At 72.9% G+C, this 226,444-nt stretch carries 208 protein-coding genes, 3 tRNA genes, 1 other RNA gene and 1 riboswitch (2 of these 213 running past the window's edge); of the genes, 118 read left to right on the forward strand and 94 right to left on the reverse strand.

Going from position 1 to position 226,444, the window contains the following annotated elements:
• Positions 1–545, forward strand: the 3' portion of a protein-coding gene (locus ACRB68_RS17065) for a GlxA family transcriptional regulator (protein ID WP_328594318.1). The gene continues 442 nt to the left of window position 1, outside the view; only the last 545 of its 987 coding nucleotides appear in the window; its start codon lies beyond the left edge, outside the window; the stop codon is at positions 543–545.
• Here ACRB68_RS17065 and ACRB68_RS17070 read toward each other — a convergent pair.
• Genes ACRB68_RS17070 through ACRB68_RS17080 form a run of 3 tightly spaced genes read right to left on the reverse strand, consistent with a single transcriptional unit; the run spans position 511 to position 2,048 of the window.
• A complete protein-coding gene (locus ACRB68_RS17070; RefSeq protein ID WP_153533418.1) occupies positions 511–1,344 on the reverse strand; it encodes a hypothetical protein in 834 nt (277 codons plus the stop codon). The genes ACRB68_RS17065 and ACRB68_RS17070 overlap by 35 nt on opposite strands.
• Positions 1,341–1,670 carry a PadR family transcriptional regulator gene (locus ACRB68_RS17075; RefSeq protein ID WP_153533419.1) on the reverse strand — a complete coding sequence of 110 codons (330 nt, stop codon included), beginning with the start codon at positions 1,668–1,670 and terminating at the stop codon, positions 1,341–1,343. The genes ACRB68_RS17070 and ACRB68_RS17075 overlap by 4 nt, the downstream gene beginning before the upstream one ends.
• A 36-nt stretch (positions 1,671–1,706) precedes the next feature.
• The gene (locus tag ACRB68_RS17080) at positions 1,707–2,048 is read right to left on the reverse strand and encodes a YybH family protein (protein WP_153533420.1); all 342 of its coding nucleotides are present in this window, start codon (positions 2,046–2,048) and stop codon (positions 1,707–1,709) included.
• Positions 2,049–2,144: 96 nt separating this feature from the next.
• Here ACRB68_RS17080 and ACRB68_RS17085 point away from each other — a divergent pair, with 96 nt between their 5' ends.
• Complete coding sequence (locus ACRB68_RS17085) at positions 2,145–3,053, forward strand: LysR family transcriptional regulator (RefSeq protein WP_153533421.1); 909 nt, start codon at positions 2,145–2,147, stop codon at positions 3,051–3,053.
• Here the strand turns inward: ACRB68_RS17085 and ACRB68_RS17090 are convergent.
• Both ACRB68_RS17090 and ACRB68_RS17095 read right to left on the reverse strand, forming a co-directional pair.
• Entirely contained in the window at positions 3,034–3,804 is a 771-nt protein-coding gene (locus ACRB68_RS17090) for an alpha/beta fold hydrolase (protein WP_153533422.1), read from the reverse strand. The two genes, ACRB68_RS17085 and ACRB68_RS17090, sit on opposite strands and share 20 nt — an antisense overlap.
• Before the next feature lie 91 nt (positions 3,805–3,895).
• Positions 3,896–5,035 (reverse strand): class I SAM-dependent methyltransferase, encoded by a 1,140-nt coding sequence (locus tag ACRB68_RS17095; RefSeq protein WP_328594319.1) that lies wholly within the window; start codon positions 5,033–5,035, stop codon positions 3,896–3,898.
• Between the two features lie 33 nt (positions 5,036–5,068).
• On the opposite strand from ACRB68_RS17095, the gene ACRB68_RS17100 reads away from it, so the two are divergent.
• Entirely contained in the window at positions 5,069–5,443 is a 375-nt protein-coding gene (locus ACRB68_RS17100; protein WP_194293346.1) for a YrdB family protein, read from the forward strand.
• Here ACRB68_RS17100 and ACRB68_RS17105 read toward each other — a convergent pair.
• Positions 5,438–6,289, reverse strand: coding sequence for a helix-turn-helix domain-containing protein (locus ACRB68_RS17105; RefSeq protein ID WP_207709714.1), 852 nt, complete (start codon positions 6,287–6,289; stop codon positions 5,438–5,440). The two genes, ACRB68_RS17100 and ACRB68_RS17105, sit on opposite strands and share 6 nt — an antisense overlap.
• A 78-nt stretch (positions 6,290–6,367) precedes the next feature.
• Here ACRB68_RS17105 and ACRB68_RS17110 point away from each other — a divergent pair, with 78 nt between their 5' ends.
• On the forward strand, positions 6,368–7,726 hold the full coding sequence (locus ACRB68_RS17110) for an MFS transporter (RefSeq protein ID WP_153533424.1): 1,359 nt from the start codon (positions 6,368–6,370) through the stop codon (positions 7,724–7,726).
• A gap of 5 nt (positions 7,727–7,731) precedes the next feature.
• Positions 7,732–8,487: an SDR family NAD(P)-dependent oxidoreductase gene (locus ACRB68_RS17115; RefSeq protein WP_153533425.1), complete on the forward strand. Its 756-nt coding sequence runs from the start codon at positions 7,732–7,734 to the stop codon at positions 8,485–8,487.
• A gap of 47 nt (positions 8,488–8,534) precedes the next feature.
• Here the strand turns inward: ACRB68_RS17115 and ACRB68_RS17120 are convergent, their stop codons facing one another.
• Positions 8,535–8,894, reverse strand: a complete 360-nt coding sequence (locus ACRB68_RS17120; RefSeq protein WP_153533426.1) for a nuclear transport factor 2 family protein — start codon at positions 8,892–8,894, stop codon at positions 8,535–8,537.
• Positions 8,895–9,006: 112 nt separating this feature from the next.
• Between ACRB68_RS17120 and ACRB68_RS17125 the strand changes: the two genes are divergently transcribed.
• The 4 genes from ACRB68_RS17125 to dnaN all read left to right on the forward strand — a co-directional run bounded on the left by ACRB68_RS17125 (position 9,007) and on the right by dnaN (position 13,181).
• Positions 9,007–9,948: a DMT family transporter gene (locus ACRB68_RS17125; RefSeq protein WP_153533427.1), complete on the forward strand. Its 942-nt coding sequence runs from the start codon at positions 9,007–9,009 to the stop codon at positions 9,946–9,948.
• Positions 9,949–9,998: 50 nt separating this feature from the next.
• A complete protein-coding gene (locus ACRB68_RS17130; RefSeq protein WP_153533428.1) occupies positions 9,999–11,468 on the forward strand; it encodes an AlkA N-terminal domain-containing protein in 1,470 nt (489 codons plus the stop codon).
• Positions 11,469–11,479: 11 nt separating this feature from the next.
• A complete protein-coding gene (locus tag ACRB68_RS17135; RefSeq protein ID WP_153533429.1) occupies positions 11,480–11,968 on the forward strand; it encodes a methylated-DNA--[protein]-cysteine S-methyltransferase in 489 nt (162 codons plus the stop codon).
• Positions 11,969–12,032: 64 nt separating this feature from the next.
• Positions 12,033–13,181 carry a DNA polymerase III subunit beta gene (gene dnaN, locus ACRB68_RS17140; protein WP_153533430.1) on the forward strand — a complete coding sequence of 383 codons (1,149 nt, stop codon included), beginning with the start codon at positions 12,033–12,035 and terminating at the stop codon, positions 13,179–13,181.
• Between the two features lie 5 nt (positions 13,182–13,186).
• On the opposite strand, the gene ACRB68_RS17145 is transcribed toward dnaN, so the two are convergent.
• A complete protein-coding gene (locus ACRB68_RS17145; protein WP_153533431.1) occupies positions 13,187–14,224 on the reverse strand; it encodes a WD40/YVTN/BNR-like repeat-containing protein in 1,038 nt (345 codons plus the stop codon).
• A gap of 147 nt (positions 14,225–14,371) precedes the next feature.
• Complete coding sequence (locus ACRB68_RS17150; RefSeq protein WP_153533432.1) at positions 14,372–14,935, reverse strand: helix-turn-helix domain-containing protein; 564 nt, start codon at positions 14,933–14,935, stop codon at positions 14,372–14,374.
• A 97-nt stretch (positions 14,936–15,032) separates the two neighbouring features.
• Between ACRB68_RS17150 and ACRB68_RS17155 the strand changes: the two genes are divergently transcribed.
• Both ACRB68_RS17155 and ACRB68_RS17160 read left to right on the forward strand, forming a co-directional pair.
• Positions 15,033–15,698 carry a B3/B4 domain-containing protein gene (locus ACRB68_RS17155; protein ID WP_153533433.1) on the forward strand — a complete coding sequence of 222 codons (666 nt, stop codon included), beginning with the start codon at positions 15,033–15,035 and terminating at the stop codon, positions 15,696–15,698.
• Positions 15,698–16,564, forward strand: coding sequence for a DMT family transporter (locus tag ACRB68_RS17160; RefSeq protein ID WP_153533434.1), 867 nt, complete (start codon positions 15,698–15,700; stop codon positions 16,562–16,564). The genes ACRB68_RS17155 and ACRB68_RS17160 overlap by 1 nt, the downstream gene beginning before the upstream one ends.
• Before the next feature lie 38 nt (positions 16,565–16,602).
• Here ACRB68_RS17160 and ACRB68_RS17165 read toward each other — a convergent pair whose 3' ends face one another.
• The 8 genes from ACRB68_RS17165 to ACRB68_RS17200 form a co-directional block, all read right to left on the reverse strand.
• Positions 16,603–17,385: an amino acid ABC transporter ATP-binding protein gene (locus ACRB68_RS17165; protein ID WP_153533435.1), complete on the reverse strand. Its 783-nt coding sequence runs from the start codon at positions 17,383–17,385 to the stop codon at positions 16,603–16,605.
• Positions 17,382–18,209 carry an amino acid ABC transporter permease gene (locus ACRB68_RS17170; RefSeq protein WP_153533436.1) on the reverse strand — a complete coding sequence of 276 codons (828 nt, stop codon included), beginning with the start codon at positions 18,207–18,209 and terminating at the stop codon, positions 17,382–17,384. Before ACRB68_RS17170 ends, ACRB68_RS17165 begins: the two co-directional genes overlap by 4 nt.
• Before the next feature lies 1 nt (position 18,210).
• Positions 18,211–19,047 (reverse strand): ABC transporter substrate-binding protein, encoded by an 837-nt coding sequence (locus ACRB68_RS17175; RefSeq protein WP_328594320.1) that lies wholly within the window; start codon positions 19,045–19,047, stop codon positions 18,211–18,213.
• 276 nt (positions 19,048–19,323) lie between these two features.
• Positions 19,324–19,411, reverse strand: a tRNA-Ser gene (locus tag ACRB68_RS17180).
• A gap of 10 nt (positions 19,412–19,421) precedes the next feature.
• The gene (gene tadA / locus ACRB68_RS17185) at positions 19,422–19,859 is read right to left on the reverse strand and encodes a tRNA adenosine(34) deaminase TadA (RefSeq protein WP_153534992.1); all 438 of its coding nucleotides are present in this window, start codon (positions 19,857–19,859) and stop codon (positions 19,422–19,424) included.
• Positions 19,860–19,896: 37 nt separating this feature from the next.
• Entirely contained in the window at positions 19,897–20,334 is a 438-nt protein-coding gene (locus ACRB68_RS17190; protein WP_328594321.1) for a tRNA adenosine deaminase-associated protein, read from the reverse strand.
• 55 nt (positions 20,335–20,389) lie between these two features.
• Positions 20,390–20,875 (reverse strand): tRNA adenosine deaminase-associated protein, encoded by a 486-nt coding sequence (locus ACRB68_RS17195; protein WP_153533438.1) that lies wholly within the window; start codon positions 20,873–20,875, stop codon positions 20,390–20,392.
• A 140-nt stretch (positions 20,876–21,015) separates the two neighbouring features.
• Positions 21,016–21,300: a hypothetical protein gene (locus tag ACRB68_RS17200; RefSeq protein ID WP_153533439.1), complete on the reverse strand. Its 285-nt coding sequence runs from the start codon at positions 21,298–21,300 to the stop codon at positions 21,016–21,018.
• 107 nt (positions 21,301–21,407) lie between these two features.
• Here ACRB68_RS17200 and upp point away from each other — a divergent pair, with 107 nt between their 5' ends.
• From upp to ACRB68_RS17235, 7 genes are all read left to right on the forward strand, one after another.
• Complete coding sequence (gene upp, locus ACRB68_RS17205; RefSeq protein ID WP_153533440.1) at positions 21,408–22,046, forward strand: uracil phosphoribosyltransferase; 639 nt, start codon at positions 21,408–21,410, stop codon at positions 22,044–22,046.
• 158 nt (positions 22,047–22,204) lie between these two features.
• On the forward strand, positions 22,205–22,450 hold the full coding sequence (locus ACRB68_RS17210; protein ID WP_153533441.1) for a hypothetical protein: 246 nt from the start codon (positions 22,205–22,207) through the stop codon (positions 22,448–22,450).
• 159 nt (positions 22,451–22,609) lie between these two features.
• Positions 22,610–22,768, forward strand: a complete 159-nt coding sequence (locus tag ACRB68_RS17215) for a hypothetical protein (RefSeq protein ID WP_153533442.1) — start codon at positions 22,610–22,612, stop codon at positions 22,766–22,768.
• 7 nt (positions 22,769–22,775) lie between these two features.
• Positions 22,776–23,306: a PH domain-containing protein gene (locus ACRB68_RS17220; RefSeq protein ID WP_153533443.1), complete on the forward strand. Its 531-nt coding sequence runs from the start codon at positions 22,776–22,778 to the stop codon at positions 23,304–23,306.
• A gap of 228 nt (positions 23,307–23,534) precedes the next feature.
• Positions 23,535–24,959 carry a helix-turn-helix transcriptional regulator gene (locus ACRB68_RS17225; RefSeq protein WP_153533444.1) on the forward strand — a complete coding sequence of 475 codons (1,425 nt, stop codon included), beginning with the start codon at positions 23,535–23,537 and terminating at the stop codon, positions 24,957–24,959.
• Positions 24,960–25,146: 187 nt separating this feature from the next.
• Positions 25,147–25,830 (forward strand): FadR/GntR family transcriptional regulator, encoded by a 684-nt coding sequence (locus ACRB68_RS17230; protein WP_153533445.1) that lies wholly within the window; start codon positions 25,147–25,149, stop codon positions 25,828–25,830.
• Positions 25,831–25,942: 112 nt separating this feature from the next.
• Complete coding sequence (locus tag ACRB68_RS17235) at positions 25,943–27,208, forward strand: CynX/NimT family MFS transporter (RefSeq protein ID WP_153533446.1); 1,266 nt, start codon at positions 25,943–25,945, stop codon at positions 27,206–27,208.
• Here the strand turns inward: ACRB68_RS17235 and ACRB68_RS17240 are convergent.
• Positions 27,205–27,519, reverse strand: a complete 315-nt coding sequence (locus ACRB68_RS17240; RefSeq protein ID WP_328594322.1) for a type II toxin-antitoxin system VapB family antitoxin — start codon at positions 27,517–27,519, stop codon at positions 27,205–27,207. The genes ACRB68_RS17235 and ACRB68_RS17240 overlap by 4 nt on opposite strands.
• Positions 27,520–27,536: 17 nt before the next feature.
• On the reverse strand, positions 27,537–28,415 hold the full coding sequence (ypfJ, locus tag ACRB68_RS17245) for a KPN_02809 family neutral zinc metallopeptidase (RefSeq protein WP_153533447.1): 879 nt from the start codon (positions 28,413–28,415) through the stop codon (positions 27,537–27,539).
• 165 nt (positions 28,416–28,580) lie between these two features.
• On the opposite strand from ypfJ, the gene ACRB68_RS17250 reads away from it, so the two are divergent.
• Positions 28,581–29,540 (forward strand): 3-hydroxyacyl-CoA dehydrogenase NAD-binding domain-containing protein, encoded by a 960-nt coding sequence (locus tag ACRB68_RS17250; RefSeq protein ID WP_207709715.1) that lies wholly within the window; start codon positions 28,581–28,583, stop codon positions 29,538–29,540.
• Here ACRB68_RS17250 and ACRB68_RS17255 read toward each other — a convergent pair.
• From ACRB68_RS17255 to ACRB68_RS17265, 3 genes are all read right to left on the reverse strand, one after another.
• Positions 29,522–29,794 carry a GntR family transcriptional regulator gene (locus ACRB68_RS17255; RefSeq protein ID WP_153533448.1) on the reverse strand — a complete coding sequence of 91 codons (273 nt, stop codon included), beginning with the start codon at positions 29,792–29,794 and terminating at the stop codon, positions 29,522–29,524. The genes ACRB68_RS17250 and ACRB68_RS17255 overlap by 19 nt on opposite strands.
• 45 nt (positions 29,795–29,839) lie before the next feature.
• Positions 29,840–30,115 carry a GntR family transcriptional regulator gene (locus ACRB68_RS41320; RefSeq protein WP_328594323.1) on the reverse strand — a complete coding sequence of 92 codons (276 nt, stop codon included), beginning with the start codon at positions 30,113–30,115 and terminating at the stop codon, positions 29,840–29,842.
• Between the two features lie 196 nt (positions 30,116–30,311).
• Positions 30,312–31,184 carry a poly(ethylene terephthalate) hydrolase family protein gene (locus ACRB68_RS17265; protein ID WP_153533449.1) on the reverse strand — a complete coding sequence of 291 codons (873 nt, stop codon included), beginning with the start codon at positions 31,182–31,184 and terminating at the stop codon, positions 30,312–30,314.
• Positions 31,185–31,443: 259 nt separating this feature from the next.
• Here ACRB68_RS17265 and ACRB68_RS17270 point away from each other — a divergent pair, with 259 nt between their 5' ends.
• A complete protein-coding gene (locus ACRB68_RS17270) occupies positions 31,444–32,694 on the forward strand; it encodes a hypothetical protein (RefSeq protein WP_153533450.1) in 1,251 nt (416 codons plus the stop codon).
• 68 nt (positions 32,695–32,762) lie between these two features.
• On the opposite strand, the gene ACRB68_RS17275 is transcribed toward ACRB68_RS17270, so the two are convergent.
• From ACRB68_RS17275 to ACRB68_RS40205, 9 genes are all read right to left on the reverse strand, one after another.
• Positions 32,763–33,635, reverse strand: a complete 873-nt coding sequence (locus tag ACRB68_RS17275; protein WP_153533451.1) for a poly(ethylene terephthalate) hydrolase family protein — start codon at positions 33,633–33,635, stop codon at positions 32,763–32,765.
• 565 nt (positions 33,636–34,200) lie between these two features.
• Complete coding sequence (locus ACRB68_RS17280) at positions 34,201–35,442, reverse strand: FG-GAP and VCBS repeat-containing protein (RefSeq protein ID WP_194293347.1); 1,242 nt, start codon at positions 35,440–35,442, stop codon at positions 34,201–34,203.
• Between the two features lie 484 nt (positions 35,443–35,926).
• Positions 35,927–36,370, reverse strand: coding sequence for an NUDIX hydrolase (locus ACRB68_RS17285; protein ID WP_328594324.1), 444 nt, complete (start codon positions 36,368–36,370; stop codon positions 35,927–35,929).
• A 5,552-nt stretch (positions 36,371–41,922) separates the two neighbouring features.
• Complete coding sequence (locus ACRB68_RS17290) at positions 41,923–42,672, reverse strand: type I-E CRISPR-associated protein Cas6/Cse3/CasE (protein WP_328594325.1); 750 nt, start codon at positions 42,670–42,672, stop codon at positions 41,923–41,925.
• Positions 42,669–43,544 carry a type I-E CRISPR-associated protein Cas5/CasD gene (gene cas5e / locus ACRB68_RS17295; protein ID WP_328594326.1) on the reverse strand — a complete coding sequence of 292 codons (876 nt, stop codon included), beginning with the start codon at positions 43,542–43,544 and terminating at the stop codon, positions 42,669–42,671. Before cas5e ends, ACRB68_RS17290 begins: the two co-directional genes overlap by 4 nt.
• A complete protein-coding gene (locus ACRB68_RS17300) occupies positions 43,541–44,881 on the reverse strand; it encodes a type I-E CRISPR-associated protein Cas7/Cse4/CasC (protein ID WP_328594327.1) in 1,341 nt (446 codons plus the stop codon). The genes cas5e and ACRB68_RS17300 overlap by 4 nt, the downstream gene beginning before the upstream one ends.
• Complete coding sequence (gene casB, locus ACRB68_RS17305) at positions 44,878–45,462, reverse strand: type I-E CRISPR-associated protein Cse2/CasB (protein ID WP_328594328.1); 585 nt, start codon at positions 45,460–45,462, stop codon at positions 44,878–44,880. Before casB ends, ACRB68_RS17300 begins: the two co-directional genes overlap by 4 nt.
• A complete protein-coding gene (locus ACRB68_RS17310) occupies positions 45,459–47,060 on the reverse strand; it encodes a type I-E CRISPR-associated protein Cse1/CasA (protein WP_235959421.1) in 1,602 nt (533 codons plus the stop codon). Before ACRB68_RS17310 ends, casB begins: the two co-directional genes overlap by 4 nt.
• A 761-nt stretch (positions 47,061–47,821) precedes the next feature.
• A complete protein-coding gene (locus tag ACRB68_RS40205) occupies positions 47,822–47,998 on the reverse strand; it encodes a hypothetical protein (protein ID WP_194293348.1) in 177 nt (58 codons plus the stop codon).
• A gap of 186 nt (positions 47,999–48,184) precedes the next feature.
• Here ACRB68_RS40205 and ACRB68_RS17315 point away from each other — a divergent pair, with 186 nt between their 5' ends.
• The gene (locus ACRB68_RS17315; RefSeq protein WP_153533456.1) at positions 48,185–51,952 is read left to right on the forward strand and encodes a hypothetical protein; all 3,768 of its coding nucleotides are present in this window, start codon (positions 48,185–48,187) and stop codon (positions 51,950–51,952) included.
• 309 nt (positions 51,953–52,261) lie between these two features.
• Here ACRB68_RS17315 and ACRB68_RS17320 read toward each other — a convergent pair.
• Positions 52,262–52,346: transfer RNA gene (locus ACRB68_RS17320), tRNA-Ser, on the reverse strand.
• Positions 52,347–52,356: 10 nt separating this feature from the next.
• A complete protein-coding gene (locus ACRB68_RS17325; RefSeq protein WP_153533457.1) occupies positions 52,357–52,701 on the reverse strand; it encodes a DUF952 domain-containing protein in 345 nt (114 codons plus the stop codon).
• A 59-nt stretch (positions 52,702–52,760) separates the two neighbouring features.
• Between ACRB68_RS17325 and ffs the strand changes: the two genes are divergently transcribed.
• From ffs to ACRB68_RS17360, 7 genes are all read left to right on the forward strand, one after another.
• Positions 52,761–52,856: signal recognition particle sRNA small type (gene ffs / locus ACRB68_RS17330), an RNA gene on the forward strand.
• 37 nt (positions 52,857–52,893) lie between these two features.
• A complete protein-coding gene (locus tag ACRB68_RS17335; RefSeq protein WP_153533458.1) occupies positions 52,894–55,200 on the forward strand; it encodes a DNA polymerase III subunit gamma and tau in 2,307 nt (768 codons plus the stop codon).
• Positions 55,201–55,388: 188 nt separating this feature from the next.
• A complete protein-coding gene (locus ACRB68_RS17340; protein ID WP_153533459.1) occupies positions 55,389–55,739 on the forward strand; it encodes a YbaB/EbfC family nucleoid-associated protein in 351 nt (116 codons plus the stop codon).
• A gap of 100 nt (positions 55,740–55,839) precedes the next feature.
• Complete coding sequence (gene recR / locus ACRB68_RS17345) at positions 55,840–56,439, forward strand: recombination mediator RecR (protein WP_153533460.1); 600 nt, start codon at positions 55,840–55,842, stop codon at positions 56,437–56,439.
• Positions 56,432–56,980 (forward strand): DUF5063 domain-containing protein, encoded by a 549-nt coding sequence (locus ACRB68_RS17350; RefSeq protein ID WP_153533461.1) that lies wholly within the window; start codon positions 56,432–56,434, stop codon positions 56,978–56,980. Before recR ends, ACRB68_RS17350 begins: the two co-directional genes overlap by 8 nt.
• Positions 56,981–57,141: 161 nt before the next feature.
• Entirely contained in the window at positions 57,142–58,416 is a 1,275-nt protein-coding gene (locus ACRB68_RS17355; protein ID WP_328594330.1) for an aspartate kinase, read from the forward strand.
• A 96-nt stretch (positions 58,417–58,512) separates the two neighbouring features.
• Entirely contained in the window at positions 58,513–59,184 is a 672-nt protein-coding gene (locus ACRB68_RS17360; RefSeq protein WP_328594331.1) for a TetR/AcrR family transcriptional regulator, read from the forward strand.
• Positions 59,185–59,202: 18 nt separating this feature from the next.
• On the opposite strand, the gene ACRB68_RS42050 is transcribed toward ACRB68_RS17360, so the two are convergent.
• From ACRB68_RS42050 to ACRB68_RS17380, 4 genes are all read right to left on the reverse strand, one after another.
• Complete coding sequence (locus tag ACRB68_RS42050) at positions 59,203–60,651, reverse strand: sigma-70 family RNA polymerase sigma factor (RefSeq protein ID WP_194293349.1); 1,449 nt, start codon at positions 60,649–60,651, stop codon at positions 59,203–59,205.
• Positions 60,652–60,731: 80 nt separating this feature from the next.
• A complete protein-coding gene (locus ACRB68_RS17370) occupies positions 60,732–62,498 on the reverse strand; it encodes a S9 family peptidase (RefSeq protein WP_153533463.1) in 1,767 nt (588 codons plus the stop codon).
• Positions 62,499–62,528: 30 nt separating this feature from the next.
• Positions 62,529–63,473, reverse strand: a complete 945-nt coding sequence (locus tag ACRB68_RS17375; RefSeq protein WP_153533464.1) for a serine hydrolase — start codon at positions 63,471–63,473, stop codon at positions 62,529–62,531.
• An 80-nt stretch (positions 63,474–63,553) separates the two neighbouring features.
• Positions 63,554–64,309, reverse strand: coding sequence for a MerR family transcriptional regulator (locus ACRB68_RS17380; RefSeq protein WP_328594332.1), 756 nt, complete (start codon positions 64,307–64,309; stop codon positions 63,554–63,556).
• 115 nt (positions 64,310–64,424) lie between these two features.
• Here ACRB68_RS17380 and ACRB68_RS17385 point away from each other — a divergent pair, with 115 nt between their 5' ends.
• Positions 64,425–64,637: a hypothetical protein gene (locus ACRB68_RS17385; RefSeq protein ID WP_153533465.1), complete on the forward strand. Its 213-nt coding sequence runs from the start codon at positions 64,425–64,427 to the stop codon at positions 64,635–64,637.
• A gap of 11 nt (positions 64,638–64,648) precedes the next feature.
• Here ACRB68_RS17385 and ACRB68_RS17390 read toward each other — a convergent pair whose 3' ends face one another.
• The 3 genes from ACRB68_RS17390 to ACRB68_RS17400 form a co-directional block, all read right to left on the reverse strand.
• Entirely contained in the window at positions 64,649–64,792 is a 144-nt protein-coding gene (locus ACRB68_RS17390; protein WP_153533466.1) for a hypothetical protein, read from the reverse strand.
• A gap of 11 nt (positions 64,793–64,803) precedes the next feature.
• Positions 64,804–65,106: a hypothetical protein gene (locus tag ACRB68_RS17395; RefSeq protein ID WP_207709716.1), complete on the reverse strand. Its 303-nt coding sequence runs from the start codon at positions 65,104–65,106 to the stop codon at positions 64,804–64,806.
• A gap of 116 nt (positions 65,107–65,222) precedes the next feature.
• Positions 65,223–66,161 carry a LysR family transcriptional regulator gene (locus ACRB68_RS17400; RefSeq protein ID WP_153533467.1) on the reverse strand — a complete coding sequence of 313 codons (939 nt, stop codon included), beginning with the start codon at positions 66,159–66,161 and terminating at the stop codon, positions 65,223–65,225.
• An 89-nt stretch (positions 66,162–66,250) separates the two neighbouring features.
• On the opposite strand from ACRB68_RS17400, the gene ACRB68_RS17405 reads away from it, so the two are divergent.
• Positions 66,251–67,309 (forward strand): pyridoxal-phosphate dependent enzyme, encoded by a 1,059-nt coding sequence (locus ACRB68_RS17405; RefSeq protein ID WP_153533468.1) that lies wholly within the window; start codon positions 66,251–66,253, stop codon positions 67,307–67,309.
• A gap of 45 nt (positions 67,310–67,354) precedes the next feature.
• Positions 67,355–67,834, forward strand: a complete 480-nt coding sequence (locus ACRB68_RS17410; RefSeq protein WP_328594528.1) for a DUF4829 domain-containing protein — start codon at positions 67,355–67,357, stop codon at positions 67,832–67,834.
• 233 nt (positions 67,835–68,067) lie between these two features.
• Here the strand turns inward: ACRB68_RS17410 and ACRB68_RS17415 are convergent, their stop codons facing one another.
• A complete protein-coding gene (locus ACRB68_RS17415) occupies positions 68,068–68,688 on the reverse strand; it encodes a MerR family transcriptional regulator (protein WP_153533470.1) in 621 nt (206 codons plus the stop codon).
• A 93-nt stretch (positions 68,689–68,781) separates the two neighbouring features.
• Here ACRB68_RS17415 and ACRB68_RS17420 point away from each other — a divergent pair, with 93 nt between their 5' ends.
• Genes ACRB68_RS17420 through ACRB68_RS17430 form a run of 3 tightly spaced genes read left to right on the forward strand, consistent with a single transcriptional unit; the run spans position 68,782 to position 71,097 of the window.
• Positions 68,782–69,483, forward strand: a complete 702-nt coding sequence (locus ACRB68_RS17420; RefSeq protein ID WP_153533471.1) for a DUF2306 domain-containing protein — start codon at positions 68,782–68,784, stop codon at positions 69,481–69,483.
• A 4-nt stretch (positions 69,484–69,487) separates the two neighbouring features.
• Entirely contained in the window at positions 69,488–69,886 is a 399-nt protein-coding gene (locus tag ACRB68_RS17425; RefSeq protein ID WP_153533472.1) for a YciI family protein, read from the forward strand.
• On the forward strand, positions 69,883–71,097 hold the full coding sequence (locus ACRB68_RS17430; protein ID WP_328594333.1) for a sigma-70 family RNA polymerase sigma factor: 1,215 nt from the start codon (positions 69,883–69,885) through the stop codon (positions 71,095–71,097). Before ACRB68_RS17425 ends, ACRB68_RS17430 begins: the two co-directional genes overlap by 4 nt.
• On the opposite strand, the gene ACRB68_RS17435 is transcribed toward ACRB68_RS17430, so the two are convergent.
• From ACRB68_RS17435 to ACRB68_RS17455, 6 genes are all read right to left on the reverse strand, one after another.
• The gene (locus ACRB68_RS17435) at positions 71,082–72,791 is read right to left on the reverse strand and encodes an ATP-binding cassette domain-containing protein (protein ID WP_153533473.1); all 1,710 of its coding nucleotides are present in this window, start codon (positions 72,789–72,791) and stop codon (positions 71,082–71,084) included. The two genes, ACRB68_RS17430 and ACRB68_RS17435, sit on opposite strands and share 16 nt — an antisense overlap.
• Complete coding sequence (locus ACRB68_RS17440) at positions 72,788–74,557, reverse strand: ABC transporter ATP-binding protein (protein WP_153533474.1); 1,770 nt, start codon at positions 74,555–74,557, stop codon at positions 72,788–72,790. The genes ACRB68_RS17435 and ACRB68_RS17440 overlap by 4 nt, the downstream gene beginning before the upstream one ends.
• Before the next feature lie 141 nt (positions 74,558–74,698).
• Positions 74,699–74,854 (reverse strand): VenA family class IV lanthipeptide, encoded by a 156-nt coding sequence (locus ACRB68_RS40210; RefSeq protein ID WP_194293350.1) that lies wholly within the window; start codon positions 74,852–74,854, stop codon positions 74,699–74,701.
• Between the two features lie 5 nt (positions 74,855–74,859).
• Positions 74,860–76,644: a S9 family peptidase gene (locus tag ACRB68_RS17445; RefSeq protein ID WP_194293351.1), complete on the reverse strand. Its 1,785-nt coding sequence runs from the start codon at positions 76,642–76,644 to the stop codon at positions 74,860–74,862.
• Between the two features lie 8 nt (positions 76,645–76,652).
• A complete protein-coding gene (gene lanL, locus ACRB68_RS17450) occupies positions 76,653–79,271 on the reverse strand; it encodes a class IV lanthionine synthetase LanL (protein ID WP_207709717.1) in 2,619 nt (872 codons plus the stop codon).
• Positions 79,272–80,119: 848 nt separating this feature from the next.
• Positions 80,120–81,403 (reverse strand): MFS transporter, encoded by a 1,284-nt coding sequence (locus ACRB68_RS17455; protein ID WP_194293352.1) that lies wholly within the window; start codon positions 81,401–81,403, stop codon positions 80,120–80,122.
• A gap of 131 nt (positions 81,404–81,534) precedes the next feature.
• On the opposite strand from ACRB68_RS17455, the gene ACRB68_RS17460 reads away from it, so the two are divergent.
• From ACRB68_RS17460 to ACRB68_RS17475, 4 genes are all read left to right on the forward strand, one after another.
• Positions 81,535–82,086 (forward strand): CGNR zinc finger domain-containing protein, encoded by a 552-nt coding sequence (locus ACRB68_RS17460; protein WP_153533478.1) that lies wholly within the window; start codon positions 81,535–81,537, stop codon positions 82,084–82,086.
• 213 nt (positions 82,087–82,299) lie between these two features.
• Positions 82,300–83,187 carry a metal-dependent hydrolase gene (locus ACRB68_RS17465; protein ID WP_153533479.1) on the forward strand — a complete coding sequence of 296 codons (888 nt, stop codon included), beginning with the start codon at positions 82,300–82,302 and terminating at the stop codon, positions 83,185–83,187.
• A 249-nt stretch (positions 83,188–83,436) separates the two neighbouring features.
• A complete protein-coding gene (locus ACRB68_RS17470; protein WP_207709718.1) occupies positions 83,437–84,228 on the forward strand; it encodes a hypothetical protein in 792 nt (263 codons plus the stop codon).
• A 153-nt stretch (positions 84,229–84,381) separates the two neighbouring features.
• A complete protein-coding gene (locus tag ACRB68_RS17475) occupies positions 84,382–86,316 on the forward strand; it encodes a WD40 repeat domain-containing serine/threonine protein kinase (protein WP_153533480.1) in 1,935 nt (644 codons plus the stop codon).
• 229 nt (positions 86,317–86,545) lie between these two features.
• Here ACRB68_RS17475 and ACRB68_RS17480 read toward each other — a convergent pair whose 3' ends face one another.
• The 3 genes from ACRB68_RS17480 to ACRB68_RS17490 form a co-directional block, all read right to left on the reverse strand.
• Positions 86,546–86,740: a DUF397 domain-containing protein gene (locus tag ACRB68_RS17480; protein WP_153533481.1), complete on the reverse strand. Its 195-nt coding sequence runs from the start codon at positions 86,738–86,740 to the stop codon at positions 86,546–86,548.
• Between the two features lie 75 nt (positions 86,741–86,815).
• A complete protein-coding gene (locus tag ACRB68_RS17485; protein WP_328594337.1) occupies positions 86,816–87,010 on the reverse strand; it encodes a DUF397 domain-containing protein in 195 nt (64 codons plus the stop codon).
• A gap of 1 nt (position 87,011) precedes the next feature.
• Positions 87,012–87,887: a helix-turn-helix domain-containing protein gene (locus tag ACRB68_RS17490; RefSeq protein WP_153533482.1), complete on the reverse strand. Its 876-nt coding sequence runs from the start codon at positions 87,885–87,887 to the stop codon at positions 87,012–87,014.
• Between the two features lie 321 nt (positions 87,888–88,208).
• Between ACRB68_RS17490 and ACRB68_RS17495 the strand changes: the two genes are divergently transcribed.
• Positions 88,209–88,637 (forward strand): ATP-binding protein, encoded by a 429-nt coding sequence (locus ACRB68_RS17495; RefSeq protein ID WP_153533483.1) that lies wholly within the window; start codon positions 88,209–88,211, stop codon positions 88,635–88,637.
• Between the two features lie 124 nt (positions 88,638–88,761).
• Here ACRB68_RS17495 and ACRB68_RS17500 read toward each other — a convergent pair.
• A tRNA-Pro gene (locus ACRB68_RS17500) sits at positions 88,762–88,835 on the reverse strand.
• Positions 88,836–88,990: 155 nt separating this feature from the next.
• Here ACRB68_RS17500 and ACRB68_RS17505 point away from each other — a divergent pair.
• A complete protein-coding gene (locus ACRB68_RS17505) occupies positions 88,991–89,476 on the forward strand; it encodes a SigE family RNA polymerase sigma factor (protein ID WP_153533484.1) in 486 nt (161 codons plus the stop codon).
• Entirely contained in the window at positions 89,476–90,534 is a 1,059-nt protein-coding gene (locus ACRB68_RS17510) for a hypothetical protein (RefSeq protein WP_153533485.1), read from the forward strand. The genes ACRB68_RS17505 and ACRB68_RS17510 overlap by 1 nt, the downstream gene beginning before the upstream one ends.
• Here the strand turns inward: ACRB68_RS17510 and ACRB68_RS17515 are convergent.
• On the reverse strand, positions 90,506–91,411 hold the full coding sequence (locus ACRB68_RS17515) for a metallophosphoesterase (protein WP_328594338.1): 906 nt from the start codon (positions 91,409–91,411) through the stop codon (positions 90,506–90,508). The two genes, ACRB68_RS17510 and ACRB68_RS17515, sit on opposite strands and share 29 nt — an antisense overlap.
• Positions 91,412–91,516: 105 nt before the next feature.
• Between ACRB68_RS17515 and ACRB68_RS17520 the strand changes: the two genes are divergently transcribed.
• Complete coding sequence (locus tag ACRB68_RS17520) at positions 91,517–91,972, forward strand: GatB/YqeY domain-containing protein (RefSeq protein WP_153533488.1); 456 nt, start codon at positions 91,517–91,519, stop codon at positions 91,970–91,972.
• A gap of 15 nt (positions 91,973–91,987) precedes the next feature.
• Here ACRB68_RS17520 and ACRB68_RS17525 read toward each other — a convergent pair whose 3' ends face one another.
• The 3 genes from ACRB68_RS17525 to ACRB68_RS17535 all read right to left on the reverse strand — a co-directional run bounded on the left by ACRB68_RS17525 (position 91,988) and on the right by ACRB68_RS17535 (position 95,900).
• Positions 91,988–92,905 (reverse strand): hypothetical protein, encoded by a 918-nt coding sequence (locus ACRB68_RS17525; RefSeq protein ID WP_153533490.1) that lies wholly within the window; start codon positions 92,903–92,905, stop codon positions 91,988–91,990.
• Positions 92,902–93,432, reverse strand: a complete 531-nt coding sequence (locus ACRB68_RS17530; protein ID WP_153533491.1) for a hypothetical protein — start codon at positions 93,430–93,432, stop codon at positions 92,902–92,904. The genes ACRB68_RS17525 and ACRB68_RS17530 overlap by 4 nt, the downstream gene beginning before the upstream one ends.
• Before the next feature lie 188 nt (positions 93,433–93,620).
• Positions 93,621–95,900 (reverse strand): penicillin-binding protein, encoded by a 2,280-nt coding sequence (locus ACRB68_RS17535; RefSeq protein WP_153533493.1) that lies wholly within the window; start codon positions 95,898–95,900, stop codon positions 93,621–93,623.
• Positions 95,901–96,271: 371 nt separating this feature from the next.
• Here ACRB68_RS17535 and ACRB68_RS17540 point away from each other — a divergent pair, with 371 nt between their 5' ends.
• Entirely contained in the window at positions 96,272–96,586 is a 315-nt protein-coding gene (locus ACRB68_RS17540; RefSeq protein ID WP_153533495.1) for a WhiB family transcriptional regulator, read from the forward strand.
• Between the two features lie 183 nt (positions 96,587–96,769).
• Here ACRB68_RS17540 and ACRB68_RS17545 read toward each other — a convergent pair whose 3' ends face one another.
• Both ACRB68_RS17545 and ACRB68_RS17550 read right to left on the reverse strand, forming a co-directional pair.
• Complete coding sequence (locus ACRB68_RS17545) at positions 96,770–97,918, reverse strand: ArsA family ATPase (RefSeq protein WP_153533497.1); 1,149 nt, start codon at positions 97,916–97,918, stop codon at positions 96,770–96,772.
• Positions 97,918–98,913: an ArsA-related P-loop ATPase gene (locus ACRB68_RS17550; RefSeq protein ID WP_328594339.1), complete on the reverse strand. Its 996-nt coding sequence runs from the start codon at positions 98,911–98,913 to the stop codon at positions 97,918–97,920. The genes ACRB68_RS17545 and ACRB68_RS17550 overlap by 1 nt, the downstream gene beginning before the upstream one ends.
• A 220-nt stretch (positions 98,914–99,133) precedes the next feature.
• Here ACRB68_RS17550 and ACRB68_RS17555 point away from each other — a divergent pair, with 220 nt between their 5' ends.
• Positions 99,134–100,168 carry a slipin family protein gene (locus ACRB68_RS17555; protein WP_153533501.1) on the forward strand — a complete coding sequence of 345 codons (1,035 nt, stop codon included), beginning with the start codon at positions 99,134–99,136 and terminating at the stop codon, positions 100,166–100,168.
• A 3-nt stretch (positions 100,169–100,171) separates the two neighbouring features.
• Here ACRB68_RS17555 and ACRB68_RS17560 read toward each other — a convergent pair whose 3' ends face one another.
• Entirely contained in the window at positions 100,172–101,113 is a 942-nt protein-coding gene (locus tag ACRB68_RS17560; protein ID WP_153533503.1) for an NADP-dependent oxidoreductase, read from the reverse strand.
• Positions 101,114–101,229: 116 nt separating this feature from the next.
• Between ACRB68_RS17560 and ACRB68_RS17565 the strand changes: the two genes are divergently transcribed.
• The 5 genes from ACRB68_RS17565 (at position 101,230) to ACRB68_RS17585 (ending at position 104,155) form a co-directional block, all read left to right on the forward strand.
• Positions 101,230–101,631 (forward strand): winged helix-turn-helix transcriptional regulator, encoded by a 402-nt coding sequence (locus ACRB68_RS17565; protein WP_153533505.1) that lies wholly within the window; start codon positions 101,230–101,232, stop codon positions 101,629–101,631.
• Between the two features lie 41 nt (positions 101,632–101,672).
• Entirely contained in the window at positions 101,673–101,831 is a 159-nt protein-coding gene (locus tag ACRB68_RS17570; RefSeq protein WP_153533507.1) for a DUF4177 domain-containing protein, read from the forward strand.
• The gene (locus ACRB68_RS17575; RefSeq protein ID WP_328594340.1) at positions 101,828–102,286 is read left to right on the forward strand and encodes a RidA family protein; all 459 of its coding nucleotides are present in this window, start codon (positions 101,828–101,830) and stop codon (positions 102,284–102,286) included. The genes ACRB68_RS17570 and ACRB68_RS17575 overlap by 4 nt, the downstream gene beginning before the upstream one ends.
• Before the next feature lie 102 nt (positions 102,287–102,388).
• On the forward strand, positions 102,389–103,237 hold the full coding sequence (locus tag ACRB68_RS17580) for an NUDIX hydrolase (RefSeq protein WP_153533511.1): 849 nt from the start codon (positions 102,389–102,391) through the stop codon (positions 103,235–103,237).
• A gap of 3 nt (positions 103,238–103,240) precedes the next feature.
• Positions 103,241–104,155, forward strand: a complete 915-nt coding sequence (locus ACRB68_RS17585) for an MBL fold metallo-hydrolase (protein ID WP_153533513.1) — start codon at positions 103,241–103,243, stop codon at positions 104,153–104,155.
• A 13-nt stretch (positions 104,156–104,168) separates the two neighbouring features.
• On the opposite strand, the gene ACRB68_RS17590 is transcribed toward ACRB68_RS17585, so the two are convergent.
• Positions 104,169–104,855, reverse strand: coding sequence for a Crp/Fnr family transcriptional regulator (locus ACRB68_RS17590; RefSeq protein WP_308287004.1), 687 nt, complete (start codon positions 104,853–104,855; stop codon positions 104,169–104,171).
• A gap of 547 nt (positions 104,856–105,402) precedes the next feature.
• Between ACRB68_RS17590 and ACRB68_RS17595 the strand changes: the two genes are divergently transcribed.
• The 3 genes from ACRB68_RS17595 (at position 105,403) to ACRB68_RS17605 (ending at position 108,113) form a co-directional block, all read left to right on the forward strand.
• Positions 105,403–106,119 (forward strand): 2OG-Fe(II) oxygenase, encoded by a 717-nt coding sequence (locus tag ACRB68_RS17595; protein WP_328594342.1) that lies wholly within the window; start codon positions 105,403–105,405, stop codon positions 106,117–106,119.
• Positions 106,120–106,310: 191 nt separating this feature from the next.
• Entirely contained in the window at positions 106,311–107,207 is an 897-nt protein-coding gene (locus tag ACRB68_RS17600) for a 1,4-dihydroxy-2-naphthoyl-CoA synthase (protein ID WP_153533514.1), read from the forward strand.
• Positions 107,208–107,294: 87 nt separating this feature from the next.
• The gene (locus ACRB68_RS17605; protein ID WP_153533516.1) at positions 107,295–108,113 is read left to right on the forward strand and encodes a helix-turn-helix transcriptional regulator; all 819 of its coding nucleotides are present in this window, start codon (positions 107,295–107,297) and stop codon (positions 108,111–108,113) included.
• Here ACRB68_RS17605 and ACRB68_RS17610 read toward each other — a convergent pair.
• Positions 108,110–108,898, reverse strand: coding sequence for an alpha/beta fold hydrolase (locus tag ACRB68_RS17610; protein WP_328594343.1), 789 nt, complete (start codon positions 108,896–108,898; stop codon positions 108,110–108,112). The two genes, ACRB68_RS17605 and ACRB68_RS17610, sit on opposite strands and share 4 nt — an antisense overlap.
• A 318-nt stretch (positions 108,899–109,216) precedes the next feature.
• On the opposite strand from ACRB68_RS17610, the gene ACRB68_RS17615 reads away from it, so the two are divergent.
• The 3 genes from ACRB68_RS17615 (at position 109,217) to ACRB68_RS17625 (ending at position 112,113) form a co-directional block, all read left to right on the forward strand.
• On the forward strand, positions 109,217–110,065 hold the full coding sequence (locus ACRB68_RS17615; protein WP_268890378.1) for an SAM-dependent methyltransferase: 849 nt from the start codon (positions 109,217–109,219) through the stop codon (positions 110,063–110,065).
• A 126-nt stretch (positions 110,066–110,191) separates the two neighbouring features.
• Positions 110,192–110,596: a hypothetical protein gene (locus ACRB68_RS17620; RefSeq protein ID WP_153533522.1), complete on the forward strand. Its 405-nt coding sequence runs from the start codon at positions 110,192–110,194 to the stop codon at positions 110,594–110,596.
• Entirely contained in the window at positions 110,593–112,113 is a 1,521-nt protein-coding gene (locus ACRB68_RS17625; protein WP_153533524.1) for a multicopper oxidase family protein, read from the forward strand. The genes ACRB68_RS17620 and ACRB68_RS17625 overlap by 4 nt, the downstream gene beginning before the upstream one ends.
• A 44-nt stretch (positions 112,114–112,157) precedes the next feature.
• Here ACRB68_RS17625 and sigJ read toward each other — a convergent pair whose 3' ends face one another.
• Positions 112,158–113,027, reverse strand: coding sequence for an RNA polymerase sigma factor SigJ (sigJ, locus tag ACRB68_RS17630; RefSeq protein ID WP_328594345.1), 870 nt, complete (start codon positions 113,025–113,027; stop codon positions 112,158–112,160).
• 325 nt (positions 113,028–113,352) lie between these two features.
• Between sigJ and nth the strand changes: the two genes are divergently transcribed.
• From nth to ACRB68_RS17645, 3 genes are all read left to right on the forward strand, one after another.
• Positions 113,353–114,093, forward strand: coding sequence for an endonuclease III (gene nth / locus ACRB68_RS17635; protein WP_153533526.1), 741 nt, complete (start codon positions 113,353–113,355; stop codon positions 114,091–114,093).
• A gap of 39 nt (positions 114,094–114,132) precedes the next feature.
• Positions 114,133–114,795: an NUDIX hydrolase gene (locus ACRB68_RS17640; RefSeq protein ID WP_407924291.1), complete on the forward strand. Its 663-nt coding sequence runs from the start codon at positions 114,133–114,135 to the stop codon at positions 114,793–114,795.
• A gap of 81 nt (positions 114,796–114,876) precedes the next feature.
• Positions 114,877–116,073 carry a MarP family serine protease gene (locus tag ACRB68_RS17645; RefSeq protein WP_328594346.1) on the forward strand — a complete coding sequence of 399 codons (1,197 nt, stop codon included), beginning with the start codon at positions 114,877–114,879 and terminating at the stop codon, positions 116,071–116,073.
• Between the two features lie 66 nt (positions 116,074–116,139).
• Here the strand turns inward: ACRB68_RS17645 and ACRB68_RS17650 are convergent, their stop codons facing one another.
• The 5 genes from ACRB68_RS17650 to acs form a co-directional block, all read right to left on the reverse strand.
• Positions 116,140–116,601 (reverse strand): DUF309 domain-containing protein, encoded by a 462-nt coding sequence (locus ACRB68_RS17650; RefSeq protein ID WP_328594348.1) that lies wholly within the window; start codon positions 116,599–116,601, stop codon positions 116,140–116,142.
• Positions 116,598–117,521: an alpha/beta fold hydrolase gene (locus ACRB68_RS17655; RefSeq protein ID WP_328594349.1), complete on the reverse strand. Its 924-nt coding sequence runs from the start codon at positions 117,519–117,521 to the stop codon at positions 116,598–116,600. The genes ACRB68_RS17650 and ACRB68_RS17655 overlap by 4 nt, the downstream gene beginning before the upstream one ends.
• Before the next feature lie 4 nt (positions 117,522–117,525).
• A complete protein-coding gene (locus ACRB68_RS17660) occupies positions 117,526–117,957 on the reverse strand; it encodes a phage holin family protein (protein WP_153533528.1) in 432 nt (143 codons plus the stop codon).
• 114 nt (positions 117,958–118,071) lie between these two features.
• A complete protein-coding gene (nhaA, locus tag ACRB68_RS17665) occupies positions 118,072–119,301 on the reverse strand; it encodes a Na+/H+ antiporter NhaA (protein ID WP_153533530.1) in 1,230 nt (409 codons plus the stop codon).
• Positions 119,302–119,476: 175 nt separating this feature from the next.
• Positions 119,477–121,447, reverse strand: a complete 1,971-nt coding sequence (acs, locus tag ACRB68_RS17670; RefSeq protein WP_153533532.1) for an acetate--CoA ligase — start codon at positions 121,445–121,447, stop codon at positions 119,477–119,479.
• Positions 121,448–121,654: 207 nt separating this feature from the next.
• Here acs and ACRB68_RS17675 point away from each other — a divergent pair, with 207 nt between their 5' ends.
• From ACRB68_RS17675 to ACRB68_RS17720, 10 genes are all read left to right on the forward strand, one after another.
• A complete protein-coding gene (locus tag ACRB68_RS17675; protein WP_328594350.1) occupies positions 121,655–122,443 on the forward strand; it encodes a Fic family protein in 789 nt (262 codons plus the stop codon).
• A gap of 36 nt (positions 122,444–122,479) precedes the next feature.
• A complete protein-coding gene (locus ACRB68_RS17680) occupies positions 122,480–123,100 on the forward strand; it encodes a pentapeptide repeat-containing protein (protein ID WP_153533534.1) in 621 nt (206 codons plus the stop codon).
• A 995-nt stretch (positions 123,101–124,095) separates the two neighbouring features.
• Positions 124,096–125,139, forward strand: a complete 1,044-nt coding sequence (ssd, locus tag ACRB68_RS17685) for a septum site-determining protein Ssd (RefSeq protein WP_153533536.1) — start codon at positions 124,096–124,098, stop codon at positions 125,137–125,139.
• Positions 125,136–126,278 (forward strand): TadA family conjugal transfer-associated ATPase, encoded by a 1,143-nt coding sequence (locus ACRB68_RS17690; protein ID WP_328594352.1) that lies wholly within the window; start codon positions 125,136–125,138, stop codon positions 126,276–126,278. The genes ssd and ACRB68_RS17690 overlap by 4 nt, the downstream gene beginning before the upstream one ends.
• 1,337 nt (positions 126,279–127,615) lie before the next feature.
• Complete coding sequence (locus tag ACRB68_RS17695; RefSeq protein WP_153533537.1) at positions 127,616–128,230, forward strand: type II secretion system F family protein; 615 nt, start codon at positions 127,616–127,618, stop codon at positions 128,228–128,230.
• A gap of 277 nt (positions 128,231–128,507) precedes the next feature.
• Positions 128,508–128,981: a type II secretion system F family protein gene (locus ACRB68_RS41330; protein WP_235959423.1), complete on the forward strand. Its 474-nt coding sequence runs from the start codon at positions 128,508–128,510 to the stop codon at positions 128,979–128,981.
• A gap of 100 nt (positions 128,982–129,081) precedes the next feature.
• The gene (locus tag ACRB68_RS17705) at positions 129,082–129,270 is read left to right on the forward strand and encodes a DUF4244 domain-containing protein (RefSeq protein ID WP_328594353.1); all 189 of its coding nucleotides are present in this window, start codon (positions 129,082–129,084) and stop codon (positions 129,268–129,270) included.
• 652 nt (positions 129,271–129,922) lie between these two features.
• Entirely contained in the window at positions 129,923–130,297 is a 375-nt protein-coding gene (locus tag ACRB68_RS17710) for a TadE family type IV pilus minor pilin (RefSeq protein WP_153533541.1), read from the forward strand.
• A 157-nt stretch (positions 130,298–130,454) separates the two neighbouring features.
• Entirely contained in the window at positions 130,455–130,823 is a 369-nt protein-coding gene (locus ACRB68_RS17715; protein WP_194293355.1) for an Rv3654c family TadE-like protein, read from the forward strand.
• Between the two features lie 221 nt (positions 130,824–131,044).
• Positions 131,045–132,547 carry a hypothetical protein gene (locus ACRB68_RS17720; RefSeq protein WP_153533545.1) on the forward strand — a complete coding sequence of 501 codons (1,503 nt, stop codon included), beginning with the start codon at positions 131,045–131,047 and terminating at the stop codon, positions 132,545–132,547.
• A 1,096-nt stretch (positions 132,548–133,643) separates the two neighbouring features.
• On the opposite strand, the gene ACRB68_RS17725 is transcribed toward ACRB68_RS17720, so the two are convergent.
• Positions 133,644–135,938: a DEAD/DEAH box helicase gene (locus ACRB68_RS17725; protein ID WP_153533547.1), complete on the reverse strand. Its 2,295-nt coding sequence runs from the start codon at positions 135,936–135,938 to the stop codon at positions 133,644–133,646.
• Between the two features lie 250 nt (positions 135,939–136,188).
• On the opposite strand from ACRB68_RS17725, the gene ACRB68_RS17730 reads away from it, so the two are divergent.
• The 4 genes from ACRB68_RS17730 to ACRB68_RS17745 all read left to right on the forward strand — a co-directional run bounded on the left by ACRB68_RS17730 (position 136,189) and on the right by ACRB68_RS17745 (position 141,603).
• Positions 136,189–136,542, forward strand: a complete 354-nt coding sequence (locus tag ACRB68_RS17730) for an STAS domain-containing protein (RefSeq protein WP_067483866.1) — start codon at positions 136,189–136,191, stop codon at positions 136,540–136,542.
• A 13-nt stretch (positions 136,543–136,555) separates the two neighbouring features.
• Entirely contained in the window at positions 136,556–137,008 is a 453-nt protein-coding gene (locus tag ACRB68_RS17735) for an ATP-binding protein (protein WP_153533549.1), read from the forward strand.
• Between the two features lie 1,491 nt (positions 137,009–138,499).
• Positions 138,500–140,914 carry a sodium-translocating pyrophosphatase gene (locus tag ACRB68_RS17740; RefSeq protein ID WP_153533551.1) on the forward strand — a complete coding sequence of 805 codons (2,415 nt, stop codon included), beginning with the start codon at positions 138,500–138,502 and terminating at the stop codon, positions 140,912–140,914.
• Positions 140,915–141,129: 215 nt separating this feature from the next.
• On the forward strand, positions 141,130–141,603 hold the full coding sequence (locus ACRB68_RS17745; RefSeq protein WP_153533553.1) for a SixA phosphatase family protein: 474 nt from the start codon (positions 141,130–141,132) through the stop codon (positions 141,601–141,603).
• Here the strand turns inward: ACRB68_RS17745 and ACRB68_RS17750 are convergent.
• The 5 genes from ACRB68_RS17750 to ACRB68_RS17770 form a co-directional block, all read right to left on the reverse strand.
• On the reverse strand, positions 141,572–143,860 hold the full coding sequence (locus ACRB68_RS17750; RefSeq protein WP_153533555.1) for an FUSC family protein: 2,289 nt from the start codon (positions 143,858–143,860) through the stop codon (positions 141,572–141,574). The genes ACRB68_RS17745 and ACRB68_RS17750 overlap by 32 nt on opposite strands.
• 52 nt (positions 143,861–143,912) lie before the next feature.
• Complete coding sequence (gene serB / locus ACRB68_RS17755; RefSeq protein WP_194293356.1) at positions 143,913–145,121, reverse strand: phosphoserine phosphatase SerB; 1,209 nt, start codon at positions 145,119–145,121, stop codon at positions 143,913–143,915.
• Positions 145,122–145,187: 66 nt separating this feature from the next.
• Positions 145,188–146,216, reverse strand: a complete 1,029-nt coding sequence (locus tag ACRB68_RS17760) for an S-adenosylmethionine:tRNA ribosyltransferase-isomerase (RefSeq protein WP_153533559.1) — start codon at positions 146,214–146,216, stop codon at positions 145,188–145,190.
• The gene (locus ACRB68_RS17765) at positions 146,213–147,595 is read right to left on the reverse strand and encodes an MFS transporter (RefSeq protein WP_153533561.1); all 1,383 of its coding nucleotides are present in this window, start codon (positions 147,593–147,595) and stop codon (positions 146,213–146,215) included. The genes ACRB68_RS17760 and ACRB68_RS17765 overlap by 4 nt, the downstream gene beginning before the upstream one ends.
• Positions 147,592–148,275 (reverse strand): SDR family NAD(P)-dependent oxidoreductase, encoded by a 684-nt coding sequence (locus tag ACRB68_RS17770; RefSeq protein ID WP_153533563.1) that lies wholly within the window; start codon positions 148,273–148,275, stop codon positions 147,592–147,594. Before ACRB68_RS17770 ends, ACRB68_RS17765 begins: the two co-directional genes overlap by 4 nt.
• Before the next feature lie 257 nt (positions 148,276–148,532).
• Here ACRB68_RS17770 and ACRB68_RS17775 point away from each other — a divergent pair, with 257 nt between their 5' ends.
• From ACRB68_RS17775 to ACRB68_RS42495, 5 genes are all read left to right on the forward strand, one after another.
• Positions 148,533–149,681: a GAF domain-containing sensor histidine kinase gene (locus ACRB68_RS17775; RefSeq protein ID WP_153533565.1), complete on the forward strand. Its 1,149-nt coding sequence runs from the start codon at positions 148,533–148,535 to the stop codon at positions 149,679–149,681.
• Positions 149,678–150,334: a response regulator transcription factor gene (locus tag ACRB68_RS17780; RefSeq protein WP_328594355.1), complete on the forward strand. Its 657-nt coding sequence runs from the start codon at positions 149,678–149,680 to the stop codon at positions 150,332–150,334. The genes ACRB68_RS17775 and ACRB68_RS17780 overlap by 4 nt, the downstream gene beginning before the upstream one ends.
• Before the next feature lie 39 nt (positions 150,335–150,373).
• Positions 150,374–151,159 (forward strand): PP2C family protein-serine/threonine phosphatase, encoded by a 786-nt coding sequence (locus ACRB68_RS17785; RefSeq protein WP_153533567.1) that lies wholly within the window; start codon positions 150,374–150,376, stop codon positions 151,157–151,159.
• A 377-nt stretch (positions 151,160–151,536) separates the two neighbouring features.
• On the forward strand, positions 151,537–151,977 hold the full coding sequence (locus tag ACRB68_RS17790) for a DUF2752 domain-containing protein (RefSeq protein WP_153533568.1): 441 nt from the start codon (positions 151,537–151,539) through the stop codon (positions 151,975–151,977).
• A gap of 89 nt (positions 151,978–152,066) precedes the next feature.
• Entirely contained in the window at positions 152,067–152,759 is a 693-nt protein-coding gene (locus ACRB68_RS42495) for an RDD family protein (RefSeq protein WP_207709719.1), read from the forward strand.
• A 73-nt stretch (positions 152,760–152,832) separates the two neighbouring features.
• Here ACRB68_RS42495 and ACRB68_RS17800 read toward each other — a convergent pair whose 3' ends face one another.
• Positions 152,833–153,585, reverse strand: a complete 753-nt coding sequence (locus ACRB68_RS17800) for a hypothetical protein (RefSeq protein ID WP_153533570.1) — start codon at positions 153,583–153,585, stop codon at positions 152,833–152,835.
• 186 nt (positions 153,586–153,771) lie between these two features.
• Here ACRB68_RS17800 and ACRB68_RS17805 point away from each other — a divergent pair, with 186 nt between their 5' ends.
• From ACRB68_RS17805 to ACRB68_RS17815, 3 genes are all read left to right on the forward strand, one after another.
• Entirely contained in the window at positions 153,772–154,560 is a 789-nt protein-coding gene (locus ACRB68_RS17805) for an ABC transporter ATP-binding protein (protein ID WP_153533572.1), read from the forward strand.
• Positions 154,561–154,643: 83 nt separating this feature from the next.
• Positions 154,644–155,411, forward strand: coding sequence for a sulfite exporter TauE/SafE family protein (locus ACRB68_RS17810; protein WP_153533574.1), 768 nt, complete (start codon positions 154,644–154,646; stop codon positions 155,409–155,411).
• An 89-nt stretch (positions 155,412–155,500) separates the two neighbouring features.
• A complete protein-coding gene (locus ACRB68_RS17815) occupies positions 155,501–155,749 on the forward strand; it encodes a hypothetical protein (protein WP_153533576.1) in 249 nt (82 codons plus the stop codon).
• Positions 155,750–155,785: 36 nt separating this feature from the next.
• Here the strand turns inward: ACRB68_RS17815 and ACRB68_RS17820 are convergent, their stop codons facing one another.
• Together ACRB68_RS17820 and ACRB68_RS17825 are read right to left on the reverse strand one after the other, a co-directional pair.
• Entirely contained in the window at positions 155,786–156,706 is a 921-nt protein-coding gene (locus tag ACRB68_RS17820; protein WP_153533578.1) for a Rieske (2Fe-2S) protein, read from the reverse strand.
• Between the two features lie 202 nt (positions 156,707–156,908).
• Complete coding sequence (locus ACRB68_RS17825; RefSeq protein ID WP_153533580.1) at positions 156,909–159,143, reverse strand: molybdopterin-dependent oxidoreductase; 2,235 nt, start codon at positions 159,141–159,143, stop codon at positions 156,909–156,911.
• A gap of 249 nt (positions 159,144–159,392) precedes the next feature.
• Between ACRB68_RS17825 and ACRB68_RS17830 the strand changes: the two genes are divergently transcribed.
• The 14 genes from ACRB68_RS17830 (at position 159,393) to ACRB68_RS17895 (ending at position 173,206) form a co-directional block, all read left to right on the forward strand.
• Positions 159,393–160,046, forward strand: coding sequence for a response regulator transcription factor (locus ACRB68_RS17830; RefSeq protein WP_153533582.1), 654 nt, complete (start codon positions 159,393–159,395; stop codon positions 160,044–160,046).
• Between the two features lie 18 nt (positions 160,047–160,064).
• Positions 160,065–161,303, forward strand: coding sequence for a sensor histidine kinase (locus tag ACRB68_RS17835; RefSeq protein WP_207709720.1), 1,239 nt, complete (start codon positions 160,065–160,067; stop codon positions 161,301–161,303).
• 24 nt (positions 161,304–161,327) lie between these two features.
• The gene (locus ACRB68_RS17840; RefSeq protein ID WP_153533584.1) at positions 161,328–161,861 is read left to right on the forward strand and encodes a hypothetical protein; all 534 of its coding nucleotides are present in this window, start codon (positions 161,328–161,330) and stop codon (positions 161,859–161,861) included.
• Complete coding sequence (locus tag ACRB68_RS17845; RefSeq protein ID WP_153533586.1) at positions 161,861–162,913, forward strand: peptidoglycan-binding protein; 1,053 nt, start codon at positions 161,861–161,863, stop codon at positions 162,911–162,913. The genes ACRB68_RS17840 and ACRB68_RS17845 overlap by 1 nt, the downstream gene beginning before the upstream one ends.
• Complete coding sequence (locus tag ACRB68_RS17850; protein ID WP_328594356.1) at positions 162,910–163,593, forward strand: ABC transporter ATP-binding protein; 684 nt, start codon at positions 162,910–162,912, stop codon at positions 163,591–163,593. Before ACRB68_RS17845 ends, ACRB68_RS17850 begins: the two co-directional genes overlap by 4 nt.
• Positions 163,590–164,774 carry an ABC transporter permease gene (locus tag ACRB68_RS17855; RefSeq protein WP_328594357.1) on the forward strand — a complete coding sequence of 395 codons (1,185 nt, stop codon included), beginning with the start codon at positions 163,590–163,592 and terminating at the stop codon, positions 164,772–164,774. Before ACRB68_RS17850 ends, ACRB68_RS17855 begins: the two co-directional genes overlap by 4 nt.
• Positions 164,775–164,856: 82 nt before the next feature.
• Positions 164,857–165,303, forward strand: coding sequence for an NfeD family protein (locus tag ACRB68_RS17860; protein WP_153533588.1), 447 nt, complete (start codon positions 164,857–164,859; stop codon positions 165,301–165,303).
• Positions 165,300–166,364, forward strand: coding sequence for an SPFH domain-containing protein (locus ACRB68_RS17865; protein ID WP_153533590.1), 1,065 nt, complete (start codon positions 165,300–165,302; stop codon positions 166,362–166,364). Before ACRB68_RS17860 ends, ACRB68_RS17865 begins: the two co-directional genes overlap by 4 nt.
• Positions 166,365–166,660: 296 nt before the next feature.
• A complete protein-coding gene (locus ACRB68_RS17870) occupies positions 166,661–167,710 on the forward strand; it encodes an alpha/beta hydrolase (RefSeq protein WP_153533592.1) in 1,050 nt (349 codons plus the stop codon).
• Positions 167,711–167,795: 85 nt separating this feature from the next.
• Positions 167,796–168,848 (forward strand): CapA family protein, encoded by a 1,053-nt coding sequence (locus ACRB68_RS17875; RefSeq protein ID WP_328594359.1) that lies wholly within the window; start codon positions 167,796–167,798, stop codon positions 168,846–168,848.
• A gap of 117 nt (positions 168,849–168,965) precedes the next feature.
• Positions 168,966–170,057, forward strand: a complete 1,092-nt coding sequence (locus ACRB68_RS17880; protein WP_153533594.1) for a CapA family protein — start codon at positions 168,966–168,968, stop codon at positions 170,055–170,057.
• Between the two features lie 72 nt (positions 170,058–170,129).
• Positions 170,130–170,882 carry a MerR family transcriptional regulator gene (locus ACRB68_RS17885; protein ID WP_328594360.1) on the forward strand — a complete coding sequence of 251 codons (753 nt, stop codon included), beginning with the start codon at positions 170,130–170,132 and terminating at the stop codon, positions 170,880–170,882.
• A complete protein-coding gene (locus ACRB68_RS17890) occupies positions 170,879–171,388 on the forward strand; it encodes a GyrI-like domain-containing protein (protein WP_207709721.1) in 510 nt (169 codons plus the stop codon). Before ACRB68_RS17885 ends, ACRB68_RS17890 begins: the two co-directional genes overlap by 4 nt.
• An 81-nt stretch (positions 171,389–171,469) precedes the next feature.
• The gene (locus ACRB68_RS17895) at positions 171,470–173,206 is read left to right on the forward strand and encodes an SDR family oxidoreductase (RefSeq protein WP_328594361.1); all 1,737 of its coding nucleotides are present in this window, start codon (positions 171,470–171,472) and stop codon (positions 173,204–173,206) included.
• Between the two features lie 75 nt (positions 173,207–173,281).
• Here the strand turns inward: ACRB68_RS17895 and ACRB68_RS17900 are convergent, their stop codons facing one another.
• On the reverse strand, positions 173,282–174,730 hold the full coding sequence (locus tag ACRB68_RS17900; protein WP_153533598.1) for an MFS transporter: 1,449 nt from the start codon (positions 174,728–174,730) through the stop codon (positions 173,282–173,284).
• A 70-nt stretch (positions 174,731–174,800) separates the two neighbouring features.
• Between ACRB68_RS17900 and ACRB68_RS17905 the strand changes: the two genes are divergently transcribed.
• A complete protein-coding gene (locus ACRB68_RS17905) occupies positions 174,801–175,802 on the forward strand; it encodes a GlxA family transcriptional regulator (RefSeq protein ID WP_153533600.1) in 1,002 nt (333 codons plus the stop codon).
• A gap of 6 nt (positions 175,803–175,808) precedes the next feature.
• Here ACRB68_RS17905 and ACRB68_RS17910 read toward each other — a convergent pair whose 3' ends face one another.
• On the reverse strand, positions 175,809–177,125 hold the full coding sequence (locus ACRB68_RS17910; RefSeq protein WP_153533602.1) for a GH1 family beta-glucosidase: 1,317 nt from the start codon (positions 177,123–177,125) through the stop codon (positions 175,809–175,811).
• Positions 177,126–177,233: 108 nt separating this feature from the next.
• On the opposite strand from ACRB68_RS17910, the gene ACRB68_RS17915 reads away from it, so the two are divergent.
• Together ACRB68_RS17915 and ACRB68_RS17920 are read left to right on the forward strand one after the other, a co-directional pair.
• Positions 177,234–177,857 carry a TetR/AcrR family transcriptional regulator gene (locus tag ACRB68_RS17915; protein ID WP_328594362.1) on the forward strand — a complete coding sequence of 208 codons (624 nt, stop codon included), beginning with the start codon at positions 177,234–177,236 and terminating at the stop codon, positions 177,855–177,857.
• Positions 177,858–177,938: 81 nt separating this feature from the next.
• Complete coding sequence (locus ACRB68_RS17920) at positions 177,939–178,538, forward strand: LURP-one-related/scramblase family protein (RefSeq protein WP_153533604.1); 600 nt, start codon at positions 177,939–177,941, stop codon at positions 178,536–178,538.
• Between the two features lie 194 nt (positions 178,539–178,732).
• On the opposite strand, the gene ACRB68_RS17925 is transcribed toward ACRB68_RS17920, so the two are convergent.
• Positions 178,733–179,656: an alpha/beta hydrolase family esterase gene (locus tag ACRB68_RS17925; protein ID WP_153533606.1), complete on the reverse strand. Its 924-nt coding sequence runs from the start codon at positions 179,654–179,656 to the stop codon at positions 178,733–178,735.
• Positions 179,657–179,766: 110 nt separating this feature from the next.
• On the opposite strand from ACRB68_RS17925, the gene ACRB68_RS17930 reads away from it, so the two are divergent.
• From ACRB68_RS17930 to ACRB68_RS17940, 3 genes are all read left to right on the forward strand, one after another.
• Positions 179,767–180,870, forward strand: coding sequence for a ferritin-like domain-containing protein (locus ACRB68_RS17930; protein ID WP_328594363.1), 1,104 nt, complete (start codon positions 179,767–179,769; stop codon positions 180,868–180,870).
• 320 nt (positions 180,871–181,190) lie between these two features.
• Positions 181,191–182,021, forward strand: a complete 831-nt coding sequence (locus ACRB68_RS17935) for a hypothetical protein (RefSeq protein WP_153533610.1) — start codon at positions 181,191–181,193, stop codon at positions 182,019–182,021.
• Positions 182,022–182,516: 495 nt separating this feature from the next.
• The gene (locus ACRB68_RS17940) at positions 182,517–183,110 is read left to right on the forward strand and encodes a septal ring lytic transglycosylase RlpA family protein (protein ID WP_328594364.1); all 594 of its coding nucleotides are present in this window, start codon (positions 182,517–182,519) and stop codon (positions 183,108–183,110) included.
• 16 nt (positions 183,111–183,126) lie between these two features.
• Here ACRB68_RS17940 and ACRB68_RS17945 read toward each other — a convergent pair whose 3' ends face one another.
• Positions 183,127–184,062, reverse strand: a complete 936-nt coding sequence (locus tag ACRB68_RS17945) for an alpha/beta hydrolase family protein (protein WP_153533613.1) — start codon at positions 184,060–184,062, stop codon at positions 183,127–183,129.
• A 249-nt stretch (positions 184,063–184,311) separates the two neighbouring features.
• Here ACRB68_RS17945 and ACRB68_RS17950 point away from each other — a divergent pair, with 249 nt between their 5' ends.
• Positions 184,312–184,674 carry a YkvA family protein gene (locus ACRB68_RS17950; RefSeq protein WP_328594365.1) on the forward strand — a complete coding sequence of 121 codons (363 nt, stop codon included), beginning with the start codon at positions 184,312–184,314 and terminating at the stop codon, positions 184,672–184,674.
• A gap of 36 nt (positions 184,675–184,710) precedes the next feature.
• On the opposite strand, the gene ACRB68_RS17955 is transcribed toward ACRB68_RS17950, so the two are convergent.
• Entirely contained in the window at positions 184,711–185,460 is a 750-nt protein-coding gene (locus tag ACRB68_RS17955) for an IclR family transcriptional regulator (protein ID WP_328594366.1), read from the reverse strand.
• 202 nt (positions 185,461–185,662) lie between these two features.
• On the opposite strand from ACRB68_RS17955, the gene ACRB68_RS17960 reads away from it, so the two are divergent.
• The 5 genes from ACRB68_RS17960 to ACRB68_RS17980 all read left to right on the forward strand — a co-directional run bounded on the left by ACRB68_RS17960 (position 185,663) and on the right by ACRB68_RS17980 (position 193,236).
• Positions 185,663–187,054 (forward strand): hypothetical protein, encoded by a 1,392-nt coding sequence (locus ACRB68_RS17960; RefSeq protein WP_153533615.1) that lies wholly within the window; start codon positions 185,663–185,665, stop codon positions 187,052–187,054.
• 121 nt (positions 187,055–187,175) lie between these two features.
• Positions 187,176–187,427: a TFIIB-type zinc ribbon-containing protein gene (locus ACRB68_RS17965; protein WP_153533617.1), complete on the forward strand. Its 252-nt coding sequence runs from the start codon at positions 187,176–187,178 to the stop codon at positions 187,425–187,427.
• A 212-nt stretch (positions 187,428–187,639) separates the two neighbouring features.
• Positions 187,640–189,442: a fatty acyl-AMP ligase gene (locus ACRB68_RS17970; protein ID WP_153533619.1), complete on the forward strand. Its 1,803-nt coding sequence runs from the start codon at positions 187,640–187,642 to the stop codon at positions 189,440–189,442.
• A gap of 70 nt (positions 189,443–189,512) precedes the next feature.
• Positions 189,513–192,215, forward strand: a complete 2,703-nt coding sequence (locus ACRB68_RS17975) for an MMPL family transporter (RefSeq protein WP_153533621.1) — start codon at positions 189,513–189,515, stop codon at positions 192,213–192,215.
• A gap of 100 nt (positions 192,216–192,315) precedes the next feature.
• On the forward strand, positions 192,316–193,236 hold the full coding sequence (locus ACRB68_RS17980) for an alpha/beta hydrolase (protein ID WP_328594367.1): 921 nt from the start codon (positions 192,316–192,318) through the stop codon (positions 193,234–193,236).
• A gap of 79 nt (positions 193,237–193,315) precedes the next feature.
• Here the strand turns inward: ACRB68_RS17980 and ACRB68_RS17985 are convergent, their stop codons facing one another.
• Entirely contained in the window at positions 193,316–194,536 is a 1,221-nt protein-coding gene (locus tag ACRB68_RS17985; RefSeq protein WP_328594368.1) for a glycosyltransferase, read from the reverse strand.
• Positions 194,537–194,547: 11 nt separating this feature from the next.
• Positions 194,548–196,344, reverse strand: a complete 1,797-nt coding sequence (locus ACRB68_RS17990) for an MFS transporter (RefSeq protein WP_407924292.1) — start codon at positions 196,342–196,344, stop codon at positions 194,548–194,550.
• Between the two features lie 364 nt (positions 196,345–196,708).
• On the opposite strand from ACRB68_RS17990, the gene ACRB68_RS17995 reads away from it, so the two are divergent.
• From ACRB68_RS17995 to ACRB68_RS18005, 3 genes are all read left to right on the forward strand, one after another.
• The gene (locus ACRB68_RS17995) at positions 196,709–203,221 is read left to right on the forward strand and encodes a type I polyketide synthase (protein ID WP_153533628.1); all 6,513 of its coding nucleotides are present in this window, start codon (positions 196,709–196,711) and stop codon (positions 203,219–203,221) included.
• A gap of 45 nt (positions 203,222–203,266) precedes the next feature.
• Positions 203,267–204,595, forward strand: a complete 1,329-nt coding sequence (gene ccrA / locus ACRB68_RS18000; protein ID WP_153533629.1) for a crotonyl-CoA carboxylase/reductase — start codon at positions 203,267–203,269, stop codon at positions 204,593–204,595.
• 236 nt (positions 204,596–204,831) lie between these two features.
• Positions 204,832–206,088: a helix-turn-helix domain-containing protein gene (locus tag ACRB68_RS18005; RefSeq protein ID WP_328594370.1), complete on the forward strand. Its 1,257-nt coding sequence runs from the start codon at positions 204,832–204,834 to the stop codon at positions 206,086–206,088.
• Positions 206,089–206,095: 7 nt separating this feature from the next.
• Here ACRB68_RS18005 and ACRB68_RS18010 read toward each other — a convergent pair whose 3' ends face one another.
• The 3 genes from ACRB68_RS18010 to ACRB68_RS18020 all read right to left on the reverse strand — a co-directional run bounded on the left by ACRB68_RS18010 (position 206,096) and on the right by ACRB68_RS18020 (position 208,397).
• On the reverse strand, positions 206,096–206,401 hold the full coding sequence (locus ACRB68_RS18010; RefSeq protein WP_153533631.1) for a hypothetical protein: 306 nt from the start codon (positions 206,399–206,401) through the stop codon (positions 206,096–206,098).
• Positions 206,402–206,465: 64 nt separating this feature from the next.
• The gene (locus ACRB68_RS18015; RefSeq protein ID WP_153533633.1) at positions 206,466–207,005 is read right to left on the reverse strand and encodes a hypothetical protein; all 540 of its coding nucleotides are present in this window, start codon (positions 207,003–207,005) and stop codon (positions 206,466–206,468) included.
• A gap of 60 nt (positions 207,006–207,065) precedes the next feature.
• On the reverse strand, positions 207,066–208,397 hold the full coding sequence (locus ACRB68_RS18020) for a flavin monoamine oxidase family protein (protein WP_153533634.1): 1,332 nt from the start codon (positions 208,395–208,397) through the stop codon (positions 207,066–207,068).
• A 119-nt stretch (positions 208,398–208,516) separates the two neighbouring features.
• Between ACRB68_RS18020 and ACRB68_RS18025 the strand changes: the two genes are divergently transcribed.
• Positions 208,517–208,984 (forward strand): MarR family winged helix-turn-helix transcriptional regulator, encoded by a 468-nt coding sequence (locus tag ACRB68_RS18025; RefSeq protein ID WP_153533636.1) that lies wholly within the window; start codon positions 208,517–208,519, stop codon positions 208,982–208,984.
• Positions 208,985–209,050: 66 nt separating this feature from the next.
• Here ACRB68_RS18025 and ACRB68_RS18030 read toward each other — a convergent pair whose 3' ends face one another.
• Positions 209,051–210,541 (reverse strand): MFS transporter, encoded by a 1,491-nt coding sequence (locus ACRB68_RS18030; protein ID WP_153533637.1) that lies wholly within the window; start codon positions 210,539–210,541, stop codon positions 209,051–209,053.
• Between the two features lie 447 nt (positions 210,542–210,988).
• On the opposite strand from ACRB68_RS18030, the gene ACRB68_RS18035 reads away from it, so the two are divergent.
• Entirely contained in the window at positions 210,989–211,387 is a 399-nt protein-coding gene (locus ACRB68_RS18035) for a hypothetical protein (RefSeq protein ID WP_153533639.1), read from the forward strand.
• 68 nt (positions 211,388–211,455) lie between these two features.
• Here the strand turns inward: ACRB68_RS18035 and ACRB68_RS18040 are convergent, their stop codons facing one another.
• Positions 211,456–213,141 carry a SulP family inorganic anion transporter gene (locus ACRB68_RS18040; protein ID WP_153533641.1) on the reverse strand — a complete coding sequence of 562 codons (1,686 nt, stop codon included), beginning with the start codon at positions 213,139–213,141 and terminating at the stop codon, positions 211,456–211,458.
• Positions 213,142–213,352: 211 nt separating this feature from the next.
• Here ACRB68_RS18040 and ACRB68_RS18045 point away from each other — a divergent pair, with 211 nt between their 5' ends.
• The 3 genes from ACRB68_RS18045 to ACRB68_RS18055 all read left to right on the forward strand — a co-directional run bounded on the left by ACRB68_RS18045 (position 213,353) and on the right by ACRB68_RS18055 (position 217,402).
• Positions 213,353–214,252, forward strand: a complete 900-nt coding sequence (locus tag ACRB68_RS18045) for a GAP family protein (RefSeq protein WP_207709722.1) — start codon at positions 213,353–213,355, stop codon at positions 214,250–214,252.
• 137 nt (positions 214,253–214,389) lie between these two features.
• The gene (locus ACRB68_RS18050; RefSeq protein WP_153533643.1) at positions 214,390–216,204 is read left to right on the forward strand and encodes an alkyl/aryl-sulfatase; all 1,815 of its coding nucleotides are present in this window, start codon (positions 214,390–214,392) and stop codon (positions 216,202–216,204) included.
• Between the two features lie 472 nt (positions 216,205–216,676).
• A riboswitch (SAM riboswitch) is annotated at positions 216,677–216,763 on the forward strand.
• A gap of 9 nt (positions 216,764–216,772) precedes the next feature.
• Entirely contained in the window at positions 216,773–217,402 is a 630-nt protein-coding gene (locus tag ACRB68_RS18055) for a GNAT family N-acetyltransferase (protein ID WP_153533645.1), read from the forward strand.
• 18 nt (positions 217,403–217,420) lie between these two features.
• Here the strand turns inward: ACRB68_RS18055 and ACRB68_RS18060 are convergent, their stop codons facing one another.
• Together ACRB68_RS18060 and ACRB68_RS18065 are read right to left on the reverse strand one after the other, a co-directional pair.
• A complete protein-coding gene (locus ACRB68_RS18060; RefSeq protein WP_328594372.1) occupies positions 217,421–218,098 on the reverse strand; it encodes a response regulator transcription factor in 678 nt (225 codons plus the stop codon).
• Entirely contained in the window at positions 218,095–219,207 is a 1,113-nt protein-coding gene (locus ACRB68_RS18065) for a sensor histidine kinase (protein ID WP_235959433.1), read from the reverse strand. The genes ACRB68_RS18060 and ACRB68_RS18065 overlap by 4 nt, the downstream gene beginning before the upstream one ends.
• A 145-nt stretch (positions 219,208–219,352) precedes the next feature.
• Here ACRB68_RS18065 and ACRB68_RS18070 point away from each other — a divergent pair, with 145 nt between their 5' ends.
• Positions 219,353–220,999, forward strand: coding sequence for an alpha/beta fold hydrolase (locus tag ACRB68_RS18070; RefSeq protein ID WP_153533648.1), 1,647 nt, complete (start codon positions 219,353–219,355; stop codon positions 220,997–220,999).
• A gap of 350 nt (positions 221,000–221,349) precedes the next feature.
• Here ACRB68_RS18070 and ACRB68_RS18075 read toward each other — a convergent pair whose 3' ends face one another.
• The 4 genes from ACRB68_RS18075 to ACRB68_RS18090 all read right to left on the reverse strand — a co-directional run bounded on the left by ACRB68_RS18075 (position 221,350) and on the right by ACRB68_RS18090 (position 223,735).
• Complete coding sequence (locus tag ACRB68_RS18075; RefSeq protein WP_153533650.1) at positions 221,350–221,802, reverse strand: hypothetical protein; 453 nt, start codon at positions 221,800–221,802, stop codon at positions 221,350–221,352.
• Positions 221,799–222,299 (reverse strand): RNA polymerase sigma factor, encoded by a 501-nt coding sequence (locus ACRB68_RS18080; protein ID WP_153533653.1) that lies wholly within the window; start codon positions 222,297–222,299, stop codon positions 221,799–221,801. The genes ACRB68_RS18075 and ACRB68_RS18080 overlap by 4 nt, the downstream gene beginning before the upstream one ends.
• Positions 222,289–223,170, reverse strand: a complete 882-nt coding sequence (locus ACRB68_RS18085; protein WP_153533654.1) for an alpha/beta fold hydrolase — start codon at positions 223,168–223,170, stop codon at positions 222,289–222,291. The genes ACRB68_RS18080 and ACRB68_RS18085 overlap by 11 nt, the downstream gene beginning before the upstream one ends.
• Positions 223,171–223,234: 64 nt before the next feature.
• Complete coding sequence (locus ACRB68_RS18090; protein WP_153533656.1) at positions 223,235–223,735, reverse strand: hypothetical protein; 501 nt, start codon at positions 223,733–223,735, stop codon at positions 223,235–223,237.
• Between the two features lie 259 nt (positions 223,736–223,994).
• On the opposite strand from ACRB68_RS18090, the gene ACRB68_RS18095 reads away from it, so the two are divergent.
• Positions 223,995–224,480: a GNAT family N-acetyltransferase gene (locus tag ACRB68_RS18095; RefSeq protein ID WP_328594374.1), complete on the forward strand. Its 486-nt coding sequence runs from the start codon at positions 223,995–223,997 to the stop codon at positions 224,478–224,480.
• Positions 224,481–224,482: 2 nt separating this feature from the next.
• Here the strand turns inward: ACRB68_RS18095 and ACRB68_RS18100 are convergent, their stop codons facing one another.
• Entirely contained in the window at positions 224,483–225,244 is a 762-nt protein-coding gene (locus ACRB68_RS18100; RefSeq protein ID WP_153533660.1) for an SDR family oxidoreductase, read from the reverse strand.
• A gap of 70 nt (positions 225,245–225,314) precedes the next feature.
• Here ACRB68_RS18100 and ACRB68_RS18105 point away from each other — a divergent pair, with 70 nt between their 5' ends.
• Positions 225,315–226,187, forward strand: a complete 873-nt coding sequence (locus ACRB68_RS18105; protein ID WP_328594529.1) for a sigma-70 family RNA polymerase sigma factor — start codon at positions 225,315–225,317, stop codon at positions 226,185–226,187.
• Between the two features lie 71 nt (positions 226,188–226,258).
• Positions 226,259–226,444: the 5' end (the start) of an NUDIX domain-containing protein gene (locus ACRB68_RS18110; RefSeq protein WP_153533664.1), read on the forward strand. Its footprint extends 360 nt past the window's final position; only the first 186 of its 546 coding nucleotides appear in the window; its start codon is at positions 226,259–226,261; its stop codon lies beyond the right edge, outside the window.

Raw genomic sequence — 226,444 nt, forward strand, 5'->3', positions numbered from 1 at the left:
GCCCCGACCGCCTGGTCGTCACCGACCGGGGGGTGACGACGACGGGGGCGTTCAGCGCCATGTACGACTTCGCGCTGGAGCTGATCCGCCGGCACAGCGGCGCCGGCGTGGCGCGGGCGACGGCGCGGGTGGCGCTCGTCGACGACGCGCGGTCGACCCAGACCCCCTACGTCGACGCGGCGCTCCTCCCGCAGCCCGGTCACGGCTTTGCCCGCCGGGTCATGCGGCGCCTCGACCAGGACCTCGCCGCCCCCTACGACCTGGCCGCATTGGCGAAGGCGTTCGACGTCAGCACCCGGACGCTGCTGCGGCGCTTCGCGCAGGAGACGGGTCAGAGCCCGCTCGAACACCTGCAGGCCGCGCGGGTCCGCCGTGCCCGCCACCTTCTGGAGACGACGGACCAGACCGTCGCCGCCGTCTCCGCCGCGGTCGGGTACCGGGATCCGGGGACCTTCGCCGCGCTGTTCGCCAGGCACACCGGGCGGCGCCCGAGGGACTACCGGGCGGCCTTCAGAGCGTCCGGGCGCGGCGGCGCGGCAGGATGACCGTGGCCAGCGTCAGCGCCGCGAGGGTGCCCCAGTAGGAGATCGAGCGCCAGCCCGGGACGAAGGGGTACTCGGCGAGCGGGGCGATCGCGCCGACCAGGTAGAGGGACGAGGCCAGCGCCCAGCGCCCGTCGCGGGTCACCGCGGTCGCGGCGACGGCCAGGCCGAGCAGGGCGACCTCGACGACCGCGCGCAGCAGCGTCCACGGCGGGCCGGTGACGGCGGAGACGTGGGCGTAGCCGAGGACGGCGGCGGTCGCGGCGAGCCACAGCGGGCTGCGCCGGCGCAGCCGGTCGCCGCGCACGGCGAGCACCGCGAGGATCGCGGCCACCGCCCAGAACCCCAGCGGGACCGACCACCCGCTGACGGGGACCCCGTGCCCGACGCCCAGGTCCGACGTGGGGCCGCTGACCTGAAGGGCCGCGAAGAGGGCCACCGGCAGGGCGAGGCGCGCCCGGCCGAACACGACCGGGAGCATGAGCAGCGCCATGACGGCGCCGAACCAGGCGTGGTTGTAGATGGTCCAGAACGCCGCGACGGTATTGGCCAGGATCAGCGGCGGCAGCGCCAGGTGCAGGCCGTCCACCCACCAGGGGCGGGGCCCGGCGGTGGCGGCGCGGGCCCGTTCGGCCAGGCCGCCCCGGACCAGGGCGAACGCCTCGCGGGCCGGGGGTGTGCGGCGGCCGGGCGGGGACGCCTCCAGCAGCGTCGCGGTCAGCTCGCCCCCGTTGGCCTCGCGGTAGCCGCGGGGATAGGCGAGCAGCAGCCTGCGGTAGTGACGTTCCAGCCTGTCGGTCATGCCTGTGCCGTCCTCGGGGAGATCCTGCGGGTCACGGCCCGGGCGGCCTGCCGCATCCGCTCCGCCTCCGCCGTCACGGCCTCGCGGCCGGCGGGGGTGATGCGGTAGTAGCGGCGCGGCCTGCCCTGGACGGTCTCCTCGCGGTCCAGCTCGACCAGGCCGGCGCCGGCCAGGCGGTCCAGCGCCCCGTACAGGGTGCCGACCGCGAGGCGGACGCGGCCGCCGGACTCCTGTTCGGCCAGCTTGATGACGCCGTAGCCGTGGCTGGGGCCGTCCAGGAGCGCGGCGAGGATGAAGTAGGTGGGTTCGCTCATCGTCCGGGCCATGGCCCGACTATATATCGGCAGGCGATGTATCGGCAATCAGGGCATCTCGGGGCGGTCGATGACGCGCACCCAGGTCCCGTCCTCCTGCCGCCGGACGACCTGGACGCGGCCGCCGGTGCCGTCCAGGGCGCGGGTGGAGGTGAGGGCGATGTCGCCGTAGTACAGCGTCGGCAGCGGCTCCTCGGGCCGGAAGGCGGGCCGGGCGGCGATCATCTGCTCGAAGACCTCGCGGATCGCCGCGCGGCCGACCGTCTCGCTGCCGGGCGGGAAGGCCATCAGGGCGTCGGGGGCGTACAGCTCGGCGGCGCCCGCGGCGTCCCCGGCGTTGACGCGCTCGACGAACAGGCGGGTGATGTCCTCGGGGGTCTTCGCGGCCATGTCGTTCTCTTTCCCTAGCGGCTGATACCTCCAGTCTTTCCAGCCGGCGGCCAGAAGTCCAAAATCTGGATCTTCTGGAAACTAGAATCGCCGCTTATGGAACTGCGTCAGCTCAGGTACTTCGTCACCGTGGTGGAGGAGGCGAACTTCACCCGGGCGGCCGAGCGGCTGCTCGTCGCGCAGCCCGGCGTCAGCGCCCAGATCAGGCAGCTGGAGAAGGAGTTCGGGCAGGAGCTGCTGGACCGCTCCGGGCGGCGGGTGCGGCCCACCGAGGCGGGCGCGGTCGTGCTGCCGTTCGCCCGCGCGGCGCTCGCCGCGGTCGAGGGCGCGCGGCTGGCGGTGGACGAGCTGGCCGGGCTGGTCCGCGGCCGGGTTGCGGTCGGGATGGTCACCTCGATGCCGGCCCGCACGCTGCCCGACCTGCTGGCCGGCTTCCACCGCGACCATCCCGGCGTGGAGATCACGCTGGTGGAGGGGCCCTCGGAGGACCTGGTCCGCAGCGTGCTCGCCGGGGAGCTGGACATGGCGTTCGCCGGCCTGGCGGGCGGGCCGCCGCCCGGCCTGGCCGTCCAGGTGCTCACCGACGAGCCGATGGTCGCCGTGGTCGACGGCGACGACCCGCCGGCCGCGTCCGGCCGGATCGCGCTGGCCGCGCTGCGCGACCGGCCGCTCGCCTGCCTGCCGCGCGGCACCGGCCTGCGCGCGGTGCTGGAGCGGGCCTGCGCGGCGGCGGGGTTCACGCCGAGAGTGGCGTTCGAGGCGGCCGACCCGCTGGTGCTGGCGCAGCTCGCGGCGCGCGGGCTCGGCATCGCGATCGTGCCGGAGTCGCTGGCGGCGGCGCACCCGGACGAATTCCACGCCCTGCGCTTCGACGGGGACGCACTGCGCGGGCAGCTCGTGTTCGCTTGGCGGGAGGACCGGCCGGGGAGTCCGGCAGCGCGCGCGCTCATCGGGCGCGCCCGCGCCGCGCTGCCCGACCTGTGGGTCACTTCAGGAAGCCGGTGACCAGCGCGATGAACTCCTCCGGCCGCTCGAACAGCCCGACGTGGCCGGTGTCGAGCTCGGCGTAGGAGGCGCCGGGGATGGCGGTGTGGAACTCGCGGGCGTTCTGCACCGGGATGGTGGCGTCCTGCGTGCAGCCGACGACCAGGGTGGGCGCCTGGATCTGCGGCAGCAGGGGGCGGACGTCCAGCCGCAGGTTGAGGTCGAGCTGGCGCAGCGTGCCGGGGGTGGGCTTCATGTAGGCGGTGTTCTGCTCGACGGCCTCGCGCCCGATGCGGTTCAGGTGGTCGCGGCTGAACGCGGTGAAGGTGCCGAGGCGTCCGAACGCGGCGGGGACGCCCGCGATGTCGCGCCACACCGTCATCAGGTTGCGCAGGTACTCGTCGCCCGCGTGGCTCCACCCGGCGACGGCGACCAGGCGGCGCACCAGGTCGGGCCGGGTGGCGGCGACGGCGGCGGTGACGGCCGCGCCGAGGGAGAACCCGACCACGTCCGCGGGGCCGGCGCCGGCGTCCTCGATGACGGCGGCGACCTGCGCGGCGAGGCCCTCGATGGTCAGCTCTCCGCCGTCGTCCTCGGCGGAGTCGCTGCCCGACAGGTCCGGCAGGATCACGGTGTGGCCGGCGGTGAAGGCGTCCAGCACGCCGAGCCACATGTCCGAGCCTCCGCCGGTGCCGTGCACCAGCACCAGGGCCGGCCCCGAACCCTCGACGCGGTAGCGGATACGCGCGTTCCCAACGGTGATCTCGGGCATGGTCCTCGGTTCCTCTCATCCGGTGATGAGCCGAGGTTTCCACCGCCTGCCGTGCCCTACTAGCGGACCCGTTTCCCTAGGATCGGCGGACCTACGCTGCAGCGAGACGCCAGAGTGAGGTCGTCTCGGCAGCGCGCGCGCTGTAGAGGGCGTCGGTGGTGTCGGCGGCCTTCGGGTGGACGGGTTTGACGTCCATCCGGTCCACCACGCGCAGGCCTGCCGCGTCGAACAGGGCGAGCAGGTCGGCGCGGGGACGCAGGCCGAGGTGCTCGGCGAGGTCGGACAGGATCAGCCAGCCCTCGCCGCCCGGTTCCAGGTGGTCCGGCAGGCCGGCGAGGAAGCCGCGCAGCATCCGCGAGTCCGGGTCGTAGACGGCGTGCTCCAGCGGCGAGCTGGGCTTGGCCGGCACCCACGGCGGATTGCACACGACCAGGGGTGCGCGTCCGGGCGGGAACAGGTCGGTCTGCAGCAGCTCGATGTGGTCGGCGACACCGAGCCGGTCGAAGTTCTCTTGGGCGCAGGCAAGCGCGCGCGGGTCGAGGTCGGTGGCGACCACTTGCGCCACGCCCCGCCGTACCAGGACGGCCGACAGCACACCCGTGCCCGTGCCGATGTCGAAAGCGCGGGTCGTCGCAGGCAATGGCGCCTCCGCGACCAGGTCGACGTACTCGCCACGGACCGGGGAGAACACCCCGTAGTGCGGGTGGACGCGGTCGCCGCCCAGCGCGGGGATCGGCACGCCCTTGGCGCGCCACTCGTGCGCGCCGATGAGGCCGAGCAGCTCGCGCAGCGACGCGACGTACGGCTCGTCGGACGGCCCGTACGCCTCGGTGCACGCCTCCTGCACATCCGGCGCACGCCGCAGTGCCACGACATGCCCCGCGTCGAACGGGATGAGCAGCATGCCGAGCATCCGCGCCCGCTGCGCGCGCGCTTGGCGGTGCAGGTGAAACGCCTGCACGCCCTCCGGAACGGCTTTAGGACGCCGTTTGGGACGGTCCGCCCGCCGCGCCATCGCCTGCAGCAGCTGCCGCGCGTTCTGGAAGTCGCCCCGCCACAGCAGCGCGGTGCCCTCGCTGGCCATCCGGAACGCGGTGTCGGCCTGCATCCGGTCGTCGGCCACCACCACCCGGCGGGGCGGCGCCGCGCCGCTCTCGGACCGCCAGCGGGCCGAACGGTCCGCGTCGTCCTCGTGCCAGTGCAGCAACGGGGGTTCTTCCTGGGGCTTCACCTGCACGATCTTGTCATGGCAGGATCACCGCAAATGATGAGACTTCCCGGACCATTGCACGTGGTCAACGAAGGCCTGGCCTTCCTGCTGGAGGTCTGCGCCCTCGGCCTCCTGTGCTGGTGGGGCTTCTCGACCGGCGGGAACGTGGCCCTGCACGTTCTGCTGGGCATCGGCGCGCCGCTGGCGGCGGCGGTGCTGTGGGGCCTGTTCGCGTCGCCCAAGGCCCGCCACGGCACGTCCCTGCCGGTCGTGCTGACGGTGAAGGCGCTGGTGTTCGGGGCCGCCGCCGTCGCGCTCGTCCCGCTCGGGCATCCGGTGCTCGCGGCCGTGTTCGCGGCCGTCGCGCTGGTCAACACCGTGCTCGCCACGCTGGACCGGGAGGCGGCGTTCCACCAGGCCCGCTCATGAGGCCAGGTCCGCGCTGGACAGGTGCCGCGACGTCGCGGCCAGCTCGTGCAGCGCCTGCTCCGAGGGCGACCCGGGCTCGGCGGCGTAGAGCATCAGCCGGCTGAGGTCGGGGTCGCCGGGCAGGTGCAGCGTCTCGAACGGCAGCACCAGCCGCCCGACGTCCGGATGGTCGATGCGCGCCTCGCCGTGCGTCAGCTCGCCGACGTGGTGCGCCGCCCACATCCGGCCGAACCGCGGGCTGCGCTCGCGCAGCTCGGCGACCAGCGCGGCCAGGTCCCGGTCGTCGGGGTCCTGCCCCGACCGGAACCGCAGGTAGGCGACGTTGCGGCGGGCGACCGTGGCCCAGTTGTCGCCGAGCCGCGCCCGGTAGTCGTCGTTCAGGTGGATCTGGTGCGACCAGGTCCGCTCGCCGGGCGGGACGGCGGCCAGGTCCACGAACACCGCCGCCGTCAGCCGGTTCCACGCCACCACGTTCGTGTGGTGCCCGACGATGTAGGCGGGCGCGTGCGTGATCGAGTCCAGCAGGTGCTGCAGCGGCGCGCGCAGCCGGGGCGGCCCGGCGGGGCGCGGCCGTCGCCGCGGGTGCGCGAGGCGGTGCAGGTGGGCGTGCTCGTCGGGGTCCAGCCGCAGCGCGCGGGAGACCGCGTCCAGGATCTCGGCGGACACGTTGTCGGCGCCGCCCTGCTCCAGCCGGATGTAGTAGGCGACGCTCACCCCGGCGAGCTGCGCCAGCTCCTCGCGGCGCAGCCCGGGGACGCGACGGCGGCCGCCGTAGTCGCGCAACCCGACGTCCGCGGGCTGGAGCCGGGCGCGACGGGACTTCAGGAACTCCCCCAGGTCGGACATGCGGCTTAGCCTGCCACTGCCGGTGGTACGCATGAGCGGGGGCTGGGTACCCGCCGCCCGCCGCGTGATCGTGAAGGCATGACCGCACTCGTTGAAGCCCCGCCACGGCGGGCCGCCGGGATGACCGCCCGGCAGAAGCTCGTCCTGACCCTGCTGCTCGGCGCGCAGTTCATGCTCGCCATCGACTTCTCCATCCTTAACGTCGCGCTGCCCGTCGTCGGCGAGGGCCTCGGCTTCGGCCTCGGCTCGCTGCAATGGATCGCGACCGCGTTCGCGCTGCCCGCCGCCGGGTTCACGCTGCTGTCCGGCCGCGTCGCCGACCTGTTCGGGCGTCGCCGGATGCTGCTGGCCGGCATGGCGCTGCTCGCGCTCGGCTCGCTGGTCGGCGGCCTCGCCACGTCCCCGGCGGTGCTGCTCACCGGCCGCGTCATGCAGGGGCTGGCGACCGCGATCGCGACGCCCGCGGCGCTGTCGCTGCTCACCACCTCGTTCCGTGAAGGGCCGCTGCGCACCCGCGCGCTCGGGCTGAGCGGCGCGCTGATGTCGGCCGGGTTCACCGTCGGCGCGGTGCTCGGCGGCGTGCTGACCGACCTGCTGAGCTGGCGCTGGGCGTTCCTGGTGAACGTGCCGGTCGCGGTGCTGATCCTGGCCGTCACCCCGCTGGTGGTCGCCGAGAGCCGCGCGCCGGGACGGCCCCGGCTGGACGTCCCCGGCGCGGTCACCGTGACCGGCGGGCTGCTCGCCCTCGTCTACGGGATCACCGTGCGGCCGTGGGCGATCGCGCTCGGCGCGGCGCTGCTGGCGGCGTTCGTGCTGATCGAGCGGCGGTCGGCGGCGCCGCTCGTCCCCTTGAAGGTGCTGTCGCGGCGGACGGTCGCCTGGGGCAACCTCGGCGGCTTCATCGCCTTCGCGACCGAGACCTCGCTGGTGTTCCTGATGACCCTCTACCTGCAGCAGGTCCTCGGCTACTCGCCGCTCGCCACCGGCCTCGCGCTCGGCGTCCTCGGCGCCGGCACCTTCGCGGGCGGCCTGGCCGCACCGAGGATCATGGCGCGGTTCGGCGGGCGCGGCGCGCTGGCGTCCGGCCTGGTGCTGCAGGCCGCCGCGACGGCCGCGCTGCTCGGCCTCGGCGCCACCCACGGCGCGCTGCCGCTGCTGCTCGTCGCGACCGCGGTCGGCGGGTTCGGCAACCTCGTCGCGATCGTGGCGTTCATGGGCACCGCCACCTCCGGGCTGCCCGACGCCGAGCAGGGCCTGGCCACCGGCCTGGCCACCCTCACCCAGCAGGTCGCGATCACCCTCGGCATCCCGGTGATGAGCGCGATCGCCACCACGGGAGGAACCGTCCTCGCCGGCGTCCACACCGCGACGCTCGCCAACGCCGCGATCACCCTGGCGGGCGCCGCGCTCGTCGCCGTCCTGCTCCCCCGGAAGTGAGCACCATGGATCTGCGGCTGAAGGACAGGGTCTACATCGTCACCGGGGCGTCCGCCGGGATCGGCGCCGCCACCGCGAGCCTGCTCGCCGATGAGGGGGCGCGCGTCGTCGGCGTCGCCCGCGGCGGGACCGATCTCGCCGAGGACCTCACCGACCCCGGCGCCGCGCAGCGGATCGTGGACGCCGCGCTGGACCGGCACGGCCGCCTGGACGGCCTGGTCAACAACGCCGGCGCGCTGGAGTCGCGGATCGGGTTCCTGGACGTGACCGACGCGCAGTGGCACGCCGCCTTCGAGATCAACTTCCACGCGGCGGTGCGGATGGCGCGCGCCGCGCTGCCCGCCCTGATCGACCAGGGCGGCGGGAGCCTGGTGCACGTGGCCAGCGAGGCGGCCCGCTTCCCCGGCACGCCGCTGGTGGACTACGCCGCCGCCAAGACCGCGCTGCTGTCGGTGTCCAAGACCCTCGCCGGGGAGTTCGGGCGGTGCGCGATCCGCTCCAACGTCGTCCTGCCCGGCCCGACGCGGACCCGGATGTGGGACGGCTCTGGCGGCTTCGCCGAGCAGCTCGCCGACCAGTACGGGCTGCCGGTGGAGGAGGCCGTCGAGCGGTTCGTCACCCGGGAGCGGCGGCTGCCGACCGGGCGGCTCGGCACCGCCGGGGACGTCGCGCACGTCATCGCCTACCTGCTGTCGCCGCTCGCCGGGCAGGTCACCGGCGCCGAATGGGCCGTGGACGGCGGCGCGCTGCGCCAGCTGTGAGGCCGGTCGCGAGGGGCGTCCGGGCCGGACGCCCCTCAAGGCGTGCTTCAGGCGGGGACCTTGTCCAGGAAGCCGTGCACCTTGTCGAACCGGCCGTCCTTGAGGACCGCGACGTCGAACCCGACCACCAGCGCCTCGCCGCCCGCCGGGCCGAGTTCCCAGGTGAAGCGGGCCAGGTCGTGGTGGGCGTCCACGGCGCCCGCCAGCGTGAACTCCAAGCCGGCGAACTGCTGCTGCGCCGCGCCGATGGTCGCGTCGATCGCGTCGCGGCCCTCGGCGACGCCGAGCGGGTCGGTGTAGACGGCCTCCTCGCTCCACAGCTCCTCGATCGCGGCGCGGCGCGCGGCGGGGTCCTGCTCGTTCCAGGTGGCGATGTACCGCTCGACCAGGGTGGTGATGTCGCTCATCTCATTCTCCGTTCAGCGTGTTCCTGCCGATGACCATGACTCTGCCGGGTCCGCCGCCGCAGATCGATTACGTGGGAGGTCATGGTGGAAAGTCCGGATAAGGTCGGCGTCCATGACGGTGTTGGAGGCCCGCCGGACGGGCGGCGCGGGCGCGGCCATCGGGCTCGGCGTGCTCGGGGCGCTGTTCTTCTCCGCCTCCTTCATCGCCAACCGCGTCATGGCCGTGGACGGCGGCGCCTGGGAGTGGAGCGCGTCGCTGCGCTTCCTGTACTCGCTGCCGATCTTCCTGGCGATCGTCGGCGCGCGCCGCGGCGTCCGCCCCGTGCTGGCCGCGCTGCGCGCCGCGCCCGGCCGCTGGGTCCTGTGGAGCACCGTCGGGTTCGGCCTGTTCTACGCGCCGCTCTGCCTGGCCGCCGACCTCGCGCCCGGCTGGATGGTCGCCGCCGCCTGGCAGCTCACCATCGTGTGCGGCATGGTCCTCGCGCCGTTCCTGTACGACGACCACCGGCGCCGGGTCCCCGCGAGCGGCGTCGCGCTGTCCGCGCTGATCCTGGCGGGGGTGTTCCTCACCCAGTTCGGCGGCTCCGGCGAGCTGTCCTGGGGCCTGGCCGGGGGAGTGCTGGCCGTGCTGGTCGCCGCGTTCGCCTACCCGGTCGGCAACCGCCGCACGATGGAGCTGGCCGGCGACGGCCTGGACACCTTCCAGCGGCTGCTGGCGATGTCGCTGGCGAGCCTGCCGTGCTGGCTCGCCGTCGCGCTCGCGGGCGCGGTGCGCGCCGGGCCGCCGACGACCGGGCAGCTCGGCACCACCCTGCTGGTCGCGATCAGCTCCGGCGTGATCGCGACGACGCTGTTCTTCGCCGCCACCCGCCGCGTCCGCGACCACCCGCTGCGGCTGGCCGCGGTGGAGGCCACCCAGGCCGCCGAGGTCGTCTTCGTCGCCCTGCTGGAACCCCTGCTGACCAGCGCCGGAGCGCCCGCCGCGGTCGGCTGGGCGGGCATCGCCGCGATCACCGTCGGCGTGGGCCTCTACGCGTTCGCCGGGCGGCGTTGATGTCGTTTTCCCGCTAGTGAACGGCGCCCACGTCGTCGATGCTGGGTGACATGCACGAAGACGTGGAACGTTGCGTACGGGCCGTCCAGTCCAAGGACGCCCGGTTCGACGGCTGGTTCTTCACCGGCGTGGTCACCACCGGCATCTACTGCCGGCCGAGCTGCCCCGCGGTGCCGCCCAAGCCGTCCAACATGCGGTTCTACCCCAGTGCCGCCGCCGCGCAGCAGGCCGGGTTCCGGGCCTGCAAGCGGTGCCGCCCCGACACCAGCCCCGGCTCCCCCGAATGGAACCACCGGGCCGACGCCGTCGCCCGCGCCATGCGGCTGATCGCCGACGGCGTCGTCGACCGCGACGGCGTCCCCGGCCTCGCCGCCCGCCTCGGCTACAGCACCCGCCAGATCGAGCGGCAGCTGAACGCCGAGCTCGGCGCCGGTCCGCTCGCCCTCGCCCGCGCGCAGCGCGCGCAGACCGCGCGGCTGCTGATCGAGACGACCACGCTGCCGATGAGCGACGTGGCGTTCGCCGCCGGGTTCGCCAGCATCCGCGCGTTCAACGACACCGTCCGCGAGGTCTTCGCCCTCACCCCGACGCAGCTGCGCGACCGCGTCGCGCGCGGCGCCCCCGCCGCCGCGTCCGGGACGCTGTCGCTGCGGCTGCCGTTCCGCGCGCCGCTGACCCCCGACAACCTGTTCGGGCACCTGGCCGCGACCGCCGTCCCCGGCGTCGAGGAATGGCGCGGCGGCGCGTACCGGCGCACGCTGCGGCTCCCGCACGGGCCCGGCATCGCGACGCTGCGGCCCACCCCCGACCACGTCGCGTGCACGCTGCGGCTCGCCGACATGCGCGACCTCACCATCGCGATCAGCCGCTGCCGGCGGCTGCTGGACCTGGACGCCGACCCCGTCGCCGTGGACGACCTGCTGCGCGCCGACCCCGTCCTCGCGCCGCTGGTGGACAAGGCGCCCGGACGGCGCGTGCCGCGCACCGTGGACGCGGCCGAGTTCGCCGTCCGCGCCGTCCTCGGCCAGCAGGTCTCCACCGCCGCCGCCCGCACCCACGCCGCCCGGCTGGTGACCGCGCACGGCGAACCCGCCGACGACCCCGACGGCGGCCTCACCCACCTGTTCCCGACCCCGGACGCCCTCGCCGACCTCGACCCCGAGAAGCTGGCGTTCCCCAAGGCCCGCCGCGCGACCCTCACCGGCCTCGTCCGGGCCCTCGCCGGCGGCGAGATCGACCTCGGCCTCGGCTGCGACCGGGACGCCGCCCGCGCCCGCCTCGCCGGGCTGCCCGGCTTCGGCCCCTGGACCGTCGAGATGATCGCGATGCGGGCGCTCGGCGACCCGGACGCGTTCGTCCCCGGCGACCTCGGCGTCCGCCTCGCCGCCGCCGAGCTCGGGCTGCCCGCCACGCCCGCCGCCCTCACCCGCCGCGCCGCCGCCTGGCGGCCCTGGCGCGCCTACGCGGTGCAGTACCTGTGGGCGACCGGCGACCACCCCATCAACCACCTGCCCGCCTGAAAGGAAGCACCATGCGCCACCACACCGTCCTGGACAGCCCCGTCGGCCCCCTCACCCTCGTCGCCGACGACGACGGCATCACCGGCCTCTACATGGACCTGCAGCGGCACCGCCCACAGCAGGAGACCTTCGGCGGGCGCAACGACGACGACCCGCGCTTCGCCGCCGCCGCCGAGCAGCTCACCGCCTACTTCGCGGGCGAGCTGACCACCTTCGACCTGCCGCTGTCCCTGCACGGCACGCCGTTCCAGCGCACCGTCTGGGAGGCGCTGCAGACCATCCCCTACGGAGAGACCGTCAGCTACGGGCAGCTCGCCCAGGAGATCGGCAAGCCGAGCGCGTCGCGCGCGGTGGGCCTGGCCAACGGCAAGAACCCGGTCGGCGTGATCGTCCCCTGCCACCGCGTCGTCGGGTCCACCGGCGGCCTCACCGGCTACGGCGGCGGGCTGGAGCGCAAGCGCTTCCTGCTGGACTTCGAGAAGGGCGCCGCACTGTTCTGACCGGACTGTCAGTCCCTGTGATTACAGTCGGCGACGAGTACCCGTCCTAGCGAGGAGCACGTCAATGGTCGAGTTCCGCGTCGAGCGCCAGCCGCTCGCCGACGCCGTGGCCTGGGCGGCGCGCACCCTGCCCGCCCGCCCGGCGCTGCCGGTCCTGGCCGGCATGCTCATCGAGGCGGCCGAGGGCGGCCGGCTCGCCGTCGCCGGGTTCGACTACGAGGTGTCGGCCCGCGCGGAGATCGACGCCGAGGTGACCGCGCCGGGCCGCGTCCTGGTGCCGGGCCGGCTGCTGTCGGACATCGTGCGCAGCCTGCCCGCCCACCCGGTGGAGATCGCCGCCAAGGGCTCGGAGGTGGTGCTGCGCTGCGGCAGCGCCGAGTTCGGCCTGCAGATCATGCCGGTGGAGGACTACCCGACGCTGCCCGAGCCGCCCGCCCGCGCCGGCACCGTCTCGGGCGATGAGTTCGCCGCCGCCGTCGCCCAGGTCACCCCGGCCGCCGGCCGCGACGACACGCTGCCGATGCTGACCGGCGTCCGGATGGACTTCGACGGCGGCGTGCTGCGCCTGGCCTGCACCGACCGCTACCGCATCGCCGCCTGCGAGCTGCCCTGGACGCCCGCGCGGGAGGGCTTCACAGCCGGCGTCGTGGTGCCGGCCCGCACCCTGGCCGACACCGCCCGCGCGATCCGGCCGGGCACCGACGTCGCCATCGACCTGACCGGCACCGCCGACACCCTGATCGGCGTCTCGGGCGGCGGCCGCAGCATGACCACCCGGCTGCTGGACGAGCAGTACATCGACTACCGCGCCCGCCTCACCGGCACCTGGACCAGCACCGCCAAGATCCGCCGCGCCCCGTTCGTCGAGGCCATCAAGCGCGTCGCGCTGGTCACCGACCGCGGCACCCCGGTCCGGCTGGCGTTCACCGCGGACCGGCTGCAGATCCGCGCGGCCGCGGGCGACACCGCCCGCGCCAACGAGGCCATGGCCGCCGAGCTGTCCGGCGACGACATCGACATCGCCTTCAGCCCCCAGTACCTGCTGGACGGCCTGGCCGGCCTGGACACCGAGTACGCGCGCCTGGAGTGCACCGGCCCGACCAAGGCCGCCCTGCTCACCGGCGTCCCCGACCCCTCCGGCGACGAGGAGCCGGACGAGGACGGCGACACCGGCTTCCGCTACCTGGCCATGCCCGTCCGCCTGACCGCCTGACCGGTTCAGGAATCGCCGGACCGGGCGGTGATGGCCGGGCTCTCCCCGACCGCGCCGCCGGCGGTGAGCCTGTGGCTCCCCGCCAGCCAGATCCCGTCGCGGGCGGCGGTGGCGGCCAGCCAGACCGCGTCCGGTCCGTAGGGCGGCGGGGACGGGACCGCCGTCCAGCGGCGGCCGTCGAAGCGGGCGAGCTCGCCGTTGCCGCCCGCGACCCACACCTCGCCCGGCCCGGCCGCGGCCACGGTGTTGGCGCCGGTGACCGGGGCCTTCACCCGGCTCCATTTGCGACCGTTCCAACGCAGCACCCGGTCGCGGCCGACGGCCCACGCCTCGCCGGGGGAGACGGCCGCGACGCCGGTCAGCGGGAAGCGGGTGGCCGGGTGCGGCACCCGCCGCCAGGAGCGGCCGTCGCGGTGCAGGATCAGCCCGGCCCGGTCGTCCGCGCCGACCGCCCACACGTCGTCCGGGCCCGTGCCCGCGACCGCCAGCAGCTTGCCCTTGGGGAGCTGCGGCACCTCCTCGGGCAGCCAGCCGCCGTCCGCGCGGCGCAGCACCACCGGGCCGGCGGCGCCGCCCCAGGGGAAGCCGTGGCCGACCGCCCAGGTCTCGCCGCCGGCCGTCGCGACGCCGGTCAGCACCCGGCCGCGCAGCCCGTCGTCCCACGCCGTCCAGGAGGCGCCGTCCCACTCGTGCAGCAGCGGGAGCTCCACCTGGGCGATGCGGTCCAGCGCGCCGCCGACGGCGACGACGCGCCCGTCCGGCCCGGCGGCGATGTCCTGCAAAGACGCGCCGACCAGCGCCGCGCTCAGGGGCGGGCCCGGCGGCAGCGTCCAGGACGTGCCGTCCCAGCGCGCCGCGAGCGGCCGCTGCCCGGCGTTGCCCGCCACCCACACCTCGCCCGCGGGCGTGGCCGCCACGCCCGACAGCAGGTGCGGGCCCTCCACGATCGGGCGTGCGACCGGCCGCCCCGCCGGGGCGTCGCCGGACAGGGCCAGCACCGTGCCCGTGACCCCGGTGTGGCCCTGGGTCTGCTGTCGGTTCACGATCTCGGCCCCCCAGCTCTGGGACGAAGCTCGTCGCCGGGATCCTCGACCGTGACCGGGGTCATCGACAAGCGTCGCTTCCTCCATTCAACCAAGCGAAACGCCGCCTGGTCCCATAATGCCCGCGATGGGCCGGGCGCGCCCGGTTCACGGGTCCAGCACGGCCAGGATGAAGCACACGTCCGCGCCGGTGTCGTTGCCGTAGCCGTGCGGGCGGTCCCCGGTGAAGACGGCGGCGGCGCCGGTCTCCAGCCGCTCGCGGCGCCCGTCCACGTGCAGGGTGAGCGTCCCTTGCTGCACGTAGGCGATCTCCTTGGTGCCGGGGGTGTGCGCGTCGCTCTCGCGCAGCTCGCCGGGCTTCAGCTCCCAGTGCCACAGCTCCACCGAGGGCCGCGGGTCGCTGCCGGCCAGCAGCGTTCCGGTGCCGCCCGCCTCGCCGCGCCACAGCTCCACCTGCCGCCCGGGCGGGAACATCCGCACCGCGGGCTCCTGTTCCACCTGGACGAGCCGGGTGAGCGGCACCCCGAGCGCCTCGGAGATGCGCGTCAGCGTGCTCAGGTTGGGGTTGCCGCGGCCCTGCTCCAGCCCGACCAGCACGCCCTTGCTGACCCCGGCCCGGCCGGCCAGCTCGTCCAGGCTCCAGCCGTGCCCGGCGCGCAGGGCCCGCACGGTCCGCGCGACGGCCTCGCCGATCGCCTCCTGCTCGCTCAAGGTTCCTCCCGCCCGCCAGCGTACGGAACCATCCTCCCGGTCGGTACACTGCTATGCGTAGTTCATTAAAGTGACCGCCATCGAGGATGGAGCCGGGATGCTGGACGCGATCACCGTCGACGAGGCCGTACACGAGCTGCGGCCCGACTTCGCGGTGCTCGTCATGACCGCCGAGGGCCTGGACAACGGCCCGAGCGACGACGAGTCGGCGGCGTGGCTGGCCGAGGCCGCCAAGAACGCCCCCGTGGACGACCCCCACCTGGACGCCTGGCGCGACGCCTACCGGGCCTTCGGCGCCAAGCCGCAGCGCACCCGCCCCTCCGTGGACGCCCTGCTGCGCCGCGTCGACGCGCTGCCCGCCGTCAACAAGGTGGTGGACGCCTACAACGCCGTCAGCGTCGCCTACGCCCTGCCCATCGGCGGCGAGGACCTGGACGCCTACCAGGGACCCGCGCGCCTGGTCCGCGCCACCGGCGACGAGCCGTTCGACACCACCGCCGCCGGCGAGCCCGCCGTGGAGCACCCCGCCGCCGGCGAGGTCGTGTGGCGCGACGACGCCGGCGTCACCTGCCGCCGCTGGAACTGGCGCCAGTGCGTGCGCACCCGCCTCACCGAGGACACCCGCAACGCGCTGTTCCTGCTGGAGACCCTCGCCCCCTACGAGCCCGCGCGCCTGCGGGAGGCGGGCGAGGCGCTCGCCGCGCGGCTGCGCGGGATCACCCCGGGCGTGCGGATCGGGACCCGGCTCGTCGGCGGAGCGTGATGGTCACCGTCCTCGCCCTCGCGGCGGCCCTCGCCTACGGCGTCGCCGACTTCCTCGGCGGCGCCGTCGCGCGCCGCTCGACCGCGCTGAAGGCCGTCGCCCTGTGCGTCCCGGTCGGCCTGGCCGTCCTGCTGGCGGCGGCGCTGCTCACCGGCGGCCGCCCGACCGGCGCGGGCCTGGCGGCCGGCCTGGCCGGCGGCCTGGCGGGCGGCGCCGGCCTGATCACCTTCTACCGGGCGCTCGCCCGCGGCCCGATGAGCGTCGTCGCGCCGGTGTCGGCGCTGGCCGCGGCGCTGCTGCCGGTCCTGGCGGGCGTCGCGCGCGGCGAGCGGCTGGACACCGGGTCGATCGTCGGGGTGCTGCTCTGCCTCGTCGCGATCGGCCTGGTCAGCATGGAGAGCGGCGGCGCCGACCGGCCCGCCGGCCGGAGCCCGCTCGACAACGGCCCCCTCATGGCGGCGGTGTCGGGCGCCTGCTTCGGCGTCTTCTTCATCATGCTGAAGGCCGCCGGGGACGGCGGGGGCCTCTGGCCGCTGGTCGCGGCCCGCGCCGGCAACCTGATCGCGGTCGGGGTGGCGCTGCTGGTCGCGTTCCGGCTGCACGGCGGCCTGCCCGGCCCCCGCCTCACCGGCCGGGCGGTCGTCGGCCTCGCGCTGCTGTCGGGCGCCCTCGACGCCGCCGCCAACACGCTGTACTTCCTGGCCGCGCAGGCCGGGCTGCTCAGCCTGGCCGCCGTGCTGACGTCCCTGTACCCCGCGATCACCGTGCTGCTGGCCCGCGTCGCCTACAGCGAGCGGCTGCGCGCGGTGCAGCGCGTCGGCATGGGCGTCGCGGTCGCGGGCGTCACCCTGGTCACCGTCGGCTGAGCGTACGTGGCGGGCCGCCCGCCGGCGGCCCGCCACGGTCACGCGTCCTTGCCGGTGTCCCGGTCGATCTCGCCGACGCGGGCCGCCGCCGGGTCCAGCACCCGCGACAGGAAGGTGCGGGTGCGCTCGTGCCCGGGGTTCTCGATCACCTGGGCCGGCGGGCCCTGCTCGACGACGACGCCGCCGTCCATGAACACCACCCGGTCGGCGACCTCCCGGGCGAAGCTCATCTCGTGGGTGACCACCATCATCGTCATCCCCTCGCGGGCGAGCCCGCGCATGACGCCGAGGACGTCGCCGACGAGCTCGGGGTCCAGCGCGGAGGTCGGCTCGTCGAACAGCATGACCTGCGGGCCCATCGCCAGCGCCCGGGCGATCGCGACCCGCTGCTGCTGGCCGCCCGACAGCTGCGCCGGGTAGGCGTCCATCTTGTCGTCCAGGCCGACCCGGGCCAGGTTCTGCCGGGCGACCTTCTCGGCCTCCTCCTTGCCCCGCTTCAGCACCTTGCGCTGCGCGATCATGACGTTGCCGAGCGCGGTGAGGTGCGGGAACAGGTTGAACGACTGGAACACCATGCCGATCCGCCGCCGCACCGCGTCGATGTCGACCTCGGGGTCGGTGACCTCGGCGCCGGCGACCCGCACCGTCCCCGCGGTCGGCTCCTCCAGCAGGTTGACGCAGCGCAGCAGCGTCGACTTGCCCGACCCCGACGGGCCGATCACGCAGACGACCTCGCCGCTCTCGACGCGGAGGTCGATGCCGCGCAGCACCTCCAGTGAGCCGAACGACTTGCGCAGCCCGGTGATCTCGATGGCGCTCATCGCTGCCCCCTCTTCTGCCGGGCCTCCAGGCGCCGGGCCAGGTAGCCGAGCGGGATCGTGATGATGAGGTAGCAGAGGCCCGCCACCAGGATCGGCGTGGTGTTGCCGCGCTCGCTGGCCAGGTCGGTCCCGAACTTGGCCAGCTCCCGCTGGTTCAGCGTCACCCCGATGAACAGCGCCAGCGAGGAGTCCTTGAACAGCAGCACCAGCTCGTTGGTCAGCGGCGGGATCACCACCCGGAACGCCTGCGGGACGACGATCGAGCGCATGGCGCGGCCGTGCGACATGCCGAGCGAGCGCGCCGCCTCCAGCTGGCCGCGCGGCACCGCCTCGATGCCCGCGCGGATCGTCTCGGCCATGTAGGCGGCCGACACCAGGCCGAGCGCGAGCGCGACCTGGCCGTAGAAGCCGCCGGGCAGCTCGGTGCCGGGGAAGGCCAGCGGGATGCCCGTCCCGACGAAGATGAAGATCAGCAGGGCGGGCAGGCCGCGGAACACCTCGATGTAGGCGATCGCGAACCACCGGTAGGGCAGCACCGACGACAGCCGCATCAGCGCGATGAGCAGCCCCGCGACCAGCCCGAGGACGAACCCGCTGATCGTGAAGATCACCGTGTTGCGCAGCCCGACGGTGAGGATCTCGGGGAACAGCCGCCCCATCTCGTCGGGGTTGAAGAAGTTGGTCTTCAGCGCCTGCCAGTCGGCCAGCGCCACCACCAGCAGGACCGCGGCGACGAAGACGGCGTACTCGCCGCCGAGGACCAGCTGCCGGCGCCGCCGCCGGGTCAGCCCGCCGCGCGGGGCGGGAGTGTCGACGCCCGCCATGTCACTGCGCCGCCGGCATCGGACCGATCCACTTCTCGTAGATCCGCTTGTAGGTGCCGTCGGCCCTGGCGTCGGCGATGGCCTTGTTGAGGGCCTTCAGCAGCTCGGGGTTCTTGCCCTTGCGGACCGCGAACCCGTACTTCTCGCCGGTGTCGAAGTCGCCCAGCCGGTCGTAGGCGGCGTTCTGCGGGTTCTTCAGCCACCCCTGGATCACCGGGTAGTCCTCGACGATCACGTCGACGCGGCCGGTGCGCAGCCCGTTCAGCAGCCCCGGCGAGTCCTTGAACGACACGCTGTTCAGGCCCTTGCCGCGGGCGTACTCCTCGCCGGTGGTCGACGCCTGGGTGCCGACCTTCAGCCCGGCGGCCTTGACCTCCTCCAGCGAGGCGTACCGCTTGCCGCCCTTCTTGCCCATCAGCGCCTGGGTGGCGTCGAAGTAGGGCTCGGTGAAGTCGATGTACTTCGCCCGGTCGGGCTTGATCGTCATGCCGGCGGCGGCCAGGTCGCACTTGCCGGCGTTCAGCGCCGACCCCGTCTTGATCGTCTCGAACGGGGTGTCGATGATCTTCTGGGTGACGCCCAGCCTCTTGGCCGCCAGGTCGATGACGTCGACGTCGAACCCGACGACCTTGCCGCCCTGCTCGGACTGGAACGGCGGGTAGGGCAGGTGCGTGCAGGTGGTGAGCTGACCCTTCTTGACCAGCTTCACCCCCTGGACCGTCGCGCCGTCGTCGCCGCCGCACGCCGACACCGCGGACAGGGCGAGCGCGGCCACCGCCGCGGCCAGCACCGGGCGCCGCAGGCGTGGTCCGCGCGGGGAGAGGTTCTGTCCGGTCACGGGTCCTCCTGGTCGTTCTTGCTGATCAAGGCACTATGCCACCTCCGCCCCCGGCCACATTCGGCTGGCCCTCCCGTTGTCCCCGGAAGCCCGCCGGTTGGGAGACTTCGCACCTCCACAACAGGAAAAGGGGAGAACGTTCGCTGAAGGACAGCCGCCGTACGAGGCGGAGGACGGCATCGGGCTTTGCCCGGTCGGTGGCAGCGCCGGCCCGCAGGCCGTCCGCACCCGCTGCCAACGCGAAAGGGCCGCCTGATGTCAGGCGGCCCTTTTCGGTGGCGGTGGTGGTGGGATTCGAACCCACGGAAGCTTGCACTTCACACGCTTTCGAGGCGTGCGCCCTCGTCCACTAGGCGACACCACCGCGGGAGAGCCTACCCGACTCTGCGAGTGGTGAAGAACTCGGTTAACAGCGCGCCGCACTCGGGGGCCAGCACCTCGGCGACGACCTCGGGGCGGTGGTTCAGCCGGCGGTCGCGGACGACGTCCCACAGCGACCCGGCCGCGCCGCCCTTCAGGTCGACCGCGCCGTACACGATCCGGCCGATCCGGGCCTGGACGGCGGCGCCCGCGCACATCGTGCAGGGCTCCAGCGTGACCACCAGCGTGCAGCCCGTCAGCCGCCACTCGCCGCGGGCCGCGGCGGCGGCGCGCATCGCGACGATCTCGGCGTGGCCGGTCGGGTCGCCGGTGCGCTCGCGGTCGTTGTGCCCGGTGCCGATGACGGCTCCGGCGGCGTCCAGCACGACGGCGCCGACCGGCACGTCCCCGGCCGCGCCCGCCAGCCGCGCCTCGGCCAGCGCCCGGCGCATCGCGTCCTGGTAGGCGGTGGCCTCGGGCGCTGTGTCGTCAATCACGGAGCCGGTCGAACTCCTCGCCGAACCCCGCCAGCTCGGCGATCCGCGGCAGCGCGTCGCTCGGCAGGGCCCGGTCGCCGAGGTCGCCCAGCTGGGCGCCCGAGACGCCGAGGTCCTCCAGCAGCCCGGGGTCGCCGCCCGCCGCGCCGTCGGGGGCGTCGCCGACGAGCGGGTGCAGCAGGCCGCCGAGCCCGTCGCCGCGGACCGTCGACACGAACGCCCGCGGGTCGTCCTCGCCGTCCAGCCGCAGCACGGCGAACCAGTCGTCGTCCTGCTCGATCAGCAGCACGACCGACTCGCCGTAGGTCTCCACGGCGGCCTCGCGCATCTGGTCGGCGACGTCGTCGACACTGGCGGCCTCGGCGAGTTCCGGCTCGGTCCCGACCCACCCCTCGGCGGTACGGGCGAACACGGCGGCGAAATAGGGCACGGCTTCATTGTGACCCACGGGGCCGGGCCGGTCACATCCCCCGCCGCAGGTCAGCTCAGGTCAGGGTGTCGAGCGCGCGCTCGAAGGCGGGGCCGAAGCCGAGCCGCCCGGCGATGCTGAGCAGCATCTCGTCGGGGTAGAGCTCCAGGTCGCCGGAGATCGCGCCGAGCTCCATCTCGTCCAGCCCGAGATCGGCGAAGATCGACATGTCGCCGACCGGCAGCACCTGGTCCAGCTCCTCGTCCTCGGGGATCGGGATGTCCAGGTAGTCCAGCACCTGGCCGGCGAGCGGCCAGTCGACCGAGGCGGTCACGTCCGACAGGAAGACCATCACCTCGTCGCCGAGCAGCCGGATCGCGACGAAGAAGTCGTCGCCCACCGACACCAGCCCGATGGTGCCGCCGAGGCTCGGCTGCTGGCGCAGCGCATGGATCAGCCCATCGAGGTCCTCGGTCAGCGCGACCGGGAGGATCTCGGCGTCCGGCCGGTCGTCTTCCCGGTACACCACGACAGCGAAATCCGTCGCGTCCACATCCGTCATGTCCACCCCACCGGCGCGTCTCCTGCCAGGGCATGGTCGCAGATGCAGCGCGCCCTCGCGTCCCTCATCGCCGAACTGGCGCCCGGCGGGAGGGCACGGCGCCCTTGGCGGCGCCGCCGGACGAATCTACTCGATGCCGATCAGTTGATACGAAAGGTGCGGTGACGCAGCGCCGCGTGGATCCGGGCCCGCCGCGACCGGTGCGGGGTGACCCGCTCGCGCAGCTCGCGCGCCTCGGCCAGTTCGCGCAGGAAGGCGGCGCGGCGGCGCAGCCGCTCGCGGGTCTCCTCGGGAGTGAGGTCGCCGGCCAGCTCGACGGCCGACTCCTCGCCGGCCTCGGCGTCGCGGTCCTGCCCGGGCGGGTCGGGCGCCGACTCGCGGACCCGCTCGCCGCGCCGGCGCCGCTGCTCTCGATCTCTGCTCATATCGCCATGGTGCCCAGCTCAGCGCGCCTCTACCCTCCCGCCCTTGGCGCCCGGCGGGCCGCCCCCGCGCGGACGACGTGAACGCCGTGCACAGGTACGGTGTGGGCATGCAGACCCTCGCCGTCGATCACCCGCTCGTCGCGCACAAGCTCACCACGCTGCGGGACGTGCGCACCGACTCGCCGACGTTCCGCCGCCTCGCCGACGAGCTGGTGACGCTCCTGGCCTACGAGGCCACCCGGGACGTGCGGGTGGTCGAGGCCACCGTGCAGACCCCCGTCGACTCCGCCCGGGGCGTCCAGCTGGCCAGCCCGAAGCCGCTGGTGGTGCCGATCCTGCGGGCCGGCCTCGGCATGCTGGACGGCATGACGCGGCTGCTGCCGACCGCCGAGGTCGGCTTCCTCGGCATGATCCGCGACGAGGGCTCGCTGCTGGCGCAGACCTACGCGACCCGGCTGCCCGATGACCTGTCGGGCCGCCAGTGCTACGTGCTGGACCCGATGCTGGCCACCGGCGGCACGCTCGCCGCGGCGATCCGGCTGCTGCTGGACCGCGGCGCCGACGACGTGACCGCGATCTGCCTGCTGGCCGCGCCCGAGGGCCTGGCGCACCTGGAGAAGGAGCTGGCCGGCTCCGGCGCGCCGATCCGGGTCGTCACCGCCGCGATCGACTCGCACCTGAACGAGCACGGCTACATCATCCCGGGCCTCGGCGACGCCGGAGATCGCCTGTACGGCGTGGTCTGACCCCCTCCGCCCGGTGCGGGCCCTTCTTTCGAGGTTCGGCCGCCGATCACCGTGGGTAGTACCCGGTCACGGAACGTCAGCGTTCCCCTCCGCCGCCCCGGCACCTCAGGGGACGGTTCCGGACCGGAGCGGCGTGAGCGAGGCTTCGAGGAAGCGTGATGGCCCACGACCTGGACGGCGAACTGCCACGGTACGAAGAGATCGACGCACGGCTCACCGACGAGTTCGCGGGCGTGCACGCGCCGGACACGGTCGCCCGGTGCGTCGCGGCCGCGCTGCACGGCGCGCGGGAGATCATGGGCGGGGCGCCGCCGGAGCTGGTCGAGCGGATCGCCCGCCGGCACCTGGAGGTGCTCGCGCTGGTCGCCGCCGAGAAGCGCCGCCGGGCGCCGCGCCCGGGGTGAGCCGCCGCCGGCGCCCGCGCCGCGCCCGCGTGTCCGCTCAGGTCGCCGCGGGACGCGGCCGGACCGCCGTGGAACATGGCCTGCGCTTGCTTTGCGGGGGTTGGCGGCTGTGCGAGACTGACCTGGGGTCTGTGGGTCATCGCGCTCCGGGAGGCAGTTGTGCCGGCCAAGAAGTACCTCACGTGGGCCGCCGCGGCCTTCGTGGCGTTCTACATGATCAACCAGCCGGAAGGGGCGGCGAAGTCGGTGAACAGCGCCGCGAACGGCCTGGCGTCGGCCGCGGGCTCGCTGACCACCTTCCTCGGCGCGCTGGGCTGAGGGCCGCATGCGGCTGGTGACGCCGGGTGACTCCGCCCCGGCCTCGGTGAACAAGTACCTCCTTCCGCACGAGACGCAGGTCATCACGGTGCGGCGGCATCCGGCCGTGCTGATGGTGCCGGTCGGGCTGGTGCTCGGCGGCCTGATCGTGGCGGGCGTGCTGAGCCAGATCGCGGCCGCGGACGCGGGCGGCGTGATCAGCTGGATCTGGTGGGGCTGGCTGCTGCTGCTCGCCTGGTTCGTCTGGCGGGTGGCCGAGTGGTCGGTCGACTACTTCGTCATCACCAACCAGCGGATGCTGCTGACCACGGGCCTGATCACGCGCAACGTCGCGATGATGCCGCTGGCCAAGGTCACCGACATGAGCTTCAAGCGCTCCATCGCCGGCCGGATGCTCGGGTACGGCGAGTTCGTGCTGGAGTCGGCGGGCCAGGACCAGGCGCTGTCGACGGTCGCCTACCTGCCCTACCCCGAGCAGCTCTACCTCGAGGTCTGCGAAATGATCTTCCCCAACAAGAACGCGACCGCCGACGACTGAGGTCCCCGCGCCGCCGGCGCGCCGGACATCGCCCGTCCTTCCCGGCATGCCGGGCGATTTGCAGGATCTACCGGGTATCGTCCGATAGCGTCACTTTCAGCGCGCTGAGCGGGGCGGACGGACCGTCTCATCTGCGACCGCTTCATTGCTCTGGATGTGCGATAACCAAGCAATGTGCAATTATGTCGGCACCCCAGCCGCCTGATTACTTCCGCTAAGTGAGTTCACATGCCGGGTCCAGGCAACGTCGGCGAACGTGTCCGCAACCTGCGCCTGACCAGGCGCTTGTCACAGGCACAGCTCGCCGGACACGACCTTTCCGACAGCTACATCTCGTTGATCGAGTCCGGTAAACGGACCCCGACGCCCACCGTGCTGCGGATGCTGGCCGAACGGCTCGGCTGCACCCCCGAGTACCTCGCCGAGGGCGTGGAGCCCGAGCAGCGCGCCCATCTGGAGGTCCGCGAGCGGCACGCCCAGCTGGCCCTGCTGGCCGGCGACGCCGCCACCGCCGAGTCCGGCTTCGCCGAGGTGCTGGCGCGCAGCGACGACGCCGACCTGAGCGCCCGCGCGCGCTGGGGCCGGGCCCGCGCGCTGGAGGGCCTCGGCCGCACCGAGGAGGCCATCGCGCTCTTCGAGGAGCTGCGCGAGCAGGCCGAGCGCGACCCGGGGCGGGCCAGCCGGCTGCCCGCGGTGATCGCGCTCGCCCGCTGCTACCACACCGTCGGCGACCTCGGCCAGGCCGTCGCGCTCGGCGAGCGCGCCCTGGACCGGCTGCGGCGCCTGGAGCTCGGCGCGGGCGAGGAGCACACCGAGGTCGGCCGCGTCCTGCTGCTGGCGTACGTGGACCGCTCCGACGCCGCGCGCGCGCACGCCCTCGGCCGCGCCCTCACCCGGCAGGGCGGCGACGACGTCCCGCTCGCCGTCCACTACCGGCGCGCCAGCGTCCGGGCCCTGGAGGAGGGCGCCGTCGGCGACTCGCTGTACTTCGCCGAGCAGGCCCTGGCGACGCACGCGGGCGGCGAGCCCGAGCAGCCCCGCGCCCGGCTGCGGCTCGCCGCCGCCCGCGCGCTGCTGCGCGGCGTGACGCCGTTCTCGGCCGAGCGCACGCCCGCCGCCGAAGGGCCCGGGCAGCCCATGGACGCGCCCACCCCGCAGGCGGCGCGCGAGGCGCTGGAGCTGCTGCGCGGCACCTCCTGCCTGGAGGGCGCCGAGGCGACCGAGGCGGTCATCGAGCGGGCCCGCGCGCTGGTCGCGGCCGGCGAGCCGCGCGAGGCGATCGTGGCGCTGGAGGAGCTGCTGGAGACCGGCATGGCCCTCGCCACGCCGCCCCCGCCGCTCGCCCCCCACCCGGGCGCCGACCTGGCCGCCCGCATCCGCAAGACCGCGCAGGCGCGGCTGGTGCTGGCCCGCGCCCGCATCGCCCAGGACGACCGCAGCGCCGCCCTGCTGGTGCTGCGGGCCGCCGCCGGGCAGCTGGACGGGCTGCCGCAGGGCCGCCCCGCCGCGCACGTGTACCGCGAGCTCGGCGAGCTGTTCGAGGCGGCCGGGGAGACCGCCGGCGCCGTCGCGGCGTTCCGGCAGGCGCTGGAGTCGGCCGGGCTGCGCGCCGCCCGCCCGCACACCGCGACGTTCGACCTCGGCCGCGTCTGACCCGCACCCGGAGCCGGCGCCGCCCCTGACCAGGGGGGCGGCGCCGGCTCCGTCGTGCCGGGGGGAGACGAGGGTCACGTGCGCCCCCGCGTGAAACCAGGGCCCGGGGAGTCCTAACATGGAGACATAGGATGATTGGCTGACCGGAGGAAACACCGGCCGGCTCCGCACACCGCGAGGGGGGAACTTGACGCTGCGCACCGCACGCCGCTCGTCACTGGTCGACCAGGTCATCGACCAGCTCAAGAGCGAGATCGCCACGAACGTGTGGCCGGTCGGCGCCAAGATCCCGCCCGAGCCGGCGCTGGCCGAGTCCCTCGGCGTCGGCCGCAACACCGTCCGCGAGGCGGTCCGCGCGCTCACCCACGCCGGCCTGCTGGAGTGCCGCCAGGGCGACGGCACCTACGTCACCGCGACCAGCGAGCTGTCGGGCGCGGTGCGCCGCCGCCTGGAGACCGCCGAGCTGGTGGAGACCCTGGAGGTCCGGCGCGGCCTGGAGGTCGAGGCGGCCCGCCTCGCCGCCGCGCGCCGCACCCCCGCCGACGTCGCCGCGATCGCCGCGGCCCTCGCGCAGCGCGACGCCGCCTGGACGGCCCGCGACCACGCCGCGTTCGTCGAGGCCGACCTGGCCTTCCACACCGCGGTGGTCGAGGCCACCCACAACCGGGTGCTCACCGACCTGTACCGCGACTTCAGCGCGGTGCTGCGGGCCGGCATCGGCGCGGCGGGCACGCTGCTGAACCACGCCGACGTCCCGCACGAGCCGATCGCCGCCGCGATCGAGGCCGGCGACGCGGACGCCGCCGCCGCGGCCACCCACAGCTGCCTGGACCGGATCCTGCGCTCCACCGAGCGCCCCGCCCCCTCCTGACGCCCGTCCAGGCGTTCCCCACCGCGCCCCGCGCGGTTTTCGCGGGCGACCCCGCCCGATCCCCTCTCCTCACCTTTCCGAGCTCGACCGCGCCCCGGCGCAGACGAAGGCCATGACTGCTTCTCCTCGTGTCTCCCGTGTCACCTCGATCTGGACCCTGGCGGGCCTGATCCTGCTCACCGTCAACCTGCGCGCCGCCATCACCGGCATCTCCCCGCTGCTCAGCGACCTGCAGCGGCAGTTCGGCCTGTCCGGCGTGGCGGTGAGCGTGCTCACCACGCTGCCGGTGCTCTGCCTCGGCGCGTTCGCCTCGCTCGCCCCGGTCGCGGCCCGCCGGCTCGGCACCGAGCCCGCCATCGCCGCCGCGCTGCTGCTGATCACGGTGGGCGTGGTGCTGCGCGTCGCGCCCTCGCAGGCCGCGCTGTTCGCCGGGACGGTGCTGGCCGGCGCCGGCATCGCGATGGGCAACGTGCTGATGCCCTCGGTCATCAAGCGCGCCTTCCCCGGCCGGATCGGCTCGCTCACCGGCCTGGCGATGATGCTGATGGCGTGCAGCGGCGCGATCGCGGCCGGCCTCGCCGTCCCGCTGAGCGACGCCGCCGGATGGCGGCTCGCGCTCGCGGTCTGGGCCGTCCCGTCGCTGGTCGCCGCGCTGGTGTGGGGCCCGCTGGCGCTGCGCGGCCGCCGCGCCGCGGCCCCGGCCGAGGCCGCCCCCGCAGTGCAGGGCACGCTGCTGCGCTCCCCGCTGGCCTGGTACGTGGCGGCCTTCATGGGCCTGGCCTCGCTGATGTTCTACGTGCTGATGTCGTGGCTGCCGGAGATCATGCGCGACCACGGCGTGGCGCCCGCCACCGCCGGGATGATGGTCTCCGCCATGATGATCATCGGTATCCCGCTCGGCTTCGTGGTGCCGGTCGCCGCCGCCCGGATGCGCGACCAGCGCCTCATGGTCTACGGCGTCGGGCTGGCCATGGCCGTCGGCATCGGCGGCCTCATGCTGGCCCCGCAGGCCGGCTGGGTGTGGGCGGTGTTCCTCGGCATCGCCACCGGCAGCGCGTTCCCGCTCGCCTACACCCTGCTCGGGCTGCGCTCGGCGAGCCCCGCCGTCGCCGCCCGCCTGTCGGGCATGGCGCAGACCGGCGGCTACCTGCTGGCCGGCCTCGGCCCGCTCGCGGTCGGGGTGCTGCACAGCGTCACCGGCGGCTGGCAGGTCTCGCTCGGCCTGCTGCTCGCCCTCACCGTGCCCGAGGTCGTCTTCGGCGTGCTCGCCTCGCGCCCGGGCATCGTCCGGCCGAGCAGCACCGCGCCCGAGGGGCGCGCCGAGGCGCTCGTCGAGCCCAAGGACGTCGCCGTGCTGGAGCCCGCGCGGGCCCGCTAGGCCTGGCCCATCTCGAACGCGTCCAGGTCCAGCACCCGGGCGTGCAGGACCAGCCGCTGCTGCAGGGCGGCCCGCAGCGCCCGGTGCAGGCCGTCCTCCAGGTACAGGTCGCCCCGCCACTGCACCACGTGCGGGAACAGGTCGCCGTAGAAAGTGGAGTCCTTGGCCAGCAGCGACTGCAGGTCCAGCTCGCGCTTGGTGCTGATCAGCTGGTCGAGGCGGATCTGGCGCGGCGGGAGCCGGGCCCAGTCCCGGGACGAGAGTCCGTGGTCGGGATAGGGCCTTCCGTCACCCACCGCCTTGAAGATCACTACTGGAGTCTACGTGCTCAGATGCCGCCCGAGAAGGTGTCGCAACGGCGAGGGTCGCCGCTCTGGTAGCCGGTGGTGAACCAGCGTCGCCGCTGCTCGGAGGTGCCGTGGGTGAAGCCGTCGGGGTTCACCCGGCCCTGCGCCCGCTGCTGGATCCGGTCGTCGCCGACGGCCTCGGCGGCGCTCAGCGCCTGCCGGATGTCGGTCTCGGTCAGCTGGGTCAGGAACCCCGTCGCCACGGCGCCGTTCGCCCACGTCCCGGCGTAGCAGTCGGCCTGCAGCTCCAGCCGCACCGACCCGCTCGTGGCGCCCTTGGCGCTGCCCTGCGCCTTGCCCATCACGCCGAGCAGGTCCTGCACGTGGTGCCCGTACTCGTGGCCGACGACGTAGGCCTGCGCGAACGGCCCGCCCTCGGCGCCGAACTTGGTCTTCAGCTCGTCGAAGAACGTCAGGTCGAGGTAGACCCGCTTGTCGCCGGGGCAGTAGAAGGGGCCGACCTCGGAGGTGGCGTAGCCGCAGGCGGTCTGCGTGGCCTGGCTGAACAGGCGCGTCTTGGCGGGTGTGTACCGCTGGCCGCTGTCGGCGAACTGCTTGGTCCAGTACTTCTGGATGCTGTTGACGGTGCCGACGATGCGGCAGTCGTCGGACTGGTCGGCGTCGGAGCCGGTCTTGCACTTGGCCGCCAGGTTGGCGCCGGTGCCGACCGGCTTCGGCGAGCCGCCGCCACCGCCGCCACCGGTCAGATCCAGGCCGAACACCAGCCCGACGATCAGCACCAGGATGCCGGTCACCCCGCCGCCGATCATCATCCCGCCGCCGCCGGGGAACCCGCCGCCGCCACCGCGTGCGTCCTCCACCTGCGAGCTGTCGAGCTCGGCGTCGTCCCTGAAGTCCATCCGGCGTCCCCTTCCCTGCCGCCCGGGGGCGGTTCGCGGCAAGGACTTTCCCCCCTCAGCGCACTTTAACTCCGGATTGACCATCCGTCCCTGTGACCTGGGGAAAGAGCACCGTGGGGGAGCGCGGCCGCCGGGCCGCCGCCCGACCGGAGAGGAAGCATCACCGTGCCCGAGCAGAACACCCTGGCCGGCGTCCGGCGCGTCACCGTGGTCGGCGGCGGCGTCATCGGCGCCTCATGGACCGCGCTGTTCCTGGCCCGCGGCCTCGCCGTCACCCTGAGCGACCCGCAGCCCGATATCGAGCGCTCCGTGCGCGACTACATCGCCCGCGCCGCCCCCGCCCTGGACGGGCTCGGCCTGGACACCGCCGGCCTGACCGACCGGCTGACGTTCGAGGCCGACCTGGCGGCCGCCGTCCGCGACACCGACCTCGTCCAGGAGAACGGCCCCGAGCGCCTGGAGCTGAAGCAGCGGATCTGGCGCACCATCGAGGACAACGCCCCGGCCACCGCGATCTTCGCGACCTCCACCTCCGGCATCCCCGCCACCGACATCGCCGAGGCCCTCGGCGAACCCGGCCGCCTCGTGGTCGGGCACCCCTTCAACCCGCCGCACCTGGTGCCGCTGGTCGAGGTCGTGCCGGGCAGGAAGACCTCGCCCGAGGCCGTCGAGCGCGCGTCGCGGTTCTACACCGCGCTCGGCAAGAAGCCGCAGGTGCTGCGCAAGGAGGTGCCGGGCTTCGTCGCCAACCGGCTGCAGTCGGCGATCTTCCGCGAGTGCGTCCATCTGGTCGCCGACGGCGTCGTCACCGAGCAGCAGCTCGACGACATCGTCACCTCCTCCATCGGCCTGCGCTGGGCGGTGGCCGGCCCCTTCCTCACCTTCCACCTCGGCGGCGGCGAAGGCGGGCTGGCGCACTTCCTGCCGCACCTGGGAGTCGCCATGGAGCACGCGTGGAAGGAGATGGCTGCCGAGCACGTCGCGTTCGACGACGAGACCGTCACGCTGCTGACCGAGCAGGCCGCCGACTTCGGCGGCACCATCGACCAGCTCGCCGAACGCCGCGACCAAGGCCAGATCGCGGTGATGCGCGCCCTCGGCGAGACCTACGCCCCCAAGGACTGACCGGCCCGCCTATCCGCCGGATATTGCACGAAAGTGCCCTTGCCGTGCACCGTGCGCACCAGCCCGCGCTCCCGGAGCTCCCGCACGGCACGGCGGGCGGTGAGCCGTGCGACGCCGTACTCCTCGGCCAGCCGCGTCTCGGCGGGGATGGGGCGGTCATGCACGAGCTCACCCGAGTGGATCTTCGCGGCGACGATGTCGGCCAGCTGCTGATACAGCGGCGTCCCGCTCTCATGATCCAGTGGCTCCACCATGCGCCTAGGTCCCTCCGGAGACGTGTGCGGAACTGACCGGCCCGCCTACTCGCCCTGTTCACCGGCGGGCTGCGGGGCCACGAAAGTGCCCTTGCCGTGGACGGTGAGGATCAGGCCGCGCTCGCGGAGGAGTTCGGCCGCCCGCCGGACCGTCATGTAGGCGACGCCGTACTCGGCCGCCAGATCCCGCTCGGCCGGCAGGCGGGCTCCCGCCCTGAGCTCTCCGGCGGCGATGCGCGCCGCGATGTGATCGGCGAGCGCGACATAGATGAGCTGCGGTCCCTGCGGGGCGAACGCGGGGATGTTCGGCGGACCACTCACATCAGCAACGTAGAACTCCCCGACCTGTATGGAGATGTGGATGGCTCTATTTGCGCCCTGGGTTCCGGGATGCGCCCCGCCGGGCTCGGCCGGCGTCGTCAGGCGCGTCGCGCTGAGCCCCAACGGAGAAGCGGCCTACGTCGCCGGCGACGTGGTGTGGGCCGGATGACAGGCGCGGAGGCCGCCCCACCGGGACTCAGTCCGTGAAGGTGAGGAACTTCGCGTTGCGCTTCCACTGCGACAGCAGTGTGGTGTCGGAGCAGTAGCCGCAGGAGGGTCCGCCGAACATGGCGCGGGCGCCGGCGTCGTCGCGGAGCGTGAAGTACAGCCAGGCGGTGCTCATGCCGCGGAAGTTGCCGCCGTTGCCGGTCGAGGCGAGGTGACCGGCGCCCCGGATCTCGGCGTAGGCCGCGGGCCGGTTCGAGGAGGCGTTGTAGTCGCCCAGGACCCACGCGGGCTTGACGACGTTGTCCTCCTCTCCGGCCATGTACAGGGTCGGCTGGTCGACCTTGCCCGGGGAGGCGAGGGGGCCGGGCTGGATCGGCAGGACCGCGTCCACCCGGGGGTCGGCTGCGGCGTTGAGCGCGCCCGCACCGCCCTGGGAGTGCCCCGCCGATGCCACATGCTCCAGGTCGACCTTCTGGAAGTAGGGGCTGGACGGGGTGGAGTTGCGCTCTTCGAGCAGGTCCAGGCCCTGGCGCATCTGGACGCCGTCGTTGGACGACTTGGTCTTCGCGGCGGCCACGATGAAGCCATGACTGGCCCAGTGCCGCAGCAGCTTGTCGTAAGCCGCCGGTGTCGCACCCGTCCCGTTGCCCCAGATCACCACCGGGCGCTTGGTGCTCTTCTCGCCCAGGTTCGCCGGGCGGTAGATCCGGTGGTCCGGCGCGTCATCCACGGTCACGCGGAGGGGGCCGGTTTGTGCCCAGTTCACGACCGTAGTGGCGGACAGCGCAGCCGTGGGGGCGGTGGCGGCGGGCGCGGAGACGGCGGCCGGGGCTACGGCGAAGGCGCCCGCGGCGACCAGCGGGGCGGCCGCCAAAGCGGCGATTCGGGCACGTCGGGACATGAGCTTCTCCGGAGGTCTGCATGGCGGGGAACAGGCTTCGAAACTATGCGGGGGGCACTCCGGAATCATGATGGGTGCGGTCAAGGTCCCTGCGAAACGTTTGTGAGATTGCCCAAAGCAGACGTTCCTGCGGTCTCGCACCCGCCCGTGTGCCGAACGAAAGCGGTGGCCACATCCGGCACGGGTCACGGCGGAACGCAGGGCCCGGAGGCGTCGTCTCAATCGATCATCGACTGTCTCCCGCATGCCGGAGGGGTTCGTGTCCGAGACATCGCCGCAGGAGTCCGACCGTCCCTGGTGGCGCCGAGGGCCGGTCGTGGCGGGCACGGCGGTCGCCGTGGCCGCCACGGGGGCGTTCGCCTGGTGGCCGGACACCATGGCGCTGGCCGCTCCTAAGCGCGGGGCCGACTCGGTCCCCGCCGGAATGCGGATGGAGAAGGCCAAGGCCCCGGCCCGATGCGGGGTGACGACGCGGACGTTGAAGACGCTCTTGGACAAGGAATGGAGCTCCTCCTTCCCCGACTACCCCGCACCGTCGAAGTCGAAGGAGTGCTCGTGGTACGTGGATCATCGGAGTCTGGAGGTCGATTTCTCGTTCCATGACAGCGAAGCCGAAGCGATGCTCGACTTCATCGGGTCCGGATGGCCGAGCGAGGCCGCGCGCGCCGAGGTGGCGAGCGAACGCGACCCGCGCCGCACCGTGACCGGGCTCGGGGACGAGGCGGGCCTGGTCTCGGCTCCGATGGGCGTTTCCCGCCGCTGGGACGAGGTGCTCGTCTTCTTCCGTGCTGGAAACGTCCTGGTCACGGTCACCTACGGCCACTGGTGGGCCGACCCCGCTCAGCGCTGGAAGGAGCTGTCGGAGAAGGACGCCACCGATGGGGCGCTCAAGGCGGCGGCGGACGTCGCACGCAGCATGGGCATGCCCGCCGAGCCGGTCCGCGCCCCCGTCCCCATGCCGGCCGTCCCCGTGCTCCAGAATGTCCCCCAGGCCTGCGGGGCACTCCCGGCCAAACTCCTGCGGACCCTCGCGCCCGACGCGACCACCGGCCCGTGGAACCTCAACGACACCTTCAGCAGCATCGCCTTCCGGACGCCTCCGCGCGTCTGCAAGTGGTCCGCGTCCAAGTCCGACGGTGGCGATGACCAGGAACAGAAGCTGACAGTGATCATCGCCCCTGTCCCGTCACCACCGGACCGGCCGGGTTTCGGTCCTTGGTCGGCGGCCTACGAGTACACCCGCCTGCATCGGCTCGCCCGCCAGAAGTGGAAGGGGTTCCAGCCTCTGGCCGGTGTGGGCGAGCAGGCGTTCCTGGCTCACCCGGCGTCCTTTTCGCAGCTGGACAACGGCGGCCTGGTGATCCTCCGAAGCCGCAACGTCCTGGCCGCCGTCCACTACTCGACCACCGAGCGCACGTTCGCCAGGCCGTATGACGTGCACGACACGGGCAAAGAGATCCGGGGCGCCTACACCGCCGCACTGGAGGTCGCCAAGAAGCTGAAGAGCTGAGCCCCCCTGCGAGGGTGGTCGGCAGGCCGGCCGGTGACATCGACGGTTCCCGGCCGGCCCGCCGGGTCTCAGCGCGCGAAGGCGAGGAACTTCGCGTTGCGCTTCCACTGCGACAGCAGTGTGGTGTCGGAGCAGTAGCCGCAGGAGGGCCCGCCGAACATGGCGCGGGCGCCTGCGTCGTTGCGGAGCGTGAAGTACAGCCAGGCGGTGGCCATGCCGCGGAAGGCGCCGCCGTTGCCGGCCGAGGCGACGTGCCCGGCGCCCCGGATCTCGGCGTAGGCCGCCGGCCGGTTCCCCGAGACGTTGTAGTCGCCCAGAACCCATCCGGGCTTGACGACCTTGTCCTTCTCCCCAGCCATGTACAGAGTCGGCTGGCGGACCTTGCCCGGCGAGGCGAGGGGACCGGGCTGGATCGGCAGAACCGCGTCCACCCGGCGGTCGGCTGCGGCGTTGAGCGCACCGGCGCCGCCCTGAGAGTGCCCCGCCGCCGCCACGTGCCCGAGGTCGACCCTCCGGTAGTAGGGGCTGGACGGGGTGGAGTTGCGCTTGGCGAGCAGGTCCAGGCCCTGGCGCATCTGGACGCCGTTGTTGGACGACTTGGTCTTGGCGGCGGCCACGATGAAGCCGTGGCTGGCCCAGTGCCGCAGCAGCTTGTCGTAAGCCGCCGGCGTCGCGCCCGTCCCGTTGCCCCAGATCACCACCGCGTGCCGGGTGTTCTTCGCTCCCAGGTTCGCCGGACGGTAGATCCGGTGGTGCGGCGCGTCGTCGACGGTCACGCGGGAGGGGCCCGCCTGTGCCCAGTTCACGGCCGTGGTGGCGGCCAGCGCAGCCGTGGGCACCGGGGCGGCGGGCGCCGGGGCAGCGGCCGGGACGACGGCGAAGGCGCCCGCGGCGATCAGCGGAGCGGCCGCCAGCGCGGCGATTCGGGCACGTCGGGGCATGGGCTTCTCCGGAGGTCTGCATGGCGGGGAACAGGCTTCGAAGCTAGGCGGGCGGCCTTCCGGAGTCATGATGGGCGCGGCCAAGGTCCCTTCGGATCGTTTGTGCGCCTGCCCAAAAGCGGTGGCCACATGCGGCACGGAAGCGACGGAAGACAGAAGCCGGAGGCATCGTCTCAATCGATCATCGACTACGTCCCGCATGCCGGAGGGGTTCGTGTCCGAGACATCGCCGCCGCCCGTCCCTGTGGCGCCGATGGCCGATCGTGACCGGCGCGGCGGTCTTCGCCCGCGTGCCCGGGCGGGTTGCGGCGGCGGATCGTCCGGTGGATCCTCGGCCTAGGCGGACCCGGTGCCCCGATGCAAGTGCGGACGGTGCCATTCGCGCACAAGGACGGTCCCGTTACCGGCGGACAATGATCTGGCAGAAGCCCCTTGTGCGAAGCAGTCGAGGCGGCCGCGGCACAAGAACCTCGGTCGACGTCCAGATCGGCTCGCCCTGCCGGGACTTGAGGCGGTCGCGACGGGGGCTTCTTTCCGCTGTGCTGTCACGGCGCGGGACGAGCCCTCAGGGCAGGAGGATCTGGCCGAAACCGCCATTCGGCCGCTGGGTCAGGCCCAGCTGGGCGGCGCTGATGGTCATGGCGCCCGGCATCCGGCCACCGGGCAGGACGTAGACGCGCCCGCCCGCCGGGGTCGTCCACTCCGGATACCCGATGGTCAGCTCGGGCCTGCCGTCCCCGGTCAGGTCACCGGCCGACAGGCCGCCGCCGACCCAGCCCCGCGGCGCGACGGCGTGTCCCGGCAGGGCGTCGGTGTCGATGACCTCGGCCTGGCCGCGCCGGACACCACCGGGCAGCAGCGCGACCTTGCCGGCTTCGGCGACGACGATGTCCGCGATGCCGTCGCCTGTCACGTCGCCGACGGTGAACCCGGGTGTCGTCGGCACCGCCGGGAGCCCGCCCGGGGGCTGATCCGTCCGCACGGGAGCGGGGAGGGGGACGGTGAACCGCTGCGGGGTCCCGAGCCCGATGGAGGTCCCCGGGACCAGCGACATCGACGGGCCCTCGTCCCACATGACCAGGTCGGGCCGGCCGTCACCGGTGACGTCGCCGGCCATGGCACGGAGCCCGGCCCGGCCCCGGCCGAACACGGTGGCCCGCCCGCTCAGGCCCTGCGGACCGCCGAGCCGCAGCTCGCCCCACTGATGATCCCGCTCGCCCTGGGACCTCCAGACGATCAACACCGCGAGGTCGGAGCGGCCATCGGCGTTGAAATCGGCGACCTGCAGGGATTCATAGGAGTCCTCGGCCCCGCGCCCGTCCTGCGGCCTCTTGATCAAACCGCTCCGCTCGGCGGCGACGGGGCGGTCCACCACGTCGCGGAACACATACAGATCGCCGAACGACCCCTGGGTGGCGGCGATGTCGAGCGCACCGCCGCCGTCGAAGTCCCCGATCGCCACCGTGCCGAAATACCCCTCCACCGCCCCCGCGGCCAACTCCACCGAGCGGCCGGTGAGCCCGTTCGCACTGCCGTAGACGATCGTGACCGTGGCGTGCCCGGCCCCGTTGAAACCCCCGTCCTGCCCTCCTACCACCAGGTCGTCGTAGCCGTCGTGGTCGAAATCGGCCGAGTCCAGCGTCGTGCCGAACACGTGGTTCGGCCTGCCGCGGGTCGGCACGTCCAGGCAGTCATGGGTGATGATCTGCCGCCTGGCCGGGTCCGGCCCCTGCGGGCCGCTGTAGACGACCGCGACGTACGCGCCCGACCACCTTCCCGGAAGGGCCCTGTCCGGGACGTCCGTCATGCGCGAAGGAACGGCGACCACGCTGTCACGGCGGCCGTCGCCGTTGAAGTCGCCGCCGCGACCGGCGGCTCCCCTGCCAGGACGCCCCGCTGTGCTCACCCCGGGCGGGGAGATCCCACCGGCGGATGGCAGCGGGTCACACCCCGCGCCGTGCCTGCCGTTCCGCACGAACAGATCACCCTGGGAGACGTCGCCGGCGGCGACGAGCAAAGCCACCACCGCGACGGCCATCGCGCCCGGCGCGCTCCTTGCCCGCACACCCGTCCCTCGTAACCACTTCATTCGACACCGGCCATTGGCGAGGATCACCGTGAGCGAGATCATCCTGCATCGGCGCAAGTCCCGCCAGAGCACCACCTCGCCCTAAGCCGCGACGCCGCAACAAGGCCGGCTCGGCGATCTCGTGGCCGACACGCGTCACGGTGAACATCTCCACGCTCCCTTGGAGCGGTCGCGCAGGCCGGGCCCCGGATGCCATGTTGTGCTACCTCATCGCCAGGGCCGATCCAGGGATCTCTCCGCGCCCGACGGCCTCGCGCAAGACGGTGGCGAACTCCCGAGGCCGCAGGTCGATCGCGTCGAGCGCCTCGGCGGTAAGGGGGATCTCTTCAAGGAGGTACTCGCCCCGGCCTTCCTGACCGAACTCGGGACCGGTGCGGTCCTCGAAGTTCCACGTGCCGACGGTGGCGAGGTAGAAGTCCTGGCGTTCGCCATCGGCCGCGATGGTGCAGAGAAGACGGCCGATCACGGCCTCGCCGGCGATCTCCTCGCGGACCTCGCGCCGCAGGGCGTCCTCGGGACCGGCATCGGCCGGCTCGATCCCGCCGCCGACGGTGACCCAGTAGGGGGCGACCCCGGCACGGATGCGCTTGATCAGCAATAGGGCGCCGTCCGGAGTGAGGAGGACGGCTCGGACGCAGTGCCGCACGGGGCTGCTCCCTGTCAAGCGGGCGGGCGCTGGACGCGCCCATCCGGCTGAGAACGACGAAGGCCGGCACCCCGTGGGGTACCGGCCTCGTGTTGCCTGGTCAGGCGAGCGGAGGATACGAGATTCGAACTCGTGAGGGCGTGAACCCAACACGCTTTCCAATTCTGAGGATCATGGCCTGCCAGGATCCGGCACCGTCCCTGACGTGCAGAAAGTTCGATGCTCCGCACGCTCCTGAACATCCCTGAACACCCCTGTACAGCCACAACTGAGACGGAAACTGAGACGGAGATTCTGGCGCGGTCCTGGCTTCGTGCAGGGAAGTCGCACCCTCTAGAGGGCTGTGCATCCGCCGTGGAAGCGTGGGTGCGTTTGTCACTGTAGGTAGCGATCGGTGGGTGACTCGGACTGCGAAGAGGATGGTCGGCGCCCACGCCTTGCCTGCGGGCGACCGCGTCTTCCTCCTCGACCGCCTCGCCGCATTCGGAAGCCTGGCCCCGGCTCCCCGCCGACGAACCCTCATGCGTTGTGCACGGAGATGCTTGAGCTGACATTGTCACCGACGAGGAACCATCCCCGCAGGCGCGGGGCCGAGAACCTGCTGGTGAGCTCGCGCGCCAGCTCCGACGAACCATCCCCGCGGGCGCGGGGCCGAGGTCGCGGGCCTGCTCCACCCACGGCGGCGGCGCGAACCATCCCCGCGGCCGCGGGGCCGAGGCGACAGGACGAGAGGGCCAGGGCGCCGGCCGGGAACCATCCCCGCGGGCGCGGGGCCGAGCTCGCGGTGAGCTGAGCCGACATCCGGTAGAGGGAACCATCCCCGCGGGCGCGGGGCCGAGTCAGGCGCCATCCGGATCCGCACCGTGGGCGCGGAACCATCCCCGCAGGCGCGGGGCCGAGTCGAGGGCGAGCTGGATCGAGATGGTCCGCAGGGAACCATCCACGCAGACGCGGGGCCGAGACCCCGGGCCACTGTCACACGAGCGGGGGCGTCGAACCATCCCCGCGGGCGCGGGGCCGAGTGACCGCCATGAGCGCCAATGGCGCGCAGAAGAGAACCATCCCCGCGGGCGCGGGGCCGAGGCGATCAGCGGCCTGGCCTGGGGGGTCCGCGAACCATCCCCGCGGGCGCGGGGCCGAGGCGATCAGCGGCCTGGCCTGGGGGGTCCGCGAACCATCCCCGCGGGCGCGGGGCCGAGCCGGTCTCGCCCTCGTCCTCGTCCCGGTAGAACGAACCATCCCCGCGGGCGCGGGGCCGAGGACGACGTGCTGGTGCGGCAGTCGGACTACCGCGAACCATCCCCGCGGGCGCGGGGCCGAGCAACGCCTGCGCCTGCACCTGCGAAGCCGCACGGAACCATCCCCGCGGGCGCGGGGCCGAGTGCCCGCCGCGGGCGGCGGCGGACTCCACCCGGGAACCATCCCCGTGGGCGCGGGTCCGAGACCAGCCACGGCCGGAGCGTCAACGTGATCAGGGAACCATCCCCGCGGGCGCGGGGCCGAGTCGGACACCGAGGTGACCGAGGCGACGGGCAGCGAACCATCCCCGCGGGCGCGGGGCCGAGGCCGCGTTCGGGTCGTGCTAAGCCACCCGCCCGAACCATCCCCGCAGACGCGGGGCCGAGTACGGCGGGATCGCGGTCCGTGAATCCGCGCTGGGACCATCCCCGCGGGCGCGGGGCTGAGCCGGTCCAGACGCGGGTGCCGGACCCGTCACTCGAACCATCCTCGCGTGCGCAGGGCTGAGGGCGGGCGCCGGCGGCATGCCGGGCTGCAGGAGAAACCATCCCCGCGGGCGCGGGGCCGAGGCCCGGGGTGCCCAGTGCAGCCGCTGGTTCGCGGAACCATCCCCGCGGGCGCGGGGCCGAGGCCGTGGTCGACACATACTTACCCAGCGACTGAGAACCATCCCCGCCGGCGCGGGGCCGAGTACACCGTCACCATCCACGGCACCCGCGTTGAGGAACCATCCCCGCGGGCGCGGGGCCGAGGCCCATTCCGCAGGTCGCGCAGATCCTCGCCGAGAACCATCCCCGCGGGCGCGGGGCCGAGTCTGCGACAGGGACAACGATGACCACGAAACCGGAACCATCCCCGCGGGCGCGGGGCCGAGCCGGCCGCGGGGGCGCTACCGAAGTCGAGGGTCGAACCATCCCCGCGGGCGCGGGGCCGAGGAGGCTCGCCACGATCCCCAGGCCCCGGCCGCAGAACCATCCCCGCGGGCGCGGGGCCGAGGTAAGCACGTGTGATGCCACGGATTAACCACTGGAACCATCCCCGCGGGCGCGGGGCCGAGAGTTTCAGCGTGGGCGGCGCGGCGGCCGCCGACGAACCATCCCCGCGGGCGCGGGGCCGAGCACGACGTCGCCGTGCTCGACTCGGGCACGCAGGAACCATCCCCGCGGGCGCGGGGCCGAGCGTCCTAGGCACGGGTCTCGATGTCCTTTTGGGGAACCATCCCCGCGTGCGCGGGGCCGAGTTCGAAGGGGCCAAGTCGGCCAACCTGCAGGTCGAACCATCCCCGCGGGCGCGGGGCCGAGCGCGAGACCGACCCCTCCCCCATCGAGGGACGGGAACCATCCCCGCGGGCGCGGAGCCGAGCCGCCGCGGTTGCGCAGCGCCAGGGTGGCGTAGGAACCATCCCCGCGGGCGCGGGGCCGAGGCGTACATCCCGCTCCGCCCGGACCTGCGCGGTGAACCATCCCCGCGGGCGCGGGGCCGAGCACGTCCACCACGAGCGTGACCTGGTGCTGGAGGAACCATCCCCGCGGGCGCGGGGCCGAGGGGAACCCCGCGTCACCAGTCGGCCCACTGTGCGAACCATCCCCGCGGGCGCGGGGCCGAGACCTGCGCGGCGGGGGCGGCACCAGTCCAGATGGAACCATCCCCGCGGGCGCGGGGCCGAGCGGCAGGGGCAGGAGCCCCGTCGCTCGAAGTTCGGACCATCCCCGCGGACGCGGGGCCGAGGTGACGCCCTGCAGGTCGGGCCCGAAGGCGCGCGGACCATCCCCGCGGGCGCGGGGCCGAGGCGCTGTTGCTCAGCGACGACGTGACGTTCCGGGGACCATCCCCGCGGGCGCGGGGCCGAGTCGCGGGGATGAGGGCGGCCCGCCCCTGGTGGCGGACCATCCCCGCGGGCGTGGGGCCGAGGTGTCGATCGGCGGCACGCCCTACCTGGGCGCGGGACCATCCCCGCGGGCGCGGGGCCGAGCCACTGAACAGCGCTGAACGGTACTGAACGCCAGGACCATCCCCGCGGGCGCGGGCGCGGGGCCGAGTCGAGGGCGGCGCGGACGTCGTTGGCGGCCAGGGGACCATCCCCGCGGGCGCGGGGCCGAGGGTAGAAGGGCGCCGAACGGGCGTACATGCCCAGGACCATCCCCGCGGGCGCGGGGCCGAGACGAGCATGTCCCACAGGCCGGCGCTCAGCAGGGAACCATCCCCGCGGGCGCAGGGCCGAGCGCCAAGCATCAACGGCGCGGGGGCCTTCTGGCGAACCATCCCCGCCGGCGCGGGGCCGAGAGCAGGTCCACCGCACGCCGCATGAGCGCGTACGAACCATCCCCGCGGGCGCGGGGCCGAGGAGACGATCACGTTCAGCTTCCGCGGACGGCCGGAACCATCCCCGCGGGTGCGGGGCTCAGCGCACAAGGGGGAGTAGGCGAGCGAGCGGGACGGAACCATCCCTGCGGGCGCGGGGCCGAGACCGTGAGGATGTTGGGCAGGTTCTCCAGCGTCGAACCATCCCCGCGGGCGCGGGGCCGAGGCCCGCTACGGCGACCCGGTCAAGGCCTGGTCGGAATCATCCCTGCGGGCGCGGGGCCGAGCGGTCAAGGGAGGCTCACCACCCGTCGCGGGCGTGAACCATTCCCGCGGGCGCATTCCCGCGGGCGCGGGGCCGAGCGGCGCCGGGATCATGCCGTCCGTCCGCCAGATGAACCATCCCCGCGGGCGCGGGGCCGAGGTCCTCCGCGACCTCACCAACAACCGAACTTGAGAACCATCCCCGCGGGCGCGGGGCCAAGGACAGCCGCGGCCGTCCGGCGTGGACGTCCAGGGAACCATCCCCGCGGGCGCGGGGCCGAGGCGGCGCGGGCGTCGAGCGCGTCGGTGATGGCGGAACCATCCCCGCGGGCGCGGGGCCGAGGCGTACAAGATGCCGCTCGTACCGCTCGCAGTCGAACCATCCCCGCGGGCGCGGGGCCGAGCCCGGCCGAGCCGGTGATGCCCAGCGCCATGCCGAACCATCCCCGCGGGCGCGGGGCCGAGCGCGCCTGGTTCTCGGGCTTGGAGGTCCACTCGGAACCATCCCCACGGGCGCGGGGCCGAGGACACGCCTGACGTCTACGTCTACGCCACCCGCGAACCATCCCCGCGGTCGCGGGGCCGAGCGAGGCGACGTCGACCAGCAGGGCCACCAGCGAGAACCATCCCCGCGGGCGCGGGGCCGAGGCGCCCGACCCGGTGGTGGTGATCGTGCCGCCGGAACCATCCCCGCGGGCGCGGGGCCGAGCGTCGGAGGTCTGCGGGCCGGCCTTGAGGCGCAGAACCATCCCCGCGGGCGCGGGGCCGAGCGCGGGTCGCCCACGAAGTGGTACCCGCCGTACGAACCATCCCCGCGGGCGCGGGGCCGAGGGGCTGTGCGCGATCAGCGACGGCCAGAACGGCGAACCATCCCCGCGGGCGCGGGGCCCAGCGCCGATCATGCCGTCCGTCCGCCAGATGCGGAACCATCCCCGCGGGCGCGGGGCCAAGCGGGCGCGGGGCCGAGCGGGCGTGGTGCCAGCTGCAGAGCACGCGGAGGGAACCATCCCGCGGGCGCGGGGCCGAGGCCCGCTACGGCGACCCGGTCAAGGCCTGGTCGGAACCATCCCCGCGGGCGCGGGGCCGAGCTCGCGGTGAGCTGAGCCGACATCCGGTAGAGGGAACCATCCCCGCGGGCGCGGGGCCGAGAGCAGGTCCACCGCGCGCTGCAGGAGCCGGAACGAACCATCCCCGCGGGCGCGAGGCCGAGCAGAAACCGGCGCCCGTCGCGCTGCTACCCGCGGAACCATCCCCGCGGACGCGGGGCCGAGAGTCCGGAAAGGCAAGGCACATGGAACTCACGGGAACCATCCCCATCCTGCCCGCGGGGCCGAGAGGTCGGGCACCGCGACGGTCGACCAGGCCGAGGGACCATCCCCGCGGGCGCGGGGCCGAGGCCGCGAACAAGGTGTCGGCGTCCTGGCAGGTCGAACGATCCCTGCGGGCGGGGCCGAGGCTCGTTGACCTGCGGGCTTATAGCAGAGAAGAAATATCCTAATTAAGTTGGATTTTGCGACTCGCTGGGGCTTGTTCTGTTTGCTGCAGCCTGGCTTCCAGTTTAATTGCGCCCGTCGGGTTTCCGACTGGAGCTATCTGTCGATAGCGGCCATTTTCATATGGTTGATCCTGATGATGCGAATGCGGTACGGCGACTGATTTCTTTGGTCACCGATAACTTTCAGTCCAAGGCGGATCGGCTTGCGATCATGTTGCGAATCCGGCAACTATGCTGCTTTAGATAAAAGGAATCAATGAATAAGGATAAGTCCGCAACTGTAGGCACGAGCGTGGCCAATTCCCTGGGTGAGGGCAGCGACAAAGGCCTTTGGATCGGTGACCGTGAGGGTTCCCTTGATCTCCGCGCGGGTGATGCGCAGCCCCTTATGAGTTGTCGAGCTAGAGACACGTGGAAGGAGGCGGAGCGCGAGCCGTTCGGTGTCGGTGTCGGCGCCGATGCGGGTAATGCCGTCAGGGCCGACCGCGGGTTCACCGATCGGTTGCAGACGGCGCGAGAACCATCTCTTCACGTGTTCAGGGTGGGTGTGAGGAATCCGGATTCCGCGCGTTTTCGGCGGTGAGCCCGGTGCAGGCGGAACATTGCGGACCGGATTGACGACCGTCCGGAAGGTGACACGATCATCGACTCGGAAGGTGCGATCTATGGTGAGGGTCTCTGGTGCTTCTACCAAGGCGCCCCGGGGGATCCTGCTCCAATCTGCGGAGACGGACGACTGAACCACAAGATTGACTTGGGCCTGTCGTAGATCGACGACCCAAGTCGACAAAACGCCCATCTGGGAGCGGGCGTCGCTGCTGCCGTCGTCCACCCAGCCGACGAAGCCGCTCATGACGTTCCGGTGCATGTCTTGTGCGTCGATGAGGGACTTGGCGACAAAGGGGTGCCGGGCGTCCAGGGTCAGCAGAGTCTGGGTGGTGACGAACCTGGCCGCGCCGCCTGGGCCTGACGGTGCGTGCGGGGTGGTGGCCGGTGTATTCACAGAATGATGTCCCATCCACGGGCGTGCGGAGCGATGGTGATGCGGTGCCGCGTCTCCCAGCGCAATCCGTGAACGCCTCCGTCCGCACCGAACCGTACGGGCTGATCCGACAAGGGTCCGACTCCGGGAAGCGGGCGTGGGCTCTCGATCCAGGCCAGCAGGCGTACGCCGGTCACTGGAGGAGACGGGTGATCTTCGTAGTGATGCTCTTCGGGGAGCAGAGCATGCGTCTGGAATACCTCTTTGAGGGTCCCCGGCATGACGCCGAGGGCAAGGTCTCCCGAGGGCGGGCACGCCTTGCGCCCGAGCCAGAGGAGGCGTTTTGGGTGTTCCAGAGCATGCGCGATCCGTTCCAGGAGCGCCACGTCGGAGTGCTCCAGGCCGGCGAGAAAGGCCGCGTCGGCGAGATACCAGCGTTCGGTAATCAGTGCGTGTCGGCGAACCTCCTTAGAGACGAGGGCCCCCGATTCCGGATCTGTGGAGACGTACTTCGGTGAGCCGTACCAGTCGTCCAGCTCCCATCGGCCGAACAGGGTGGAAGCCGGCCCCTGCGGCTCCGGGGCCTGGGCGGCTTTGGCGGCGCGGCGGTAATCGGTGATGAGGTCTCGGGGGCGCAGGGGATAGGTTCCTCCGCCGACCGTGTGGTAGTCGCGCAGCGCGGTGCCCGGTCTGTCGGCACGGACTCCGAACAGGACATTGGCGAGTTCTCCAAGGGGTTCTTCCCGGTCCAGACCAAGAGCTGCAGCGCACAGGCCGATCACGCCGGACTTCGTGGGACGGTTCTGCGTGTCACGGCGGGCGAACCGGCCCGTGATACCCCAGGACTGCAAGGGTCCTGCCAACCGGATGAGCAGGACGTGCGGGTCGCTCACGGGATGAGGTCCTCGATCTGTTCCACCACCGTCAGGGAGTCGGGCAGTCCCAGTTCCCCCAGCAGGGCGTCTATCTCGGGTGCGTAGGTGAGCACCCGCGAGGTCCGCAGATCCGTGCGGCGCCTACTGACGAACGTGTGATGGCGCAGCAGCCGCCGAACCGCCGCGGGGCCGGCCGGCCCTTCCCCTCCCGCAGACACCGGACGTTCGTCCACCGGGTTTTGGAATGCCGACGCATAGTTATAGGGGCGTTCCCCTTCGAATGCGAGAACGAGCGCAGGGAGCGAACCTGTGGACGCGGTGGAGTTCTTCTTCGCCTCCGGGAACGCCTCCACAAAGGCGTTCACGAACTCCTTCTCCGCCTCGGATGCTGCTGTCTCGGCTTCCTGCTCGTCCATTCCGGCGGCCTGCAGGTTGGTGCGCAACTGGCTGCGGTCGAGGACGGCGTGCCGGTAGAAAGTGCCGGAGATCAGGGACTGGTATCCGGTCATCCCGGCGCCTGCATCGTCGGCGGAGTCGAGGAAGCTGAGGGCGTTGCGCTTGCGGTCCAGCTTCGCGTCATCGGCCGCCGCGTAGAAGTCCTCGATCTGCTCTGATTCGTGCACAGTGAAGGCGTGCCCGGTCTGAACCGCCCCGTCGACGTTCGGGGAGTCGGGGATCTCCGCCAGGAAGCGCCCATAGAGGGCGATGTCGATGGCGTCGCGGGGGGCGAGGGCGAGCAGGACCGCGTCGCGGGTGGCCTTGGGCAGCGGCGGCAGAGTCGGTTTCGCCGTGGCCGTCCCTTCCGCGACTTCTGGTGCTTCCGCCTTCTTCTCGGCTCCGCGACGGGGCTTTCGCGCTGCCATCTCAGCCTGGGCCGCAAGGTATTCGTCCCGCCACGCCTTGATCTCTGCCGCATGGTCGGCGATATGGTCCGCGATCCGCGTTGCGGCATCGGCCGGCGCAAAGATGAGCACCTTCGTCAGGTTCGCCACCGTCCGTTTCTTCGGATCGCCGAACTTCAGGCCGCTCGCCTCCATCACCGCGCGGGTCGTGACGAGCGCGTCCTCCTTTTCCCAGCCATGGGCGGACTCCAGTTCACGACCGGCCAGGATCGCCCATTCCCGGGTGCGCACTCCCATGCTGCGCCCGCGGAGCGCCCCTCGGCCGGCGTTGGCGCGGTTGCGGGTGTGAACGCGCTCGGCACGCCGACGAGCCTGGCTGGTGATCATGTGGCGTTCGGCTCCGCCGAAGACAAGGGACTTGGGCTGGGCGTTCTCGTCCCGCACAGGAAGAACCGCCGCCAGAGTCTCGATGAGGTGCAGGGACAGGAACTGGCTCCGAGGTGCCTCGGTCACGAGGTGGTGTCCTTCCGCGTTGTCGGTTTGTTGCGTGCGGCCTTGTCTTGCTCCGGCGGGAGGTGGAACTCGACCGACCACCGGTAGGCGACGCGCGCCTTGCGGTCGTGCCAGGAGATGAGGTCCTCGGCAAGCTCGGTCCAGGACGGGGGCGCCTGTTCGCAGGACCGTAGCCGGGTGATCGCGTGCTGGAGCTGGCGCCAGGGAATGCGGCGGCTGGAGGCGATCCGGGCGAGGAGCCGACGGGCGCCGGGATTGTCCGGCCCGCGCCCCGTCCCGTCTCCGATCCGGCGGGCCGCCGCACCGAGGCTGCCGGTGCCGTACGAGGGGGTGGAACTCCCCTGGTGGTAGATCGCGAACAGGAAGGCGATCCGTTCGAACAGGTCACGATGCTCGTCCCCGCCGTACCAGCCCGCGCGGATGTGCGCATTGGTACCGCCTCTGGCCCGGCGCAGTTCGGCGAGGGTCCCATATTCGCGGTTGCGCACGAGGGTGGTGAGCCAAGTTGTGAGCGCCGCGCTGTCGTGCGGAACGCAAGGCCGCTCCGGATCCGTTCCGGCGGGCGGACGGGGGTCGGTCACGTGTGGTTCTCCCCTCGCAGTTCGGCCGGTGCCCGGGTGTTGGCCATGTCGTCCTCGAAACGCCGCTCAGCGCGGGCCCTTGCTAGGTGATAGAGATCGCCTGGCGGCAGTGCGTCCAGGCGCTGTTGCAGGTGGGTACGGGCCGTCGTCAGCAGGTCGGCTGCGTAGATGAGGAGCGGTTCGGACACTGGATCCCGGCTCTCCAGTCCTCTGTCGACCACCTCGTCGAGCAATTCGTGGAAGGGCTGCTCTGCGGCGGGCCAGAAGGCCCACCGGGCGTCGAGGCGAGCCACCTGTCCCGCCTCGTCCGCAGCCCGCACAGCGGGAAAGGCGGTTTCGGCGGCCACGATCGCCGCGCGCTTCAGACTCAACGCGATGTACTCGGCGATCTTGGATCCCCGCCAGGAGGCCCGGTGCAGATGTTCTGCCATGCCTGGGGCGTACGGGAAGGAGCCGTGCGTCCACGCGACCGGCAGAGCGTGATTGGCCAGCAGCCCCACTGCCCACAGGTGGTACGGGGCTCCCGGCCCCTGCCGCTCGTAGGGCAGCTTGCTGAGCCGCCCGTACAGACCGGTCCGATTCTCCACAACAGCGCTGTAGAGAGCATGGGCATCCTGCCAGAGCGCCCTGCTGGGGGACGGCCACAGCGGTTTCTCCACACCATTTGTGGTCTTGCTGAACACCGCATCTTGGAGGTGAAGGCAGGGATCGAGTTCCAGGAGTTCGCCGGCGCCGATCAGAACCTTGTCGACCAAGATCTGTCCGCGTGGTCCTTGAAGCGGGCTCAGCAGAATCGATCTCCCGAGGGCGCTGTGGAGGTCTGCGGGGCCTCGGGGCACTCTGGGCTTCGTCTGCTTCTCAAACGTCCGGCGTTCGATGTTCGGGGTCTCCCAGGACGTGTTGAGTTCGTCCTTGGAGCGGTCGCCGGGCGGATAGAGGTTCAGGCGCAGGGTCTCGCCGAGGGTCCGGCCCAAGGCGATGACGCGGATCCGTCCCGCGAGCCGACCCGCGGCAAGGTTGGTCAACTTGGCGCCGAGCTTGTCCCCGGATATTCGGGCCCGGCCTGGGAGGCCGTACACGTGTTGCGTGAGCGTGGCCCGGAACGCGTCGGCTGCTGAGAGCGGGCAGTCCGCGTCCAGGTGCTGGTGATTGAAATGCAGGCAGTAGTCCCCGGCGCTCTCAAGGACCAACTGAGCGGTGCCCGTGCCCTTTTCGTCGAAAATCACCCCAAGGAGGGAATTTTGGAGCAGAGGCGATTTCTTGTGAAAGAGGTCCCAAGAATCGTCCGGCTGGCGGTCCAGCCATGCAGCGGCCGGCGCAAGGTCCTTCTCCTCAGTGATCCAGGCACACCACTCCTCGTCCGAGGACGGACAGGTACCCGAGGCAAAACAGATGGCCAGTAGGTGCTCGATGACGGCGACCGTCTCACCCGGCGATACGCAGTCGACCGCGATAAGATCATCGGCCCTCATGAGAAGCCCGCACAGTGAATGGTGCGCGGTTGCTCCATCGAGCGCAATCGTGGGTATGCAAGGCCGGCGACGTGGATCCCAACTAGGACGCCGTCCGGCAACTCCAGGCAGGGAGGTTTCGGTCAACCCCCGACCTCCGCTCTTTCGGCTATGGGCACCAGACATGGCCCTGGCTTCGCCGGACTGTGACTTGACGCGTCCCCGCGCACGCGGGGAAGGGCACGGACAGCGCCCTCGGAGCCGTCGACGGACCATTCCCGACATCGCGGGAAGTACTTCCTTGATCCACATGCAGTCTTCTCGGCATAAAGTACATCCCACGCTCCCCCAAAAGAGGGGGAACGCGGGATTTACACTGGGAGGTCGCCGAGTCATCGGCGGTCCCGGCAGGGCCGCACCGGCAGGCCGGCGAGGTCCTGGAACGGTTCCCGCCCCGTGCGCGCGGGACGGGAACCGTCGAGTGGCCGGGTCAGGCCGCTCTTGGTGCATGGCTCGCACCAAGAGCGGCCGTCACCAGAGGCAGTCGATGATCTTGCCAACCACCGCGGCGACCACGGCAAGCGCCAGCTCCCATCCCACGATGCGAGCCAGCTCCCATCCATGGCGCTCCCGCCACCCGTGTGCTGGCATCCCCATATGACCTCCGCATTTGAACGTCCGCCGAGCGATCTGCACGGCGGGCGTCCCAGCACGGCCGTCAGGGCGCAGCACGCGCTTCGTTGTACCCCGCGGCACCTCCCTTGCGAGGCACAAACACGAGTTTGAGTATCGATCGGAAGCACCGACAGTCGTCTTGGAGCTGTCGACATCGGTTGCCTTGGATGACGCCGGTCGAACGCCGCGCTCGCGACTGCGACCCAGCATGGAAGAGTTGCGCCGTCCTGGGCTCAGCGCGGCCGGCGACGTATGAGGATGCCGAGGGTGGTGCGGGCGTCCTTGCGGCGCTCCGGGGTCGGGGCGAGGACGGAGATGAGGGCTACGACGATCAGGGCGCCCGTGTACAGCAGGCCGACGCAGCCGCTCAGGGCCGTCGTGCAGTAGAGCAACTGCGAGAGCTCGGACATTGATCAACTTCCTTCCAGGAGTCGGATCTCGGCTCATGTGGTGACGGCTCCACGGTCGCGGGACGGCGGGGGACACGCATAGTCGCAAGCACTTCTATTTCTTTATTTGCGCAGGTCAGGGTATGGATTATTGACGGGAGCGACCGGAAGTTCCGCACCGGTCGTAGGCCGCGGGGAGAGGAGGCAGTGATCACCACCGACAGGACCGCGCGCGCCCGGCTGGGCATGATGTTGAAAGAGCTGTGGGAGGCGTCGGGCCTGCGGCTCAGCCAAGCTGCGGAACTCGGGGTCCGCCCTTCGACGCTCCAGGGCTGGCTCTGCGAGACGGCTCCATCCATGGAGAAGACAGAGACCTTCTGGTCTCTTCTGCGGTCCCTGCAGCAGGAGGCGCGCCGTGAGATCCATACGGATAGCAAGTGGGACGCCGCTTTGCGCGCGGCACAGGAGGAGGCTGCCGGGGGGCTGGCGCAGAACCCTCAGAACCGTTTCATTCGGCTGCACGGTCCGGGTGTCAACGTCGTTGCGGTTAGCGACCGGGAGCGCGAGCGCAAGGTGATGGACGCGTTCGTCAGTGGCCCGAGTTCTCCTGGGGGGGCGTACCTGTGCTGGTATGCCGACGCTCCCGTTGGCAAGACCACGTTGCTCGCTGACTACGTCCGACGGCCTCCAGCTGGCGCCGACATCCTGTCTTACTTCGTCTCCCCAGAGCACGGCACCGACACATGTGCCATGTTCAAGAAGGAGATGGCGGACCAGATCAAAGCGTTCCTTGGGCCGGACGGGACTGGAGCTCCCGAGGGGGGCAGGCAACGGAAGCTTCGCTTCGCGGAGGCTGCCGCGGAGAGCACGAAACATGGGCGGAAGCTCCTTCTCGTGGTCGACGGTCTCGACGACGACGCGGCATGGTCGGGGGCCATAGCCGAAGGAACAGCCCACGGAAGCATCGCCGTGCTCCTTCCCGTGTCTCCGCCGCGCGGTATGCGGATCATCGTCTCGCTCAGGCGCCGTGTGCGCCTTCCCGACGACCTCCCTTTCCGGCATCCGCTGCACAAGGGCAAGGGCCTGCGTGAACTCCTTCCTCGCGAAGGCGCCCCGCCGGCCCGGCGGACACCGCTCCGCACCGACCTCAGCGGTTCCGTGATGGGCCTGCTAGCTGCAGCGGGCGGCGGACTTCGCGCAGAGGACCTGGCGGAGTTGACCGGAACTTCGGCCGCCGAGTTCGACCGGCGGTTGGAAGGGCAAGCAGGACGTTCGTTCATCCTGGACGATCCGATACTCCAGACCTACGCCCTGGCCGACACGGGACTCGTCCAGTCGGTCAAGGCCCGGTTGGGGGAGGAGGGACTGGCCCGACACACGCGGGAATTGCTTGATTGGTCGCGGCACTGGTGTGCGGCCGGCTGGCCCGATAGGACTCCTCCGTTTCCGCTGGCGCATCAGCTCCGACTGCTCACCGACCCTACGGAGCGCGCCGCCTACGTCCTCGACTCGGCCCGGCTGAGCCGCCTCGCCGCCATATCAGGCCCGGACGCGGCGCTGGCCCAACTCGACGCTTTCGAAGAGGAGGCCGGTCTCGCAGAGGAATGCTCTCCCGGAAGCCTGGCGTTGCTCGTCCGGCTCGCTGCCGCGCGAACCGTCCTGCGCGGGGAACCGCTCATAGTGCCCTTCGGGGCTCCTGCCCTCCTTGTCCGATTGGGCGAGGTAGAACGCGCCTGCGGTCTCGCGCGCTCTGCACCGACTGCTGCCGCGAAGAGCATGCATCTCGCGGACGTGGCGGTGGAGATGGCCTATTCGGGACGGGACGAGGCCGACGTCGTCGCACGAGAAGCCGCCGTCTGGATTGCTCGCGCCAGCCAGGATTACCCCGGCATCTACCAGGATCCTGCACCGCATTCGCGATTGCTTGGCGCGGCCCACACGCTCGTGGAGCTGGGCCGTTCCGGCGCTGCCCGCCCACTGCTCCGTGCCGTGGTCGGCGATCCGGCGGCCGGAGTTGAAGCGCTCACCGAGGCGGCCGGAGAGCTCACCGCAATCCGTGATCAGGAGATCAATACGGCACTGTGCGCTCGGGCCGAATCCCTGAGCGGGGGCGGTCTACGCGCCCGTGCGGCCGCGGTCGACCTCTGGGGGGCCTTAGGCCATTTCGTGCCTTCACTCAGCCAGTCCGCCGGAGAAAACATTGAGGCCATCTGCAATGAGCTCGATCCCTCAGTCGGACTCGCTGCCGTTGACCTCTTGGCGGTCGGCGCTTCGGCCCTTTCCCAGCTCCGCTACAAACGACACAAAGCGGCCCGCACTTTGGTCCAAAAAGCGCTGGCCCGGATCGCGGCGGCGCTGACCGCCCCGGAGTCGCTATCCGACGATGACCAGGCCCATCTGAGCCGAGAACTGGCCGGAACACTGGCACGGCTCACGCAGGCAATACACAACTCCGATTCCACATTCGGCGCTTCTGTCGAGGTCGAGCACTTGCTGAATTCAATGCCCGATTATCTGCGGATCGGTCTGCTCGGCGACACCATCCCGGAACGGGCGTTGGTGCTTGCCAAAGTCAGCGTGGAACGCAAGGGGCAAGCGGCAAGAAGCTCGGCCGCTGCCGACAAGGAGAAGGATAACGCTTACCGAAGATGGAAGGATTCGGAGCGAATAGCGCTTAGGAACGGGACATGGCCGCAGAGTGTGCGAATTAAGTCCGCGTCGCCGTCCCGGCGCACGAGCGGGCGCCGGCCGCCCGCGGGACTGGAACTTTCCGACGACCCCTGCTCCGATCACCTCAGGCTGTTGCGCGAAGCAGACGGTCACCTGGACGTGGGGGATCTCCTACGCAGCAGGAAGACGCTGGACGAAGTCCTGCGATGCTGCCCCGCCTCGCCTGCACAACCCTTGATTCCGAGGAACTGGACGGTGGACCTGGCGCAGGCCCTAGGCACAGCGGGCGAGTTCGGCATAGCCGAAGCGCTCGTCGAGAACCTGTCCGTTGCACCGAACCGCACACGCCATCTCACGGCGCTCTCTCTTGGATGCTCGTTCGGCGGGCATATGACCGAGGGACGCCGCTATGCCCATGAAGCGGATCGCCTGGCAACCGGCAGTACCGATCCCGCTCTTCTGGGCGAGGTCGCCAGAGCGCTCGCTTGGGCTGGAGAACGGCCTACGATGACAGGGCACCCTGGGAACAACCTCCAAGCGCTGATAGCCATTGCAGCCGGGCTCGTGCGCCACCACCCCAAGGAGGCGGCCGACATCGCCAATCCCCTCGTCAGGAAGCTCGCGGAGCGGATCGCCCCAGGAAGCCCCTTGCGAATCTTCCCTGAACTTGCGGCTCTTCTGCTCGCCTACCCAGACATCCGGCGGCCCGATCCTCGGCTTACGGAAGCACTTCAGGACGCCTCACTTCATCTGGTCCGGGCGACCACATCATGGCACGCGCCCTCGATGACCATCGCGGCCCTGCTGAGACGCCTCGGTCTCCTCTCGGGAGAGGAAAACCATGTCGTCACGGCGATGATCGACAGATGGCGGCACTCTCTCCACCCGGGACAGGAGCCTCGTGGGGAACTCGCCGTGCTCTTCGCTGTGGACGGCGACACCGTTGCGCTCGATCGCCATGTGGAGGCGGCACCCACGCTGGACGCACAGGCGACAGTGCTTGGCGCAGCTGCCATGTACTTCGCAGGATTCCCAGTGACCCTGTCCGTGGACAGCAGAGCCGAGAACAGGGTGGTTCGGATATGCCTTGCGCTTGCCCACGCATCCGGCGGCGGCGCCCCTCCAAGCGAGACGACAGCCCAGACGCTCGTGCGGAGACTTCTGGGAACCGACAGGTGGTTTCACATCATTCCCCTGCTTCCCAGACTCGCTCCCGAAGCCTTGACACACCTCGGCGCACTCGCAAGGGACGACCTTCGACGCAAGCACGGGCCGACTTCCGAGAACGGCCCGCCCCTTCTGTGATCGGACTGTTGAACGCGATCGTGGCACGTCAATGAACTTGGCGTCGCTATCGGGACGTGAGGGAAGAGCTTTATTGGTGACGTCGTGCCGCCAGGTCGCTCTCGGCGATGACGCGGGCGGCGGTCTCCTCGCCCAGGGGCCATCGGGTCTGACGATGGATGCACAAAGTGACGACTATACAACTTTGGGTTAAAAAGTGCTCTTTGACCTGGGATCTTGCCGGTCAACTGAGACGAAAACTGAGACGGAGCACGGCAAAAGGCCGGTGCTCGATCGAGCACCGGCCGTAGTTTTGCCTGGTCAGGCGAGCGGAGGATACGAGATTCGAACTCGTGAGGGCTTGCACCCAACACGCTTTCCAAGCGTGCGCCCTAGGCCACTAGGCGAATCCTCCGCGGGCTAGCCTACCGGGTTCCGGGCAGTGACCTGACCTCAATTACCGCGGCGAGCGGGATCGCGCCGTAGACGTGCGGGAAGACCTCGTCCCCCACGGGCTCGTAGCGGACCGGCGCGTCGAGCTTCGCCACGTCCACGACCAACAGGACCAGGTCCTCGCGGGGCACGTCGCCGTAGAAGCGGGACAGCACGCCGTCCACCTGCTCCTCGTCCAGTGAACAGTGGACGAACCCCTCCTCCTCCAGCGTCCGGCCCAGAGTCGACATGGCGTACGACACACCCGTCTCGCGGGCCGATTCCCAGTGGCTTCGTTCGGCGATGTGCAGCAGCGTTGCGGCATGCGGGGAAGGCATGAGCCGGAGCCTACGGCCGAACGTGCAAATCAAGGGTCGGGGATGTCATAGACTCTGGGGCAGACCCCTCGCATGGCGTCACCCTGTGAACCTCCCCAGGGCCGGAAGGCAGCAAGGATAAGCAGGCTCTGGCGGGTGTGCGGGGGGTCCTTTTCGTCTCTGACGCTCTGCTTCTCGAGGAGGGCGGGCCCCATGAGTCTGGCTCTGTACCGCAAGTACCGGCCAGCGACGTTCGCCGAGCTCAAGGGGCAGGAGCACGTCGCCGAACCGCTGCAGCAGGCCCTGCGCAACGGCCGGATCAACCACGCCTACCTCTTCAGTGGCCCGCGTGGCTGCGGCAAGACCTCCAGCGCCCGCATCCTGGCCCGCTCCCTCAACTGCGAAAAGGGCCCCACCCCCGACCCGTGCGGCGAATGCGACTCCTGCGTCGCGCTCGGCCCCGCCGGCAGCGGCCACATCGACGTCATCGAGATCGACGCCGCCTCCCACGGCGGCGTCGACGACGCCCGCGACCTGCGCGAACGCGCCTTCTTCGCGCCCGTGTCGGCGCGCTTCAAGGTGTACATCATCGACGAGGCGCACATGGTGACCCGCGAGGGCTTCAACGCGCTGCTGAAGCTCGTCGAGGAACCGCCGCCGCACCTGAAGTTCGTCTTCGCCACCACCGAGCCCGAGAAGGTCATCGGGACGATCCGGTCCCGGACCCACCACTACCCCTTCCGGCTCATCCCGCCCGGCGTCCTGCAGCAGCTCGTCGAGGAGATCCTGCAGTCCGAGAACGTCCCCTACGAGGAGGCGGCGCTGCCGCTCGCGGTCCGCGCCGGCGCCGGCTCGGCCCGCGACACCCTGTCGATCCTCGACCAGCTCCTCGCCGGCTCCGACGAGAACGGCATCACCTACGCCCGCGCCGTCTCGCTGCTCGGCTACACCGACTCCACGCTGCTGGACGAGGTCGTCGGCGCGTTCGCCGCACGCGACGGCGGCGCGGTCTTCGCCGCCATCGACCGGGTGATCGAGAGCGGCCAGGACCCGCGCCGCTTCGCCGCCGACCTGCTGGAGCGGCTGCGCGACCTGGTGATCCTGTCGAACGTCCCCGAGGCCGGCGGTTCCGGCCTGTTCAACGTCCCGGCGGACGAGCTGGAGCGGATGCGGCGGCAGGCCGCCTCGATGGGCCCCGGTGAGCTGACCCGCGCCGCGGACCTGCTGCACACCGGTCTCACCGAGATGCGCGGCGCCACCTCCCCGCGGCTACTGCTGGAGCTGGTCGCGGCGCGGATCCTGCTGCCGGCGGCCTACCAGGACGAGGCGGCGCTGCTCGCGCGCCTGGACCGGCTGGAGCGGCAGGGACCGCCGGCCGGGTTCCAGCCTGCTTCTTCCGGGTATCAGGGTCCTGCTCCTTCCGGGGGGCAGGCTCCTGCTGACTCCCAGCCCGCGGCTCCGGTCGTTCATGTCACCGAGCAGCCCCCGCCCGCCCAGGGGGGCGACCCCACTTCCAGTGTCAACCACCCAGGTGCGGCCCCGGTAGATGAACGGCGTTCTGTGGATAACCGCCCCGCAGCCGCCCCGGCCCCGAACAACCCCGGCTACAACGCCCCTGGCAACAACGCCTCCAGCCAGAACGTCCCCGGCCACGACAACCCTGCCCAGAACGCCCCGGCCTCATCGCCCGCGCCCGCATCGTCCCCCGCCCGGCAGGCACCCCCCGCCGCAGCGCCGCCCGCCCCCGCGCAGGCCCCGTCCGCAGCGCCCGCGGCAGCCGCCGGCGCAGGCGACATCACCACCGTGCAGCGTCTCTGGCCCGACATCATCGAGGCGGTCAAGCGCAAGAGCCGCGTCGCCTGGATGGTGATCATGTCCGGCGTGCATCCGATCTCCCTCGACCGCAACCTGCTCACGCTGTCGTTCGACGCCGAGGGCAAGCGGACGAACTTCACCAACGGCGGCCGTGACGTCGTCCTCCGCGAGGTGCTCAAGGAGCGCATGGGCGTCGACTGGCGCATCGACACCGTCCTCGGCGGCGCGGCCCCCGCCACAGGTGGCGGACGGCCGAACAACAACAACGGCGGCTACGGCAACAACGGCGGCCAGAACGGCAACGCCTACGGAAATGGCGGCGGCCAGGCCTCGTCCGGCGGCGGCGGCTTCGCGCCGCAGCCCCGGCCCGCCGAAAGCAGCGGTTACGGCGCAGCGGGCGGTTTCTCCAACGCCCCCGAGCGGACGCCCCCCGCCCCCAACCCGCAGCCCGGCACGCCCCCCGAGCCCCCCGGCGGCTACACCGGCGCCGCGCCGTCGCCCGTTCGGCAGGCGGCCGACCCCGGCCTGCCGCCGCCGCCCGACGAGCCCCCGCCGCCGCCCGAACCGGGCCCGATGGACGAGAGCGACGAGGTCGACCCCCTGGGCGACGCCGACGCCGACGGGACCGAGGCCGAGGCCAGCGGGATGGCGCTCATCCAGCGCGAGCTGGGCGGTCAGATCATCCGCGAGATCGACAACACCTGAGCCCGCCCGCCGCCCACCGGCCGTTTCCGAGGGGCGGGGCAGCGCGGATGAGGGCACGTACCGCATCGCGCCCCGAACCCGTAGTCTCGGGAGAACATACGTCCGGTGGTCGGCGGGTCGCCGAGGAGATGGGCCCCCGACGGGGGCACGACGAAACGGAGTAAGCCGTGGAACCCGGTGGTTTGAACATGCAGGAGCTGCTCCAGCAGGCCCAGGCCATGCAGGAGCGGCTCTTCGCCGCGCAGCAGGAGCTGGCCGAGACCGAGGTGCGGGGCACCGCGGGCGGCGGCCTGGTCACCGCCACGGTCAACGGGCAGGGCGAGGTCACCGGCCTGGTCATCGACCCGAAGGCGGTCGACGCCGGCGACCCGGCCGACACCGCCGAGACGATCGCCGACCTGGTGCTGGCGGCGATCCGGGACGCCGGGCGGGCCGCGCAGGAGCTGCAGGCGGAGAAGATGGGCCCACTCGCGCAGGGCTTCGGCGGCGGCATGCCGGACTTCGGCGGTGGCGGCATCCCCGGCATCCCGGGCGCCTGACCGCAGCGCGGCGGCGCGGCCGGCCGCAGGGCCGGCCGGCGCCGCCGCGTCGACCGCTCCGGCCGGGCACGCCCGCGCCGAACACGAAAGGAAGGGACCGTTGTACGAAGGGGTCGTTCAGAACCTCATCGACGAGCTGGGCAGGCTGCCCGGCGTCGGCCCCAAGAGCGCGCAGCGGATCGCCTTCCACCTGCTGTCCGCCGACCCGGCGGACGTGGAGCGGCTCGGCAGGGCGCTGAAGGAGGTCAAGGACAAGGTCCGCTTCTGCAAGACGTGCGGGAACGTCGCGGAGGAGGAGGAGTGCCGGATCTGCCGGGACCCCCGCCGCGATCCGCAGGTCATCTGCGTGGTCGAGGAGTCCAAGGACGTCGTCGCGATCGAGAAGACGCGCGAGTTCCGCGGCCGGTACCACGTGCTCGGCGGCGCGATCAGCCCGATCGAGGGCGTCGGGCCGGAGGATCTGCGGATCCGCGAGCTGATGCAGCGGCTGGCGGACGGGGCGGTCACCGAGCTGATCCTGGCGACCGACCCGAACCTGGAGGGCGAGGCGACCGCGACCTACCTCGCCCGGCTCGTGAAACCCATGGGCCTGACCGTGACCCGCCTGGCGAGCGGCCTGCCGGTGGGCGGCGACCTCGAGTACGCCGACGAGGTGACGCTGGGCCGCGCATTCGAAGGACGGAGGCTGCTCGATGTCTGACAGCAACACCCCGCAGGACTGGAACACCCTCGCTGAGCGGGTGGCGTGCCACGTCGAGAACTACCTGAGCGGCCTGGAGGCCGTCTCGCGCGGCGACGCCGCCGCGCACACGGTGCCGCTGCTGCTGCTGGAGGTCTCGCAGGTCATCTTGGCGGGGGCGCAGCTGGGCGCCAGCGCCGACGTGATCCTGCCGGACAACTGGGAGCCCGAGATCGGCGACGATCCCGACCTGGACGCGGTCCGCCAGGGTCTGGCCGAGCGGCTGGTGGCGCTGGACGAGTACGTGGAGGTCTTCGACCCCTACAAGGACACCGAGCCGACGTCCTACCGCCTGTCCGACGACCTGGTCGACGTGGCGAGCGACCTGGTGCACGGGCTGCGGCACTACCAGCAGGACCGTCCGCTGGAGGCGCTGTGGTGGTGGCAGTACTCCTACTTCAACCACTGGGGCAACCACGCGGGCGCCGCGCTGCGCGCCCTGCACGCGGTCATCGCGGGTGCGCGGCTGGACGTCGTCACCGAGCCCGCCGCGGCGGGCTGAGCGCGGGGACGCCCGGGCGGGCGCGGGCCTGTCCGGGACGGCCGCGTCCCGCATGGTGGACGCGCCGTCCCACCTAGGTCTTTACCTGCCCGTAATCCACTCCGGGGGCCTCGGTAGACTCGGCGCGGAACGCCTGACCCCGATCCGAGGAGCGCCCACCCGTGGCTCTTATCGTGCAGAAGTACGGTGGCTCCTCCGTCGCCGACGCCGAGTGCGTCAAGCGGGTCGCCCAGCGCATCGTCGCGACGAAGAAGGCGGGCAACGACGTCGTCGTCGTGGTCTCCGCCATGGGCGACACGACGGATGATCTCATCGACAAGGCCGAGCAGGTCAGCCCGCTGCCCCCGGCGCGCGAGCTGGACATGCTGCTCACCGCCGGCGAGCGGATCTCCATGGCGCTGCTCGCCATGGCCATCGCCAACCTGGGCCACGAGGCCCGCTCGTTCACCGGCTCGCAGGCCGGGGTGATCACCGACGGCGCGCACGGCAAAGCCAAGATCATCGATGTGACGCCGGGCCGGATCCGCGCCGCGCTGGACGAGGGGTCGATCTGCATCGTCGCCGGGTTCCAGGGCGTCTCGCAGGGCACCAAGGACATCACCACGCTCGGCCGCGGCGGCTCCGACACCACCGCGGTGGCGCTGGCGGCGGCGCTGAACGCCGACGTGTGCGAGATCTACTCCGATGTCGACGGCGTGTTCACCGCCGACCCGCGCATCGTGCCGGCGGCCCGCAAGATCCCGCGCATCTCCTACGAGGAGATGCTGGAGATGGCCGCCAGCGGCGCCAAGATCCTGCATCTGCGCTGCGTGGAGTACGCGCGCCGGTACAACATCCCGATCCATGTCCGCTCGTCCTTCAGTCAGAAGGAGGGCACGTGGGTCGTCGACAGCAGTGACATCGAAGGGCACGAGATGGAGCAGGCGATCATCTCCGGCGTGGCGCACGACCGGAGCGAGGCCAAGATCACCGTGGTGGGGGTGCCGGACAAGGTCGGCGAGGCCGCCACGATCTTCCGGGTGCTGTCCGAGGCCGAGATCAACATCGACATGATCGTGCAGAACGTGTCGGCGGCGTCGACCGGCCGCACCGACATCTCGTTCACGCTGCCCTCCAGCGACGGGCAGACGGCGCTGTCGGCGCTGAACAAGGTCAAGGAGCGGATCGGGTTCGAGTCGCTGCGCTACGACGACCGGATCGGCAAGATCTCGCTGATCGGCGCCGGGATGCGGTCGCACCCGGGCGTCACCGCGACGTTCTTCGCCGCGATCGCGGGCGCGGGCGTGAACATCGAGATGATCTCCACGTCGGAGATCCGGATCTCGGTGGTGGTGGCGCAGGACGACATCGACACCGCGGTCGCCGCGGCGCACCGCGCGTTCGACCTGGACGCCGACCAGGTCGAGGCCGTCGTCTACGGCGGCACCGGCCGCTGACGTTCGTGAAGGGGCCGGGCGGTGCGTCGCACCGCCCGGCCCCTTCGGCGTTCGGCGGGCGAACATTCGTCGGCACCGGCCTTTAGGCTGGCCTACGTGACCGAGGAGACCAAGGCGGTGAAATCCGAGCAGACGCGCGCCCTCATCGTCGAGACGGCGCTGCGGCTGTTCCGCGAGCGCGGCTACGAGGCGACGACGATGCGGGCCATCGCCAAGGAGGCGGGCGTCTCGGTCGGCAACGCCTACTACTACTTCGGCTCCAAGGAGGAGCTGATCCAGGCGTACTACGACGAGCTGCAGGACGAGCACCTGAAGGCGTGCGAGGCGGTGCTGGCGACCGAGCGCGATTTCGCGCCGCGGCTGCTCGGGGTGCTGAAGGCCCGGGTCGACACGATGGTGCCCTACCACGCGTTCGCCGGGAAGTTCTTCAAGTTCGCCGCCGAGCCGACCAGCCCGCTCAACCCGTTCAGCGCCGAGTCGGGCCCGGCCCGCGACTCGGCGGTGGCGATCTACCGGCAGGTGGTGGACGGCTCCACCCTCAAGATCGACCCGGAGTTCCGGGCGGAGCTGCCCGAGCTGCTGTGGCTGTACTCGATGGGCATCGTCCTGTACTGGGTGCACGACGGCTCGCCGGGCTGCCGCAAGACCTACCTGCTGGTGGAGCGGACCGTGCCGCTGGTGAACCGGATGGTGTCGATGTCGCGGCTGCCGGGGTTCAAGTCGGTGACCCGCGAGCTCGTCTCGATCATCCGCGACGTCCGCGACTGACCCGGCGGCCCGGCGGGCTCAGATGATGGTCCAGAACCGGCCGATGATGCCGAGCAGGGAAGGCTTGGCCAGGAAGAGCGGCAGGACGCCGACGGGGTCGGCGAACAGCAGGTTGCCCTCGGTGTCGCCGATGCGGCCGCCGTCCAGGACCCAGGTCTGGTGGGCGCCGCCGCAGGGGGCGGTGGTGAGGGCGTAGCGGCCGCCGCTCTTGGCGGCGCCGCGGGCGAGGCAGCGCCCGGTGGCGTCGCTCTTCAGGGTGAAGCCGCCGCCCGCGGGGGTCTGCGTCCAGTCGCTCTCCTTGCCGCCGCAGATCGTCTGCCGGATCCCGGTGCCCTGGGGGGCCAGGCAGGTGACGACGGCGAGGCTGCGGATCTTGCGTCCGCTGACGCCCTTCGACGGCGCGGCGCCCCGCTTGCGGGTCGCCGGGCGGCTCGGGCCCCGGCTGGACGGGCGGCCGCCCGGGCCCGCCCCGGACCTCTTGGCGGTGGCGCGCGGGGTGGGGGCGGCGGTGGTGGCGGGGGCGGTGCTGTCGGCGGCCGGGAGCGCGGCGGCCGGCACGGTCGGGCGGGACGGCCGGGAGGGGCCGTCCTCGCCGGGGAAGACGAACAGGCCGCCGGTGATGAGGGTGAGGCCCGCGGCGGCGCCCGCCAGGAGCAGCCACCTGCGGCGGGCGGCGACCGGGCGGGTGAGGAGCGGGGCCGGGTCGGGGTCGGGGCCGCCGAGGACGACCAGGCCGAGCGGCAGGACCCGGCGGAGCCGGCCGTTGAGGTCGGCCATCCGCTCGGCGGCGTCCCGGCAGTCCGCGCAGCCGGCCAGGTGGGCGCGCAGCGCGCGCCCCTTGCGCAGGCCCGGCCGGCGGACCCCGGCGGCGAGCTGGGTGAGGAACGGGGCGCACTCGGGGCGGCTCTCGCAGCTGGCCGCCAGGAACGCCTGGCGCAGCCCCTCCCGCGCGCGGAACGACAGCTGGGTCACCGCGCCCGGCTCGATCCCCAGCACCCGGGAGACCTGCTGGGGCGGCTCGTCCTCGATGACGGTGTGCCAGAGCACCAGCTGCCACCGGCCCGGCAGCGACCGGAACGCCCGCCGCAGCGCGTCCAGCTCGCCGGGGTCGTCCTGCGGCCCCTCCTCGGCGGGCCGGTCGGCCCACGCGGCGACCTCGTCGGTGACCACGGTCCGCCGGCCCGACCTGGCCCAGTCGACCGCGGTGTTGCGGACCACCGCGTACAGGTAGGACCGGCACGAGGTGCCCGGGCCGTTGCCCGCCCGCAGCGCGGCGAAGGTCCGGGCGAAGGCCTCGCTCGCCAGGTCCTCGGCGGTGTGCGCGTCGCGGGCCAGGCCGCGCGCGTAGGCCAGCACCGCCGGATGGTGGCGGGAGAACAGCTCGGCCGAGGCGCTGTCGTCCCCGGCCCGGACTCCTGCGATCAGCTCCCCGTCCGAGAGCACCCCGATGCCCACCGCATGTGCCACCCGCACACTTAACACGCAAACCCGCACGTAACGCAATGCTTATCGGGTCCGTGACCGGCCACGGACCCGGGCGGCGCGGATCAGGCCATGCCGAGGTGCTTGCGGGCGAAGGCCATCTCCGCCGCCATCTGCTTGATCCGCTCCTCCACCACCAGCGAGCCGTGCCCGGCGTCGTAGCGGTACACGTCGTGCGGCAGGCCGAGCTCGGCGAGCCGCGCCAGGTAGTTGTCGATCTGGCGGATCGGGCAGCGCGGGTCGTTCTCCCCGGCCAGCACCAGCACCGGCGCCTGGACCCGCTCGACGTAGGTGATCGGGGACGACTCGCGGTACCGGTCGGGCACCTCGGCCGGGGAGCCGCCGAACAGGGACCGGTCGAACGCCTGCAGCCCCTCCATCTCGTCCTCGTAGGCGGCGACGTAGTCGGCGACCGGGACCGCCGCGACCGCGACCGTCCAGTCGCCCGGCTGCACGCCGATGCCGAGCAGGGTGAGGTAGCCGCCCCAGGACCCGCCGGTCAGGACCAGCCGGTCCGGGTCGGCGAGGCCCGACTCCACCGCCCAGTCGCGGACGGCCTTGATGTCCTCCAGCTCGGTGAGCCCGACGCGGCCCTCGATGGCGTCCCGCCACGCCGACCCGTACCCGGTCGAGCCGCGGTAGTTGACGCGCACGACCGCGAAGCCGTGGTCGACCCACGCCGCCGCCACCGGCGAGAACGAGTCGTCGTCCTGCGCGGTCGGCCCGCCGTGGACGTCGAACACCGCCGGGAACGGGCCCTCGCCCTCGGCGGGGCGGCTGACCAGCGCGTGGATGCGCCCGCCGGGGCCCTCCACCCAGACGTCCTCGACCGGCACCGACGGCGGCGCCGGCGGGCCGGGCGGGGTGAGCACGACCGCGCCGCCGGTGGAGCGGATCACCGGCGGCGCGGCGGCCGACGACCAGCCGAACTCCACGGTGCCGTCGGGGCGGGCGGTGGCGCCGCCGATCACGCCGCGCGGCGTGTCGATCCGGGTGAGCGCGCCGGAGGCCAGGTCGTAGCGGTACAGCTCGTCGCGGCCCTCGTGGGCGTGCGAGACCAGCAGCGCCGACGCGTCGGGGTACCAGTCGGCGCCGATCTCGCCGGGCAGCCCGAAGTCCAGCTCCCGCTCGGTGCCGGCGACCGGGTCCCAGATGAGGACCTCCTCGGTGCCGCGCCGCTCGTGCCCGACCAGCATCCGCGCGTCGCCGGCGACGGGCGCGAAGCCCGACCCGTAGACGCCCTTGCCGGGCCCGTCCCACAGGTCGGCGACGGTGGAGCCGTCCGGCCGCACCACCCGCAGCGCCATGTGGCGGCTGTCGCCGTGCTCGCTGTGCCCGATGGCGATCAGCGTCTCGTCCCGCGACAGGCCCGCGACGTGGGCGTCCTCGGCGTGCTGGTACAGCGTCTCGGGCGCCGCGCCGGGCCGGCACAGGTGGACGGTGTTGCCCTCGGCGGTGGTGCGGCCGATGACGGCCAGGCCGCTGGACCCGCGCGCCAGGCCCGACGGGTAGGACGGCGCGAGATCCGGCACCGCCGGCGCGCTGTCGGCGGTGCCGAACGGCGCGCGCATCCACACGCCGAACTCGTCGCCGTCGGTGTCGGCGAACCACCACACCCACCCGCCCGTGGGGTCGACGCCGCCCATCCAGGTGCCGTTCGGCCGGTCGGTCACCTGCCGCCGCTCGCCGGTCGACCGGTCCCAGGAGTAGATCTCCCAGGTGCCGGTGACGTTCGACTTGTAGGTGCAGCGGTCCGGGGCGTCCAGGGCCCAGCCGGGCAGGCTCACCCGCGCGGCCCGGAACCGCGCCTTCCAGCGATCTTCGTCGACCATGCCCCCAGTATCGCCGGACCGGCCGCCGGATCAGACGTTCGGGGGGACCGAGCCGTCGGAGGTCTCGGGCACCTGCGCCGGCACGGTCTCGGTGGTGGTGACGCGCAGGCCCGGGTTGAGGTCGCGGTGCACCGCGCGCGCCACCCGCTCGATCGTGGTGACGGCGTAGCCCATCGACGGGGTGTCCTGCGTCAGCACGACCATCATGTAGTCGCGGTCGCGGCCGTCGAACGCGCCGATGCTGTGCACCCGCCAGGCCTTGCCGTGCCGGGGCAGCCAGCCGTTCTTGACGTGCCAGGCGACGCCCTGCGGGTGGCCGGCCGGGGTGCCCCACCGCTGGGACGAGACGACCTGGCCCATCAGCTTCAGCTCGTAGCCGCGGGCCTTGTCGCTCAGCACCTTGTTCGGCGCGGTGAGCAGCCGCAGCAGCTTGATCTGGTCGTGCGCGGTGATCTGGGTGAGGCCCCAGTACTTGCCCGGCCCGAGCACGGTGCGGGTCATGCCGGCGTCGTTCAGCAGCCGCTGCAGCCGGGTCCGGCCGACCTCGCGCCACAGCGTGGAGGCGGCGGCGTTGTCCGACTTGGTGATCATCTTGGTGGCGAGGGTCTTCTCCCGCGCCGTCATCGTGCGCTTGGCGTCGGTGACCTTGCGCAGCAGCCCGGCCAGGATGGTGGCCTTGACCACGCTCGCCGAGTCGTAGCGGCGGGTGGAGCCGACCGCGCAGTAGATGCCGCGCCTGCGGTCGTAGACGGCGACCGACTCGGTGCCGCGCCGTCCGGCGAGCGCGGCGGTGACGGCCTTGCCGAGCGCCGCGGCCGTCCGCGGGTTGCGCTCCGACGTGCACGGGTTCGCGGCGGCGGCCCGTGCGGTGACGGGTGCGGCGACGGGTGCGGCCTGCGCGGCGGGCACCACGGGCACCAGCGCGGCGCCGGCGAGCAGCGCGGTGAGCGCGGTACGGGAGTGACGGCGTGGCATGCCGATCACATTAGTGATCATCGGGAGGAGGGCGGGAGGCACCCCGGGTATCGAGTCGGCATCGAGATGACCGGGTCCGGTCAGGACCGGTCGGCCGGGCCGGCCAGCCCGCCGAGCACCTCGCCGATCGCCGCCTGGACCTGCCGGTCCATCGCCCGCGCGAAACCCGCCTCCACCGACACCTGCGCGCCGGGCCGCAGCCGGGCCAGCGTGTCGCCGAAGTCGCGCTCGGCGATCCGCCCCACCAGATGGTCGGTGATCATGCGGACGAACCGGGCGGCCAGCTCGTCCATGCTGTGCTGCAGCTCCCGGCTGACCTCCAGCACCTCGGCGAGCGGCACCCCGGCGCGCACCAGCGCCACCGTGGCCTCCAGCTGCCGCCGGGACCAGTGCGTCACCTCGTCGCCGTGCACCTCCAGGTGCCCCATCTGCACGGCCCGCTCGACCGCGTCGGGCCGCACCTCGCCGGGGAACAGCTCGGCCAGCTCGGCCAGCGTCATCGTCACCGGCGTCTCGGTCGACCACGGCGTGGTGACGGCCTTCTCGATGCCGAGCACCGTGCCGATGTCGCGGCCCTGCTCCCACGCCGACAGCAGCTCGCGGATGCCCTCCAGGGTGTGGCCGCGCTCCAGCAGGCCGGCGATCATGCGCAGCCGGGCCAGGTGCTCGTCGGAGTACAGGCCGATGCGGCCGACGCGCCGCGGCGGCGGCAGCAGCTTGCGCTCCTGGTAGTAGCGCAGGGTCCGCACCGGCACGCCGGCGGCCTCGGCGAGCTCGCCGATCCGGTACTCGCGGCCGCCTGGCCGGCCGTGCTGCTGGGCCACCTCATCGCTCACGGCGCCAGCATAGTTGCGCCGTTCCCGCCGCCGGGCGGCCCACCCTGCCGGTGATCAGCATTTTTGGGTTACCCTCTGGCGGTCTGACACCTGTGTTGTGGAAAAGGGGCCGCTCATGCGGAAGGCACCTCTCACCCTGCTCGCCTCGATCGTCCTGGTGGGCGGTCTCGGCCTGACCGGCTGCGGCGAGAAGCGCTGGTGCGAGCACGACGCCACCGACACCAAGGTCAGCGACCGGTACTGCAAGAACAAGGTCCCGGGCTACGAGTGGGAGCACGGCGACCACAAGAAGAAGAAAAAGAAGAAGAAGTCGTCGTCCAAGCACTGACCCGCGGCGGGTCAGGAGGAACGGCGCACGCGCAGGACCTTGCGCGGCCGCGGTCTGCGGCGCTGCTCCGGTTCCTGTTCCTCCTGGCGCTGCTCCAGCGCGATGAGGCGGCGCAGCGAACGCGGCACGATCTCCTCGGCGAGCCGGCTGTCCATCGGATCCCTCCTCACGCGGCGGGCCCGCCGCCGGTGACGGTCCGCAGCGCCCAGCGCATCCGCTCGGCGTAGCTGTCGGGGTGGTCGCCCGCCTCCTGGGCGACGTAGGCGGCGCATTCGGCGTGGTCCCCGCCGCAGGCGCACAGGCGCTCGTCGATGGCGCGGCGGACCTGCTCCGGCGTGGGCGCCGCGGACGCCTGCAGCCGGGACGCGAAGAGGATCTGTGCCAGGTCGGTGACGGTGAGTCCCGTGGTGGTCTCTGTGGTGGTGAGCCCCGTGGTGGAGAGCCCCGTGGTGGAGAGCACGGTCGACATCGGATGCCTTCTTCCTCCGGATGGGGAGAGCGGCTTCTGCTACTACATACGACTCTGACCCTTCTGCTGACTCATCGCTATCAGGGAAAACCCCGATCAGGGGTGGAATTAGTCCCTTAGCCGCCCCTGGGGAAGGACCCCGGCTCGAGCAGGACGGGCCGGTCCGAACCGGCCGTCCCGCCGCACCGCACCGCCCGCCGCAGCGCGTCCCGGCAGGCCGCGACGGCCGGATGCGCGCCGCCGCCGCGCCGGGCCGCGGTGAAGATCCGGCGCGTCCGCCGCCCCTCGGGCAGCCGGCGCAGCTCCACCTCCGGCGTCCCGCCCGCCCACACCAGGTCGGGCAGCAGCGCGACCGCGTGCCCCTGCCGGGCGAGCCGCAGGTGCAGCAGCACGTCGCTGGACTCGAACCGCACGTCCGGCTCGAACCCGGCCGCGCGGCACAGCGTCGTCGCCCACTGCCGGGCCGCCGAGCCGGCCGGCTCCATCACCCACGGCCGGTCCGCCAGCTCGGCCGGGTGCGCGCCGGGCGGCAGCGCCAGCCGGATCTCGTCCTCGCACAGCTCGGCGTGCTCGATCTCGGCGGGCCGGGGGACGGGCGAGCCGGGGTACTCCTCGGTGACGACCAGGTCGAAGTCGCGGGCCAGCAGCGCGGGCAGCGCGGTCTCCGGCTCGGCCTGCACCACCTGCACCCGCAGCCCCGGATGGGTCCGGCGCAGCTCGGTCAGCGCGTCGGGCAGCAGCGCGAACGCCGCCGTCTGGAACACCGCGACCCGCAGCGTCCCGGTGATCTCCACCAGCGACGCGGCCAGGTCGGCCTCGGCCCGCTCCAGCCGCTCCAGCACCGCCTCGGTGTGCGCGACCAGGATCTCGGCCTGCGGCGTCAGCCGGACCCGGCGGCCGACCGGTTCCAGCAGGGTGAGGCCCACCTCGCGCTCCAGCACCGACAGCTGCTGGGAGATCGCCGACGGGCTGTAGGACAGTGCCTCGGCGACCGCGCCGAGCGTGCCGCGGTGCTTCAGCTCGCGCAGCAGCCGCAGCCGGTGCAGATCGAGCATGCCGACCCCCATTGATGAGTTTTTCTGATGGATACCGCTCGAAAAGATTCGCTGGACCGAACAAGTGATCGTGCGGCAGCGTACTCGGCATGGCCTCCGTCGTCACCGCCCCGCCCGCCGCCTGGTTCGCCCGCCCGGAGGCCCGGGAGTGGCGCTGCCCGCCCGCGCCCGCCGCGGTCGCGGAGTTCCACGCCGCGCTGCCCGGCTACGCGCCGACGCCGCTGGTCGAGATCCCCGCGCTCGCCGCCGGGCTCGGCGTCGCGCGGGTGTTCGTCAAGGACGAGTCGTCGCGCCTCGGGCTGCCCGCCTTCAAGGTCCTCGGCGCGTCCTGGGGCGTGCACCGCGCGCTGCGCGGCCACACGCGGCTCGTCGCCGCGACCGACGGCAACCACGGCCGCGCGGTCGCCGCGATCGCCCGGCTGCGCGGGCTGGCCGCGCGGATCTACGTGCCGGACGGCGTGCACCCCGCCGCCCGCGCCGCGATCGCCGCCGAGGGCGCCGAGGTCGTGGGGGTGCACGGCACCTACGACGAGGCGGTCCGCCGCGCCGCCGCCGACGAATCCCCCGAGACGCTGCTCGTGCAGGACACCTCCTGGCCCGGCTACGAGCAGGTCCCGCGCTGGATCGTGCAGGGCTACGCCACCTTGTTCACCGAGATCGACGCGCAGCTCGCCGCCGCCGGCGCCGCGCCCGCCGGGCTCGTCGCCGTTCCGGTCGGCGTCGGGTCCCTCGCGCAGGCCGCCGTCACCCACTACCGCAGCGGCCCGCACGCCCCGACGGTCCTGTCGGTCGAGCCGGCGGCCGCCGCGTGCGTGCTCGCCGCGCTGCACGCCGGCGTCCCGGGCACCGTCCCGCCCGGCGAGACGATCATGTCGGGGCTGAACTGCGCCACCCCGTCCGCCCTCGCCTGGCCGGTGCTGCGCGCGGGCCTGGACGCGGCCGTCGCGATCGGCGACGACGCGGCCGTGCGCGCCGCCCGCGACCTGGCCGCGCACGGCGTCCCGGCCGGGCCGTGCGGCGCGGCGTCGCTGGCGGGCGCCCGCGCGGCGCTCACCCCCGGCCGCCGGGCCGCGCTCGCCCCGCACCACGCCGGGACGGTCGTCCTGCTGAGCACCGAGGGTGCCGCCGCCAACCCACTGCCCGCTTAAGGGATAGGTTGCTCCAAATTCGTTAGGAGACGACCTTTGAAGTACGTGTCATCCCTTTTGGTGGTCGCCGTCCTGGCCACGGCCTGCTCCGGCGGGGCCGAAAAGCCGCCCGCCAAGCCCGGTGCCGCCCAGGCCGAGGCGGTCGCCGCTCCCGTCAAGGACGGAGCCGCCCCCGGCGAGGTCGTCGGGGCCTACCTGAAGGCGATCAACGCCCACGACCGCAAGGCGGGCCAGGCCCTGACGACCGGCTATTTCGCCGAGCTGCAGAAGCAGGTCGTCCGGCAGGACGACATCTTCAAGGACGCCCGCCTGGCCGGCATCAAGATCGACGCCCCGGTCGTCGAGCGCGGCTACAAGTCCCCCGACGGTCACCGCTATGCGGACGCCGTCAACGTCCCGGTGTCGTTCGACCTGCAGCACGCCCACCTGCAGTCCATGCCGGACGGCCCCACCGACTGGGGCTATCTCCTGGTCCGCACGGCTCCCGGCAAGCCGTGGCGCATTAACGACCAGGGCGTCGGCTGACCGGCGCCTAAGGCGAGGCCACACGCTACCTACCCGGGCGGGGCGACACCGGAGGCAAGCCCTGCCCGGGGCGATCGCGAAGCGATTCGCACTCGTCCGAGCGCGGCCAGAGGTGAGCCGCCAGGCGGCCCTTTGATCCGGGTTGGAAATTCAACACGGCGCACTCGCCCGAACGCGGTCAAGGGGAGCCGCCAGGCGAGCTTTCTGGGCCGGGCTGAAGCGAACACCCCGCTCTAGCCGAACCGCTCGCCCGACAGGCGGGTCTGTTCGAGGCGGCGCAGCGTCCGGAACAGCGCGTCGCCCAGCACCATCCCGATGATCATGGTTTCCAGGGTCTCGTCCCGGCCGGAGCGGGCCTGGAGCGCCGCGATGTCGGCCTCGGCGACCAGCCGGGCCGCCTCGGCGTAGGGGCCGACGAGCGCGGCCAGGTCCTCCTGGCCGAGTTCGCGGAAGGTCTCCAGCAGCCCGGCGAGCGTCTCCAGCTTGGACTCCTGCGCCCTGGTGTCCCACCCCCGCTCGCGGGCGATCCCGTCCGTCTCGCGCCGCGCCTCCGCGCCGGCCCGCCCGTCCTGCGCGGGCGCCTGCTCCAGCGCGCGGGCGACGACGCCGAGGGCGCTGTCCAGCGGCCGTTCGGGCGCGTCGATCCCGGCCAGCACCTCGCGGACCTTGGCGATGGGCAGCCCGCCGATCTCCACCAGGGCCCGCACCAGCCGCAGCCGCCGCTCGTGCCCGGGGCCGTAGCCAGCCTGGTTGGGGCTGGTGCGCGTCCCCGGCGGCAGCAGGCCCTCGCGCACGTAGTACTTGATCGTCGGCGCCGGGACCCCCGTCCGCTCGCTGAGCTCTCCGATCCGCATGCCCCCGTTCTACCGGAACCGGGTCTTGCCGGGCCCTCCCACTATCGATAGCTTCACTATCGATAGTTCTACTTCCAATGGAAGCCGGGTCCCATGACCGACCACGCTCCCGCCGCCCGCCACCGGCCGGCCCTCGCCCTCGTCGCCCTGCTGAGCATCGGCATCGTGCTGTACGCGGTGCCCGCCTACCTCGTCCCCGGCCACGTGCACGCCCGCGTCGGCATCCGCGCGGACGTGCCCTACCACCTGCCCTTCCTGGTCGTGCACGCCGCGACCGGCGGTATCGCGCTGCTGGTGGGGCCGCTGCAGTTCGTCCGGCGGCTGCGCCGCGCGCACCGCCTGATCGGCCGCCTCTACCTGTTCGGCGGCGTGTTCCCCGCCAGCCTCAGCGGCGTCGTCGTGGCGCTGCTGACCACGGCGGGCTGGGCCGCGCGCGTCTCGTTCACCCTGCTGGACCTGGTCTGGGCCGCCACCGCCGTACTCGGCTACCGGGCCGTCCGCGCGCGCCGGTACCGCGACCACGAGCGCTGGATGCGCCGCAACTTCGCCCTCACCTTCGCGGGCGTCACCCTGCGGCTCTGGCTCGGCCTGCTGATCGCCGTGCAACTGCCGTTCCGAGACGGTGACTTCCGGCCGCTGTTCGACACCGCCTACACGGCGGCGGCCCTCCTCAGCTGGCTGCCGAACCTGCTTTACGCCGAGTTCAGATTTCTTCGCCCGCGAGCGCGCCAGGATGTAGAGGAGGCCTCGGCCGGCTTCGACCTAGGGGTGAAAGCAGGCACACGAGGGAGCTGAGGACATGAAGTACATGCTGTTGATGCAGTTCGGCCCGGACAGCGGCATCCCGGCCATGGACACCTGGTCCCAGGACGAGATCAAGGCCCATATCGGCTTCATGCACGAGGCCAACGAGCGGCTCGTCGCGGACGGGGAGTTCGTCGACGCGCAGGGCCTCGCCGATCCCGCCCAGGCCAAGGTGGTGCGGGCGGGCGACGGCGGCGCCCCCGTCGTCACCGACGGGCCGTTCGCCGAGACCAAGGAGTTCCTGGTCGGCTACTGGATCGTCGACGTCGACTCGCCCGGGCGCGCCGTCGAGCTCGCCGCCCGCCACTCCGCCGCGCCCGGTCCCGGCGGCAAACCGCTGAACATGCCGATCGAGGTCCGCCAGGTCATGGCCGGCCCGCCCGACGAGCTGTGACACCAGGAGCGGTCGAGGACCTGCTGCGCGACCTCGCGCCGCAGGTCGTCGGCGTGCTCACCCGCCGGTCCGGGGACTTCGACGCCGCCGAGGACGCCGTCCAGGAGGCCCTGCTCGCCGCCGCCGCGCAGTGGCCGAAAGAGGGCGTCCCGGACAGTCCGCGCGGCTGGCTCGTCCAGGTCGCGCACCGCCGGCTGATCGAGCAGATCCGCAACGAGCAGGCCCGCCGCCGCCGCGAGGAGAAGGCCGCCCGCGCGGACCCCGGGCCCGCCGCGCCCGCCCACGACGACACCCTGGTCACCCTGTTCCTCTGCTGCCACCCGTCCCTGACGCCGGCGTCGGCGATCGCCCTCACCCTCCGCTCGGTCGGCGGCCTCACCACCGCCGAGATCGCCCGCGCGTTCCTGGTGCCCGAGGCGACGATGGCGCAGCGGATCAGCCGGGCCAAGCAGCGCGTCAAGGCGTCCGGCGTGCCGTTCCGGATGCCGGGGCCGGCCGAGCGCGCGGGCCGCCTCGCCGCGGTCCTGCACGTCCTCTACCTGATGTTCAACGAGGGCTACGCGCCGTCGGCGGGCGCGGACCTGCGGCGCGCCGACCTGTCCCGCGAGGCGATCCGGCTGACCCGCACCGCGCACGCCCTGCTCCCCGGCGACCCCGAGGTCGCGGGCCTGCTCGCCCTCATGCTGCTCACCGACGCCCGCCGGGACGCCCGCACCGACGCCCACGGCCTGCCCGTCCCGCTGGCCGAGCAGGACCGCTCCCGCTGGGACGCCGCCGCCATCGCCGAGGGCACCGCCCTGATCACGGCAGCGTTCGCCCGCGGCGCGGCCGGCCCCTACCAGCTCCAGGCGGCGGTCGCCGCCCTGCACGACGAGGCCCCGTCCGCCGCGGACACCGACTGGCCGCAGATCGCGGCCCTGTACGGCCTGCTGGAGCGCATGTCGGACAATCCGCTGGTCACGCTGAACCGCGCCGTCGCGGTGGCCATGGCCGACGGCCCCGCCGCCGGCCTGAGCCTCCTGGAACCCCTCGCCGAACCCCTCGCCGCCCACCACCGCTTCTACGCGGCGCGGGCGCATCTACGCGAGATGGCCGGTGACCGCGAGGCGGCCCTGGCCGACTACCGGGCCGCCGCCGCACGCGCGACGAACGCCCCCGAACGCGACCATCTCACCACCCGCGCGGCCCGCCTCGCTCACGACCGCCAGTGACCGACCAGCTCGGCGTAGAGGGGGCTGTCGCCGAGCAGCGTGTCATGCGTCCCGAGCAGCGGCGCCGGGCCGCCGAGGAGCAGCACCTGCCCGGCCCGCTGGGCGGAGCTGATGCGGTGCGCGATGACGACGAGCGTGCCGCCGCGGTCGGCCAGGGCCCGCTCCGCGCGCGCCTCCGCGGCGGGGTGCAGGTGGCTGGTGGCCTCGTCCAGGATGACGACGGGCGCGGGGGACAGGTACGCGCGGGCCAGCGTGATCAGCTGGCGCTCCCCATGGGACAGCGAGCCGCCGCCGGGCGGTATCTCGGCCTCGTACCCGCCGAGCCGGCCGAGCAGCCCGGTCAGCCCCACCGCTTGGACGGCCTCGTCCAGCTGCGCGGCGGTGGCGTGGGGCCGCAGGTAGGCGAGGTTCTCCCGCACGGTCCCGGCGAAGACGTAGCTCTCCTGCGGGATGAGCGTGACGGCCGTCCGCAGCTGCGCCGGGTCGAGCCGGGGCAGCGGCACCTTGCCGAGCGTGACGCGGCCCCGCTGCGGGTGCGCGAGGCCGGTGAGCACGTTGGCGAGCGTCGACTTGCCGGTGCCGCTCGGCCCGACGACGGCCAGGTGGGTGCCCTCGGGGACGTGCAGGGACAGGCCGGCGAGGACGGGCTCGGCCTCAGGGGAGTAGGCGAACGTGACGTGGTCGGCCTCGATGTCGAAGGAGGAGGCGGTGAGCAGCAGGCCGGCCGGGCGCGTCCCGCCGGGCTCGGCGCAGACCTCGGCGAGCCGGCCGAGGATCACCGCGAGGCTGAGCAGGAGCGTGCCGCCGGCGTCGACCAGCAGGACGATCCCCGGCTGCAGCCCGGTGACCAGGTAGCCGACGCCGCCCGCGATCTCCCCGGCGGTGAGCCGGTGGTGCGCGGTCAGGTAGGGCGACAGCATCAGCAGCGTGAGCAGCGGCAGGTGCACGCCGAGGACGAGCACGGGCAGGCGGACCAGGCGGGACCGGGCGAAAGAGCGCAGCGCGGCGGCCTGGGCGTCGATCGGCTCGGCGACCGTGGCGGCCGCGCGGTCCTCGGCGGCGCAGGCGACGACGTCGCGTACGCCCTGCACGACCGCGCCCGCGGACTCGCCGATGCGCTCGGCGTGCCGGATGACGGCCCGGTAGCGGCGGACCTGCACCCCCAGGAACGCGACGAACACCGCCAGCGCGAGCACGACGGGCAGGCCGATGGCGAGGGCCAGCGGCGGGGAGAGCAGCGCGAGCCCGAGCAGCGCGGCGACACCGGCCGTCAGCAGCTGCCGCACGTTGCGCAGCGCGGTGCCGAGCAGCGCCCGCACGGCCTCGGCCTGCTCGGTGACCTGGGAGACCCCCGCGCCCGCCGCGCCGGTGCTCTCGTTCAGCGTGCGGCGCAGCGCGGCGGCGACGACGTCGGAGACCAGCGAGTCGCGCATCGGCTCGACGGTCGCGGCGAGCCAGGGGTAGACGCGGCCGGTCCCGAAGGCGCCGAGCACGTGCAGGACGGCCAGCGCGGCCAGCCACGCCATGCCGACGGCGGGCCGGTGCGCCAGGAACCCCTGGTCGACGGCCCGGGCGAGCAGCAGGCCGGAGGCGAACACCGGCAGGCTCTCCAGGGCCGACCAGGCGGCGAGGCGGCGCAGCGCCGGGCCCCGCCCGGCGAGGTGGGCGCGCAGCAGCAGGAGCGCGGGCGTCATGCGGCGGTTTCGGCGTCGGCGGAGAAGACCGCCCGGTAGCGGGGGTCGGGCCACAGCTCGGCGTGGGGCGCCAGGGCGCGGATCCGGCCGGCGTCCAGCCAGGCCACCAGGTCCGCGCGGGCGGCCGTGGCCGGGCGGCGCGCCACCACCAGGCTGGTGCGGGAGGTCAGCAGGGCGCGGAGCGCCTGGGTCACCTTCATCTCCGTGGCGGTGTCGAGGCTGCTGGTGGCGTCGTCGAGGACCAGGACGCGGGCGTCGGCCAGGGCGGCGCGGGCGAGGCCGAGGCGCTGCAGCTCCCCGCCGGACATGGGCGCGCGGTCCAGCGGGGTGTCGTAGCCGGCCGGCAGGGCCCGGACGAAGCCGTCGGCGGCCGCCGTCCGGGCCGCCTCCCGCACCTGCGCGCGGGTCGCGTCCGGCCGCGCGTAGGCGATCATGTCGTGGACGGTGGCGCCGAGCAGCGCCGGGCGCTCGAAGGCGTAGGCGACGGCACGGCGCAGCTGTGCGAGCTCGACGCGGTCGACCGGGACGCCGTCGAGCTCGACGCCGCCCTCGTCGGGGTCCAGCAGCCGCCCGATCGTCGCCACCAGCACGCTCTTGCCGGTCCCCGACGCGCCGACGACCGCGACACATGTCCCTGGCGGCACGGTCAGGTCGAGATGGTCGAGCACGGCACGGCCGCCGATCCGGACCGTCACCTGCCGCAGCCGCAGCGCGCCCGGCCCGTCCGGCAGCGGCACCGGGTCCGGGCACGGCCGGACGGCCGGCTCGGCCGCCAGGACCTCCGCCACCCGCCCGGCGCCGACCTGGCAGTTCACCAGGGCGACGAAGGTATCGAACAGCGCCGCCGAGCCGATGGCCAGGGAGGTGTAGGACGCGGCCGCCACCAGCTGCCCGGTGGTGATGCCGCCCGCCGCGAGCCGCGCCCCGGCGACGCCGACCACCAGGATCTGCAGCAGCGGCGCCAGCAGCGCGAGCCGCCGGCTCACCCGTCCCTGCACCGCCCAGGTGCGCTGCCCGGCCTCGCGCAACCGGGGCAGGGGCTGCAGGATCCGCACCGCCTCGCGGCCCGCGGTGCCGCCGGCCCGGATCGTGCGGGCGCCCTGCCGGGCGTCCAGCAGCCGGGTCGCGATCTCGGCCTGGCACCGCTGGTAGTCCGCGAACGGCTCGGTGGCCTGGGCGACGAAGACGCGCAGCACCACCACCACAGGGACCACGCCGAGCACGAACGCCACCGCGAGCGCCCAATCGATCAGGGCGAGGGCCGTCACCGCGCCCGCCGTGGTCACCAGCGCCGCCGCCGCCGACACCAGCAGGACCGGGAAGGCGGCCGGGCCGCCCGCGCTCTCGGTGAGCCGGGAGAGCACGTCCCCGGCGGGAAAGCGCCGCTGGCCGGGCACGCCGAGCTCCAGCACCCGCCCGGTCAGGCGGTGCCGCAGCCAGGCGGTGATGCGGCTGCCGCAGTAGGAGCCCGCCAGCTCCTCGCCGGCGTCGGCGGCGGCGGCGACGGCGAGCACGAGGGCCAGCCCGGCGACGGCGGCGCCGAGGCGCTCACCGGTGCGGACGGCGTCGATCGCCCGGGCCAGCATGACCGGCGTCGCCAGCGTCGCCGCGACGCGGACGGCGGTGCACACCGCCAGCAGGGCCATGAGCGCGCGGGTGCGGCCGGCGGCGGCGCGCAGCAGCCGCCTGCCCGCGGCGCGCTGCGCGGCGGGGGCGGCCTGCGTGCCGGCGAGCGGAGCGGGCTCTTCATCGGTGTCGGCGGGCACGCTCGTCGGCTCCGTTCCCTTTCGGCGCACGTCGGTTACAGTGAAAGTGGGTCCGGACACGGACCGGCCTTCCGGCCGGCCCGTGTCCGGTGTCTGCGGACCGGGGTCACTCACTGTTCCCGGGCCCGCATGTGTGCGGCATCACGCGCAGGAGATGCCGACGCACACGGTGTTCAGCAGGGTCAGCAGGCCGACGCACGCGCACGTGCCGCCGAGCTGGATGCCCTCGATCTCGATCGGGTCGGTCTCGGGGAGCTCCTGCAGAGCCGCCACGAGGTCACCTTCGAAGATGTCCATTTGGTTCACCTCCTCTCCTGTCCGGTCGCCGCGATCCGCTCCGCCGCGAGGCAGAAGCGGACCAGGTTCGTCCGCAGGTCCGAGGGCCATGCCTGGACGACGGCGGTGTGGCCGTCGTCGACCTCGAGGTAGTCGAAGTCGATCCCTTCGGTCCTGCCGAGTTCGAGGAGGCGCTTGCGAAGCGCCCGGGATTGCGCGACGGGGATGAGCTCGTCCCGGGTCCCGTGCGCCAGCAGCAGCGGCGCCGTGAGCGCCGCGCATTCGCGCAGGACGTCGCGCCGTTCGTCGTCGCCCGGCCCGTTCAGCCGCGCCACCCGGTCCCGGACCGGGGCGTCGGCGTCGCGGTGCAGGCCGGCGGGGGACGTGAACGGCGCCAGCGCCACGCATCCCGACCAGGTCCGCGGGCTGCGGCAGGCCGCCAGCAGCGCCAGATAGCCGCCGTAGCTGCCGCCGAGCAGGAGCGGGCCGGGCAGGCCGGCCTCCCGGCGCGGCCCGGCGACGGCGCGCCCGAGGTGGACGACGTCCGCCAGGTCGGGGCCGCCCCAGTCGCCGACGACCGCGCGCATGTGCTGCTCGCCGTAGCCGGTGCTGCCCCGGTAGTTGGGGGCCACCACCGCGACGCCGGCCAGCGCCAGGTGCTGGAAGAGCGGCTCGAACTCGAACCGCCAGGCCGCCAGGGGGCCGCCGTGCAGCGCCAGCACCACGCGGGGGCACTCCCGCCAGCGGGGGCCGCCGTAGACGATCGCCTCGATCGGCCCGTCCGGGCCGGGCAGTTCGACCAGGTCGGCGTCCGCCCAGGCCGTCATGGGGTCCGGCGCCTGCCGGGCCAGCGACCAGCCCGAGCGCGCGCGGCGGTGCACCGTCGCCAGCGTCGGCGGCTGGTGCGGGGCCGAGAAGCGCACGTGGATCCGCTCGCCCGTCCAGGACGCCGGCGGCCACAGCGTGCCGGGCGGGCCGGCCACCGGCTCGACGCGGTCACCCGCCGGGGTGTGCACCAGCAGCCGCGTCGTGGCGCCGCAGACCTCGCTGACCAGCAGGTGCTCGCCGGACTCGTCGAAGGTCAGGGGGGTCCGGGCGAACCCGGACCGGTTGAGGGCCTCGGGGAACCGCACCGGCCCGCCGCCGGGCGACCACAGCCCGATCCGCTGCCCGCCGGGCACGCCGGTGGTCACCGCCAGGACCCGCGCCCGCCTGCTGCAGGCGGCGATCCGGTCCGTCGTGGTGTCGGAGACCGACCAGACGCGGCGCCAGGTGCGCTCGCGCAGGTCGACCACGATGCCGTCGGCGCGGTGCTCCAGGCCGGCGTGGTCGAACGCCAGCAGGTTGCCCTCGTCGAGCCAGACGCCGCCCGACAGCACGCCGGGGATGCGCAGGACGGGCTCCAGGGAGGCGTCGGACAGGGCCCAGATCCGCGAGTGCCGCTCGTCCTCCACGGTCACCAGGACCACCGTCTGCGGCGATCCCGGGCTTGCCAGCAGGTATCCGGCGAGCATGGCGGAGACGGGCCAGGTCCGTGTCCCGTCCGGCAGCGCGACGACCGAGCCGTGCCCGCCGCCGGGCGCGGTGCGCGCCACCAGGACGCGGCCGTCGTTCAGCGGCAGCGGCCGGCTGTCGCGGTCGGCGGCGCCGACCACCCGCCGGGCCGGCACCGCGCCGTCCAGGCTCCAGCGCTCCAGCGCGACCCGGTCGCCGGCGGCGTTCAGGCAGGTGGCCCAGCGGCCGTCGGCCGAGAAGGCGAAGCCGAACCGGACGGGGACCTCGGGAAGGCCGGGCACGGTGTCCCTCAGCACGGGCGCCCTCATGACACCCGCCCCGGGACGGCCGCGACCCGCGCGGCGTCGGCGGTCCACAGCCGCGGCGAGCCGTGCCGCAGCCGCGTCAGGAAGGCCAGCACCCCGCTCACGCCGTCGCCCCAGCTCGCCGAGACGTCGCCCTGCTCGTCGGAGAACACCACCCGGTCGCCGCGGTGCGCGCGGCCGGCCAGGATGATCTCGCCGAGCCGCCAGGCATCGGCCCGGTACCGCTCGTCGCCGGTGAGCGCGGCCATGTCGAGCAGGAAGTCGCCGTTGCCCGCCAGGCCGTGGCACTGGCCCAGCACCGCGCGCCATGACTGGTCGCTCACCGCGCGGGCGGCGAGCGCGGCGGCGTCGAGGAAGCGCGCGTTCCCGGTGTCCGCGCCGAGCCGGGCCAGGAAGCCCCCGATGCCCGACGCGCCGTGGCACCAGTACGGGGCGGTGGGCGCGTCTCCGCTTCCGGCGCCCCACATGGCCGACCGCGGTGTGACGACCGCGACGTCCAGCAGGTCGTCGCCGACCCGGACCGCCAGCTCCCGGCAGTCGTCGCGGCCGGTCGCCAGCAGGAAGTAGCCGACGCCCGCGACGCCGTGCGCGAACCCGTAGTAGGACTTGCCGGCCAGCTTGGAGTCGGCGTCGGCCGGGGTGCTCCAGACCAGCGCGCCCGCCCGCTCCTCGGCCGAGGCCGCCAGCGCGTCGGCGGCGGCGTCGGCGAGCTCGGCGAACCGCGCCCGCCCGGTGCGGGCGTGGAAGTGCAGGGCGGTCAGGCCGATGCCGGCGGTCCCGTGAGTGATGTCGGGGCCGGCGACCGCGGCCGGAAGCCCCTCGGCGACGGCGATGGCGTCGTCGGCCAGCCCGTCGTCGCCGAGCGCCAGGCCCGCCTCCAGCAGCGCCCACGCCGCGCCGGCCGTGCCGAAGTACAGGCCGTGCGGCCGGTGGGCGTCGGCCTCGAGCCGCTTGAGGATCCAGCGGGACGCGACGTCGACCGCGTCCGGCAGCCGCGGGTCCGCGGAGAACCGCATGCACTGCACCAGGGCCCCGAGGACGCCCGCGGCGCCGTGCTGCAGGCAGCACGGGTCGGGAGCGCCGTGCGCGCAGGACATCGGCCAGAGCGCGTGCGCCGAACCGGGGTCCATGGAGGCGAGCAGGTGCTCGGTGATCCCGGCGATGGCCTGGTCGCACGTCTCCACCGGCCGGCGGGCCTCGGCCGGGGCGACGGTTGCCGGCACCGAGGGCGCCAGCACCTCGCGGGCCTGCTCCGGCGTCCACCGCAGCCCGGGATCGTCCGCCATCAGGCCGGTGAGCATCGCCACCAGGCCCTCGGGCAGCTCCAGATCGCGGGTGCGCGCGGCCAGCCACTCGGTGAGGCGCTCGGTCAGGGACCTGCCCTGCGGCCGCTCGTCCAGGAAGTAGGGCGGAGCGCCGGTGAGGACGTAGCACAGCGTCGCGCCGAGGCTGTAGTGGTCGGCCGAGGCGTCGGGCTCCGCGCCCTCCAGCTGCTCGGGCGCGCTGAAGGCGGGGGTGCCCGCCCGCAGCGGGACGTCCTCGGGGTCGCCGGCGACCGCGGCCAGCTCCAGGTCGATCAGGACGGGGGTGCCGTCCGGGCGCACCATGACGTTGTTGGGGTTGAAGTCGCGCAGCACGAGCCCGGCGCCGTGCGCCTCGATCATCAGGCCCGTCAGCCGGCGCGCCATCTCCAGCGCCGGGGCGAGGTGGTCGCCCCAGCCGGCCTCGCCGATGGAACGCGCGACCCATTCGCGCAGCGGCACTCCCTGGATCATCTCCAGCGCGAGGAAAAGGTGCCCGCCCTCGGTGAACAATTCGACGGGACGCGGCGCCAAACCCAGCCCCTGCACCTTTTCCAGCGCCCGCAGCTCGGCCCGCAGCCGGTCCCGGGTGTCCCGCCCCTGCCGGTCGGCGGCGACATGGGGACGCGCCTCCTTGATGACCACCGATTCGCCGGTCCCGGTGTCCTGGGCGCGATAAACTCCGCCCTTGTTGGTGTGCCGGATGGCCTCGCGGACCGCGAAGCGCTTGGCGAGCATGACCTGGCGTGGCCGCGGGGTGACGTCCTTTGCGTTACCGGGGAAGGGGCAGGTCGCCCAAGAGGGAGGCGTATAGGTGCCGGCGCGCCGGTCCTCGACCGGATTGCCGTCCGGATCGAGAATCGTCCAGGCGTAGAAACCGTCATTGGTGATCCGCCGCTCTTCGACGAATGCGCCGTAGCGATAATGGACCAGGCTGCCCTGAGCGTAGGGCCGGTCGGAAAGAATCCGCGGCCCCGCGAGCCCTTCCGTCGCCCGGTGCAGTTCTGCCGCCAGCCGGACGGCCTCGTCGTCGCTCTCGGGATAGACCGTGATGAACTTTCCCGAATGGCCGCGCGAGGTGTTGCGCGCGTTGAGCGCCGCGACGTGGTCGATGGTGGCGGCGAACTTGAACGCCGACCCCGCCGCCAGGAGCACCTCCAGCGAGCGGGCGAGCACCTCCGGCGCGGACGCCGGCGTGGCGGAAACATGCAGCTTCCAGCCCTGTGCGCGCTGCGGCACCCCCTCGGGGGCGAGGGTGTACCAGATGCCCGAGCGCCCGCTCCGCCACCGCTCGGCCCCAGCCGCCCGCTCGAGCACGTCAACGAGAGTGGTGTCTCCAGTATCAGCGGCCGAGGGCGCGCTGAAGATACTGAAATTGAAATCCACCATGAAGGATCTCCACTCCCATTGTGTCCCGAGAGATCCGCTGGAGAGGTGGGCGGGAAGATCAGGACCAGGTCCTTTTCCGCCGGACCCGCCGGCCTCTCTTGCGTCGAACGGTGACACGGTAACCACGGTCCGGGAGGGAAATCCAGAGGCTATTTACCTGGAAGTCCTATCGGCTTGATAGGGAATTCGCGAAAGAACGATCCCGTCTGTTACGCGTGTGACTCGTGGGGCGTATGAGGCGGTCTGGTGTCCACATCAGGACCGCCTACCCCCTTGACGTCAGGTCACATCCAACTCTTTCTTCGGCAAAATAGTGACAAAGAAGTTTCCATCCGGAAACGACCCGCGCGGCTTTCCGGTGGCCGAAGCCGCCGCCCCGCCGGCCACCGCTCCGCGCCGTTCCCGTGCTCTCACCTCAAAGAACGCCACGAAATGTCCTGATTTGCCCGAAAGTGCTAATGAACCGGCAGAGCCGCCCCCGGTCCGGCCCCGCCTTTGATCATTTCTGCCCGAAGAAAGCAGCCGCCCTGCCCCGCAATCCATCGGTCACTTTGCACGATCCAATAACGCCGAAAAAGCGGCCCATGGCATGGCCCGGGAGCTGTTTCGCATCACCCCTGGTACCGAGCCGAACACTCTCAGCCCAAGACGCGTCCAGCCGGCTGCCGCCCGTCAGGAAGACACAGGCCCCGGCGAGCGCAGACCGCCAGAGAAGCGCTCCCCGGAGCCGTCCGGCGGTCACGACCCACAGCCCTGACCGCTGGACCAAGGACCGCTCACCAACGGAGGTCGCGGCCCGAGACCGCCCGCGCTGGAACGGCTCCCTGCGCGGAGCCGCACTCCTGAGGCGAAGCGGCCCCGTCACGGGTGAGGAGCCGGCCCGCGAGGCAGAGGACGAGCGAGAACCCGCAGAAGAGGTAGGTCGAGTTCGCGAGCCCGGCGAGGTCCTCCAGGAACGGGACCGCGATCACGGGGATCGCCGCCCCGGTGTAGACGACGACATAGAAGAAGTTGACGACGCCGACCCGCCTGGCCGCGTCCACCGAACGGGAGACGACCCGGACGACGCGGGACATGGTGAGCCCCTGCCCGAGCCCGATGGTCACGGCCGCGGTCACGTAGACCGGCTCGGACTTCGTGAGCACCCCGAGCGCCAGGATCGCCAGGCCGGCGCAGACCAGCGTGACGCCGGCGCGCATCCCGCGCGGCACCGCGATGTCGCGGAGCAGGAGCTGGGACACCGCCGACGCGGCGAAGGCGCCTCCGACGATCAGCCCGGCGGCCGGCCCGCTCCGGGACGAGTAGATCTGCCCGAGGATGGCCGGTGTCAGCCCGGCGAGCAGCCCGAACGCGGCGAGCCCCGACGACCCGATGAGGGAGAGCCCGAAGAACTCCCGCCGTGCCCGCGAAGGAGGCACGGGCGGGCTCCAGGCGAACGGCACGCGGCGGTCCCGCGGCAGCGGCTCGGCCGATGCCAGCAGCGCCAGGACCGCGGCCGCCGCCACCACGAGGTGGCCGAGGTAGACGTCGCGTTCGGGGTGGGCCGAGACACCGGTGATGATCCCGCTGTACACGGGCCCGAGGCTGAGCCCGAAGACGGTGGCGGCGGTCGCCCACACCGTGGCGTGCTTCTTCATCGGCTCGGGGGCGAGTTCGAGCGCCGCGACCGTCGCGGTCCCCATGAAGACGCCGGCGGCGAGACCCGACAGCACCCGGGCGGCGTACAGGCAGCCGATCGAGCGCACGTCGAGGAACACGATGTCCGAGGCCAGGCAGCACGCCAGGCCGATCAGGAGCAGGGGCCTGCGGCCGAAGGCGCCGGAGAACGAGTTGAACAGCACCAGGGCCGCCACGATGCCGAACGCGTAGATGGCGTAAACCTCGGTGACCTGCAGGTTCGATAATCGCAGTTCGCGGCTGTAGGCGCCGTAGAACGGAGTCGGCATCGTCGTGGAGGCGATGACGGTGGTCAGTGCCGCCATCGTCACGAAGAACGAGAACTTCCTGTTCCGGAGGGTGTGCCGTTCGCTGCGCGGAAGCGCGGCTGTCCGAACCGTCAAGGCGTTCTCCCTGGTTCTCCGGGTTGCCGACCGGCCACCACGTCCTTGGAGCGATCCGCTTTCTAACCGTAACATGGGGTTAGAATCCGGATTCCGGCCCAGGGTCCGGCGACGCGGTGCAAGGACGTGTGATGGCGAAACTGGACTGGTTCCTGGACGGGCACCCGGCGATCGACCTGGTCAACACGGTCCGCCGCCGGAAGATCGAGCCCGTCGACCTGATCGCCACGCCCGGGGAGCTGGCCGGGTGGCTGGCCGCCGCGGGCCTGTGCGCCCGGCCGGCCGAGGTGACGCAGGCGCACCTGCGCAAGATCGCGCGCTTGCGGGAGGCGGTCCACGCGCTCGTCTCGCCGGACGGCCATCCCGAGATCACCGAGGCCGACATCGCGGTGATCAACCGCTGCGCCCGGCAGTACACCGAGCCGGTGCTCGCCCTGGCAGCCGATCGGGTGACGGTGACCGTCCCGACCACGGACACCGCCACGCAGGCGATCGCCACGATCGCCCGGTTGGCGATCGCGCTGGTCGCCGGCCGGGCTCGCGGCCACGTGAAGATCTGCGGCGCGACCGACTGCGGGATCCGGTTCCTGGACACCTCGCCCAAGAGGAACCGGCAGTGGTGCTCGATGGCGGTCTGCGGCAACCGGGCCAAGGCCCAGCGGCACTATTCACGTAACCGCTGAGAGACCCAGCCCGGCACCTCATCACCTGGAAGCCCCGCGTCATACGCACCATGCCCGTTGGCCAGGAACGGCCGACCGAAACGAGCGGATCGGGGAAGACACAGAGGTCAAGGGCCGTGCCCGGACTCCTTGTCACGACCGGCAGGACTCAAGAGGTTCGCACGCTCGTCTTCCGCATAGTGCGGTTCTGCGCCGGTCAATACCTTCCCTGGAATGCAACCCCGTTACGACGAGCGTCATCCCCTGATCAAACCGCGCCGGGTCTCCTTCGACTGGGAGCAGACGTCCGTCCACTGGATCCCCGGCGACCCGCTGGGCGCGCACTTCTTCAACGCGTTCCACACGATCCTGCCCGCGGGTGAGCGCTGGTTCATCCAGGCCCTCAAAGAGGCACTGCCCGCCATCAAGGACGAGCGCCTCCGCGAAGAGGTCAAGGGCTTCATGGGCCAGGAGTCCGTGCACGCCTACTCGCACCAGAACGTGCTGGAGAAGCTCCTGGAGAGCAACGGCATCGACACCCGCAAGATCACCGACGAGATGAACGCCGGCCTGGCCGACCGCGCGGCCAAACGGGCGAAGATGTCGCCGCGCAAGGCCCGCCGCACCCTCCTGTTCGAGCTGGCCGCGATCTGCACCCTGGAGCACTACACCGCGGTCTCGGGCCAGTGGATCCTCACCAACACGGCCCTGGACCGCGCCGGCGCGGACCCGACCATGCTCGACATGTTCCGCTGGCACGGCGCCGAGGAGGTCGAGCACCGCGCGGTCGTCTTCGACGTCTACCAGCAGCTGGGCGGCGGCTACCCCGCCCGCGCCGCCGCCTGGGCGGTCACGGTGCTCTTCCTCTACTGGGCCATGGTCGCCGGCACCCTCTACCTCGTCCGCCAGGACAAAGCGATCACCGGCAGGACCACCAAGCTGCAGCTGTGGAAGCAGTACCGCCGATCGGTCCGGGCCGGCCACGTCCCCCCGATCTTCAGCCTGCTCCTCCGCGAGGCCAAGGTCTACCTCGACCCCCGTCACCACCCGTCCCAAGTCCACGACCTGGGCCTGGCCGCCGACTACCTGTCCAGGTCCCCCGCCGCCCTCAAGTCGGCGTGAGAACCCTGAAAACAACCCCTTTCCAGCAGTGACAACCGCGGTTCAGGCCTTGGGCTCTCGGCGGAGATCAAGGGGAGACGACGACCGACGACCGCGCGGCAATGGTTCGGGTGTGGACGCCGGCGACCGGTGATGCCCGGGTGCCCGCTCTGTCCGGGACGAGCCGATGACGGCTGAGCGCCTGGCTGAACTGCGTGGCGTGCTGGCGGTTCTGGCGAAGCACGCCACCCAGCTCAGCAAAGGCATCGTTTGCTCGATGACCTCGAAGGCGGTGGCCGGAGGAATCCGGGGGCCACTCGTGGACTCAACGGGCCGCATCGTCGGCGGCGCGGGCGCCGGCAGGCCATCGAGCACATCACAGAACTGCTGGAGCAACCGGACGCAGACGAGATCAAGAAAGAGCGCAACCGGCTCGACGGCTGCCGCGACGCCATTGGCAAAGCCACCGCCATCCTGCTCGACGAGGGCAAGGTCGGTGCCTCGCTGGGACTGGACTCCGCGTCGTACGCCATCAGCACGGCGCTGGTCACCGCCGAGCGCCGCCTCGCCGGGTGGCAGAGCGCGCTCGACGCGCTGCCCGGCGGCGCGCCCGTCGAGACCGGCACGCTGACCGAGTCGTTCCCCGGCCTCGCCGACGACCATGGGGGTAAGTTCCGCGGCCACCTCGAACTCGCCGCGCCGGCGATCGCGCTGAAGCGGCGGGTCGTCGTCCTCCAGGCCGTCGAGCATGCCCAGAGCGACTCCGGCGACCCGTTCGAGAACTTCATCCGCGGGCTCAAGGACGACCAGCAGCGCCTCGACGACCTGGAGCCGGGCATCGCCGGTGTCCTCGTACGCCTGTCGGCGCTGGAGCTGACACGCCCACCCGGGTTGCGGCCCGTCTTCACGACCGCTGAAGTCGAGCGCCTGATGCGCGCGGCGCACAGGATCCGCCGACTGGGCGACGGCAGCACGTCCGACGGCCGCGCGAGGGACGTGGCGATCGAGATCGCCCGCGGCAAGGACGGCTCGGTGATCGTATTCCCCGCGCCGCCCGCGTAGGCCCGGCTCCGCCGCGCGAGCGCGGCGTCTGGGCGACACCGGTCTGGAGGCGGGTGGTCGCCGCGCTACCGGGATACGCGGATGAGCAGAAAGCCATGACTGTCTATTAGGCTGCCTCCCGGTTCTCGGCATCGTCGAACAGGTGGGGGCGTCATGGAGCCGCTGCGGCAGGACGACCCCGCATTCGTCGGCGACTACAAGATCACCGCTCGGCTCGGTGCCGGGGGCATGGGGCAGGTCTATCTGGGGGCCTCGCCCGGCGGGCGGCCCGTGGCGGTCAAGACGATCAGGTGGGAACACGCGGCCGACCCGAGGTTCCGGCAGCGGTTCGCCGCCGAGGTCGCGGCGGCACGGCGGGTCAGCGGCTTCTACACCGCACAGCTCCTGGACGCCGATCCCGCGGCGTCCCCGCCGTGGATGGTCACCGCTTATGTCGACGGGCCCTCCCTGGACACCCTGGTCAAAGAGCGTGGTCCGTTGAGTTCGCGGGAGGTGAGGCGGCTCGGCGCGGGCCTCGCCGAGGGACTGCGGGCGATCCATGCGGCGGGACTGGTCCACCGGGATCTGAAGCCGGGGAACATCATCGTCTCCTCCGACGGCCCCAGGATCATCGATTTCGGCATCGCGCGGGCTCTGGACGCCGCGACGATGACGGCGACGGGGATGATGCTGGGCACCGTCCCCTACATGTCGCCCGAGCAACTCGGCCTGGACGAGATAGGTCCGGCGAGCGATGTGTTCTCCCTCGGCGGGGTGCTGGTGTTCGCCTCCACCGGGAAGGCCCCGTTCGACGCTCCGAGCGTGGGAGCGATGGTGATGCGGATCGCGACGTCGCAGCCCGACCTGGCCGGAGTCCCCGCCGACCTGCTCGACCACCTGACCCGCTGCCTCGCCAAGGATCCCGCCGCCCGTCCCGCCCCTGCAGAACTCACCACGCTCCTGACCGCGCCCTCCGGCCGGCCGCCCCTCACCCTGCCCCTCTCCTCGCCGGACTGGTCGACCGCACCGCGAGCCGAGCAGGTGTCCCGTGTGGCCCCGGTCGTGCCCGCGTCCGGCCCCCACGCGAGCCCGCCTTTTCCGGCCGGCAGACGGCCGGCGGGGATCTCACGGCGAGGGCTGCTGGGCGGCGCGGCGGTCCTGGCGGGGGCCGCCGCTGCCGCCGCCGGCGGAGGGTTCTTCTTGCTGCGGGACGGCGGGGACGGCGAGCGGTTGCCCGGCTTCGACAACGGAGATCTGCGAGCGGTGGCGTTCTCGCCCGACAGCAAGTTGCTGGCCGCGGGAGGCACGAGACTGAAGGGCGGCGACGAGGAATATCTGGTCGTCTGGGAGGTCGCCACGAAGCGGAAGAAGGCGGCCGAGAGCATCAGGTCCGGGGTCTGGGACGTGGCGTTCTCCCCGGACGGCAAAATCATCGCGGCGGGTTGTGACGACGGCACGGTCCGTCTGGTCGATCCCGTCACGCTGAAGGAACTCGGCACGCTCAGCGGGCACTCAGAGCGTTGCGAGTCGATCAGCTGGTCCGCCGACGGCGTGCTGGCCACCACTTCCCGCGGGGACAAGACCGTCCGGCTCTGGGATGTGGCGGCACGTCGGGAACTCCGCAGGATCAAACATGGATTCGGCAACCCCAGCTCGGTCTCCTTCGCCAAGACCAAGCCGCTCCTGGCCATCTGCGGTACCGACGCTCCGGTCGAGGTCTGGGACACCGCCGCCGACAAACGCGTTCACCGGTTGGACAAGGTCAGTGCCTTCAGGGTCGGACTGGCCCGCGGCGGCGACCTTCTCCTGACCGTCGGGCCGGCGGCCACCCAGGTCTGGAGCCTTGGTCCCCCGCTCTCCGACGCCCCCCGGTTCACCCCGGCGGGCATCACGTCGATCTACCCCGCCGCCTTCTCCGCGACCGAGGACATGGTCGCGTTCGGCGGCAGGATCGACGGCCGCCCCGCGATTCGCGTCTGCAACTCCTACTCCGGCAACGTGGAATACGAATTCCATCCCGCCAAGGACCTTGTCGCCGTCACCTTCTCCCCCGACGGCCGCTACCTCGCCGGGGGCGGCTACCGCGATCACCGCCTTTGGACCCTCTGACCGGAACGCCCGGCCCATCACAGGGCGGTCGGCCCGCTCCGGAGCCGGGCCGGACCCTCTTCTCGCCCCGAGGCCCCTCTTTCCCCGGGCCTGTGGGGAAGAGACCGACGTGGTCTTCGTGCCGGATTTCATCTGGCCGGACGTGAAAGCCGATGCGCGCTAGTCCATGGATCACTGGACGGTGCGGTTATCGAACGGGCGCTCAAACGGCCGGATCGGCTGGTCGCTGCTACGCCTTGGCCGAGCGGACGGTGCCGAGAAAGGCAACCCATTCGGAACGGGTGAAGTCGAGGATCGGGCCTGTGCCGCGCTGCTTGCTGTCCCGTACGCCGATGCTGCCGTGGAGGGAACGGGCGACTTCGATGCAGGCTCCGTTAGCCTCGCTGTGGCTCGACTTGCGCCAGATGAGGTACTGCGTGGTCATGTGCGAGGTCCGATCCTGTTCTCAGAGAGTCGGGAGTGGGCGGACCGCACACAACGGTCCAGACGTATTCGTTCCTCAGGAGTCTGCGGAGCGGAGGACCTGCATGAACGCGGTCCACTCTCTGAGGGTGAAGTCTAGGATGGGGCCGGTGTCACCTTCCTTGGTATCGCGCACGCCGATGGTGCCGTGGGGGGAGCGGCCTACTTCGACGCAGTTGGAATCCGGGACGCTGTGGGTCGATTTGCGCCAGCCGCTGTACTGCTGCTTCACGTTACGGACCTGCCTGTTCGTTCAGCCGGTCGGCCGTATCCGTCAGAAGAGAGAGGCTCTCCAGAGCGGGGAGCGCGGCCTCACGGAGACGGTCGTGTAGACGCTCATACCCTGTCACTTCATCCAGGGTTGTGTGAACCAGGCAGTTGCTGGTCTCGGCAACGACCAGCTGTGGGTCTTCCGGGTCGGGAAACGAGTAGATGGTGTACGCGGATGCCGGAAGCCGTCCCGGCGGGACCTGGGCATCAAGCGGTAGGACCAGGACGGTGAAACGCGGCTCGTGGGTTACGAGCCGCACCATGTGTCGAAGTTGCGTCACCATGACCGGCCGGGGAACCGCCAGCCTCTTCAAGACGAACTCGTCCACGATGACCTCAAATCTGGGGCCACCGGTCCTGAAGACGGTCTGCTGTCTTCGCTGACGTGCTTCTACGCTCTGCTCAGGCACATAATTGATCGTGGAGCCTTCGATCTTGTCGAGGTCGATAAGCGCCCAGTGGTACTCGGGGCATTGCAGAAGACCAGGAAGAGCGGTCTGATGGTACTCGCGGATGCTGGACGCGCCGGATTCGATGTTGGCGTACATCCGTTGCCGGGCGCCCATGGTGTCCCCATAGGCGTCCCACCAGCCGCGCGCGGTGGCCTGGCGGGCGATCTCGAAGATCTTCTCGACGTCCTCGCGGGAGGCGCCGAGGGCGGTGAGGATGTTCGAGATATCGCCGAGGTCCGGCCGGCAGCGGGCGTTCTCCAGCTTGGAGATCGTCGTGCGGGAGCGGAAGATCAGTTTGGACAGCTCGTCGGCGGTGATGCCGCGCTGTTCGCGCAGGGTCCGTAGTTCCATGGCGAGGCGCTGCCGGCGGACGAAGGGACTGGTCACCGGTGACCTCCGTGTCAGGGCCGGTGTGGGCAGGGGGAACGCTGGCCGGGGGCGTCGCGTCAGCTCTGTGTTATCACACGGTCGCTGAACGTGTCATCGGCCGTGGATGCCTTGAACGATCTGCTGCGGTCCATTGAGTTCCGGAGGTGAACGTGCGTCTTCGTGAACGTTCACGGTCGTGTACGTCGTCCTGCGGGAAGACCCTGCCGCACACGTGATTTCCGCGCGGCGGACGTCTGGATGATGGAAGTCGTGGGCGGGAACCGGTGGTCCGTACTGAGCATGGAGGCGTCTTACCGGACCGTCCATGTGGGGTGATCAATGTTGCTCGCCGAATCCGTTCCGGCAGAGTCCGCCGCGTCGATGTACTGGCGGCGGGTGTTCCACGGCAAGGCTGATCAGGTCCGGCTTGTCCGGGCGTTCGCCGCGCATCTGCTGGCCGGCTTTCCGAGCCTGGACGATGTTCTCCTCGTCCTGGACGAGCTCGCCGTCAATGCCGTCCGGCACACCCGATCGGGTCGCGACGGCGGGCGGTTCACCGTCGAGGTCGGCATGGACGTGGCCGGTGTCATCGTCTACGTCACCGACCAGGGCGGACCGGGCGAGCCGCGCCTGCGGGACATCATCGACCTGGCCGAGGGCGGCCGGGGCCTGCTCACCGTCGAGGCCCTGACCGCGTCCTGGTCGTGGACCGGCGACGCCCGGGGCCGCACCGTCCGCGCCACGTTCCCCACACGGTGCTGCGCATAGGCAGTCCCGGGACAGGCCGCTGTGACCGAGACATTGAAGGTCCGCCGCCACGTGTTCGCGGGCGAACGAGCAAGAGGCCGGTTCCTGAATTTAGGAACCGGCCTCTGACCTGCTTCTCAACCTGTCGGGGTGGCGGGATTTGAACCCACGACCTCTTCGTCCCGAACGAAGCGCGCTGCCAAGCTGCGCTACACCCCGGTTGGTGGCTGCCCGGGAGTCGTACGTGCCTCCCGGCGCCTTGACTACTTTAGCGGATGCCGGGGAGTGCTGCGTCCCGATTTTCCACAGGGCGCGATCATGGCGTGCAACCATCGGGGCGCCTGGGCGCATCCAGGGGGTATGGAGCGGGCGAGATGAGCCGGCGGGAGCGGGAGTTCACCGCGTACGTCGCCGAGCGGCAGGTGTGGCTGAGGCGGGTCGCCTACCTGTTATGCGGGGACTGGCACCGGGCCGACGATCTTGTGCAGGCGACCGTCACGCAGCTGTTCGTGAAGTGGCGGCAGGCGCGGGCGGCCGACAACGTCGACGCCTACGTGCGGACGATGCTCGTGCGCGTCTACCTGGGGGAGCAGCGGGGCGGGTGGATGGCGCGGGTGCGGGTCACCGCGGATGTGCCTGACGGGGCTGTGGGGGCGAGGGATGTCGAGGCCGCCATTGACGTGCGGGCGGCGTTGGGGGCGGTGCCGCCTCGGCAGCGGGCCGCGCTGGTGCTGCGTTACTACTGCGACCTGACGAACGAGCAGGCCGCCGAGGTCCTGGGGTGTTCGGCCGGGACGGTCAAGAGTCAGACGTCGAGGGGCCTGGTCGCGCTGCGGCGGGCCATGGCGGTGGAGGCCTGATGGACGTCAGGGAGGTCATCGAGGTCCTGGCGCGCGAGCCCCAGCCGGCGGGCGGGGTGGATGTGCGGGCCGCGGTCAAGGTGGGGCGGCGGCGGTTGTGGTGGCGGCGGGGTGCTGCGGGAGCGGGGGTCTTGGCGCTAGGGGGTGGATTGGTGGTCGGTTGGCCCGGGCCTGCGCGGGAGGAGGTTCCGGCCGGGCCGGTGGCGCCCAAAGCGTTCGATCCGCTGGTGCGGCATGTGGAATTCGGGTGGGTGCCTGCCGGTATGGGGGCGCGGGTCGTGGACAACGGGACGACCTACACGTCGATCGCGGCCGGGAAGCCGTCCAAGGGCAAGCGGTCATTCCCGAGCGCGATGCTGTCGGTGGTCTTCGGGGCGGAGGGTGTGCCCGCCGACAACGAGCTCGGCGACAGCGTCTCGATGGTGTGGAGCACGAAGCCGCTGGAGGGGCCTCTCGCAGAGAAGTGTCCCGGGGAGGACGACGAGAAGCTGTCCGGGGCGCCTCCGGTGAACGGGCGGCGGGCTTTGTGGCGTATCTACGCGGCGGTGCCGGTGGCAGGGTGCAGGCCGGTTGTCGCGGCTTTGCACTGGGAGTACGCCAAGGGGGCCTGGGCGACGCTCAGGATGGGCGATATGCCCAAGGGGACCGATCGCAAGGCGGTGATGCTCCGGGTCGCCCGGACGTTGCGGACGGGGTTGAGCGTCCCGGTGGCGGTGCCGTTCCAGGTGAAATGGCCGGAAGGTGTTCGGCCGATCTCGTTGCGGGAGCAGCGGCAGGGGCCGAACCGGGAGGTCGAGGTCGAGGCCGGTGAACATCACTGGCCGGTGGAGAGCCATGTCAGGCGGGGTCAGAAGTACTGCTCGGTCAGTGCGGGGCCGAGCGCTTACCGGGAACGGTGGCTGACGCCGAACACGATGTTCGACGGGCGCCCCGCGCGGAGGAAGGACGGCTTGCTGACGGTCTTCGGCGTGAAGGGCTTCGATGTCGAGGCGACGTGCGAGGGGCTCGGTGGAGGCGCCACCGATCGGCTCATGCGGTCGGTCGGGATACCAGGGTGAGCAGCGACGCCTCCGGCGGGCAGCAGAACCGCACCGGCGCCGTCGGGGACGTGCCGAGGCCCGCCGAGACGTGCAGCCACGCGCCGGCGTGCCGGTGCAGGCCCTTGACGCGGGGGCGGTCGATGCCGCAGTTGGTCGCGAGGGCGCCGTAGAACGGCACGCAGACCTGGCCGCCGTGGGTGTGGCCGGCCAGGAGCAGGTCGTAGCCGTCGGCGGCGAAGCGGTCCAGGTTGCGGGGCTCGGGGGAGTGCATCACGCCGAGGTGCACGTCGGCCTGCGGGTCGACCGGGCCGGCGATCTTGTCGTAGCGGTCCCGGTTGATGTGGGAGTCGTCGATGCCGCCGAACTCGATGTCCAGGCCGCCGGTCTTGAGGCGGCCGATCCGGTTGTTCAGGTCGAGCCAGCCGGCCGCCTGCAGCGACGAGGCGAGCTCGCGGTAGGGCAGGTCGGGTTCGCGCCGCCGCTTGCCGTAGTCGGCCTGGCTGGTGCGCCAGATGTAGCGCAGCGGGTTGCGGAAGACCGGCGAGTACAGGTCGTTGGAGCCGAAGACGAAGACGCCCGGGCGGTCCAGGAGGGGGCCGAGCGCGTCCAGGAACGGGCCGATGGCGTCGCGGTGGCCGAGCGAGTCGCCGGTGTTGACGACCAGGTCGGGTTCGAGCGCGTCCAGCGAGCGGACCCAGTGGATCAGCCGGCCGCGGTTCGGGGTCAGGTGCGCGTCGGACAGGTGCAGGATCTTGACCGAGGGGCGGCCCGGGGGCAGCACCGGCACCTCGAACCGGCGCAGCCGGAACCAGTTCCGCTCGATCACCGAGGCGTACCCGAAGGTGGCGGCGCCGGCGCCCGCCAGGCCCAGCGGCACCGCGAAGAGCTTTCGCACGGTTCTCCTTCCCGATGCCCTCCATCGTCGCAGAAGAGCGGCCCGCGGCCGAATCGCGCGGTAAACCTGGTGAGACGGGGGCGCCGGGGCGGGCATGATGTGACCATGAGTGCGCTGAAGGACAGGCTGGAGAACGACCTCTCGACCGCGATGAAGGCCCGCGACGAGGTGCGCACGCGCACCCTGCGGATGGTCCTGACGGCGGTGAAGAACGAGGAGGTCGCCGGCCGGCAGGCCCGTGAGCTGTCCGACGACGACGTCGTCAAGGTGCTCACCCGCGAGGCCAAGAAGCGCCGGGAGGCCGCGACGGCGTTCGCCGACGCGGGCCGCGCCGAGCAGGCGCAGGCCGAGCGCGACGAGAACCAGGTGCTGGAGGAGTACCTGCCGGCGCAGCTGGGCGACGTGGAGCTGACCGCGCTGGTGGCGGACGCGATCGCCGAGTCGGGCGCCGCGGGGCCGCGCGCGATGGGCCAGGTCATGAAGATCGTGAACCCGAAGGTGGCGGGCCGGGCCGAGGGCGGCCGGGTCGCGGCCGAGGTGAAGAAGCAGCTCGGCGCCTGACCCCGCGATGGGCCCTCATCGAGGGTGGGGGTCCATCGTCATGGCGGCGGCATTGCGCACGCGCTGCTTGAGCTGGTCCTGGATCCGGCGGATCTGCGCGCCGTCCTGGGCGATCAGCCGCTGCTCGTAGGCGGAGATCAGGCTCTGCAGAACGCCGGAGAGGTTGACCTGCAGGCGGCAGCGTTCGTCGGTCACCGCGGTCCGTACCTCGATCGCCGACGGTGCGGGGTGCCCGTCGTCTTCGCCGGCCGAGCTCCAGCGCGGGTCGCCCTCGGCGTCCTCGGGATCGGTGTACCGGAGGCCGGCGCGGGCCATGCACGCCGACCACGCCTGCATCACCTGCCGGAAGCGGCCGTCCTCGCTCGCCTGCTCGTTGGCCTCTTGCTGGAGCGCCTCGATGTCGCGGTCCGAGTCGTCCGTCCCGGCGCTCAGGCGGCGTTCCAGGTCGCCGTCGCAGCCTCCTTCGGGCACCGGCCGCCCCTTGAACGAGGCGACCGTCCCGTCGAAGACGGGCAGTTGCTCCGGCGGGACGGTGATGCCGCGCCGTCCGTTGCGCGAAGCGGCCGCGACCTCCTCGTTGAACCCCGGTGGTCCCTGGTAGCCGTAGCGGCCCACCTGCTGGTAGCCGAGCCAGGCCAGCAACGAGACGTTCTTGGGGTAGGCGGGGACGCGGGCCTGCGGGACCGCCAGGTCGAAGCCGTACCGCTTCATGCAGGCCTGGAGGAACATGCCTTTGGCGCGTTCGATCTGCAGCGACTCCTGCGGCGTCAGATCGTAGGCGTCCAGTGGCAGGCCGAGGTCGGCGCCGGAGGCGGGAGTGGACGTGGCGGTGACGCGGGGTTCGGCCGTCTGGGGGGCCGCTGCCCTTGGCGCGGATGCGCAGGCACCCGCGCCGAGGAGCAGGGCCACCACGGCCGGCAGCCGGGTGATCAATACTTCTGGACCGGTCCGTAGAGGATCTCGTGGTCGCCGTAGCCGCCGGTGACCTTCGCCTGGACCCGGATGGCGTGCGGGTCGTCGACGGCGGCCGAGTAGGCGTTGCACGGGGTGTTGCTGCAGCCGGTCCGCTGGAAGGCGTCCCTGCCGTTACGGCCGCCGCACTGGTAGAGGACCTTGTTGGACTTGTTCCGCCAGATCAGCGCCACCCCCGAGCCGGATACGCCGCTGTGGTAGAGCTTGGCCCAGGCGTACCAGACGCGGTTGACCTTCTTGTCGTTGACCTGCGTGTACATCTCGCGGTTGATGCGCATGCGGGTACCGGGCACGAGATGGTCGCCGCTGCCGGGGTTGCGCAGCCAGCGGCCGCACCAGAGGGGCGACTGGGTCCTGGCCGCCGCGGCGGAGGGCGCGGGCGCCGCCGCGGCGGACGGCGCGGCCGCGGTGACCAGGCCGGTGGCCAGTGCGCAGCCCGCGACGGCGGCGGAGGTGTTCCGGAAGGTCTTGCTGGGCGCACCGAACATGAACGTGCTCCTCGTCGGACGGGCGGAGGTGCCGGACGACCACCGGAGATTGGCGATCAAGGGTGCGGGGGAGTGTCAGCCAACAGGACACGGCGATGATCTGTCAAGGGACGGTCAGTGGCCGCAGACCGTGCGGGGAAAAGGAAAAGGCCCGGCGTACGCATGGTCGCCGGGCCCTTCTTGTCAGGTCAGAACGGCCACTGGAAGCCGCCGTCGTCGCGCTTTTGGGTCTCGGCCTTCTTGCCGCTGCTCAGGTAGATGGTGACGGTGGTCCCGGGCGCGACCTCGGTGCCCGCGTCCGGCGAGGTGGAGGCGACGGTGTCCTTCGGCTTGTCCGAGGGGACCGGCCGCGGCGAGACCTGCACCTTCAGGTCGGCGGCCTTCAGCTTGAGCGTGGCGTCGCCGACCGACAGGCCCTTGACGTCGGGCACCTTGGAGGTGTCGCCGAAGTCCTGGGTCGGGGTGCTGAAGCTCGGCGCGGGCTTGTCCGCCAGCGCCTCCTGCAGGCTCTGCTGCCAGATCGATGCGGGCTGGTCGGCGCCGTAGACGTTCACCGGGTAGTCCCAGGGCGCGCGCGGGTCCCAGTAGGCGACGGCGGCGGCCATGTTCGGGGTGAAGCCCGCGAACAGCGCGCAGGTGTGGGCCTCACAGGTGCCGGTCTTGCCGGCGGCGGGGCGGCCGATGCTGCCGATGCGCTTGGCGGTGCCCTTGGTCAGTACCCCCTGCAGGATCTGGTTCACCTTGTCGGCGACGGCCTCGCTGACGGCCTGCCTGCACTCGGGCTTCGGCAGCGCCAGCTTCTTGCCCGCCGGGTCGGCGATCTCGGTGACCGAGACCGGCGCGCAGTACTTGCCGCGCGCGGCGAACCCGGCGTAGGCGGCCGACAGGTGCACCATGTCGATCTCGTTGGTGCCCAGGACCTGCGAGCCGATCTCCTTGAAGGGCGCGCCGTCCGCGCGCTTCATGCCGAACTTCTGCGCCATCCGGACCGCCTCGCACAGCCCGACGCGCTTCTCCAGCTGGGCGAAGAAGGTGTTGACCGAGTGCCAGGTGCCGGTCTTGAGGTTGTAGCCGCCGGCTTCGGCGGGGTCGGAGTTGCGGGGGCTGAAGGGGCCGACGTTGGCGCCCTTGCAGTCCGTCAGGCCCGTCACGGTGACCTGGCTGCCGGAGGTGAAGCTCTCGCTCACCGGCACGCCCTGGTCCAGTGCGGCGGCCAGCGTGAAGATCTTGAACGTGGAGCCCGCCGACACGCCGCCGCTGCCACCGTGCGCGTTGTCGGCGGCCAGGTTCAGCGTGGTGCGGCCCTTGCCCGGGCCGTAGCGCTTGCTGAGCCCGAGCGCGCGGATCTGGCCGGTGCCCGGTTCGACCATCGCTTCGGCACCGACACGGTGCCCGCTCGGCGTCACGTAGCTGCGCAGTGCCTTGTCGGTGGCGCGCTGGGCGTCACGGTCCAGCGTGGTGCGGATCGTGTAGCCGCCGCGGTTCAGCTTGTTGACGACGTTGACGCGCTCGGCCGGCTTCAGCGACCAGTACTTGCCGTCCGACAGGATGTTGAGCAGGTCGTACTTGACGTACTCGCAGAAGTAGGGCGCGTCGCTGGTCTCGCAGCCGCCGACCGGCTCGGTGGGGTTCAGCGAGATCGGCTTGGCGATGGCGGCGGTGGCCTGCGCCTGGGTGATGTGGCCGAGCTCGACCATCCGGTTCAGCACGATGTCGCGGCGCTTGCGCGCGTCGTTGGGGTTGCGGATGGGGTCGTAGGCGTTGGGGTTCTGGGTGATGCCGGCCAGCAGCGCCGCCTGCTCCAGGGTGAGCTTGTTGGCGGGCTTGCTGAAGTAGCGCTTGGCGGCCGCCTGGACGCCGTAGGCGCCCGCGCCGAAGTAGGCGATGTTCAGGTAGCCCTGGAGGATGTCGTCCTTGGTCATGCGCTGCTCGAGGTCGAGCGCGAAGCGCAGTTCGCGGAGCTTACGGCCGACCGTGGGGGCGGTCGCCTCGTTGTACTCCTCCTTGGTCTTGGCGCTGTCGACCAGCATGTTCTTGACGTACTGCTGCGTGAGGGTGGAGCCGCCCTGGGTCTTGTCGGACTCCACGTTGGAGGCGAGCGCCCGGATGGTGCCCTTCAGGTCCAGCGCGCCGTGCTGGTAGAAGCGCGAGTCCTCGATGTCGACGATCGCCTGCCGCATGATCGGCGCGACCTGGTCGAGCCGGACCGACTCGCGGTACCGGTCGAAGAACGTGGCGATCTGGCGGCCCTTGGCGTCCAGCATCACCGTCTTCTCCGACGGCGGCGCGGTGCTCAGCCTGCTGTCCATGTTCTCGAAGTCGTTGGCTGCGTCGCGCGCGGTCAGCCCCGCGCTGCCGATCCCGGGCAGCGCGATGAAGGCGACCAGGACGCCGGCGACGACCCCCGCCACGAGCAGCTTGAACAGTGTGGAGAAGGCGTTTCCCCGACCCTCTTTCGCATCGTGCACCTGCCTAGGGTACGCGGGACGACCAGTGCATACGGGACAGCTCTCCCCCCGGACGCGGCGTTTTGGCAGGAACCGGGGCTGGTTTTCACGACGTCGGCCGCCCGTCGGGACCGTCTTGCCCGGGTCTGATCGGGCTTGTCGGTGCCCCGATGACAACCGCGGGGCGGTGCCGGGCGTCAAGGAGAGGTAACTAGTCCGTTCCGGCGGTATGGCCCTGGTGGGCTATATCGAGAATGGGCCCATCGGGGACTGTTGAATCGCCCCTCGCTTCCGTAAGTTCTTCCCCACGGCTTTCGTTTGGCGGCCCGACGTCCGCGCCCGTCTGGCCAAGGAGCGCAAATCGACACAGACCCTAGGGGAGTGGGGCCAAGATGTGGATCACGGATTGGACCGCCCGCGCCGCCTGCCGTAACGCGGATCCAGACGCCCTGTTCGTGCAGGGTGCCGCGCAGAACCGAGCCAAGCTCATCTGCCGCGGCTGCCCGGTGCGTACGGAGTGTCTCGCTGACGCACTGGACAACCGGATCGAGTTCGGCGTCTGGGGCGGGATGACGGAGCGCGAGCGCAGGGCCCTGCTGCGGCGGCGGCCCGATGTGCAGTCGTGGCGCGAACTGCTGGAGACCGCCAAGGAAGAGTACGAGCGGTCGTCGGCGGACATCGACGAGGAAGAGCTCGTCGCGAGCTGATCAACGGCCCGGCGGTGCCGGGACGGGCAGGGTCATATTCGGCGTGACCACCGCCCGCACCAGGAATCGGTGCGGGCGGTGGTCGCGTTCTGCGTTGAATCGGCGTTTTCGGGGGACCGAAACCTGGATGCGGCCATTTGCGAAGAATGGCCGCTCCTGATCTTGAGAAGTGGTCTTTCCAGGTCAGGCGGCGGATTCGGCGTCCGCGGCCCGCCCGGACAGGTCGGCGCCGACCCGGCGCAGCCCGGCCAGATCGTGCACGTCCTCGGCCTGCGCCGGGACGGCCACGACCGGCACCGCCGGGTGCGTCGAGGAGAAGTGGGCGCGCAGCCGGTCCTCGCGGGCCGCCAGCAGCATCCGGCCGGTGTGCAGGCGCAGCAGCGCCGACGTCAGCGGGTGCTCGCCGCGGTCCTCCAGCGTCTCGGCGGCGGCCTGCGCGCGCGCGGACGACAGGCAGTCCTCGCACTCGTGCACCCGGTTGACGACCAGCCCGGCCAGCGGCATGCGCTCCTCGGCGAGGCGCTCCACGAAGTAGGACGCCTCGCGCAGCGCGTCCGGCTCGGGCGCGGCGACGACCAGGAACGCGGTGCCCGGCGTCTGCAGCAGCCGGAACGTCTTCTCGGCGCGCTCGCGGAACCCGCCGAACATCGTGTCGAACGCCGCGACGAACGTCTGCACGTCGCGCAGCAGCTGGACGCCGAGGACCTTGTTGATGACGCCGGTGAACATGCCGAACCCGGCGCTGATCACCTTGACGCCGAGCCGGCCGCCGGACTTGGCCGGGGCGGCCAGGATCTTCATGAACCGGCCGTCCAGGAAGCGGCCCATCCGCTCGGGCGCGTCCAGGAAGTCCAGCGCGTTGCGCGACGGCGGGGTGTCCACGATGATCAGGTCCCAGGCGCCCGAGCGGTGCAGCTGCCCGAGCTTCTCCATCGCCATGTACTCCTGCGTGCCCGACAGCGACGACGACAGCGACTGGTAGAAGGGGTTGGCCAGGATCTGGCGGGCCCGGTCGGGGTCGGAGTGCGCCTCGACGATCTCGTCGAAGGTGCGCTTCATGTCGAGCATCATGGCGTGCAGCTCGCCGTCGCCCTCGACCTCGATCCGGCGCGGGTTGTTGTCCAGCTCCGACAGGCCCATCGACTGGGCGAGCCGGCGGGCCGGGTCCACGGTGAGCACCACCACGTCGCGGCCGCGCTCGGCGGCGCGCACGCCGAGGGCGGCGGCGGTGGTCGTCTTGCCGACGCCGCCGGAGCCGCAGCACACGATGATCTTGGTGCGGGGGTCGTCGATCAGCGCGTCGACGTCCAGCGCGGGCGGGACGGTGGTCATCAGGCGGCTCCCTGCTCGCGAAGTGCCCCGGCCAGCTCGTACAACCCGGCCAGGTCCATGCCGTCCGACAGCAGCGGCAGCGTGTAGCGCGGCTGCTCCACCGTCGCCAGGCGCTCCTTCTCGCGCTCCTGCAGCGCGGTCCGGCGGGCGTGCGCGGTGGCCTCGGCGGCCAGCACCGCGGCGATCCGCTCGGCGTCCTGCTCCAGGCCGGCGGCCTTGACGCCGCGGACGATCTCCTCCACGTCCAGCGTGCCGTCCGCCGCGGCGGCCAGGGTCTCGGCGGGCAGCAGCGGCGGGTGCTCCATGTTGACGAACACGCCGCCGACCGGCAGGCCGACCGCGTGCAGGTCGTGGATGCCGTCCATCGTCTCCTGGACCGGCATCTCCTCCAGCAGCGTCACGAAGTGCACCGCGGTCTCGGGGCTGCGCACCACCTTCATGACGGTGTCGGCGTGGTTGCGGATCGGCCCGACCTTGGCCAGGCCCGACACCTCGTCGTTGACGTTCAGGAACTTGGTGATCCGGCCGGTCGGCGGGGCGTCCATGACGACCGCGTCGTAGACGAACGAGCCGTCCTTGTTCTTGCGCCGGACGGCCTCGCTGGTCTTGCCGGTGAGGATCACGTCCCGCAGCCCCGGCGCGATGGTGGTGACGAAGTCGACCACGCCGAGCTTGGACATCGCCTTGCCGGCCCGCTTGAGGCTGTAGAACATCTCCAGGTACTCGACCAGGGCCTCTTCGGTGTCGATGGCGAGCGCGTACACGTCGCCCCCGTCCGGGGCCACCGCGACGCGGCGCTCCTCGTAGGGCAGCGGCGGGCAGTCGAACAGCTGGGCGATGCCCTGCCGCCCCTCCACCTCGACCAGCAGCACCCGGCGCCCGCCGGCGGCCAGCGCCAGGGCGAGGGCGGCCGCGACGGTGGTCTTGCCGGTGCCGCCCTTGCCGGTCACTACGTGGAGACGTACGCCGTCCCAGTCGGTGTCTTTCGCGCTCACCCGATCGACCATATCGTTCGCTCGGCAAGGACTTCAGAGGGCGCCCGCACTCATGCAAGTGATTCCTGACACGGTTGCCGTCCGCGTCCGAAAATCCCTCGCCGGGCCGTTGTGAGGCAGGTTCCCGCGAGGTTAGGTGGGAAACGTGCAACCGGTGTTCCGCTGGGAACGTCCGATCTACCAGGGGGAATCCGGACCTACTCGGTGAGAGGTGTCCGCCATGGAAGCTTTGGCCCTCGTTCTCGTCCTCGGGGCGCTGCTCGTGCTGGTGATCGGGCTGGCCTCGGCCGTCCGGGTCGTGCAGCAGTTCGAGCACGGCATCGTGTTCCGCTTCGGCCAGGTGCAGCGGGGCGGGCAGTTGCGGCCCGGCGCGGTCCGCCGGCCCGGCCTGACGCTGATCATCCCGGTCGTGGAGCGGATGCAGAAGGTCAACCAGCAGACCGTCACCATGGGCGTGCCGGCCCAGGACGGCATCACCCAGGACAACGTCAGCGTCCGGGTGGACGCGGTCGTGTACTTCCGCGTCGTGGACCCGGTGAAGGCGATCGTGAACGTGCAGAACTACGGCTACGCGATCTCGCAGGTCGCGCAGACGTCGCTGCGGTCGGCCATCGGCCAGGCCGACATGCAGGAGCTGCTCGGCGAGCGCGAGAAGATCAACACCCGGCTGCGCGGCATCATCGACGAGATCACCCAGGACCCGTGGGGCATCCTGATCGAGCGGGTGGAGATCAAGGACGTGTCGCTGCCCGAGGGGATGAAGCGCTCGATGGCCCGCCAGGCCGAGGCCGAGCGGGAGCGGCGGGCCCGCATCATCACCGCCGACGGCGAGTTCCAGGCGTCCAAGCGCCTCGCCGCCGCCGCGGAGATCATGTCGCAGGACCCGGCGGCGCTCCAGCTGCGGCTGCTGCAGACGGTGGTGGAGGTGTCGGCGGAGAAGAACAGCACGCTGGTCATGCCGCTGCCGGTGGAGATCCTGCGGTTCTTCGACCGCGCGGCGGGCGGCGGGGCGCCGGCGGCCGAGCCGGGCGCCGAGGCCAAGCCCGGCCTCAGCGAGCGGCTCGCCAAGGCCGAGGAGGAGCTGGCCAAGGCCGCCGAGTCGGCGCCGCCGCTGGAGTCGGTCGAGGACGTCCCGCCGGTCATCGGGCTGGACGAGCCGAAGCCGCACCACCGCCTGGGCGACGCGGCCCGGCACCCCGAGGTGGAGGCCGGCCGCGAGACCCCGGCCGAGAAGGAGCCGCCCGCCGGGCCGTAGCGGTCAGGGGACCAGGACCAGCCGGCCGCGCAGGCCACCCTCGGCGAAGCGGGCGTGCGCCTTGGCGGCCTCCGCCAGCGGCAGTGTCCCGGCGACCCGGGGCGTGAGGCGGCCCGCCTCGGCCAGCCGGGACAGCTCGGCGAGCTGCGCGGCGTCGGCGCGGATCCACACGTTGGCGACCCGGACGCCGCGCAGGCCCACCGGCGCCGCCCCGGCGTTGACGGCGACGAACGCGCCGCCGCTGCGGACCGCGTCCAGCGCCGCCGCCCCGAGCATCGCGGCGTCCAGCGCGCCGTCCACCCCGCCGGGGACCTGGGCGCGGACGGTGTCGCCCACGTGCGCGCCGCGCGGGACGAAGAACTCCGCGCCGAAGCCGCGCACCAGGTCCTCGTCCGCGGCGGCGGCCACGGCGACCACGCGCAGCCCCCGCGCCGCGGCCAGTTCGACCGCGTAGCCGCCGACGGCGCCCGCCGCGCCGGTGACCAGGAGCGTCCCGCCGGCCGGCACGTCCAGCAGGTCCAGGGCCTGGTAGGCGGTCAGGCCGTTCAGCGGCAGGGTGGCGGCCGACGCGGCGTCCACACTGCGGGGCGCGGGCGCGACGGCGGACACGTCCAGCACGATGGCGTCGGCGTACGCGCCGGTCGGCACGTCGAGCCGGTCCCGCAGGCCGATCACCTCGTCGCCCTCGGCGAAGCCGCCCACCCCGGCGCCGACCGCGTCCACCGTGCCCGCGACGTCCCAGCCGATGCCGACCGCGGGCCGCGACCCGGCGTGGAGCAGCCCGGACGCGGTCAGCGTGCCGAGCCGGGTGTAGACGTCCACCGGGTTCACCGCCGCGGCGGCCACCCGGATCCGCACCTGGCCCGGCCCCGGCACGGGCTCGGCGACCTCGGCCGCCTCCAGCGCCTCCGGCCCGCCGAAATTCCGCACCACGATCGCACGCATCACTGAACTCCCTGATCAAGCGGGGTCTGTCCGACGCGCACCAGCCTCGCCGGAACACCGCGCGGGCGGAAGAAGTTACCTGGAGGTGCGTTCGGTACCCGGAGGTGAGCCCGCACATGACGACGATGAGCGCCGCCCAGCGGCGCGCGGCCGCGAAGGCCGACTTCGACGACTACATGGAGGACTGCGCGACCCGGCAGGTCCTGCTCTCCCTCGGCGGCAAGTGGGCCTCGCTGCTGATGTTCACCCTCGCCGAGGGCCCCCGGCGCTACAACGACCTGGCGCGCGCGCTGCCGGGCGTCAGCGCCAAGGTCCTCACCCAGGCGCTGCGGTCCCTGGAGCGCGACGGGTTCGTGTCGCGCGAGGTGACCTACACGGTGCCCGTCCAGGTCGAGTACACCCTCACCGAGCTGGGGCGGCGCGCGATCCCGCTGCTGGCCGCCGTCCGGGACTGGGCCGAGGAGAACATCGGCGACGTGCACGCCGCACGCGCCGCGTTCGCCGGTCCCGGCCGGTGACGCTCTCGCGCGATCACCCGGGGTCGCTAGGCTCTGTCGTCATGAAGCGCTTCGAATACGCCACCGTCCCGCTGCTCGTCCACGCGACCAAGCAGATCCTGGACAACTGGGGCCAGGACGGCTGGGAGCTGGTCACCGTGCTGCCCGGCCCGAACCCCGAGAACCTGGTCGCCTACTTCAAGCGCGAGCTGGACAAGTGAGCACCCCCGAGGAGCGGCTGGCCGAGCTCGGCCTGGAGCTGCCGGAGGTCGTCAAGCCGCTGGCGTCGTACGTGCCGACCGCGGTCAGCGGCTCGCTGATCTACACCGCCGGGCAGCTGCCGATCGTGGCCGGCGAGCTGCAGGCCACCGGGAAGGTCGGCGCCGAGGTGAGCCCCGAGCAGGCGCAGGCGCTGGCGCGGATCTGCGCGCTGAACGCCATCGCGGCGGTGCGCGCGGAGGCCGGGTCCCTGGAGCGGGTGCGGATCGTCAAGGTGACCGGGTTCGTGGCGAGCACGCCGGACTTCTACGGCCAGCCGCAGGTCGTCAACGGGGCCAGCGACCTGCTCGGCGAGGTGTTCGGCGACGCGGGCGTGCACGCGCGCAGCGCGGTCGGCGTCGCGGTGCTGCCGCGCAACGCCCCCGTCGAGGTGGAGCTGATCGCCGAGGTGTCGTGAGGCGCGGGCCCGCCGCCTGCGGAGGCGGGCCTCGACTCTTGACGGAACGACGTTCGGTGTGTCCGAATTAGCCGCCATGAGGCACACGAGTGGGGGCGCTTGATGGTGAACGGGCTGAGGCTGCCGGCGGAGTTCCGGGCGCGGATCGAGGACCTGCGCGCCGGCCGTGCCGTGCCGGTCGCGCCCCGGCACGCGGCGACCGTCGTGGTGCTGCGCGACCACCCCGGGCTGGGCGTCCAGGCGTTCATGCTGCGCCGGGTGTCGTCGATGGCGTTCGCACCCGGCGCCTACGTGTTCCCCGGCGGGTCGGTCGACCCGCGCGACGGCGAGGCGCAGCCGGCCTGGTCGGGGCCGGGCCCGGCCGAGTGGGGCAAGGCGTTCGGCGCGGACGACAAGCTCGCCCGCGAGCTGGTCTGCGCCGCCGTCCGGGAGACGTTCGAGGAGACGCTGGTCCTGCTGGCCGGGCCGACCGGCGAGTCGGTCGTGGACGACACCCGCGGCGACGACTGGGAGGCCGACCGGCAGGCCCTGCTGGACCGGTCGCTGTCGTTCGCCGGCTTCCTGGAGCGGCGCGGGCTGGTGCTCCGCTCGGACCTGCTGCGCCCCTGGACGCACTGGATCACCCCGGCGGTCGAGCCGAAGCGCTACGACACCCGCTTCTTCGTCGCCGCCATGCCCGCCGGGCAGCGCGCGCGCGACGTGAGCACCGAGGCCGACCGGGTGGCGTGGGTGCGGCCGGCCGAGGCGGTCGAGAGGGCGCACAAGGGCGAGTGGCCCATGCTGCCGCCGACCATCGCGACCCTCGCCGAGCTGGCCGCGTTCGACACCGTCGCGGACGTGCTCGCCGCGCCCCGCGAGATCGTCGTGCACGAGCCCACGGCCGAGATCATCGACGGGGAGGCGTACCTGGTGCTGCCCGAGGACGCCGCCCACCACTATCCGCAGGGGTAGGGGATGTCAGGCCGCCGGGTCCCCCTGGGCGAGGCGCTCGCGCGCCGGCTGGCGGGCACCTCGGCGCTGCGCCATCTGGACCGGTTCGGCTGGAACCCGCTCCGGCATCCCGATCTCCGCTCGGGCAGGATGGGGCGCATGAGCGAGATCGACGGGATGGGCACGGAACGGGCGACCTGCGTGCTGGCGCCGAATCCGTCCATGATGACCCTGGACGGCACCAACACCTGGATCATCGGCGAGCCCGGCGCGGACGAGGTCGCCGTCGTCGACCCCGGCCCGGACGACCGCGTGCACCTGGCCCGGATCCTGGAGAAGGTGGGGGACCGCCGCGTCGGCGTCGTCCTGCTGACCCACCGCCACCCCGACCACGCGGCGGGCGCGGCGCGGTTCGCCGGGATGGCGGGCGCGGGCGTCGGGGTGCGGGCGCTGGACCCGCGGTACCGGCTGGGCGACGAGGGCCTGGCCGAGGGCGATGTGATCACCACCGGCGGGCTGGAGCTGCGGGTGCTGGAGATCCCCGGCCACACCGACGACTCGGTGGCGTTCTGGCTGCCCGCCGACCGCGCGGTCTTCACCGGGGACACCGTCCTCGGCTACGGCACGACCGTGCTGGAGGGCAGGCTCGGCGACTACCTGTCGACGCTGGAGCGGCTGCGGGAGCTCGCCGGGGAGCAGGACGTGGCGACGCTGCTGCCCGGCCACGGCCCCAGGATCGACGACCCGGCGGGGGCGCTCGACGGCTACCTGGCCCACCGCCGCGAGCGCCTGGCCCAGGTCGAGGAGGCCGTCCGCGCGGGGGCCCGGACGGCGCGCGAGGTCGTCGAGATCGTGTATGCCGACGTCGACCGCAAGCTGTGGCCCGCGGCCGAGTGGTCGGTCCAGTCGCAGCTGGACTACCTGGACGAGCGCGGCTGAGCCGCGCCCGTCCTCACTTGGAGCGCTTGCGCAGCCGGTCGATGTCCAGGATCACCACGGCGCGCGCCTCGATCCGCAGCCAGTTGCGCTGCGCGAAGTCGGCGAGGGCCTTGTTGACGGTCTCCCGGGAGGCGCCGACCAGCTGGGCCAGCTCCTCCTGGGTGAGGTCGTGGTGCACGTGCAGCCCGGCCTCGCCCGGCTGGCCGAAGCGCTCGGCCAGGTCCAGCAGCGCCTTGGCGACGCGGCCGGGGACGTCGGTGAAGACCAGGTCGGCCATCACGTCGTTGGTCTTGCGCAGCCGCTGGGCCAGGGCGCGCAGCAGCTGGACGGCGACCTCGGGGTGGCCGGTCAGCCACGGCCGCAGGTCGTCGTGCCCGAGGCCGGCCAGCCGGCACTCGGTCACCGCGATCGCGCTGGCGGTGCGGGGCCGCGGGTCGAACAGCGACAGCTCGCCGAACATCTCGCTCGGGCCGAGCACGCTCAGCAGGTTCTCCCGGCCGTCCGGCGCGGTGCGGGTCAGCTTGATCTTGCCTTCGAGGACGACGTACAGGCGGTCGCCGGTCTCGCCCTCGTTGAAGAGGGTCTGACCGCGGGCGAGACGCACCTCGGTCACGTTGGCGCGCAGCGCCTTGGCCCCCTGCTCGTCCAGGGCCTCGAACAGCGGGGCTCTGCTCAGAACGTCCACGTCGCGGTCGGTCACGCTTCTCCTCCTCCAACACCTACATACATAGTGTGACGTACGTCCCACCGCGCAGGTGAGGGCGGGGGCACGGCGCGCCGGAAATGAGGGCGAAAGTTCACTTTCGCCCTCATGCCTCGCGACCAGGTTCCCATCCCAGGCGAGCTGTGTCCGGCGGAAGCTCCGCAGGGCCCGCCCGGATCACCGGTCGCCACGTTCCTGCCTCGGCAGTCTACGGACAAAGGGGAAGGTGCTGCCAAGGTGACCCCTGGTCCCGGCCCGATCGTCCCGGTCCGTGAGACGGTCGTCCCATATGCGCGGTACATACCTTCCGGTACGCGCAATCCGCCCGCTCGCGGGCGCCGCCGAACGTTCACCTCGGGCGGGACCGGTATGTCCGGGCGACTCCCGCGACGACGACCCGTCCCGCGGGAGGCGGTCGTCGCCCTCGCCGGCCGCCGCAACGGCCCTGGGCGAACGTGACGTCCGAAATCCGCCAGAGCGGGATTTCGGCCGGTCCTAGCGTGGATCGCGGACGTCATCTTCCCGATCCCCGCAGGAGGCGAACGTGTCCACCCGGCTGGACGGAACACCGGCCCAGCGCGTCGACTGGCCCGCCCTGGCCGCCGAGATCGACGACGTCGGCTGCGCCCTGACCCCCGAGCTCCTCACCCCGGCCGAATGCCGCGAGATCGCCGGCATGTACGACGAGGCCGCCCGGTTCCGCGCCACCATCGACATGGCCCGCTACCGGTTCGGATCCGGTCAGTACCGCTACTTCCGCCCGCCGCTCCCCGGGATCGTCGCCGAGTTGCGGGAGGCGTTCTACCCGCGGCTCCTGCCGATCGCGCGGGACTGGGCGGCCCGGCTCGGCAGACCCGCGCCGTGGCCCGACAGCCTGGCCGAGTGGCTGGAGATGTGCCACGCCGCCGGGCAGACCAGGTCCACCCCGATCCTGCTGCGCTACGGCGGCGGCGACTGGAACGCCCTGCACCGCGACCTGTACGGCGACCTGGTGTTCCCGCTGCAGGTCGTCATCGGGCTGGACCGGCCCGGCCGCGACTACACCGGCGGCGAGTTCCTGCTGGTCGAGCAGCGGCCCCGTGCCCAGTCGCGCGGCACGGTCACCGCCCTGGAGCAGGGCCGCGGCCTGGTCTTCACCACCCGGGACCGGCCGGTCCGCTCGGCCCGCGGCTGGTCGGCCGCGCCCGTCCGGCACGGCGTCAGCACCGTCCGCTCCGGCCGCCGCCACACCCTCGGCCTGGTCTTCCACGACGCGGCATGACGCGCGGCCCCCGCTGATCAGCCCCCTGCGCGGAAAACGTGCAGGAATGGCAAGGAAAGGACGGACGCCGGGGCCCTGCCGAGCGCCATTATCACATCGCCGATAATTGCGGCACCGCCCTGCCGGGCCGTGAAACGGGCATGGACCGCCGGTGCGATTGAATGGCCGGGCACCCACACGGAAGGCTGGCCATGGTTTCTGAACTGTTCGACCCCGCGGCATGGAAAGAAGTCGAGGGCTTCGACTTCACCGACATCACCTATCACCGTTCGGTGGAACACGGCACGGTGCGGATCGCGTTCGACCGGCCGGAGGTGCGCAACGCGTTCCGGCCGCACACCGTGGACGAGCTGTACCGGGCGTTCGACCACGCCCGGCTGTGCGGTGACGTCGGCGCGGTCCTGCTGACGGGCAACGGGCCCTCCCCCAAGGACGGCGGGTGGGCGTTCTGCTCGGGCGGCGATCAGCGCATCCGGGGCAAGGACGGGTACAAGTACGCCGAGGGGGAGACCTCGGAGACGATCGACCCGGCGCGGGCGGGGCGGCTGCACATCCTGGAGGTGCAGCGGCTGATCCGGATGATGGGCAAGGTCGTCATCGCGGTGGTGCCCGGATGGGCGGCCGGAGGTGGCCACAGCCTGCATGTGGTGGCGGATCTGACGCTGGCAAGCCGTGAGCATGCACGGTTCAAGCAGACCGACGCGGACGTGGCCAGTTTCGACGGCGGGTTCGGGTCGGCGTATCTGGCGCGGCAGGTGGGGCAGAAGTTCGCGCGGGAGATCTTCTTCCTGGGCGAGACCTACTCGGCCGAGGACGCGCACCGGATGGGCATGGTGAACGCGGTGGTGCCGCACGCCGAGCTGGAGGCCACGGCGCTGGAATGGGCCCGCAAGATCAACGGCAAGAGCCCCACGGCGCAGCGGATGCTCAAGTTCGCCTTCAACCTGATCGACGACGGACTGGTCGGCCAGCAGGTGTTCGCAGGTGAGGCGACCCGGCTGGCCTATGGGACGGCCGAGGCCGCCGAAGGCCGGGACCAGTTCCTGGAGAAGCGCGACCCCGACTGGTCGCCCTATCCCTGGTACTAGCAGTTCCGGGGGAGGGGCGCAAGAGAGAAATGTTCATCGAATGAACCGGACGGTAACAGCCGGGCCCCTCCCCTAAACTGCCCGAACATGGTCACTCTGCCTATGCCTTCGTTCGGCGACTATCTGCGGCATCTGCGATCGAACTCGCCCGCCAGCGCGCTGAAAGGGGGCCGGCTCAGTCGCACCGAGGTGGCCGCGGGCGCCTTTCTGAGCGTCGGTTACGTCATCAAGCTCGAACAGGGAAGCGCGGGCAACCCTTCCCCCGAAGTGGTCGAGCGGCTCGCCGAGGTACTCGGCGTCAAAGCGGTGGAGCGCCAGCACCTCCACGACCTCGCCCTCTACCGCCCGGTCCGGCGGGACGGCGCGGAGTACACGGTGGTGTCGCCGATCACGCCGGTGATGGAGGAGGCCGTCGACAACCTCCACCCGCAGTTATGCGGGTATGTCGACGAGCTGTGGAACGTGCTGTACTGCAACAGCGAGTACGCCCGGGTGTTCCGGCACATCACCGAGGCGGGGAACGTGCTGAGGTGGTTCTTCACCGTCCCCGAGTCCCGCTCGGTCATGATCGAGTGGGAGTCCGAGGCCCGGCTGACCGTGGCCTGGTTCCGCGCGCTGATGGTCCGCCGGCCCGATGACCCCCGGTTCGGCGAGCTGCTGGACGACCTGGCGCGGAGCCCCGACTTCGCCCGGATGTGGCTCGACCGGGAGATCTTCATGGGCCGGCACTCGCCCTACATGCTGATGCGCGACCTGGACCGGGACCAGGACGTGCGGCTGCTCGCCCAGGTCTATGCCTGGCCGGACCCGACCCAGGCCGTTCAGATGTTCCTGGGCATCAGGACGAAGGAGCAGCCCCCGCCGGCCCCCTTCCCCGGTGACGGGGAAGGGGGCGAGGCGGTCTAGGCGATCTCGTCCGCCAGGAAGCGCCGCAGGAGTTCGTTCACTTCCTTGGGGTGGGTGAGCGGCGGCGAGTGCGCGGCCCCCTGGACGGTCTGGACGCCGGTGGCCCCCGGTAGCCCGTCGCGCAGCGCCCGCATGCGCTCCGCGGGGATCGACCTGTCCTCCGAGCCCCGGACCAGGAGCGCGGGGCATCCGATCTCGGGCAGCCGGCCGGTGATGTCGTCCCGGTCGAGCAGGCAGCCCACCGGTGTGCCGAGGGGGAGCTCCGGCGCCGCGCGCCACTTGCGCACCCAGTCCGCGGCGGCCGGATGGTCGCCGATCAGCTGCGCGGCCAGCCCGTCGAGGACCTCCGGCACCGGTCCGTTGGCGGCGAGCACGTCGAACAGCCCCCGGTAGGCGACCTGGTCGCCGGGGTCGCAGGCGTGCGACTCGGTGTCGAACAGGACCAGGCGGCCGATGCGGTCCGGTGCCAGGAGCGCCGCCCGCAGCGAGATGAAACCGCCCTGCGACACGCCGCCGACCGTGGCCTCGCCGATGCCCAGCGCGTCCATCAGGGCGAGCAGGTCGCGGGCGGAGTCCCAATAGGTGAACGGGACGCCGTCGTCCGGGGTGCCCCCGTGGCCCCGCGCGTCCCAGGTGACCACCCGGTGGCCGGGGGCGAGGCCGTCCAGCTGGCCCTGGAACATCGATCCGTCCAGGAAGTAGCCGTGGGCGAGAACAATTACCGGTCCGTCGCCGCCGGAGTCCGAATAACACAGGTCACGGCCGTTGGCATGAAGTATGGCCACAGATTCCTCCAGGTCGTCGTGGCCATCATTATGCGATGAATTTTCCGGCCGATTCAAGCACGGCTCCATTGCTGGAGCCATTTCGCCGCCGCCTGGACGGAGGGCGCGGTTTCTCCCCGGCGGTGGCACCTGCCTGCCGGAAGCCCTGCCGGGCAAGGGATGTAGGGCGATCGGGCGCATTCCGGCGACGGGTGCCCCCGGCAGGGGTACCCCTGTCAGTAGCACTTGCCGCCCCATTCGGGCAAGTGCAGAATGAATTTTCGTCAACGGCTGACCCGAGATGATTCCCTAGTCAAGCCGCCTGGTGGGAGTGAGTCGATGGCCGAGGACCGGACCCGAGTCGCAATCGATATGTCGCGGGCGAGCCCGGCCCGGGTCTATGACCATCTTCTCGGCGGCAAGGACAATTACGAGGCCGACCGCGTGCTGGCCGGGGAGCTCGCCGCCGCCTTCCACGACGTCCAGCGGGCGGCCCGCGCCAACCGGTCGTTCGTGCTGCGGGCCGTCGCGGAGGCGGCCGCCGGCGGCATCACCCAGTTCCTCGACCTCGGGTCCGGGCTGCCCGCCGCGGAGAACGTGCACGAGGTCGCCCGGCGGTGGCACCCGGCGGCCGCGGTCGCCTACGTCGACCACGACCCCGTGGTGGCCAACCACGTCCGCGCCCTGCTGCAGACCGACGAGCGCGTCATCGTGCTCGAAGCCGACCTGCGGCGGCCCGAGCCGATCCTGACCCGTCCCGAGCTGAAGGAGTGCTTCGACTTCGACCGGCCGGTCGCCGTGCTGATGGCGTCCTGCCTGCACTTCGTGCCGGACGAGGACGACCCCGCCGGGATCGTCGCCGGCTTCACCCGGGACCTGGCCCCCGGCAGCCGCCTGGTGGTCTCGCATTGGAGCGGCGGGGTCGACGCCCGTGCGGAGGAGGCGGTCCGCAGCGCCCACCGGCGCTTGGCGACGCTTCCGATCGTCGACCGCGACCCCGCGCGCATCCGGGAGCTGTTCGCCGGGTTCGACCTCCTCGGTCCCGGGCTGGCGGACGTCACGGCCTGGCTGCCCGGGCCCTCGGCCGCCGCTGAGCCCTCGTTCCGGCTGATCGGCGGGATCGGCCGCAAACCCGCGCCCTCCTCCCCGCCCGCCCAGGGATTCCCAGGCCCGGACGGCGCGCCCTAGCCCGGAGGCCGGGCCCGGAACCCGCCTTCGCCCCGTGCGAGGCGGTCATGGCCTGCTCTTCGTCACAGACGCGATGGCTGCGTCGTCAAGGGGGTGCCGTTCCCTAGGACACCCAGGAGTGCATTCATGTCCGTGCAGAGCACCCTCGGCCCCCCACTTCATCCGGCCGTGCGCTTCATGCGGGTCACGGTCGCCGTGCAGGCGGCGGTGATCCTGGCCCAGGCCTTCACGGCCGGGCTGCTGCTGTCATCGGTGCCGGAGGGCCGCACCTTGCACAGCGCGCTCACGGGCGCGGTCCTGCTCGCCGTCGTCGCGAACCTCGTCGCGGCGGCCCTGGTCTGGCGCCGGGGCGGCGGGTCGCCGCGCGTCGTCGCGCAGAGCGTGCCGATGGTGGTGTTCACCGTGCTGCAGGCGGCGCTGGGCGCGACTCACGTGCGCGAACTGCACGTGCCCCTCGGAGTGCTGATGTTCGGCGCCAGCGTCATGCTCGCGATGCGGGTCTGGTCGGCCGGCGACGGGACGGCCCGATGAGGCCCGCCCGGCGCCGGCTGGCCGGCGCGGCGGTCCTCGTGCCGGCGTTCGGCCTCGTGGTCTCGGGGCTGGTGGCGTTCGCCTCCGGCCAGGACGTCGACACGGTGGGCAAGGTCGCGTTCGTCAACAGGATGCAGGCGCCGCCGCTCGCCCCGTCCCACATCGACGGCGAAGGCCGGCGCGTCTTCGACCTCACCGTGCGGAAAGGACGGCGCGAGTTCGTCGCGGGCAGGCCGTCGCCGACCTGGGGCGTCAACGGCGGCTACCTCGGGCCGACGCTGCGCGCCAGGCGCGGCGAGAAGGTCCAGGTCAACGTGACCAACCAGGTGGGCGAGACGACCACCCTGCACTGGCACGGCATGCACGTCCCGGCCGCGATGGACGGCGGCCCGCACCAGATGGTCGAGCCGGGGCGCACCTGGTCGCCGAAGTGGACGGTCGACCAGCCCGCCGCCACCCTCTGGTACCACCCGCACCTGCACGGCCGCACCGCGCAGCACGTCTATCGCGGCGTGTCCGGCATGTTCCTCGTCGACGACGGCGAGACGGCCGGGCTCCCCGCGCGCTACGGCGTGGACGACGTCCCGGTCATCGTGCAGGACCGCCGCTTCCACCACGGCCGGCTCGAGATGTCCGAGGACATGGCCGGCACCACCGGCTTCCTCGGTGACGAGCTCCTGGTGAACGGGGTACGCGGCCCTTACCTGGAGGTGACGACCGAGCGGATCCGGCTCCGGCTGCTCAACGGCTCGAACGCCCGGATCTACAACTTCCGGTTCGCCGACGGCCGCCGGTTCCAGCAGGTCGGCTCGGACGGCGGCCTGCTCCCGGCGCCGTACACGACCGACCGGGTCCAGCTGTCGCCCGGCGAGCGCGCCGAGATCGTGGTGACCGTCAAGCCCGGCGAGCGGGCGGTGCTGCGCAGCGAGAAGCCGGCCACCGGCAGCGGGTTCGTCCAACGCGACGGCGGATCCGACCGGTTCGACGTGCTGCAGCTGCGGGCGGCGCCCACCCTCGCCGCCTCGCCCGCGGTCCCGGCGAAGCTGGCCGACGTGCCCCGCATCCCCGAGAAGGAGGCGGTCCGGACCCGCACGTTCGAGCTCGCCGAGCACCGGATCAACGGCAGGACCATGGACATGGGCCGGATCGACGCCGAGGTGCGCAAGGGCACCACCGAGATCTGGGACGTGCGCAGCGGCGACGGGACCCTGCACAACTTCCACGTCCACGACGTCCAGTTCCAGGTGCTGTCGGTCAACGGCGACCCGCCGCCGCCGGGACTGGCCGGCTGGAAGGACACGGTGCTGCTGACCCCCGGCACGCGGATGCGCCTCATCATGCGCTTCGCCGACCACGCCGACCCGAACGTGCCGTACATGTTCCACTGCCACCTGCTGTACCACGAGGACATGGGAATGATGGGCCAGTTCCTGGTCCTCGAACCGGGGCAGAAGGCCGGCCGCCCACCCGCCCCCGAGGCACAGGAGACGAGCACGCCGCACCACGGCCACGGCTGACGGACGGAACGAGGCCCTCTCTCCTCGCGCGGGGAGAGAGGGGCTCAGCCGAGCAGCGAGGTCAGCTTGTCCGGGTTGCGGACGATGTCGAGCGCGGTGATCCGGCCGCCGTCCACGGTGAACGAGACCACGGTGAGGGTGCCGCTGGGCGCGTCGATCACCAGGCCGGGCGCGCCGTTGACCAGGACGACCCGCAGCACCTCCAGCGGGCGGCCGGTGAAGGCCAGCAGGAGCCGGGCGACCCGGTCGGCGCCCCGCTGGGCCCGCGGCAGCGCGTTGACCTTGCCGCCGCCGTCGGCGCGGCAGACGACCTCGGGATCGAGCAGGGCCAGCAGGCCCGCCAGGTCGCCCTCCTGGCAGGCGCCGGCGAACGCGGCCACGAGCTCGTGCTGCTCGGCGGGCGTCGGCGGGAACCGCGGCCGTCCCTCGGCGACGTTGCGGCGGGCCCGCGAGGCCAGCTGCCGCACGGCCGCCGGGGACCGGCCGACGACGTCGGCGACCTCGGGGAAGGGCATCCCGAACACGTCGTGCAGCAGGAACGCGGTCCGCTCGGCGGGGGACAGGCTCTCCAGGACCAGCAGCAGCGCCATGCTGACCGACTCGTCCAGGGTGACCCGCTCGGCCGGGTCGGGCACGGCGTCCTCCACGAGCGGCTCGGGCAGCCAGGTGCCGACGTAGCGCTCGCGCCGCACCCGGGCGCTGCCGAGCGCGTCCAGCGCGAGCCGGCCGACCGTCCTGGTCAGCCAGCCGCGCATGTTGCGGATCGCGCCGGGGTCCTCCAGGCCGCGCAGCCGGAACCACGCCTCCTGCACGCAGTCCTCGGCCTCGACCACCGACCCCAGCGTCGCGTACGCCACCCGCTCCAGCCGCGGCCGCTCGGCCTCGAAGACCGCGGCCAGCTCCTCCTCGGTCACCGCCGCCCCTCCCGTCGAAGCCGGCCCGTGCCCACGACATCCGCTGCTCTCATGCCTGAGAGACGATCCGGCCCCTCGATGTGTGACATCCGAACCGGCCCACGGTCCTGGCCGCGCTGCCCGGCGCCGGACGCGGGTCCGCCGATGTGGTGCTCGGCAACGCCTTCGGCTCTCGCAAGGCTGACGGAGAACGCCCACCGCGCAACGGGCCAGGCAAAGCCTGCCCTTCCGATCGGCGGGGCGCTGTGGCGGAGCGTGAGGGCCTGCGGCGGCTCGGCGGCGGATGCCGCGGTCCACACCTGCAGAAGGCTTTAACCTGGCGGGTATGGCGACGGTGGAGACCCCGCGGGCGCGGGCTCGTAGGTTTGCGAACGAGACGCGGCTCGGGCTGGTGCGGCGGGCGCGGAAGACGGACCGGATCCTCCAGGAGACCTACCCAGACGCGCACTGCGAGCTGAACTTCCAGAACCCCTTCCAGCTCCTGGTGGCCACCGTGCTGTCGGCGCAGACGACCGACAAGAGCGTCAACCTGGTCACCCCGACGCTGTTCGCGGCCTATCCCGCGCCCGAGGACCTCGCCGCCGCCGACCCCGAGAAGGTCGAGGCGATCTTGAAGCCGACCGGGTTCTACCGCGCCAAGACCAAGTCGGTGATCGGGTTGTCGGCGGCGCTGCGCGACCGGTTCGGCGGTGAGGTCCCCGGCCGGCTCGCCGACCTGGTCACGCTGCCCGGCGTCGGGCGCAAGACCGCCAACGTGGTGCTCGGCAACGCCTTCGGCGTCCCCGGCATCACCGTCGACACCCACTTCGGCCGGCTCGTGCGGCGGTTCGGCTGGACCGAGGAGACCGATCCGGTGAAGGTGGAGTCGGTCGTGGCGGGGCTGTTCCCGCCGAAGGACTGGACGATGCTGTCGCACCGGCTGATCTGGCACGGCCGCCGGATCTGCCACGCGCGGCGCCCCGCGTGCGGGGTGTGCCCGCTCGCCAAGCTGTGCCCGTCCTACGGCGAGGGGCCGATCGACGCCAAGACGGCGCGCAAGCTGGTCCGGGACCGCTCGTTCGCGTGACCGGGAACTAACGGAGAGGGGACGGGGTTGGTTAAAGGCGTGACCGAGACCGCCAGCACCCCGCCCGCATGGCTCGACCGCTTCCGCGCCGAGGCGCCGCGGCTGCCGGTGCCCCCGGCGCTCGTCCCGCCCGACGGCGTCGGCCGCGCCGCCGCCGTGCTGCTGCTGTTCGGCGAGGGCCCGGACGGTCCCGACATCCTGCTCACCGAGCGGGCCGTGACGCTGAACAAGCACGCCGGGCAGCCGGCCTTCCCCGGCGGCCGCATCGACCCCGGCGACGACGGTCCGGTCGGCGCGGCGCTGCGCGAGGCGTGGGAGGAGACCGGCGTCGAGCCGGCCGGCGTGGACGTGCTCTGCACGCTGCCCGAGCTGTACCTGCCGCACAGCGAGCACCGCGTCACGCCCGTCGCCGGCTGGTGGCGCGAACCTTCGGAGATCGCGCCGGGGCATCCCGGGGAGGTCGCCACCGTCGCCCGCGTCCCGATCGGCGAGCTCGCCGACCCCGCCAACCGGCTGACCGTCCGGCACCCGTCGGGGCTGAGGATGGGCCCGGCGTTCCGTGCCGGGTCCATGCTGATCTGGGGTTTCACCGCCGGGCTGCTCACCCAGGTGCTCGCCGCGGGCGGCTGGGAGCGCCCCTGGGACGCCGGACATGTCGAGGACCTCCCGGAAGAGGTGCTGGACCTGGCGGCGCGCGGGTAGTCCCGTACGGCTACGCCGGTGAGCGCAATCTGGTCCGGCGAGGGGACGTGAACAGGGCGTCCCGGGCTATACGGTGAAGCGGTGCTGGGCGACCACCTTCTCGACCTCATCCTCCTCGTGCTCGTCGTGCTGTTCGCCGTCTCGGGTTACCGGCAGGGGTTCATCGTGAGCCTGCTGAGCTTCGGGGGTTTCGTCGGCGGTGGTGTCATCGGGGTGCTCATCGCGCCGCCGATCGCCGAGGCGACGGTGAGCGGCGCCGCGCAGCAGGCGCTGCTGGCGATCGTGGTGGCGTTCCTGGCCGCGACCCTCGGCCAGCTCATCGCGTCCTCGCTCGGCGCGGTGCTGCGCAACCGGGTGACCGGGATGAACGCGCGGTCGGCGGACGCCGCGGGCGGCGCGGTGGTGAGCGCGCTGTCGCTGCTGACCGTCGCCTGGTTCTTCGGGTCGCTGGTGGCGACCTCCGACATCAAGCCGGTGCGCACCCAGGTGCGCTCCTCCTCCATCATCAAGGGCATCAACGGCATGATGCCCATGCAGGCGCAGAACTGGTTCAACTCCTTCCGCGGCTTCGTCCGCAACAGCGAGTTCCCGCAGGTCTTCAACGGCCTCGGCGGCGAGTCGTTCACCGAGGTGCCGCCGCCCAACGACGCGATCTTGAACACCGAGCGGCTGCTCGCGGCCAAGAAGAGCATCGTCAAGATCGTCAGCACCGCGCCGCGCTGCCAGCGCCGCATCGAGGGCACCGGGTTCGTCTTCGCGCCCGAGCGCGTCATGACCAACGCGCACGTGGTGGCGGGCGCGCGCGGCGCGTCCATCGTCGCCTCGCTGAGCGGCGCCCGCGACAAGGGCCGGGTCGTGCTGTACGACCCCAAGCGCGACGTGGCGATCCTGCACGTGCCGGGCCTGAAGGCGCCCGCGCTGAAGTTCGCCGGGCCGGCCCGGGTGCGCGACGACGCGATCATCGCCGGGTTCCCCAAGAACCACCCGTTCACCGCGCTGGCCGCCCGCATCCGCGCCCGGCAGACCGCGCGCGGCCAGGACATCTACCACAGCGGCATGGTCAGCCGGGAGATCTACGCGCTGCGCGGCAAGGTCGAGCCGGGCAACTCCGGCGGCCCGCTGCTGTCCTCCGACGGCCGCGTCTACGGCGTGATCTTCGCGGCGGCGCTGGACGCCGACTCCACCGGCTACGCGCTCACCGCCGAGGAGGTCGCGCCGGACGCGCGCGCGGGCGCCACCTCGACCATGCCGGTCGACACCGGCGACTGCTCGGACTGACCCGCGGCGGCCCTGCGGTCGCTGCTACCGGTTCGCGGCCGGCCGGCTGCCCGGCGGTTGTCCGGACTACCCGGCGGGTGTCAGCCGGACGGTCCCGGCGGGATCCGGCTCGTCGCGCAGCGCGCGCGCTGCGCGGATGACGCCCGCGACGTCGACACCGTAGGGCGGGTCGTCCGCGTACGGCTCCAGCCGCTCGGCCGCGCGGTCCAGCAGAGCGCGCGCGCCGCGCTCGTTGCCGCGCCGCAGATGCGTGATGCCGACGGCGACCTGCGCGAGGCCCCGCCACAGCTCGCGCTCGGGTTCCGGCGCGGCCTTCCAGACCGCCTCCAGTACCTCGTGGGCGTGGAAGGGACGGTCGTCGTCCAGCAGCCGCTGCGCCTCGGCCACGCCTTCGGCGGGCGTCAGGGTCAGCTCGTCGGGCATCGTCGGGACGCCTGGCGCGCCGTGCGGCAGCGGGCGGCCGTAGGCGTCGCGCGGGCGGGCGTTGCGGGCCCGGCCGCTCTCGTCGCGGTCGCGGTCGCGCGTCACAGCTCGGGCTCGGGGTCGGAGAGCCAGCGGGTGAGCTGGGCGTCGAACGCCTGCGGCCGCTCCTGGTGCGGGAAGTGCCCGGCGCCCTCGATGAGCTTCCACCGGTACGGCGCGGACACATAGCGGCCCGAGCCCTGCGCGCTCACCGGCAGCGTGAAGCGGTCCAGCGCGCCGTGCAGCTGGAGGGTCGGCACCCGGATCTGCCCGCGCATGCGCTGCGCGTAGCGGATGCCGTCCGGGCGCGGCCGCGAGCGCAGCAGCCACCGGTGGTACTCCAGCGCGCAGTGCGCCACCCCGGGGACCTGCGCGGCGCGCCGGACGGCCCGCTCGGTCCCCGCGTCCGGCCAGCCCGGCCCGGACCAGGAGTGCAGCAGCCGGCCGACCAGCGACGCGTCGTCGCGGACCAGCCGCCGCTCGGGCCACATCGGCACCTGGAAGCCCAGGGCGTGCCGGGCCGCCCAGCCCTGCCCGAGCGGGTCGCCGCGCAGGGCCTGCCGCAGCCGCAGGGGGTGCGGCGCGGAGACGACGGCGATGCGCTGCACGACCTTCGGGTGGTAGACGGCCATCGTCCACGCCACCAGGCCGCCCCAGTCGTGCCCGACGACGATGGCGTTGGCCTCCCCGAGCGCGCGCACGAGCCCGGCCGCGTCCGCGGCGCCCGTCATGAGGTCGTAGCCGCGGCGCGGCTTGTCGCTGCCGCCGTAGCCGCGCAGGTCGACCGCCACCGCCCGGTAGCCCGCCTCGGCCAGCGAGACGAGCTGGTTGTGCCACGACCACCAGAACTCGGGGAAGCCGTGCAGCAGCAGCACCAGCGGCCCCTCCCCGGCTTCGGCGAGATGGAACCGGGTGCCGCCGGCGCTGACCGTGCGATGCGTCCAGGGCCCGTCGATCTCGACGGCGGACGCGTCGTACCCGGCCACCCGGTCAGTCCGTCAGCGCGGGGGCGTCCGAGTCGCCGCGCTTGCGCAGCATGGTGAAGTCGTCCTTGAGCGTCTTGCGGGTGCGCCTGGCCCCCTCGATCTTGCGGACCCGCCAGTAGCCGATCGCGATCAGCACGGCGGCCAGCACCAGGTAGACGCCCGCCACGATGAGGAACGCCGCCCAGTGCCACACGCCGAGCGCGACCAGGCCGTAGGCGGCCGCGATCGACAGCAGGATGACGATCAGGCCGCCGATCAGCGCGGCGACGCTGAACATCGCGCCGCCGAGCGCGGCCTTCTTGGCGTCGCCCTTCAGCTCCATCTTGGCCAGGTCGATCTCCGCCCTGACCAGCTCGGACACGCTGCTGGACGCCAGCGCGACCAGTTCGCCGAGGGACTTGTCCTCGACGCGGTCGCCCGGTAGTGCCTCGGACATATCGCTTTCTCCTTCCAGGGACCCGGCTCCAGGACCGGCCCTCAGCCTGGCAGCCGGGCGGTTCGCCTGGCCACCCGGTGTCACCACCACCACCGCACCGGAGGCGGCTCGCGCTCAGTTCGTCGCGTCCTCGCGCGCGCGCTCACGCACCCTCCTCCGGAAGGTGACGGCCGCAGCCGCTGAAGCGAGAACACTCGCGATCAGGACCGCTGTCGTCACTCTCTCGAATTGTGCGGGGTCGGGATAGGCCAAACCGCCGATCAACAAGGAAACGGTGAAACCGACCCCGGCGAGCATCGCGACCCCCGCGATCTCCCGCCAGCGCAGTTCCTCCCCGAGCGTGGCCAGGCCGAGCCGGACGGCCGTCCAGGCACCGCCGAGGACGCCCACGAACTTACCGATCACCAGTCCGGCGATCACGCCCAGGGCCACCCGGTCCTGCAGCACCCCGGTGAGCGCGGCCCCGCCGAGCGCGACGCCCGCCGACAGGAACGCGAACACCGGCACCGCGAACCCGGCCGAGAAGGGCCGCAGCACATGGTCGGCGCGCTCGGCGTTGGTCGGCCGGCCGTCCGGCGGCTCCCGGCTGGAGGTCAGCATGCCGAGCGCCACCCCGGCGACGGTCGCGTGGATGCCGCTGCGCTGCACGCAGTACCAGGCGAGCAGCGCGACCGGCGCGTAGATCCAGGGGGAGCGCACGCCCCGGGCCTGCAGGACGCCGTAGACCGCGATCAGCGCGACGCCCGCCAGCAGCGGCAGCAGGTTCAGCGAGCCGCTGTAGAACAGCGCGATGATGGTGATGGCGATGAGGTCGTCCACCACCGCGAGCGTCAGCAGGAACGCCCGCAGCGGCGCCGGGCAGGAGGAGAACGTCACCGCCAGCACCGCCAGCGCGAACGCGATGTCGGTGGCCGTCGGCACCGCCCAGCCCCGCAGCGCGCCGTCCACGCCTGCGCTCACCATCAGGAAGACCAGCGCGGGGAACACCACGCCCGACACCGCCGCGATCACCGGCAGCGCTGCATCACGCGGATCGCGCAACTCGCCGTGCGTGAGCTCCTCGCGCAGTTCCAGCCCTGCCATGAAGAAGAAGAGCGCGAGCAGTCCGCCCGACGCCCAGTGCTGCAGGTCCATGTGCTCGAGGTGCAGCCACTCCGGGCTGATCTCGTAGGACCGCAGCCGCTCGTAAGCATCGGACCAGGGGGTGTTCGCCCAGATCAGCGCGGCGATGGTGGCGGCCAGCATGATGATGCCGCCGACCGTCTCGGTGCGCAGCGCCTCGGCCAGGTTGCGGCTGTAGCGGGCGGTCGGCCGGAACGGCCAGCTGGCAGTAGGACGCGGCATGAATCCCCCGGAAGGCAGGCGAACGGGTCAGGGCGTCGCCCACCCCCGAACCGGGACGGGCCACCCCACGCCGACCAGACTTCCCGGCACACCTGTCCAGGAGCGTACCCGGATGATCACCCCCTAAGCGCGTGCGGGGCCCGCCCGGAATCCGGGCGGGCCCCGCACGGCCGGGTCAGTCCTCGGACTTGGTGCCCGGGAGCTTCTGCGAGATCAGGTCCATCACCGTGCTGTCGGCCAGCGTGGTGACGTCGCCGATGCTGCGGTTCTCGGCCACGTCCTTCAGCAGCCGCCGCATGATCTTCCCGGACCGGGTCTTGGGCAGCTCCGGCACGATCATGATCTGGCGGGGCTTGGCGATCGGGCCGAGCGAGCGGGCGACGTGGTCGCGCAGCTCCTTGGCGAACTCGTCGCCCTCCACCTCCGCGCCGGCGCTGCCGCGCGGGATGACGAACGCCACGATGGCCTGCCCGGTCACCGGGTCGGTCGCGCCGACGACCGCCGCCTCGGCGACCTTGGGGTGCGACACCAGCGCCGACTCCACCTCGGTGGTGGAGATGTTGTGGCCCGACACCAGCATCACGTCGTCGACCCGGCCGAGCAGCCAGAAGTCGCCGTCCTCGTCCTTCTTGGCGCCGTCGCCCGCGAAGTACATGCCCGGGAACCGCGACCAGTAGGTCTTGACGTAGCGCTCGTCGTCGCCCCAGATGGTGCGCAGCATCGACGGCCACGGCGACTTCACCACCAGGAACCCGCCGCCGCCGTCCGGCACCGGGGTGCCGGTGTCGTCGACGACGTCGGCGTCGATGCCCGGCAGCGGCCGCATCGCCGCGCCCGGCTTGCCCGCGGTCACCCCCGGCAGCGGGCTGATCATGATGGCGCCGGTCTCGGTCTGCCACCAGGTGTCGACCACCGGGGTCTTGCCGGCGCCGATGTTCTCCCGGTACCAGACGTAGGCCTCGGGGTTGATCGGCTCGCCCACGCTGCCGAGCACCCGCAGCGACGACAGGTCGAAGCGGGCCGGGATGTCGTCGCCCCACTTCATGAACGTGCGGATCGCGGTCGGCGCCGTGTAGAAGACCGTCACCTTGTACTTGGCGATGATCTCCCACCAGCGGCCCTGGTGCGGGGTGTCGGGCGTGCCCTCGTACATGACGCTGGTCGCGCCGTTGGCGAGCGGCCCGTACACGATGTAGGAGTGCCCGGTCACCCAGCCGATGTCGGCCGAGCACCAGTAGACGTCGGTCTCGGGCTTCAGGTCGAACACCGCGTGGTGGGTGTAGGCCGTCTGGGCGAGGTAGCCGCCGGAGGTGTGCAGGATGCCCTTCGGCTTCCCCGTCGTCCCGGAGGTGTAGAGGATGTACAGCGGGTGCTCGGCGTCGTGCGGCTGCGCCTCGTGCTCGTCGCTCTGCCGGTCGACGACGTCGTGCCACCACACGTCGCGCTCCTGCGCGTCGACCTCGGCGCCGGTGCGGCGCACCACCAGCACCCGCTCCACGCTCCCGGCCGCGGCGACCGCCTCGTCGACGGTCGGCTTCAGCGCGGACGGCTTGCCGCGCCGGTAGCCGCCGTCGGCGGTGATGACCAGCCTGGCCTGCGCGTCGTCGATGCGGGTGCGCAGCGCCTCGGCCGAGAAGCCGCCGAACACCACCGAGTGGGTCGCGCCGATCCGCGCGCACGCCAGCATCGAGATCGGCAGCTCGGGGATCATCGGCAGGTAGATGGCGACCCGGTCGCCCTTGCGCACCCCGAGCTCCAGCAGCGCGTTCGCGGCCTTGTTGACCTCGCGCTGCAGATCGGCGTAGGTGAGGGTGCGGGTGTCGCCGGGCTCGCCCTCCCAGTGGTAGGCGACGCGGTCGCCGCGGCCGGCCTCCACATGCCGGTCGACGCAGTTGTAGGCGACGTTCAGCTCGCCGCCGACGAACCACTTGGCGAACGGGGGGTTGCTCCAGTCCAGCACCTCGTCCCAGGGCTTGGACCACGACAGGCGCTCCGCCTGCTCGGCCCAGAAGGCGAGCCGGTCGGCCGCGGCGGCGTCGTAGGCCTCCGCGGTGACGTTCGCGGATTCGGCGAGGTCGGCCGGCGGGGGGAAACGACGCTTCTCCTGTAGGAGATTCGACAGCGTCTCGTGGCTCTTCTCGCTCATAGGTACTCCTCGCTAACCGAAAGAGACTCCCGGAAAGCCCACTCCACCAGGGGATCCCCCCGGTGGGCAAGCGTTCCCTGACGACTCTGGCAGGGGGTGCCGGGCGCTCCAGATGCTATGTGATGCCCGACACAGCAGGCCTTCCCGGGCCGCGGGCGCGGGAACCCGGGGCACGAACGCCTCCCCCGACCGCATAAAGTTCGGCCCGTGACCGATGCCCTTGCCCAAGTAGCGGACCTGCCCGGCGTCGCCGACGCCGTCGCCGACGCGCGCAAGGCGGTGGACCGCCTGCTCGGCCACCGCATCCTGCGGCGCCGCAGCGCCGAGGTCTCCACCGAGTCGGCGCTGCGCGGAGCGCGCGCGTCGGCCGTGCTGGAGGGCGCGACGGTCACGCTGGACGAACTGCGCACCACCGAGAACCCGGCCGACCCGCTCGTGCAGGGCGCGCTGCGGGTGTCGGCCGAGCTCGGCACGCTCACCGAGACCTGGCGGCAGGCCCCGCGCCAGGTGCTGGCGCGGCTGCACGTCCTCGCCGCCGCCGACGCGGTCGACGGCGCGCTGCTCGGCCGCCCCCGCGACGGCGACGCCGCCACCGACGCGCTGAAGCTCGGCGACGCGCCGTCCCCGGCCGAGGTCGCCGGGCGGCTGGACATGCTGTCGGGGCTGCTCACCACCCCGACCAAGGCGCCCGCGCTCGTCGTCGCGGCGATCGTGCACGGCGAGCTGCTGACGCTCCGCCCGTTCGGGTGGGGCGACGGGATCGTGGCGCGCGCGGCGCAGCGGCTCACGCTCATCGAGCGCGGCCTAGACCCCAAGTCGCTCGCCGCGCCCGAGGTGGGGCACCTGGAGCTCGCCGGCGAGTACGCCGAGGCCGTGCGCGGCTACGCGTCCGGCACGTCCGAGGGCGTCGCGGCCTGGGTCCGGCACTGCGCCGCGGCGACGGCCGCCGCCGCCCGCGACTCGCAGGCCATCTGCGAAGCGTTCATGCGCGGCTGACGGTTCTGTCGGACCCGCCGCGTACCGTGGCGGGTCATGGCCGACCGCTCGCATGGACGCCCCGTCCCGCCGACCGACACCACCGTGCGCTCCGCCGACTGGGACTCCCGGGACATCTCCGGTGAGCGGCACACGGGCGTGGAGTTCATCGACCTGGACATGACCGAGGCGACCGGCACGGGCGCGGTGTTCACCGGGTGCACGTTCCGCGGCGCCCGGTTCAACGCCTCCGTGCACACCGACTCGGCGTTCGTGAACTGCACCTTCGTCCGGTGCGCCTTCTTCGACGCCGCCTTCACCGGCTGCAAGCTGGTGGGCAGCGTGTTCGACGGCTGCACCCACGACCTGCTGAAGGTCTCCGGCGGCGACTGGTCGTTCACCGGCCTGCGGGGCGCCGACCTGCGCCGCGCCGCGTTCGAGGACGTCCGGCTGCGCGAGGCCGACCTGACGGGGGCGCGCTGCGCCGGGGCGGCGCTGCGCGGCGTCGACCTGTCGGGCGCGATGCTGCACCAGGCCGACTTCACGGGCTGCGACCTGCGGGGCAGCGACCTGACGTCGCTCGACCCGCTCACCGTGCAATTGCGCGAAGCGGTGATCGACCCCTACCAGGCCGTCGTGCTGGCCACCGCGCTCGGCCTGGAGGTGCGGGAGGCATAGCGAACGGCGCCCCCGAAGGGAGCGCCGCCGCCAGTCACGTCAAACCGGGTTACCAAGCGTGCACCTGTATTCGTCGGAGCGGGTCAAGCCCGTCTCGACGCGCCTCCCGCGGCTGGTCGCGCGTGGGTGCCCGGCTGCCGTGCTCGGACACTTGGTCCGTAGCACCTGTCTACGCCTCATAAGCGCAGATGACAAGCCCGCATTCGTAAAACCGGCCCCTGGGACAGGGTGCCTGCGGCCGGGGTCCGTTCCTCTCCGGACCACCGTTATCCGGGCGGAGAGCCCCATTCCGCCGCCCGCGCATTGATCACTCACCGTGATCGGGCTCTTTTCGCCACATGCCCTCGCGGATCTTTGCCTCTCCGCTACGCTCCCCCTCCGAGCCGGTCGCTTTCTCCTTGCCAGGGCCCGCAGGTGGGCAACTTCGCAACCAAGTGAAAAAAACGTGCACCCTCGGATGTGCTTGCGGCTCGACGGAAGTCTCGAGGATCAGGCAGCATATGTTGTATCGGCTTAGACTGATGACGGTGGCTTTGCAACCCCTATAGATCGAACCGGCGCGCCCGCGCTAAGCGCGATCTTCTTGAGACTTTCTTGGAAAACGGGCCGGCTCTACCCCCCCGGAGCCGGACCGGCAGGCGACCCCCGCTCTCCCCCCCGGCGGGGGTCGCCCTTACGCGGACGGGCGGGTGGCAGGACCGGACAGGTCCTGCCACCCGCCCGTCCGCTTTAGCGGCGGCCGGCGTCAGTCGTGTGTGGCGCGTGGGATACAAGGCATTGCGCGTGGCGTTCTGCGACAGGCGACGTCCCTGTTCGGCGCTCCGCCCACGCGCGGACACAAGCGGCATTCCGCCGATGGCCGGCCACACCCAGCGAACACCAGGTCACAGCGCCCGCAGGCCTGCGACGCGAAGTTATCCACAGGTTGCGGAAAACCTTCCCCGGAACTCCCCGCGCTCGCATTCTGTAGTCACTCGACTCCGGAAGGACTTCAGATGACCGTCGCGGCCCTGATCATCACCTCGGACCCGTCCATCGCCGACGACCTGCTGCGGCTCGCGGCCGCCGCGAGCGCCGAGGCCGAGGTGGTCCGGTCCGCCTTCCAGGCCCGGGACGGCTGGTCGTCCCCGCCGCTGGTCCTGGTGGGCGGCGACATGGCGCACCAGGTCGCCGCCCTGCCCCGGCGGCCCGGCGTCGTCCTGGTCACCCGCCCGTCCGACGCCGAGGGGCACCAGCGCGCCCTGCACGCGGGCGCGCAGGACCTGGCGCTGCTGCCCGACCACGAGCCCTGGCTGATCGACCGGCTGGCGTCGGCCGCCGAGCCGCCGGCCGGGCAGGGGACCGTGGTCTGCGTCTGCGGAGCCCGCGGCGGTGTGGGCGGCAGCGTCCTGGCGGCGGCGCTCGGGCTCACCGCGGCCCGCGCGGGCCGGCGCACCCTGCTGGTCGACGGCGACCCCTACGGCGGCGGCCTCGACCTCGTGCTCGGCCTGGAGGAGCAGCCCGGCGCCCGCTGGCCCGACCTGGCGTCCCGGCGGGGCCGCCTCTCGGCCACCACGCTCCGCGAGGCGCTGCCCGGCCTCGGCGACCTGTCGGTACTGTCCTGGCGCCCCGACGAGCCGGTCTCGCTCCCCGAGGAGCCGGTGCGGTCGGTCCTCGACGCCGCCGTCCGCGGCTACGACCTCACCATCGTCGACATTCCGCGCCAGCCCTCCGACCTGACCCGCACCTGCCTGGGCAAGGCCGACGTCGTCTACCTCCTGGTCCCGTGCGAGATCCGCGCCACCCTTGCGGTGGGCGCGCTGAAGGGCGCCTTCACCACGGCCGACGTCCGCCTGGTGGTCACCACCTCCGGCAGCCTCACCCCGGACGTCCTCGCCCAGGCGCTGGAGATGACGCCCGCGGCCGTGCTCCACCAGGACCGCCGGGTGCTCTCCGCCCTGGACGCAGGCGAACTGCCCCACGCCCTCGGCAAAGGGCCGCTCGCCGACCTGTGCGGGCACCTCCTCGCCGGCCTCGCACCGCGGCGGGAGGCGGCGTGACCGGGCTGTCGGACGCGGTCCGGGGACGGCTCGCGGGCACCGGCGGCGAACCGACCGCGGGCCGCGTGGCCGCCGCACTGCGCGCCGAGGAACGCCTGCTCGGCGACCGCGAGGTGCTGGCCCTCACCGACGAGCTGCGCGCCGAGTTCGTCGGCACCGGCCCGCTGGAGCCGCTGCTGCGCCTGCCCCAGGTCACCGACGTCCTGGTCAACGGGCCGGACGAGGTCTGGGTCGACGCGGGCTCGGGGCTGACCCGCACCCCGATCCGGTTCCCGGACGAGGCGTCCCTGCGGCGCCTGGCCCAGCGTCTCACCGCCGCCGCCGGGCGCCGCCTGGACGACGCGTCCCCCTGCGCTGACGCCCGGCTCCCCGGCGGCATCCGCCTGCACGCCGTCCTGCCGCCCATATCCAGGGGGACCTGCCTGTCGCTGCGGCTGCCCCGCCGCACCGCCTTCGCCCTTGAGGAAGTGGTGCCGCCCCCCGCGGTGGAACTCCTCACGGCCCTCATGGCGGCGCGGGCGGCCTTCCTCATCACCGGCGGCACGGGCACCGGCAAGACGACGCTCCTGTCCTCGCTCCTCGGCCTGGTGGACCCGGCCGAACGCCTCGTCCTGGTCGAGGACTCGGCCGAGCTGAATCCGGACCATCCGCATGTCGTCCGGCTGGAGACCCGTCCGCCCAACGTCGAGGGCGCGGGCGGCGTCACCCTCCACGACCTGGTCCGCCAGGCCTTGCGCATGCGCCCCGACCGCCTGGTGGTGGGCGAGGTCCGCGGCCCGGAGGTGCGAGATCTGCTGGCGGCGTTGAACACCGGGCACGAGGGCGGCTGCGGCACCCTGCACGCCAACCGGACGGCGGACGTCCCGGCCCGCCTGGAGGCCCTGGCCTGCGCCGCCGGGCTGAGCCGCGAGGCGGTGCACAGCCAGTTGGCGGCGGCGCTGGACGTCGTCGTCCACCTGGTCCGGGACCCCGGCGGGGGCCGCCGCCGGATCGCCGGAGTGGGCGTCTTCCAGCGGACCGGGGAGGGGCTGGTCGAGGTCGCCTCAGCGGTCTCCTTCACTCCGGCCGGCGACCTGCTGCCGGAAGCCGGCGCGTCCGCGCTGGCGGCCCGCCTGGGCGATCACTGGGCGGCTCCGTGAACGCCGGGCCGGCCATGGTCTGTGCCGCGGCGGCGGCCTGGCTGCTGTTCGGCCCCGGCCCCGCGACCCTGCGCCTCCAACGCCTGATCGGCCGGCCGCCGTCCCGGTGGCAGGCCATCGTCCGCAATGTGCCGGCGCGCATGGCCGCGATCCGGGAGCACAGAAACCGCCCGGCCCGGTGGCGCGGCTCGGTCATCGAGTTGTGCGACGGAATGGCGGCCGAACTGTCCGCGGGCCGGACACCGGACGAGGCGTTCACCGCCGCGGCGCTGGTCCTGGAGCCGGCCATCGCCGCGGCCCTGCGCACCGCCCCCACCCCGAGACCGCCTCAAAAACCCACAAAAGCCCCATTGGCCGCCCTCGGCGAACTCTTCCACTTCCTCATCTCAACGAACGATGAGCCGCTTCCATCAAACGGATCCCCCGCAGAGCCGCCGTCGGCGACCGATCACCCCAAAAACACCATTCACGCGCCCATTCCAACCCCCAAAAGCCCCAAACAACCTCAATTCGACCATATAGCGACACTTGCCAGCCGCCCGGCCGTGCGCCAACCGCCAATCGCCGAAGATTCCCGGCCCGCAAGCGCCCCTAAGCCGCGCCCTTCCCCACCTGAGGACGAGCGTCCACATGAACCGCCCACTCTTCCCAGCCCAGCGACCACCTGGCCGGAACCGGCAGGCACCTGGAATACAACGGGCGAGCTCTCCCATGAACGATCGACCAACCGAACGTCCGAACCACCAGGCAGTCGAGAAGAACAAGCGGCTGCCTCCACTGCTGTCTGGAGCACCCTGGAGACGGCCGCTTCCACATCCCCGTGGGCATGGCGGACACCCACTGCCTCCCCAAGCCGCCAACCCGATGAGCCGCCTCCCGCCCCTGAAGCAAGAACTCCCGGCAAGCAGGAGGCCACCCATGGGGCTGCTCCAGGGCAGCACCTGCCGGCCACCGGACCCTCCGCTACGAACAAGAGGCGTCCAGCAGCCTCGAACACCTTCGCCGACGACACAAAGGACACGCCTCCACCGGACCGAACCTGGCAGACGCCAGAAGCGAAACCGGCTGTCCCCAACACCAGCGAAGCATCATGGCCCTCGCCCGATGACACGAGCGGAGCGCCGGATCCAAGCCGGGCCCAACAGACACAGGCCATGAACCCCAGCACTCGTGTCGAGGCCGCCGCCCACCAGACAACGAGAACTTCGGCCCCTCTCCCGCCCCCTCCAGTCCAGAATCGAGCAACGGCCGCCCCCGGCACGCCCACCCCCGCCCAGCACCACCAGGACACAGACACATGCGGGCCGGCGCAAGAGTGGTCTCTGCCCGGCGTCGGCATGTCCGTCTCCGCCCAGCACCACCAAGAGGCAGACGCGTTCGGGCTGGAGCAGGGGCGAGGCTTGCCCGGTGTCGGCAAGGCTGCAGCCGCTCAGCGCCGCCATGACGCGGGCGCGTTCGGGCCGGTGCAGGGGTGGGGCTTGCCCGGCGCCGGCATGTTCGTAGGTGCTCAGCATCACCAGGGCGCGGAGGTGTGCGGGCTTGAGGAGGGGTGGGCCCTGCCCGACATGCCCATGCCGGAGCGGTTGCGGCGGCTTTCCGGCGAGCCAGGGGCCGAAGGGTTGCGCCTTCTGGCGGCGTGCTGGCGGGTCGGGGCGGAGCGGGGCGGCACCTTGGCCACGGTCCTGGACGGTCTTGCCTCCGCACTGCGGGCCGAGGAGGCGCAGCGGCAGGAGGTCGTCACGCAGCTGGCGGGACCGCGGACGACGGCGCGCATGCTCGCGCTGCTGCCCTTCTTGGGGCTGGGCATGGCGGCCGCCCTGGGGGCGAATCCCCTGGGCTTCCTGTTCGGGACATTGCCAGGAGCGGGATGCCTCCTCCTGGGAGTCGGGCTCGATCTGGTCGGGCTCTGGTGGACACGGCGGCTTGCGCGCAACGCCGAAGCGCTCCGGTGAAGAGGAAGCGATGATGATGCTGTGGGCGGCCGTCCTGTGTGCGGCGGCGTGTGGATTCTTCTTGCCGGAGAAGCCAGGTCCTGTCGAGAGACCGGGCGCACGAAGCCGGAGCTCACCTCCGCAGAAGGACGCTACGACCGCACAAGGACGCGAACGCCTTCTGCAACGTACGGCGGCCGGTGTGGCCGGGCTCATCTGTGCGGCCGTGGTTGGCGGGCCCGTCGGTGGGATCGCCGGGATCCTGACAGGCGTCGCGATCCACCGGTCGTTCGCGTACATGGGCGATGCGGAGACCCGCCGCCGGAGGGCCAGGCTGGTCGCCGACCTTCCAGTGGGCGTGGACCTGCTCGCGGCCTGCCTGCGGGGCGGCACCCCGTGGAGCGAGGCGGTCGAGGCCGTCGCGGAGGCCGTGGGCGGCCCGCTGGGCGAGGACCTGCACGGTGTCGCGGTGCGGATCCGCCTCGGAGTCGACCCGGCTGTGGCGTGGCTGGCGCTCGCGGACGAACCGATGCTGGCGCCTCTCGCCCGCACCGCCGTTAGGGCCACCCGCAGCGGCGCGGCACTCGCGCCGACACTGGCGCGGCTCGCGAGGGACCAGCGCAGAACCGCCGGTGCTGCCGCCGCGGCACGGGCCCGCGCCGCAGGGATCCGTGCGCTCGTCCCGCTGGGGCTGTGCTTCCTGCCCGCCTTCGTACTGCTCGGAGTGGTGCCGGCCATCGCCGGCATGGCGTCCACGTTCCTGACCCCCTGACCACCAGGTTATCCACAGAACGTCATTCGACTGTCGCAGTCTGTGGCCGAGGCGCAGGCTGGTTCCAGGCGCGGACGAGCGCCCCGGGAAAGGAGTGCCAGTGAAGATCACATGGCTGCGGCGCTGGAGCCGCAGGACCAGGGACATGGGGATGACGACCGCCGAGTACGCGGTCGGCACGATCGCCGCCGCCGGCTTCGCCGGCCTGCTCTACAAGATCGTCACCAGCCCGCAGGTAAGAGGGCTCCTCGTCGGGATCATTCGTAGAGCCCTGCAACTCGGCGGGTAAGCCGATTCGGGAGCAGAACGGCACGCACCCCGTCAGATGCCCGAACCGCCGATCTCACGAAGACGACGCGGCCAACACCTCACCGAGCCAACGCACCAGGGCGTAGGCACCCTTAAAAGCAACGTGGACAGATGAGAGCGCCAGTACTCGCCGAAGTCGACACGTCAGCCCCCTGCACAGTGACCCCGAGGCGGCACGACCACCGGGGCGGCATGGCAGGCCCCGACTCGCTGGCAACGCATGGCGAGATAGTCGAGACATCGGCGTGGCAGCCACGACCAATGTGACCAAACCCCAGATGCAGTTGCGGTCCGTCGCAGGTTGCGAGACCAGGTCGCAGTTGAGCCGCCGCAAGCGGCATGTTCGGCACGTAAGCGCTTAAGGCGCGGCGTAAGCGACGCAGCGCACCGGACAGACCACGTGGGTTCACCGCAGGTGGTGTGCCCGAGATGTGAGGGCGGTGATCCAGTACAGGCGGCGTGACATGTGCCGAAGCTGTGCGGCGGTCTTCTGTGTGCGGCGCGGGCGCGCGTGCGGGGTGGTGGGGAGGGCAGGAAGTGGGGTTTGCGGAGTCGAAGGTGGTGGAGCCGGACATGAGAGGGGTGGGGTTTTGCAGGGGGCGCGGCCGGGGCGCCGGCGGAGTGATCAGGGCATGGTCACGGCGGAGATCGCCTTGGCACTGCCCACGCTGGTGCTGGTCACGGTGGTCATCCTGTGGGGAGTGACGGTCGCCTCGGTCCATCTCGGCTGTGCCGATGCGGCGCGCAGCGGTGTACGACTGGCCGCGCGGGGCGAACCGCTGCCCGCTGTGCGGGCGTTCATCGCCCGCGCCGTGCCCGCTGGGGCGGTGATCGCAGTCCGGCGGGACGGAGAGTCGACGCGTGTTGAGATCTCCGTTCCCGTGCGTCCGCCAGGCACGTCCGGTTTCTCGCCACTGCTGGTTCGCGTCCAGGCCATGGCCGCCACCGAACCCGGAGTAGAGGCGGACTCGGCCGGACCTCCTTCCGGCCAGGGGCCCGCTCCATGACGGGCCTCGCGGGTCGTACGGCTCGAGCGTCGGCGGGTTTTCTCCGGGGCTGGGGGCGGCGGGTCGGTGTTCTGGGGTGCGGGAGAAGGCGGCGCGGGGCGAGATGAGGGAGAGCGGGGGCGATGGGTGCAGGCCTGGCCGGGTGGGAGGTGAAGGGGTGATCCAGCGGAAGGACGCGGGGGCGGGGACGGTACTGGTGGTGGCGTTCCTCGGGGCCGTCTGGCTGGCAGGGGTTGCGGCCATGGCCGTGGGAGGGGTGCGGGCCGCGCGCCAGCGGGGGGATGCGGCGGCCGATCTCGCGGCACTGGCCGGGGCGCAGCGGGTGGCCGAGGGGAGCGCGGTGGCCTGCCGGAGGGCCGGGGAGATCGCGGCCGCCTCGCGGGGCAGGCTGTCGCGGTGTGCCGTGCGCGGCAGGGACGTCGAGGTCTCGGTGAGCGTGGACGCGCGTGTGCCGCTGGGGGTCGCGGAGGTGCGGATCGTTTCCCGGGCCAGGGCTGGTCCTGCGGCGCCGGAGGGCGTACCCTGACGGCCGATGGCTTGTTGCACTGGATGTCAATAGTTGCTGGAGACGACTTTGTCATCTTTCTGTGACTTTGACTACCGGTTGGTACGTTACGCTGCCGTAAGCCCGTAGTCACCGCTCGATGTGACGGTGCCACACGACCACTCGCCCCCGACCGTCGCTCCCCGAATCCGGCGGTACGCGCAGAGGCTTCCGGCAGGTCGTCCGATGAAGGGATTGAGGCCGTGACCAACATTCGCAGGATCGGTGCGATCACGCTTGCGGCACCCCTTGCGATAGGTTTCCCGGTTCTCGGTGGCACCTCGGCGCACGCCGCCGCCTCGACCAGCGTCCTCGCGCCGCAGAGCGGGGCCGTCATCACCAGCGGCTCCTCGGTCACCGCGCGGGCCCACTACGACTTCACCGTCCGGATGCAGTTGCGGGTCAAGGCGCCCGGCTCGGGGGACAGCTTCCTCACCGAGGGGTCGGGAGCGGGCAACCTGTCGGCGCCCATCTCGCTGCAGCGGAACGGCCGGTACACGGTCTACCTGAAGGGCGCGCTCACCAACCACGTCTACGACTCCAACACCTTCACCGTGCGCATCCCGCCGGCGTCGCCGAGCGGGGTGTCGGCCAGCGCGTCCGGGAACAAGGTCAAGGTGAGCTGGAACCTCGGGCTGGAGAGCGACCTCATCGGTTACACGGTCTCGGCTCCCGGCGCCGGTTCCAGGAGCGGCTCGGTCGGCGGCCTCTGCTCCGGCACGAGTTGCTCCACCACCCTGCCGCTCTCCTCGGGCACGAGCGGCAGCGTCTCCGTCAGCGTCCGCGCCAAGCGCGCTACCGGGACGGGCGGCTCGCTCTCGTCCGGTGCCGGGACGGCGAACGTCTCGGTCGGCGGCGGCACCGGCACCGGCGGTGGTGGCAACAACGGCGGCGGCGGCAACAACACCACGCTGCCCCCGCCCACCAACAACACGACGACGCCGCTGACGCCGTTCAACAACAACTCGCCCGTCACCCTGCCCTCGGTGCAGCCGCCCGGTGCCACGGCCGGGTTCGCCTACCCGACGCCGCAGGTCGCCGACCAGAACGCGCCGAAGGCCAAGAACGTCGCGGCGACCGACAGCCTGCAGTGGGGCAAGAGCATCGGCATCGCGATGATCCTGCTCGTCGTCGCCGCGCACCTGGGGACGTGGACGCGCCGGCTGCGGGTCGCCCAGGCCGGCGTGAGCCGCCAGGGGATGGCCGCCCGCATGGCGCGGAGCGGCACCGGCCGCAAGCGGGTCAGCAAGGCCCGCCAGCACATCGCCAACGCCGAGGCCAGGGCCAAGACCGCGCCGTTGACCCCGGCGGTGAAGGCCGCCGAAGGCAAGCCCGGCGCAGCCAAGGGACCGAAGCTCGCCGGCAAGGGCGTGAAGGCGGCTGCGGCGAAGACCGTGGACGGCGCGAAGGTGCCGGCTTCTTCCGAGCCGAAGGCCGCGGAAGGCTCGAAGAGCACGACCGCTCCCGCAACGAAGGCTGCGGACGGCGCCAAGGGCCCGGTCGCCCCCGCGCCGAAGGTCAAGGACGGCGCGAAGGACACGGCCGCTCCCACGCCGAAGACTGTGGACGGCGCCAAGGCCCCGGCGGCCAAGGCGGACGCGAAGCGTCGGCCGACGCGGCTGGGGAAGCGGACCGCCAAGAACGATGCGGCGCAGCCTAAGTCTGAGGGACGTCGCGACGGCAAGCCGGGCAAGGACGAGGCCTGACGGCGGTCGGCAGGTCCGTGAGGGCGTGGCTGTCGCGTTGGCAGGCCCGGAGCGCTTGTTTTGAGATTCGGTGACGGCTTGGTGGGTGTGAAGCGTCGGGCGGAGTGGCCGGGGAAGCCGGACCGCCAAGGACGGCGCGGCGCAGCCTGAGTCTGAGGGGCGTCGTGTCGGCACGTCCGGCGGGGCCTGCTGGCGGTGGGTCAGTCCGTGAGGCGTAGTTGATCGCTGAGTTGCCGGGTGTGGCGCGGCTGCCGCGTCGGTAGGCCGGGGCGCTTGCTCTTGGGGTTCGGTGACGGCCAGGTGGATGCGATGCGCCGGGCGATGCCGTGGGGAAAGCGGCCGCCGAAAGTGATGTGGCGCAGCCCGGGGCGAGGGACGTCGTGATGGCGGGCCGGGCAAGGATGGGGCCGACGGCGGCCAGCGTCCTATAGGACGTGGTCTGGTTGCGCTGGCTAATACGCCTTTGTCGGGGATGGCCTGTGATGTGACGGGGCAATCCGGCTTGAGTGGGATCTGAGGTCGGTTGTTCCGTTGGGGCGGTGATGGCCGCATGCTGTTCAGGTCCGTCAGGGGGGGACAGGGGGCGAGCTTCGATGGTGACCGGGTCGCTCCCAGGCGGCGCTGGTCAGGCGCAGGCGCTGAGAGAGGGCGAGCGCGCCACGGATGACGTGGCGGTCGGTGCCGTCGAGGCGGTGGGAGACGGCCTAGAGGGCGTGGTCGTCCGCGAAGGCGGCCTCTTGGGCGCCCAGGCCGGAAGGCCGTAGCACCGCGGCCCGCGTTCCGGTGCTCAGGCCCCGATGGCGCGGGCCGGGCAAGGAGCCGGTGGACGCCTGGCGGGTGATCGGCGGATCGCATGCGTCCTGACGACCTCGCCGGTATGGAAGACGGTGAGACCGAGCGCCCGGTTCCCGCCAGTGGTGGAGGAGGATGCTCCGCGCGAGCCGGCGGCCGGTCGGTCCTGGGGACGGCGAACGGCATCACGCCGGGGTCATGGATGCCTTCGGTCGCCGGCCCGGCCAGGGCGGCGGGCTCCTCGGGCGACGGCGGGCGCGGTGTTCTCAGCCGTGGTCGCCTCACCCGCGCAGGCGGCTTGGTTTCAGGGGGCGCCGCGGAGGAGTTCGGCCAGCATGTCCAGGGCGCCGTGTTTGTCCAGGGGGTCGTTGCCGTTGCCGCACTTGGGGGACTGGATGCACGACGGGCAGCCCGCCTCGCACTCGCAGGAGGCGATGGCGTCGCGGGTGGCGCTCAGCCAGCCGGCCGCCTCGGCGTAGCCGCGTTCGGCGAAGCCCGCGCCGCCCTCGTGGCCGTCGTAGACGAAGACCGTGAGCAGGCCCGTGTCGGGGTGCAGCGCCGTCGAGACGCCGCCGATGTCCCAGCGGTCGCAGGTCGCGAACAGCGGCAGCAGGCCGATCGAGGCGTGCTCGGCCGCGTGCGCCGCGCCCGCGACGTCCATGTCGCCGAGGGACTCCAGCTGGTCGGGGGACAGCGTCCACCAGACCGCCCGGGTGCGCAGGGTGCGCGGGGGCAGGTCGAGGGGCTTCTCGCCGAGCATCTCGCCCGTCTGCAGGCGCCGCATCTGGTAGCCGACGACCTGGTTGGTCACCTCGACGGTGCCGTGGCAGAGGGTCGCCTCGCCCCAGGCGGTGGAGCGCAACTGCTCGACGATGCGGATGTCGGTGACGTCGCGGGCCGTGGTGGAGTAGTCGGGCTCGGCCGCCTCGACGAGGGCCACCGAGTCCTCCAGGTCCAGGGTCTGGACGATGTAGGACTCGCCCTGGTGGATGTAGACGGCGCCCTCGTGGACCATGGAGTGGGCCGACGACTCGTCGACCGTGCCGAGCAGCCGGCCCGTGGACAGCTCGATCACCTGGACGGGCGGCCCGCCCGCGCCGCGGATGTCGGCGAGGTCGCAGGCGCGGTCGCGGCGCGTCCAGAACCAGCCGGTCGGGCGGCGCCGCAGCAGCCCGCGCCGCACCATGTCGGGGAGCAGGTCGGCGGTCGTGGGCCCGAACAGGGCGGCGTCGTCCTCGGTCAGCGGCAGCTCCGACGCCGCCGCGCACAGGTGGGGTTCCAGGACGTAGGGGTTGTCGGGGTCCAGGACGGTCGCCTCCACCGGGCGGCCGAAGACGGCCTCGGGGTGGTGCACCAGGAAGGTGTCGAGGGGGTCGTCGCGGGCGACCAGGACGGTGAGGGAGGCCTGCCCCGAGCGGCCGGCGCGGCCCGCCTGCTGCCAGAGGGACGCGCGGGTGCCCGGCCAGCCGCAGACCAGGACGGCGTCCAGCCCCGACACGTCCACCCCGAGCTCGAGGGCGTTGGTGCTGGCCAGGCCCACCAGGGTGCGGTCGCGCAGGGCCGTCTCCAGGGCGCGGCGCTCGGCGGGCAGGTAGCCGGCGCGGTAGGCGGCGACCTTGTCGACGAGGGAGGGCGCCGCCTCGGCCAGGGCCCGCTTGGCGCCGAGGGCGACCGACTCGGCGCCGCGGCGGGAGCGGACGAAGGCCAGCGACTGGACGTTCTCCGCCACCAGGTCGGCCAGCAGGTCGGCGGCCTCGGCGGTGGCGGTGCGGCGGACGGGCGCGCCGTGCTCGCCGCGCAGCTCGGTCAGCGGCGGCTCCCAGAGGGCGAAGGCGGCCGGGCCCCGGGGGGAGGCGTCGGCGTCCACGGCGACCACGTCGGCGCCGGTGAGGCGGGACGCCGTCGTCGCCGGGTCGGAGGTGGTCGCCGACGCCAGGACGAAGACGGGGTCGGCGTGGTAGCGGGCGCAGATCCGGCGCAGGCGGCGCAGGATCTGCGCGACGTGCGAGCCGAACACGCCGCGGTAGCCGTGCGCCTCGTCGATGACCACGTAGCGGAGGCGGCGGAGGAAGCCGCGCCAGCGGGCGTGCGCGGGCAGCAGGGAGCGGTGCAGCATGTCGGGGTTGGTCAGCACGTAGTTGGCGTGCTGGCGGACCCAGGCGCGCTCGTCGCGGGGGGTGTCGCCGTCGTAGGTGGCCGCGCGCACCCTGGTCAGGCGGAGCGCCCGCAGGGCGCGCAGCTGGTCGGCGGCGAGGGCCTTGGTGGGGGAGAGATAGAGCACAGTGCCGTCCTGGCCCTCGTCGTAGATCGTCGCGACGGCGGGCAGCAGGTAGGCCAGGGACTTGCCGGAGGCGGTGCCGGTCGCCACGATCACCGAGCGGCCCGCGTGGGCGTGCTCGGCCGCGGCGGCCTGATGTTCCCACGGCGCCTCGATCCCGGCGGCCGTCATCCGCTGGACGAGCGGCTCGGGCGACCAGTCCGGCCAGCGCGCGCGACGCCCCTCACGTGCGGGAACGTGCTCGACGTGGGTGATGCGCTCGCGCCGGGACGGGTCGCCCAGCAGCCGGTCCAGCGGCGGTGAAGATCTTTGATGGGACATCAGGTTTTCAGTCTGCCAGCCTGGGCAAAACCAGGGGAACGCCCCGGTGCCGGTGGTCCTGTTCCCCCTGCCAAGAACGGCAGATCACCAGGTCAGACGGGACGGTACGAACTTTCGTCTCTCTGGACGATAACGTGCCTCCATGACGCCGGGGCGTGGTTGAATCTCGACGGAGTTCCGTCGCCCGGATCACCACCTTGGAGTTCAGGGCGTCGCGGAATGGAATGTGCTGTACGGCGCTGGAGGATCTGTGGACCTGAAGGTGAACGACTACACCACCGACGACGGGCTGACCGTCATCACGGTGGAGGGCGAGATCGACGTCTACACGGCGCCGAAGCTTCGCGAGAAGCTCATCGACCTGGTCAACAAGGGCAAGTTCCACCTGCTGGTGGACATGGAGAAGGTGGAGTTCCTCGACTCGACGGGGCTCGGCGTGCTGGTCGGCGGCCTGAAGCGGGTGCGCGCCCACGACGGTTCCCTGGAGCTGGTGTGCACCCAGGAGCGCATTCTCAAGATCTTCCGGATCACCGGGCTGACCAAGGTCTTCGGCATCCACGACTCGATCGCCGATGCCGAGGAGAAGCGCAAGGGCGCCAAGTAGCCGGCCCCCTGAGATGGCGATCGTTGAACTCTCTTTCAGTGCGCTGCCCGTGCACGTCCGGACGGCCCGTCTGATCGTCACCGCGGTGGCCCGCCGCTGCGGTGTGGACGAGGCCCTGCTGGACGAGGTGCGGCTGGCGGTCGGTGAAGCCTGCTCGCGTGCGGTGGAGGCGCATCGCCGGCAGTGCCCGGACGAGCCGGTGCGGCTGGAGCTGGCAGGCTCCGGCGGCCGGTTCGAGGTGACCGTGAGCGACGCCGTCCCCGGCGACGACGGCACGGGGCCGGCGGGCGACCTGGCGGCCGTGGGCGCGCCCGAGGAGCTGGACTTCCTGTCCGACGACGGCGTGGACCTCGGTCTGGCCGTCATCGCCGGCCTGGCCGACGACGTGGACATCTCGGCCACCCCGAAGGGCGTCCAGATCCGCATGAGCTGGCCTGCCTCGGCGAGTCTGGCCGAAGCCGACTGACCCCCGGACCAGTGTCCGAAGGCCCCGTCCCGATCATGGGACGGGGCCTTCGGCCGTGTTGAGCGCCGGCGCGAATGGCTGTGCCTCGCAATCCCGGCCCTAGGGGCTCGCGGACCCGTCCTCGGCCGCGCTCGGGAGAGCGCGGCTGATCCGCGATCTTGCGGGGTCCAGGGGGTTCGTCGGCCCATCCCTTGGCCGTGCTCAGAGGCGCGTGCGAAGCGCTTCGTGACCGACTCGAGGGTGAGGCTCGCTTCCGGCGTCGCCACGCTCCTAGGTCGGTGACGCTCTTGCGGGAGGGCCGGGGTGACCGCGCAGGGCTCGTGCCGTGTGTGAAGAGCATGTGCGCGTAGCGAGCGGTGCCAGATGGTGATTCGCCTCCGGCGTTCCCCCACCGGGGGGCGCATTCGTGTGCGGGTTGAGGTTGTTGCGCGGGGCTCGGGCTGTGCGGGGCGGTGGCCAGCCCTCTGGTCGTGCTTAGGCGAGTGCGGTAGACCCGGTGGGGTTCGCCTTTGGCGTCGCCCTGCCGGCCGGTAGCGCACTCGCTTGGTCGTTGAGGTTGTTGCGCAGGATCGATGACGCGCTCGCTTGATGGCCGTGGGGATTCGTTTCCGGCCCAGCGGCTCGGCCCATCCCGGGGGCGCTCGTGTGCGGGGTGGGGTCGTTGCGCGGGGTTCGCCTTCGGCGTTGCCCTGCCTGGGGGGATAGCGCATTCACGTGGGTGCTGAGGTGCCGTGTGGGGCTGGTGGTGGGCGCCTCAGGGGTGGGTCGGGGCGTCTTAGGGGTCCGCGCGGGGATCTGAGGCGGCGGGATAAGGCATCGTCCCCATGTGGGCTCAGGGGGCTTAGCGCGAGTCTTTCAGGTGTCGGGCCGGGGGAGGCCGGTCCGGCACCCGACGAAGGAGCCCGCCATGATCCACCCCGAGTTCAGCCAGGCCATCGCCAAGGACCGCGTCAAGGAGCTGCGGGCGCAGGCCAAGGCCGACCGGCGTGCCGCGCAGGCGCGCAAGCGGTGAGCCTGCCGCACGGCTGCCGCCAGGGTCCCCGGCGCCCCCCGCTCGTACGAGCGGGGGGCGCCTTTGTGCGCGGACCCGGTGCGGGCGGTGAATCACCGACGTGAGATCGTTTTCCCGTCGGCTCTGGAAAGCCATTTATGGTTCGGTTATAATCTGATATAGAGACGGCCTGGAATTGGCGGCACCGGGGAAAGCGGGTGCTGTCAAGATCCTTTTTGCGGGAAAATCGGGTCGCGGTGCTGACCTGCGCCAACGGGCGGGGCGATCAGGTGGCCGGATGGAATTCAAGACGCCCGTGATTGCTATCGGGTACCGCCTTCGTTAAGGGGGCCGGACTCTTCTCTTCGCGGCGTGGCCTGCGTGGACTCCGGGCGCCCGCGTTGCCGTGCGAGGAGTTCCAAAACAGCGCCCGCGGGGTACGCGGTAAAGAATCGCCCTTATGGGTGATCGGATCGCCACGCCCCTGTCGAGGAGGACGGATGTCTGGGCTTTCCCTGTCAAGCCCGGCCGGCGCAGAAGTGGATCTCGGCGGCGGCGACCTCACCCTGGTCGTCGTCGTCGCAGTGGTCGCGCTGCTGGCACTGGCCGTCGCCGCAGGACTGGTACGGGAGGTGCTGGCCGCCGGCCAGGGCACCGAGAAGATGCAGAAAATCGCGCGGGCCGTCCAGGAGGGCGCCCTCGCCTATCTGAAACGCCAGTTCCGCACGGTGGCGGTCTTCGTCGTGCTGATCCCGCTGGTGCTGCTGCTCCTGCCCGCCGACAGCACCGGCGAGCGGATCGGCCGGTCGGTCTTCTTCGTCATCGGGGCGCTGTTCTCGGCCGTCACCGGGTTCACCGGCATGTGGCTGGCCGTGCGCGGCAACGTCCGGGTCGCCGCGGCGGCACGGGAGGAGGGCGGCGAGCGCAAGGCGATGCGGATCGCGTTCCGCACCGGCGGCGTCGCCGGGATGTTCACCGTCGGCCTCGGCCTGTTCGGGGCGGCCGTGGTCGTGCTCGCCTACAAGGGCGACGCGCCGAAGGTACTGGAGGGCTTCGGGTTCGGCGCGGCGCTGCTGGCGATGTTCATGCGGGTCGGCGGCGGGATCTTCACCAAGGCCGCCGACGTCGGCGCCGACCTGGTCGGCAAGGTCGAGCAGGGCATCCCCGAGGACGACCCGCGCAACGCCGCCACCATCGCCGACAACGTGGGCGACAACGTCGGCGACTGCGCCGGGATGGCCGCCGACCTGTTCGAGTCCTACGCGGTCATGCTGGTCGCCGCGCTGATCCTCGGCAGCGCGGCGTTCGGCACGCAGGGCCTGGTGTTCCCGCTGATCGTGCCGATGATCGGCGTGATCACCGCGGTGATCGGGATCTTCGCGGTGGCGCCGCGGGCCAAGGACCGCTCGGGCATGTCGGCGATCAACCGCGGCTTCTTCGTCTCCGCGGTGATCTCGGCGCTGCTGGTCGCGGTCGCCGCGTTCGCCTACCTGCCGTCGTCGTTCGCCGGCCTGGACGGCGTCACCGACGCCAAGATCAGCGGACTGGACGCCGACCCGCGCTGGGTGGCGCTCGGCGCGGTGCTGATCGGGATCGTGCTGGCGAGCGCGATCCAGCTGCTCACCGGGTACTTCACCGAGACCTCCCGCAAGCCCGTGCAGGAGGTCACCGGCAGCGCCCGGACGGGCCCGGCCACCGTGATCCTGTCGGGCATCTCGCTCGGCCTGGAGTCGGCCGTCTACACCGCGCTGGTGATCGGCGCGGCGGTGTACGGGGCGTTCCTGCTCGGCTTCGGCAACACCACCGTCGCGCTGTTCGCGGTGGCGATGGCCGGCACCGGGCTGCTCACCACCGTCGGCGTGATCGTGTCGATGGACACCTTCGGCCCGGTCTCGGACAACGCGCAGGGCATCGCCGAGATGTCGGGCGACGTGACGGGCGAGGCGGCGGCCGTGCTGGAGCGGCTGGACGCGGTCGGCAACACCACCAAGGCGATCACCAAGGGCATCGCGATCGCCACCGCGGTGCTCGCCGCGACCGCGCTGTTCGGCTCGTTCCGCACCACGGTGGTGGAGGCGCTGGCGGGCGCGTCGCGGGACGCCAGGGACGCGCTCGGCTCGTTCGCCTCGTTCAGCCTGTCCATCGACAACCCCAACGTGCTGATCGGGCTGATCGCGGGCGCGGCGGTGGTGTTCCTGTTCTCCGGGCTGGCGATCATGGCGGTCGGCCGGGCGGCCGGCCGGGTCGTGGTGGAGGTGCGCCAGCAGTTCCGGGACCACCCGGGGATCATGGACTACACCGAGGAGCCCGACTACGGCCGGGTGATCGACATCTGCACCCGGGACGCGCAGCGCGAGCTGGCCACCCCGGGCCTGCTGGCGATCCTGACCCCGATCGCGGTCGGGTTCGGCCTCGGCTACGCGCCGCTCGGCGCGTTCCTGGGCGGCGCGATCGCGGCCGGGGTGCTGATGGCGGTGTTCCTGGCCAACTCCGGCGGCGCCTGGGACAACGCCAAGAAGCTGGTCGAGGAGGGCCACCTCGGCGGCAAGGGCAGCCCGGCGCACGAGGCCACCGTGATCGGCGACACCGTCGGCGACCCGTTCAAGGACACCGCGGGCCCGGCGATCAACCCGCTGATCAAGGTGATGAACCTGGTCGCGCTGCTGGTCGCGGACGCGGTCGTCACCTACGCGGGCAACGTGGGCCTGCGGATCGGGGTGACGGCGGCGGCGGTCGTGGTCGTCGTCGGCGCGATCGTGCTGTCCAAGCGGCGCGCCGACCCGATCGGCGCCGACCTGGCCGGGGCGGGGGCGCCCGGCGCCGTCACCGGGGAGGGCGCGGCGGCGCTGCCCGCCGAGCAGCCGGCCGTCCCGCCGCAGGGCACGGCCTCGCCGGAGGACGCCGGCAAGGTGTGAGCGGGACCGGCGGGGCCCTTCCCGGGCCCCGCCGCCCGGGCACCGCGCAGCGGCCGTACGCTGTACATACGGGACGGCGACGGGAGGCACGCGTGAGCGGCGAGAACAAGACGGTGGCGGGCCCGAAGGGCATCGCGATCGTCCTCTGCGGGATGCTGGGCATCATGCTCGCCCTCTGGGGCCTGGCCGCGCTCGTGGCCCCCTAGGCTGGCGGCATGCCGACGCTGATCGTCCTGCGCCACGCCAAGGCCGCCGCCGGGATCGGCCTGGCCGACTTCGACCGCCCGCTCACCGAGCGCGGCCGGACGGACGCCGCCGCGACCGGCGACCGCCTCCGCGACCGCGGTCTGCTCCCTGACGCGGTGCTCTGCTCGCCCGCGCTGCGCACCCGGCAGACGCTGGAGGGGCTGGCGCTCGGCGACGGCGTCCCGGTGGAGTTCGAGCAGGGCATCTACGACAACGACCCGGCCGTCCTGGCGGACCTGGTCCGGCTGACGGGCGACGAGGCGCGGACGCTGCTGCTCGTCGGGCACAACCCCGCCGTCCACCAGCTCGTCCACGACCTGGCCGGCGACGCGGCGCCGCGGGAGTTCCCCACCTGCGCCGCCGCCGTCATCGAGCTGGGCGGCCCGTGGCGCGACCTGGTCCCCGGCACCCTCACTTCCGCGTGGACGCCGAAGGACTGGTGACGGTCAGGGCGGCGCGGGCCGACTTGATCAGCTTGTCGGTGTCGCGGCGCAGCGCGCGCGCGGCGTAGCGGGTCCCCGAGACCTGCAGCAGCGCGTGCTGCAGCGGGGTGGACTCGTCGGGGCCGGCGCCCGCCTCGACCTCGGAGTTGCGGCGCCGGGCCAGGTTGGACAGGTGCTCGTCCAGGTCGGTGAACTCCCCGTCGAGCCGTTCGTCGGCGGCGGCGTCGTCCTTGTCCTCCCTGTCCGCCCGTTCCTCGGGCGGGTCGTCCAGCGCGTCGGCGGCCTCGTCCAGCCGGTCGGCGACCCGCTCCAGGATCTCGGGGACGGGCCCGATGTCCACATGGTCCTCGCGGACGATCCGGCCCATCGCGATCAGGTGGTCGCGGATGCGGTTGGCGGCGCGCACGGCCGTGTCCAGCTCGTTGATCTGCTCCTGCCGCGGGACGCGCTCCTCGCTGAGCCGCGCGCGGGTCTCGTTCACCTTCTCGGTGGCCTGCTCGGCCGCGGTGAGCTGGCTCTGCGGGAGCTGCTCGATCTCGCCGCCGTCGACGAGCGCCGAGGTGGTGCGGGCGAGCTCGGCGTGCGTGCAGAGCAGCCGGTCCAGCAGGAGGGGGAGCCGCTGGGTGTAGCCGTGCGGCCACAGCAGCCGCACCGCGAGGAAGGCCAGGGCGCAGCCGGCGAGGGTCAGCACGACGCGCTCGCCCGCCGACGTCCAGGTGGAGGGCGTGGAGAACTCCAGCAGCATCATCGCGAGCGGGGTGCCGAACAGCGCCCAGTAGGTGAAGTTGACGCCGCGCAGCGAGAACGCGGCCATCGCGAACGCGAACAGCACCAGCGCGGCGGACAGCTGGTCGGGGGTGAGGGCGAGCAGGACGGCGGCGACCACCGAGCCGGCCACGGTGCCGCCGACGCGCTGCATCAGGTGGGTGACGGTCTCCTCGTAGGTGCCGCGCAGGCTCTGCATGGTGGTGATCGTCAGCCAGGGCGCGTGCCGGAGCCGGAGCGCGGCCGCGATCGCCATGGCGACCGCGACGGCGACGGCCTGCCGGGAGGTCTGCCGGAAGTCCGGCGAGCGGGTGCGCACCGCGTGGCTGAGCTGCTCCCACGCCGACAGCGGGTGCGGGGCGAAGGGGCGCGGCGGCCCGACGCCGATGTGCACGCCGCCCTCGGCGACGCGGCGGGCCGCGTCGACGCTGCCGGCGATCCGCTCGATGGAGCGCCCGATCTGGTCGACCAGCGAGACGGCGACGATGTCCTCGTCGCCGGCCATCCCGGCCCGGCGGATCTTCTCGCTCTGCCGGGCGAAGCGCCGCACCGCCGGCGACTCCTGGTCGCCGAGCGGCAGGTCGGCGGGGTTGGCCACGGTCGCGGCGATCAGCCGGAGCCGGGCGGCCAGCGCGGTGACCGCGACCCGCGCCTCCAGCTCCCAGGGCCGGTCCGGCGGGTGCCGCTCGGCGGCGCCGATCAGCGACTCCAGCGCGATCGTCTCGTGCATGATCCGGCCCAGGTGCTTCAACAGCCGGTCCGGGCGGGTCGGCTCGCCGGTCCGGACCGCCCGGTAGAGCCCGACGGTGCCGCGGGCGCGGGCGAGGGCGCGCGAGGCGGTGCGGCGGCTCTGCTGCCAGCCGGGCGGGCGGGCGACGGCGGCGAGCCCGGGGTCCTCGGCCTCGATCCTCTCCAGCGGCGCGGGGTCCTGCTCGCCGATCTCCTCGACGACCGCGTCCAGCGCGCCGGCCACGCCCTCGGCGGCGTCGGCGAGCGCGGTGCGCAGCGGCCGCAGCCGGCGGGCGGGCCAGGGCGCCAGGAGCAGCGCGCTCATCAGCAGGCCGCCGACCAGCTCCAGCAGGCCGTTGTAGACGATGTGCTCGCTGTGCGGCCGGACGGCGGTCATCAGCACGGTGAGCGCGGCGGTCGGGCCGATCCAGCGGACGGCGCTGCCGAGCGCGACGATCGGCGGCACGACGACGACGGCGAGCCAGGTGTGCCCGGACAGGAACCCGCCGATGGTGGCGCAGACGGTGATGACCGCGACGGTGGCGGCGAGGTTGCGGGCCAGCACGCCGTAGTGGCTCTCGGGGGTGCGCAGCGCGACCAGGTAGGCGCCGAGCGAGATCGTCGCGCCCTGCGCGTCGTGGTCGGTGAGCGCGCCGACGATCAGGGGCAGCGCCACGGCGAGCGAGGCGGCGAACCCGTAGACCGGCGTCGCATGTCCCTCGATCTCGGCATACGCGTCCCGCAGACGCTGCAGCAGCCTCACGCTCACCCCCTGCCCGCGTCCTACCCGGAAACGGCGGGGGTGATCACCGGTGTTACCGGTGAACCTCCTGGTCGGCGGCGTCGGCCGCCTCGATCTCCTCGCGGGAGATGCCGAGCAGGAACAAGATCGTGTCCAGGTAGGGCACGTTCACCGCGGTGTCGGCGGCCTGCCGGACGACCGGCTTGGCGTTGTAGGCGATGCCGAGCCCGGCGGCCTGCAGCATGTCCAGGTCGTTGGCGCCGTCGCCGATCGCGACGGTCTGGCTGACCGGGACGCCGGCCTCGCGGGCGAACCGGGCGAGCGCGCTGGCCTTGCCGGCGCGGTCGATGACCGGGCCGACGACCCGGCCGGTGAGCCGGCCGTTCTCGATCTCCAGGGTGTTGGCGGCCGAGTAGTCGATGCCGAGGTCGGCCACCAGCGCGTCGGTGACCTGGGTGAAGCCGCCGCTGACGATGGCGAACTTGTAGTCCAGGCGCTTGAGGGTGCGCACCATGGTGCGGGCGCCGGCGGCCAGCTCGACCCGGTCGCGCACCACCTCGATCGCGGCGGCGTCCAGGCCGGCCAGCAGCGCGACGCGCTCGCGCAGCGACCCCTCGAAGTCCAGCTCGCCGCGCATCGCGGCCTCGGTGACCTTGGCGACCTCGGGCAGGCAGCCGGCCTGCTCGGCGAGCAGCTCGATGACCTCGCCCTGGATGAGGGTGGAGTCGACGTCCATCACGATGAGGCGCTTGGCGCGCCGGTGCAGGCCGCCGTGCTGGACGGCCACGTCGACCTGCTGCTGGGCGGCCTCCTGGGCGAGCGCGGCGCGCAGCGCGTCGGGGTCGGCGCCCGAGACGTCCATCTCGATGCAGGTGACGGGGTAGTGCGCGAGCCGCTCGATGCGGTCGATGTTGGCCCCGCCGGCCGCGATGCTGCCGGCGATGCCGGCCATCGCGGCGGGCTTCAGCGGCGCGCCGAGCACGGTCACGTGCAGCCGGCCGCGGCGGCGCGGCAGCGTCTTGTCGCGGCCGGTGGACAGCTCGATCTCCATGTCCAGGTCGGCCGCGACGCGCTCGGCGGCGGCCCAGACCTGCCCGACGTCGGAGCTGTCGGTGTAGGCGATCAGGACGCCGAGGACCAGCCGGCCCCGGATCACGACCTGTTCGACGTCGGCGACGGTGACGGGGAAACCGGCGAGCGTACCGAAGAGCCGGGAGGTGACCCCGGGGCGGTCGCGACCGGTGAGCGTGATGAGCAGCGTGCGCTGCGGCGGGCCGTCCATAGCTGTTTCCACGGTACCGGCCGGAACGCGGCCTGCGCGCGTGACGTCCACCATGCGGACCGCTTATCAGGGAAGGAGCAGATTCAGGTCCCCGAATTCGTGCCAAAGGTAGCCCTCGGCGAGGGCGGCCTCGTAGGTGGCGGCGAGCAGATCGAGGCCCGCGATGGCGGTCAGCATCATCAGGTGGGACGACTTCGGCTCGTGCAGGCCCGTCAGCAGGCCGTCCACCACGCGGACGCCGTCCTCGGGGGTGACGACGTGCTCGGTCCAGCCGCTCCCCGCGCGGACGCGGCCGTCTGCGGCAGCGACCGTCTCCAGAGCCCGCACGACGGTGGTGCCGACCGCGATGACGCGTCCGCTGCGCGCGCGCACGTGCTCGACGAGATCGGCCGTCACGGCGGGCACCTCATAGCGTTCGGCGTAGGGCGGTTCGTGCGCCTCGGGGGACGCCACGCCCGTATGCAGGGTGAGCGGCGCGATGAGGACGCCGCCTGAGACCAGCCGCGTCACCAGTTCCGGGGTGAAGGGGCGTGCGGCGCTCGGCATCTCGGCGCCGCCGGTGCCGCGGTCGTAGGCGAACGCGGTCTGGTAGGCGGCGGCGGGCCAGTCGCGCGGCACGTACCCGTACCGGATCGGGACGCCGTGGCGCCGCAGGTAGGGGACGACGTCGGTGCTCAGCCGGGCCCGCCAGAGCCGCTCGGTGTGCCGGGCCACCAGGGTGAGGGTGGCGCCGCCCGGCAGCGGGATCCACTCGCCTTCGCTGCCGCCCGCGTAGGGGAGGCTGGACTTGCCGGCGCGGCGCCGCAGCTCGACCAGCCACAGGTTCTCCTCCTCCCCGCCGGGGACGGGCGTCGAGAAGTGCACGGCGATCTTGTCGAGGCGGACGGCGGCGGGCAGCGTCGCCGAGGTGTTCACCACCAGCAGGTCGCTGGGCCGCAGCAGGGCCGGCAGCTCGCGGAACTCGTGGTGCGCCACCGTCCCGGCGGCGCGGTACCCGGCCAGCAGGCGGACGCCGTCGCGGGCGCGGCCGCGCGCCTCGGGCGGCTCGTGGGCCTCCAGGCCCGGCGGCAGGACGAAGTCGAGCGTCCCGGTCATCGCGCGGCCTCGATCCGGAGCGCGGCCACGACGCCGAGCACGGCGATCGCGGCGAAGGCGAGCCCGGCGGCGGCGAGGCCGGTGCCGAGCCGGTCCGTGCCGACCCCGGCGATGACGGCGCCCGCGGCGCCGACGACCAGGGACGACCCGAGGGTGTCGGCGATCTGCAGGGCGGCGGAGTTGGCGCCCTGCTCGCTCTCGGCGGAGCCGTCCAGGAGCAGCACCGACAGGCTGCTGATCGCGAAGCCCATGCCGGCGCCGCCGAGGATCCAGGCGGGCGCGGCGGCCCAGCCGGAGAACTGCAGCGCGACCGTCACGCCGACGATGCCGGCGGCGACGAGCACCGCGCCGAGCCGGGCGAAGAACGCCTGCGAGCGGTGCCGGGAGCGGCCCTGGATCTGCGAGGCGGCCGACCAGCCGAGCGCGCCGAGGGTGAGCGTCACGCCCGCCTGGGCCGGGCTGAAGTGGTGCATGGTGGTGAGGGTGAGCGGGATGAACACGTCGGTGCCGAAGAACGCGCCCGACAGCAGGCCGCGCACCAGCACGACGCTCGGCAGGCCGCGCCGCATCCGCAGCGTGCCGGCGGGCAGCAGGCGCGGCAGGCCGAAGACCAGGCCGGCCAGGCCCGCGGCGGCGACCGGGAGCAGCGCCCAGGTCCGGTGCTCCAGCCCGTACAGGAGCGTGCCCGCGCCTGCGGCGACCGCGACGGCCGCCAGGTAGCGGGCACGGCCCGCGGGCGCGGCGTCCTGCTCGGCGGGGCGGAGCGCGCGCAGCGCCGGGACCAGCATCATCGTGGCGGGCACCACGAGGGGGATCAGGCCGAGGAACACCCAGCGCCAGCCGAGGTGCTGGGCGACCAGGCCGCCGACCGCCGGGCCGATCAGCGACGGCAGCACCCACGCCGCCGACAGCGCCGCGAACACCCGGGGCCGCAGCGAGTCGGGGTAGGAGCGCGCGATCACCACGTAGACGGCGACGAGCGCGACGCCGGTGCCGAGGCCCTGCAGGGCGCGGCCGCCCACGAACGCCCACATCGTCGGGGCGGCGCCCGCGACGGCCAGGCCCGCGACGAACACCGCCAGGCCGGTCAGCAGCGGCCGGGCGGGGCCGTCCCGGTCGACCCAGCCGCCGCCGAGGACGGTGGTCAGCAGGCTCGCGATCAGCGTGGCGCTGAAGCCCCAGGCGTACAGGGACAGGCCGTTCAGGTCGCGGGCGAGCACCGGCATCACGGTGCCGACCGACATGGCCTCGAAGGCCAGCAGGGTGACCACCAGCACGATGCCGGCCGTCGCGGTGCGGTACCGGGCGCTCAGCAGGCTCTCGGCGCGCTCGGGGGTTCGGGGTTCCAGGGCGTCCTCGGGTTCCAGGGCGGTGGTCATCGCGAGCCTGCCAGATCCGCGGCGCGGTAGCGGCCGCTCGGAAGATGGCCGTTGACAAGGCGGACGAGCGCGGCGGCGGACTCCTCGGGCGGCGGGGCCGCGTCGGCGTCCTCACCGGAGGCGCGCAGCATCTCGGTGCGCATCTCGCCCGGGTCGACCCACCAGACGGCCACCTGGGGCTCCTCGGCGGCCAGCACGTTGGACACCTGGTCCAGCGCCGCCTTGGTCGCGCCGTAACCGCCCCAGCCCTCGTAGTCCTCCACGGCGGCGTCGGAGGTGATGTTCAGGACCGCGCCGGAGCGCGCGCGGAGCGTGGGCAGGAACGCCTGGACCAGGGCGAGCGGCGCCAGCACGTTGGTGGCGAAAGCGGCCGACAGGTCGTCGAGAGGCTGGTCGGCCAGGTGCGGCAGGGGGGTGGTGCCGAGCGTCGCGGCGTTGTTGACGAGCAGGTCCAGGCCGCCCGCCGAGTCCACGGCGCGGACGAGTTCGGCACGGTGCGCGGCGTCGGTGACGTCCCCGGCGACGACGGTCGCGCCGGGCAGGTCCGCTGCGGCGGCGGCGAGGGCGTCCGCGTCGCGCGCGTTGATGATGAGCCGCCAGCCGTCCTTGGCGAGCGCGTGGGCCAGGGCACGGCCGAGCCCTCGTGAGGCTCCGGTGATGAGTGCCGTCTTCTGCGTCATGCCCCAACAGTAGGAAGGCGGGCCGACATCGCGGATCGGCCGGTCAGGGCCGGTTCCGTCGATCTTTGGTCCTAGGCCCTCCGGCGGGATGGGACGGCCGGGTGACAGGCCGTGGCCCCGCCGTCGCCCGCGCGGGGGAGCAGACCGGGCCGAGGCGAGTACCGCGGACTGATTCGTCACCGGGCGCGCAGCGAGTACGGTCTTCACATGGAGGCGCCGAAGGCGCACGGCGGCGGGGGAAGGCTGGTCGGACCGGCATGGAGACGGGACGCGGGAGCTGCGGGGAGCCGGGGGCGACCCTGCGCGCGGTCAGCTCCGCCGTCCTCGCGGTCACCAGCCACCTGTCGGTGCACGAGGTGCTCCAGGTGATCGTCCGTGCCGCCGGGCAGCTGCTGGACGCCCGCTACGCCGCGCTCGGCGTGCCCGACGACGAGGGCTCGTTCGCCGAGTTCGTCGTCGAGGGCGTCAGCGAGGCCGAGTGGGCGGCGATCGGGCCGCTGCCGCGCCAGCACGGCATGCTCGCCGCGATGCTGCGCACCGGCGAGCCGCTGCGCCTGGCCGACATCCGCCGCGAGCCGGGGTTCGAGGGCTGGCCGGCCGCGCACCCGGTCCTGAAGGACTTCCTCGGGGTGCCGATCCGCGACGGCAAGGACGTCCTCGGCATCTTGTTCCTGGCCAACCGGCGCACCGGCCGCGGGTTCACCGCCGACGACCAGGAGCTGCTCACCCTGTTCGCCGCGCACGCCGCGATCGCGATGACCAACGCGCGGCTGTACGAGCACAACCGCGAGCTGACCGTCGTCGCCGAGCGCAACCGGCTCGCCCGCGAGCTGCACGACGCGGTCGCGCAGAAGCTGTTCTCGCTGCGGCTCACCGCGCAGGCCGCCGCCGCGCTCGCCGAGCGCGACCCGGCCCGCACCGTCGCCGAGCTGGAGCAGGTCGAGCGGCTGGCCGCCGAGGCGCTGGCCGAGCTGCGCGCGGTCATCTTCGAGCTGCGCCCCGCCGACCTGGCCGACGGGCTGGCGCACTCGCTGCGCAAGCACGTGGAGGTGCTGGACCGCGCGCACGAGGCGCGGGTGCGCTTCGCCGGGGACCCGGCGCTGACCCTCGGCGACGAGCAGGAGACGGTGCTCTACCGGATCGCCCAGGAGGCCCTGTACAACGCGCTGCGGCACGCCGGGGCGCGCACGGTCGAGGTCGGCCTGCGCGCGTCCGCCGCCGCCGCGGTGCTGGAGGTCGTCGACGACGGGACCGGCTTCGACGCGGCCGGCGGCGACGCCGCCGACCGGACGGGCGGGCTCGGGCTCGCCTCGATGCGCGACCGGGCGCGCTCGATCGGCGGCACACTGTCCATCGACAGCGCGTCCGGCACGGGGACGGCGATCCGGGTGGAGGTGCCGCTGTGAGCGCGACCGCCGCGATCCGGGTGCTGATCGCCGACGACCATCCGGTGGTCCGGCAGGGGCTGCGCACCTTCCTCGGCATCCAGGACGACATCGAGGTCGTCGGCGAGGCCGCGGACGGCGTGTCGGCGGTGACGCTGGCCGAATCGCTGAAGCCCGATATCGTGCTGCTGGACCTCAAGATGCCGGGCGCCGACGGACTGGCCGCGCTGACGGAGCTGCGGGCACGCGGGGTCCCGGCACGGGTGCTCGTCCTGACCAGCGTCACCGAACGCGGGCACGTGCTGCCGGCTGTACAGGCGGGGGCGGCGGGGTATCTCTACAAGGACGTCGACCCGAAAGCGCTCGTGCAGGCGATCAGAGCGGTCCACGATGGGCATGTCCTGTTCGCGCCCGACGCGGCCGAGGCCGTGCTGCGGTCCGGGCCGGGCGGGAAGGACGACGACGACCGCGGCGTGGCCGCGCTGACCGAACGGGAACGGGAGGTGCTCGTGCAGATCGCACGGGGCAGGTCCAACCGGGAGATCGCGCGTGCGCTCACGGTCTCCGAGAAGACGGTCAAGACTCACGTCAGTAATCTGCTCATGAAACTGGGAGTGCAGGATCGGACGCAGGCCGCGCTCTACGCCGTACGGCACGGGCTGGCCGGCGACTGACCCCATCACTCCTCTGACAGGATCGTCATCGAAATTGGTATGAACGTAGCAATCAGGTACGCAGCAGGCAGTGACATCGGGTGCAACCGGGAGAACAACGAGGACTCCGGCTACGCCGGGGCCCGGTTGATCGCGGTCGCCGACGGCATGGGCGGCTATGCGGGCGGCGAGGTGGCCAGTTCCACCGTGATCGGATCGCTGCGCTCGCTGGATACCGCGACGCCCAATGACGATCTTGTCGAGAGCCTCGGCCGGGCGGTCGCCGAGGCCAACGAGAAGCTCCGCATCGTGCGCGAGGAGCGCCCCGACCTCAGCCGGATGGGCACCACCCTGACGGCGATGCTGTGGTCGGGCCGGTCGGTCGCGCTCGCCCATATCGGCGACTCGCGCGGCTATCTGCTGCGCGACGGCGAGCTGTACCAGATCACCCAGGACCACACGATGGACGAGCTGCTGAAGGAGGAGGCCAAGCAGGCCGGCGGGCACGCCGACCCGGCCGAGACCTCGCGGCTGTCGCACGTGCTGTACCGGGTGCTGGACGGCCGCGACGACCGCGAACCGGACCTGCGGCTGCGCGAGGCCCGGCTCGGCGACCGCTACCTGCTCTGCTCCGACGGGCTGAGCGGCCCGGTCGACGCGCAGACGATCTACGAGGTGCTGTCGGCCGAGGCCGACCCGCGCCGCGCCGTCGCCCGGCTCATCCAGATCGCCCGTGACAACGGCGGCCCGGACAACATCACCGGCGTCATCGCCGACGTCGTCGAGGCCGACCACCTCACCGAGCCCGAGCAGGCCATCACGGTCGGAGCGGCGGCACAGGCCTAGCCGCACCGGTCCGCCCGCACCGGCCCGCCCGCACCGCCGCACCGGTCCGGCCGCGGTGGCGTGCGGGACCGCCGGTCTCACCGCCGCGGCCCGCGCCGGGCCGCGTGTGGAGTGCGTCACGGCAGGGCCTCAGGGCCGGGTGTGGTGTGCCGTTCAACCGCCGGACCGCAGGCCGTCATCGGGGAGTGGACCCCCGTTGACGGCGTTTTGACCTACTCTTGCCCCTGTGACAGCGTCGGCCGCGTACCGAACGCTCGTCCAACGAAGGTAACGGTCGCATCCCGGATGACGGCTGCCACTTGACCAGCTTCGGGGCAAACCCGATATATGGGTCAATCGGACTGATGTCATCGAGGCGGAGGAACACGTTGGGGGGAATGTCCGGGGCGACGGCCACCGGCGCACCGCACGGTGCGCCCGGCGGCCCGGTCAACCGGTCCCTCGGCGTCGCGCGGCGCGGCCCTGCGGGCGTGCTGCTGCGTGTCGCCGCCATGGCCGCCGCGGCGGCCTGCGCGGCGCTGGTCCACCGCGTCAACGACCCCGGCGTGCTCTGCCCCCTGAGGGCGATCACCGGAGTCCCCTGCCCCCTCTGCGGGGGCACCACCGTGTTCATCGAGCTGGGTTCGGGCCATCCGGTCCGGGCCGTGCTCGCGAACCCGGTGGCCCTGGCGGGCGCGCTCGGCATCGCCGTGGCGCCGCTCGGGGCGGGAGGCCGGTGGTGGGCACTCCAGCCGAGGACCCGTGCCTGGATCCTCGGCACCGCCCTCGTCGGGTCGGAGCTGTGGCAGCTCGCCAGGCTCGGGCTGCTGCGAGTTTGAGACGGCCGGAGATTTCCGGCCGTGCTCGCGGATCCCGCCGAGTCCGGTGGGCGTCACATAACCACAGGGTCAATCAATAAGGAGCAAGTGTGGGTAACCCCTACGACCCGTACGGGCAGCAGCCCGGCTACGGGCAGCAGCCCCCCGCGCAGCCCGGGTACGGGCAGCCGCCCGCGCAGCCCGGCTACGGCCAGCCCCCGGCGCAGCCGGGCTACGGGCAGCCGGCCGCCCAGCCGGGTTACGGCCAGCCCCCGGCGCAGCCGGGCTACGGGCAGCCGGCCGCCCAGCCGGGTTACGGCCAGCCCCCGGCGCAGCCGGGCTACCAGGAGGTCCACCACCACCACTACGGCGGCTCGAGCCCCCAGCTGGCCGAGTGGGGTTCGCGGGTCGGCGGCTACATCATCGACGCCCTGATCTTCGCCGGGCCGCTCTTCGTGCTGTACATCCTGTCCCTGGTGCTGGCCGGCTCGGGCAGCAGCGGCGCGGCGGTGCTCGGCGCCCTGCTGATGCTGGTCGGCGCCATCGGCTCCTTCGCCGGCAGCCTCTGGCTGTGCTACCAGGAGGGCACCACCGGCCAGACGATCGGCAAGCGGCAGATGGGCATCCGCCTGGTCTCCGCGCAGACCGGCCAGCCGATCGGCTTCGGCATGGCGTTCGTGCGCAAGCTCGCGCACGTCGCCGACAGCTTCCTGTGCTACATCGGCTTCCTCTGGCCGCTGTGGGACGAGCGCAAGCAGACCTTCGCCGACAAGATCTGCAACACCCTCGTCGTCCGCGCCTGAGCGAACGCGAAACGGCAGGCGGGGCGTCCCTTCGGGGGCGCCCCGCCTTCGTGCTCCCCTGGGCGGGCGCTCCCTAGGGCACCGGGTCGAACGCGCTGTTGCAGGCGGCGGTGAGCGCGCGCCGCACCGCCGAGTCCAGCAGCCGCAGCGCCTGCTCGCGGCGGACCATCTGGTCGCCGCTGAGGCCGCGCGCCTGCATCCGCCGGGCCAGGCCGACCACCAGCGACAGCCGCCCGGCGAGCGCGGCGACGCGGTGCGCGCGCTGCGGGTAGCCGGGGGCGAGGGGGTGGCCGCCGGGGTCGCGCAGGCCGGCCAGCGCGTCGGCGATCTCGGGCGGGACGCCGGCGACGTCGTCGACGGCCAGCAGCGCCTCGGTGGCGTCGCGCATGGCGAGCGTCAGCGCCCGGTCGGCGTCGGCCAGCGACGGCACGTCCGGCGGGGCGGTGCCGGCGTCCCGGGCGTCCCAGCGCACCCCGACGTAGGACGAGCCGCGCCGGTCCTCGGCCGGGACCAGCCCGAGCGCGCGGCCGGGCAGCACCGCGACGACGGCCGCGCCCGCCTCGATCGCGGCCCGGTTCAGCTCGGGCGGGCCGGTGAGCCCGAGCGGGTCGCCGGGCGCGGGCAGCGCGAGGCGCAGCGCGTGCAGGCCCGCGACGCGCAGCTCGCCGAGGCCGCGGCGCAGCGGCACCTCGGCCCCGCCCGGCGGCACCAGGGTCTGCGGCCCGGCGGACCGCTCCATCGCGTCGACGGCCTCGTCCGGCCCGACGTGCCCGGTCAGCCAGGCGTTGCCCCAGGCGACCAGCGCGATCGCCGCTTCGTTGCTCATCCCGCCCTCCACCGACGTGCCATGGGCATGCGAACCACCATAAGCGCTCTGGGCGGTGCCGCCGGTCGATAGCCTGGCGGGAGGGGAAACGGGTGCCGCGGCGGATCGCAGGACCGTTCCCGATCGCATAGGTTCTCTCCTGAGAACCTGATCACTGGGCACCCGGACGGGAGACTAGGGCGCACGATGGCCGGCGATGTACTGGACCTCCGCGGAGTCGGGGTCAGGCGTGATGGCGCGACCCTGCTGCACGACGTCACATGGGCGGTGGACGAGGGCGATCGCTGGGTGATCGCCGGCCCGAACGGGGCGGGCAAGACGACCCTGCTCCAGGTGGCGGCGGCGCTGCTGTACCCGACCGAGGGCGCGGTGCGCGTCCTCGGCGAGGAGCTCGGCCGCACCGACGTGTTCGAGCTGCGGCCGCGCATCGGCATCGCCAGCGCCGCGGTCGCCGAGCGGGTGCCGGCCGGCGAGACCGTGCTGGACCTGGTGCTGACCGCCTCGTACGCGATCCTCGGCCGGTGGCGGGAGGAGTACGACTCCACCGACCTGGCCCGCGCGGCCGGGCTGCTGGAGGCGCTCGGCTGCGGCGACCTGATCGGCCGCCGCTTCGACACGCTGTCGGAGGGCGAGCGCAAGCGGGTGCAGATCGCGCGCGCCCTGATGCCCGACCCCGAGCTGCTGCTGCTGGACGAGCCGGCCGCGGGCCTGGACCTCGGCGCCCGCGAGGACCTGGTGAACCGGCTCGGCCGGCTCGCCGACGACCCCGCCGCGCCGACCATGGTGATGGTCACCCACCACGTCGAGGAGGTGCCGCCCGGGGTCACCCACGCGCTGCTGCTGCGCAAGGGCGGCATCGTCGCGCAGGGCAAGGTCGACGAGGTCTTCACCGAGGAGCACCTGAGCGCCTGCTTCGGCGTCCCGCTCGGCGTGGACCGCCAGAACGGCCGCTGGTACGCCCGCACGGCCCGCTGAGCGGCCCCGGGTGCGGCCCGGGGTCCCGGGGTGCCTAGCATCGTGACACCTGAACGAACTTCACGATCTGGGGCAGGCCGGACTTGGACATGCTGGACGCGGCCGCGATCTTCGCGGCCGGCATCGCCGCGGGCGGCATCAACACCGTGGTGGGCTCCGGCTCGCTGATCACCTTCCCGACCCTGGTGGCGCTCGGCTTCCCGCCGGTGGTGGCGAACGTGTCCAACAACATCGGCCTCGTGCCGGGGGCGGTCACCGGCGCCTACGGCTACCGGGCCGAGCTGAAGGGGCAGCGCGAGCGGCTGCTGCGGCTCGGCAGCGCGTCCCTGCTCGGCGCGCTGACCGGCGCGGTGCTGCTGCTCGGGCTGCCGGCCAAGGCGTTCCAGGTCATCGTGCCGGTGCTGATCGTCGTCGCGCTGCTGCTGGTGGTGTTCCAGCGGCGGGTGCAGGCGTGGATGCTGGCCCGCCGGGAGAAGAGCGTCCCGCACGGCGGCCCGGGACTGTGGATCGGGGTGCTGCTCGCCGGCATGTACGGCGGCTACTTCGGCGCCGCGCAGGGCATCGTGCTGATCGGCCTGCTCGGCAGCGCGCTCCCCGACGACCTGCAGCGCGTCAACGCGGCCAAGAACGTGCTGTCGGCGATCGTGAACGGCTCGGCGGCGGTGCTGTTCATGGGCGCGGCGCTGTTCGGCCTGGTGGAGATCGACTGGACGGCGGTGCTGCTGATCGCGGTGGGCTCCACCCTCGGCGGGCTGCTCGGCGCGAAGGTGGGGCGCCGCATCCCGCCGCAGGTGCTGCGCGGCGTCATCGTCGCGGTGGGCCTCGTCGCGCTGTGGAAGTTCCTGGCCTGACCTGGCTTTTCATGATTCGGATGGGCCCCGGGCGGGTATAATTCGAATATACGTTCGAGTGCGTCGGGCGACGCGGAGGGGCGTGACCGATGAAGGGCGACAGGGTCGAGATCATGATCGACGCGGGCGGCGAGGGCACCCGCACCTACGAGGTGGTCGCCACCCGGGCGGGCCGCCGGGTGGAGGTCGCCAACCGGCGCGGGGTGGTGGAGGTCAGCGAGGTCACCCGCACCGGCGGCCCGGTGCGCACCGCCCGCTTCATGGCGAGCCGGGTGCTGGCGCTGGTGGAGTACCCGATGGCCGACGTGCACCCCGACGAGATGGACCGGGGCGACTGAGCCGCGCCCCGGCCCCCCGCGCCCCGGCCCCCGGGGTCAGGTGATCGGCCGGACCTGCAGCATGCCGTTGTCCAGCACGCGGCTCTCGAACGCGGGCTGGCGGGCGGTCGCGGGCCCGTGCACCACCGAGCCGTCGTCGACGCGGAACGTGCTGCCGTGCCACGGGCACACCACGCACGGGTCGCCCTCGTCGTCGGTGACGATGCGGCCCTGGTGCAGCGGCCCGGCGAGGTGGCTGCACCGGTCGGCCAGCACGTGCACCTCGTCGCCGACGCGCAGCACGAACAGGGTGATGTAGCCGAGCCGGCGCTGCACCGGCCAGCCGTCGGGCAGCTCGGCGGCCTCGCACAGGTCGTGCCAGCCGAGCGGGACCAGGTGCGAGACCTGGTCGGCGTGGCTGGCGCCGGCGGCCTGCCGGAAGGCCAGGTGCCCGCCGAGGAAGCCGCCCGCCATCAGCGCGGTGAGGCCGGTCAGGCCGAGGGCCCGGCCGGCCCGGTCGCGGCCCTGGAGGCGGGCGACCAGCGAGGCGGCGTAGAGCAGGGTCGCGGTGGCGGTGCCCGCCGCGTGCACCAGGCCGACGCGCTGCTGCTCGCGGTGCAGCTCGGACCAGTCGGCCAGGCCGGTGAGCGCGGTCGGCACCGCGCCCGCCAGGCCCGCCGCGATCAGCGCCTGGGACGCGCGGGCGGTCCCGGGCAGCAGGTCCAGCGCGGTGGCCGAGATCCAGCAGCCCATCGGCAGGTCGGTGAGCGGCGGGTGCGCGGGATGCCCGAACGGCACCCCGTGCAGCGCGTCCTTGACGGGTCCCTTCGGCAGGGCCCGCCGCACCGCGCCCTGGAGCGCGCCGATCACGCGGTCCAGGTTGCCGGTGTGCTCCAGGCCCTCGGCCATGTCGACCAGCCGGGTCGGGCCCGGTGGTGCGGGGACGCGCCGGAAGATCTTGCTCGCCCGTCGGTTCATGTCCCTCCTCGGGTGCGTGCGTCCGGTCGTGCTGCACATCTGCGCATCGGGACGCCCGGCGGGCCCCCGATGCGACCCTAGTCTTTCGCGATCACCGGCGGCCACCCTTGCGGGGGAGGGCATTGCGGGCGGCCGGGAACCTCCGGCCGCGGTGACCGGCGTGCCCCCACGGTGCTGCATTACTACCTGCGCGTAGGGGGGCCTAAACCCGCGCGGGCCCGGCCGCCTCCAGGGTGACCGGGACGCCGTTGAAGACCGCGTTGCCCGACAAGGGGTCGATCTCCCGCTCGTCGGTGACCGCGTTGACGTTCACGCCCGCGTTCCGGCGGGCGACGCCGGCGCGGGTGCCGGGCCGGTCGTGGCCCCAGCCGTGCGGCAGGCTGACCACCCCCGGCATGATCGCGTCGGTGGGCTCGGCGACGGCCTCCAGCGCGCCGGCCCGCGAGGTGACCCGGACCAGGTCGCCGGCGGCGACGCCGAGCGCCGCGGCGTCGGCGGGGTTCAGCTGGAGCGTGCAGGTGTTGGAGCCGCGCACCAGCTCGGGGACGTTGTGCAGCCAGCTGTTGTTGGACCGCAGATGGCGGCGGCCGATCAGCACCGTGCCCGGGGCGGCGGGCCCGGCGAGGCCGGCGCGCAGCCGGTCGGCGTCGGCGGCGAACGCCGGCGGGCAGAGCTCGATCCGGCCCGAGGCGGTGCACAGCACCTCGGCCAGGCGCGGCTTGAGGGCGCCGAGGTCGACGCCGTGCGGGTGCTCGTCGCGCAGCCGGGCGAGGGTGAGGCCGGCCGGGTCGGCGCCGAAGCCCTCGCCGTAGGGGCCGAGCCGCAGCATCATGTCCAGCCGCTGCTCGGTGAGCGTGGCGGCGCCGCCCTCGGCGAGCAGCTTGCGCAGGTCGGCGGGCTCGCGGCCGTGCACCGGGGAGCCGGGCGCCGCGGCGGCCTTCGCCAGCGTGCTCGCGATGATCATCTCGTCCAGCGCCTCGGGGCCGGCGTCCAGGCCGGAGGCCGCCACGGCGAGCCGGGCGAGGATGGCGGCCTCGCTCGGCCGTCCCTCCGGCAGCGGCACCGCGGGCGGCGAGTAGCGGGCGTAGTCGCGCACCGCGAAGCCGAGCAGCGCCAGGTCGTAGTGCGGCGTCTGCGCGGGCCGGGGCGGCGGCAGGACCACGGTGGCGTGCCGGGTGGTCTCGTTCAGGTACGGGTCGACGCTCACCATGAAGTCCAGGCCGGCGAGCGCGGCGTCGAGGCGGGCCGCGTTCGGCGCCGACAGCGCCGGGTTGCCGCCGATGGTGATCAGCGCCCGGATCTGCCCCTCGCCGGGCGTCTCGATCTCGTCGGCGAGGGTGGCGACCGGCAGCTCGCCGTTCACCTCGGGCAGGCCGCGCACCCGGCTGTGCCAGCGGCCGGTCTGGTACGGGCGCTTGGTCCGGTAGACGGGCATATGGGCGGGGCGCGGGAACATCGCGCCGCCGGGCCGGTCCAGGTTGCCGGTGAGCACGTTGAGGACGTCCACCAGCCAGCTGTTCAGCGTCCCGAACGCCTGCGTGCAGGTGCCGATGCGGCCGTAGACGGCGGCGGTGGGCGCGGCGGCGAGCTCGCGGGCGAGGCGGCGGATGTCGGCGGCCTCGATGCCGGTGACGGCGGCGACCCGCTCGGGCGCGAGGTCGCGGACGAGGGCGCGCAGGTCGTCCAGCCCGTTGACGTTCCCGGGCGAGCCGGCCAGCTCCTCGGCGAACAGCGTGTGGACGAGCGCGGCCAGCAGGTAGGCGTCGGTGCCGGGCCGGATGAACAGGTGCTCGTCGGCCAGCGCGGCGGTGCGGGTGCGGCGCGGGTCGATCACGGTGACCTTGCCGCCGCGCGCCCGGATCGCCTTCAGCCGGCCGGGGAAGTCGGGTGCCGAGCAGAGGCTGCCGTTGGACTCCAGCGGGTTGGCGCCGAGCATCAGCAGGTGGTCGGTGCGGTCCAGGTCGGGCACCGGGATCGCGAACGGGTCGCCGAACAGGAACCCGCTGCTGACGTGCTTGGGCATCTGGTCGGCGGTGCTGGCGGTGTAGACGTTGCGGGTGCCGAGCGCCTTGATGATCGCGGCGCCGTAGAGCGGGCCGGCGATCGAGTGCGCGGTCGGGTTGCCGATGTAGACCGCGACGGCGTCCTTGCCGTACCGCGCCACGACCTTGCCGATCTCGGCCTTGACCAGGTCGAACGCCTCGTCCCAGCCGGCCGGCACATGGGCGTCCGGGGTGCGCCGCAGCGGCTCGGCGAGCCGGTCGGGGTCGCCGTCCAGGCGGCCGAGCGTGGCGCCCTTCGGGCAGATGAACCCCTTGCTGAGCGGGTCGCTGCGATCGCCGCGCACGCCGGTGACGGCGCCGCCGTCGTCGAGCGTGAGCTCCAGGCCGCACAGGGCCTCGCAGAGCGGACAGGTGCGGTAGGCCGTGCGGCTCATCGACGGGCTCCTCGTGCCGGGACCGTACCAATAATGGCCCGCCGGCCGGGGCGGCGCCATGATGGAACGATCCAGGCCGCGCAACTTCTGCCGAAATGTGACAAGCGCCCCGGCCGGGGACGCCGAACCGCCGGAACGCGCGGCGGGGCGGTGCGGCCGGCCGGCGGAACGGTGTGACGGCCGTGTGACCGCCCCGCCGTACGCTGGCGTTCCGGATCGGTGGCGGACTCGGGCGGTCGGGGGAGACGGATGAGGGTCCTGGTGGTCGAGGATCACGTGTGGCTCGCCGACTCGGTGGCGCGGGTCCTGCGGCGCGAGGGCATGGCGGTCGACGTGGCCTACGACGGGACGGAGGCGCTCGACCGCACCGTCGAGGTCGACTACGACGTGGTGGTCCTCGACCGGGACCTGCCCGGGGTGCCCGGCGACGAGGTGTGCCGCCGGCTGACGCGGGAGCCGCTGCGCACCCGGGTGCTCATGCTGACCGCGGCCGGCGCCGTCGCCGACCGGGTGCGGGGCCTCACCCTCGGCGCCGACGACTACCTGCCGAAGCCGTTCGCCTATCCCGAGCTGGTGGCGCGCGTCCGGGCGCTCGGCCGGCGCTCCCAGCCCGCCGTGCCGCCCGTCCTGGTGCGCGGCGACCTGGCACTGGACCCGGCCCACCGGATCGCCACCCGGGCCGGGGTGCGGCTGGCGCTGAACCCCAAGGAGCTGGCCGTCCTGGAGCACCTGCTCGCCGCGCAGGGCCGGGTGGTCTCGGCCGAGGAGCTGCTGGACCGGGTGTGGGACCGGGCCGCCGACCCCTTCACCACGACGGTGAAGGCCACCATGAACCGGCTCCGGGCCAAGCTCGGCGAGCCGCCCGTCATCGAGACCGTCCCCCGGGCCGGCTACCGGATCTGAACCGGGAAGGGAGTCCTCGTGGGCCTGAAGTCCCAGATCTCCGGCATGCGGGTCAGGCTGCGGCTCACCCTCCTGTACGGCGCCCTCTTCCTGCTCTCCGGCGCCGTGCTGCTGGCCGTCACCTATCTGCTGGTCGCGCACGGCAGGACGAACGTCGAGGTGTCCGCGCTCAGCAGGTCCCCGTCCGGGGAGCGGAGCCTCAGCGTCTACCAGGGGGACGGCGCGCCGGCCGATCCCCGGCTGCCCGCCGCGGACCGGCGGATCGTCCAGGCGGTCCGGGACCAGGCCGTCCGGCAGCAGGCCGAGACGATGCACCGGCTGCTCGTGCAGTCGGGTGTGGCGCTCGCCGTCATGTCGGTCATCGCGACCGCGCTCGGCTGGCTGGTGGCCGGGCGGGTGCTGCGGCCGCTGCAGACCATGACCGCCGGCATCCGGCGCATCTCGGCGCGGAACGTGCATGAGCGGCTGGCCCTCACCGGGCCCCGTGACGAGCTGAGGGACCTGGCCGACACCGTCGACGGGCTGCTCGGCCGGCTGGACGCCGCGCTCGACTCGCACCGGCGGTTCGTCGCCAACGCCGCGCACGAGCTGCGCACGCCGCTGACGGTGGAGCACGCCCTGCTGGAGGAGGCCCTCATCGATCCGGACGCGACGGCGGAGTCGTTCCGGGCGCGGTTCCGGCAGCTGATGGTCGTCAGCGAGCAGCAGGCCCGGCTCCTGGAGTCGCTGCTGGTCCTGGCGACCAGCGAGCGCGGCCTGGACCGCCTGGAGGACGTCGACCTGGCCGGGCTGACCGGGGAGGTGCTGCGGGGCGCCGAGCCGGAGGCGCGGCGGCGGGGCGTGGCCGTCGCGGCGCGGAACCGGCCGGCGCGGATCGCCGGCGATCCCGCCCTCGTCGAGCGCCTGGTGGCCAACCTGGTCGACAACGCGCTGAGCTACAACGTCGCGGACGGGCAGGTGGACGTGGCGACGGGCATGGAGGGCGCGCGCCCCTTCCTGTCGGTGGCCAACACCGGGCCGCCCGTCCCGCCGGAGATGACGGACCGGCTGCTCAGCCCGTTCCAGCGGCTCGGCCGGACGGCCGACGGAGGTCACCACGGCCTCGGGCTGTCCATCGTCCAGGCGATCGCCGCGGCCCATTCGGCGGACCTGGCCGTGGTCGCCCGGCCGGACGGCGGCCTCGACGTCAAAGTGCTCTTTCCGGAAGAGGAAAAGCCGGGCAAGAACGGTCAGGTGTTTTCTGTGCCCGTCGTGTGACCGGCCGGGGCGTAGAACATACGCATGTCGAAGAAAACGCTGCGGCGGGCCATTGCCGCGATCGCCGTGATGCTTTCCACGGGAACGGCGGGTTGTGCCGGGCACGAGGATCCGAATGTGGCGACCGCCGCCTCCGGCGCGCCCAGGGCCGGCGCGACGACCGGCGGTCCGAGCTCCGAGCTGAAGTACTCGCGGTGCATGCGCGACCAGGGGCTGTCGTGGTTCCCCGACCCGGCGCCCGACGGAAGCCTGGGGGTGCGCGTTCCCGAGGGGACCGACGAGAACACGTACAAGAAGGCGCAGGAGGCGTGCAAGAAATACGCGCCCGGCGCGAACCAGGGCGGCAGGATCAGCGCGGACGACCTCAATAAGATCCGGAAGGTGTCGCAGTGCATCCGGGAGCACGGATTCTCCAAGTACCCCGACCCGGATTCGAACGGCGCCATACAGGGCGATTCCAAGGACCTTGGATTCGAGCCCGACGACCCGGCATTCCGGAAGGCGATGCGGGAATGCCAGAAGTACCTGCCGCCCCGGAAGGGCGGAGGCGGCTCCTGATGGGCGCGCGACGCAGGGCGGCCACGGTCGCCGGCGTGCTCGCGGCCGGCGCCGCGGTCGCCGCGGTCACGGTCTTCGGCATGCCGGGGGCGCGGAGCGGCCACCGGCCCGCCGGCCGGGCGCCGGTGCCCACCGCCGGCATCACCCGGCAGACGCTGGTCGACCGGGAGGACCACGACGGCACGCTCGGCCACGGCGACGCCACGACGATCTCCTCGCGCGGCGCCGGCACCGTGACCTGGCTGCCCCCGGAGGGCGCGACGATCACCCGCGGCAAGGCGGTCTTCCGCCTCGACGACAGGCCGGTCGTCCTGCTCTACGGCCCGATCCCGGCGTACCGCAGGCTCGCGCCGGGCGCCAGGGGCGCCGACGTCGAGCAGTTCGAGCGGAACCTCTGGGCGCTCGGCCGCCGGGGGTTCACCGTCGACAGGGCCTACAGCGCCGCGACCGCCGCCGCGGTCCGGGACTGGCAGGACGATCTCGGTCTCACCAAGACGGGCTCGGTCGATCCCGGGCAGGTCGTGTACGCCGCCGGCGCGGTGCGGGTGGACTCGCTGAGCACGCAGGCGGGGACGGTGGCCGGGCCCGGCGCGGCGGTGGAGAAGGTCACCGGCACCGCGCCGCTGGCCCTGGTCGGGCTGGACCAGAGCGCGGGGCGGCTCGCCCGGCGGGGCGCCGCGGTGCGGGTCACGCTGCCCGGCGGGAAGGTCGTCCCGGGAAGGATCACCAAGGTCGCCACGGTGGCGGTCCGGGGCGAGAACGGCGAGTCGGCCACCACCAGGATCAAGGTGGTCGTCGGTTTCGACGCCGCGGTCACGAGCGAGGGCACGGCCGCCGTCACCGTCGCCTTCACCGCGGGCGAGCGGCCGGACGTGCTGGCCGTCCCGGTGGCCGCGCTGCTCGCGCTCGCCGAGGGCGGGCACGGGGTGCAGGTCGTCGACGGCGCCGCGACGCGGACCGTGGCGGTGCGGACCGGGCTCTTCGCCGACGGCAGGGTCGAGATCAGCGGGGCCGGGCTGCAGGCCGGCATGAAGGTGGCGATGCCGTCGTGAGCCCCGCCGGAACCGAGGGCAGCCCGGTGGTCGAGCTCGCCGGCGTCACCAAGACCTATCCCGGCGGCGTCACCGCGCTGCGCTCGGCCGACCTGGTCGTCGGCCGCGGCGAGCTGCTGGCGATCGTCGGGCCGTCGGGCTCGGGCAAGTCCACGCTGCTGAACCTGATCGGCACGCTGGACCGGCCGACGCGGGGGAGCGTGCGGATCGACGGGCACGACGTCGCGTCGCTGTCGGACCGGGGGCTCTCCGCGCTGCGCGCCGCCGGCATCGGCTTCGTCTTCCAGCAGTTCCACCTCGCGCCGGGACGGGACGCGCTCGGCAACGTCGCCGACGGCCTGCTCTACACCGGCGCCGGCAAGCGGGAACGCGAGCGGCGCGCCGAGGCCGCGCTGGTGCGGGTCGGCCTCGGCGAACGGCTCGCCCACCGGCCGCACCGGCTCTCCGGCGGCGAGCGCCAGCGGGTGGCCATCGCCCGCGCGGTCGCGGGCGACCCGCCGCTGCTGCTCGCCGACGAGCCGACCGGGAACCTGGACTCGGCCTCCGGCGCCGGGGTGATGGACCTGCTGCGCGAGCTGAACGGGGCGGGCACGACGGTCCTGGTCATCACGCACGACCGCGAGATCGCCGCCGGCCTGCCCCGGCGGGTGCGCATGCTCGACGGGCGGGTGGTCCTGTGACGACGCCGCGCCCCGCCCGGCTGCGCCCGTCGGACCTGGTCCGGCTCGGCGGCTCCGGCCTGCGCTCCCGCCCGCTGCGCGCCGTGCTGTCGGCGCTCGGCATCGCGATCGGCATCGCGGCGATGACCGCGGTGGTCGGCGTCTCGGCCTCCGGCCGCGCCGGCCTCGACCGGGAGCTGGCCCGGCTCGGCACCGACATGCTGACGGTGTCGCCCGGCGGCACGGCGTTCGGCGAGCGGGCCACGCTGCCCGACGCGTCGGTCGCGATGATCAAGCGGATCGGCCCGGTGCGGTCGGTCACCGCGACCGGCCTGCTCAACGGGGTGCACGCCTACCGCAACGAGCGGGTCCCGGCGGCGCAGACCGGCGGCCTGTCCGTGCGCGCGGCCCGGCTCGACCTGATCGGGACGGTCGGCGCCGAGCTGGACCACGGCGCCTGGCTGAACGCGGCGACCGGCCGGTATCCGGCGGTGGTGCTCGGCGCGACGGCGGCCGAACGGCTCGGCGATGTGCCCGCGGTGCGCATCGGCGGCCGGTGGTGGGTCGTGGTCGGGGTGCTGCGGAAGGCGCCGCTCGCGCCGGAGCTCGACTCGGCGGTGCTCATGGGGTGGCCGGCGGCCAGCGCGTACCTGGGCTTCGACGGGCACCCGACGACGGTCTACACGCGGTCGGCGGAGTCGCGGGTGGAGGCGGTGCGCGGGGTGCTGGCGGCCACGGCGAACCCGCCGGCGCCGAACGAGGTGCAGGTGTCGCGGCCGTCGGACGCCCTGGCCGTGCGCCGGGCCGCGAACGCGACGCTCACCGCGCTGCTGCTCGGGCTGGGCGGGGTCGCGCTGCTGGTGGGCGGGATCGGCGTGGCCAACACGATGGTGATCTCGGTGCTGGAGCGGCGCGCGGAGATCGGCCTGCGCAGGTCGCTGGGCGCCACCAAGGGCCAGATCCGGGCGCAGTTCGTCGCGGAGTCGCTGCTCCTGTCGCTGCTCGGCGGCGCGGCCGGCGTGCTGCTCGGCTGCCTGGTGACCGGGACGTACGCCATGGCGCAGGCGTGGCCCGCGGTCGTGCCGCTGTGGGTCCTGGCGGGCGGTGCCGGCGCGACCGCGCTGATCGGCGCGGTCGCGGGCCTGTATCCGGCGATCCGCGCGGCCCGCCTGGCGCCCGCGGAGGCCCTGGCGGCGGCCTGACGCCCCGGCCCGTCCCCGCCGCGCCATGGTGCATCGGGCGGGCCGGGTCTACCGTGGAGGAAAGGGCCTCTGGGGAGGCGCGATGGAGGCTTGGGTCCTCTGGCTGCTGGCGGCGGCGCTGCTCGGGATCGCCGAACTGCTCACGCTGACGTTCGCGCTCGGGCTGCTCGCGGCGGCCGCCGCGCTGACCGGCCTGGCGGGCGCGGCGGGGCTGCCGCTCGGCGCGCAGGTGGCGGTGTTCGCGGCCGGCTCGGCCGCCGGGCTCGGCCTGGCCCGCCCGATCGCGCGCCGGCACCTGGCCGTCCCGCCCGCGCTGCGGTCCGGCACCGCCGCGCTGGTCGGCCGCGAGGCGGTCACGCTCACCGAGGTCACCCGGGCCGGCGGGCGCGCCCGCATCGGCGGCGAGGAGTGGACGGCCCGGCCCTACGACCCGGGCGCGGTCATCCCGGCGGGCACGGTCACCGACGTGCTCGCCATCGAGGGCGCCACCGCGCTGCTCTACGGCACCGCCCCGGAGGAGGGGACATGACGGAACTGGCCATCGTCGTGCTCGTGCTGGTGGTCCTCGGCCTCGGCGCGGTCGCCGTCGCGGTGCTGCGGGCGGTGTGGATCGTCCCGCAGGCGCGGGCCCGCAACGTCGAGCGGTTCGGCCGCTACAGCCGCACGCTGGAGCCGGGCATCAGCTTCGTGGTGCCGTTCGTGGACCGGGTGAAGGGCCTGATCGACCTGCGCGAGCAGGTGGTGTCCTTCCAGCGGCAGCCGGTGATCACCGAGGACAACGTGGTGGTGCACATCGACACCGTGCTGTTCTTCCAGGTCACCGACCCGCGCGCGGCCGACTACGAGATCGTCGACTACATCAAGGCGATCGAGCAGCTGACCGCCACCACGCTGCGCAACGTGATCGGCACGCTGGACCTGGAGGCCACGCTGACCTCCCGGGACCGGATCAACACCGCGCTGCGCGGGGTGCTGGACGACGCGTCCGGCAAGTGGGGCATCCGGGTCACCCGGGTGGAGATCAAGGCGATCGAGCCGCCGCCGTCCATCAAGGACGCGATGGAGAAGCAGATGCGCGCCGAGCGGGAGAAGCGCGCGGCGATCCTGACCGCCGAGGGCGGCCGCCAGTCCAAGATCCTCACGGCGGAGGGCGAGAAGCAGGCGGCGATCCTGCGCGCCGAGGGCGCCAAGCGCGCCGCGGTGCTGGAGGCCGAGGGGCAGGCCGCCGCGGTCCGGCAGGTCTTCGAGGCGATCCACGACGCCGACCCCGACCCCAAGCTGCTGGCCTACCAGTACCTGCAGACGCTGCCGAAGCTGGCGCAGGGGGAGGGCAGCACGTTCTGGGTGATCCCGAGCGAGGTGACCTCGGCGCTGCAGGCGGTGTCGCAGGCGTTCGGCGGTTCGCTCGAGCGGGCCGTCCCGGCGCCGCCGCGGCCGCGCCCGGCGGAGCGGGAGGAGCCGGCCGCGGTGGCGGGCCCGGACGTCCGGGCGCCCTACGAACTGGCCCCGGGCGAGGAGTGGCCGGCCCGGCTGCCGGCGCCGCGCGCGGGGCAGGACGCCGAACGGCCGGTCGGGCAGGCCGGTGCTTGAGCCGCTCCGCACGGTTTTGTTCGTATTGGAGCAAATGGCAATAGAAGCCGGTTCCCGTCGCCGGCCGGATACAGCAGGTGAGCAGGCCGGACGGCGGCCGAAGCGGCTGTGACCTGCTGTTCCGGCTCGCTCACTTTGGGCCATCCACACAAAACAAAGATCAATTTTGTGGGCCGCCCGGGCTATTGCGGGCAAGGCGTGCTCCGCTAGCGTCTCGCACAGCCGTGCGAGGCGCCGCCTCCCCACCCCCTCCGGCGCCGCGGGGATCGCACGGTCCCTGACTCCGGAGTGTGAGAATGTCGCGTGTTGCACGTGGCCGCCGCGGGCTGCGCGCCGCCCTGGTGACCCTGGCCGGGATCGCCGTGACGGCCGGCCCGGCCGTCCACGCGGACGCCGCCGCGAAGGCGCCCGTCCTGCGCAAGGCCGACACCGGCGCCGCCATCACCGGGCGGACGCAGATCGACGCGCGCACCTTCGACCTCAGCGTGAAGTCCCCGTCGATCGGGCAGACCGTGAAGGTCCGCGTCATCACCCCGAAGGGCTGGTCGGCGACCTCGGCCCGCCGCTGGCCGGTCGTGTACACCTTCCACGGCGGCGCGGCCCACTACGAGTCCTGGACGAAGTACACCGACATCGAGCAGGTCGCCGCGCGCTACGACGCGATGGTCGTCATGCCCGAGGGCGGCGCGAACGGCTCGTACACGAACTGGTACAACTACGGCCGTCCCGGCGGCCCGAAGTGGGAGACCTTCCACACCAGCGAGGTCGTCCAGCTCATGGAGCGCAACTTCCGCGCGAGCAGCGCGCGTGCGGCCATGGGCATCTCCTCGGGCGGGCAGGGCGCCATCACCTACGCCGCCCGGCACAAGGGCATGTTCAAGTACGCGGCGTCGTTCAGCGGCATCGTGCACCTGACCAAGCCGGGCATCCCGGCCACGCTGATGTTCGCCGGCCTCGTGGCCATTCCGAGCGAGGACCCGTTCCGCATCTGGGGCCCGCCGAGCGGCGACATGGCCAACTGGAAGGCGCACGACCCGTACCTGCTGGCGGGCAACCTGCGCGGCACGCGGCTGTACCTGTCGTCGGGGCTGACCGGTGAGCCCGGCCCGCTGGACCCGCCGTTCCAGGGGCTGGAGTACGTCCGGCTGCGGGTGGTCGCCGGCCTCAGCGAGTCCACCGCGGGCTCGACGAACGTCTCGCTCGCCGCCCGGCTGAAGCAGCTGGGCATCCCGGTGACGACGCACTTCTACCAGAACGGCTGGCACCAGTGGGGCTACTGGGGCCCGGAGATGCACCGGGCGTGGCCCGGCATCATGCAGTCGATCGGCGCCAAGCGCGTCGCCTGATCCGATCCGCAGCAATTCGGGGCGAACCTCCTGATCCCGGACGGCATCGAAGCTGGCAAACAGTTTCGGAAAGCGGGAGGTCCCAGTGCGAATCGGGAGGCGGATGGCCGTGCTGCGCGCGGCGGTCGCACTGGCGGCGGCGTCGTCGGCCACGGGCTGCGCGACGCTCATCGACTGGGACCCCAAGGACATGAAGAAGCCGTTCACCGTCGCGTTCGGCGGGGACGTCCACTTCGAGGGCATGCTGCGCGGCCGCCTGGACAGCAGGCCCGACGACGCGCTCGGCCCGATCGCGGCCCAGCTGAAGAGCGCCGACCTGGCGATGGTCAACCTGGAGACCGCCGTCACGACGGGCGGTACGCCCGCGCCCAAGCAGTTCGCCTTCCGCGCCCCGCCGTCCGCGTTCCGCGCGCTGCGCTCGGCCGGCGTGGACGTGGCGACCATGGCCAACAACCACGGCATGGACTACGGCGAGACCGGGCTGAAGGACTCCCTGGAGGCCGCGCGCAAGGCGGGCTTCCCGGTCGTCGGCATCGGCAGCACCGCCAAGGAGGCGTTCCACGCGGAGGTGCTCAAGGTGAACGGCGCCAAGGTCGCCTTCATCGGCGCCACCCAGGTGCTGGACGACGAGCTGGCCACGGCGTGGACGGCCACCGACACCAAGGCCGGCCTCGCCTCCGCCAAGGACGCGGCGCGGCTGGTGCAGGCCGTCAAGGACGCCGGCGTGCGCAACGACGTGGTGATCGTCGACCTGCACTGGGGGCAGGAGCTCAACTCCTGCGCGACGCAGAACCAGCGGCAGCTGGCCGCTCAGCTCGCCGACGCCGGCGCCGACGCGATCATCGGCAGCCACGCGCACGTGCTGCTCGCCGGCGGCTACCTCAAGGACAAGTACGTCCACTACGGGCTCGGCAACTTCGTCTTCTACAACTCCGCCGGGAAGACCGCGCAGAGCGGCGTGCTGACGCTCACCTTCGACCCGCTGGCCAAGAAGCGGCGGGTGACCAAGGCCGACTGGGCCCCGGCCGTCATCACCGAGGGGGTGCCGGTGCCGCTGACCGGCGAGGCCGCCCAGCAGGCCCGCACGCAGTGGGAGGGCCTGCGCGGTTGCGCCGACGTCAAGGCCACCCCTGCCTGACCGATGTTTCACGTGGATCCATGCGCGCCGGACGCCGCGCGCGGGCGAAGCGGCGTCCTGGCCGGCGCATCGCGGATCGCGTGGCATGCTGAGCCGAAGCCGATCAAGGAGGTCCCCATGGCGCTGCGCAGGAGAGCGGTCGCGCTGACCGCGCTGGCCGGAGTGCTGACGGTCGCCGGGTGCGGCGGTGACGGGGACCCCAAGGCGAAGGGGCAGGCGTCGCCCGGCGCGTCCGCCAAGCCCGGGAAGGCCAAGGCCAAGGCGGCCGAGGCGGCCCCCAAGGAGCCGTTCACGATCGCGTTCGGCGGCGACACCCACTTCGAGGGCGGGCTGCGCGGCCGGCTCGCCAGCCCGGCGACGGCGCTCGGGCCGATCGCCAGGACGCTGCGCGCCGCCGACCTGGCGATGGTGAACCTGGAGACGGCCATCACCACCGGCGGCTCGCCCGCGCCCGGCAAGGAGTTCACCTTCCGCGCGCCGCCGTCGGCGTTCGCCGCGCTGAAGGGCGCCGGGGTGGACGTGGTGTCGATGGCCAACAACCACGGCATGGACTTCATGGAGTCCGGCCTGCGCGACTCGCTGAAGGCGATCAAGCGGACCGGGTTCCCGGTCGTCGGCATCGGCAGGAACGCCGAGGAGGCGTACCGGGCGCACCGGGTCACCGTGAAGGGCAACAAGGTGGCGATCGTCGGCGCCACCCAGGTCCTCGACGACCACCTGATCCAGGCGTGGACGGCCACCGACGCCAAGGGCGGCCTCGCCTCGGCCAAGGACGAGCCGCGCATGGTGCAGGCCGTGAAGGACGCCCGCAAGGGCTCCGACCTGGTCATCGTCCACCTGCACTGGGGGCAGGAGCTGAAGGCGTGCCCGCTGCCGCGCCAGCAGGCGCTCGCCAAGAAGCTCGTCGAGGCGGGGGCGGACGTCGTCGTCGGCGGGCACGCCCACGTCCCGCTCGGCGGCGGCTACATGGACGGCAAGTACGTCCACTACGGCATGGGCAACTTCGTGTTCTCCTCCGCCAACGGGCAGACCGCCAACTCGGGCGTGCTGCTGCTGCGGGTCGAGGACGGCAAGGTCGGCGCCGCCAAGTGGAAGCCCGCCCGCATCTCCGGCGGCCTCCCGATGCCGCTGTCGGGCGCTGCTGCTGCAGCGGAGGTCAAGCGATGGAACGGACTGCGCTCCTGCACCGGACTGTCAGCCCGTCCGTAGTGCTTACCTGGGGGACGACCCTCAGACCCCCGCACTTGACCCTCCCATAGTGGGAGAGGTGAGCCTGAGCCCGTGAGCGAAGATCTCCTGCCGATCGGCCGTTTCGCGCGGCTGTGCCGGCTGAGCGTCAAGCAGCTGCGGCACTACGACGAGCTGGGGCTGCTGGCCCCGGCGCACGTCGACTCCGCGTCCGGGTACCGGTACTACCGCCGGGACCAGGTGCGGGACGCGTTGTCGATCGGGCTGCTGCGGTCGCTGGACGTGCCGCTGCCGACGATCGGGCGGGTGCTGTCGGGCGAGGGCGTGGCGCGCGCGCTGCGCGAGACCCGGGACCGGCTGGAGGCCGACCTGCTGCGGCGCCGCCAGGCCCTGGACTCGCTGGAGCGCGTCCTCGCCGAGGGGCTGCCGCGCACCGAGGTCACCACCGTCCGGGAGCCGGCCCGCCGGGTCCGCATCGCCGCGGACACCGCGACGCCCGCCACCGTCGGCGCGGTCACCGCCGCGTGCGTGGCGCGGCTGCTGGACGGCGGCCCCGCCGGCGTCTTCACCGGGATCTTCCCGCTCGTCGTGGGCGAGGAGTTCCCGGTGCGGGTGGCGGCCGAGCCCGGCGGCGAGACGCTGCCGGGCGGCGTGTTCGCGGCGGCGGTGCACGTCGGGCCGTACTCGCAGGTGCCGCTGACGGCGCACGCGCTGCTGGCCTGGTGCGCCGAGCACGGGCACGACCCGCGCGGCCCGGTGCGGGAGGTCTACCTCACCGACCCGTCCCAGGTGTCACCGGAGGAGCTGGTGACCCGGGTCATGATCGGACTGGAGGAGACCCCGTGAGCGATTGGTACAAGGCCGCCGAGGAGCCCGAGATCGTCGAGTTCGGGCCGGTGCGCGGTCTGGCGGTGTCCGGGCAGGGCGCGCCGGGCGGCCCGGCCTACACCGCGGCGGTCGGCGCGCTGTACGGGGCGTTCGGGCCGCTCGGCCTGGTCCCGCCGCCCCTGGAGGGCCGCTGGTGGGTGAACGACGAGCGGCCGCCGCTGGAGGTGCCGCGCGAGGAGTGGCACTGGCAGCTGTTCCTGCGCGTGCCGGACGGGTTGGACCCGGACGTATCGGGGCACGACGGCATCGAGGTGGTGGAGTTCGGCGACGGGTTGTGCGTGCAGATGCTGCACTGCGGCCCGTACTCCGAGGAGCCGCGCAGCCTGGCCCGGATGGGCGCGCTGATGGACGCCGAGGGGCTCGTCCACGCCGGGCTGCACCACGAGCTGTACCTGACCGACCCGCGCGAGCCCGACGGGAGCAAGGTCCGGGTGATCCTGCGGCAGCCCGTCCGGCCTGCCTGATCTGGACACCGGCGTGCCACGGCGTACGTTCGCAAGGGGAGATCCTCGAACAGGCGGGTGGGCGCTATGCGGGAGTTCCGGGTGAGGTCGGGCGAGGTCGAGCTGGCCGTGCGGGAGCGCGGGCAGGGGAACGAGCCGGTGATCGTGCTCATCCACGGCTACCCCGACACCGGCGCGGTCTGGGACGAGGTCGCCGAGCGGCTCGCCACGCGGTTCCGCGTGCTGGCCTACGACGTGCGCGGCGCGGGCGGCTCGACGGCCCCCGCCGACCCGCTCGACTACGGCGTGGACGCGCTGCTCGGCGACCTGGCGGCCGTCCTGGACGGCGCCGGCGTCACCGGCCCGGTGCACCTGGCGGGCCACGACTGGGGGTCGGTGCAGGGCTGGGACGCGGTGATCGGCGACCGGCTGCGCGGCCGGATCGCCTCGTTCACCTCGATCTCGGGCCCGGCCCGGCAGCACATCGTGCCGTGGGCGCGCGAGACGGTACGGTCCGGGCCGCGCGGCGTCGCCGAGGTCCTCGGCCAGGCGCGGCGCAGCGTGTACATGCCGCTGATGATGGCGCCGTACGCGGGCGAGGCGCTCGCCCGGCTGCTGCCGGTCGCGTTCGAGAAGGGGCTGCGGCTGGCCGAGGGCGCCGAGCCGCGCCCCGGCCACCCCGCCGCGACCATCGCCCGGGACGCCCGCAACGGCCTCGGCCTCTACCGCGCCAACATGCGGCGGCTCGGCGCGGCCGGCGACGGCGGCACTGACGTGCCCGTCCAGGTCATCGTGCCGACCCGGGACCGGTACGGGACCGAGTCGATGCTGCTGTCGGCGCGCGGCCGGGCGTCGCGCCTGTACGTGCGGCGCATCCCGGCCGGGCACTGGGCGGTGCGCCGCGACCCCGACCGGATCGCCGCCTGGATCGGCGAGTTCGCCGACCACGTCGAGGGCGGGCCGGAGACGCCGGAGCTCGCCCGCGCCCGCGCGGCGGGCGGGACCGGCGGGGAGTTCGCCGGGCGGCTGGTCGTGGTGACCGGCGCGGGCAGCGGCATCGGCCGCGCCACCGCGCACGCGTTCGCCGCCGCCGGGGCGCGGGTCGTCGCCGCCGACGTCGACGAGGACGCGGCGAAGCGCACGGCCGGCGAGATCGGGGAGATGGCGAACATCTACCGGGTGGACGTGGCCGACGCCGCCGCCATGGAGCGGTTCGCCACCTATGTCGCCGAGGTGTTCGGGGTGCCCGACGTGGTCGTCAACAACGCCGGGGTCGGCCTCGCGGGGTCGCTGCTGGACACCACCGAGGCCGAGTGGGAGCGGGTCCGGTCGGTGAACCTGGACGGCGTCTACCGGGGCTGCCGGCTGTTCGCGCAGCAGATGGTGCGGCGCGGCGAGGGCGGCCATCTGGTGAACGTGTCGTCGATGGCGGCGTTCGCGCCGAGCGCCGAGCTGCCCGCCTACTCGGCGACCAAGGCGGCGGTCCTGCAGCTCAGCGAGTGCCTGCGGCTGGACCTGGCGCCGTTCGGCATCGGCGTCTCGGCGGTCTGCCCCGGCGTGATCGACACCCCCATCACCCGCAACGCCCGCTATGTCGGGCTGACCGGCCAGCTGCGCGAGCAGGCGGCCCGGGCGTTCGAGCGCCGCGGCTACCCGCCCGAGCGGGTCGCCGCGGCGATCGTGAAGGCCGTCCGGCACGACCGGGCGGTCGTGACCGTCGCCGCCGAGGCCCGCGCCGCCCGCGCCCTGTCGCGCGTCTCGCCCGCGGCGGCCCGCGCCGTGGGAGGCCTCGCCCACCGCGCTGGCACCCGTCTGCAGCAGCGGCCCACCGGCGGATGAGGGTGCCGCCGCCGTGGCGGAGAAGGACGCCGGGGGCCGGAACAGAACCGGTGGCCGGTTCGTTGACGATGTGGATCATGAAGGCCGGGCCGGCGCCTTGCGGGGGCGGGCGCCGGACGGCCCGATCCGGTAGCGCAGGCTCACCAGCGCGGCGAGCACGCCCGCCGCGGTCATCGCGGTCCAGCCCGCCTGGAACGCGCCGGGGGACGGGGCAGCGGAGTTCCCGAGGATCGCGGTCAGCACGGCGACGCCGAGCGCCGAACTGATCTGCCGGGACATCATCAGCACCGCCGACCCGAGCGAGATGCGGTCGCCGGGCAGTGTCGCGGCCGACCCGAACAGCGGCGGCTGGAGCAGCGCGGTGCTCGCGCCGACCAGGGCGAGGCCCGGCATGACGGTGGTCAGGTAGGACGGCTCGGGAGTGATGGCGAGCGCCCACCAGCCTGCCGCCGCCGCGAGGGTGAGCCCGCCGAGGGCCGCCGCGGCGCGCGCGCCGATGCGTCCCACCAGCCAGCCCGACAGCGGTGACAGCAGCATGCAGGCGACCGGCTCGGGAGAGACGGCGAGGGCGGCGCGCACCGGCGAGTAGTGCCAGTGCACGGTGAGGAACAGCGTGGTGGACAGCAGCATCGCCGCGAACGCCAGGTAGTACAGGAACACCCCCGAGACCGCGATCCGGAACGGACGGTGCCGGAACAGCGCGAACCCGATGACGGGGTTCGGGTGCCGCCGCATGTGCAGCGCGGCCAGCGCGCCGAGGACGACGGCCGCGGCGGCGCAGCCGAGCGTGCCGGGTGAGCCGTAGCCCCACGCCGGGCCCTGCACGATGGCGGTGGTGAGCATGCCGGTGGTGCCGAGGATGAGCAGTGCGCCGAGCAGGTCCAGGCGCTGGCGCGAAGCGCGGCGGGCGTCCGGCAGCAGCCGCCGCCCGGCGAGCACGGCGAGGGCGGTGACCGGCACGTTGATCAGGAAGATCCAGCGCCAGCCGGCGGTGAGCAGCAGCCCGCCGGCGACCGGCCCGAACCCGGCGCCGAACGCGGCGACCGCCGTCCAGACGCCCATCACCGTCGGGTGCTCGCGGGCGGGGAAGGCCGGCAGCGCGAGGCCGAGCGAGGTGGGGATCAGCACCGCTCCGGCGGCGGCCTGCGCGATCCGGGCGGCGACCAGCACCGGCAGGGCGGGCGCGAGCGCGCAGCCGACCGACGCGGCGCCGAACAGCGCCATGCCGACCAGGAACGCGCGCTTGCGGCTGGTGTCGTCGGCGAGCCGCCCGGCCGGGACGAGCAGCGCGGCGAGCACGATCGTGTAGGCGTTCAGCACCCACGACACCTGCGGGAGCGAGGCGCCGGGGAAGGAGTCGCGCAGCGCGGGGAAGGCGACGCTGACCGCGAACAGGTCCAGGATCGCCAGGAACTGCGCGGTGGAGGCGACGGCGAGGACGAGCCAGCGGCGCGGGCCGGGGGCCGTTTCCGTGGAAGAGGCCGCAGGCGGCGCGGCGGGCGAGGGACGCGTGCGGAGAGCCATGCGTCCAGCCTGGCGATCGTTCGCGGGGCTCACGAGTGTCAGAAATGACAATAACCGCTAGGTTTGCGACATGGTCCACACCATCGCCGTGGCGATCATCGACGAGGCGCCGATCTTCGAGACGGCGATCCCCTGCCAGATCTTCGGCTCCCCGCCGCCCGGCCACACCGGGCCCTGGTACGAGCTGCTGCTCTGCGCCGAGCGGGCGCCCGGGCCGGTCGCGCTGCGCGGCTCGTCCGGGCTCGCCGACATGCCGGGCATGTTCCAGATGGTCGCGCCGCACGGGCTGGACGCGCTGGAACGCGCCGACACCGTGATCATCCCGGCCTGCGGGAACGCCTGGGCCGGGCAGCCGCCGGCCGTGGTCGGCGCGGTCCGCGCGGCGCACGGGCGCGGTGCGCGGATCGTCTCGCTCTGCTCGGGCGCGTTCGTCCTCGCCGACGCCGGGCTGCTGGAGGGGCGCCGCACCGCCGCGCACTGGAAGCACGCCGGCCTGCTCGCCGAGCGGCATCCCGGCGTGACCGTCGACCCCTCGGTCCTCTACATCGACCACGGCGACGTGCTGACCGGCGCGGGCAACACCGCCGGGATCGACCTCTGCCTGCACCTGATCCGGCACGACCTCGGCGCCGAGGTCGCCAACGCGGTCGCCCGGCAGATGATCGTCCCGCCGCACCGGGCCGGCGGGCAGGCCCAGTACGTGGAGACGCCGGTCCGCCGCGGCGGCCGCGACGACGGCCTCGGCCCGCTGCTGGAATGGGCCCTCACCCGGCTGCACGAGCCGCTCACCGTCGCGGGCCTGGCCGCCGAGGCGGGCCTCACCCCGCGCACCCTGATCCGCCGCTTCCACGCCGAGACCGGCATCACGCCGCTGCGCTGGCTGCACGCGCAGCGGGTGATGCGCGCCCGCGAGCTGCTGGAGCGCACCGACCTGCCGGTCGACCGGGTCGCGGCGCAGTGCGGGCTCGGCAGCGCCGCCAACCTGCGCGCGCACTTCGCCCGCGAGGTCGGCATCTCGCCGAGCGAGTACCGGCGCGGTCATCACCGGGACAGTCCCGTCCCGGCGGAGTAAGGGAAGTCAGGCCCTGGACGCGGCGATCAGGTCGCGGTACCAGGCGAAGGACCGCTTCGGGGTGCGCCGCTGCGTCGCGTAGTCGACGTGCACCAGGCCGAAGCGCGGGCCGTAGCCCTCGGCCCACTCGAAGTTGTCCATGAGCGACCAGGCGAAGTAGCCGCGCACGTCCACGCCCTCGTCGACCGCGGTCCGCACGGCGGCGATGTGGGCGTCCAGGAACGCGATGCGGTCGGCGTCGTCCACCGTGCCGTCGGGGCCGACGGCGTCGGGGAACGAGCAGCCGTTCTCGGTGATGTAGAGCGGCGGCAGGCGGTCCCCGTACGTCGTGTCCAGCGTGCGCAGCAGCGACAGCAGGGCGTCCGGGACGATCGGCCAGCCCATCCCGGTCTTCGGGTGCTCCTCGATGCCGACCATGTCGAACGGCAGCGGGCTCCCCTCGGCGGGCGCCGCGAGCCGGGTCGGCTGGTAGTAGTTCACGCCGAGGAAGTCGATCGGCGCCGAGATCACCGCGAGGTCCCCGTCGCGGACGACGCCCGCGGGCAGTTCCACCGGGTAGCCGCCGCCGAGGACCGGGTCGGTGAACAGCCGGTTCATCAGGTCGTCGAAGGCGCCGGCGGCCCGCCGGTCGGCGTCCGACGACGCGTCCCGCGCCCACGCCGGCGAGTAGTGGTTGGTCAGCCCGACCTGCCGCGCGCCGTGCTCGCGCAGTGCGCGGACGGCGAGGCCGTGCCCGAGGAGCTGGTGGTGCGCGACCGGCAGCGCGTCCAGCATCAGCGTCCTGCCGGGCGCGTAGACGCCGAACGCGTAGCCGTAGGCCATCACCACGACCGGCTCGTTCAGGGTGATCCACGTGGCCACCCGGTCGCCGAGGCGCTCGGCCGCCAGGTGGGCGAACTCGGCGAACCGGTGGGCGGTGTCGCGCTCCATCCAGCCGCCCGCGTCCTCCAGCGGCTGCGGCAGGTCCCAGTGGTAGAGGGTCGCGGCGGGCGCGATGCCGCGCTCCAGCAGGCCGTCGACCAGCCGCTCGTAGAAGTCCAGGCCCTTGGGGTTCACCGCGCCCGACCCGGCCGGCTGCACCCGCGGCCAGGCGATCGAGAACCGGTAGGCGTCCACCCCGAGGTCCGCCATCAGCGCGACGTCCTCGGGCCAGCGGTGGTAGTGGTCGCAGGCCACGTCGCCGGTGTGGCCGCCGGCGACCCGGCCGGGGGTGTGCGCGAAGGTGTCCCAGGTGGACGGGCCGCGCCCGTCCTCGGCGACGGCGCCCTCGATCTGGTAGGCGGCGGTGGCGACGCCCCACTGGAAACCGGCCGGCAGGCCCATGTGATCCTCCCCGAAACATGAATGGTTTTCAGACTTTAGGGGTGCGCGGTCGCGGGCGGAAGAGGCCGCCGTCCCCCGGGGGTCCCCGGCGCGGGGGAGAATGGGGGGGTGACCGAGATCAGGACCCCGCTCCGCCGCCGTCCCGCCCAGCGCCGCAGCGCCGAACGCGTCCAGCGGATGCTCGACGCCTGCGCGGACATCCTCGACGAGGACGGCTACGACGGGCTGACGACCACCCGCATCGCCCAGCGCGCCGAGGTCGCCATCGGCTCGGTCTACCAGTTCTTCCCCGACAAGCGGGCCGTCGCGCAGGCCCTCGCGCTGCGCAACCTGGAGTCGTTCGGGGAGCGGGTCTCCGCCCGGCTCGCCGAGGGCTCCTTCGGCGACTGGTCCGACACCGTCGGCGCCATCATCGAGATCTTCGTGGAGATGCACCGCGGCGTCCCCGGCTTCCGGGTGCTGCGCTTCGGCGACGTGGCCGACATCAACCTGCTCGACGAGGGCGCCGACAACAACTCGGTGGTCGCCGACCGGCTCCGCGTCATGATCGTGGAGGCGTTCGGCGTCGCCGACACCCCCGAGCTGGCGCGCGCGCTCGCCATCGCGGTCGAGGCGGGCGACGCCGTGCTGAAGATGGCCTTCCGCCGCGTCCCCGACGGCGACCCGCAGATCCTCGCCGAGGCCGAGCGGCTCATACACGGCTACCTGGCGTCGCACATCACCTCGCCCTGACGCGGGGGGAGGTGGCCGAACCCCGCACTCGGTGGCAGACTTCGCCTCCCATACCCCCCGAAAACAGAACAGGCAGGACCGTTGGACTCCCAGAGCCTCCAGGGCCACAGCCGCTTCCACATGCGGCAGCGCATCCGCCTGATGGTGAACCAGTACGAGATCCACACCGAGGGCGCCGACGGCGGCGAGGGCGAACTGGTCGCCTTCGCGCAGCAGAAGCGGATGGCCTTCAAGGAGCAGGTCACCGTCTACGCCGACACCGAGAAGACCCGGCCCCTCTTCGGCTTCAAGGCCCGCAAGCGCATCGACCTCGCCGCGACCTACGACGTCACCGACGCGAACGGCCAGCCGATCGGCCTGTTCCGCAAGGACTTCAAGAAGTCCCTGATCTCCTCCACCTGGCACTTGGAGCAGCCCGGCCTCGGCGTCACCACCGGCAGCGAGCGCAACCAGGCCGTCGCCATCCTGCGCCGCGTCTGGAACTTCATCCCCTACGTGGAGAACCTGCCGTTCGCCTGGCCGTACCACTTCGACTTCTACGCCGGCGACCAGGTCGTCTTCTCGGTGGTGAAGAAGTTCGGCATCCGCGACCGCTACGTCATCGAGATCCAGGACCAGCGCCTGGACCGCCGCCTGGTCTTCGCCCAGGCCGTCGGCCTGGACGCGCTGCAGTCTAGATAATTCAATCCCGGCCCAGCGGCTCGCCTAGCGGCTCGCCACTGACCGTGCTCGGGCGAGTGCGAATCGCTTCGCGATCAACCCGGCGGGGCTCGCCTTCGGCTTCGCCCCGCCGGGGCGGTAGCGCACTCGCGTGATCATGCAGGTTGTCGCCAGGGTTTCACCTGCCTCCCGTTGGCGCGGGTGCGAGGTGTCGCTCAGGACTTGGAGAAGGCGTCCAGGATGAGCCTGGTGGCGTCGATCTGGGTGGTCGTCTTCCCCGCGCCGATGGGGATCGAGCCCGGCCAGGTGTGGCCGCCGCCCGCCACCGTGTAGAGCTCGACGCGGGCGCCGTCGCGGCAGCGGGGGTAGCGCGTCCGGGTGATCTCGCTGCCGGGCCTGTCCCGGGCGGCCTTGCCGCAGCCGAACGCGCGGGCCCAGCCGGCGGTCACGGCGGGGACGCCCGGGAGCGCGAAGACGCCGCTCGCGGGCCGCATCCAGGCGGGGATGCGCGTCCGGTCACCGCCGAAGGGCGCGCCGCCCTCGTAGGGGACGATCGGGTCGCCGGTGCCGTGGAAGGCCACGAGCGTCGTCGGCCGGGGGCGCGCGCAGGGGCGGGCCAGGTTGACCCCGGCGACGGGCGCGACCCCGGCGAGCCGTCCGTTCAGCCCGCAGACGAGCGCGGCCGCCAGCCCGGCGCCGTTGGAGAACCCAGCCGCGTACTCGCGGCGGCGGTCGACGCAGAGCGTCTTCTCCAGGTGGTCCAGGAGCGCCCCGATATAGGCGGTGTCGCTGCCGCCGTCGGTCATGCCGGGCAGTTTCCAGCCCTGGCGGCCCCGGGCGACGGCGGGTTCCACGACGATGAAGCCGCGGGCGGGCCCGGCGTTGGCGAGCCGCGCGTAGACCGCCTGCTCGAAGCCGTTGGAGCGCAGCCCGTGCAGATCGACGATCACCGGTAGCGGGGCCCGGCCGTAGTCCTTCGGCACCGCCAGCAGGTAGGGGCGGCCGGCGAACGCCTGCCGGCCGGTGGACGGCTTCATGCAGGTCGGGGAGGGGGCGGGCGCCACCGCCGCGGGCCGGGTGCCCGCGCAGCCGCCGAGGGCGAGCGCGGCGGCGACGGCAAGGGCCCAGGAACGGATCACCCGGTGGACTCTACCCACCGGGCGATATGGGCCTGTTGCCCGTTCGCTTTACATGTTACGAAGGCATGTAAAGCGTCCCGAAGCCGTGCATGCCCCCCGAGGAGGGACCCGTGAGCTCGTTCGACCTCTACACCACCCCCGTGCCCGACGAGACCTGGAATGTGCCGATGGCCGGCGCGTCCCGCTTCACCTGGGAGTACGACGGGGGCCGCGACCGGCTGCTCGGCCTGTACCAGAAGGGCAAGGACAAGCAGTGGGACGCGCAGAAGCGCATCGACTGGGACCTGGAGGTCGACCCGGACAACGTGGCGGGCCTGCCCGAGGAGTTCAACCCGCTGCTCGGCTCGGCCGTCTGGGACAAGATGTCGCAGAAGGAGCGCGACGAGTTCGGCCGCCACCAGGGCGCCTGGCTGTTCAGCCAGTTCCTGCACGGCGAGCAGGGCGCGCTGAACGTCTCGGCCCGGATCGTGCAGTCGGTGCCCGACCTGGACGCCAAGTTCTACGCCGCCACCCAGACCATGGACGAGGCGCGGCACGTGGAGCTGTACACCCGGTTCGTGCACGAGAAGATCGGCATGTACTACCCGGTCAACCAGGACCTGGCCCGGCTGCTGGCCGAGTCGCTGGAGGACAGCCGCTGGGACCTGCCCTACCTCGGCATGCAGGTGCTCATCGAGGGCCTGGCGCTCGCCGCGTTCGGGCTGTACCGCGACATGTCGACCAACCCGCTGGTCAAGCAGCTGCTCGCCTACGTGATGCAGGACGAGGCGCGGCACGTGGCGTTCGGGCGGCTGGCGCTGAAGGACTACTACGCCCAGCTGACCGAGAAGGAGCGGGCCGAGCGCGAGGAGTTCGTCGTCGAGGGCTGCTACCTGATGCGCGACCGGTTCAAGGGCCGGGAGGTGTTCGAGCAGCTCGGCATGCCGGTCGCCGAGTGCATGGAATACGTCGACAACTCCGCCATGTACACGCTCTACCAGTCGCTGCTGTTCAGCCGGATCGTGCCGTGCGTGAAGGACGTGGGGCTCTGGGGGGACAAGGTGCAGGCCGCCTACGCGGACATGGGCGTGCTGGACAACGCCAAGGCCGACCTGGAGGCGCTGATGCGCCAGGACGAGGAGATCGCCGAGAAGGTCGACGAGGAGCGGTACGCGCAGGAGGTGGCCGCCCGCAAGCAGGAGGTGGACGAGGCCATCGCCCTCGGCGGCGCGTGACGGCGGGGTGAGCGGCGGGGGCGTCCTGGGGGACGCCCCCGCTTTTCGCCGGGCCCGGTTCGGCGGCCGCAACAATGGCCGGGATTTCAGGTTATTTTGCCGCAATAACCTCGATCACCCCCACGACCGGGGAAAGTGGCAAAGTAAATCTGGTAGATCTCCATGGTGTTCTTCAATTCCTTCGTGAACCGGCTGTACGGCCCGGCGTCGTGTACTAGCGTCCCGGCTCGACGGTGCGGCCGCCGAACCGGACGCGGGGGTCCCCGGAGCTGCGGAATCCGCACAACGCAGGTCGAAACGGAAACCCCGGGGGGAACCTTATGAACGCATCCGCCAAGAAGCTGATCACGGCCACCGCTCTCACGCCGGTGGCGGCACTGGTCGCCGCCGCCCTGTCCTGGGCGCCGGCGTACGCCACCGACGGCCCGGTGGGCGAGCTGAACAAGAAGGTCGCGAACCGGACCGTCCCCGACAAGGCCGCCAAGCTGACCGACCGGACGGTGGCCAACGTCACCGGCGCCACCCGCAAGACCGCCGACGACGCGGTGAGCCGCCGCACCGAGGAGGCCGGCCCGATCACCGAGGCCGGCCGGACCGCCGCGGGGGCGCTGGAGCCGGTCGGCGGCCGGGTCGCGCTCACCGGCTCCGCCGCCGACTGCGCGCGCGCCGCCGACGGTACCGCGCGGGACGTCACCAAGGCCGCCAAGGCCGCCAAGCACACCGGCGTCGCCAAGGCGCTGAAGGACCGCAAGGTGCCGGTGGCCGGCCGCCGCGCGAGCGACCCGGGCGCCATGGTCGCCCTCGGCCGCAACCTGCGCGACCCGCTCGGCGGCTCGACCGGCGCCGCGACCGGCCTGGTGAGCGCGCCGGGCACCGGCGGCCTCGGTGACGCGCTGGGGCCCGACTGCAACCCGGTGCGCGGGCTGACCGGCAAGGGCGGCGCGGCCCACGACACCGGCCTGCCCGGCGTGGGCACCAAGCCCGGCCAGTTCACCAAGGACCTGAACGTCGGCGGCGTGGCGGTCGCCCCCGCCGCCCCGGCGGACTCGCGGTCCCGGCGCCGCGAGGTGGTGTCCCCGGCCGACGGGCTGCTGGACGGGCTGCTCGGCCAGCTGTCGGGCGTGCGCCCCGGCCTGCTGCCGGGGCGGTAGGCACGCGAACGGACGACGGCGCGCAGGGCGGACCGGCGCGCGTCATGGCAGGGCCCGGACGGGGCGCCCGGCACGATGCCGGGCGCCCCGTCCGTTGTCGTGATCAAGCCGAGATCGGCGGGTCAACGGGCGGCAATGTCGATCTACTTTTCCGCTGACGGCCTGGAGTGGATCAACTCCACTGCGCAAAATCAGCGGTGACAAAGCCCACAAAACAGGGCTCTCCGCTTGATTCTGTGAATGCACAACGTACGGTCAGGGACTTGTGTGCGGTGATCAGCGAAATGTGATCATGCCGCACCTGCCGGACGCCGGACCCGTGATCATGCGGAATGCGCCCCAAGCGGGCGGAGGCGGGCACCCGCGGGGTCGTTCACCCCGCCGGGCGGGCTCGCGCGGTGACGAGTGCACAGGCGTCGCAGTCGCCTGAACGAGCCGCGAACCAGAACAGAGCCGGGCGTCCGGGGACCTGTCCCCGATCAAAGGACCTTCTCTGTGGGCATCTCGGTCAAGCACCGACCCAGACACGTACTGCGCACCATCCTGTTCGCCTCGGGCTTCGCCCTGGCGGCACTCGGGATGGGCGCCTGGGCCCTCACTACGGCGGGCGGCTCGGACGCGGTCGCGCGGGCCGAGCGCAAGCCGGCGGGCACCGCGCCCGCCGCCCCGCTCGCCGACGCACCGCGCGCGACGCCCGTCCGGACGGGCCGCGCGACGCCGCACACCGACCCGCCGCGGACCGCCAAGCCCAAGGCGAAGCCGAAGGCCAAGCACAAGAAGAAGCCGGGCTACCGCGTCGTGCGCACCGGCTCCTGCCAGGCGTCGTTCTACGGCGAGGGGCAGATGACCGCGAGCGGCGAGCGGTTCCGCCCGAACGGGCTGACCGCCGCGCACAAGACCCTGCCGATGGGCACGCGGGTGCGGGTGACCAACAAGAACAACGGGCGCTCGGTGATCGTGCGGATCAACGACCGCGGCCCGTACGCCGGCGGCCGCTGCCTGGACCTGTCCACCGGCGCGATGAAGCGGGTCGGCGGCATCGGCTCCGGGGTCATCCCGGTCCGCTACCAGGTCCTGTCGCGGGCCTGAGCCGCCCCGCCCTGTGCTAGCCCGGCCCTGTTCCGCCCGCCGCCGTCACCTCTTCCCGGACCGCGCACAGGTCCGCGCGGGTGGCGGCCGCGGGCGCGGCCACGTCGGCGAGCCGCTCGCGGAACCAGTCGCCGAGCACCCCGTCCACCCGGACGGCCTCGGTGAGCGGCGGGCGCGGCTCGGTGCCGGGCTCGGCGGCCAGCGCGTGCCCCATCCGGAACGTGGCGGCCTCCACGGCCGCCGCCCCGCAGCGGCGCAGCAGGTCGCGCAGCGCGGTGATCTCGGCGGGCGGGACCACCCGGTCCTTGGCGCCGCCGATGAGCAGCAGCGCGGCGTCCCGGCCCGCGATCTCCGGTGCCCGGGTGCCGAGGTCGAGCCGGTCGGCCAGTTCGCGGGCCCGCTCGGACCAGGCCCGCTCGCGGCCCGCCCGCTGCTCCAGCGCGCGCGCCGCGCGGCCCGGTGAGATCACCGGGGCGACGAGCGCGGCCGTGCTCACCGGCACCACGCCGCGGGCGAGCGCGAGCAGCGCGACGGCGCCGCCGGTGGAGAACCCGGCGAGCCCGACCGGGCCGTCCGGCACGCCGAGGTCGCGGCGGAGGTCGGCGAGCACGGCCGGCAGCCGCCCGACGGCCTGCTCCACGGCCGTCCCGTAGGCCTCCATGCCGCCGGACTCCAGGAACGCGCCCGAGCCGAGGCCCGCCGGCGGCGGCCCGTCGGGGACGGGCAGGTCGAGGTAGACGCGCCAGGTCGGCACGCCGGTCAGCGGCACGGCGGCGGCGAGCGCCGCGGCGGTGCGCGGCGGGTCGAAGCCGGGCCAGATGACGATCATGCGGGTCGGGCCCGCCGGACGGGCGTCCACGGCCGTCGGCGGCAGGGCGACATAGGCGGTCGCGGCGGCCAGGCCGCGGATCGGCAGGGCGAGGCCCGGCGCGGCCGGACGGTCTGCGCTCATGTCCCGTGTCAGCTCCCCCCGGGCCGGCTGGGCAGGCCGGAACACCCTGCTCGCAGTCCCGCGAGAACAGGGTTCTCCGGACTTCATGCTCCCAACGGGCGCCGGGAAAAGTGGCCGAACCCCCGCACCCCGTACAGCGCGGTAAGGGAAACGTCACCAGAAGTAACAAGGAACAAATGTGACTTTTGTGGCGTCTTAGTAAGTCGTGGGCGTTGCGGGGGCACGCCCTCCCCAGCTGAAGGAGAGCCTGTGAACAGCAAGCGCAGCGCCGCTGCCGCCGGGCAGGCCTGGCAGATCTACGGCGAGACCCTGCAGCCCGGCGCGCCCGGCATGTGGGAGCGCACCCGGGCCGTCCCGCGCATGCTGAAGGCCGTCCTGCGCGGCGAGTACAAGGGCATGTCCTTCGGGACGCTCGGCCTGCTCGCCCTCGGCGTGGTCTACATCGTCTGGCCGCTCGACGCGATCCCCGAGGTGCTGCCGATCGTCGGCCTGGCCGACGACACCGGCGTCGCCCTCTGGCTGTTCGCGATGCTGGTGAAGGCCGCCGGCGACTTCGTCTCCTGGGAGCGCGGCGGCCGCCCGAAGGTCGTCGTCGGCGACGTCGTCGACTGACCACGGGACCGAACGACCCCGGCCGGGCCCGGCCGCCTACCCGGCGGCCGGGCCCAGCTCTTTCACGAAGTGCGCGGCGACGTCGCGCACCACGGGCGCGACCGCGGCGGCCGTCTCCAGCGTCATCCGGGAGGTCGGCCCGGACACCGACAGCGCCGCCGTCGTCGGCGCCCCGCGCAGCGGGACGGCCACGCACCGCACCCCGATCTCCTGCTCCTCGTCGTCCAGCGCGTAGCCCTGCGCGCGGATCCGGGCTAGCTCGGCGACCAGCGCGTCGGGGTCGGTGAAGGTGTGCGGGGTGTGCGCGGCCATGCCGGTCCGGGCGAGGATCTCGCGCACCCGCTCCTCGGGCAGCTGCGCGAGCAGGGCCTTGCCGACGCCGGTGCAGTGCGGCTGCACCCGCCGGCCGACCTCGGTGAACATCCGCATCGCGTGCCGGGAGGGGACCTGCGCGACGTACACCGCCTCGTCGCCCTCCAGCACGGCCATGTTGGCGGTCTCGCCGACCTCGTCCACCAGCCGCGACAGCGCGGGCCGCGCCCACGAGCCGAGCAGGCGCCCGGCGCCCTCGCCGAGCCGGATCAGCCGCGGGCCGAGGGCGTAGCGCTTGGACGGCTCCTGCCGGACGTAGCCGTGGTTCACCAGCGTCCGCATCAGCCGGTAGATCGTCGGCATGGGCAGCCCGGAGACCTCCGTCAGCTCCGACAGCGCCATCTCACCGCCCGCGTCCGCCAGGTGCTCCAGCAGTTCGAACGTGCGCTCCAGCGACCGGACAGCCTCCGCCACACCGCCCCCTTTCCCCGTGCCGATCCCGTGGTCCGCCGATTCTACGGAAAGCCGATTTCACTGTGCGAAAGGGGCGTAGCACGTTACCGATCGTGACGAGTGGCAATAACAACCAGTGCCTGGTGTCGCACGGCGCCCGGCCGCCCCCCGGTGGAACGGACAGGGAAGAGACCAGCGGCGGAGAGGAAGCCGGGTGCCTACCGTGGGCCGAGCGAGGCGTGGCGAGACGGCGTGGCGGCGCTGGGGCGCGGCCGTGCTGGGCGGGACGCTGGCGGTGCAGCCGATGCTCCTCGCCAGCGCGTACGCCGCCGGGAAGGTCGGGCCGGCCGCGCCCGGGCCCGCCGCGTCCGCCCGGCCGGACCGTTCGCCGGGGCGGCCCCTCGCGCCGCAGGTGACGCACCGTGACGCATCCCGTGGTGATGTGCCCCGCGGTGAGCTGCGCCGCGGTGAGCTGCCCCGTGGTGATCTGCACCGCGCCGCCGTCCGCCTGGCCGCGACCATCGCCTACGCGGGCCGCCGGACCGGCGGCGGGGACGAGGTGGTCACCTACGACGTGGGCGTCCGGCCGGCCGGCGGCGTCGCCCGCTCGGCCCGGCTGCTCCTGATGGCGGCGCGCCCCCTCACCTGGGACTTCGCCCCCGCCGACTGCGCCGCGCAGAACGACGACATGCCGCTCCACTGCGACCTCGGCGATCTGCGGGGGACGCGCCGGCTCCGGGTGTCGCTCCGCGTGCCGGGCGACAGGAGGATTTCGGATACCGCAGGGATTTCGGATACCGGTAGGGCCAGGAAAGTGGCGCGGGGGAGACAGGCGCCCTGTGTGACGATCGTGGCGAAGGCGGACAACGTCCCGCAGGAGTCCGTCGCGGGCGCGACGCTGCCCGTCGTGGGGCCCCCGCCGGGCAGGCCGCCGGCCGAGCAGCCGGCGGCCGAGAAGCCGAAGGGGCCGCCCGGCGGCAAGGCCAAGTCCCCGGCGGCGCAGCCGAAGACCGCGGCGGGCGATCCCGCGGTCCCGGAGACCCTGCCGAAGGCCCCCGCGATGCCGCCCAAGGCGCCCGTGGCCATGCCGAAGTCGTCCGCGGCCGAGCCGGGGACGCCGCCCGCGCGGCCTCCGTCGGCGAAGGCGGACGCCCCGGCCGTGCGGCCCCGGCAGGAGGCCGGGAAGCACACCGCCAAGGCGCCCGCGGCGCCGCCGGTGGCCAGCACGCCGCGGCCGGTCCCGGTGCCCCCGCCCGCGGGCACCGCCCCGCCGCTGCCCGAGCCGCCTCCGCTGCCCACCTCCGCGCCGCCCCTGCCGCCGATGGACGCGCCGAGCACGTCGCCGGGCGGCGCGGCGGTGCGGCCGCCGCTGACCGCGCTGCCGCCCGCGCCGCCGGCGGCGCGGGGCGACCAGATGACGCTGATCTCGCCGTCGGGCACCGACGCCGGCGGCGGCACCGACTGGGCGGTCGTCCTCAGCATCACGATCGCCGCCGAGGTGGCGCTGCTGTGGTTCGCGGCCTGCCTCGGGCTCTGGCGGCGGCGCATGGCGCTGGCGCGGACCCGGACGGCGGCGTCCGGCCGGGGTTCCCGGCCGCGCGCGCGGCGCCGCTGAGCGGGTTGCGGGCGGCCGTATCCGCAGGACGAACGGGATGACACCGTGCCAACCGCCGGTCACCGTCACTAAGCTGACCGCCGGACAGTCAATCCTGTCGTCACGGATAGGGGATCCGGCCATGCCAGAGACGACGTTCAAGTGCCCGAAGTGCGACTCGCTGCTGGACAGCCACGAACGGCACGGCGTGGTCGTCGAGGAGTGCCCCGGCTGCCAGGGCGTCTTCCTGGACCGGGGCGAGCTGGAGCGCCTCATCGACGCCGAGAGCTCCCACCTGGCCGAGCTCGGCGAGAACGAGAACCCCGAGACGACTTATCAGGGCCGTCATCGCCATGGCATCATGCAGCGCATGTTCGCCCGGGAGGAGCGGTAGGCCCTTGTCACTCCGGTGACAAACCCGGCGCCGCCGAATGTGACCCTGGGCTAATACCCTCACCTGGCTACCATCGGGTAGCTTTCACGCTGCACGATCATATTGCCGGTTGCCGGGGGGCGCCTATCGCGGTCGTCCGGCCATCGCCGCTGCACACCGCCGGCCGCGACCCCCTGCTCGCGCCGTTCGCTCATCCCCCGGGAGATAGATCAATGGCACTGGGCTCGCTGCTTCCCGAACTCCGGCCCGGCGGCTCCGGCCGCACGCCGCTCGTCGAGCGGCTGGCCCGCTGGGCGGCGGACAAGCCCGACGCGCCGGCCTGGACGTTCGTGGACTACTCGGCGGACCCGGCGGGCCGCAAGACCACGCTGACCTGGAGCGAGACCGACCGGCGGGCCCGCGCGACGGCGGTGCGGCTGCGGCGGTCGGCCGGGCCCGGCGACCGGGCCGCGCTGCTGCTCCCGCAGTCGCTGGACTACATGATGGCGATGCTCGGCGCGATGTACTCGCACGTCGTCGCGGTGCCGCTGTTCTCGCCGGACCTGCCCGGTCACGCCGACCGGCTGATCGGCGCCTACGCCGACGCCGAGCCCGCGGTGATCGTCACCTCCCGCAGCGCGCTGCCGCACGTGGAGAAGTTCCTGGCCGACCACGACGTGCCGGCCCCCAAGGAGATCATCCTGGCGGAGGAGATCGACCTGGAGCTCGCCGGCTCCTGGCAGGACGAGCCGATCGGCTTCGACGACCTGGCCTACCTGCAGTACACCTCGGGCTCGACCCGCCGCCCGGCCGGCGTGGAGATCACCCACGGCAACGTCACCGCCAACGCGATCCAGCTGTGGGCGGGCTGGGCGCCCGAGAAGCCCGACCCCGAGATGGTCAGCTGGCTGCCGCTGTTCCACGACATGGGCCTGATCGCCACGATGGCGCTGCCGATGGTCAACGGCGACCACGCCATCTTCACCGACCCGCTGTCGTTCGTCATGAACCCGATGCGCTGGATGAGGCTGATCGCCGAGCGGCCGGGCAAGAACGTCTACACCGCGGGCCCGAACTTCGCCTACGAGTACGTGGCGACGGCGGCGACCCCCGAGAAGCTGGCCGGGGTGGACCTCAGCGGCCTCACCACCTGCCTGAACGGCGCCGAGCCGATCCGCCCCTCGACGCTGACCTCGTTCGCGGAGGCGCTCGCCGGGGCGGGGCTGCGGCCGGGCGCGCAGGCCCCCGGCTACGGCCTGGCCGAGGCGACGGTGTTCGTGTCCGCCGCCGCCGAGGACACCCCGCCGCGGGTGGTGTCGGTCGACCGCGCCGCCCTCGCCGAGGGGACCCTGCGGCCGGTCGAGCCGGACGCCGAGCACGCGAGCGCGCTGGTGTCGTGCGGCCGCCCGTGCGGGCAGCTGGTCGCGATCGTCGACCCCGAGACGCGGCTGGAGCAGCCGGACGGCACCGTCGGCGAGATCTGGGTGCACGGCCCGAACACCGCCCCCGGCTACTGGCGCAACTCCGAGCGCAGCCAGGACGTCTTCGGCGGCGAGCTGGCCGAGCCGGGCGACGACCTGCCGGCCGGGCCGTGGATGAAGACCGGCGACTACGGCCTCGTGCACGAGGGCGAGCTGTACGTCACCGGCCGCATCAAGGACCTGATCATCGTGGACGGCCGCAACCACTACCCGCAGGACATCGAGGTCACCGCGCAGGAGGCGCACGAGGCGGTCCGCCCCGAGCATGTCGCGGCGTTCGCGGTGCCGGGCGGGGAGACCGAGCGGCTGGTGGTCGTCGCCGAGCGCAACCGGCGGGTGCCGCTCGGCCGGCTGGACCTGGCCGAGGTCGAGGCGGCGGTGCGCGGCGCGGTGAACGTCGAGCACGAGATGAGCGTGCACGAGTTCGTCCTCATCGAACCGGGGAGCGTGTCGCGCACCTCCAGTGGCAAGATCGCCCGTGCGGCCACCCGGCAGCGCTACCTGGACGGCGCGCTGCCGACCAGCGCGGCCCGGCTGGCCGCCCGCGCCAAGTAGCGGGACGCACGCGACCACCCGGCCACCGGGACCGGTACGGTCCCGGTGGCCGACGGAATTCAGGAGGAACATGCTCGCGGGGCTGGGCAGGCTCATCCATCGAGGGCGCTGGTTCAGCCTTGTCCTGATCCTGGTGTTCACGGCCGTGGGCGGCGCGTGGGGCATCGGGGTGTTCGCCAAGTTCAAGCAGGGCGGCTTCGAGGACCCCAAGGCGTCCTCGACGCTGGTCGCCAAGCTCGGCGCGACCTGGTTCGGCAGCACCAACCCCGACGTGCTCGTGCTGTACAAGAGCGACACGATGACGGTGGACGACCCGCGCTACGAGGCGGCGGTCGTCACCACCGTGGCGCGGCTGCCGAAGGAGCTGGTCGCCGAGCAGATCTCCTACTGGTCGCTGGAGCGCAAGGACGCCGCGCCGTTCGCCTCCCGCGACAGGCACCAGACGTTCGTGTCGCTGAAGCTGGCGGGCAAGGACGACCCGGCCAAGCTGGCGAACTACGAGAAGATCAAGGACCGGCTGCGGGCGCCGGGGCTGGCCGAGCGGCTCGGCGGCGCGTACCCGCTCGGCCAGGAGTTCGGCACCCAGGTCGTCGCCGACATCGTCACCGCCGAGACGATCACCGCGATCCCGCTGTTCATCCTGCTGGTGCTGCTGTTCGGCGCGGTGACCGCGTCCGTGCTGCCGATCATCGTCGGGCTGTTCTCCATCATCGGCGGCCTGGCGGTGCTGCACCTGGTCACCTACGTCGCCGACGTGACCTCGTTCGCGCTCGAAGTGGTCACGATGATGGGCGTCGGCCTCGCCATCGACTACTCGCTGTTCATCATCAGCCGGTTCCGCGAGGAGTTGGAACGCGGCATGAAGGCGCGGGGGATACCGCCCGGCAAACCCTGGAAGAAGGTCGAGGGCAGGCGCGAGCGGAAGGCCGCCAAGAAGGCCTACTTCAAGGAGCTGGCCCCGGTCCGCCAGGCCGCGCTGGCGGGCACGATGATCACCGCGGGCCGCACCATCATGGTGTCGGGCGTCACGGTCTCGGCCGCCCTCGGCGGCCTGCTGATGTTCCCGCAGATGTTCCTGCGCACGATCGGCCTCGCCGGCATCGCCACCGTCATGGTCGCGGTGTTCGGCGCGACCGTGCTGCTGCCGACGCTGCTCGCGCTGCTCGGCCCGAAGGTGGAGTTCGGCCGGATGCCGTGGCGGCGGCCGAACTCCAAGCGTGCCAATCGCGACCCCGAGTCGGGCTTCTGGTTCCGGCTCGGGCAGAGCGTGATGAAGCACCCGCTGCCCTACTTCGCGGCCGTGCTGGTCGTCCTCGGCGTCATGTTCGGGCCGTTCCTGAACGTGCAGTTCGGCAGCATCGACGCGCGCGTCCTGCCGAAGGACAGCCCCACCCGCGCCGTGGTGGAGACCGTCAAGCACGACTTCCCGAACGGCTCGGCCGAGCCGATCGACGTGGTGCTGACCGGCGACCTGGTCCCGCGCGACTGGCGGCCCACCCGCAAGGACGACCTGATCCCGCCGTTCCTGCAGGACTTCCGCAAGAAACTGGCGGCCGAGCCGGGGGTCACCCAGGCCAAGTTCACCGGCTACAGCGGCGACTACGGCGGCGTGCGGATCTCGGTGACCCACAAGTGGGAGCCGATGGCGCCGCAGGCGCAGGACCTGGTCACGAAGATCCGCGCGATGTCGCTGGTCCGCGACGGCGTGCCGATGCACATCGACGTCGGCGGCAGCACCGCCGCGCAGATGGACCTGATGTCGAGCCTGTCGCGCAGCCTGCCGAAGATGGCGGTGTTCGTCGGCGTCGCCACCTTCGTGCTGCTGTTCATGTTCTTCGGCTCGATCGTGCTGCCGCTGAAGGCGATCGTGATGAACGTGCTGTCCATCGGCGCCTCGTTCGGCGCGATCGTGTGGGGCTTCCAGTACGGGCACCTGGCCGGCGTGCTGGACTTCACCCCGACCGGCGGCGTCGAGGCCACCAGCATGATCCTCATCCTCGCGGTCGTGTTCGGACTGTCCATGGACTACGAGGTGTTCCTGCTGTCGCGGATCCGCGAGGAGTGGGACCGCACCCACGACAACCGGGTCGCGGTCGCCTCCGGCATGCAGCACACCGGCGGCATCATCACCAGCGCGGCGCTGCTGTTCCTCGTCGTCATCGCGGCGTTCAGCATGGCCGGCATCACCGTGGTGAAGCTGATCGGCGTCGGCATGTTCGTCGCGGTCGTGGTGGACGCCGCGCTGGTGCGGTCGCTGCTCGTCCCGGCGACGATGCGGTTCATGGGCACGGCGAACTGGTGGCTGCCCGGCCCGCTCGCCCGCCTGCACGCCAAGATGGACCTGCGCGAGCACAGCGAGGCGCCGGCCGCCGCGGCCGCGGTCGCCGCCGCCGCGCCGTCCCTGCCCGCCGAACAGCCCTTCCCCTACGCGATGCGCTGGGAACAGCCCACCGCCCCGACGCATAACGGCACGTCCGGGTTTACCGCGCCACCCCGTCCGGAAGTGGCCCGTACGCCCAGGCATGCCGCCCCGCACGCACCCGCTCCCACCTCTGCGAACGGAACCGCACCGGCCCAGGCACCCCCCAGGACCTCGGTGGACTCCTCCGTACCGGCCGCGCGGACCAGGGACAGCGCCCCCTGGGCCCCGTGGGCGAACGGCCCGCCGCCCCCCGCACGCAGACCCACCACCCATCCAAAACGTGAAATAGTTCCTAACCCTGATGGATCAGGGTGGCGCTGGAGGACAGTGGAGGAAAACGATGCCAACTGAGTCACGTCGCCGAGTCGCCCGGCGCGCTGGGGTGCTCCTCTCCTCAGCGCTGCTCGGCGCGACCGTGCTTCCCCTAGGCGTGGCCCCGGCAGAGGCGGCAGTGTCGTTGAAGAAGGCCGACGACGGCTCGTACGTCACGGGCTACAAGTGGCTGAACAAGGACAAGAGCGCCTTCGACTTCTATCTCCAGTCGACCGGTCTCGGCCAGCGCAAGACGGTGCGCGTGCTGCTGCCGAAGGGCTGGAAGTACAACTCCAAGCAGAGCTGGCCCGTCGTGTACGCCTACCACGGCGGCAACGACAACTACCTCTCCTGGACCCGCAGCACCGACATCCAGTCGCTCGCCCGTAAGTGGGGCGTCATCGTGGTGACGCCCGAGGGCGCCAACGGCTCGTATACGAACTGGTACAACTACGGCAAGGGCGGCAAGCCCAAGTGGGAGGACTTCCACCTTCAGGAGGTCCGCCAGATCATGGAGCGCAACTGGCACGCGGGCGGCTCGCGCGCGGCCATGGGCATCTCCTCGGGCGCGCAGGGCGCCTGCACCTACGCGGGCCGCGCGCCGGGCATGTTCCGCTACGCGGCGTGCTTCAGCGGCGTCCTGTCGATGAGCAGCCCCGGCATCCCGTCGCTGCTGATGTACACCAACACCAAGGCCGGGCAGGACCCCTACTCGATCTGGGGCATCCCGTGGATCAACAAGGCCAACTGGGACGCGCACGACCCGATCAAGCTGCTGCCGAAGATGCGCTCGACCCGCCTGTACGTGTCCGCGGGCACCACCGGTGAGCCGGGCCCCTACGACAAGCCGGGCACCGCGCCCTGGGACATCGGCTACCTGAGCGAGCGGGCGATCGGCCCGACCGTCCAGGCGTTCGCCGACGAGGCCCGCCGGCAGCGGGTGCCGATCACCTCGCACATCTACGGCCCGGGCCGCCACTCCTGGCCGTACTGGAAGCGCGAGATGCACACCGCCTGGCCCCAGATGATGTCGACCCTCGGCGCCAAGCCCGTCAAGTAGGTCCCATCAGGTAAGTCCCGACGAGTAAGTATTACGCGCGAACGCCCCGGCCCCGCAAGGAGCCGGGGCGTTTTGTATGTCAGCTGAGCAGTTCCACGGCGCGCGCCACGCCGTTTTCAGCGCGGATGCGCACGCCGAGGGCGGCGGCCCGGGCGACCGTCCGGGGGGTGCCGACGGCCTGGCGGATCTTGCGGGCGAGGCGGGGGACGGTCAGCGCGCCGAACGGCAGCGGGGCCGGGCCCGCGCCGAGGGCGGCGACGCGCTCGCCCCAGTAGGGCTGGTCGCCGAAGAACGGGCAGACGACCGTGGGCACCCCGGCGCGCAGGCCCGCCGCGGTCGTCCCGGCGCCGCCGTGGTGGACGACGGCGGCCATCCGCGGGAACAGCCAGGAGTGCGGGACGTCGCGGACGGCCAGGATCTGGTCGTCGGAGGTCGCCGGGTCGCCCTGCACGACGCCGCGCACCCCGGCGAGCCGCAGCGCGGTGCGGACGGTGAGGTCGGTCAGCGCGGCGTCCTTCGGCACCATGCTGCCGAACCCGGCGTAGACGGGCGGCGGGCCGGCGGCGAGGAAGGCGGCGAGCTCGGCGGGCGGCTCCCAGGCGGGCTCGTCGAGGAACCAGTAGCCGGTGAGGTGCACGTTGGCGGGCCAGTCGGCGGGCCGCGCGACGACCTCGGGGCTGAAGCAGGCCAGCACCGGCACGTCCGGGCGGGGCAGCCGCAGCGGCAGCGGGGCGAGGCCGAGCGCGTCGCGGCGCCAGGGGTTGATGAACGGGCGGGCGATCTGCCAGGCGACCTGGTCGACGGCGGTGTAGCTGGCCCGGTTGCCCCACCCGCCGAGCCGGACGCCCTTCGGCACGAAGGGGTGCGCGAACGCGCGGGTCGGCTCGCTCGGCTGGAAGTGGATCAGCGCCCAGGGCACGCCCAGGTGCTGGCCGATGTGGCCGGGCATCATGCCGATCGTCGGGCCGAGGACCAGGTCGGCGCCCTTGCAGGCGTCCAGGCTCTCGGCGAGCAGCCGTTCGGCGAGCGGCCGGATGATGCGCCGGAACCCGCTGAGGAAGGTGACCGGGTTGCGGCCGCCGGCGAGCAGCTCCTGCCCGGCGTCGGAGGTCATGATCTCGGTGGGGTCGGCGGTCAGCGGCGCCAGCTCCAGGCCCGCGCCGAGCGTTAGCTGCTCGTAGCGGGTGCTGGCGACCAGCCGCACCTCGTCCCCGCGCGCGCGCAGCGCCTGGCCGAGCGCCACGCACGGCTGGATGTCGCCGCGTGAACCCGCGGCGAAGATGACGATTCTGCGGCTCACCGCATCACCTTTCACCAGGCGTCGCCGCGCGGGCGCGGGCGGCCTGCGTCGGACGGCAGGTCATCGGGCCGGTAGGGGGTGTACCAGCCTTCGGGCGGGGGCGGCGGCCACTCGCCGTCGGCCTCGCGCGGGGGGACGTAGGGGCGCAGCGGGTAGTGCGGCTTCTGGTTCACGACGGGCAGCCCGTCGTAGGGCGTGGCCCTGGTGGAGGCCGCCTCGAGTTCGGGGATGCGCTCGCGCGGGTGTCTCTGCTCGCGCGAGCGCACCAGCAGCTCGTCGCCGGGCTCGGCCGTCGGCGCGGCGAGCACGGGCTCGGGGGCGTGGTGGTGGTGCGGGAAGGGGTGCGGCTCGGACTGGGGCGTGGTGAGCGGCTGCAGGCTCGGGACGGGCTCCAGGTCCAGCTCCGGCTCCAGCTCCTCGTCCAGCACGACCGGGGCGCGCTTGCCGTGCTTGGGGCCCATCCAGCCGCGCCGGCTCGGCAGCGTCAGCCCGCTGATGAGCCCGCCGATCAGCACCAGCACGGCGCCGAGCATCAGCCCCGAGGCGGTGCCGCTGCGGAAGACCTCCAGCTCCCGCGCCGACGCGTCGTGCTCGGGCGGGATGGCGTGGATGAGCAGGCCGACGATCGCGATGCCGAACGCGCCGGACGCCTCGCGGATCACGTTGATGATGCCGCTGGCCACGCCCGCCTGCCGCTCGGGGACGGCCTTCAGCACGTACATCACCAGCGGCATGCACAGCGCCGAGCCGAGGCCGGTGATCAGCACCCCCGGCATCAGCATGAGGTACCCGTCGCCCTGCTGGATCCGCGAGAACAGGATCATCCCGGCCGCCATCAGCGCCATGCCGCCGCCGATGGTGAGGCGCGGCCCGAGCCGGCCGGCCAGCCAGAACGCCAGCGGGGTGACGGCCATCACCATGATCGCCGAGGGCAGCATGACCAGGCCGGCCTTGGACGGCGCGAAGCCGAGGAAGCGCTGCAGGAAGGTGGCCGCGTAGAAGATCATGCCGTTGAAGCCGATGCCCCACAGCATCTGCGACAGCAGGCCGCCGACGAACACCCGGTTGCGGAAGAACCGCAGGTTCATCATCGGGTCGGGCGCCCAGGACTCCACCACCACGAAGCAGGCGAGCGCGATGACCGCGAGCGCGAACACGCTGAGCACCGACGGGTCGGTCCAGCCGAGCTTGCGCCCGGCCTCCAGCGCGTAGACCAGGGCGAACAGCATCGTCGCCGAGATCAGCACGCCGGGCAGGTCCACCCGCGAGCTGCGGTTCTCGCCCTTGTGGGTGAGCACCACCAGGCCGAGCAGCACCACCATGATCCCGGGCACGATGTTGATCAGGAAGATCCAGCCCCAGTGCCACTGCTGCACGATGAAGCCGCCGATGGCGGGGCCGAGCGCGGTGGCGCCGCCGGCCGCGCCGACCCAGACGATGGTGCCGATGGAGCGCTGCTTGTCGGTGCGGCCGACGGTGATGATGACCTGGGTGGCCGGCAGCGCGAGCGCGGCGCCGCCGCCCTGCACGATGCGGCCGACGATGAGCACCGCGTCGTCGCCGGCCAGGCCGCAGATCGCGGACGCGATGGTGAAGACGACCATCCCGGCGGTGAAGGTGACCCGGCAGCCGTAGATGTCGGTGAGCCGGCCGCCCGCGATCATCAGGCAGGAGAACATCAGGATGTAGCCGGTGGCCACCCACTCCTGGGCGCCGCGGGACATGTCCAGATCGCTCATGATCTTGGGCAGCGCGTTGGCGACCACCGTGTTGTCCATGGTGATCATGAATGCGCTGACGGCGACCACCGCCAGCGCCCATCGGAATCTGCCCCGGGTCAAGTGACTGCGCGGCGAGGGGCTCCCGGCCTGCGGGAGGACCGCCGCTTCCCCCTACACGAATGAGTGGTTATGGTTGCGTTCCTTGGGTGTCCGGTGACGCGTTCCTGACCTGCGGCCGGGAAACCCCAACTATCCCATCAGGCCACATGGGTTACCAGTGAGTCTTGTCATCACTGTGACAAGTCACCTGGGAGAAAAGTGGTCTGGGTGCGCATCGACACCCCATCAAAGTAGGACATCGTGGTCCCTCGCCCGAACGATCCCCGTTTCACCATGAACGTCCGGCCGTTCGCAGGCCGACACCGTTGAGGAACCTGAGGGAACCCCGCGCATGCAGAGCAGCACTGATCGTTCCGGAGCCGCGCCGGCCGCGCCGCAGCTCGGCGAGGCCGGTCTCCGCCGGCACCTGATCGAGCAGATCGCCCGGCGCGCCCGGATCGCCCCGGCCGACGTCGACGCCGACCGCCCGCTGGAGGAGTTCGGCCTGGCCTCGCGCGACGCGGTGGCCATGGCCGGCGACCTGGAGCAGATGCTCGGCCGCTCGCTGCCCGCGACCCTGGTGTGGGAGCACCCCACGATCAACCGGCTCGCCGCCGCCCTCGCCTCCGGCGCCGACCTGCTGCCCGCCGCCGCCCCCGACGCCCCCGCGCAGGCCGCCGGGCGCCAGCTCGACGACGCCGAGCCCATCGCCGTCATCGGCATCGGCTGCCGCTTCCCCGGCGGCGACCGCGACCTGACCGGCCCGGCCGACTACTGGAACTTCCTGACCGGCCGCGGCGACGCGATCCGCGAGGTCCCCGGCGGCCGCTGGGACCCCTTCGACGACGGGTCCCCCGAGGTCGCCGACCTGCTCGCCAAGACCACCCGGCGCGGCGGCTTCCTGGACGACATCGCCGGCTTCGACGCGCAGTTCTTCGGCATCACCCCGCGCGAGGCGGCCGTGATGGACCCGCAGCAGCGCCTGGTCCTGGAGGTCGCCTGGGAGGCCTTCGAGCACGCCGGGATCGGCCCGGCCTCGCTGCGCGGCAGCCGCACCGGCGTGTTCGTCGGCGTCTCGGCGCCCGAGTACGCCGCGTTCACCGCCTCGGACCTGGCCGCGCTGGAGGCCTTCACCGCCACCGGCGCGGCGCTGTCGATCATCGCCAACCGGCTGTCGTACCTGCTGGACCTGCGCGGCCCGAGCATGATCGTGGACACCGCGTGCTCGTCGTCGCTGGTCTCCACGCACCTGGCGGTGCAGGCGCTGCGCAGCGGCGAGGCCGACGTGGCGCTGGCCGGCGGCGTGAACGTGCTGCTGTCGCCGACGGTCACGATGACGTTCGACCTGGCCGGCGGCACCGCCGCCGACGGCCACTGCAAGCCCTTCGACGCCGCCGCCGACGGCATGGTCCGCGCCGAGGGCTGCGGCGCGGTGGTGCTGAAGCGCCTGTCGGACGCCGTCCGCGACGGCGACCGGGTGCTCGCGCTGGTCCGCGGCTCGGGCGTGAACTCCGACGGCCGCTCCAACGGCCTGGTCGCGCCGAACTCCGACGCCCAGCGCGCCCTGCTGCGCGACGTGTACGCCGCCGCCGGGATCGACACCCGCGAGGTCGACTACCTGGAGGCGCACGGCACCGGCACCTTCCTCGGCGACCCGATCGAGGCCAAGGCGGCCGGCGAGGTCCTCGGCGCGGGCCGCGCCGAGCACGACCCGCTGCTGATCGGCTCGGCCAAGTCCAACCTCGGCCACATGGAGTCGGCGGCCGGCATCGCCGGGCTCATCAAGACCGTGCTCGCGCTGCACCACCGCACGATCCCGCCGAGCGCGCACTACAGCGAGCCGAACCCGCACATCCCGTTCACCGACCTGCGCCTGTCGGTGGTGGCGGAGGAGACGCCGTGGCCCGACCGCGGCCACGCGCCCCGCGCGGGCGTGTCGGGGTTCGGGTTCGGCGGCACCAACGCGCACGTCGTGCTGGAGGCCGCGCCCGAGCACGAGATCAAGCGCGAGCCCGCGTCGGTGCGCACCTACCCGCTGTCGGACACCACCGCCGAGCGCGTCCGTGAGCACGCCGCGCTGCTGGCCGGGTGGCTACCCGAGGACGCCGAGCTCGCCGACATCGCCCGCACCCTGCACCGGCGCGGCGGCCGTGGCCGCGCGCGCGCAGCGGTGGCCGCCCGCGACCGCGCCGGGCTGCTGGACGGCCTGAACGCGCTCGCCGAGGGCCGCCCCCACCCGGGCGTGGTCTCCGGCACCGCGGTCGGCGTCCCGGGGCGTCCGGTCTGGGTCTTCTCCGGTTACGGCGCGCAGCGCCCCGGCATGGCGCAGCGCCTGCTGGAGGAGGAGCCCGCGTTCGCCGAGGCCATCGACGACATCGACACCCTGTTCGCGGAGGAGGAGGGCCCCGAGCTGTGGGCGCTCCTGGAGGACGGCGCCAAGCTCGAAGGCGGCCCCGCCGAGGTCATGCCGGTGCTGTTCGCCGTCCAGATCGGCCTCGCCCGGATGTGGAAGTCCTACGGCGTGACGCCCGGCGCGGTCGTCGGCCACTCCATGGGCGAGGTCGCCGCCGCCGTCGTCGCCGGGGCGATCACCCTGGAGGACGGCGTCAAGATCATCTGCCGCCGGTCGCGGCTGCTCACGCGGCTGGTCGGCGGCGGCGCGATGGCGGTGCTCGGCGCGTCCGCCGCCGAGGTCGCCCGCCTCGCCCACGACCTCGACGACGTGCACGCTGCTGTTCATTCATCACCCAAGCAGACCGTCGTCACCGGCGACGCCGCGCAGATCGCCACGATCATCGGGCGGGCCGAGGCCGAGGGTCGGCTCGCCCGCCCCGTCCAGGCCGAGGGCGCCGGGCACTCCCCGCAGGTCGACCCGCTGCTGCCCGCGCTGCGCGAGGAGCTCGCCGAGGTCGGCGCCGAGCCCGGCACCCCCCTCGCCGAGGGCATCCGCCTCTACACCACCGCCCTGGACGACCCGCGCGCCCTCACCGAGGACAGCCGCCTGGACGCCGGGTACTGGGCGCAGAACCTGCGCAACCCGGTCCGCCTCACCGACGCGATCGCCGCCGCCGCCGAGGACGGCCACCGCACCTTCGTCGAGATCAACGCGCACCCGATCCTGGCGCACGCCGTCGGCGAGACCCTGGACGGCACCGGCGCCCTGGTCGTGCACACCCTGAAGCGCGCGCCGAAGGGGCAGCAGACCGACGACGCCCTCACCTTCCACGCCCAGCTCGCCGCGCTCGCCGCGCACGGCCACACCGTCGCCGAGCCGCAGGACGGCGCGGTCGTGGACGTCCCGCCCGCGCCCTGGCGGCACGAGCGGCACTGGGTCGACCACTCGCGCCGCAACGCCGGCGGCCGCGACGAGCACCCGCTGCTCGGCGCGCACGTCGAACTGCCCGGCGAGGACCGGCACGCCTGGCGCGCCGACGTCGGCCTGGCCGCCCAGCCGTGGCTCGGCGGGCTGCGCACGCACGGCCTGGCCGCGCTGCCGGTCGCCGCGTTCGCCGAGATGGCCCTCGCGGCGGGCGCCGCGGCGCTCGGCGACGACACCGTGCGCGTCAACAGCCTGTGGATCGAGCGGCCGCTCGCCCTCGCCGAGCACACCACCGTCACCACCACCTACACCGAGGCCGAGCAGCGCGTGGAGGTCCACGCGCTCACCCCGGCCGGGTCCTGGACGCTGCTGGCCAGCGCCGACGTCGGCCCCGACCACCGGTCCCCGGCCGCGCCGCCGGCCGGCACCGCCGCCGAGGTCGCGGGCGCCGAGCGCGGCAGCCGCCACTACCGGCTGCACCCCGAGGTCCTGGACCGCTCCCTGGCGGTGCTGTCCGCCGAGGCCGCGGCGGTCACCGGCGAGGCCGGCGTGTGGCAGGCCGAGACGATCGGCAGCCTGCGCGTGTACGGGCCGACGCACCGCGGCGGGCGGGTCCGCACCGAGGTGACGGCCGGCGACGACGTGCTGGGCGCGCTGCAGATCGTCGACGCCGAGGGCGCGGTCCTGCTGGAGGCCGACGGGATCGTGCTGCGCCGGGTCGAGCGCGCCGACGTGCCCGTCCCGCTCGCCGACAAGGCCGTCGAGCTGGTCTGGGACGAGGCCGAGGCCCCCGAGCCCGCCGTCCAGGGCACCTGGCTGGTGCTCGGCGACGACGAGATCGCCGCCGAGCTGCGCGGCCGCGGCCAGACCGTGGTCACCGAGCCGTCCGCCGACCTCACCGGCGTGGTCCTGGTCCCGAACGAGACCGACGAAGAGCTGGTGCTGCGCACCGTCCGCACCAGCCTGGAGACTCCCGACGGCCCGCGCCTGTGGGTGGTCACCCGCGACGCGCTGCCCGTCCTGGACGGCGAGGCCGGCGACCCCGCCCGCGCCCACGTCCGCGCGATCACCCGCGTGCTGGCCTTCGAGCGGACCGTGCAGCGCGCCACCCTCGTCGACGCCGGCCGCGCCGCCGACGTGGTCACCGAGCTGCTCGGCGACGGCGACGCCCGCGAGGTCGCCTGGCGCGACGGGACCCGCTACGTCGCCCGCCTCGCCCAGGCCGAACTGCCCGAGCCCGGCAAGAAGCGCATCGTCCAGCGCGGCGCCGCCTACGTCATCACCGGCGGTTACGGCGGCATCGGCCTGGTCACCGCCCGGCTGCTGGCCGCGCGCGGCGCCGGCCGGATCGTGCTGTCGGGCCGCTCCGGCCCGGACGCGGGCGCCGAGAAGGCCATCGCCAAGCTGCGCGAGGGCGGCACGGACGTCACCGTCGTGCTCGGCGACATCGCCGAGCCGGGTGTCGCCGAGCGCCTCGCCGAGGCCGCCCGCGAGGGCGGCCGGCGGCTCGCCGGCGTCGTGCACGGCGCCGGCGCCATCGACGACCGGCTGATCGCCGACCTCGGCGCCGCCGACCTGCACCGCGTCTGGCAGGCCAAGGTGCAGGGCGCGCGGCGGCTCAGCGAGGCCACCTGGGACCTGGACCTGGACTGGTTCGTCATGCACTCCTCGGCCGCCGCGCTGCTCGGCTCGCCGGGCCAGGCCGCCTACGCCGCCGCCAACGCCGCGATCGACGCGCTCGCCGCGCACCGCCGCGCGCACGGCCGCGCCGGCTCCACCATCAACTGGGGCACCTGGTCGCAGGTCGGCGGCGCCGCCGACCTTGTCGCCCGTGGAGGGACGACCCCCCACACCCCCCGTGGGCAGGAGGAGGCTTCGCCGGTCAACGCCCCTTCGGCGGTGGCGGTGATCGACCCCATCTCCCCGGCGGAAGGCGCGGAAGCGCTGGAGGCGCTGCTCGCCACCGACCGCGTCGCGACCGGCGTGCTGCGCTTCGACCCCGCCGCCGCCGTCGGCCTGTTCCCCGAGATCCAGCGGATGCCCTACTTCGCCGCGCTCACCGAGGCCGCCGCGCAGGACGGCCCCGGCGACGCCGACGGCTGGCCCGGCGTGGAGGCGCTGAAGGAGCTGGACGCCGCCACCGCCCGCCGCCTGGTCGCCACCCAGATCCGGCACCGGATCGCCGCGGTGCTCGGCTTCGAGCCCGCCCGGCTCGACCCGGCGGTGCCGCTCACCGACCTCGGCCTGGACTCCCTGGTCGCGGTCCGGATCAAGAGCGGCGTCGAGCACGACCTCGGCCTTACCGTCCCGGCGTCGGTGCTGCTGCAGGGCGCCAGCGTCAACGTCTTCGAGGCGTGGGCGGCCGAGGAGCTCGGCCTCGGCGACGCCCCGGCCCCCGCCGCCGCGCCCTCGGCCGCCTCCAACGCCGAGGCCGGGTACGTGATGCCGCGCGACGACGCCGAGCGCCTCGCCGTGCGCATCTTCGAGGACGTCCTCGGCGTCGACCGGGTCAGCGTCGTCGCCGACTTCTTCGCCGAGCTCGGCGGCCAGGACCACCAGGCCGACCAGGTCGTCGCGCACGTCGCCGCCGAACTCGGCGGCGAGGTGACGCGCGGCGAGCTGTTCGAGGTGCCGACCGCCGAGCACGTCGCCGACCACATCCGCGCCGCCGACGAGGAGGCCGCGCGGCAGATCGTCCGGCCGCTGAAGCCGGCCGGCCACCGCCGCCCCCTCTTCATCGCGCACCCGGCGGGCGGCACCACCGCCTGCTACCGGCAGCTGATCGCGCTGCTCGGCGACGACCAGCCGGTCTACGGGCTGGAGCGGTTCGACGACGCGCCGCCGGTCGAGGAGCGCGCCGCCCGCTACGTCAAGGAGCTGCTGGCGGCCCAGCCCGAGGGCGCGTTCCGCCTCGGCGGCTGGTCGTTCGGCGGGGTGCTCGCCTACGAGACCGCGCGCCAGCTCACCGCGGCCGGCCGCGAGGTCGAGTTCGTCGCGCTGTTCGACGCCGGGCTGCCGCTGCCGGTCGAGGACGAGTCCGACACCCTCGCCCGCCGCTTCGCCGCGTTCACCGCCTACGTCAACGAGACCTACGGCCTGGAGATCGCCCTCCGCTACGAGGACCTGGCCGGTCTCGACGAGGAGGCGCAGTTCGCGCTGGTGATGGAGCACGCCGCGCCGCTGGCCGAGCTGATCCCGCCGGCCGCGCTGCACCACCAGCTGACCTCCCACCAGGACACCCGGTCGCTGGAGGCCTACCGGCCCGAAGGCTACGACGGGCGCGTCATCCTCTACTACGCCCCCGAGGAGACGCCCTGGTCGGTGAAGGACGCGCGCTACGTGCTCGACGGGACCAACGGTTTCGGCGGGCTGTGCGCGAACCTGGAGATCGTCACGATCCCCGGGGTGCACCACCTGAACCTGCTGGACCCGCCCGGTGTGCAGGTGCTCGCCGCGCACCTGGAGGGTCGTCTCGCGGCAGGAGCGTCACCGGAGGCCGCAGGCGCGACAGAGGGCGGCCGACCAGTAGTCACCGCGGCCCGCTGAGGGCCCGCCCCCCACGACAGCCCGCTGCTCCACGGAGGTAACCCGATGGCCCAGACCGACGCACTGCTCGAGGCCGCCCGCGAAGGCGCGGGCGAGCAGGAACTGCTCGGCATCGACCTGCCCTCGCGTTTTCGCGCGTCCTACATCCGCAAGGACGAGGTCGGCATCTTCGAAGGGCAGAAGGACAAGGACGTGCGCCGCTCCATGCACGTCGGCGAGGTCGACATGCCCGAGATCGCGCCGGACGAGTGCGTGGTCGCGGTGATGTCGGCCGCGATCAACTTCAACACCGTCTGGTCGGCGATCTTCGAGCCGGTGCCGACGTTCGCGTTCCTGGAGAAGTTCGGCCGCCAGGGCTGGTACGGCGCCCGGCACGACCTGCCCTACCACATCCTCGGCTCGGACGGCTCGGGCGTGGTGGTGCGCACCGGCGCCGGCGTCAAGGGCTGGAAGGTCGGCGACCGCGTCGTCATCTCCCCGTCCTACGTCGACGAGGAGGACCACGGCTCCTACGACGACGGCATGATGAGCGAGTCGCAGCTGGCCTGGGGCTTCGAGACCAACTTCGGCTCCCTCGGCGACTACTGCATCGTCAAGGCCAACCAGCTCATCCGCAAGCCCGCGCACCTGTCGTGGGAGGAGGCCGGCGCCAACACGCTGTGCGCCGCCACCGCCTACCGGATGCTGGTCGGCCGGCACGGCGCGCAGATGAAGCAGGGCGACGTCGTGCTGATCTGGGGCGCCACCGGCGGCCTCGGTTCCTACGCCACCCAGCTGGTCAAGAACGGCGGCGGCATCCCGGTCGGCGTCGTCTCCTCCGAGGAGAAGGCCGAGCTGGTCCGCGCGCAGGGCTGCGACCACGTCATCAACCGCAACGACCTGGACCTCGGCGAGCAGGGGCTGCGCCACCCCAAGGCCGGGCGGATGCTCGGCGAGGCGATCCGCCGCCTCACCGGCGGCGAGGACCCCGGCATCGTGTTCGAGTACCTCGGCCGGGAGACGTTCAACGCGTCGGTGTACGTCGCCAAGCGCGGCGGCAAGATCGTCACCTGCGGCTCGTCGACCGGCTACAAGCACGAGTACGACAACCGCTTCCTGTGGATGCGGCTGAAGAGCATCATCGGCTCGCACGGCTTCAACTACCACGAGGCCGTGCAGACCAACCGCCTCTTCTCCCTTGGGATGATCCACCCGACGCTGTCGAAGGTGTTCTCCCTGGAGGACGCGGGCGAGGCCACCCGCGCCGTGCAGACCAACCAGCACATCGGCAAGGTCGCCGTCCTCTGCGGCGCGTCCGCCAAGGGCCAGGGCATCGACGACCCGGCGATGCGCGAGCGCATCGGCGAGGAGAAGCTGAACCTGTACCGCAGCTGACCTGAGACGAAGCCGCCGGTGCCGCTCGGCGCCGGCGGCTTTCGCCTGTCCGGGGCCGGCGCGCCCGGGTTGTGAGGTCTGGTCAACCGGCGCGGCCGAACCTGGTCGAACCTCGACCTACACTTTGCGCCTGACGGGGTTACAGGTCATGATTTTCCCCACACCCGTCACATAAGCAACTTATTTGGGCAAACGTCCGGGGGAGAGCCGGGCGGGAACCCAGGACGGGAGGCAGGGTGGGAGACGCGGGACGCCCCTGGGCCGATCTGCCGGTGGAGCTGGCCGACCACATGCGGCCGCACCTCGACGCGGCCGCCGACGACATGATCCAGGAGATCCAGGGCCAGGTCCGCGAGTACGACCGGCCCGGCGACGGCTCCTACTCGGTCACGCTGCGCCTGGCCGTCGAGCGCGTCCTGCACTACTTCGTCGACCGGGTCGGCGACCCGCAGCACGACACCGGGCCCGTCACCGACTTCTTCCGCGCCATCGGCCGCGGCGAGGCCGGCGAGGGCCGCAGCCTGGACGCCATGCAGACCGCGATGCGCGTCGGCTGCATGGTCGCCTGGCGCCGGCTCGCCGAGGGCGCCGCCCACCTGGAGGTCTCCCCCCGCACGCTCGGCGCGGTCGGCGAGGCGCTGATGCTGTTCCAGAACGAGCTCGCCCTCGCCGCCGCCGAGGGGTACGCGCAGGCCAAGGCCGCCGTCGCGGGCGAGATGCAGCGCCGCCGCCGGCGGCTGCTGGACCTGCTGTTCGCCGACCCGCCGGCCGCGCCCGAGGCGATCGCCGACCTGGCGGCCGCCGCGCACTGGCCGGTGCCGCGCACCGTCGCGGCCGTCGCGCTCGGGCAGCAGCAGGACCGCCAGCCCGCGTTCCCGCCCGACATCCTGGCCGACCTGTCCCGCCGCACCCCCAGCCTGATCATCCCCGACCCCGACGGGCCGGGGCGGGCCAAGCTGATCGACCGCGCGCTCGGCGGCACCCTGGCCGTCGTCGGCCCGACGGTCCCGCTGGCCGAGGCGGCCCGCTCCATCCAGTGGGCCCGCAAGACCCTCTGCCTGGTCCGCCGCGGCGTGATCGAGGCCGAGACGGGCGTGGTCCGCAGCGTCGAGCACATGTCCACACTGATCCTCTTCCAGGACGAGGAGCTGATCACCTCCCTGGCCGCGCTGCGGCTGGCGCCCCTCGCCCACCTGCGCGCCTCCCAGCAGGACCGCCTCGCCGAGACCCTGCTCGCCTGGCTGCAGTCGGGGCGCAACGCCAACGAGGTCGCGATGCGCCTGCACGTCCACCCGCAGACGGTCCGCTACCGCCTGCGGCAGCTGGAGGAGCTGTTCGGCGACCAGCTGCTCGACCCGGACCTGCGGTTCGACCTGGAGATCGTGCTGCGCGCCCGCGCGCTGCTGGCCGACCGCGCCGGCGAGCACATGATCCCGTCGGTCAAGCAGGCCGTGGGCGAGTCCGGCGAGGTCGTCGACTTCCGCCGCACCTGACCCGCCGTCACAGGTGCCGGGCGGCCACGGCGAGCATCGTGAGCGCCGCCGCCCCGGCGAGCAGCGCCCGGAACCGCTCCCGGCGGGCGGCCTCCCGCAGGTCGTCCGCCCGCCTGCACTGCCGCAGCTGGAACAGGGAGCGGCGGGACCGCTCCCAGCCCATCCCGCCGTAGACCCCGAGGGCCATGACGGCCAGGACGAGCACCCCGTCCGGGACCCGCAGCCGGACCGCGTAGATCCCGGCCGCCGCCACCACCGCCACCGTCGCGACGACGGCGCCGGCCTCCAGGACGCGCCGGGCGGCGTTCTTCATGCCAGGAACCTAGCCGCGCGCCCCCCGCCCCGAACCCGCCCGGCGCCTCCCGGCCGCATCCGGCCTACCGGCGGGCGGTGGCGAACGCCGCGACGCCCCCGCCGATGACCACCAGTGTCATGAGCAGCGCGAGGAACCAGCCGATGTCCAGGGAGACGTGGATCTGCCTGCCGAGCAGGTCCTGCAGGGCCTGCGGTATGCGCGGGTCCATGTGGAGCGCCCGCTCCTCGGTGTACTGCAGTCGCAGCGCCACGGCGAGCAGCGAGCCGAGGGCGAGGACCCCGGGGATGATCGCCGCCCCGGCGAGCCGGCCGCTGCGCAGCACGGCCCCGGTCACGCCGAGGGCCCCCGCGGCCAGCGCGCACAGCAGCGTCGGCCAGCCCCAGGTGACGCCGTCGCCGAGGCCGTTGACCGACTCGTCGGCGACCTGCCGCCCGGCGATGCCCGCCGTCACCCGCACCCAGGGCAGCAGCACCGCGACCAGCAGCAGGAGCGCCGCGCCCGCGACGACCAGCCCCGGCCACACCGGCGCCCGGTCCTGCCGCACCGGGGCGTAGGGGCCGGGCGGCGGGGCGCCCCACGCGGGGCCGAAGGGCTGGCTCATGATCGGCGGCCGTCCTCACGGTGGTCGGGCCGCCACCCTACTTCGGGCGAACAGGCGTGTCTAAATGTCCAGGCCCATGACCTCGTCGGCGGCGCGGTGGCCGGACTGGACGGCGCCGTCGAAGTAGCCGCTCCAGCGGGTGGCGGTCTCGGTCCCGGCCCAGTGCAGCACGCCGGCCGGTGCGCGCAGCGCGCGGCCGAAGCCCGTCCAGCCGCCGGGGGCCAGGTGGCCGGAGAAGCAGCCGCGGGTCCAGGGCTCGGCGAGCCAGTCGAACTCCACGAACTCCACGGCGTCCAGGGCCTGCTCCCCGAACAGCCCGGCGAGCCGGGACAGGACCGCCAGGCGGCGCCCGTCCGGGGTCTCGGCGCGCAGCCGGTGCGCGTCGGCCCCGTAGGCGAAGGAGGCCAGGACCGCGCTGGGCCCGTCCGGCGGGGTGTTGTCGACGGTCTCGGTGAGCACCCCGCTGCTGCTGACGCTGACCCCCGACAGGCCGAGGTCCCGCCAGAACGGCTCGCGGTAGACGGCATGGGTCTTGAGGGCGTATCCGGCGGCCATCCGCTGCGTGAGCCCTTCCCGCATGGCCGGCAGAGGCGGGTCGTAGTCGATGTGGCCTGCGATGACGGCCGGGACCGCGATGATGACGGCGGCCGCGCCGTACCGGCCGCCGTCGGTGCGGACGACCGCCCCGCCGGCGCCGTGCTCGATCCGCCGCACGGGCTCACCGAGGAAGACCGTCCCGGCGGGCAGGGCGTCCGCCATGCGCTCGGCGAGCGCCTGCGGCCCGCCGGCGAGGCGGTGCGACTGGGCGCCCCCGGCGAACCCCAGCAGGACGTCCAGGCCCTCGGTGCCGGCGAGGTAGAACAGCGTCTCCAACAAAGAGGCGTCGCCCGCGTCGAGCGACAGGAGCGCCCCGGCGGTCTGCCTGGCCACGGTCCGCGCGGCGGCCGTGTCGCCGGTCGCGCCCGCCAGCCACGAGGCGAGGGTCTGGCCGTCCAGCGACCGGGCCTCGGGATGCTCCCAGGGGGCGTCCGTCGGCACGCCCCGGCTGAGCCGGTCCAGCTCCGCGCGCAGCCGGACGACCTCCGGCGGCATCTCCGCCAGGCGCCGGCCCTCGTAGTCGATCACCGCCCGCCCGAACTCGGGCGTCGGATAGGTCGCCACCCCGTACCGCGCGATCAGCTTCTGCATCTCGTACTGGGTGGGCCCCACCCACTGGCCGCCCAGATCCAGGTGCGTCCCGTCGGCCAGCGTCCGGGACAGGGCGCGCCCGCCGACCCGGTCGCGCGCTTCGAGCAGGGCCACCCGCCGCCCCGCCTCGGCCAGCCGGTGCGCGGCGGCCAGCCCGGCGAACCCGGCACCGACCACCACAACGTCGACATCACGACGATCCATCAGAGCCCCCCTGCGCCCGGACACTCCTTTCTTTCTTCCACCCCCGCGAACGTGACCATGGCCACGAGGGCACAAAGAAGCGTTGACCTCAACTTAACTTGAAGTTCTACGGTCCTCGTATGACGACCGCACAGCCCACCGACGCCGAACTGGCCGCGCAGCCGGCCGCCTACTGGACCGGCCTCGCCTACGAGGCCCTCATCGCCTTCACCCGCGCCCGGCAGGCCGAGCACGGCTTCACCCAGCCCCAGTACTGGCTGCTGCGCAACCTGTCGAAGCACGACATCTCCCCCGACGGCCACGGCATGACCGTCCCCGAACTCCGCCAGGCCATGAGCTCCTACCTCCGGCCCGAGGACGACCTGGAGGCCGAGGCGCGGGTCCTGCTGGACCGCGGCTGGCTCACCCGCGACGACGCGGAGCGGCTGTGGATCACCGAGGCGGGCGAGGAGGCCCGCGTCCGCCTGAAGGAGCACGCCCCGGCCATCCGCGCCCGGATCCACCAGGGCATCGACGACGCCGACTACGTCACCGCCCTGAAGGTGCTCCAGCAGCTGATCCGCAACACCGGCGGCACCCTGCCCTAACGGCCGATCAGCCGGAGCCGCCGGCCACCCGGCCTCATCCTCGACGGACGCCGCGCCGCGATGCCGTCACTCGCGGCGCGGTGGAACCTGATCGGCCGGTTCCGTCCGGCTCCTGCGATTGGCGGCGTGGGCGGTGAGGGCGCCGACCGCGCAGACGGCCGCGAGCCCGAACAGGGTGTAGCGCGCCGCGTCGAGCATCGACCCGCCCAGGTTGACCAGGACTCCGGCGAGCGCCGTGCCGAACGCGATCGCCAGGCTCGTCACGGTGGCGATCCCCGCCGCCGCCCGCCCGCCCTCCTCGGGGTCGTCGGTGCTCGACATCGCGGCCACGGACAGGTGCGGGTAGGCGAGGCCGATGCCCGCCCCGGCGGCGAACAGCACCGGAACCCAGACGAGCACCAGCCAGACCGGCGTGTCCTCGCGCTGCAGCAGCCCCTGCACGATGAGGCCGGCCGCCAGCAGCAGCGGGCCGAGCACGCGCAGCCGGCGCACCGCGCGCCGCCCCGTCACCGACGAGCTGCGGAGCTGGGTCACCGACCAGCCGAGCGAGATGGCCGCGGCGAAGAACCCCGCCACGAGGGGCGGCAGCCCGGCCAGCCGCTGACCGAACAGCGGCAGGAACGACTCGGCCGCGACGCCGAAGGCCAGCAGCCCGAGCGTCAGGTAGACCCACTTCAAGGACGACCCCCTCTGGTACGTCGTCCGCGGGAAGACCCGCAGTTCGCTGCGCCGCTCATGGACGGCGAACCCGGCCACCAGCAGCAGCGCCACCCCGATGCAGGCGGCCTTCGCCGGCGTGCCGTCCACGACCCCCGCCACGCTCACCGCCCCGGCCCCGGCCGTCAGCAGCAGCAGCGACACGGCCGGGATCGGCACCCGGCCGCCGCGTTCGCTGCGCGGCAGCACCCGGGGCACGATCGCGCCGCATCCGGCCCCGAGCACCGCCATCGCCGCGAACGCCAGCCGCCATGAGCCGAACTGGGCGAACAGGCCGCCGATCGCCGGTCCGGCGAAGTTGCCCACGCCGTACATCGCCGACATCAGCGCGGCGCCGCGGGTCCAGAGCCGGGCCGGCAGCGCCGCCCGGATGACGGCGAACCCCAGCCCGGACAGCAGCCCGGCGCCCAGCCCCTGGACGCCCCGGGAGACCAGGAGCACCACCATCGCCGGGCTCACCGCGCAGGCCAGCGAGCCCGCGGTGAACGCGGCGAAGCCGAGGAGGTAGGCGCCGACGTTCCCGCACCGGGACAGGAACCGGCCGGTGAGCATCGTCGCGACCACCATGGCGACGAGGTAGACCGTCATGTTCCAGGCGTAGAAGTCCGCGCCGCCGAGGTCGGCCACCGCGGTCGGCAGCAGGCTCGCCGCCAGGTAGATGTTGATCGCGCCGACGAGCACCCCGCCGGCCAGCACGATCGCCGCGCCGAGATGCTCCCGGCCCAGCAGCTCCCGCCACGCGGGCGGGCTCCCAGGGCCGGTCGCGGTCCGGGATGAGGCGGCGGGACGCTCGACGGCGGTTTCCGCCCCGCCGGGCTGTTCGTGATCGTGAGGACTCATGGCTTCAAGCGTGTCGTTGAACCGTCCCCGGAGACTTCCCGCCGCTAGGCGCGGACGGAGCTGGACCATGGGGCGGGAAACCCTCAACCCCCGGTACAACCTCGCCCTGGGGTACCACCGGAACGTGAGCAGCGACCGTCGACGGTCAGAAGGAGCTTGCCGGTCAGCCCACCGCGAGACCGCCGAGCGCCTCGACCATGGCCTGCCGCCCTCTGCACCCGCCTGCGTGCCGCTGGTGCCGTGGGCGAGACGGCGACGCCGCCAGCCGTCCGGCGACCAGACCTGGCAGGCCGTAAGAAGAAGCGCGAGGCACCGCGGGCACCTTCAACGCCCTCTACGCGCCCTTTCCGGCCAGAAACATGCCCCTGTACATCTGGGGGCACTACAACGGGTCATGCGACCATCGGTCGGGCTCGAAGGGCAAGGTTTATCACTACCGCTGAGCAGGTGGAAATGCGCACACGGATTTCGCAACGGATCCATGTCCCGCTGATCGTCGCCGGGGCGGCGGTCATGGTGCTCCTCCAACTCCTCAATGCCGTTTACGGGTACGGGCACAGCAACGGGGTCTCGATTCACTACCCTGGTGGACGGGTCATCACGGAGCCGGGAGAGCCGGCGAGTGCCCTCAACGTGTCCTTCGCCATCGTTCACGTCGTGGGAGCGGCCCTGATCATGGTGGCGACCGTCTGGTTGCTGCGGGGGGCCAGATCGAGGGCGGTCACCGCTTACATCGCAGCGGCGATCTGTGGTTTGTTTCCGAGTCCGGCATTCGGGCTCATGTGCCTGGTCTTCGGAGCCCTGGTGACCGGCACGTGGCGCAACAGGAACCAGCGTCACCGCTGAAAGCAGGCGTGGCCACCGGGTTTTCGCAGGTGGCCGGTCGGGGCACGGACACTGTGCCGCGCGCCGGTTCAGGAGTCCGAGCCGGCCTCGGCCGCCTGAACGGCGGAGTCCACGCTCGGGTAGACGTGGCGTTCCTCGCCGGACTGCCGGCGCAGCATGTCCCGGACCTGCCCCACATCGTGTGCGACGTAGAAGGCCACCCCCTGACGTTCCAGGTCGCGGCGCAGGTCGGCCAGCATCTCGGCGGCGGTCACGTCCACGAACGGAACGGTCTCGGCGTCCAGGACGACGGCCCGCACGCCGTCACGGCCCGCCAGCACGCGCATCGCCTTCTGCACCCGGTCCGCGTTGGCGAAGAACAGCCCGCTCTCCACCCGGACGACCGCGACGTCAGGCCGTGTGACCGCGTCGGGGCGACGGCGCACGTCCACCCACAGGCGGTCGCCCCCCGCGATCCGGCCGAGCTCGGCGATGTTGGGCCGGGAGGCGCGGTAGAGCAGCAGCAGGAGGGAGACGCCGATGCCGATGAACAGGCCCGGCAGGGTGTCGAACAGCAGCACCCCGGCCAGCGCGGCGATCGCGGCGATGAAGTCGGCGCGGGCGGCGGGGCCGTAGATGCGGCCGAGCCGCCGGGTCCACATCCGGTACAGCCGGACCAGCGCCGGGACGTCCACCAGCTCGATCACGGCGGCGATCACCACCGCGCCGAGCGTCGCCTCGGGCAGCTTCTCGAACAGCCCGGTCAGGAACAGCAGCGTGACGATGGTGAGCACGGCGACCGTGAGGCCGGAGACCTGGGACCTGGCGCCCGCGCCGCCGTTCACCGCGGTCTTGGACAGGCTGCCGTTCACCGGCATGCCCGAGCAGAGGCCCGCGCCGAGGTTGGCCGCGCCCAGCCCGAGCAGTTCACGGTCGGCGTCGATGGCGTAGCCGGACCTGGCGGCGTACGTCTTGGCCGCGCCGAGCCCCTCGGCGAACCCGACCAGCGCCACGCCGACGGCCCCGCCCGCCAAGGCGAGGCAGTCGGTGAACCCGACGCCCGGAAGCCCGAGCGGCGGCAGCCCGCTCTTGATGTTCCCGACGACGGCGACGCCCTTGCGCTCCAGGTCGAAGACCAGCACGGCGAGGACGCCGAGGGCCACCGCGATCAGTGAGGCGGGCAGCAGCGGGACCAGCGTGCCGAGCGCCAGCACCACCGCCAGCGACGCCAGGCCCACAGCGGCGGTCCGCCAGTCGGTGCGCCCGAGCCGGGTGGCGAAGTCCCAGATCTTCTCGAAGAAGTCGCCGTCGCCTTTGGGCACCCCGAACAGCTTGGGCAATTGCCCGGCGATAATGGTCAGCGCGAGCCCGATGATGAATCCCTTGAGCACGGGCTCGGAGATGAATCCGGCCAGGAATCCCAGCCGCAGCAGCCCGGCGAGCAACGCGATGACCCCGGTGACGACCGCCAGGGCGGCGGTCGTCTTGGCGAAGTCCGCGCTGCCGGCGGCGGCGGTCCCGCCGACCACCGCGGCCGACAGCGCCGCCGTCGCCGACATGGGGCCGACCACCAGATGGCGGGAGCTGCCGAGCAGCGCGTACAGCACCAGCGCGGCCGGGGCCGCGTACAGGCCCACCACCGGGTCCACCCCGGCGATCGAGGCGTAGGCCAGCGACTCGGGCACCAGCACCGCCCAGACGGTGAACCCGGCGACCACGTCGCCGCGCAGCCATGCGGGCCGGTATCCGCGCAACGAGGGGAACAGTGCGGCCATGCATCGGCTCCTGTGGATCGGCGGGATTCTTTTTGCAGATGACCTACCGGGATGGGCGCCAACCGTTGTCACGCGAACTCATGGGAGCGGGATGGGAGAACAATTGCTGTGCCCCCTGCCGGCAAACAATCAGCAACTCCGGTTGCCGGGCCGCCGGCTTCGGGAAGAACCGTGGTCATCGATCGGGTGCGCGGGGGAGGCGTTCGCCGGCATGCTTCCCTGTCCGGCGGGCCTGCTGGTCTCGCCGTTCCCCATCATCGCGGCCATCGCGCTGCTGATCGGCGCCGACGGACGGCAGGAGACCGTCGTCTTCGCGGCCTCCCGGCCGGCGGGCAACGACGGCGGGCGCGCCAGCTGCCTGACGCTCGTCTTCGCGGCGCTGTTCTTCGGCAAGGGCCCGCTCGGCCGAGCCTTTTCGGGAAGGGGCCTCATGGGATTCGGACAGGCACTGGGAGATCTGCTGCCCGCCGCGGTCGGCGTGGCGCTCAGCCCCGTTCCGATCATCGCGGCGGTGCTGATGCTGATGTCGCCCGCCGCCGCGCGGACGGCCCCGGCCTTCGCGCTCGGCTGGATCGCGGGCCTGGCGCTCGCCACCACCGTGGTGGTCCTGGTGGCGGATCCGGCGGGGGCCTCCGATCCGGGGGCGCGGCCGGTCGTGGGCTGGATCAAGGTCCTGCTCGGCGTGCTGTTCCTGGTGATGGCCGCCGGCCAGTGGCGCAAGCGTCCCAGGGACGGCGCGGCCCCGGAGCTGCCGACGTGGATGTCGGCGATCGACGGCATGGCGCCGGGCAAGGCGCTGGCCCTGGGCGCGCTGCTGTCGGGAGCCAACCCCAAGAACCTCACCTTGGCCATCGCCGCCGCCATGGCCATCGCCCAGGCCGGCCTCGGCGGCGGGTCCACCGTCGCCGCGATCGCGGTGTTCGTGGTCCTGGGCAGCGTGACCGTCGCCGGGCCGGTGCTCGTGTACCTGGCGATGCGCGACCGCGTCCAGGGGCCGCTGCTGGCGGCCAAGGACTGGCTGGTCCGGGAGAACGCCACGGTGATGTTCGTCGTGCTGCTGGTGCTCGGCGTCGTCATCATCGGCAAGGGGATCTCCGGCATCACCACGTGAGATCCGCGGGCGGCAGCGAGGAGCCCTGCCGGTCGTCAGCACCACGGGGACGGGGGAGTTCTCCGCCTTCCATCACTTCTAGGGGAGTTTGCCCGGGGCGGGTTTTCGCTTGTTCCGGTCACGGGGACCGCAGGGACATGACCGATCTGCCCTTCGAAGACCGGACCGATTTCGACAACGCGGAGCGCGGCCTGATCGCCTCGCTCGTCCCCGGGGTGGTGCGGGACGACGACGGCCGCGTGGTCTGGGACAACGACGTGTTCTCCTTCCTGGACGCCGACTGCCCGGACACGGCGCATCCGTCGTTGTGGCGGCAGTCGCAGCTGTGCGCCAAGCAGGGCCTGTTCGAGGTGACGGACGGCGTCTACCAGGTGCGGGGCCTGGACCTGTCGAACATGACGCTGGTCGAGGGCGAGCGCGGCGTCATCGTGATCGACCCCCTGGTCTCGGTGGAGACCGCGGCCGCGGCCCTGGCGCTCTACCGCGAGCACCGCGGTGACCGGCCCGTCACCGGAATGATCTACACGCATTCGCACGTCGACCACTTCGGCGGCGCGGAGGGCGTCATCCCCGCGGACAATCCGGACCAGGTGCCGATCATCGCCCCGGCCGGGTTCCTGGAGAACGCCGTCTCCGAGAACGTGTACGCCGGGATCGCGATGGGCCGACGCGGGATGTACCACACCGGCGTCCTGCTGGAGAAGGACCCGGACGGCATGATCGGCACCGGGCTCGGGCAGACCGCCTCGTCGGGGCGGGTCTCGCTGATCCCCCCGAACCGGGACGTGACCGGGACGGGGCAGGAGGAGGTGGTGGACGGCGTCCGGATCGTGTTCCAGCTGACGCCCGGCACCGAGGCCCCCGCGGAGATGAACTTCCACTTCCCCGACCGGCGGGCGCTCTGCCTGGCCGAGAACGCCACGCACAACCTGCACAACATCCTGACGCTGCGCGGGGCCGTGGTCCGGGACGCCCGCGTGTGGGCACGGTACCTGGCCGAGGCCGTGGAGATGTTCGCCGACGACACCGACGTGGCGTTCGCGTCCCACCACTGGCCCACCTGGGGCCGCGACGACATCGTCGCCTTCCTCGAAGAGCAGCGCGACCTGTACACCTACCTGCACGACCAGACGCTGCGGCTGCTCAACCAGGGCAGCACGGGCATCGAGATCGCCGAGATGATCGAACTGCCGCCCGCCCTGGAGAAGGCCTGGCACGCCCGCGGCTACTACGGATCGGTGTCCCACAACGTCAAGGCGATCTACCAGCGGTACATGGGCTGGTTCGACGGCAACCCCGCGTCCCTGTGGGAGCACCCGCCCGTCGAGGAGTCCCGCCGGTACGTCGAGTGCATGGGCGGCGCCTCGAAGGTGCTGGCGCTCGCCCGCGACTACACCGACCGCGGTGACCTGCGGTTCGCCGCGACGCTGCTCAACCATGTCGTGTTCGCCGACCCGGAGAACGCGAGCGCCAAGACGGCGCTCGCGGAGGTCTACCAGAGCCTCGGCCGCGGCGCCGAGTGCGGCACCTGGCGCAACTTCTACCTCACCGGCGCCCAGGAACTGCGCGAAGGCATCCAGCCGGTTCCGATGAGCATCGCGGGCGGTATGGCGGCCGGGCTGTCGACCGAGCAGATCTTCGACTCCCTCGCCATCCGCGTCAACGGCCCCAAGGCCTGGAACGAGCACCTCACCCTCGACTGGGACTTCTCCGACAGCGGGGACCGCTACCGGATGCTGCTGTCCAACGGCGCCCTCGTCCACCGGCGCCGCAGCGACCGGACGACGGGGCCGGCCGACGCGACGCTCACCCTGACCCGGCCGCAGTTGTTCGCGCTTCTGGCGGGCAAGAGCACCGACGGCGTGACGATCACCGGTGACGCTTCGGCGCTCCCCCGTCTGCTGGGCGTCTTCGACGAGCCCGAGCCGAACTTCCCGATCGTCACCCCCTGACGGCTCCGCAGGGGTTTCCCGCTCGAGAGGGGCCGCCCACCGGGTCCGTGCGCTCGTCGCTTGCCACGGCCACCGGCCGGACGTGCCCGCCCCTGGAGGACGGGTCGTGTTCCTCTGGTGAGCGGACGCGGGCGGCTGCGATGCAGGCGAAGGATGGTCGGGTCCGTGGTCGTGGCAGCCGGGCGCTGATGGCGCCGTCCACTCGACCACCCGGCGATGGGGAAGGCGCGGGGTCCGCTGCACCGCCCCGGACAAGGCCGTCCAGGCCCGCAACCGCACGAACTCCGGCTCCGGAGAGGCCCGGCCACCGGTGTCAGACCCGGTCGACCAACCGCGGTCGAGTGCGGCGTCAACCCTCTCAAGTGGCACCGGGCGGCTGGTGCCGCGGCCAGAAGCCCGGGCCGCCGCACCTGCCCAGGGCCGGGCATTAATGGCGTTGACGGCGCCGAAACGTTTCCGCCATGATCGGCGGCGTTCATCCAGAGGACCCGAGGGACCTGGCCCCGCGACGGTCCGGCAACCTGCCCGCGCAAGGTGCCAATGCCAGGATCGATGAGGAGACGACGCCATGCGCCCGTGGTCCGGCACACCTGTGCTCGAAGGTTCCCTCGTCCGGCTCGAGCCGTTGTCGTCGCGGCATGCCGACGACCTGGCCCTGGCGGCGGAGGAGGACCGCAGCAGCTACGACTTCACGCTGGTGCCCCGCGCCGACGAGGTCACCGGCTATCTGCAGGCCCAGTTCACGCGGATCGAACAGGGGGTCGCCCCGTACGCGCAGATCCGGCGGGCGGACGGCCGCGCGGTGGGCTGCACCGCGTACTTGGACCCGCGGTTCTGGCCCGGCCCCGACGACCTGCACGCCATCGAGATCGGGTTCACCTGGCTCGGCGCGTCCGCGCAGGGCTCGGGCATCAACGCCGAGGCCAAGCTCCTGCTGATGGGCCACGCCTTCGAGACGCTCGGGGCGGCACGCGTCGATCTCAAGACCGACGCCCGCAACCAACGGTCGCGTCGCGCCATCGAGGCCCTCGGCGCCACCTTCGAAGGGGTGCTGCGCAACTGGTCGAAGTCGTGGGCGCCGGGCGAGGAGGACCGCCTCCGCGACTCCGCGATGTACTCGGTGATCGCCTCGGAGTGGCCCGCGGTCAAGCGCGGGCTGACCGCACGGCTGGCCGGCCGGACGGCTTCGCCGGCGTAGACCGGCCACCCGCCGCGGTCAACAGCGCCCCTGGCCGGTGCGGCGGATCTGGTAGCCGGCCCCCGCGACGGTCGTTATCACCTCGGGCGGGCCGAGCTTGCGGCGGAGGCGGCCGATCGTGACCGGGACGGTCTTGGTGAAGGGATCGGCGTTCTCGTCCCACACCTTCTCCAGGAGCTGTTCGGCGCTCATCGGCGCGGGGGCGGCGGCGAGCAGGACGGCGAGGACCTCGAACTCCTTGGGGGACAGCCGGAGCGGCCGCCCGGCACGGCTGGCGGTGCGCAGCAGGGGGTCGAGCTCGATCCCGGCGGCGCGCAGGATCCGCGGCCTGGCGGACGGTCTTCTGCGGGCGAGGCACTGGACGCGCAGCACGAGCTCGGGGAAGTGGAACGGCTTGGCCAGGTAGTCGTCGGCGCCGAGGCGCAGCCCCGAGACGCGCTCGCCCGGCGAGCCGGACGCGGTGAGCATGAGGACCATCGCGGGGTCCTCGTGCCGGCCGATCTGCCGGCAGAGCACGTCGCCGTGCAGGCCGGGCAGGTCGCGGTCGAGGACCACGACGTCGTAACCGGTCGCGTCCACCTTCTGCGCGCCGGTGATGCCGTCATAGGCGACGTCCACGGCCATGCCCTGGTCCCGCAGGCCTTCGGCGATGTCGTCCGCCAGGCGCCGCACGTCCTCGACCACGAGGATCCTCACAATCTCACCTCCGCGCGCAGGCCGCCTTCCGGCCGGGCGTACAGCGCGAGCCTCCCGCCGTGCGCGGCGGCGATGGCCGCGACGATCGACAGGCCCAGTCCGGTGCCCGACCGTGAGGTGCGTTCCGCGCCCAGCCGCTGGAAGGGCTGGCCGAGCAGGTCGACTTCGCGCTGGTCCAGTACGGCGCCGCCGTTCTCGACGACGTAGCAGGAGCGCGGACCGCTGCTGACCGTGGCGACCCGGAGCCGGCCGCCGGGCGGGCCGTACCGGATCGCGTTGTCGATGAGGTTGTCCACCATGCTGGCCAGCAGGGTCGCGTTGCCGCGCAGGGGGCGGCCGCCCGTGCGGTCCTCGACCGACAGGCCCCGTTCCGCGATGGCCTTGGCCCGCGCGTCCAGCGCCGCGGCGGTCAGCCGGGCGAGCGACACCTCCTCGGCGGAGGCGTGGCCGTTGGTCTGGGCGCGGGCCAGCATGAGGAGGCCCTCCAGGAGCCGGTCGGCCCGGTCGAGGCCCTCGCGGAGCTTGCCCGCCAGGACGGTGACGTCCCTGGACACCGGCGGGGGCTTGGAGACGGCGACGTCCACGGAGGTCCGCATCATCGCCAGCGGTGTGCGGAGCTCGTGGGAGGCGTTGGCGACGAAGCGGCGTTGCGCCTCGAAGGCCGACTCCAGCCGCGCCAGCAGGCCGTCCACGGTGTCGGCGAGCTCGTTGATCTCGTCGCGCGGGCCGGTGAGGGCCAGCCGTTCGTGCAGGTTCCGCTCCGAGATGCTGCGCGCCTTGGCGGCCATGACGCGCAGCGGTTTCAGGGCGCGCCCGGCGACGATCCAGCCGAGGCCGGTGGAGACGAAGGCCATCACCGCGAGGCCGATGACCGCCTGCGCGATGAGCACGCGGACGGTGCCGGAGGCCGGGGTGACCGTCCAGGTCCCCGGGGCCGGCATGATCGGCGCGCCGCGCATGACGCACCGCCCGACGCCGGGGAGCGGCGGCGGCGGATCCGGCGTGTAGGTGATGAAAAGGTGCCTGCCGAATACCAGGAAAAGCACGATGGTCAGCAGAGTGGTGCCGGAAACGAGGAACAGCGACGCGTACAGGAGCGTCAGGCGCATGCGAACCGTGCGCGGTCGCCAGGGAAACGACATCCGCCCAGTATCGGATCCGGCCGTCAACAGGCCGATAACAACGGCGGAGAATCCGGTGTTGCCGTCCGGTCCGTAGAACTGTTCCGTCGACTCCCGAACGGAGGACGGATTCATGCGTCCCATCTTCACGAGATCTCTCGCCGCCGCGTCCCTGGCGGCCGCCGGCGCCGGCCTGACGGGCGTGGCCGACGCCGCCCCGCCCGGGCCCCGAGCGGCGGCGGAGGCGTCGCCTTCGCGGGTGAGCTGGCACACGTGCCCGCAGTACTCCGACGCCGTCCTGGACTTCCTGCGGATCCAGCCGCGGGACCGCCCGAAGTTCCGTGCGCTGTGGGCGCGCACCCAGTGCGGGACGATCGAGGTCCCCCAGGACTACCGGCGGCCGCACAAGAAGATCACCATCGCCTTCACCCGGCTCCCCGCGGCCGATCGGGCGCACCGGCTGGGCAGCCTGGCCATGAACCCGGGCGGCCCCGGGGGCAGCGGGTACCTCCTGCCCGCCCACCTGCTCCTGCAGAACGCCACCGACGCCAAGCTCAACGACCGCTACGACCTCATCGGCTTCGACCCGCGCGGCACCGGATACAGCACGCTGGTCGACTGCCCTCCGGTCGGCGACACCGGTTTGTCGCCCCTGGGCGCCCGGGCGGGCAAGGCCGAGTTGCGCAAGCATTACGACGCCGTTCGAGCGCAGCGCAAGAAGTGCTCGACGACCCATTCCGCTTTCCTGTCGCAACTCACGACGGCCAATGTCGCCCGAGATCTCGACCGCATCCGTCAGGCCCTGCACGAGAAGCGGATGAGCTATTTCGGCGCGTCGTGGGGCACCCAGCTCGGCGCGGTGTACCGCAGCATGTTCCCGAAGACGATCGGCCGCATGTGGCTGGACAGCGTGGTCTCGCCGCGTGCCCACGACCTGTCCTACCGCTTCGACGCCGTCGCCCGTTCGACCGAGCAGGACTTCGCGCTGTTCGCGTCCTGGCTCGCCGCCCGGAACGGGACCTACCACCTGGGCGCCACCCCGGCCCAGGTGCGGGCCACCGTGCTGAAGCTGCGCCGGGACGCCGACGCGGACCCGTGGCGGTTCTCCGACCTGCCCCAGGCCCTCGGCGGCGGTTTCATCGCCTTCGCCGCCGCGGCTGCCGACACCGGCTATGACCGCGCCGGGCAGGCGCTCAAGGCCATGACCGCGGCGGCCCGCGGCGGCCCGGTCCCCCAGGCGGTGAAGGACATGCTGAGCGGCGGGCCCGAGAGGCCGCCCACGCCACCGCCGGGCACTCCGAGGTTCAACGCCACGGCCGGTGACGCCTTCCTGTGCAACGAGGACACCAGCTCCCGTGACTTCGCGTCCTTCTGGAAGGAGTACCAGGCCGGCCTCAAGCGCAACCCCGTCACCGGCGACATGACCGCGCTGCGCCCGACGTGCGCGGGATGGAGCCTGCCGGTCCAGCGGTTCGAGCTGCGCAGGAGCAGCGGGTCGCTCCAGCTGTCCGGCCACCGCCACGAGACCGTGACGCCCTACCCCTGGGTGTACCAGATGCAGAAGGCGATCGGCGGGAACGTCCTCACCGTCGACGACTTCGCCCACGGCTCGCTGTTCCTGGTGGAAGCGTGCGCCGCGCACCTGGTGACCTACCTCGACACCGGCAGGCCCGACAACGGAACCTGCCCGGGCATCCGGCCCGGGACGGACCTGCGCACCGGATCGGTGGGCTCGTCGCTCCCCACGACCACGCCCTACTCCTGGACGGACCGGCTGTAAGGCGTCGTCTCCCCTGGTGGGGCACCGGCGGCGGATGCGGGTGGTTGCGATGCCGCTGAAAACCACGGGGCGGTTGGGCTCGTGGCAGCAGTGCGGACGGTGTCAGCCGAGCGGCGCCGACACCGTCCGCCCGGCCGGCGATGGCGGCCCGGCGGCCGGGAGGACCCGACGCCACGCCCGGCGAGCCGCCCGCAACCCCATGCGAGCACGACCGCTGCCACAAGGCTCCGGCTGTCACAAGGCCCCGTTGCCACAAGGCCCGGCTGTCACAAGGCCCGGCTGTCACAAGGCCCCGCTGCTGTGGGCCCCGCTGCTGTGGGCCCCGGGGCCGTGGGCGCTGGTTGTGGGGATCAGCGTTCGGCGACCCGCTGGGCCAGGCGGAGCATGGCGCGTTCGGTCTCGTGGCGGACGCGGATGGGGACGATCGCGGCGCGGCCCGGGACGCGGGTGCCGCCGGTGAGGGCCACCCGGGTGCGGTCGCCCGCCGGGACGGCGGCCATGCCGATCAGCAGGAAGCGGCTCTGCATCCAGCACCAGCCCGGGCGCAGGACGACGTCGAAGCGGGCGCGGAAGCCCAGGTGGCCGTGGGCGAGCACCTCCAGGCGGTCGTCGCGGCGGTGCGTGACGCGCACCGACTTCATGTCGGGCTGGAAGGAGCCGAACTCGCCCTCGAGGTCGGCCATCACCCCCCACACCACGTCGAAGGGGGCCGGGACGACGCGTTCGGTGACGTGGGCGCCGGGGATGCCGGCCGCCATGACGCGCAGCCGCTGGACGGGGTCGGGTTCGAGCCGGTCGGTCATGCCGTCCACGCCTTTCGGAAGGTGTCGCGGGCCCGGTGCAGCCGGGACTTGACGGTGCCGGGCGCCACGCGCAGCAGCCGGGCGGTCTGCTCCTCGCTGAGGCCCTCCAGCTCGCGCAGCACCAGGACGGCCCGCTGGGCGGGGGCCATCCGGGCGAGCTGGTCGCGGACGTCGGCGGACAGCTCGCCGTCGTGGGCGGCGGGCCGGTCGGTGATGTCCATGGGCACGGCCCGCGCGTCGCGTTCGGCGGCGCGGACCGCCTCGCGGACGGCGATGGAGCGCACCCAGCCGCGCAGCGCCCGCGGGTCGCGCAGGGACCGCAGGCTGCGGAAGACCGCGATGAGGGTCTCCTGCGCGGCGTCGGGGCCGCTGGCGAACGCGATCGGGGCGCAGATGCGGGCGACGTAGGGCGCGAGGACGTCGAGCAGGTCGTTCATGGCGAGGGTGTCGCCGCCCTGGGCGGCGCGGACCAGGGCGGCCTCGTCGTCATCGGTCATCGGGGAGGAACTCCAGGGCCGCGGCGGCGACCAGGTCGGGCCGTTCGTCGGCGATGTAGTGGCCGCAGCCGGGGATCAGCCGGACGCGCAGGTCGTCGGCGTGCCGTTCGCCGCCGGGCAGGACACGGGGCGACAGCGCGAAGTCGTCCTCGCCGAACAGGATCATCGTCGGGACGGTGAGCCGTTCCCGCCGGAACCGGCCGCTGCTCAGCTTCGGGATGTCGCGCAGCACATACTGCCAGTGCAGCGCCCGGCTGGCGTGCGCGCGCGCCGGCGGGCGGATCGACTCGGCGAACTCGTCGAGCACCGGGCGCGTCCACACCGAGCGGTCGGTGACGCCGCGCCGCAGCAGCCAGCGGCTGAACCCCGGCCAGTACCGCACGACGGCGGCGCCGGCCAGCGGGTACTCCAGGAACGCGGTGTGCCACATCCGCCAGGCCGTGCGCCGCAGCGCGCGGCGGTCGGGCCAGGGGTGCGACATGTTCAGCGCCAGGTACCGGGTGAACCGCTCCGGCGCCCGCAGGCAGGCCATGAAGCCGGCCCAGGCGCCCCACTCGTGCCCGACGAGCGCGGCCCGCTCCAGGCCGAGCGCGTCCATCAGCGCGAGGACGTCGTCGACGCGGGCGCCGGTCCCGTAGCCGCGTAACGGCGCGTCCGTCCAGCCGAAGCCCCGCAGGTCCGGCATGATCAGCCGGTGCCGGCCGCGCAGCAGCGGGACGAGGTGCCGCCAGGCGTACCAGTGCTGCGGATACCCGTGCAGGAACAGCACCGGCTCGCCCTCGCCGGCCTCGGCGACGTGGAACCGCACCCCGTTCGCCTCGACGAACCGGTGGTGCACGCCTGCCACGTACGGCATCGGCCGCTCGCCCATGTGGGCTCCTCTCCATCGGCTTCCGAAGGAAGAGGGGGCGCGGGGGCGAAAGGTTCCATGGAGATCAGGAGCGGTTGCGGATGAGTTCCTTCAGGCGGTGCTGCCGCTCGGTCCGCTCCTTGACCTGCCCGCCCCCCAGCAGGCGGCCGAGCAACGCTCCGCCGAGGACGCCGAACAGCGCTCCCCAGTGCCGGGCGCCCCGGTAGAGGGCCACGCCCACACAGATCGCGTAGAGGACGAGGAAGAGGAGGAGCCATCGCCGTGACCAGCGGTACCCGGCCTCGTCGCGCTCGATGAGGGCCAGCAGGGGGCGGTCCAGCGCCGGGTCGTCCGGCGGTTCGCCGGTGCGCAGCGCCCGCTTCACCGCCTGCCGCTCCGCCCGGGAGAGCGGCCCGGTGGTGCGGCGGTCACGCCACCTGGACCAGACCAGGAAGACCGACAGCAGGGCCGCCACGGTCAGCGGCGGCAGGAGCACCGGCGGCGCGGTCCAGGCGGTGAGCAGGACGATGCCGCCCGCGAGCAGGACGGCGCCGGCCGTCCAAGCGCGATCGCGTCGATCCGGCATGGAACCGCTGTGCCCGCAGGGCGCCCGGGAACACGACCATGGCCGCACCCGGCCGCCGTGATCCGTGTGCGGGGTGCGCAGCGGGGCCGGGGACCCGCCGGGATGGGGCGCCAGTGCATGGTCGCGTTCGGCCGTGGGCGCCGGTGTGCGTGGGTGCGGTCGTACTCGGTGGCCGTGTGGGCGCTGGAGTGTTCCGTGTGGGTGCGTGGCCGCACCCGGCCTTGGCGGCGGGCGCCGTTGTGATCCACACTTGGGTCGCGTGACAGACCTGCGGATCCGGCCCTCCCGCCGGGACGACGACCGGACCCTGGCCGCCCTCGCCCGCCGGACCTGGTCCCCGGTCGCCGATGTCCTGCCCTGCCCGGCCCCCGACCAGGCGTTCTTCGACCTGGGGCATCCGCCGGAGCAGTTCCTGGTGGCCGAGCGCATGGGCCGGGTCGTCGGCTATGTGCGTCTCGTCCGCCCCCGCCCGGACGCCGCGGACGCCCACGTGCGCCAGATCCAGGGCCTGGCCGTCGACCCCGCCGAACGCCGCCGCGGGGTCGCCCGGGCGCTGCTGGACGCGGCCTGCGACGAGGCCGCGCGGCAGGGCGCCCGGCGCGTCACCCTGCACGTCCTGGCGGGCAACGACCCCGCGCGGCGCCTGTACGAGGCGTCCGGTTTCGTCGTCGAGGGCGTGCTCAAGGAGGAGTTCCGCATCGCGGGCGAGTACGTGGACGACGTCATCATGGCGCGCGCCCTCTGACGCTAGCCGAGCTGTTCGGCCAGGTACTCCTCCCAGGTGCGCTTGCCCAGGTCGGCGCCCTCCAGCGTCAGGTTCGCGCCGGCGCGGTAGGCGCGGCCGGCCTTTCCCGGAATGCGGACGGGCAGCAGCGGCCGGCGCTTCCCGGCCGCCTCCAGGTAGCCGCGGAGCAGGTCGGCCATCGGGTACACCGCGGGCCCGGCCAGGTCGGGGACGAGCCCGGCGGGTTCGCCGAGGGCCAGTTCCGCCATCCGGTCCGCCACGTCGCGCGCGTCGACCGGCTGGAACCGCAGGCCGCCCGGCGCCGGCACGACCGGCATCGCGGCCATCTTCCGCACGACGCCGAAGAGCAGGTTGTGGAACTGGGCGGCGCGCAGCGTCGTCCACGGGATGCCCGAGCCGGCGATGGCCTGCTCGGCGTCCAGCTTGGTCTTCAGCCAGGCCAGCGGGACGCGGTCGGCGCCGATGACCGAGATGTACACCAGGTGCCGTACCCCGGCGCGCGACGCGGCCCGGACCAGGTTCGCGGTGGCCGCGTCGTCGCCCTTGTTGCTGCCGGCCAGGTGCAGGACGGTGCGGGCGCCGTCGACCGCGGCGTCGATCCCCTCGTCCTTGAGCAGGTCGCAGGCGACGTACTCGACGCCGTCCGCGGGCTCGCGGGCGCTGCGGCTGAGCACCCGCACGTCGTGGCCGGCCTCGCGCAGCCGCGGGACGACGAGGCGGCCGAGGGTGCCGGTCCCGCCGGTGACCAGGATGGGGGTTGTCATGGCTGCTCCGAACTCGTGCGGTGGTTGGGTCTACTGTTACGACCCCGCCCGAGGAAGGAACGTGACAAAGGTGAACGACCGCGAGCTGCTGGCCGAGCGTTTCGAGGAGCACCGCGCGCAGTTGCGCGGGGTCGCCTACCGGATGCTCGGCTCGGCGAGCGAGGCCGACGACGCGGTCCAGGAGACCTGGCTGCGCCTCGGCCGCGCCGGTGCGGACGGGGTGGAGAACCTCGGCGCGTGGCTGACCACGGTGGTGGGCCGGGTGTGCCTGAACATGCTGCGCTCGCGCGAGCGGCGGCGCGAGGACCCGGCCGAGGCGTACCGGCCCGGCCCGGCCGACAGTGCCGACCCCGAGCAGGAGGCGGTGCTGGCCGACTCGGTCGGGATGGCGCTGCTGGTGGTGCTGGACACGCTGTCGCCGACCGAGCGGCTGGTGTTCGTGCTGCACGACATGTTCGCCGTGCCGTTCGAGGACATCGCCCCGATGATCGACCGGTCGCCGGCCGCGACCCGGCAGCTGGCGAGCCGCGCCCGCCGCCGCGTGCGGGGCGGGGAACGGGCGCCCGGGGCGGACCTGGCCCGTCAGCGGCGGGTCGTGGAGGCGTTCCAGGCCGCCTCCCGCGACGGCGACTTCGAGGCGCTGCTCGCCGTGCTCGACCCCGGCGTGGTGCTCCACGCCGACGCCGCGGCCGGCCCCACGCCGGTGCCGGTGCTGCTGCGCGGTGTCCGCTCCGTGGCCAAGGGCGCGTCCGTCGCGGCCGGCCGCGTCCGGTTCACCGCGCCGGTGCTGGTGAACGGCGCGGTCGGGCTGGTGATGGCCCCGGCCGGGAGGCTGCGGCTGGTCCTGGCTTTCACGGTCGCCGACGACCGGATCACCGGGATCGACATCATCGCCGACCCCGGCCGGCTGCGCGACGTCGAGCTGGCGGTGCTGGACGCCTGAGCGCCCGCGGCCCACCGCAGTAGGGTGAACGCGGCCCGGAGCCCGCCGGGCCGCGTGTGCGAAGGGGCGGCATGGGAGACCAGATCCGGCAGCTCACCACCCGGGTGGTGTACGAGAACCCGTGGCTCTCGGTCCGCGAGGACGAGATCGAGCGGCCGGACGGCTCACGCGGCATCTACGGTGTCATCGACAAGCCCGACTTCGCCGTCGTCATCCCCATGGAGAACGGCGGCTTCCACCTGGTCGAGGAGTACCGC

Source organism: Actinomadura macrotermitis, from assembly GCF_009604375.1.
Classification (GTDB): Bacteria; Actinomycetota; Actinomycetes; order Streptosporangiales; family Streptosporangiaceae; genus Spirillospora; species Spirillospora macrotermitis.

What these genes read in the sequence shown, in the direction of transcription:
- ACRB68_RS17085 (WP_153533421.1), top strand. Translation starts at nt 2,145, where the DNA reads ATGGAACTGCGTCAGCTCAGGTACTTCGTCACCGTGGTGGAGGAGGCG.
- ACRB68_RS18055 (WP_153533645.1), top strand. Translation starts at nt 216,773, where the DNA reads ATGCGCCCGTGGTCCGGCACACCTGTGCTCGAAGGTTCCCTCGTCCGG.
- ACRB68_RS17160 (WP_153533434.1), top strand. Translation starts at nt 15,698, where the DNA reads ATGGTCACCGTCCTCGCCCTCGCGGCGGCCCTCGCCTACGGCGTCGCC.
- ACRB68_RS41330 (WP_235959423.1), top strand. Translation starts at nt 128,508, where the DNA reads ATGGGCGATGCGGAGACCCGCCGCCGGAGGGCCAGGCTGGTCGCCGAC.
- ACRB68_RS17265 (WP_153533449.1), bottom strand. Translation starts at nt 31,184, where the DNA reads ATGTCCCGACGTGCCCGAATCGCCGCTTTGGCGGCCGCCCCGCTGGTC.
- ACRB68_RS17530 (WP_153533491.1), bottom strand. Translation starts at nt 93,432, where the DNA reads ATGTTCGGTGCGCCCAGCAAGACCTTCCGGAACACCTCCGCCGCCGTC.
- ACRB68_RS17770 (WP_153533563.1), bottom strand. Translation starts at nt 148,275, where the DNA reads ATGACGCAGAAGACGGCACTCATCACCGGAGCCTCACGAGGGCTCGGC.
- ACRB68_RS17155 (WP_153533433.1), top strand. Translation starts at nt 15,033, where the DNA reads ATGCTGGACGCGATCACCGTCGACGAGGCCGTACACGAGCTGCGGCCC.
- ACRB68_RS17970 (WP_153533619.1), top strand. Translation starts at nt 187,640, where the DNA reads ATGGCACTGGGCTCGCTGCTTCCCGAACTCCGGCCCGGCGGCTCCGGC.
- ACRB68_RS17395 (WP_207709716.1), bottom strand. Translation starts at nt 65,106, where the DNA reads ATGTCGACCGTGCTCTCCACCACGGGGCTCTCCACCACGGGGCTCACC.
- ACRB68_RS17965 (WP_153533617.1), top strand. Translation starts at nt 187,176, where the DNA reads ATGCCAGAGACGACGTTCAAGTGCCCGAAGTGCGACTCGCTGCTGGAC.
- ACRB68_RS17400 (WP_153533467.1), bottom strand. Translation starts at nt 66,161, where the DNA reads ATGCTCGATCTGCACCGGCTGCGGCTGCTGCGCGAGCTGAAGCACCGC.
- ACRB68_RS17825 (WP_153533580.1), bottom strand. Translation starts at nt 159,143, where the DNA reads ATGAGCCGCACGGCCTACCGCACCTGTCCGCTCTGCGAGGCCCTGTGC.
- ACRB68_RS17600 (WP_153533514.1), top strand. Translation starts at nt 106,311, where the DNA reads ATGGTTTCTGAACTGTTCGACCCCGCGGCATGGAAAGAAGTCGAGGGC.
- ACRB68_RS17435 (WP_153533473.1), bottom strand. Translation starts at nt 72,791, where the DNA reads ATGACGCCCGCGCTCCTGCTGCTGCGCGCCCACCTCGCCGGGCGGGGC.
- ACRB68_RS18080 (WP_153533653.1), bottom strand. Translation starts at nt 222,299, where the DNA reads ATGACCGATGACGACGAGGCCGCCCTGGTCCGCGCCGCCCAGGGCGGC.
- ACRB68_RS17725 (WP_153533547.1), bottom strand. Translation starts at nt 135,938, where the DNA reads ATGTCCCATCAAAGATCTTCACCGCCGCTGGACCGGCTGCTGGGCGAC.
- ACRB68_RS17560 (WP_153533503.1), bottom strand. Translation starts at nt 101,113, where the DNA reads ATGCGTGCGATCGTGGTGCGGAATTTCGGCGGGCCGGAGGCGCTGGAG.
- ACRB68_RS18070 (WP_153533648.1), top strand. Translation starts at nt 219,353, where the DNA reads ATGCGTCCCATCTTCACGAGATCTCTCGCCGCCGCGTCCCTGGCGGCC.
- ACRB68_RS17735 (WP_153533549.1), top strand. Translation starts at nt 136,556, where the DNA reads ATGGCGATCGTTGAACTCTCTTTCAGTGCGCTGCCCGTGCACGTCCGG.
- ACRB68_RS17870 (WP_153533592.1), top strand. Translation starts at nt 166,661, where the DNA reads ATGTCGCGTGTTGCACGTGGCCGCCGCGGGCTGCGCGCCGCCCTGGTG.
- ACRB68_RS17585 (WP_153533513.1), top strand. Translation starts at nt 103,241, where the DNA reads ATGTCAGGCCGCCGGGTCCCCCTGGGCGAGGCGCTCGCGCGCCGGCTG.
- tadA (WP_153534992.1), bottom strand. Translation starts at nt 19,859, where the DNA reads ATGCGCCGGGCGCTGGCCGAGGCGCGGCTGGCGGGCGCGGCCGGGGAC.
- ACRB68_RS17415 (WP_153533470.1), bottom strand. Translation starts at nt 68,688, where the DNA reads ATGCGGATCGGAGAGCTCAGCGAGCGGACGGGGGTCCCGGCGCCGACG.
- ACRB68_RS17710 (WP_153533541.1), top strand. Translation starts at nt 129,923, where the DNA reads ATGGTCACGGCGGAGATCGCCTTGGCACTGCCCACGCTGGTGCTGGTC.
- ACRB68_RS17625 (WP_153533524.1), top strand. Translation starts at nt 110,593, where the DNA reads ATGAGGCCCGCCCGGCGCCGGCTGGCCGGCGCGGCGGTCCTCGTGCCG.
- ACRB68_RS17170 (WP_153533436.1), bottom strand. Translation starts at nt 18,209, where the DNA reads ATGGCGGGCGTCGACACTCCCGCCCCGCGCGGCGGGCTGACCCGGCGG.
- ACRB68_RS17765 (WP_153533561.1), bottom strand. Translation starts at nt 147,595, where the DNA reads ATGACCACCGCCCTGGAACCCGAGGACGCCCTGGAACCCCGAACCCCC.
- ACRB68_RS17680 (WP_153533534.1), top strand. Translation starts at nt 122,480, where the DNA reads ATGGCCGACCGCTCGCATGGACGCCCCGTCCCGCCGACCGACACCACC.
- ACRB68_RS17200 (WP_153533439.1), bottom strand. Translation starts at nt 21,300, where the DNA reads ATGAGCAGAGATCGAGAGCAGCGGCGCCGGCGCGGCGAGCGGGTCCGC.
- ACRB68_RS17350 (WP_153533461.1), top strand. Translation starts at nt 56,432, where the DNA reads ATGTCTGACAGCAACACCCCGCAGGACTGGAACACCCTCGCTGAGCGG.
- ACRB68_RS17845 (WP_153533586.1), top strand. Translation starts at nt 161,861, where the DNA reads ATGGGCGCGCGACGCAGGGCGGCCACGGTCGCCGGCGTGCTCGCGGCC.
- ACRB68_RS17480 (WP_153533481.1), bottom strand. Translation starts at nt 86,740, where the DNA reads ATGACCACGCAGTACCTCATCTGGCGCAAGTCGAGCCACAGCGAGGCT.
- acs (WP_153533532.1), bottom strand. Translation starts at nt 121,447, where the DNA reads ATGAGCGAGAAGAGCCACGAGACGCTGTCGAATCTCCTACAGGAGAAG.
- ACRB68_RS17405 (WP_153533468.1), top strand. Translation starts at nt 66,251, where the DNA reads ATGGCCTCCGTCGTCACCGCCCCGCCCGCCGCCTGGTTCGCCCGCCCG.
- ACRB68_RS17375 (WP_153533464.1), bottom strand. Translation starts at nt 63,473, where the DNA reads ATGCCACGCCGTCACTCCCGTACCGCGCTCACCGCGCTGCTCGCCGGC.
- ACRB68_RS17740 (WP_153533551.1), top strand. Translation starts at nt 138,500, where the DNA reads ATGTCTGGGCTTTCCCTGTCAAGCCCGGCCGGCGCAGAAGTGGATCTC.
- ACRB68_RS17075 (WP_153533419.1), bottom strand. Translation starts at nt 1,670, where the DNA reads ATGGCCCGGACGATGAGCGAACCCACCTACTTCATCCTCGCCGCGCTC.
- ACRB68_RS40210 (WP_194293350.1), bottom strand. Translation starts at nt 74,854, where the DNA reads ATGGACATCTTCGAAGGTGACCTCGTGGCGGCTCTGCAGGAGCTCCCC.
- ACRB68_RS18030 (WP_153533637.1), bottom strand. Translation starts at nt 210,541, where the DNA reads ATGAGTCCTCACGATCACGAACAGCCCGGCGGGGCGGAAACCGCCGTC.
- ACRB68_RS17800 (WP_153533570.1), bottom strand. Translation starts at nt 153,585, where the DNA reads ATGAGCAACGAAGCGGCGATCGCGCTGGTCGCCTGGGGCAACGCCTGG.
- ACRB68_RS18085 (WP_153533654.1), bottom strand. Translation starts at nt 223,170, where the DNA reads ATGGGCGAGCGGCCGATGCCGTACGTGGCAGGCGTGCACCACCGGTTC.
- ACRB68_RS17540 (WP_153533495.1), top strand. Translation starts at nt 96,272, where the DNA reads ATGTGGATCACGGATTGGACCGCCCGCGCCGCCTGCCGTAACGCGGAT.
- ACRB68_RS17235 (WP_153533446.1), top strand. Translation starts at nt 25,943, where the DNA reads ATGACTGCTTCTCCTCGTGTCTCCCGTGTCACCTCGATCTGGACCCTG.
- ACRB68_RS17130 (WP_153533428.1), top strand. Translation starts at nt 9,999, where the DNA reads ATGCACGAAGACGTGGAACGTTGCGTACGGGCCGTCCAGTCCAAGGAC.
- ACRB68_RS17420 (WP_153533471.1), top strand. Translation starts at nt 68,782, where the DNA reads ATGACCGACCACGCTCCCGCCGCCCGCCACCGGCCGGCCCTCGCCCTC.
- ACRB68_RS17865 (WP_153533590.1), top strand. Translation starts at nt 165,300, where the DNA reads ATGACGGAACTGGCCATCGTCGTGCTCGTGCTGGTGGTCCTCGGCCTC.
- ACRB68_RS17100 (WP_194293346.1), top strand. Translation starts at nt 5,069, where the DNA reads ATGATGAGACTTCCCGGACCATTGCACGTGGTCAACGAAGGCCTGGCC.
- ACRB68_RS17135 (WP_153533429.1), top strand. Translation starts at nt 11,480, where the DNA reads ATGCGCCACCACACCGTCCTGGACAGCCCCGTCGGCCCCCTCACCCTC.
- ACRB68_RS40205 (WP_194293348.1), bottom strand. Translation starts at nt 47,998, where the DNA reads ATGTCCGAGCTCTCGCAGTTGCTCTACTGCACGACGGCCCTGAGCGGC.
- nth (WP_153533526.1), top strand. Translation starts at nt 113,353, where the DNA reads ATGGCGACGGTGGAGACCCCGCGGGCGCGGGCTCGTAGGTTTGCGAAC.
- ACRB68_RS18015 (WP_153533633.1), bottom strand. Translation starts at nt 207,005, where the DNA reads ATGAGCCAGCCCTTCGGCCCCGCGTGGGGCGCCCCGCCGCCCGGCCCC.
- ACRB68_RS17210 (WP_153533441.1), top strand. Translation starts at nt 22,205, where the DNA reads ATGGCCCACGACCTGGACGGCGAACTGCCACGGTACGAAGAGATCGAC.
- ACRB68_RS17370 (WP_153533463.1), bottom strand. Translation starts at nt 62,498, where the DNA reads ATGGTCGACGAAGATCGCTGGAAGGCGCGGTTCCGGGCCGCGCGGGTG.
- ACRB68_RS17745 (WP_153533553.1), top strand. Translation starts at nt 141,130, where the DNA reads ATGCCGACGCTGATCGTCCTGCGCCACGCCAAGGCCGCCGCCGGGATC.
- ACRB68_RS17425 (WP_153533472.1), top strand. Translation starts at nt 69,488, where the DNA reads ATGAAGTACATGCTGTTGATGCAGTTCGGCCCGGACAGCGGCATCCCG.
- ACRB68_RS17975 (WP_153533621.1), top strand. Translation starts at nt 189,513, where the DNA reads ATGCTCGCGGGGCTGGGCAGGCTCATCCATCGAGGGCGCTGGTTCAGC.
- ACRB68_RS17860 (WP_153533588.1), top strand. Translation starts at nt 164,857, where the DNA reads ATGGAGGCTTGGGTCCTCTGGCTGCTGGCGGCGGCGCTGCTCGGGATC.
- ACRB68_RS17840 (WP_153533584.1), top strand. Translation starts at nt 161,328, where the DNA reads ATGTCGAAGAAAACGCTGCGGCGGGCCATTGCCGCGATCGCCGTGATG.
- ACRB68_RS17830 (WP_153533582.1), top strand. Translation starts at nt 159,393, where the DNA reads ATGAGGGTCCTGGTGGTCGAGGATCACGTGTGGCTCGCCGACTCGGTG.
- upp (WP_153533440.1), top strand. Translation starts at nt 21,408, where the DNA reads ATGCAGACCCTCGCCGTCGATCACCCGCTCGTCGCGCACAAGCTCACC.
- ACRB68_RS17605 (WP_153533516.1), top strand. Translation starts at nt 107,295, where the DNA reads ATGGTCACTCTGCCTATGCCTTCGTTCGGCGACTATCTGCGGCATCTG.
- ACRB68_RS17115 (WP_153533425.1), top strand. Translation starts at nt 7,732, where the DNA reads ATGGATCTGCGGCTGAAGGACAGGGTCTACATCGTCACCGGGGCGTCC.
- ACRB68_RS17945 (WP_153533613.1), bottom strand. Translation starts at nt 184,062, where the DNA reads ATGAGCGCAGACCGTCCGGCCGCGCCGGGCCTCGCCCTGCCGATCCGC.
- ACRB68_RS17475 (WP_153533480.1), top strand. Translation starts at nt 84,382, where the DNA reads ATGGAGCCGCTGCGGCAGGACGACCCCGCATTCGTCGGCGACTACAAG.
- ACRB68_RS18065 (WP_235959433.1), bottom strand. Translation starts at nt 219,207, where the DNA reads ATGCGCCTGACGCTCCTGTACGCGTCGCTGTTCCTCGTTTCCGGCACC.
- ACRB68_RS17880 (WP_153533594.1), top strand. Translation starts at nt 168,966, where the DNA reads ATGGCGCTGCGCAGGAGAGCGGTCGCGCTGACCGCGCTGGCCGGAGTG.
- ssd (WP_153533536.1), top strand. Translation starts at nt 124,096, where the DNA reads ATGACCGTCGCGGCCCTGATCATCACCTCGGACCCGTCCATCGCCGAC.
- ACRB68_RS17815 (WP_153533576.1), top strand. Translation starts at nt 155,501, where the DNA reads ATGAAGGGCGACAGGGTCGAGATCATGATCGACGCGGGCGGCGAGGGC.
- ACRB68_RS17570 (WP_153533507.1), top strand. Translation starts at nt 101,673, where the DNA reads ATGAAGCGCTTCGAATACGCCACCGTCCCGCTGCTCGTCCACGCGACC.
- ACRB68_RS18040 (WP_153533641.1), bottom strand. Translation starts at nt 213,141, where the DNA reads ATGGCCGCACTGTTCCCCTCGTTGCGCGGATACCGGCCCGCATGGCTG.
- ACRB68_RS17220 (WP_153533443.1), top strand. Translation starts at nt 22,776, where the DNA reads ATGCGGCTGGTGACGCCGGGTGACTCCGCCCCGGCCTCGGTGAACAAG.
- ACRB68_RS17390 (WP_153533466.1), bottom strand. Translation starts at nt 64,792, where the DNA reads ATGGACAGCCGGCTCGCCGAGGAGATCGTGCCGCGTTCGCTGCGCCGC.
- ACRB68_RS17465 (WP_153533479.1), top strand. Translation starts at nt 82,300, where the DNA reads ATGCAACCCCGTTACGACGAGCGTCATCCCCTGATCAAACCGCGCCGG.
- ACRB68_RS17660 (WP_153533528.1), bottom strand. Translation starts at nt 117,957, where the DNA reads ATGTCCGAGGCACTACCGGGCGACCGCGTCGAGGACAAGTCCCTCGGC.
- nhaA (WP_153533530.1), bottom strand. Translation starts at nt 119,301, where the DNA reads ATGCCGCGTCCTACTGCCAGCTGGCCGTTCCGGCCGACCGCCCGCTAC.
- ACRB68_RS17695 (WP_153533537.1), top strand. Translation starts at nt 127,616, where the DNA reads ATGTCCGTCTCCGCCCAGCACCACCAAGAGGCAGACGCGTTCGGGCTG.
- ACRB68_RS17080 (WP_153533420.1), bottom strand. Translation starts at nt 2,048, where the DNA reads ATGGCCGCGAAGACCCCCGAGGACATCACCCGCCTGTTCGTCGAGCGC.
- ACRB68_RS17580 (WP_153533511.1), top strand. Translation starts at nt 102,389, where the DNA reads ATGGTGAACGGGCTGAGGCTGCCGGCGGAGTTCCGGGCGCGGATCGAG.
- ACRB68_RS17255 (WP_153533448.1), bottom strand. Translation starts at nt 29,794, where the DNA reads ATGGTGGAGCCACTGGATCATGAGAGCGGGACGCCGCTGTATCAGCAG.
- ACRB68_RS18025 (WP_153533636.1), top strand. Translation starts at nt 208,517, where the DNA reads ATGACGACCGCACAGCCCACCGACGCCGAACTGGCCGCGCAGCCGGCC.
- ACRB68_RS17910 (WP_153533602.1), bottom strand. Translation starts at nt 177,125, where the DNA reads ATGGGCCTGCCGGCCGGTTTCCAGTGGGGCGTCGCCACCGCCGCCTAC.
- ACRB68_RS17790 (WP_153533568.1), top strand. Translation starts at nt 151,537, where the DNA reads ATGTCCGGGGCGACGGCCACCGGCGCACCGCACGGTGCGCCCGGCGGC.
- ACRB68_RS17070 (WP_153533418.1), bottom strand. Translation starts at nt 1,344, where the DNA reads ATGACCGACAGGCTGGAACGTCACTACCGCAGGCTGCTGCTCGCCTAT.
- ACRB68_RS18010 (WP_153533631.1), bottom strand. Translation starts at nt 206,401, where the DNA reads ATGAAGAACGCCGCCCGGCGCGTCCTGGAGGCCGGCGCCGTCGTCGCG.
- serB (WP_194293356.1), bottom strand. Translation starts at nt 145,121, where the DNA reads ATGGACGGCCCGCCGCAGCGCACGCTGCTCATCACGCTCACCGGTCGC.
- ACRB68_RS17090 (WP_153533422.1), bottom strand. Translation starts at nt 3,804, where the DNA reads ATGCCCGAGATCACCGTTGGGAACGCGCGTATCCGCTACCGCGTCGAG.
- ACRB68_RS17775 (WP_153533565.1), top strand. Translation starts at nt 148,533, where the DNA reads ATGGAGACGGGACGCGGGAGCTGCGGGGAGCCGGGGGCGACCCTGCGC.
- ACRB68_RS17935 (WP_153533610.1), top strand. Translation starts at nt 181,191, where the DNA reads ATGAACGCATCCGCCAAGAAGCTGATCACGGCCACCGCTCTCACGCCG.
- ACRB68_RS17125 (WP_153533427.1), top strand. Translation starts at nt 9,007, where the DNA reads ATGACGGTGTTGGAGGCCCGCCGGACGGGCGGCGCGGGCGCGGCCATC.
- ACRB68_RS17905 (WP_153533600.1), top strand. Translation starts at nt 174,801, where the DNA reads ATGGTCCACACCATCGCCGTGGCGATCATCGACGAGGCGCCGATCTTC.
- ACRB68_RS17120 (WP_153533426.1), bottom strand. Translation starts at nt 8,894, where the DNA reads ATGAGCGACATCACCACCCTGGTCGAGCGGTACATCGCCACCTGGAAC.
- ACRB68_RS17620 (WP_153533522.1), top strand. Translation starts at nt 110,192, where the DNA reads ATGTCCGTGCAGAGCACCCTCGGCCCCCCACTTCATCCGGCCGTGCGC.
- ACRB68_RS17565 (WP_153533505.1), top strand. Translation starts at nt 101,230, where the DNA reads ATGACGACGATGAGCGCCGCCCAGCGGCGCGCGGCCGCGAAGGCCGAC.
- ACRB68_RS17995 (WP_153533628.1), top strand. Translation starts at nt 196,709, where the DNA reads ATGCAGAGCAGCACTGATCGTTCCGGAGCCGCGCCGGCCGCGCCGCAG.
- ACRB68_RS18100 (WP_153533660.1), bottom strand. Translation starts at nt 225,244, where the DNA reads ATGACAACCCCCATCCTGGTCACCGGCGGGACCGGCACCCTCGGCCGC.
- ACRB68_RS17275 (WP_153533451.1), bottom strand. Translation starts at nt 33,635, where the DNA reads ATGCCCCGACGTGCCCGAATCGCCGCGCTGGCGGCCGCTCCGCTGATC.
- ACRB68_RS17520 (WP_153533488.1), top strand. Translation starts at nt 91,517, where the DNA reads ATGAGTGCGCTGAAGGACAGGCTGGAGAACGACCTCTCGACCGCGATG.
- ACRB68_RS17335 (WP_153533458.1), top strand. Translation starts at nt 52,894, where the DNA reads ATGAGTCTGGCTCTGTACCGCAAGTACCGGCCAGCGACGTTCGCCGAG.
- ACRB68_RS17165 (WP_153533435.1), bottom strand. Translation starts at nt 17,385, where the DNA reads ATGAGCGCCATCGAGATCACCGGGCTGCGCAAGTCGTTCGGCTCACTG.
- ACRB68_RS17555 (WP_153533501.1), top strand. Translation starts at nt 99,134, where the DNA reads ATGGAAGCTTTGGCCCTCGTTCTCGTCCTCGGGGCGCTGCTCGTGCTG.
- ccrA (WP_153533629.1), top strand. Translation starts at nt 203,267, where the DNA reads ATGGCCCAGACCGACGCACTGCTCGAGGCCGCCCGCGAAGGCGCGGGC.
- ACRB68_RS17340 (WP_153533459.1), top strand. Translation starts at nt 55,389, where the DNA reads ATGCAGGAGCTGCTCCAGCAGGCCCAGGCCATGCAGGAGCGGCTCTTC.
- ACRB68_RS18090 (WP_153533656.1), bottom strand. Translation starts at nt 223,735, where the DNA reads ATGCCGGATCGACGCGATCGCGCTTGGACGGCCGGCGCCGTCCTGCTC.
- ACRB68_RS17805 (WP_153533572.1), top strand. Translation starts at nt 153,772, where the DNA reads ATGGCCGGCGATGTACTGGACCTCCGCGGAGTCGGGGTCAGGCGTGAT.
- ACRB68_RS17785 (WP_153533567.1), top strand. Translation starts at nt 150,374, where the DNA reads ATGAACGTAGCAATCAGGTACGCAGCAGGCAGTGACATCGGGTGCAAC.
- ACRB68_RS17505 (WP_153533484.1), top strand. Translation starts at nt 88,991, where the DNA reads ATGAGCCGGCGGGAGCGGGAGTTCACCGCGTACGTCGCCGAGCGGCAG.
- ACRB68_RS17325 (WP_153533457.1), bottom strand. Translation starts at nt 52,701, where the DNA reads ATGCCTTCCCCGCATGCCGCAACGCTGCTGCACATCGCCGAACGAAGC.
- ACRB68_RS17385 (WP_153533465.1), top strand. Translation starts at nt 64,425, where the DNA reads ATGCGGAAGGCACCTCTCACCCTGCTCGCCTCGATCGTCCTGGTGGGC.
- ACRB68_RS17545 (WP_153533497.1), bottom strand. Translation starts at nt 97,918, where the DNA reads ATGACCACCGTCCCGCCCGCGCTGGACGTCGACGCGCTGATCGACGAC.
- ACRB68_RS17280 (WP_194293347.1), bottom strand. Translation starts at nt 35,442, where the DNA reads ATGACGGACGTCCCGGACAGGGCCCTTCCGGGAAGGTGGTCGGGCGCG.
- ACRB68_RS17495 (WP_153533483.1), top strand. Translation starts at nt 88,209, where the DNA reads ATGTTGCTCGCCGAATCCGTTCCGGCAGAGTCCGCCGCGTCGATGTAC.
- ACRB68_RS17110 (WP_153533424.1), top strand. Translation starts at nt 6,368, where the DNA reads ATGACCGCACTCGTTGAAGCCCCGCCACGGCGGGCCGCCGGGATGACC.
- ypfJ (WP_153533447.1), bottom strand. Translation starts at nt 28,415, where the DNA reads ATGGACTTCAGGGACGACGCCGAGCTCGACAGCTCGCAGGTGGAGGAC.
- ACRB68_RS18020 (WP_153533634.1), bottom strand. Translation starts at nt 208,397, where the DNA reads ATGGATCGTCGTGATGTCGACGTTGTGGTGGTCGGTGCCGGGTTCGCC.
- ACRB68_RS17760 (WP_153533559.1), bottom strand. Translation starts at nt 146,216, where the DNA reads ATGACCGGGACGCTCGACTTCGTCCTGCCGCCGGGCCTGGAGGCCCAC.
- dnaN (WP_153533430.1), top strand. Translation starts at nt 12,033, where the DNA reads ATGGTCGAGTTCCGCGTCGAGCGCCAGCCGCTCGCCGACGCCGTGGCC.
- ACRB68_RS18050 (WP_153533643.1), top strand. Translation starts at nt 214,390, where the DNA reads ATGACCGATCTGCCCTTCGAAGACCGGACCGATTTCGACAACGCGGAG.
- ACRB68_RS17105 (WP_207709714.1), bottom strand. Translation starts at nt 6,289, where the DNA reads ATGTCCGACCTGGGGGAGTTCCTGAAGTCCCGTCGCGCCCGGCTCCAG.
- ACRB68_RS17615 (WP_268890378.1), top strand. Translation starts at nt 109,217, where the DNA reads ATGGCCGAGGACCGGACCCGAGTCGCAATCGATATGTCGCGGGCGAGC.
- ACRB68_RS18045 (WP_207709722.1), top strand. Translation starts at nt 213,353, where the DNA reads ATGCTTCCCTGTCCGGCGGGCCTGCTGGTCTCGCCGTTCCCCATCATC.
- ACRB68_RS17195 (WP_153533438.1), bottom strand. Translation starts at nt 20,875, where the DNA reads ATGACGGATGTGGACGCGACGGATTTCGCTGTCGTGGTGTACCGGGAA.
- ACRB68_RS17510 (WP_153533485.1), top strand. Translation starts at nt 89,476, where the DNA reads ATGGACGTCAGGGAGGTCATCGAGGTCCTGGCGCGCGAGCCCCAGCCG.
- ACRB68_RS18075 (WP_153533650.1), bottom strand. Translation starts at nt 221,802, where the DNA reads ATGACCGACCGGCTCGAACCCGACCCCGTCCAGCGGCTGCGCGTCATG.
- ACRB68_RS17225 (WP_153533444.1), top strand. Translation starts at nt 23,535, where the DNA reads ATGCCGGGTCCAGGCAACGTCGGCGAACGTGTCCGCAACCTGCGCCTG.
- ACRB68_RS17900 (WP_153533598.1), bottom strand. Translation starts at nt 174,730, where the DNA reads ATGGCTCTCCGCACGCGTCCCTCGCCCGCCGCGCCGCCTGCGGCCTCT.
- ACRB68_RS17820 (WP_153533578.1), bottom strand. Translation starts at nt 156,706, where the DNA reads ATGAACCGACGGGCGAGCAAGATCTTCCGGCGCGTCCCCGCACCACCG.
- ACRB68_RS17460 (WP_153533478.1), top strand. Translation starts at nt 81,535, where the DNA reads ATGGCGAAACTGGACTGGTTCCTGGACGGGCACCCGGCGATCGACCTG.